This is a genomic window from Lentibacillus daqui (assembly GCF_027186265.1).
In the GTDB taxonomy this organism is placed as follows: domain Bacteria; phylum Bacillota; class Bacilli; order Bacillales; family Amphibacillaceae; genus Lentibacillus_C; species Lentibacillus_C daqui.
On record NZ_CP114176.1, the window covers coordinates 691,267 to 921,952 of the forward strand.

Genomic DNA, 230,686 nt, shown 5'->3' on the forward strand with positions numbered 1-230,686 from the left:
AAAAATGATTTTGTAAAAGCTATAAAAACTATTCTAAAAGAGTTACAATAAATAAACAAGAAGTAAGTCTGCTGACATAAGAAAACGTGAAGATATCCTATAATGTAAACGAGCACATTATTTCTTCTAAAAAAGCAATATAATTTTCAAATTTCTCCGGCTTTACTGCTGTACTTCTCTGAAGAAATGTGCTAATTTTTGTTCAAATTCCTTCGGAGGTTTTTGAATGATTCTATCCCATGATTTTCAAATAAGTATAGAGGAATACGTCCAAAGAGGTAAAGAAAATGAATTTCCAGTATTGGATCAATGTCCAAATTGTCATTGTACGGGTGGAGGAAATGTTTATCGTCACGGTTTTTATTGGAGAAATGGAATCACAGAAGATGCCACATTACGTATTCCAATCTGCCGATTGAAATGTCTTTTGTGTGAAATGAGTTTTTCGATCCTGCCGGACTTTCTTCTTCCTTATTTTCAATACACTCTTCACACGATTTTAAAAAGGATAAGAGAAGTTCTGGAAAACAAAAAAGGAAATGGTCCCCGTCAATTATGTACATTCCATGTGCGACGTTTTTTAAAAGGGGTTCCTTGGATACATAGTTATTTCGTAGATGAGGAGAAGAGAAAAAATACAATGGAGAAAGGAAAAAAAGAGCCTCTAAACTATTTGAAAAGGATTATGCATATTGGCGAATCTTCCTTCTTACGAAGGAGCTGGAATCACTTATCGACCTACTTTATGGCGAATTAATCCAGCCGTATTTCAAAACCCAAAAAAATAATTACGATTCCACATACCTTTTGCGTTTTCAAAGGATGTCGTAAAAGATAGAATAAATTTATGGATGACCGGTCGTCCTTCTCATCAAAAAGGAGGAAGATTCCATGACAGAAAAAGAACGTGAACAAGTAGCTTTATTTCGATATGGCTTAATTGCGCCATTATTAAATGAACAGATCGATGCCAAGACTTATTTTGAACAGTTGGAAGGCAAGGTGCATTCGGTTCCTTATTATGGTAAGCGAACTGTGGCAGAAAAAACAATAAAGGAATGGCTGTATCACTATCGACAACGTGGATTCATCGCATTAAAGCCGAAGAAAAGAACAGATCGGGGGAATTCCAGGAGATTAACGCCGGAAGATCAGGATCAAATCCTGTATATAAGAAAAAAATTTCTCCATATGCCTGTGAGTGTTTTCTACGAACAGCTCATCAAACAAGGAGAAATCAACAAAAATAATATATCTTACTCTACTATAAACCGATTATTGAAAAAACACAACCTTGTTGGCAAAAAAATAAGTGCCATCCCGGAGCGAAAAAGGTTTGCACATGAACATGTTAACCATTTATGGCAGGCGGATTTGTCGCATGGTCCTTATATTTCGATAGATGGAAAAAAGAAAAAAACATTTTTGATTCTGTACATTGATGATTGTTCCCGATTGGTGCCATTTGGCCAATTCTTTACTTCGGAAAAATTTGATGGTGTTAGAGTAGTGACTAAGGAAGCACTGCTTCGAAGAGGGAAACCCAATCTCATTTATGCGGATAATGGAAAAATCTATCGTTCGGAAACCCTACAATATGCTTGTGCACAATTAGGGATTACGTTAATACACACACAACCGTATGATCCCCGTGCTAAAGGCAAGGTAGAAAGGATTTTTAAAACGATCCAAACCAGATTTTATCCTCTTCTGCAGGCCGACCCCGTTGACTCTTTGGAGGAATTGAATGAGCGATTCTGGCGCTGGTTAGAAGAGGAATACCATCGCCGGGTTCATGCTTCTTTAGAAGGAAAGACACCACATGAAGTGTATCAAAGTCAATTAGAAAACGTGCATTTCTTGGAGGATACATTGATTCTGGATACGGTTTTCTTGAAAAGAGAGCATCGAAAAGTAAAGGCAGACAGCACGATTACGCTAAACGGAAAGCTTTATGAGGTGCCTCCACGTTTTATCGGACAATCTATCGATGTCCGTTTTGATGAAAAAGGTATTTTTGTGTTCGAGGACGACCAAAAAGTAGCAGAGGCAGTCCCCGTATCAATGAAAGATAATGCCCACGCCAAACGTGTCCGGTCTCCATTTACCAAACGGGAAGAGCTGGAGGAGGATACCCATGTATAAAACATTCTATTCTTTGGCACAAACACCGTTTTCTAAAGATATACGTGCAGAAAATGCGTTTTTATCCACCGATTATCAAGGAGCACTTGGCGCTCTTGATTACTTGAAAGAAACAAAAGGGATGGGACTTCTCGTAGGTGAAGCCGGAACCGGCAAAACATTCACGTTGCGTTCTTTTAAAGAATCGCTCCATCCGTCTCTATATCATATCGTCTACTTCCCTCTTTCCACAGGAGGAGTGATGGACTTTTATCGCGGTTTAGCGTATGGACTTGGAGAAGAACCGAAATTCCGGAAAGTTGATTTATTTCGTCAAATTCAACAAGGAATGGAACAACTGAAACACGAACGAAAAGTGACGCCCGTTTTTATACTGGATGAAATGCACCTGGCGAAAGATTCGTTTCTTCAGGATTTAGCACTACTATTTAACTTTCAAATGGATTCAACGAACCCATTTATCTTAGTTTTATCTGGTCTTCCCTATCTCAAAACACGCTTATCGATAAACCACCATCGCCCCTTAGCGCAGCGACTGATTATGAAGTATGAGATGCAGCCTCTGGAGAAAGAGGAAATCGCAAAGTATATAGAGCATCATCTCAACTTAGCTGGTGCAAACATGCCTATTTTCACGGATACAGCAATAGAGGCTATTGGTTTGCGTTCTCAAGGCTGGCCGAGGGTCGTTAACACATTGACAGTGAATAGTCTTCTGTTTGGAGCCCAGTTAAAGAAAAATCAAATTGATGATGAAGTTGTACGCTTGGCTATCGAGGATAGTAGTTTATGATGACAAAAGGGATCTTGGTTTTTCATTATGATGATAGAGAATGGAGGCTATGGATTGGCCATGAAGCATATTGGTTAGATCAAGGATATACGTTTCATCTTCTTATTCAGCAGCAGTATTTTGAAGCATTTCTGGAGAAGGATACAGATTGGTTTATCACATTAGAGAAAGAAGTGAAAGTCGTGCTTCATCGAGAAGTAGTTTACAAAGTAAGTGTAGATTTAAATCAATATGCGAAAGTTGACGACCCGCTTTAGGGTCTTTTTTCTGGAGTATGGAGCTGAATTATTTTGAAAATAGTTGAGCACATTCCAGAATAGCTTGAAAATCGGAGCACATTATTTCAGATTTTATACCGAATTAATTTGAAAAATGGGAGCTAGGATAATGTGCTCGTTTACACCTATAATATAAATGTTTTTGCGTTACAGTCTTGATATCTGAGTATATTAAAGAAAAAGGATTAGATCCTATTTCTTTAATATACCAGTTATTGCATCCATGGTAACTTCTACTAAACGGGTAAAAGAATGATTATCTAAAAGAATCGATTTCATTGAATTAGTTGGGGTATACAGCTGATATATTCGATATAAAATTTTTAATAAGGATTGTATATAATACTTTCTAGATATGAACTAAAATTAGAAAAAGATATAAAATCAAGGTTAGTAGAATTAAATATACTGCATAGCATAATTCTAGATAATTTAAAATACATGCTATGTTGGTGCTTCTATTATTCATTCTTCTTCAATACGAAATAAATCATTCATATCCTTAATATCTAGGGCATCCACGATTTTATCCAAATGCTCAAATTGGATTCGTTGTCTTTTGCCGTTTGCTAATTCACTTAATGCAGCTTGACGAATGCCTGTTTTTACATGCAGTTGAGTAAGCGACATTTTATGATGATGAAGTAACTGATTGAGTTGTAATTTTACTTTTTTCATTTCAAACCTCTTCCTTATTATTGACTTTACGTTTAAGCGTATATTATAATGGAATAAGTATTTTACGCATAAGCGTATGAGTTGAGGAGGGTTGAAGTGACATCTGTAAAAACATCTAAAGATTTATTAATAGACCAATTAAGTCGCAAACTATATTTTGTAGAAATGGAAGATATACTGCTAAATGTTACGTATAGTTTAGCTTCGGATAAGATGTATACAGTAGAGGATGCACTTCCTGAATTAATAAGGATTATCAGATTACTTAATTATGAACAGGAAGGAATAATGGATGATATCAGTTGTTTAGAAGGCAAAATTTTTGATCTTGATGAGTAAAAATATTTTATTAAATAAGACACCTATCAATTTTCGTAAAGAATCTTGATAGGTGTTTTGGTTATATAATGTAGATTGTGACATGAAATTCTTAATTTATAACGTTTATCATTATAAGACAAAATATGTTTCATAATGGCCAGATTCTATAATATTATATTAGCTTCCATAAATTAGCACGGTATTTTTAGCATATTCATATTGTATATACGAATGTACGTTCTTATAATATGTAAGCGAACATATATTCGCATCGAAAGAGAATATAATGAAGTATAATATCATGATGGATTATTCTTATGAACCACGCAGAGATATTATGTGTATAGACGCATTCTGTTATCTTTATGTAAACCATATAATATAGTTGTACAAAAGCTCAAAATACCTATATATACTGGTAACGATTAATAATATACAATGTAATTCTTGTAAACTATTTATTAATTGGGACTCTTGAAAGAAAATCAGGAACACTTTAATATAATTGAAAGCATTGCTTTCAAAGAAATGACGTTGTTGAATTAAGAAAGCAATTATACAAAGTTAAATCTCTTATTAGTTAAAATTCAAATATATTACTTGTATTTTGCAAATAAATATTGTATAACAATTAAAGAGGTGAATTATACATGGAAAATACTCGTGACCTTTTTCAAATAATGACACGTCGATTTGGTCTTTTGAATAAAAATTGTTGTTCCGCAGATGGACTTGATATTTCGTTAATTCAAAGCCATATTCTTTATGAAATCAATCGTCAACACGCTCCGTCTGTCCAAGAAGTTGCAGAAGCTTTAGGGACAGATATAACTACTTTTAGTCGACAAGTTCAATCTTTAATAAAAATGAATTTAGTTAATAAGACACCTAGTCTAAATGATCGACGCATTCATACACTTGAGTTAACAAAGGAAGGAACAAATGTAGCTAAAATTATTGACGAACAGATAAATACTTATTTAAAAGAAATATTTGCCCATATGACTGATTTTGAAAAAGAAACGGTGCTTCGCTCTATTCAGCTACTTAATAATACAATGGGTAAAATTGGTTCTTGCTGTGCTCCAAGATAGATAAATTTATAAAAATCAATACTTGCATTTTGCAAGTGAAAGGAGGAGCAAAATGATTTATGACTCTATCGTCATTGGCGGAGGGCAGGCTGGCCTTGCGTCGGGGTATTACTTAACAAAATACGGTTTGAATTATTTAATACTTGAGGCAAATACGCAAGCAACTGGTTCATGGTCATATTATTATGATAGTTTAAAGCTCTTCTCTCCTGCACGTTTATCTTCCTTGCCCGGCATGAGAATGAACAGAGACAAACGAGGATATCCGACTAAAATAGATGTTATCAATTACTTAGATACCTATACCAAACGGTTTAAATTGTCTGTCTTAACCAATCAACGGGTTTATAAAGTTACTCGTAATCAAAAAGGATTTACTATTGAAACTTCTAACGGAAAATCATATGAAGCAAAAACGATTATTAACGCCACCGGCTCTTTTCATAATCCATATATACCGCAAATGAATGGTATGGATACTTTTCGTGGCAATCATCTTCATTCTTCATCTTATCAAAATCCTGATCAGTATATAGGTCAAAGAATAATCGTTGTTGGAAGTGGAAATTCAGCCGTTCAGATTGCTATGGAATTATCGGAAAAGAGTAACACTACGCTTGCAGCTCGAAAGCCTGTGCAGTTAGTAAAACAAAAGATAATGGGGATAGATTTACATTATTGGGTGAAAGCAATCGGCTTTGATAAGTTTCCATTCTGGCGACTTGGAAAAGAAGTTCCAATTCCCAGCTCAGCAGTTGATTTGGCTGGATATAAGGAAAAGTTAGAAGCTGGTAACCCTAATCAAAAAAAGATGTTCGAGCGTTTATATCCTGATGGTGTTGTTTGGTCAGAAGGTGACCAAGAGCCTGTAGACACTGTGATTTTTGCTACAGGGTATCGTTCTGATTTTGGGTATCTAAAATCAATCGAAAAATTTGATGTTGAAGGAAGACCGTTACAAAAAGCTGGTATCAGCCAGAATACTTCCGGACTTTATTATGTTGGACTTGAAGGGCAACGTTCTTTTTCTTCTGCAACATTAAGAGGGACTGGCTCTGATAGTAAGTTCGTGATAAAGCATATAAGAAGAAATTTATAAAGAGGATAAAATAACATTGATTAGTATAAAACTTGGGAGGATGATGAACATGGAACGTATAGAAATTAAAACGAATTGTTGCCAACTACAGGAAGAGCTACAACAGGAAAGTAATAAGCAATATAAAAAACATTTACCTATTGCAGTCATTGGTGCTGGACCAGTAGGCCTTGCCGCAGCAGCCCATTTAGCCAGTTATGAACAATCATTTATTTTATTGGAATCCGGTTCCCAAGTGGGAGAAAATATTTTATCATGGGAGCATGTCCAAGTCTTTTCACCTTGGAAATATAATATTGATAAGACGGCATTGAAACTTCTTAAAAAGCAAGATTGGAATGTACCGAATCAAGATGAATTGCCTACTGGTAAAGAGTTAGTTGACCAGTATTTAAAACCGTTAGCAAATACACCAGAAATCAAAAAGTCCTTGTTTGTGAATACAAAGGTTATTTCCATTAGCCGCAAAAATACGGACAAAATGAAAACAGCCAATCGAGATCAACAACCTTTTGTGATTTATGCAGAACAAGGTAACGAACTGGCACAATTTGAAGCAAGAGCAGTCATAGATGCAACCGGAACTTGGGGAAATCCCAATCCTGCAAATTCAAACGGAATATGGTTAAAAGAAGAAAAAGATATAAAAAATCAAATTTTTTACGGCATTCCAGATATTCTTGGAGAAGATAAAGACCGTTATCTAAACAAGCGTGTTGCTGTTATCGGAAGTGGTCATTCTGCTATTAATTCGTTATTGGAATTAGCAAAATTAAAAGAAGAACATCCTGCAACAGAAATTATATGGGTTTTAAGAAAAAATAGCGTAAAAGAGGCATTTGGAGGAGAAGAACTGGATGCACTTGAGGCAAGAGGAGCATTAGGAAGTCGTATACACAACTTAGTAGATGCAAATATATTTGAAGTAGTTACTCCTTTTAGAATTCAACGTATACATGAAAAAGAAGGTAAAATAGAGCTGACAGGAGAATCACAAGGAGAGTTAAAAACGATTTCAGATATAGATGAATTGGTTGTCAACACAGGCAATCGACCAGATTTCTCAAATCTAAGTGAGGTAAGAACGAGTATTGATTCAGCAACAGAAAGTGTTAAAGATCTTGCACCTTTGATTGATCCAAATATACACAGTTGCGGAACAGTACGCCCACATGGAGAAAAAGAATTGCGACAACCTGAAAAAGATTTTTATATCGTGGGAGCAAAAAGTTATGGTCGGGCACCAACATTCTTAATGGCAACTGGACATGAACAGGTTCGATCCATTGTAGCTTATTTGTCGGGGGACTATGAAGCCTCTGAGAAAGTCGAACTGGAGTTACCTGAAACAGGTGTATGTAGTACGAATTTAAATGCTGGCAATTCGTGTTGCTGAAATAAAAAAACAAAGGGAAAGTATCATTTACTTTCTCTTTTTGGAGGTGGTCTGAATGATTATTAATAAAGGCGGTGATTTAAGCAAAGAATACTTTATGGCATATTTTTCTTTGATTATGAACAGCAGACAATGTACTTTAGAGAGAGCAAAGGAAATCACGTTTGATCGTCTATTTCGCAATGATGAAAATACGTTTGGAAACATTTCTTTTGAACATTTTATGGAAGCCTATGAGGAATTAAAAAATAGAAAATAAAGTTTGCACTAAAATTTTTTATTTGAATATATAAGTGTATAGTTATATACTTATATTATAATTTAATGAAAAGGGGGGGATTTAAATGCTGCAAACTACAATCGAATTGGAGAAAGCTGCCGGTATTTTAAAATTACTTGGCGATAAAACAAGACTGACAATGCTGAAATTAATTGATGAACAAACGTGTTGTGTTTGTGAGTTTGTTGAAATATTTCAATCCAGCCAACCATCTATTAGCCAACATTTACGTAAACTGAAAGATTTAGGGCTGGTTAAAGAAGAAAGAAAAGGACAATGGATATTTTATTCGGTCAATAATAAGAGTGAGTATTATTCATTTATCAAACCAATTCTTGATCAATTACCGGATCAAGATGATAAATTAAAAGAACTGGAAGAGAAAGGTACACGAATTTCTTGTTGTTAATTTTGGAGGTCTTATTTTGCAGGCAACGCTTATACTCGCAATTTTAATATTTGTATTAACCCTAGTCCTAGTCATTTGGCAGCCAAAGAATTTAAATATTGGCTGGTCTGCCATGGGAGGAGCTATTATTGCTTTACTCGTAGGAGTAGTGGGATTTAGTGATGTACTTGAAGTTATTGGTATCACATGGAACGCAACATTATCGTTTGTGGCAATCATTCTTATTTCATTAGTATTAGATGAAATTGGATTATTTGAATGGGCAGCATTACATATGGCACGAATTGCAAAAGGCCATGGAATCAAGATGTTTGTCTATATTAGCATTTTGGGTGCGATTGTCGCAGCTTTATTTGCGAATGATGGTGCAGCACTTATTCTAACACCGATTGTACTTGCAATGGTACGTCATTTGAATTTTAAAGAAAAAATGATTTTTCCATTTATCATGGCAAGTGGGTTTATTGCTGATACAACATCCCTGCCGTTTATTGTTAGTAACTTAGTTAATATTGTTTCAGCCGATTTCTTTGGTATTGGATTTGTCGAATATGCTTCACGAATGATTATTCCAAACTTATTTTCTCTGGTAGCAACGATTTCGGTATTATTAATTTATTTCAGAAAAAACATACCTAAAAATTATGATGTATCGAAATTGAGAACGCCAAGTGAAGCGATTAAGGACTTAAAAATGTTTCGTCTATCATGGTTTGTACTTGGTTTATTAGTAATTGGATACTTTACGAGTGAATTCATCAACGTACCTGTTTCGATTATTGCTGGAATCATTGCGATTTTCTTTATCATCATGGCAAGACGCAGTGCTGCAGTTAATACAAAAGAAGTGATTAAAGGGGCACCATGGAATATCGTGTTCTTCTCCATTGGAATGTACGTGGTGGTCTATGGACTAGGTAATGCCGGATTGACATCGGCATTGGCAGGTATAATTCAAACAGTAGCTGACCAGGGTTTATTTGTTGCAACGGTTGGCATGGGATTTATTGCAGCCTTTCTATCATCCATCATGAATAATATGCCTACCGTAATGATTGATGCATTAGCCATTGCGGAAACAAGTACATCTGGTGTGTTACGAGAAGCTCTTATTTATGCAAATGTAGTCGGGTCAGATTTGGGTCCCAAAATCACACCGATTGGTTCTTTGGCAACATTAGTATGGCTGTATGTACTATCTCAAAAAGGTGTTAAGATTTCATGGGGAACTTATTTTAAAACAGGTATTATTTTAACACTTCCTATCTTATTGATTACATTGGTAGGACTATATCTAACATTGATTCTATTTTAAAAAGGAGCTTGATTATGTCTAAAAAAACAATCTATTTCTTATGTACTGGAAATTCTTGCAGAAGCCAAATGGCTGAAGGCTGGGCGAAAAAATATCTTGGAGATGCTTGGGAAGTGAAAAGTGCAGGTATTGAGGCACATGGTTTAAATCCCAATGCAGTAAAGGCAATGCAAGAGGTTGATATTGATATTTCTAACCAGACATCGGATATTATTGACCCGGAAATCTTAAACAATGCAGACTTTGTAGTCACTTTATGCGGAGACGCTGCGGATAAATGTCCAATGACACCGCCACAAGTGAAACGTGACCATTGGGGGTTTGACGATCCAGCTAAAGCTCAAGGGAATGAAGAGGAAAAATGGATTGTATTCCAAAACGTTCGTGACCAAATAGGAGAAAGAATCAAACGTTTTGCGGAAACAGGAGAATAATGTATGAAAATGTTTATTTCATATTAAATGGAGGGTTTTAGATGAAAAAAGTTGAGATATTTGATCCAGCAATGTGCTGTTCGACAGGCGTATGTGGTCCATCGGTTGATCCAGAGTTAACCAGAGTAGCGTCTGCGGTATATTCTTTAGAAAATAAAGGATTTGATGTGAAAAGGTATCAATTAACGAATGATCCTGATAAATTTGCTCAAACACAATCAGTGAATAGTGTTCTACATGAAAAAGGTCCAGATGCTTTGCCTGTTGTTTTAGTAGATGAACAGGTTGCGAAGGTTGGAGCCTACCCAACAAATGAAGAACTTGCTGATTGGCTAGGTGTAGAAGCGGAAGAGCTTACTGAAAAACCGAAAGTCCGACTTTCATTAAATCTAAAAAAACAATGAAAAGAAAGAAGTGAAAATATGTTTCCATCTTTCAAACCTCAAGATGTTGTGCAGACACAATTTTTATTTTTAACTGGAAAAGGTGGAGTTGGTAAAACGTCAACTGCATGTGCAACAGCCGTAGAATTAGCGGGTAACGGAAAAAAAGTTTTACTAATCAGCACCGATCCAGCATCTAATTTACAAGATGTATTTGGGATTGACTTAATAAATTCTCCGAAAGCAGTTCCTTCGGTAGAAAATTTATATGCCAGTAATTTAGATCCTGAGATATCAGCAACTGCTTATCGTGAAAAAGTAGTTGGTCCATATCGTGGGGTGTTACCTGATTCCGTTGTAGTAACAATGGAAGAACAATTATCAGGAGCTTGTACAGTCGAGATTGCTGCATTTGATGAATTTACAACGTTGCTTACAAACACAGAAATTACAAACGAATATGACCATATTATTTTTGATACAGCACCAACTGGTCACACATTACGTCTGTTACAACTGCCAACAGCTTGGAACGGATTCTTAGAAGAAAGTACGCATGGTGCTTCTTGTTTGGGTCCTTTATCTGGACTTGGGGATAAGAAGAATTTATATTCCAATACCGTTGAGGTTCTTTCAGATTCAACTAAAGCAACACTTATATTAGTAACAAGACCTGATACTTCATCTTTAATGGAGGCAGACCGAGCGTCCAAAGAACTTAAAGAGATTGGTATAAAAAATCAAACACTTATTGTTAATGGTCTTCTTCAAAATTACATGAAGGGTGATGAAGTATCAACAGCTTTTTATCAAAGGCAAAGAGATGCTTTAAATCAGATGCCAGTTAATTTAAAACAAACCGTAAGTTATTCGTTACCATTTGTTTCCTATTCTTTAACAGGAATTGAGAATTTACGATATTTATTTAAAGAACACGTCATTCCAGTATCAGAGGAAAATCAGGAGAATAAAATAGGAGAACTCCCCAATCTAAATAATGTAATAAGTGATTTCTCATCAAGTAATATCAGGATCATTTTTACGATGGGTAAAGGAGGGGTAGGGAAAACTACGGTTGCCTCTGCTATTGCCGTTGGTTTGGTTGAAAAAGGACATCGTGTTCACTTAACAACAACCGACCCTGCGGCTCATTTGCAACACCAATTCCAAAACTACGAATTAAATCAGAATCTAACAATTAGTAGTATTAATCCTAAAGATGAAGTAGAAAAATATAAAACAGAAGTATTAGCTAATGCTGGTGAGGATTTAGATGAAGAAGGTCTGGCTTATTTACAAGAGGATTTAAATTCACCATGTACTGAGGAAATTGCAGTCTTTCGTGCATTTGCTGAAGTAGTAGCTCAATCGGAGAATGAAATTATTGTCATTGATACAGCTCCTACAGGGCATACTTTGCTTCTATTAGATGCAGCACAGTCGTATAGTAAAGAAATAGCTAGGTCTACTGGTGAAGTGCCAGAAAGTGTAACCAAACTACTTCCTAAAATTCGAAACCCAAAGGAAACTTCTGTTGTAATTACAACTTTAGCGGAAGCTACCCCTGTATTAGAAGCGTCAAGATTACAAGATGATTTAAGACGTGCGAATATCAATCCCAAATGGTGGGTAATTAATCAAAGTTTATTTGCCACTGATACAATTGATCCTATTTTAAAAGGCAAAGCTGCCTCAGAAAGTGAATGGATTCATGAAGTTAATCAAAATTTAACTGATAGGTGTGCCATTATTCCTTGGCTTAGTGAAGAAAAAGTAGGCTATGAGAAGCTAAAAGATTACACCAAGTAGCACTATGAAAATTATTTTAAAAGTTTAATAAAAGGATAGGAGTGGAACTTTAATGAAGATTACTGATGCTGCCAAGCAATTGTTGGAAAATGTATTAACAGAGAATAATGTGGAGGGCATACGCCTGTCTTCAGTAGTTGGTTGCTGCGGACCACAATTTGCATTATCTTTAGATACACCTCAATCAAATGATAAGATGGAAACGATCAATGGAATACAAGTAGCCATTGATGCACAGATTACTGGAACAGAGGAACTAACATTAGATAAAGAGGAAAGTCAAAATGGCGAAGGACTGGTATTGTTAGGTGCAAGTAACTGCTGTTAAAAATTAAAAAGAATAGTTGATTAGATAAAACGCCTATCAAAATTCGTGAAGAATTCTGATAGGCGTTTTGGTTTTAATTGCAATACAATTTTTGAGGAGAATACAAAACTAATCTGAGATGTTTGCTGAATAAATAGATTTTTATGGAATTTGTGAATTTAATTAAGAAAAATTAAAAATAGTAAACAAATAATAACCAAAGTATTGATAACAGAAGATGCTAAAACTTTTTTTGCAAGTGTAGAGGCTGTTAAAAGAAACCAATATCCTTTAAGAGCTAGGATTGCAGTGGTTTCAAAGCCGGATAACCACGGTGGTTTAGTACTAGCTTCATCTCCTCTAGTAATTCAAGCTAATGTTGTGCGAAACGGAAATTATTATAGAGATTTACAATTTAAAGTATCTGGTTATGTTGAAAATCAAGTATGCTTATATTTTTTAAAGGAGGGGGCAATTAACTAGTTGTAGCATAGAAGAAATAAGAAATGTGCTAGTGATGAATTTGCTTGATTGGTACGATAAAAGGAAATAACATACCGTTTTCTTATTTGGTAATCTCAATGGCAGCAAAGAATGATACATAAATGAAGCATAATTTATCATAAGCCTATTTTATTCTCTTATAGTACGGAGCACGTATTCTCTCTAAATAACAATAAGCTTGAATACGTGCTGTTTTAATATTTTTGTTATTTATTTTCTTTTTCAATTTAATCTTAACGGTTATTCTTTTAGTCTACGTGGTAATATAATGTGAAATTGAGTTCCTATATTCATTTTACTTTTTACTACTATGTTTCCTTGATGTGCTAAAATAATTTGCTTTGCAATTGCCATGCCTAAACCAATTCCAGAATTATCAGAAGAAGAATCTGTTCCACGGAAATACTGATCAAATAATTGACTAACGGTTTCTTGATTCATTCCAATACCATCATCTTGTATGGTAATATGAATTTTTTCTGCTTCTTCATATAGTATGATTTTGATTTTAGTTTTTGGCGGATTATGCTTGATACAATTTGCAATTAAATTTTCGAAGGCTCTTTTTAAATATTTTGTATCTATATCAGATAGTATTTGCTCCTTACTCGTTTCTAAAGAAAATATTTGACTACTTGCTTTAGGAAGTTTCTTCATTTGTTCTAGAATATCTTTTATAAAGTGCTTTAGGTTTATTTCTTCAAATTTTATGGGGATAGCACCATTTTTTAATTGAAAGGTTAAACTAAAGTCTTCAATCAATTGCTCCATATACGCAACTCGTTCTTCCATTGTTTCTGCAAAGCGACGTACTTCCTCTTTTCTCAAATTGTATTCGCCTGAAGCTATAAGCATTGTATAACCTTTGATAGTAGATAATGGAGTTTTTAAATCATGGGATACCCCTGCCATCCACTCTTCTCTTGTCTTTTCTAATCGTTCTCTTTCTACTTGACTCTTTTTTAAATTAGATGTGAGGTTAGACAGTGCCATTATTAGTTCTTTATAAACTTTGTGTTTTCCTCTATTTTGCTTATGATTTTTTGAATGTAACTTTAAATAGTTAGAGGGTTCTTCATAATTTCCCTTTGATAAATTTTCAATCCACTCCATCACGAATAATAAGGGATCTCCTAGTTGTTTTCCGAAATATATAGCAATAATAATACCAATTACAATGATAGAAACAATCCACAAATTATTTGCCCAATAAAAAAATGGATTATTATTTGTTATTGGCTTTCCTGTTACCCATGTTACTTCTTGGCCATTAATAGTTTCAAACCAAGTTGATAACTGATAACTATTATTTGCTGGATAAATATAATCAGAAACTAATTCTCCAGGACTGTAATGTACTTGAATTTCTCTTGGTTTATTAAATGAAAAAAATTCGTTCCCATTTTCATCTAATACCTGTAGCCATATATCATTGTCTTGTAAGTCCTCTTTTACGGAATTATGAATGTCAATTTCTTGATTTTGAATTACCGTATTATTTGCTATAGCTTCAATTGATAATCTTGATGTCTCTGTTTGATCGTGCCTAAGAAAAAAACTAAAAAGAATAATACTTACTCCAATTAATAGACCCCAAATAACGATTAACCAGAAGAGTCGTGATACGAAATAAAACGCTACTCTATTTTTTAGTTTCATGATGATTCCTTTGTTGTTGTATCCAATTCAAAAATATATCCTAGTCCTCTAACAGTTTTAATCAATAGGGGGTTACTTGGGTTCTCTTCCAATTTCTCACGCAAACGATGAACATGAACCATTACTGTGTTATCGCCTCCATAATACTCACCCCATACATCACGATAAATTTGATGTTTGCTTAAAACTTGATTAGGGTGTTCACAAAAGTACAGTAATAATTTCAGTTCTAAAAGGGGACATTCTACTTGTCTTCCTTTAACTGTTAACTTTCCTTTATTTGAATCTATTTTAAAAAAGCCGTAATCATATACTGCTTTCGTTAATTGGTTTGATTCTAATTGGTTGGAACGTTTTAATTGAGCTTTTACTCGTGCAACAACTTCTAGAGGATTAAAAGGTTTCGTAATATAATCGTCTCCACCAATACTAAATCCTTGCAGTTTGTCTAAATCCGTTGATTTAGCCGTCAGAAATAAAACAGGAACAGATGTGTATGAACGAAGTTGGCTGCAAAGAGTGAATCCATCCGTATCAGGCAACATAACATCCAATAGAAGAATATCCGGATTATTTTTAGTTGTTTGAAACTTCGCTTCCTCTCCTGTGCTTGCTTTAAAAATATGTTGAAAACCTTCTTTTTCAAAGACTGTTGTTAACAAATCTAGAATGTAGGGATCATCATCAATAATCAGAATGGAATAGTCTTCTGTTTTAATTTGCAAAATTTTTGTCCTCCTTTTTCATTGTTCTATTATTTTACACGACAATTAATGGCTTTGTAAAAGACTACACGCTTGTTAAGGAGATGTTAAGAAAGAGTTATGTTAGCGTTTAGGAAATTTCGATTATGATATTAGTAAGAGAGGTGAGGAAAGAATGAATGATCAAATTATTGTCACTGATAATCTAACAAAAAAGTTTAAGAAAAATATTTCTGTGGACGGAATAAACATGAGTATTGAGCGTGGTCAAATCTATGGTTTTTTAGGCCCGAATGGTGCTGGAAAAACGACAACTATACGAATGCTATTAGGGTTAATTAAGCCAACAAAAGGTAATATTAAAATTTTTAATCAAAATCTTAATAAAAACCGCATTCAAATATTACAGCGAATTGGTTCTTTGGTAGAGTCACCAACTTATTATGGTAATTTAACGGGGCGTGAAAATCTAGAAGCAGTTCGTCGATTGCGTAATATACCTGAAAAACGAGTGCATGAAGTCCTGGAAATTGTCCGGTTAACCAAAGTAGCAAATCGATTAACAAAAGAGTATTCTCTTGGAATGAAACAGCGACTTGGTATTGCTTCCGCATTACTCAGTGAGCCAGATTTATTAATTTTAGATGAGCCAACTAATGGTTTGGACCCGTCTGGAATACAAGAAATACGTGAACTAATTAAACAATTACCTGAATCTGGAATGAGCGTTCTTGTATCTAGTCACCTATTAAGCGAAATAGATCAAATGGCAACTGAGGTAGGGATTATCAATAACGGTAAAATGATTTTTCAAGATTCCATTGATCGCTTAAGGCATAAACGTAAGCCAATATTAAAAGTTGGTGTCAGCGATGGTAGAGAATCACATTCTATATTAAAAGGAAAAGGAATAAGTTCGCAATGGAAAAATGATTATTTATGGTTGGAAGAAACAAAACCTGAATTTGTATCTGAAATCAATGCAACTCTTGTCCAATCAGGGATATCGGTTTATCGTCTGGAAGAAGTTACAAAGTCACTGGAAGATATCTTTTTAGAATTAACAGGTACTGAGGGTAGCCTATGAAACATTTACTAAAGGCCGATAAAATTAAATTGAAACGTTCCTCATTGCCAATTATTGTTTTATTGGTTCCATTTCTTATCTTAGCTTATGAACTAGTAAATCTCACTTATCGAGGAGATTTTGTAGCAAAGCAGGCTGAAATGTTCCAAGCTGATTCAATGTGGACCTATTTATTGTATGATAACAGTTTATTATTCGGACTGGGCTTTCCTTTAGCTGTAACACTTGCAGCATCTGTTATAGCAAATGTTGAACATCAAGCAAATGGATGGAAACAGACGTTGTCGCTACCAATATCAAGAGTAAGAGTTTATTTAAGTAAGTTTAGTTGGCTTTTTATTAGCCTTTTCTTTTCAACCACTATTTTTATGCTCGGTATGTTTTTGCTAGGAAATATGTTGGGGTTTGAAGGGAACACTCCTTGGAAGCTTTTGATTGGAGATAGTTATAGTATGTTGGTAGTTATTTTACCAATCATGTCAGTACAGTTTTGGTTATCCATGACAATAAAAAATCAGGCTTTTTCAATACTGATTGGGGCAATTTCATCTATGATGGGTCTTTTTCTAGCAGCTGCACAAACGACTAGATGGTTCCCCTTAGCTTACCCTAGTCAAGCATCGACAGTTATTTTGCAATATGAAGGTTTAGGCTATAACCAGGATCTTTCAGCCTATCTTGTTATCAGTTTCTGTTTAGGTATTATCTTATTGGTTCTCGGATCATTTCAATTTGCAAAACGAGAAGTCAAATAAGAACTGGAGGGGTTATGTTGAAGGATATTTTATATGTTGAGCGATTAAAATTAAAAAGATCTAAAATGTGGCTAATTTATATTATTGGTCCATTATTAGGAGTATTTCTAGCTTATATCAACTTTTTTAAGAATTATGATTTATTTATGAATCCAGGGGATAATGCTTGGATTGAGGCATGGACACAAGTTGCATTATTTATGGGGCCGTTTGTATTACCTATATTGGTTGGGGTATATGCCGCTCTTATTTGCAGAAGTGAACATGTTGGAGGTGGGTGGAAACAACTATTAGCATTACCAATTAGTCATTCAAATATATTTTTTGGGAAATTTTTAACTATTATCAGAATGATTGTCATTACCATGCTTATCCTAATGATATTATTTATTAGTTTTGGATATTTAATCGGGATGGATGGAAATTTACCGGTTTTTACATTATTGGGATATATGATTAGAGGTATATTGGCATGTCTGCCCTTGGTGGTTTTACAATTGATTGTATCAATCCGTTCTAAAACCTTTGGTATTCCACTTGCAGTTACGATTGTTTTTACATTACCAGCGATTTTTTTACATTACCAGCGATTATTGTAGCAAGCACACCATTAGGTCAATTTTACCCATGGACGCAGCCAATGTTAGCAATGTCTCCGGAAGACGAGTCACCCATTCAATCATACCTTTTATTCTATAGTTTATTGATAGTGACCTTTTCAATCTTACTTGGTTATGGGTTAAGGAATTTTGCTAAAAGAGATACAATTTAATATTTTATCATAAGAGAAACAGTTATGAAACTTACGTGAAGGGGTATTAATAATCCTTAAGGATAAGATTTTAAGAATAATTCATATATGAGGTTATTTTGAATTGGTTACTTTTATTTTATTTTGTTCAAAATATTTAAAAGAAAATTTTAAAAATTAAATTATCAATAAGAATGAAAAAAAACAGCGGTTTGATTTAATATGCCGCTGTTTTTTATTTGTTGAATTTCCGTATTTCTATCTAATTTTTTTATATTTCCTAAATTTAGATCAAACAATTCTTAGAGTTTTTGGTCTTTTTTTTCTATTTTGTCTGCAAAATGCACTTTCCAATCGTGTTAGTTGTGCGGAATGGCAATGAACCTTGTCTGACAGAAGGGAGGTGATAAAAATGGTAACAAACGAACCTGTGCCACAAAGCGTAATCCGACGTCAATTTGATTCATTTTGTAAAACGGTTTTGAGAAATGCTGCAAGAGATATTTATCGTGAAATCAACAGGCAGAATAAAACCTTGATTATCTTATCTGCTTTAAGTCAAGATAAACTCAATCAACTTAGCATGTATGAAACCTATGAAACTGATGTCCATTATTTTTTCTTAAATGGATATGCCGTCAAAGTAAAAGATTTTTTGATTGCGAATGCTATTCAATCTTTACCAGAACGTAATCAACTTATTGTATTGTGCTTCTTTTTCTTAGAAATGAGTGATACTGAAATTGCCAACGAATTAGGAATAGCCAGGGCGACCGTTTATTACCACAAGAAGAAGGCGTTAGAAAAGATTAAAAACTATTTAAAGGAGCATGAAGATGAGTGAATCTACCTTACTTCCTTATTCAGTTATCTCAATGGCAGTACTGGGTGATACAGAAGCAATGGGACAAGTTTTAAAACATTATGAAGGTTACATTGTTACGTTAGTTCAACACGAAATAGTAGAAGAAAATGGAGAGACTGCTCATATAGTAGACGATGAATGGAAACAAAGGTTAGAACTTAAGCTGATTACTGCCGTAACCAAATTTAAGTTACATTAATCTCACAATCATGCAAAACGTTTTTGAATCTGGTTGATCTTTTACAAAGAAAGTACGGAAAGATAATACCGTGCATTATAAACCAAAATCAGATACGTTCTTCTGATGACGAGCTACTTGATTCTTGCGCCATGACTTTCTAAAGAAACGAGCGTTAACCAATGAATCTAAGGTAATTGTGGTAAATTACTGGCGATGACGCATCAGTTAGGATAATGATACTCCCTTACCATCATGGTTCGAGCGTTCAAAGCGTCGCAAGCTATGAGTAGGGCTGGAAGAAATACTTGCAGGGGTGAAATTCCCGTGGAGCTGTACCAACAGCCGTCTGATTTTTAAGTAAATTAGAAAACAGTCATTTCTAGTATGTATTCTTCTGTTAATGAAAAGGGAGGTATATATTAATGAAGGAACTGATTACAAAAGATGATTTAATTCAGCTTGGATATCCCAAATATACTTCGATACGAATTATTAGACAAGCCAAGCAAATCATGGTAAAACAAGGGTATCCATTTTATAATAATAAACGATTAGGCTGTGTACCCAAAATGACCGTTGAATCGATTCTAGGATGTGAACTAGAATCGGAGGAAAACAGTCATGGCTAAAACAAAATATACAGGTGTATATGTAGATTCATCAGGGCAATTTTATTATGAGACTGAACTCGGTACAGACCGTATTACTGGTAAACGTCTTCGAAAGAAAGGGCGAAAAAATCAGCAAGGTCAGAAATTTACTTCTGCTAAAGCGGCATATAAAGAATTAGTACGGGTAAAAAATGAGTACCTGAAATACAATGGATATAGTAACTACCATATGACGTATGGTCAATTTATGGATACTGTTTATATCCCCGCTTATGAAACGGAAGTGGAAGAAAGTACTTTTATCGCACGAAAAGGAATATTAGAAAACATCAAAGATCGTTTTGGGAACATCGAACTGAGATCCATTAGTATTGAAGATGTCCAACGATACCGTACATGGTTATTATCCAATGACGGTGCGGGTTTTTCTCAAGCATATGCCAGTTTAATATTTGGTATATTTCGTAGAAGTTTAGATATGGCGGTTGAGATGCAATATTTAGAGGTTAATATTTCTAAAAAGGTGAAAGCCATCCCAAAAGGGAAGTCGAACATCCCATACTGGACGAAAACAGAGTTTGAGAAAGTCATTTCTAAGATTTATGTAGATAATTTTTATGAACATTTGTGTTTTGTGATGTTATGGACATATTTCATGACTGGGATACGTGTAAATGAAGGAACAGCTTTATGGTGGGAAGACGTAGATTTTAAAAATAAACGATTAAGAATCCATCATTCCTTGTATATTAAGAATAAAACCACTTGGACACGTAAAAATTATACAAAAACAGCCGATGGTAAACGCATTATCTCTTTAGATGATGATACCATCCAAATTTTAAAAGAGTGGAAAGCACGACAAGCAAAGATTGGTATTCATGATTTCGTTTTTAGTTACGATGGAATGCCAATGCTTAAATCAACCATTTCAAGAATTATTGGCCGGTTTGCCAAACTGGCGAATGTCCATCGAGTTCAAGCAAAAGGTTTAAGACATTCGCATGCGTCGTATTTAATTAATGAATTTAATGTCTCTGTTTTAATATTATCAAAACGCTTGGGTCATTCGAGTCCAGAGATTACATTAAAGCATTATTCGCACATGTGGTCAGGCGTGGATGAACTCATTGCCGAAGAAATGGCAGGGAATATTACCATTCAAACAGCACAAAAATCAGGTGTATCATTTATCGGCAATCAAGCCATAAGTAATAAGAAAGTAATTAGTGGATAATCACTAAAATACCAAAGTTCCGCCAGAATCCCCGCCAAAAAGATTTTTAAGTACGATAAACGTTGATATAACAACGTTCTGAAGAGGCCTGCAATCTTGGAGTGGGAATAAGAGGCTAACTTGATTTGGTGAGAGAACGCTGATTTAACAGCATTTATCTTGAGCCAAAATGGACAAAATAAGGTAAAAAAGATATAGTTCCCTACCAAAAACCCTACCAAGAAAAAAATTTTGGTAGGGAATTTTGCTTTTTCATTGAATTTTGGTAGGGGAATTAAATGAATTTTCTGTATAAGTATAAATGACACAAGAGATATTTCATTATTCGTATTATCGTGTGGAATTAAAATTAATTTAAATACATGTTAGAATGGGATTTAAAAGTTTAATTCAAAATACTTTTTATTACACGAACGGGCCAAATTGTGAAACAGACTGGGGGAAAGGAAGATGAAAAAAGGTATATGGATTGCGATAGGTGTAATTTTACTCATTGTCATAGCAACTCCATTTGTATTTATCTACTTGTTAAACAACGGAAATCCCTATACAAAATATCTAGCTAATAAAAATGTACCAGTTTATTTGGAAGAACAGGGATACACAGAAAATGACATAGAGGAATCGCATTATGTGGAGCCTAAACACGGTATAAACAGTGATTTTTATCACGGGCATTATATGGTCATATTTAAGGATGAGCCTGAAGTGACATATTATTATGGAATCACTAAAAAAGGGAAACAGGTAAAACAGTTCTGTGAAAAAGATATATTATCTTCTGATGGAATTACTGATACAATCGAAGAAAACACCAAACATAGCGAAAAAGACTGTTCTAAATCATTGTAATTATATTCCGGTTGCGATTGTTGAACAAAAAAAGGATACACATACTAGTTATGTCTATCCTTTTTATCCGCAATAATCAGGCAAAAAGTTTTAGGTGTTTTTATCAATGAAATTGAAATGGATGATGTGGTCAGTTCAGTTGATTCATTTATTGAATTAGTTTTGGAAAAAAACAATGAGGAATGGAGAATTGTAGACTTTAATTTTTTTCAGTATTGATAATATGTTATCATAGATTAAATGAAAATTATTCTAATTGAAGGTGATTTTCTTGCATAAACACGTGTTAAAAATAATGGTATTGATGATTTTTTCTATCAGCCTAGTAGCATGTGGAAATTCAGAAGCTAAAACAAATAATAATTTAACCTATGAAGATTTAGTAGATTTGACTATTGAAAAGTTTGAATCAGAGTTGCCTAAGTCAGGTGAGTTGGAATATGAACCTTATGATATAGATTATGGAAATGATTTAAGAAGTAATTCAGATATTACAATGTGGGAAAATGGAAAATATATAAAAATTGTTGTTTATGATAAAGAAGAAGATAAAAATGAAACAAACCATTATAGATTAAAAGATGATGAATTAGTGAATATAAACGGTCATCCAGACATTGACTTTGATTCTATAGAGGAACAAGAGCCCGATTATATAGAAGAAAAAGGAAAAATAATTAAGCAGTAATTAATTAGATAAAATTAATAGGAGGTAATAATATGAGTAAAGAAGTGACTAATGAGCAGATTTTACAAGCTATTAGTGAATTATCAAAAGAAGTAAAAGATGTAAAACAAGAGGTGAAGGAAAATTCTGATAAAATCGACAAGTTAGATGCTAAAGTAACTGTATTATCACAGGGATTACTAGATACTCAAGCAGAAGTAAAAATTCTTAAAAATGCAAAATGATAATTGCAATGAAAAGCAATGTCCTGAATTAAAGGGCATTCCAATTAGCGTGTTGAATTATGGTTGATTGGCGTATATTAAACTAACTTAAAATTCACAGACCCGTTTCCTTCAATAAACGACCAGATCGATAACTTTGAGGAATACGCAAAGGAGGATGTCAGTAAATGAAAAAAATCGGCTTGTTATTTGTGATTACTTTTATTTTCATTGTTGCAGGTTGCTCCCAAAACATTGAAGATGAAATTATCGGTACTTGGGAAAGCACAGATAAAGACGATGAGTGTTTAGAAGCGGAAAATGATAAATTAACATTTGAAGAAGACGGAACTGTGATAGGTGTAGAAGATTACAACAAATATAAAATCGCAGAATCTGAAAATGAGGATTTTGATTATGCCGTTTTAAGTGGCGATTTTAGTAACTCAAAACGATATAAAATTAAATTTGATCAAGATGATAATCTATGGTTGGTAGATGAAGATGATGAAGAAGGTTTTGATTCCTCAGTCACTTGTAAAATGGAAAAAGTGAATGATAAATGATGAAAATGAGAAAGATGAATAATGACCAAAAATAGAGTCGCTAAAATAGCATAATTAAAGGGAGTGAATCTATGAGTGTAGTTACTAACTATGCTGATTCTGTGAAGGTAGTTTTTGTTTATCAGAAGAATGAACAAGTGGAGGAAGTTACTCTTAATTCAGCAGAATTAATAGCTTTATTGAACTCTAAACAGGTATGGGTTGAGAATTTTAGAAATAATCTGAAAATAGAAAATACTGTATGGTCTTATAGTGATAGTGTTTCAATACAAATTTATTTAAAATAGTTCTTCTCCGTATTGCTTTCTGACTACTCTAAATTAAATATTTGATTTGTTAAAAGAGCAGATAAATTATCTGTTCTTTTTTATTGAAAAAAATAAGGAGGAATTGTTTTGCTAACGAATAAAACCATTTCAAAAAAAGAATTGCAAGATATTGGTTTCTTGCCATATCAAGCTGTAGAGTGCGCCCGGCATGGGCTATAACTTGGTGGTGAAAGTCCACTACAGGCTTGGCAGTAGGAACTGTTAGCGAAAGGCAAGGGTGTCCATTGTGAAGTGGAATCTGAAGGAAGCCGGACGCAAAATCCCGAACTGACGAACAGAAACTGTATACAAGGCTGAATGGGAATGGACGAGTTTGCTCTACAAAACAAAGTCCGATACTGCACGAGTTCCCTACAGTAAATACAGCAGTTACATGGGAGGAAGGTTATAGCCCTTACCCGGGGAGGTCTCACGGACGGGAGCAATCCTGGTTGAAATAAGATTTGTCGTGAGAAGTCAGCAGAAGCCATAATAGTTTCCACAGGAAATGAAGGGCTGAACAATCTTAAATCTTGGAAAACAGGGAGGTGTAGGCATCGCCGCCTAAGCGCAGAAAACATCGCGGTATAGACCAAACAGATGACTGCCTATGGAAAGATAGGTTGGAAACCGAAAGATACATAGGAGTGCGTAGGGATGCCAACATGGATATGAAAGAACAAGATGGTATCAATTTGATCGATGAAGTTATTGCATATGAAAACCTTTGGAAAGCCTATTGGAAAGTGAGAAGCAACAAAGGGGCACCAGGAATTGACGGTATCACGGTATACCAACTCAAAAGCCATATGATGAAGTACTTCTTTCCACTGCCTGTTCCACCAGCAATCAACATATATGGTAACTTATCATATTCCCAATAGAATGATTTCATCAGCTTTAAGCTGCCATTTTGCGCAGTAACTTCCTCAATCGAAATACGGTTCGCAATCATATCATAGAAAAGGACATATTCCACATAGGAATCGTGTAACGCTTTTGATACCAATTCACAGTACAAACCACTTTCCAGTTTGTTTTCGAAATTTAGTAATTGGTCTTGATATTTCCCCAATGTAATTTCTGTTTGAATATAAAGCAATCCTTTTTCAAGCCGATAGTACATTTTAGAAAAGTGACTAATTTTCTCTTTTGTTTTTCCGTTTGGTATGTCTTCAAAAAAGCTACTTGATTGTACTTGTTTTGTTTCATACCATCCGTTTTCCAAGATCATTTTAGCAAGTTTTTGACTTTAAGTCATAGGTGCATTCCTTAACTTCCGATGATACCGTTCCATCTTCATTTTGAAGAAAAACTTCTCTTCGTAATGCAGAAAACTTTAATAAACCAAATGTTTTTTCTTTATCAATGATAATACCTTGTGCTAATCTCATGTTTTTTTCCTCCATGCTTTGCCCATGTCATCTGCATGTAAAATATAATTTGTGAAACCACGTTCTCCAATCTTATAACCCTCTACGGTGATTCTTGCATTGACTAATTTTACTTTTTCCTCATGTTCAAAGAATTTTTTCCTGCTTCTTATGGAAGAATGACTTCAATATCATCTGCACGTTGAATATCGGAATACAGATTATAGCTTCGAGAAAGGGTGGTCATACGTCCATTAATTCTTCGGCGCTGTTCGACCTTGCCTTCTCCTGCGTATTCTAAATTTCCAAAAGTTTTTTCCATGTCGGTGTTACGTGTTTTAATTTCATCGGTATTTTCCTTTCTATGATGTTTATTTGTTTAAAGAGCTAATAAAAGTCATTAAAAGTAGGAGAGCGAGGTGAATATTCTTTCATGAAGTCACAACCTTTTTAAAATACTTAATACAACACAAGTGAAACCTTCATAAATAATTCGAAGTTTCAGTTTGACTACCAAGTTTGAATTTGATACTATTGAAGCAATGGAATATGTAAACAATTCAGATGATTAAATTTAGAAAGGATTGAACAAAATGACTGAATCTAGTGAAAAGAAAATTGATAATACTCTTCCTTATGGGACAACGGCTGATAACATAGTTAAATTACTTGATGCCATAAAGAATAAGCAGGGCGATGAAAAAGGAATTAAGGCTACATATACTGGCTCTAAATTAGAAAACACACAAAACACTTTGGAATTACTAGGTATTATTTCTGGTTTAAACCTTACTTCTAGAGGAAAAGCAATTGCTTTTGAGTCTGACGAATTAGTGAGGAATAGTCTTTTTCTAAAAGCGATTATGGAATATCCTCCCTATGAGTATTTCCTATTATATGTTATTCAGGATGGTGCTCCTGAGGAAACGGAAATAGATTTCCTTAAAAACTATTGGGGAAAAAATGATTATGGCACTTCTCCCAACAATCGTAATGAAGCCGCATCAGTATGTTTTTCTATTTTTCAGCTAGCTGGATTGGGGGAATATATCATCGGTCGTAAGGGAAAAAGTACGCGTTTTATTTGGCGGGATAACTACGTCAGTAAAATCAATGCTGCAAAGGAATCCAATGATGAAGTTGTCTCCGAAAATTTCACTGTAGAGAACAATCAAATAAATGATCTTCAGGAAAAACAACAGATGGAAAATAGCTTACAACCTCAGATTATTCAGACGAACAATGGATATAAAATGACTCCTTCCAATCTAACATTTCCAACAACTATAGAAATTAAGGTAGATTTTACCGACTGGGATTTAAAGAAAATCGCGGCTTTTATCAAGCTTTTAAAGGATGTAGAATTGGATGAAGACATTTAGAGACTATAGTTTTCCAAGTCAAATAGTATCTGTTACATTTTTAATGGATATTGTTTGTCGTTGTATTGATGGGGCAACTCTGGATAATCTGGTCAGTTATACGGGAAAAAGTAAAAGCTATGTTAAAAACGCCTTAATTGCAGCCTTAACTTTAGAACTTGTTGTAGAAGAAGATAATAAATATTTAGCAGTTTCAGAATGTGCTAATATTCTTTCGAATACACCTACAGAAGAATTAAAGATAGAAGTCTTTAAAAGTTGGCTGCAAAAGTTAGAACCGTTTGTTGTTTTTATGCAGTATATTTCATCTGGTGATAGTATTTCCTTAGCCATAAGAAAAATGACTTCTTTTTACAGTTTTAATCGATCTGTAAGCACTGTTGGAAAAATTCTCTCATCTTGGGGCAAGGGTGTTGGTTTGATAGATAAAAATGGTCACCCTTGCGTGCATACTTTTGAACCTGTCAATTTTGTAGATATAGATAGCATAAGGGCAGAGGTTGAGAGAGATGCCGCAATAAGGCTATATTTGACAGAACAATTATCTGTAGAAATATATTCATGGCTTTCTCATGATGAAATTGAAGAATTGGTTTCAAGCCTTAAAAAACACCAATCTGACGCACGAACATCTATTGGATGTGCTGGGAGAGCTTTAGAAGATATTCTTCGTAGAGTCGCAAGTGATTCTACCCTTGATGTTAGTAAAAAACATGGAATCAATCAAATTGCAAATTACTTGTACTCACATCGCGATGATAGTGGTCAATTGTTAAGTTCAATCCATTCTAAACAGTATAATACCGCTCAAGCCTTAGGAGATATTCGTAATATGGCTGGTCATAGTAAGGAAGCCAAAACCATGGAGCGTTGGGATATTACTATGTCTGGAGCTGTTGGATATATCCATCTGACATTGTCTCTGATAAAAAGTTTATATTACTACACAAAGAAAAAAATATACACATTTTAATGGACAAACATTTGTAAGATTTTTTCATAAACAGTTAACTTTGAAGGTTTACTATTTCCATTTTTATAATATATTTGTGGAAATTTTTCTTAGCTATAGAAAAAGCCGGAATGATTTCTCATTCCAGCTTTATGATTTATTAAATTCTGTGGCACAGTAGTGGCACACTTTATATCAATTTACATGCTTTTATTGTTTTTGATATTACCTTCAATCCTTTCATATCAACGATATTGCACTATATTGTATTGACGAAGTACTGAATGGGAACAGATAGTAAAAAAAGAGCCGAAATCTTGATTAAGGGAGTTCGGCTCTTAATTATAGTATTACTTTAATTTTATTGATTAGCAAATGATCTTATTTTGATTATGTTCAGATAATAATTAAAAGGAGAATACTTATGATAAAACATACGAATAATCGTATTAACTATTCATTACTGTTTAATCGATACACTCTCATTATAATTGCAATGATTTTATTTTACTTTAAATTATACGTTTTAACTTCCATATACATATTGTTTATAAGTTTATTGTTAATCCTGGTGGACAGAAAAGTATTTAAAAACAAGATAAGGAACTACTTTCTTGAACGGAAAAAACACAAAAACTTAAATTACTATTATATTACAGACGATAATAAGACAATTGATTTAAGGAAAAGAAAAGATACATATGGTTTATTTCAAGACTTAGCAATGGGGACATTTGTTATATTTATTTTTAATTTTATTTCATTGTATTATCTACTACAATATGTTTTTGATACGTCATCTATTTTGAATTTAATTATGTTGATCGGATTCATTGTCACAATTGTTATCGCTTATGGAGGAATACTAGCTGGAATAGTTTATAAATACACTACGACCATTTACGTTTTAATACCTGGATTAAGTGCATTTATTTATTTTGTTTTTATTGAGCCATTCATTGGTTTTGCACCAATTTTTATTAGATTAACGAGCTATCTACTTATTACACTATCACTGTATTTAATACTGGCATTCGTTTTTCCGGTGCATGTTTTAAGGAAATTAAACAGTAAAACAGTGCTAATTAGTTCCTTTTTAACCATTTCAGCAACTATTCTTACTCAGGTTATTTCTTTTTATTTTTTAAAGTATCTTCGGACGGAAAATTATTTTTTGACTGGCAATGATGCAGAAACAGTAACTGGAGTGTCAGATACGCTAAGAAATATAATTGTGGAAAACACAGAATTAATTGATATTATTAATTATTTTATTGAACGAGAAGCTTCAAATCAATTAACGTCAATTATAAGCCTGGTTATTACAACTCTCACGATATCTTATATAATAGGGGGATTAGTAATTAATAGGAAAATAGAAAAAAATAGATTAAAGGCAAAATCGCTTTTTCGAGAACTATTGAAAAATACATTTAAAGTAGATTATCAAATATTAAAACAGTGTTCTTTCTATGGTGGGGAGGAATATGAAAATCTAATATTAAATAATAGTTCGATGTTAGAAGTTGTCATGGATAACGAACCTGACCTTAATAATCCTCGAATATCAAGAATGAAAAGACTTATTGCATGGTATAAAAGAAAGTCTATCTTGTATTCCATTTTGAAAGAGTTAAAACAAATTAGAGACTCTAATTAATACTGCTTTGTTAATTATAGAATTAATTTCCCCATAAAATGACGTCCAAATGAATGAACGTTTGCACAGTAAGAGCGGCAGTATCTTATAGAATTTAACTAAATTTGAATAGTAGAGTTTTGGAAATCAGCATCTGAAATTAACAAGGATTTAACTAAGTGTAATTACATTTTTTCTATACAGTCTATTTGTTTATATACTCCCAAACGTTTTGAGTTTATAGTATTCTTTAAATGGTATAACGGACAAAAAACACTAAAAAACTGCCTAGATTTTATGATATGCTCCCTATGTAGTAGACAGAGAAATAACAAAAAATTTTGGCAGGGAATATTTTATTGGTATCCGGATTATCTTGTGGAATTAAAATTAATTTAAATGTATGTTAAAATAGGATTAAAAGTTCAATTCAAAATATTTTTTATTACATGAACGGAGTAAATTGTAGAACAACTATATAGTTGAAACTTAATATCACTTAAATCGTTATAAAAATTAAGATTAAGAAATATAAAAAATGTATAATCATGAATAAGTCAATAAAAGAAGGGCGATACAATTGAAACAATACCAATTCAATGATGTTTTATACATGAATAAAAGAAATGCTATCCAAGTGGAAAATAAGGAGAAAGAGGGGATTGGAACCATTGAAAAAGCAGATATTTCGGGATGTGAAAAAGGAAATGCAGTGTCATTTATTGCTCACAACGGATCCACTATCAAGATTGGCATTAAAAAACGAAATATCAAAAGCTTACTTGTTGCTACATATGTCATTGAAACAGAAGAGAAGACCTATTTTTTAAAAGATAAGCCAGGGAATAGCCTACTCTACTTTTGTGTTGTAGGAAATATCGACGGACAAGACATACGTATTGAAGAAAATTGGAGCAGTGATATAGAAGTGAAAATAGACCAAATTCACATCGCTACTATCAAAGCAAATGAGCTCACGTTTAAGACAACCATACTCATCGAAGACAATATTCATGAATCATCTGTACTTTTTGCAGTTACAATATTGATGTACTTTATGTATAAAACTTATAAGAATGAATCCGAATTTATTGAAAATATATTGTTTGATTAATGCTGAAACAACTATGCACTTATGTATAACTTTAAAGTCTTAGTATAAAGGAGCATCCGATTGGATTCATTGAAGTTTAGAATTAGTCGATTGTTTTTGTATTTTCTACTAGTATCGGTATTTCTATTTGTGACAGATAATTTCGGTCAATATTTGATAGAAACTCATGGTATGGACCGAAAAATAGCCATGCTTCTACAAGGAGTTATTTTTACTGGATTAACGCTCATTGTACTTTATATACTCAAGAGAAAAAGTCCAGAGTTGTTTAAAAGAATTGGCTTGAAAGGTGTAAATTCGTCATCTAAGTTGGCTATTGGAATTGCGTTGCCTTTTATTTTACTTGTATTAGGTATTTTAACGGCTTATTTACTCGGCGGGATTGAAAATGTCAGTATAAACTTGACAACAAGTGTTGTGATTTCCATTTTAATCAATACAGTAACGGCATTTATGTATGAAGCATTTCCAGAAGAGGTCTTTATCCGTGGATTAATATTTGAAGAGTTGCAAAAAAAATTCCGCTTTTTTATTTCGTTAATTTTGCAACCGTTAATCTTTATTTCGTTACCGACAACAGTGATGGCAATGGATTTTATATTCTTTGATAAGCCATTTGCAATAACTATAGATTATTTTATATTACTTTTTGCTTTTGGAATTGCTTTACAACTTTATAGAGCATATACAGGCTCATTATGGATGAATATAATCTTTCATATTGTTTATCTTGAAGTGGTAAGATATATTTCTATGGGAGGCACATATGACTCAGGTGTTGCACTTCTAGAGTTTGATGAAACGTTTGGAGGCTTCATGACGCTATACCTGTCATTTCTGTTTATTGTAATATTTAGTGTCGTGGCGTTATCAATTTTAATATTATATGATAAAAGAAAAAATAAGTCATAAATGTTCATTTTACAAACAACAACATTATAATTGCGTAAAATTAAATTGCCACATTTTCTAATATATATATATGTGTAATACGACAACAGAAGAGAAAGGAATATAAAAATGAGAAATTCAACGAAGCTCTTTAATTTCAACGTCCTCCTAATTTTACTGGTTTTATTGATGGCTGGATGTAATGGTAAAGGAGCTACCAATGAAGTCTCTGAACAAAAAGACACAAATAACGACTCCAAATTACAAGAGGAAGTTATTGATGCAGAAGAAGAAACTGATGATACGGAAAAGGATATAAACAATCCAACTGGCAAAACAGAAGATGAACAAAAGCAAACCCAATCATCGACAAATGGAACTAACAACACCAAAGAATCTAATGAAACTAACAATTCGTCCTCTGAGAAAACTGAAAAAGGGGAGACAAATAATACACCTAAAAACGAAAATAACAACGCATTGTCTGGATACTCCCCTCAAGAAATTGAATATGCGCGAGTCTGGTTGCAACTTGGAGAAGTGAAAGATGTGGAGGAATTGAATGTTCGCCACATTCCATCTGGTACACCTCTTAATCCTGACGATAAAACAAGTGTAAACTATCCCAATGATGTCATTCAACTAACAGGAAGCCGTTTGGTTGATGGCGTGGTAACTTATAGTAGTAATGGAAATGGAACGATTAATGTTTATAACGTTCCTTTGCGTTGGGATGGGAAAAAACCCGCTGGGGAGGATTTTTATAAAAATATTATCAATAACACAAAGTTAGTATCAGTCGATGTAGGCAATGATGAGGAAGTCAAAAAGTTAATTGAAAAAATTAAAAATTAGATTAATTACTACAAATTTAGTTGCACATAAAAAGGGACTTGGTGAAGAGGTGAAATATGAGGTATTTAAAGGGTTTGTATATTGTTATGGCGATAATGGTATGGTATTTGTTAATTTGACAAGCGAATACATTTTGAAAGGTAAGTATTCAGCTATTGCGGGTTCGGTTACAGTTCTTTTATTTATTTTTGGAACATGGTTTTTATTAATGCAAGACATTACTTATCCAAGAAGTAATGTGCGGCAAACGGCCAGATAATTGAATAATACCTTTGAAGAACATTGGATATTTATGTTGAAAAAAATAAAGGGATTGTGAAAGATTGTACTTAAGCTAACGGGTAGCTTAGTACAAAGTAATATGTCCAAATTAATATCAATGTAGAATGGGAGGTGAAAGATTGGATATTTATGTTTGGGTTTTGTCTTTCCTAATCATATTTATGCTTCACAATTTAGAGGAAATTATAACGATTGAAAGATGGTTTCAAAAAACGTATCCTCGGGTTAGTAAAAGGATACCTTCATTTGCACAAAAGGAACTCAAGAATTATAAAGATATTACATCCGTACAGTTTTCTATCGTTGTTTTTGTGTTTTCCGTCTTTGTCTCTGCATTGATATTGATAGCTGTAAATACACAACATCATTATTTGTTTTTGGGGGTAACCCTACTTTTTGCTTTAAACATTTTTACCCATCCATTACAGGCTTTGTACTTAAGGTGCTACACTCCAGGATTTTTGACATCACTATTACTGATTATTCCCTATTACAGTTTATTTTTCTATCACTTCTATAAAACTGATATGTTATCCTTGAACTCGATTGTTGGTTCAATAATTGTAATGGTCTTTCTTATACCAATATTTCTCCTTAGTCATAAAATTGGAGAGAAGTGGAGTTAACTTTTCAATGTAAGCGTCAAATAAAACACACGTAGGAAACAACGGTTATAATTTTACTTGACTCTAACGTAGCGTAATACCTTAGTCTTGAAATATGGAGGTGAACTACACTGTTTACAACGGGGGACGTTTGCAAAAGAACTGGACTTACTGAACGCTCTATACGATACTATTCTAATTTGGATTTATTAAAAGCAAGGAAGAATGCTAACGGCCAGTTATTTTTATCTAAATTTGACTTAGAAAAAATTGTACAAATGCTTGCCGCGAAGATTACAGATTATAAACCTAAAGATTTAATAGACCGACAACCTTCATTAGGATTAGTTAAAAATGACTTAACACAAATAATTGCTGACTTAGAAAATATATTATTTCATTTAGACCTAACTGACTCCGAGGAAAATCTTATGGAAAATATAAAGTTGCTTCAAGATTATAAGGTTAAATATTTGCTAAAAAGGTGATTAAAATGGGTATGACTTATAAGGTAATCGATACAGTGGAACAATACGAAGAATTACTTGCGATTACGGATTTGGAAAAAAGAAAAAATTACTTTCGTTATACAATGATGGAGCCATTTAAGGAAATGTGGAATTTAATCAATGTTCCTATAAAAGCAAAACAAGAAAATGGGTATGATGTTATAATGGCTACAAAAATGCTTGGTTATGCAGATATTTCCAACAGTAAACAAATCAAACAGGGGTTATCAATCCTAAAAGAAAATAACGCTTATACAGTAGCGGATAATACCATCAAAAACTGTATAGAAAACGCTAATAAGTCAGGTTTGAAAGTAAATGCTGATGAAATAAAGTTTGGATTGTATGTTGCAAATCCTGATAAACTGAAGCTACAGAAAGGATATACGGGGTTCGGAGGTATTCCCGGGTTTATTACTGTGAATATCTATCCAAATGAATATAATTTACCGAAACTTCCCGCAATTATTGCTCATGAATTTCATCACAATATTCGTTTTTCTTATTTTGATTGGGACCATGGTAACGTAACAGTAGGAGATTATCTTGTTATAGAAGGTTTAGCCGAGTCATTTGCAAAAGAATTATACGGAACAGAACAATTAGGACCTTGGGTTACTAGCATGGATAAAGAAGAATTAGAGTATTCAACCGATATTATTGGTGAAGCTCTTGACGTAAAAGGGTTTGCCGAAGTGAGCAGTTATATGTTTGGTGATGAAATTGCGGAACAAGAAGGGTATCAACCTGTTGGGCTTCCTTTCTGTGCCGGTTATGCAGTAGGATATAAGGCTGTTCAGTCCTATATGAAAAAGTATAATAAGACAATATATGAAGCAACTTTGGCTTCCACTGATGAAATAATTCATTCATTTGGTTCTCTTTCCAAATAATCAAGATTTATCCTGAAATGAAAATATTCAGGAATTTCTATCCATATGGATTGATTTTCCTCTTTCCAATTTCTCACCTTTATCAAAAGCTCCATTCTTCCGAGTGTAATTATTAAAATTTTTTCTTAGGGTTTTCAAGTATTAATAGTTTTTCTTTCATAGGAAGACCGCCACGGAAACCTGTTAAATTTCCATTCTTCGCAACTACTCGGTGACATGGAACTACTATTAAAACTGGATTCGCTCCAATAGCTGTGCCAACAGCTCGTGCAGCGGTTGGAGTGCCAATGTTATTGGCTATATCCGAATAGGAGGCCGTTTCACCATACGGAATTCTTTGCAGTTCATTCCATATCATTTCTTGAAAGGGGGTACCTTTCACATCTATTGGAATATCAAAATTTTTTCTTTTTCCTTTTAAATATTCTTCCAGCTGAACCATATATGGACGGATCTTTTCGACGTTTTCGATGAGCGTTGTCCCTGATCGTTTTTTATCTATCCAATTTTTCAACTCGTTTATCCCTTCATTTAGAGAGCCAACGTAGCATAGACCTTTGTCTGTTGCTGCAACATAGATTGTCCCATTTTTATCATTCATTTCTCCGTAATAAACAGCTTGTTTTTGTTCACTTTTCATTTTTTGACACCTTCCTTTTGATATTTTTTTCTAAAATCTCTCGGAGTCTGTTTGTTTTTCTCTTTAAACAGTGTTGAAAAGCGTGAGGCATTGGCAATACCGACTAATTCACCGATTTCTTGAATAGGAAACTCCGTGTGCAATAAGTATTCCTTCGCCTTGGACATCCTGATCTGTTGCAAATATTCTAATGGTGTTATTCCTCTTATACTCTTAAAAACACGATGCAGGTGATAGGGGCTACCGTGACAATTATCTGCTATCTTGTCCAGCGTTAAGGGTTTTGTATAATTTTCCTTTATATACAGTTCAACATGTGCAACCCATTCTTCATCAGGTAAGCGGCCACCACCAGATTTGCATCGTTTACAAGGTCTATAACCTGCCTTTATAGCATTTTCTGCAGTCAAGAAAATCCTGACGTTATCAAAATTTGGTACTCTCGATTTACAAGAAGGTCTGCAGAATATTTTAGTGGTTTTTACAGCATAAAAGAATTGGTCATCATAGCTCTTATCATTTTCGATAATAGCCTTTCTTTGTTCTTCTGTTGGTTTTGTCATCATGATGCCATCACCTCTGACTTAAATTGTACACGTAATACTGAAAAGAAAAACATATATCAGCTTAAATAGCAAGATATGAAAACTTTTTATGAAAAATGATTCATATCTCGAAATAAGAGTATGAAAGAATATTTTTTGCTGTAATGTCAATTTTTACAATGCTATGGTTGTATAATTATTGATACTGAAAAAATTGTTTTATGCATATTAAGCTTCCTAAGCGTTTATATCTGCACGGTACAGCAGTAATGTCGACATTACAGCCGTTAAGTGGCGCAATCGGTGTCTCGGTATTTATCAGCCTTTTGAATTCTAAACAAGCAAGTTACCTAGAAGGTGTAGCAGTTCCCGCGTCAGAGGCTTCCTTGACAGAGGCGATGGTTGTTGCGGTAGAACATGTTTATTTTATTATCTTTATCTTTACGATAGTTACAGTGTTATTGTCATTTGTCGTTTATCGAGCACGCCCATTGGAAGAAGATAAACCGGCGGAAGAAATGCAGGAACCTTAAAAAGGGATATTGCTTTTTACACAATATCCCTTTTTCTTCACTTCCTATGGTAGAATTTTGGCGGAGAACCTATTCATTTTTACGCACCATCAAAATGCTGTCAAATCAACGTTTTCACTTCTAATACTCTTAGTGAATTACTCCTCTGTTATTACAGTATTTTTATGAAACAAAAAGAATTGAATTTAAGACCTACTTTGAACTCTTTTCTCCAAAATTAATCTTTTAACCCATTTTGTCATTTCTTAGTATTTTGTTTACCCAAACAAAAGCAACCGTTTTATACGAAAAACCTACATGCAACTATAATACTTCTTTAACATTGAGAAGGCTGTTCATAAAAATTAAAAACTATCTTTAATAAAAGAATACGTCAATATTCTGTATTGAACCCATAAATACCATATAACTACTGTAAATGATATTAGGTCAGCAATAGGAGTGGCCAACCATACTCCCAGCAATCCAAGGAACTTTGGCAAAATATAAACGAGCGGAATCAGCAGTATTAGCTGTCTTAATGAGCTGAGGAAAATTGCTTTCCGAGCGTCTCCTATATACTGAAAGAAATTAGCACCAATCATTTGAACACCAACAATTGGCACCATGCAGCAGAAAATGCGCATACCCAAGGTTGCAGTATTCAATAGTTCAGAATCGGTGCTTCCACCAAATGCTGAAACAATATAGCTGCTAAAAATTTCAATTAATAGGAACATGATGATACAAAAAAACAACACGTACTTTATTGCATATTTCATCGTTTCCTTTACTCGATCTATTGCCGTATGACCATAGCTATATCCGATAATAGGCTGAATTCCTTGCCCGAGACCTATGATTGGCATATATACGAGCATAGCAATAGTATATATCACACCATAAGCAGCAAGCCCTGTGTTTCCTCCATATTCGTATGCTACTCTATTGAATATTAAAGAGACCAAGCTTAAAGATATTTGTCCAATAAAGCCAGAAAATCCAACAGGTAGAATTTGCTTTATTTCGTCTAGATAAAAGCGCATGTATGTGTGATGTAGCATAATACCAGTATTATTTTTAAATAGGAATTGCAAGGTCAATGTTACACTAACAAGGTTTCCAATTACGAGTGCAAGAGCAGCACCACCAACGCCAAGATCTAAAACAAAGATGAAGATAGGATCGAGAATGATATTAACAAGTATTGCAACAAAAAAATTGATGAATGCTCTTTTGGCAAAACCCATGCTACGAATGATACTATTCATTGATTGTGAAACAACAAAGAACACGGATCCTACCAGAAAATAGGTTGAATACTCAACGGCATAATCAATATTCCCACTATTAGCACCATATAAGTGAAGAACAGGCTTAAGAAACATTATCCCCAACACAGCAATTAATAATGACAGCGCCAATGATAAAACGAACGATGTACCTACAATTTTTTTTGCCCGTTCATTATTGTTTTTCCCCAGTACAATGGAAAGATTTGCACCGGCTCCAGACCCAATTAGCTGTGCCAATGATTGCATAACAAGGTACAAGCCAAAAGCCACCGTTACAGCTGAGATTGCGAGTGTATCGACGCCTTTAGCAATGAAAATGCGGTCAATTGCCATATTGATTGAATTTACTAATAAAGCAAGGATGGCAGGTGTGGAGAAGTTCCTGATTAATTTTGGTACTGGCATAGTTTCAAGCTTATTAATAAGATCACCTCTTAATTTTATTATATAACATGAGTAATTACTCGTGTTTTGAAGTATACCTCCCTCTGTTTAGATTGTCAATATAAATATGAGTAATTACTCGTATTTATATTGACAATCCAATGAATTAGCTTTACAATACAGCTTATAATAGAAAGGGATGATCATAATTTGGAAAGCAATTCAAATGTTTCGAGACGTCGAGTTCCCAAGCAAAACAGAAGCATACAAAACCGGGACAAAATACTGAAAGCCGGCTTAAAATTATTCAGTGAAAAAGGATATTACGACACAACGACAAATGAAATAGCAAAAGTTGCTGGTGTATCAATAGGGAGCTTATACTCATATTTTAATGATAAAGATGCGATATTCCTTAGTATATTGGATAACTACCATAAAAAGTTTCTTTCATTTTTCCATGAAAAAGATGAGGATTTAAGTTATGAGCTATATGCCCGTGATATTAGGCAATGGTTAAGAAATCTTATGCTCAAGTTACTTGATATACACGAATCTGTGAAAACATTGAACAGAGAGATGAACATCATGTACTACTCAAAACCACAAGTAGCACGTATCATGGATACACAAACAGAGCGAATACGTACAATGACAATGAGTTTTATCGCTCGATCTGAGAGTAGTGTTTATGATATGGAGGCAACATCTGCGATTGTAGTCGACTTCATTTCCACAGTAATTGACAGGATTCTTTATAAAGAAAACGATAACTTGGATAAAGATAATATCATTGAAGCTGCTGTGGACGTTCTTGCAAAATATTTAACTTAGAACAGAATAGTAAAAAAGGTCGCATATCAATTACTTATGCAACCTTTTTTTAGACAGTATAAAAATATAAAATATGTGAGCATCAACTCAAAAAAGAGACTTTAGGGTGGTTTTTCCATGTTAAATTTACCTTCTTAACCGACTGTGATTCTTGTAAAGCAATATAACTTTGTTTTATTAATGTTCCAGGTTTCTATTCTTATATATTGTGATTCGTATTAGGTTCTAACTAAAAATATAAACGCTCAAAGCCGCAGGGGGAGAGTTAATCATTCATTAATATTTTTTCTGTTTTGAATCGATCCCATATAGAAAATAAAATTTGTGCGGCAAGCGCTATTATTAACAGTACAACAATAATAACGGCCAGATATTTTAAGTCAGAACCAAGATTTCCTCCGCCAAAAATCAAACTGAAATAACTGTTCACTCCATACGTCGCAGGTAGAAAGTTTCCAAGTTCATTGTAAAAAGACGGCAATAACTCACGAGGTACAATAGCCCCTGAACTAACTAATTGAGTTGCTGTTAATGCAATGTTAAAAATCATTCCAGGATTTCCAAATAACATAACGAAAAGTTGAGAGATGGCCAAAAAGCTAAAGAGTAATATTGCTTGGATTCCCCATAAGGTGATAAAGTTATAATCCAGTTCAATATTAAATAGATACATGAGGCAAACGGTTAATAATGAAATGCCAATAGCTAATAGAATATTAATAATTTGTCTGCCAAAGAAAAGGGAGAACCGGCCATGCTCCTGTGTTAACTTTCCATTTGTAAGCTGTAAATACTGACTAATCAACATAGCACTAATGTAGGACGCCAATACAATTAACAGTGGAACCATCGTAATCGCAAATCCCTCTTTTTCATTTGTTTTTTCTATATTTGCGTTCATAGGGTTCACTTGTGTATTTTCTTGTACCAAATCTACAACTTGGCTGGCTACTTCTTCGATAACTGCTCCCATTTCTTCATTTGGTGCTTCTGCTGCTACCTTTTGTGGAATATTCTCCGCTATTTGAGCATCTATGGTTTCCCGAACTTGTCGATTGACTTGACTATTTAACGTATTAGCTGCTGTTTCCATCATTTGTTTTGTTAAGGTAGGGGCAGATTGGTTAATAAAATAATCAATTGCTACCGTTTCACTGTTTTGAAGTTGTTCCATCATATTGTCTGGAAGATGAATGAGCATGTTCACGTTACGCTCATCTAACTTCTGTTTTGCTTCATTTAATTTTTCATATTCTGTTATTTGAAATAAATCTCTATCTTTTATTTCCGTTACAATTTCTTTTCCAAGCTCTTGATCATCATTTACGATTCCAATGGAAAATTGATTTGTCCGATCATACACACCATCGTAACCAGTCAACCAGACAATAACAAAAATAAGTTGAAAAGCAATTGCTGCGGTAATACCTAATAGTGTTTCTTTTTGTTTAAAAAAACTTTTTAATACACTCATATTAATCCTCCTTAATTGAAAGCAAGTACATACTTTCATATTGTTTAAAAAAATTATTGTAGTGTTTTGATAAAGAATGCAATATTTTTATCTATAAATTCTTCAATTGACAGTTCTTCTGCTTCTGATAAGATTCTTGTTTTTGATAAAAAATATCCAAAGTTAATAAAAGCAAAATTAGTAGCAAGGGTATAAGGATCTGCTTTTTTTATTTTTCCTCTTTCTATCATTTGTTCAAAATAATGCGTGATGATTTCAATATATGTTTGTGGGACCTTTTTTAGCATATCGTTTAATTCAGCGAATTCATTAGATTCTCTTAAGGCCAATAAAATCACTGTTTTTTTCTGATCCAATAAAGCCTGATATTCTCTGACTAACATTTTTAAATCTTTTTCTATATCCCAAACCACTTTTTCAGCAAAAGTATCTTCTAGCAACTCAACAAAGGCATATTTTTGAATGGCTGCTTCCACAATGCCTTTTTTGTTACCAAAATGGCGAAATATGGTTACTTCATTTACATTGGCTCTTTGGGCGATTGCTCGGGTTGTTGCCCCCTTGTATCCCTTTTCATAAACTAATTCTATGGCTGCTTCAATAATTTTATCTTCCGTTGAAATATGCAAAGCTTTTCCTCCAATACATAGCAAGTACTTACTTGCATTAATTTTAAAGGCAATGTTTAATTGTGTCAATAGTGATTAATTCTTTAAGTAATAAATTGTTTAAGTTATTGTTTTTATTGAGAAAAGAACCTCGAAATAAAATCATTGACGCTATTATGGGACAGGGATATAGATTATCGGATTTCATCTAACTACAGTGAAGAGAAAAGGACCGGGTGGGGTTTGCCCGGTCTATATGATGGAAAGGGATATGGGCAATTTAAGAATGATGTAGCAGAGGTCATTGTTGAGTCAATACGTCCTATTCAAGAAAGTTATGAGGATATTGTTAAAAGTGTATATCTTGATGACGTATTAACTGAAGGTGCTTCGAGAGCCTCGAAAAAGGCTGCAAAAACACTTCATAAAGTTGAATTTGCAATGGGCTTGGCAAGATGTTGAAGGTAAAGGACTTTAACAAAAATTAAGAGAGTAACCAAGGAGATTCGATGGCTTTTCGCTAAGCATTTGCACAATTTAATCACTTAACATTTTGGATACAATGAAAAGAGAATGTATGTTAATATGCTGAACTCCATGAAGTGGAAGGGTTTACAAATTCATCCCACTAGCTTATACAATTGTTGATGGGAAGATTGTATATAAAGTAGGATAAATCGAACAATTTACAAGGTGACAATAAATTACCTGGGTATTGCGGCTCCCCTAAAGGAAAGTCTGTTGTAGTTGAACGTCTTTTCAACAGACATAAGATGATTAAAAGGGCTAGCCCGCAAGATTAGGCAGTCTCTTTTTTATGTGGTAGCTCGGAAACCAGGTAATAAAGAAATGTTCCACACTCATCGTGAAAAGATGCGATTTTCCGTCGCACAAAAACGAACAGTATTAAATTACTGTTCGCCTCTAAAACCTTCCTCATTGGGGATCAATTGGTGTTTTAACTGTTGAATATGCTTCCATTATCTCTGCTGCATCAAATAATGTATCTTCCCGGAACCGTCTTCCAAGAATCTGAACCCCAACCGGAAGACCATCTACAATAGAAGTTGGTAAAGATACGGAAGGAAATCCGAGCACTGCAAGAGACATCATCGACCATTGTGTGGAAATAATTTGCCGCATACCTTTTGAGCTTTCAATATCTGCATCTTGCTTAAATGCCTGTTCTGTTGAAACAGGGAGCAAAAGTAATGGATGAGTCTGTAGAAACTCCTGAAGTTTATAGATTAATGTTCCACGGCGGGAATATCCTTTAATATAATCAGAAAGGCTTGGGTCTTTCCCCCAAAATTCCTCTGTTACTTCAAAGAAATGTTTCACACCTTTTTTGATTCCTTCATCACCATATTGCTCTACAAGCGGCATGGCTTCTTTGAAATCCATCATACAGAGTAAATACCATAGTTCAAATGCTTCTTTAAACAACGGAAGGTTGACTTCTTCCACTACATAACCAGCTTTGCGCAAATTTTCTGCTGCCTGATCTAAAGCCTGATTTACAGCTGCTGATGGTTTTTCAATCCCTACATCACGCAATAACCCTACACGAATCGGAGTTTGAAGCGGTTCTCCTTGTAAAGGGACCGGTGCATATAAGGTTTCACGAGGATGGAACCGACTCATGGCAGCAAAACTTAGGCGAAGATCAGAAACTGAACGGGCCAATGGTCCTTCTACTGCCATGAATTGGCCAGCTGGTGATTGATCACCGTCAGGATCGCCATACCAGCTTGGAATTCTTCCTGGAGTCGGCCGAAGTCCCATTATTCCACAAGTGTAAGCGGGATAACGCACAGATCCTCCAATATCATTACCATGGGCCACAGGAGTCATCCCGGATGCTACAGATGAAGCCGCCCCTCCACTAGAACCGCCTGGTGTTCTTGTAAGATCCCATGGATTAAGTGTTCTCCCATGCAAGTCGTTGCTTGTAACCCATCGATAGGAAAACGCAGGTGTGTTGCTGCGTCCTACAATGACAGATCCAGAATTGCGTAAATTTACAGCTACCGGGCCATCTTCCGCAGCTATATTATCCTTAAAGGCGACAACTCCATCAGTAGTTGCCTGTCCCGCTTGGTCGCTATTGATTTTTATGGATATAGGCACTCCATGCAATGGTCCAAGAATATTCCCTTGCGCCAAAGCGCGGTCCGCCTCATCAGCCGCAGCAAGTGCTTCTTCAGGAAGGACTTTTACAAGGGCATTTAATGTTGGGTTCACTTCCTCAATTCGGTTTAAGCAGCTTATAACTGCTTCCCTTGAAGAAATTACTCCGGTTCGAATCGCATGAGCTAGTTCTGTTGCAGTCCAACGCCATAATTCATCTTCTGTTGTAAGACTTTGAGTTTGAAATGATTGCAAAAAAATCGCCACCTTTATTAAAGTTAGAGAAAGTGCTTTCATAAAACTTATTGTAATAACTAAAAAGTTGGGAAACAATTACCCAAACGAACCATATTTCCTGAAAAGGTGGATAGTTTGAATTATAATTGATTTACAAAAGTGAATTCTGATTGGGAGGGATAATGGTTGACAGCCTTATCTAAAGATAACTATGAAAAAATACTTACATTTATGGATCAAGCTATCGAACCTAACCAAGCCTTCCGTAATGATGTTCTTCATTCTTTTAAGGATGTATTTGGTTACCATCTTTCGAACTTTTGGCTAATTGATGAAAAACATAATTTAAAAGACCCTGTTACCTTAAATATTTCTCCATGCGCTATGAAGGAATACATTGAATGTCGTTATAAGACTGATATTTTAAGGCCACAAAGAACGCTTCCCTTTTTTCAAAAACAGCTTGTGTTGGAGATTGAGGACCTTGTCTCGAAAACTGAATATGAAAACAGCTATTTTTATAATGATTTTATGGTTCGATATGGATATTATCATGAGATAGCTGTATGTATAAAATCGGGAAATAAACAGCTGGGCAGCCTTGCTTTTCTTAGATTTGAGGATGAGGAACCATTTAATCTTCAGGACCATATGTGTCTAGAGATTATTTCACGATATTTATCACATAAGTTAAAGAACTATCTTGAGTTTGAAAAGATACCTGAATATACATTATTAACAACTCGGGAAAAAGAGTTGCTGAGATTTGTTCAAAAGGGGTATACAAATACAGAGATTGCCAATCTATTATTTATCAGTACAAATACTGTAAAGAAGCATTTACAAAGCCTATATCAAAAACTAGACGTACCAAATCGGACGAGCTTAAGTTATAAGGCTCATAAACTTCTAAAATGATGTTTACCAATGTCAGCGTTTATCAAAAATATTTATTTCCAAAAAAAGGGTCTACCACAGTCTAAGAATGTGGTAGACCCTTCTGATATTCACTCTTTTCCCATTAACCAATACCATAACCTCAATTTCAACCATAAACTCCGGTGATGCTTATGCATTGACTTCAACAATCGTATCGACTGGATTCGGATTTGTTGCGGTTCGCTTAGCAATGATATGCATCATCTTAAAATATCTGCATCTCTTCATAAGTAGCGGAGATTTACACTTCCATTTCTTTAATTTTTGCATTCGGACTTAATACTTCTTCTGGCTTAAACGCTTCTAATGGCTCTCCGTTTTTAACTTTGTTAACCCAATCATGGTTGGCTAAGGCTCCCTTACCTAAAGTAATCACATCAGCTTCTCCATTCTCAATGATTTCTTTCGCTTTTTCTGGATTTTCCAAATGACCATTAGCGATGACAGGAATTTCACCATATTTCTTTGCAAGTGATACAAGAGATGCTCCACTTGTATCAAATGCAGGTTGCCATGCCTCATATTCCGTAACATGAATATAATTGAGGCCTGCCTTCCCTAATTGGCCAAAAATGATTTCTGCATCTTGTTCTTTTCCCGCCCACTTATGTGCATAGTCATTGACTTTAGCTTGTGAAATTCGAATACCAACAATAAAATCTTTTCCAACTGCTTCTCGAATAGCTTTAGACACTTCTACCAATAAACGAACCCGGTTTTCCGTAGAACCACCGTACTCGTCCGTACGCTGATTTGTATACTCAGTAAGGAACTGATCAAGTAAATAGCCATTGGCACCGTGTATTTCAATTCCGTCAAATCCAATTGATTGCGCACGTTTTGCAGCATTAACGAATCCGGTAATAACTTCTGCAATCTCTTCTTTTGTCGCTTCTCTTGGAGTTGGAAATGGACCCTTACCTATATACATTTCTAATTGCTCACCTTTTGGTTGAATAGCAGAAGGTGCAATTCTCTCTTCAGTAAAACAGTTTCCTTGGGAAATAGAACCCGAATGCTGTAATTGCATAAAAATTTTCGCACCTGCTTGATGAACGGAGTCTACAAGTTTTTTCCAGGCTTCAGCTTGTTCCTTAAAAACAATCCCGCCTTGATCAAAATATGTTTGGCTATATTTGTCATCAATGTAAGTACCTTCTGTAATGATTAGGCCGAACCCTCCCTGAGCAAAAGATTTGTAGTACGAAACCATCTGATCGGTTACTAATCCTTCAGATGTTGCGCTGATGCGAGTCATGGGTGCAACCCCTACTCGGTTATTTAATGTTGTATTACCTAATGTCACTGTCTCAAATAACTTGTTTATGTCTGTCATTGTCGAAACTCCTTCTTGCATAAAGATTTATATATATTCTTTAGCTAAACATAATGTATTATTCAACGTCCTTCAATACTGCATACCACCCCTTTTAGGCATTCGTTTTTTATTTATTAACCTCTTCATCAATAGTTTGCTCAAGTATCCTTTAAGCATATAGATTAGAAAACTATTCAGGTTATAACTATCTGTGCACGAATTCATTGTAATTCATCATCTGCATTTAGTAAAATAGATATAAATGAATGAATAGTTCACTAAAATTGAACTAAGAAAGGTTTTGTAAACGATGGAGCTTCGTCACCTTATAACACTCAAGACAATTGCAGAAAGGGGAGGTTTTAAAAAGGCTGCCGAACACCTTGGCTATGCACAATCTTCTATTACAACCCATATCCGGGAATTGGAAGAGGAAGTTGGCAAACCTTTATTTGATAGACTGGGTAAAACAGTCGTTTTGACGCATTATGGGCAACGACTTCTTACATACGCCGTAAAGATCATTGAATTGCATGCTCAGGCACTAGACATGGATGAAGAACCGACAGGGGACCTTGCTATTGGTATATCTGAATCTCTTACGATTGGTCGTGTCCCCCCTATTCTTCTGGACTATAAAAGAGCTTACCCTAAAGTAAATCTTTCATTAAAATCTATCGAAAATTATAATGTCACGTCACATCTGCAAAATGGTGACGTTGATTTAGTGTTGGTATTAGAGAAGGATGATTGGTCTTTACCAGAGATATATTCTGAAAAGCTTAAAAGAGAAAAAATGATTTTGATCAGTCCGCCTGAAAAAGAAGACACTAACACAATACTTTATACGGAGCGGTCATGTAGTTATAAATCGGTGTTTGATGAATATTTAAGATATAAGCAGATGGATGTTAAAGCGAGTTTGGATTTTCAAAGTATTGAAGCGATAAAGCAGTGTGTAAGAAGTGGTTTAGGCATTTCAATGGTACCTTACTTTTCAGTGAAAGAAGAAATAGAAAACAATAAATTAAAGGGAGAAAAAATGGCACCAGAACATCCGTCTATATCCACATTTCTTGCATATCATAAAGATAAATGGATTTCTCCGGCCATTACGAGCATGATTTCTTTAATAAAAAACCATGCTAAAAATTGGGTGTAACGATGTCTGAAGAATAAGGGCTCCTCGTATTAGTCGATTATCTTGTCACTTTGTTTGCTGCGGGATTCTTTGGACGAAGGAGTTTGTAGTTGATGAGCGATTTGAATAACCGAAAAAGTACCCAAGGAAGCAAAGCCACTATCATTTTATAACACCGGAATACGATTATATTCGCGAACTTTATTAGACTTAATTACATATAAAGTTCGCTTTTTGTTGATAATATACCAATTTCATAGTAAACTTGAAAAATACTAGCGTATAATCTTGGGAATATGGCCCAGAGTTTCTACCGGATCACCGCAAATGATCTGACTACGCAGGTTGGAGGTTTTCTTGGATAACAACACGTTGTCTTTTATTAGTGTTGCTTTTTCTGGTTCATCCTCTTTCTTGCATAGACGACACTCTTGGTTCGAATCCTAATCAAGAGTGTTTTTTGTTTTTTTTATTTTTTTGAGGAGGAGAATCATGAAAAAATACTTCCATTTTGAGGAATTAGGAACCAATTATCGTACGGAATTCCTGGCAGGGTTAACTACCTTTTTGGCAATGGCCTATATTCTATTTGTGAACCCGGCAACACTGGCACTAGTTGGTGTTGATGAGCTTCCGGAAGGCGTTACCCGGATTGATCAGGGAGCAGTATTTACAGCAACCGCCATTTCTGGTGCGATTGGCTCTTTGCTTATGGGGGTTATTGCCAAATATCCGATTGCACTTGCACCAGGTATGGGCTTGAGTGCATTTTTTGCTTATACCGTTGTCCTTGGCTACGGAATTCCATGGCAAACCGCATTATCTGGCGTATTGGTATCGGGAATTATTTTTGTTTTATTAACGTTAACTGGTTTACGAGAAAAAATTATTAATGCTATCCCGGTAAATTTGAAATTGGCAGTTGGTGTTGGAATTGGATTTTTTATTGCCTTTATTGGCTTTCAAAATGCCGGGATTATTGTTGGTGACGCATCTACTCTGGTTGCGATCGGTGATTTAACCGCACCAAATGTATTACTTGCTATCTTCGGTATTGTTGCTTCGGTTGTCCTGCTCAGCCTTAATATTAAAGGTGGGATTTTTTACGGGATGATTCTGACAGCGATTGTTGGTATGATTACTGGTTTGATTGAAACACCTTCAGGACTTGGAGGAATCGTCGGCAGCGTACCAAGTGTCGCGCCAACATTTGGCCAGGCATTTATGCACTTGGGAGATCTTTTTAATACCGATATGCTTGTCGTCATCTTGACATTTTTATTTGTTTCCTTCTTTGATACTGCCGGAACATTGGTCGCCGTTGCTACACAAGCAGGTTTGATGAAGAATAATAAGTTGCCACGGGCTGGAAAAGCGTTATTTGCTGATGCGAGCGCTTCAGTTGCCGGGGCGGTAGTTGGGACATCAACCACTACATCATACATTGAATCTTCAGCGGGTGTTGCTGCAGGCGGGAGAACGGGCTTCACAGCGATTGTTACTGCGGGATTATTTCTGCTATCATTGTTTTTTTCACCTTTATTAAGTGTTATTACATCGGAAGTAACCGCCCCGGCATTAATTATTGTCGGTGTTCTTATGTCCTCATCATTAAAAGATATTGAATGGGATAAGTTTGAAGTTGCAGTACCGGCGTTTCTGACCATTGCTGCCATGCCTTTGACTTATAGTATTGCAACAGGTATCGCCATTGGCTTTATTTTCTACCCGATTACCATGCTGATGAAAGGCCGGATCAAGGAAGTTCACCCGATGATGTATTTATTGTTTGTGATTTTTGTGTTGTATTTTGTGTTTTTGAGTTAGATCGTGTAAAAGGCGGGATCATGATAGATGGTTTCGCTTTTTTGTTTGATGATACTATAATATTTATAATTGTACATGGAAGGTGATAGCATGTCTTTTAATATTTGGAAACGAAATGGAACAAAAAGTAGAACAGTTGAAACAAGACGAATAAAGACTGGTGTTACACGATGAACACCAGTCTTTTAAATACTTTCAACTAAATAAAACGCTGGCTCTTCACTTGTCTTGCTGTTCCCGCTTTCCCATACGGCAGGATATGATAGATTGCTAATAAAATGCTTCCAGTAAGCGCAAAGCCCCCGACCGTTGCGTAAAGTGTCCCACCACCATATGAATCGATCAATGCTCCGCCAATCAGCGAGCCGATAATACCTGATACCCCGAAAAAAAGGGAATAGAATACCAGATGACCCGTGGATTGTAATAGTTTGGGAATTAATCTGCTGATATATTGAAAGGCAGCCAGATAAAACGTGCCAAATGTGATCCCATGCAGAACTTGTAATGGGACCAGATAAACTGGATCGTTAACAGCAGCATAAATAAAGTAGCGTACACTGTATAACAGACCAGCGAACATGATAAATACTAAAGGATGAAACTTTCGGAACCAAAGCGGTGCCAGTGCAAATACTGCGGCTTCACTGGCGACGCCAAAGAACCAGGCCAAGCCGATGATTGTTTCATTCCCGCCAAGTTGTTCGATGTACAAGCCGATGAAACTGTCATTGGCCCGGTGAGAAATAGAAATAAACATGACAATAAACAGGAAAATAAAGAAGGGCTTATTTTGTAAAATTTGTTTAATATCTTTAAGCTGAATCGGATCTGCTTCCACTTTTACATCGGTTAACCTGAATGCAGCGATTAAGGCCATTGTACCGAAGAGAAGATATGGCCAGATCATATATGCCACACCGATTGATGTTAGGACTTTGCCAACAATTAAGGATGAAACCGCGAAACCGATGGAACCCCACATGCGGATGCTGCCAAAATTGACATGTAGTTCATCCGCCCGGCGCTGAGCCAGACTGTCGCCAAGTGCACCAATCGGCGTGGTAAAAAAATAAAATACAGCACCCATAAAGAGAATGGCGATCAATTCATTCATTTGGAAAAACAGCGAACTGCTGATTAATAGCCCAATAATACAGATGATCAGCGTCCATTTAACCGTTTTAAATTTGTCACTCATGTATCCCCAAAATGGTTGCGAAAAAATAGCTGCAAACGGTCCAACCGCAAGCACCCACCCGATTTGGGTACCATCCAATCCTTTGTATCTTAGATATATGGGCAAATAGCTCAAGATAATCGTATTGGTCGCATGAAAACAAAATAATAACATTTTCAACGGTGTTAGCGATTCATTTTTTGACATGCATACGCTCCTTTAGTGCATACGGATATCATATAATACTAACTGTTCAGAATTCAACTGGTGCCAGGTACCCGCGCAATTCTAAATTGCCCAAGTACCTGTCACTCAAGGTTTACTTCCAGTTCGCTGCAATAAATTCATCGCGGCCTGATTCTGCACGGTCTTTCTTGTATTCTTGTTCATTTTTTCGGTAAAAGTCCTGGTGATAATCTTCAGCGGGATAGAAAGTTGTTGCTGGTAAAATCTTGGTCACAATTGGCTTAGAAAATTTTCCGCTTGCTTCCAATTCCTGTTTGGAGACTTCAGCCATCTCTTTTTGTTCCATATCATGGTAAAAGATGGCGGTACGATACGAAGTCCCGCGATCTTGAAATTGGCCGCCGTCATCAGTTGGATCAATCTGTTGCCAATATATCTTTAAAATATCCCGATATGAAAACACAGCCGGATCATACGTAATCTCCACAGCTTCATAATGTCCGGTCGTGCCTGCTTTTACTTCTTCATAGGTTGGATCAACGGTATGGCCGCCAGTATATCCGGAAACAACCTGATGGATACCGTCCCATTGATCAAACGGTTTGACCATACACCAGAAACATCCACCAGCAAAGGTCGCTTTTTTCAGTTCATGATTCATGTTGATACCTCCAAAGATGGATTTACAAATGTTGATTATTTACAGTAAACTAATAGTGTGTTCAAAAAGGAGGATAAAAAGGACCGAGAAGTTCTAGGCGGCGTAGCTTTGAGCACCGGAGTGTACATGAGAGGTACATGAGGAGCGAAAAAGCAAGCCAACGAAGAAATTCGAAGCGTCATTTTTACCGGACTTTTTGAACAACATCTAATAGGAAGACTTCAGTAAACTATATCACAGGTTAGGGGGTTACGCACGATGAATGCACCTTTTGTATATAAATTATTAACAGGGAAAGTGAAAAAAATGGGTGATCCCCAAGCAAAAAAGCCAATGGATCGTGAATGGGAAAGTGCTATGTTTAAACAGCCCATACAGGAAAAAGTTTGGCTGGGAAAAACCAATTTAACCAATGATGAAGTGGCAGATACCAAAGCACATGGCGGACCAGAAAAAGCACTTTTCGCCTATCCAATTAAACACTATGCGTATTGGCGTAAAGATTTGGCTATTCCATCCATTGGTATCGGCTCGTTTGGTGAGAACCTTGCTGTAAAGCATATGGATGAGCAAACTGTATGTATTGGTGATACATATCAATTTGGCGATGCAATCATTCAAGTTTCCCAACCACGCCGCCCGTGCTGGAAGCCAGCCCGGCGCTTTCGTACGATTGATTTTGCACTAAGGATCCAAAATAGCGGGCTGACCGGGTGGTATTTCCGCGTGCTACAGGTTGGCTATGTTAGTGCGGAGACGGAGTTGGAATTAATCGAACGCCCATATCCGAACTGGACAATTGCCAGGTGTAATGAAGTGATGTACGTTCACAAAAATGACTTGGAACTTGCAAGGCAACTCGCCGAATGCCCATATTTAGCCAGCAATTGGAAACGTACACTCAACAAACGGCTGGCAGGGAAAGAGTCTGCGATGGAAAACCGCGTATACGGTCCAAATAAGCAGGATCATAGGCATTAGATCCCATGAAAATTGCACACTAATACCTGGCGGGTGGAAAAAGTGCAAAGTTGATCGAGTTCATGTGGAAGTTGATCGAACCGGGCACAAAGTTGATCGAGCCAAGCAGAAAGTTGATCGAAAGCGCATGAAAGTTGATCGACCCAGACGCAAAGTTGATCGAGAGCAAATGAAAGTTGATCACCTCTAGCCCATTGATTGACTTTCGCGTTTGCCAGGTCGAAACACTGAACAAACCGGTCGATACTCCAGTTTCCGATTGATGTCGTAGCTAACTGGACAACCCTAATTTAAAGTACAACCGCAAAACAATTGCCTCTTTTAAACTTCTATCCCCCATGGAACCACTCAATGGACAAAGGTCTGCTTCACACGCTGCGATTTTAAAAAGTAACCAATCCAAATCGCGGATGCAATGACGGACATCCATTCATTGTTTACAGGCCCTGCGCCAATAATAAAAAGGGTACTGAAAATGATACTAATACCATAGAGAACCATCATTAATTTTGGCAAAATCCGTTTTCGTTTCAGCCATGCGTAAATTATGATCAGATATAAAATGAGATATATCACATTGACTATGTACAAGAATGGATAGTTTGCAAGATTAACAGTTAGAATAATGGCAAGCGTATTTATGAAAGATAAAATGATTCCAATGGCAGGCAAGACAAGCCATCCAGCAACAATTGCATAGCCGGAATCAGTGTTAAATGTTTTTGTATTATTCAAATCCTGGTTTTTGGAATCCACATTTTCCCTCCTTCCACTACGAAGGCAGTATAGCATAAGATCCTGGCAAAAGATACTGAATCGTGCCTCCATGTCTCTCATCCGAACCGTACAAGCCCCACACATTATTTTCCCTATAGATGACACTCTCCCCCAAGTATTTTCGATTGTAGTTGTGAAAGGAGGGGAGAACATGGCGACCTTACGAAAATACGCATCGACTTTGCAGTTGGTATTGGACGATGGCATGGACGAGGAAACAGGGCAGCCGGTTTACAAATTAAAAAGCTTTAACAATGTGAAAACCGACGCAACAGCCGACCAAATGTATGCCACAGCCAATGCCTTTGCTGGACTGCAAGAACTTTCGCTTTTTGAGATCCAATGCAAAGACAGCTCAAAAATCCGTAACAATGAATAAGGACTAAATCTATGAGGAAGGAGGGGAGAATTTTGAAAAAACTGGAACTCAAATTTTTAAATCAGGATGGCAAAACAATCACATATAGTATGGAGAAGCCAATCGAACCGGTTGACCCGGATGCTGTCAAACAAGCAATGAATGCTATTTTGGAACAAAACGCTTTTACTACTTCCGGTGGCGAGCTGACAGCAATCAAAGGTGCACGAGTGGTTGATCACCAAGTAGAGGAAATCGCACTTGATTAACACACCGTATCCACTTAAACGTGAAACCCAAAAAACCAGTGGCTAGACAATTGTCCTGCCCTGGTTTTTTTACAACAATACGACTGGAGGTTTATGTGATGGAAACATGGATGTCGTTTTTAACGGATGTCGGCTTTCCGATTGTGGTAACCTTTTACCTGTTGAACCGCATTGAAGATAAGCTCAATATATTAATCGAATCCATACATGCATTGCCTGAGAAAATGAAATAATTAAGTGAAACTTCATTCAGTGGGTGCTTTCTCCCGCTGAATGTTCCCCTTCACGATTAAGATTTACTTAGCTTAAAGGCGGGGGTATCAGAACAGCCTATTCATACGTGACAACATGCTGTCACGGTGAGTGAAACTTGTATCACATGCACTAGTCGGGAGAGAATTGCATCAACCCGGGAGACAGCGCACGCATGCCGGGAGAGAGTCACATTAACTCGGGGGACGCCACTCGCCTGACAGTCTTTTTTAAATGTCTGATCCCACGATCACAAACTTTCTCCGTTCTAATTATCCAGTAACAGTCTTACGGGTACCCGGTGTTTACTGCTGGTTTCGGAAATCAAACGATGTAATTGAATCAGCACGATACCATCTTTATAATTGGCGCTGATTTTGTCTGAGCGAACCGGGAATGGCAGCTTAACAGTCCGTTCAAATGCCCCTTGCAAGATCTCTTCTTGAATGACGGTCCCACCACCCTTTTGAATATCAATGACCCCGTTTAATTCCAGTTCTGTATAATTTACATAAATATCCAGCTTGTTAATATCCGCCAGTCCAGGTATATTAACGATGCAGGTGACCTCATTTTCCGCTTGATACATATTGACTTGCGGTATAGTAGGTTTAATGACGTCTTCAAACTCGTTCCAAAAACTTTCTCCAAAAAAGCTATCCATGTTTTTTTTCCACTCCGACATTTGCTTAAATGGATCCATTATAATCACCCCTTTGGTTCACGTTGAAATCTGTAATAGGTTATGCCGGGCGATTTAATTGGGTGAACATAACGATTCGACACGAGGGACATTGGGTTAGCCCAGACACGCTTATTTTGTTGGAAAAACACGACCGGTGTTGATAATATTGGATATCATTGTATTTCATTCAGGATAAATTTGATGTATGCTGGGGAAAAAGAAAAATGAATGGGGGACTTTTATATGCTGGGCAATGCGTATGTCATGGTTGTCATTATTCTGGTTATTAATATTGTTTATGTCTCTTTTTCTACTATGCGAATGATTTTAACGCTGAAGGGGCGCAGATATTTGGCAGCCTTGGTAAGTATGGTTGAAATTGTTGTCTATGTGTTAGGCCTGGGACTTGTACTTGACAATTTAAACCATATTCAAAATATAATTGCATATGCAGTAGGTTTTGGTATCGGGGTAATTGTCGGTACCAAAATTGAGGAAAAGCTTGCCCTAGGATATATTACGGTTAATGTGATTTCTTCTAATCCAGATCTTGAATTTACCCGAAAATTGCGGGATAAAGGCTATGGCGTAACAAGCTGGTATGCGTATGGAATGGATGGGGACCGCTTGGCGATGCAAATCCTGACCCCAAGAAAATATGAATTGATGTTGTATGAGACGATCAAGTCGATTGATCCCAAGGCATTTATCATTTCCTATGAGCCGAAGCAGATTCATGGCGGGTTCTGGGTGAAACAAGTGCGAAAGGGTAGATTGGGCAAAAAAGGGAATGTGGCCACAAGCAAACCGGGAGCGCAATCACAGTTTCCTGGAACACATGTGGAGTATCCGGAATGACAGATTACTTGCATGCTATTTGAAGCAGGGGGGGAAGCTGAAGATTGCGGAATATGGGCGCTTACCTTTTAGCTTTATAAGAAACATCCAAAGAAGGTGAAAAAAGGTACGCCACCCCTCATACGAAGCCAATCTATTGTTAATTACATTGTAACATGCTTTGTTTAAAGTGGAGATTTAGATGTTGTGAGATTTTTATTATCGAGTAAGCTCTTGAATTACAATTTCGGCTTAATTAAGGTATTTAATGTAATATAATTAAATAAATCTGATTTATATCAAGGAGACGTATAGTTTTGATTGCAAAATGCATTAAATTCCACGAATTCGGTAGTCCTAAAGATGTGTTAAAAGTTGAAAATAAAATCATCCAACCACCAAAAGATAATGAAGTCCTTGTTCGAATGTTAGCCCGTCCTATAAATCCTTCTGACTTAATACCGATTAGGGGAGCTTATTCTCATCGAATTTCCTTGCCCAATATTCCTGGTTATGAAGGCGTTGGTATTGTGGAGGATACAGGCCCTTTAGTTTCACATAATCTTATTGGTAAACGCATTTTACCTTTGCGTGGGGAGGAAGGTACGTGGCAAGAATTTGTTAAGTCATCAGCAGAATTTACAGTATCTATACCTGACTCTATTGATGATTTTACGGCATCACAAATGTATATTAATCCTGTTACAGCTTGGGTGGTTTGTACGGAGGTTTTAAAATTAAGATCGGATGATGTTTTATTGGTTAATGCGTGCGGTTCTTCCATTGGACGTATTTTTGCTCAATTATCGAAGGTTTTAGGTTTCCGATTGATTGCAGTGACGAGAAATAATAAACATACAGAAGATTTACTTTATCTTGGTGCTTCTCATGTGATAGACACCTCTAAAGATTCGCTTTATGAAGCAGTTATGGAATTAACAAATGGAATGGGTGCAGATTCGGCTGTTGACTCTGTTGGAGGCTCGTCTGGAAACGACTTAGCTTTTTGTGTGCGCGCTCATGGTAAGTTTTTAACCATTGGTCTTTTATCAGGAATTCAAGTAAATTGGGCAGATATTGTAAATAAAGCAAAAGTAAATGCCAATATATTTCATCTGCGGAATTGGAACAAAAGTATCTCGATAAATAAATGGCAAAAAACTTTTAATCACTTGATAAAGCTAATAGTTGATAAAAAATTGCGATTGATGATGGCAGATTCTAATTATGACCTGTCCAATGTAAAAAAAGCTATTGATGTCGTTGAATCGAAAACAGCTAATGGGAAAGTATTTTTAACCGGTTAATGAGTTGAATTCTCCTTCAACAAAACAGTGCTGAATAAGCCGGCATTTTGTGGGGAAAATTAAATAAGGTATGACCCACTTTCAGGATAGCTGTGTTCCCGTCCCCAACCTTATTTGTATGTTAGAATAATTGAAAAATGATGGCCGATTTAGTTGTTGGAATGATTACAAATGGAAAAGTGAAGAAATACCGATTGTTCAACGGTTTGCACAGACAAAATTCGCGATAAACACGAACATTAAATTATTTCCGTTTTAAAATGTTCCGTTATTTTATTGACAGAACGTTCTCTATTCTGTTATGCTTAACCCAACAAATCAATACGGTACCTCATATATTTCCGAGGATATGGCTTGGAAGTTTCTACCCGGCACCGTAAATGCCGGACTATGAGGGAGGGTGAATCATTGTCACAGCAATGGTCTATTTCAATATGTCAGAAAAGTCTATTCACCTTCTCTTGTAGGGAGGAGATTCGAATAGACTTTTTTTATTTAGTTGTGATTTAGCCTGCGGTCCGAACACACCCCTATGAAGGGGCATCCATTCGGGCCACTCGGAGTATAAATAAAGCATTTTGTCTAATCAAAGCAACAATCTTTTAGAAAAACAGCCTTAACATAAAACACATAGAAAGAGGGATACGATGGCACAGGTTGGTGTAATCATGGGCAGTATATCGGATTGGGAAACGATGAAGCATACATGCAGTGTGCTGGATAGTTTGGCAGTTTCATATGAAAAGCAAGTGATTTCAGCGCATCGTACCCCAGATGAGATGTTCACATATGCCGAATCAGCTCGTGATCGTGGGTTAAAAGTGATTATTGCGGGTGCTGGTGGTGCAGCTCATCTTCCAGGGATGGTGGCTGCAAAAACGACTTTACCCGTAATTGGTGTGCCTGTAAAAAGCAATACATTAAATGGGGTGGACTCTCTCTTATCCATTGTGCAAATGCCTGGCGGGGTGCCAACAGCAACAGTGGCAATTGGCAAGTCTGGTGCTACCAATGCTGGTATTCTTGCCGCGGAAATAATTGGGGCATTTGATCAACAGATAGCAGAAAAACTTCAAGTCTATCGGGAAGATATGCAAACCAAAGTTGCGGAAATGAGGGATGATCTTGCCAAGGAATAAGGTGATTTTGCCACCTAAAACGATCGGTATTATCGGTGGCGGGCAATTGGGAAGAATGATGGCAATTGCAGCAAGGCATATGGGGTATAAGCTTGCCGTAATTGATCCAACACCAAATTGCCCGACTGCGCAAGTGGCCGATGAACAAATTGTCGCAGCTTATGATGACAGGGATGCGATTGAACAATTAACCAGCATCAGTGACGTGGTTACCTATGAATTCGAAAATGTCGATCTTCCTGCTGCCCAATATATTGCTGAACAAGGCAAGCTGCCACAGGGTTCAAAGGCATTGGAAATTACCCAAAACCGTGAAAAAGAGAAACAACAGATGCAAGAAGCCGGTTTACCTGTACCAGCATTCTCCATTGTCACGAATGCCGACGAATGTGAGAAAGCATTGGAAAACATGAAACTTCCAGCAGTCATCAAAACATGTCGCGGTGGCTACGATGGGAAAGGACAACGCAAATTAAGCACGGAGGCAGACAAACTAGCGGCGATAGATTTTGCGGCTAGGCATGGACATTGCATTATCGAGCAATGGGTGCCATTTGATAAAGAAATATCGGTAATATTCACACGCGCCGTTACAGGTGAGATAACATTTTTCCCAATCGCTGAGAATGTTCACAAGGATCATATTTTATATCAAACAACAGCGCCGGCAGCCATTAATGAACAGGTCTACAACAAAGCGATCGAAGCGGCCTCCAAACTGGCGGAAAACATCGGTATTGTTGGTACGTTTGCCATTGAAATGTTTGTGAAAGACGAGGATATTTTCCTCAATGAAATGGCGCCAAGACCACATAATTCCGGCCACTATACGATTGAAGGCTGTAATATTTCTCAGTTTGGTCAGCATATTCGAGCCATTTGCGGTCTGCCGCTAACACCAATAAAACTTGTCCAGTCAGCTGCAATGGTCAATATTCTTGGGGAAGATATGGCGCATGCGTTAACGGAAATGTCTACATTAAAAGCAGGATCGTTTCATTTATACGGAAAGGCAGCTGTCAAGGCAAAACGGAAAATGGGCCATGTGACGTTTACAGCGGATACGGTGGAAGAGGTTAGCCAATTGCTAAAGAAGTATAGGGGGCAGCGTGATGATTGATCGGTATACACGAGAGGAAATGGGGCGGATTTGGACGGAAGAGAATAAATTCAAAGCATGGCTGGAAGTCGAGATTTTGGCCTGTGAAGCCTGGCGTGAACTTGGTGTCATTCCGAGCGCAGACGTGGAGAAAATCAGACAGCATGCATCGTTTGATATTAGCCGGATTGATGAAATCGAACAGGAGACCAGGCATGACGTGGTAGCTTTTACCCGTGCGGTATCCGAGACACTGGGTGATGAGCGGAAATGGGTGCATTACGGATTGACTTCAACGGATGTGGTCGATACAGCGCTCTCTTATTTACTGAAACAAGCAAATGAACTCCTTCTACGTGACTTGGAACATTTGATTGCTGTTTTACGCGATAAAGCATTGGCACACCAGCATACGGTGATGATGGGCCGAACTCATGGCGTGCACGCAGAACCAACCACATTTGGCTTGAAGCTTGCGTTATGGTATGAGGAAATGAAACGTAACTTGGAACGGTTTAAGCGAGCTGCTGAGAACATTGCATTTGGTAAGCTTTCCGGGGCAGTGGGGACGTACGCGAATATTGATCCATTTGTAGAACGCTATGTTTGTGAAAAATTGGGTCTGACTCCTGCACCAGTATCGACACAAACCTTGCAGCGGGATCGTCATGCGGATTATGTGTCCACTTTGGCACTGATTGCAACATCAATTGAAAAGTTTGCCACCGAAATTCGTAGTTTACAGAAGACGGAAATGCGTGAGGTGGAGGAGTTTTTTGCAAAAGGACAAAAAGGCTCCTCAGCCATGCCGCACAAACGTAATCCGGTTGGCTCGGAAAATATGACCGGAATGGCTCGGGTGATACGTGGCAATATGGTCACCGCATATGAAAATGTCTCCTTATGGCACGAACGTGATATTTCCCATTCATCAGCGGAACGGGTGATTTTGCCGGATACAACGATTGCTTTGGATTACATGTTGAACCGGTTTTCATCGATCATCAAGCATTTGACCGTATTCCCGGAAAATATGAAACGAAATATCGATAAAACCCACGGTGTTATCTTTTCCCAGCGTGTTCTGCTTGCATTAATTGACAAGGGGATGACACGTGAAGCTGCGTATGACATTGTTCAGCCGAAAGCTATGCAGGCATGGGAGACGGAAACCCATTTCAAAACATTACTGGAGCAAAATGAAAACATCACAGATCTGCTGCCACCAGAAGAAATCGATGCTTGTTTCGTCTACACCTATCATTTGAAAAACATCGATCGGATTTTTGACCGCATCGGCCTAAAACGGAGGGAAGAACATGAAAGCGGAATTGTTGTATGAAGGGAAAGCGAAACAGGTGTACCGGGATACAGAGGCACCCGACCGGCTGATTTTAGCTTATAAAAATGAAGCAACCGCATTTAATGGAAAAAAGCAGGCGAGTTTTACCGGGAAAGGCCGATTGAATAATGAAATTTCAGCACGGATTTTTGCTTATCTTCATGAACAAGGTATCGAGACGCATTTTATCAAGAAGCAGAATGAAACGGAACAGCTTGTCCGACAAACAGAAATTATTCCACTTGAAGTGGTTGTCCGTAATCTCGCTGCCGGGAGCATCACCAGACGCCTGGGTTTGGAGGAAAAGACCAGCTTTACTCCTCCGATTGTCGAGTTGTTTTATAAAGATGATGCATTGAATGATCCATTAATAAATGATCAGCATGCACTACTTTTAGCCAGGATAACGGAATCTGAATTACGGGAAATCAAAGAAAAGGCCCTGACCATTAATGCAGCATTACAAGAGCTATTTCTTTCTATTAATCTGAAACTGGTAGACTTTAAGCTGGAATTTGGCCGTCTTGCCAGTGGCTGTATCATTTTGGCTGATGAAATTTCCCCGGATACATGCCGGTTATGGGATATCGATACCCAGGAAAAAATGGATAAGGATGTGTTTCGCCAGGGAACAGGGGATTTATTGGATGTGTATAACGTGATTTTACAACGACTGGAGGACAGAACATGAAAAAGGTAACAGTGCATATTACGTTAAAGCAAGGCGTGTTGGATCCACAAGGGAAAGCTGTCCAGACGTCCCTTCATTCGCTTGGATTCGATGAAGTCAGTGATACCCGGATTGGCAAATACATCGAATTTTATACAGAAGAACGGGCGGATCTAAAAGAACGGGTGCACAAGATGTGTGATCAGCTGCTGGCAAATCCGGTGATGGAAGACTATCATTTTGAAATTGAGGAGGCAGTAAACTCGTGAAATTTGCCGTGATCGTATTTCCGGGATCCAATTGTGACCATGACATGTATCATGCGGTGAAAGATGTCTTGAAGATGGAGGCAGACCTTGTTTGGTTTGAAGATTGTCATTTGGAAAACTATGATGCGATTCTATTGCCTGGGGGGTTTTCCTATGGTGATTATCTTCGTTCAGGGGCGATTGCAGCCGCCTCCAATTGTCTGCAGCAAATCAGAACACATGCCGCTGAGGGTAAACCAATATTAGGGGTGTGTAACGGATTTCAAATATTGCTGGAAGCGGGGTTGCTGCCGGGTGTCATGCTTCCCAATCAACATCTTGCTTTCATGTGCCATCAGGAAAAATTATCTGTCGCCAATCACACAAGTATGTTTACCAATCAATACGAGAAAAATGAAATCGTTCAATTCCCGATTGCACATGGGGAAGGAAATTATTTCTGTGATGGTGTAACGCTCAACCAATTAAAGCAAAATAACCAAATCGCGTTTACGTATCAAAATAACCCGAATGGGTCGGCTGCCGATATTGCAGGAATCCTTAATAAACAGGGGAATGTCCTGGGAATGATGCCTCATCCGGAGCGGGCTGTCGAGGCTTTGCTTGGCAGTGATGACGGATTAAAAGTTTTTCAGTCGCTGATCATGAATGGGAGGTTATCCTATGTTGCAAATGTCTGAGATCAGTCCCGAACAATTGGAAATCGATAAGCTTTACCTGGAAATGGGACTTAGTGAACAGGAATATAACATGGTCAAAGCGATCTTAAAGCGTCGGCCCAATTTTACGGAAACGGGTATTTTCTCGGTGATGTGGTCGGAACATTGCAGTTATAAAACATCCAAACCGTTGTTACAGCGATTCCCGACTAAGGCGGCAAATGTGTTACAAGGACCGGGTGAAGGTGCAGGAGTTATTGATATTGGGGATAATCAAGCGGCTGTATTCAAGGTAGAAAGTCATAATCATCCATCGGCCGTTGAACCGTATCAAGGTGCTGCGACAGGCGTTGGCGGAATTCTTCGCGATATTTTTTCCATGGGCGCGCGTCCGATTGCACTGATGAACTCCCTCAGATTTGGTAACTTGCGAACAGATCGAGGGAAATATTTGTTCCGGGAAGTAGTACGCGGAATTGCCGGGTATGGAAATTGTGTCGGGGTGCCAACCGTTGGCGGAGAGATTCAATTTGATGATTGTTATGAGGGAAATCCGCTGGTTAATGCCATGTGTGTTGGTCTCATTGATCATGATGATATTCAAAAAGGTGTTGCTAAAGGTATCGGAAACACAGTCATCTACGCTGGTGCCGCAACCGGACGTGATGGTATTCATGGCGCAACGTTTGCCTCAGATGATCTGGCAGAAGATGCAAATAAAGATCGACCAGCCGTACAAGTTGGTGACCCATTTATGGAAAAACTGCTGATTGAAGCATGTTTGGAAGTGATTCAGTCCGATGCTTTGGTTGGAATGCAGGATATGGGTGCTGCGGGCTTAACCTCATCGGCGAGCGAAATGGCCAGTAAAGCAGGTACCGGGATGGAAATGAATCTCGATCTCGTTCCACAGCGCGAATTAAATATGACTGCGTATGAACTGATGCTATCGGAATCACAGGAACGGATGCTGCTCGTTGTCAAACAGGGACGTGAACAAGAAATTATCGATATCTTTGCAAAATACGGATTACAGGCTGTTGCAGTTGGGCAGGTGCTTGCGGAAAAAACATTTCGGCTGACCCAACATGGGGAAATAGTAGCGGATATCCCGGTTGACGCCTTGGCTGAAGAAGCTCCTGTGTATCATATACCTGCCGATGTTTCGGCGTATTTTAAGGAATCCCAGCAAATGACCAATGAAATTCCTGAGGTCACGGATTATGAGGCGATGTTGAAGCGTCTGCTTAAGCAGCCAACCATCGCCAGCAAGGAATGGGTATATGATCAGTACGATTCGATGGTACAGACCAATACGGTTGCAGGCCCAGGATCCGGTGCTGCAGTGATTCGCATCAAAGGGACGGACAAAGCCCTGGCGATTACAACAGACTGTAATTCCCGGTATATTTATTTAGATCCAAATACTGGCGGAAAAATTGCGGTTGCGGAGGCGGCTCGTAACATTGTTTGCTCTGGTGCCAAGCCGTTAGGAATCACCGATGGGTTGAATTTTGGCAATCCGACCAAACCGGAAATTTACTGGCAGATGGAACAGAGTGTTGCTGGTATGAGTGAAGCATGCCGTACCTTAAAAACACCTGTTATTAGTGGAAATGTCTCGTTATATAATCAATCGAATGGAAAGGCTATTTTTCCTACTCCAGTGGTCGGCATGGTTGGGCTCATTGAATCGTTGAACTATATCACACCTAGCCGGTTTCAACAGCGGGAAGACACGATTTTTCTGATTGGGGATACCAAGGCTGAATTTGGCGGCAGTGAATTACAACAGGTATTAAAACGGGGTTATTCCGGAAAAGCGCCAACGATTGATTTAGTCATGGAAGCGAAACGCCAATACCAATTGCTTGATGCGATTCAAGCTGGTATCGTTCAATCCGCCACTGATCTGGCAGAAGGTGGGTTAGCGGTTGCCCTTGCCGAAAGTTGTTTTACCGGAGAAGGGTTAGGTGCCAATGTGTATTTGACAGGCGACATGACGGTTGAACTTTTTAGTGAAAGTCAATCCCGATTTTTGGTGTCGGTGAAGCAGGAGGATAAGGAACGTTTCAACGAACTGGTTGAAGATGCGGTGCAAATTGGTGTGGTAACGGGGGATCAAACATTCAACGTCATTGGCAATGGCAAACAGGTAATGGAAGCGGATGTGGAAACACTATGTGATTGTTGGAAAGGAGCTATTCCATGTCTGCTGAAATCAAGGGTATAAACGAGGAATGTGGTGTTTTTGGAATTTGGGGACATGAAAAGGTAGCAGAGCTCACGTACTATGGACTGCATTCGCTGCAACATCGCGGGCAGGAAGGTGCCGGTGTAGTCGTGAATGACGGGACCGCATTAACAGCACACAAGGGTCTGGGGCTTGTTAATGAGGTGTTTAAAGATGTGGATTTTTCCAGACTTTCCGGAATGGCAGCAATTGGTCATGTGCGTTATTCAACCCAGGGAGATGGCGGAATCGAAAATGTTCAGCCATTATTGTTTCGTTCACAAACCAATAGCCTGGCGCTTGCCCATAATGGCAATATCATGAACGCCCGCGAACTTCGTGGTCAGTTGGAGGATATGGGCAGTATCCTGCAAACAACATCGGATACCGAGGTGTTGGCGCACTTAATGAAAAGGGACGGTTCGTACCAGACAACGGCAACGATTGCCAATGCATTGAACCAGATTGTTGGAGCCTATGCGTTTGTCTTTCTTAACGAGGATAAAATGTTTGCAGCCCTTGATCCGAGCGGTATTCGCCCATTATCGATCGGGAAGCTTGGTGATGCTTATGTAATCGCCTCGGAAACATGTGCTTTTGATCAAATTGGTGCCAGCTTTGAACGCGAGGTGTTGCCGGGTGAACTTGTTACGATTAGTGATGATGGCGTGGAATCAGAGCGTTTTGCCACCCGTGAACAACGAACCTTGTGTGCCATGGAATATGTATATTTATCACGGCCAGATAGCAATGTGAATCGTGTGAATGTGCATGCTTCCCGAAAACGGATGGGAAGAGAGTTGGCCAAAGAAGCACCAGCTAATGCTGATATGGTGATTGGCGTACCGGATTCCAGCATTTCCGCTGCGATTGGCTATGCAGAAGAAAGTGGATTGCCGTATGAAATGGGGATTATCAAGAATCGCTATGTTGGCCGGACGTTTATTCAGCCATCCCAGGAATTACGGGAACAAGGCGTGAAAATGAAATTGGCTCCGGTCCGGGGAATTGTAGCAGGCAAGCGGATTGTGATGATTGACGATTCCGTTGTCAGAGGGACGACAAGTAAACGGATTGTCCGGATGTTGAAAGAAGCTGGCGCCAGGGAGGTCCATGTCCGCATCGCCTCACCTCCGATTCAGCATCCATGCCATTACGGGATTGATATGTCAACAAAAGGCGAACTCATTGCTGCGAGCCACGCGCCTGAGGAAATAGGTGACATTATCGGAGCAGACAGCATTGCCTACCTGGCCGAAAGTGGTCTGAAAAAAGCAATTGTCAAAGATAAGACGATTAACCAGGGAATTTGTACGGCTTGCATGAGTGGAGTTTATCCAGTTAAAAAGGGTCATTCGAAAAAAGAAGGAGTGGCGCCAATTGCCGATAAATTATAAGGACGCCGGAGTCGATGTAGAAAAGGGGTATCAGGCGGTTGAGCTAATGAAGAAACATATTGCCAAAACGAAGCGTAAAGAGGTGCTTGGTGATATCGGGGCATTCGCCGGTTTGTTTGACCTGAGCGGTTTTTCGTATCACGAGCCTGTACTGGTTTCTGGTACGGACGGGGTTGGCACCAAACTGAAACTTGCCCATCAACTTGGCATTCACCATACTGTGGGGCAGGATTTAGTTGCCATGTGTGTGAACGATATTGTCGCCCAAGGTGCCCAGCCACTGTTTTTCCTCGATTATATTGCCTGTGGTAAAAATGATCCGGACATGATTGAACAAATTGTCTCCGGTGTCGCAGCAGGTTGTGTCCGGGCAGAGGCGGCTCTTATTGGCGGGGAAACAGCGGAAATGCCAGGAATGTATGAAGCGGATGAGTATGATCTGGCTGGTTTTGCCGTTGGGATTGCGGAAAAATCCCAACTGATCACCGGCCAGTCGATCCAGCAAGGGGATTGTATTATCGGATTGCCATCAAGCGGCATTCATGCAAACGGGTTCTCCCTGGTGCGAAAACTTGTGGAGGATCTGGATCTTGCCAAAACATATGCCGGAATGACCAAGCCATTAAGAGATGTCCTGATCGAACCAACACGGATTTATGCCAAGCAGGTAAAAACCCTTATGCAAAAGGTGGAAATAAAAGGACTATCCCATATGACCGGGGGTGGATTTTTCGAAAATATTCCCAGGATGCTTCCTGCCGACTTAGGCGCTACGATCGATCCCAAGACATGGGAGCAGCCAGCGATTTTTTCCTTTTTGCAAGAGTTGGGAGAGCTGGATGACCGTGACATGTATGGGATCTTCAATATGGGTATTGGCATGGCAATGGTGGTCAGTGAGGATGAAGCAGCAACGGCAATTAAGATGCTACGTGAGCAAGGTGAGTGCGCATCATGGATTGGCCGGGTGACGGATCAAAAAGGAGTGCAGTTTGAACCATGTGTAAAGTGAAGGCGGCAGTGTTTGCTTCAGGAACGGGCAGTAATTTCCAAGCGATAGTAGAGCAGTCAATTGCAAATAAGCTATCCTATGAAATTGTGCTGCTCGTTTGTGATAAACCAGGGGCAAAGGTCGTCCGTTTGGCGCAGGAATATGGGATACCAGTATTTGTTTTTACCCCCAAGAACTATCCTGGTAAAGCCTTATACGAACAGGAAATTAAGAACAAGCTGCGAACATTACAGGTTGACTGGATTTTCCTTGCTGGGTATATGCGAATGATTGGTTCAACACTGCTTGATACTTATCCGGCGCGTATTGTCAATATTCATCCATCGTTTTTACCAGCATTTCCGGGTAAAGATGCAATCGAGCAGGCGTATAAGGCAAAGGTTGAGACAACTGGTGTAACGGTGCATTTTATTGATGCGGGAATGGACACAGGTCCGATTATCAAGCAGGAATCGGTAAGAGTTTACGAGAATGATACAGTAGAAACATTAAAGCAGCGTATCCAGCAGGTGGAACATACATTGTACCCAAAGGTGATTAATGCACTTGTAAGTAAGGGGGTATAAAAATTTATTAAAAGTGGTGAAATCGCTGATATACCATGGAAAAACGCTGATAGAACCATCAGAATCGCTGATATATGGACCAAAGTCGCTGATAGAACCACCAAAATCGCTGATAAACGAATTGGCTACATTTGTAAAGAAGCTGGGCGGGTACATGCAATAAATTTTATCGTAAAGTGGGGCGTTATTGGATGAAAAAGCGAGCGTTAATAAGTGTATCGAACAAAGAAAACATCGAAGCCTTTGCGAAAGGGCTAGTGGAACAGGACTATGAAATTATTTCAACCGGAGGAACCTTACGTACCCTTCATCAAGCCGGGATAGAAGCAACCGCTGTAGAAGAAATTACTGGTTTCCCGGAAATTCTCGATGGTCGGGTCAAAACATTACATCCGTTGATTCATGCAGGCTTATTAGCTAAACGGGACAATGCTGATCATCAAAACCAGCTTGAAGAACTAGCGATTAGGCCAATTGATTTGGTTGCGGTTAATCTGTATCCATTTAAACAAACGTTGGAGCGGGTGGGTGTTACCGAAGCAGAGATTATCGAAAATATCGATATTGGCGGACCATCCATGTTACGGGCAGCAGCGAAAAATATGGCAAATGTCGCTGTCGTGGTTGATCCGAATGACTATGAGGATGTATTACAAGCAATCAAGATGAATGCCTTAGATGAAACAAAGCGTAAACAGTTGGCCGCCAAAGTATTCCGCTACACAGCCAATTATGATGCGATGATTGCCGATTATTTTACAAATGAGCCTTATCCAGATGTGCTGACCAAGACCTATGAAAAGGTGCAATCATTAAGGTACGGTGAAAATCCACACCAAACGGCGGCTTTTTACAAGGATGTCCACCAAACAGCAGGAACACTTGCCGGCGCAAAACAGTTGCATGGAAAGGAATTATCCTACAATAACATTCAAGATGCGAATGCAGCATTGGAAATTATTGCTGATTATGATGAACCGGCGGCTGTAGCGGTGAAGCATATGAACCCATGCGGAATTGGTATTGGTGAAACGATCGAAACAGCATTTGCCAAAGCGTATGATGCGGATCCAGTCTCGATATTTGGCGGGATTGTTGTTTGTAATCGTGCCATTGATGCGAAGGTTGCTGAACCATTAAGCAAGATTTTTTTGGAAATTGTCATTGCTCCTGGATTTAGTGAAGATGCGCTTGAAATGTTGACAAGGAAGAAGAATATTCGCTTGCTGGAGCTGGACCTGGCAGATGGAGCGGTGAACAAGCAGAAGATTACTAGTGTGATGGGTGGCGTATTGCTGCAGGATTATGATCGTGGCGTTGTAAGTGCAGGTGATCTTACTTTTGCAACAGACCGAAAGCCGACCGAATCAGAATTAAAGCAATTACTGTTTGCCGAAAAAGCCGTTAAGCATGTCAAATCCAATGCAATTGTACTGGCAAAGGATAATCAGACGATTGGCGTTGGTGCAGGACAAATGAACCGGGTTGGTGCTGCGAAAATCGCGATTGAACAAGCGGGAGAAAAGACTAACGGCGCGGTCATGGCTTCGGATGCCTTTTTCCCCATGCCAGATACAGTAGAAGCGGCAGCAGAGGCAGGCATTACAGCAATCATACAACCGGGTGGATCAAAACGGGATCAAGATTCGGTTGATGTGTGCAACAAACACGGAATTGCCATGGTTTACACAGGAATGCGCCATTTCAAACATTAATGAGCGCAGGAGTTGATCGGGCAAGGATTAAAGTTGATCGAAAACAAGAGGAAGTTGATCGGGCAAGGACCAAAGTTGATCGGGAAAAGGTCAGAGTTAATCCAAGAAAAAGGGAGCGTTCAGATGAATATATTAGTAGTCGGCCGTGGTGGACGAGAGCATTCCATTGTGATGAAATTGGCTGCAAGCGAACAAGTGACTAACCTTTATGCAGCTCCCGGAAATGGTGGTATCGCACAACAAGCAACGTGTGTGGACATTGATGAAATGGATATCGACCGGTTGATCATGTTTGCCAGGGATAAGCAGATTGATTTAACGATTGTTGGCCCGGAAAATCCGCTTAACGCTGGAATTGCCAATCGATTTCAAGAAGTGGGTTTAGCGATCTTTGCACCGACAAAAGAAGCTGCATTATTAGAAGGCAGCAAACAGTTTGCCAAACAATTTATGGGGAAATACAACATTCCTACGGCCGCACATGCTACATTTGCCGATGCAAAACAAGCGAAACAATACATTATCGAACAGGGAGCACCAATTGTGGTCAAAGCGGATGGACTTGCTGCTGGTAAAGGTGTGGTGGTTGCTGAGACAGAAGCGCAGGCAATAAAGGCTGTCGATGATATGCTCATTTCGCGGACGTTCGCCGAAGCAGGAGCCACGCTTGTCATCGAGGAATGCCTTGTCGGAAAAGAGTTCTCACTGATGGCGTTTGTTCATGAAGGAAATGTCTACCCCATGCTTCCCGCCCGTGATCATAAACGTGCCTTTGATCATGACAAAGGGCCGAATACAGGCGGGATGGGCGCTTATGCACCGGTTCCTGATGTCACAGATGAGGATCTTGCGTATACATATCGGGAAATATTAAAGAAAACAGCTGACGGATTAGTGAATGAAAGACGTCCATTTACCGGAATTTTATATGCTGGTTTGATGATGACTGCTGACGGCCCTAAAGTCATTGAATTTAACACTCGGTTTGGAGACCCGGAGACACAAGTCGTCTTGCCCTTATTGAAGAATGATCTCTTGCAAGTTATACTGGATGTCATACATGGACGGAATCCAACGTTAACATGGGAAGAAAATTTCTGTGCCGGGGTTGTGGTTGCTGCCCAGGGTTACCCGGACAGCTATGAAAAAGGTATCACCTTGCCCGACATTGTCACTGATGAACATGTATTTGTCGTGCATGCAGGCACAAAACTTGCTGCAGGTTCGTACCAATCAGATGGTGGCCGGGTATTGCTTGTCGGCAGTAAACAGGAAACACTTGATGGTGCTGCGAATCACGTATATCACACCCTGACAACAACGAACTTGTCTGATCAATTTTTTTATCGAAGCGACATTGGTAAGTTAACAACTCGGACAATTTGATTTGGTATGCCAGACACCAATATCCTATAGTGAGGGGGGGCTGAGATTTGGGATCAGCCCTTCATTTGTTTTTTAGACAATGAAACTGTCATAAAATGTTCACTGTATTTAATAAAACTTTACATTATGAAAGCGGATTATATGGTAAAATAGAGGAAACAGATAAATGGAGAGTTGTTACATGCTGGAAAATGGTTATTATTGGAGAAATCGGGAAATGCGTAAACATGTTGCTGTAATCGAGGGGAAAGTGGCACCAAATCTTGTGTTAACAAATGCAACGTATTTAAATACATTTACCAAACAGTGGTTACAGGCAAATATTTGGATTTTGGATGACCGGATTGTTTATGTTGGGGAGAAGCTTCCGGAAAAACAAACGAAAACGGAAATCATTGATTGCAGTGATTACTATCTTGTACCAGGTTATATTGAACCACATGCACACCCATTTCAATTATATAGTCCTGATAAGCTGGCTAATCATGTGGCGAAGTTCGGTACGACAACATTGATCAATGATAATCTGATGTGGAATTTCTTGTTGGACAAAAAGAAAGCGTTTTCCTTGTTGGATGAGTTTAATAAACTGCCTGTTTCCATGTACTGGTGGGCTCGTTTTGATTCACAAACGGCTTTGCAGGATGAAGAGGTCTTTTTCAATAGTGAAGATGTGCTTGATTGGCTATCACACCCAGCGGTTATTCAAGGGGGGGAATTAACTTCCTGGCCAAATCTGTTAGCTGGTGACGATAGACTGCTATATTGGATACAGGAAGCTAATCGGAATGGGAAACCCGTAGAAGGGCATTTCCCTGGGGCTTCAGAAAAAACGCTCACCAAAATGAAGCTGCTGGGGGTTGCGGCAGATCATGAAGCAATGACAGGAGCAGAGGCGATCAATCGGTTGCAATTAGGGTTCCAGGTGGGGCTAAGACATTCCTCGATCAGGCCTGATTTGCCAAGACTTTTGGAAGAAATGCTTGCCGAAAACATACCGTCATTTGAACATGTGACCATGACGACGGACGGGGCCACACCAGCATTTTACGAAAATGGGATGATGAATGTATGCCTGGAAATTGCAATTCAGAAAGGCGTTGCACCGGAAGAAGCGTACAGTATGGTCTCTCATAATGTGGCAATGCATTATCGTTTAACAGATGAATTGGGCTGTATTGCACCAGGAAGGCTCGCCCATATCAATATTTTAGCAAAGAAAGACAACCCGCATCCGGTCGGGGTATTAGCCAAGGGTCAATGGATTAGGCGGAAGTCAGATGGGGAAACAATAGCTCCCCGATTCGACTGGGAAAAATACAACGTTGGTCCGTTAAACCTGGATTGGAATTTGCAAATGAGTGACCTGCAGTTTTCCATCCCAATTGGACTGGATATGGTAAATGACGTCATTATCAAACCATACGCGATTGAAACAGATGTTACCCTTGATACAATTCCTGATCGCTGTAATGATTCATTTCTATTACTGATCGACCGGAATGGGAAATGGCGGGTAAACACTGCCTTAAGAGGATTTACCAACAAATTGGGAGCTATCGTAAGTTCCTATTCTACAACTGGTGATATTGTATGTATTGGTAAAAGTAAACAAGATATGCTTACAGCCTGGAATCGTTTGAAAAAAATAGGCGGAGGAATTGTGCTTGTCCACCAAGGAGAAATTTTGTTTGAATTGCCACTGGCCCTTGGAGGAATCATGTTCGATGGCAAAATGGAGGATTTAATTGAGAAGGAAAAACAGCTGAAAAAACATTTAAAGGAATTCGGCTATCCATATGACGATCCTGTGTATTCCATCCTTTTCCTATCCGCAACCCATTTGCCGTATATTCGGATAACACAGCGTGGCATTGTTGATGTGAAAAAACGGGAGGTACTTTTTCCGGCAATCATGCGTTGATGGATGATTGCTGGAAGATTTTTTAACCTGGCTGGATTTTGGCCGCGGCAATTATCCCTATGCATTTCCCATTACGTGTTATAATGAGTGTAGAAGGTATTTTACTATAATTCCCGAATTAAAAGACAGTTGACATTTCAAACGAATAAATGACAGGGGGTTGCAGTCAACGTGCAAATTGATAAATTACGCGGGGAACAGTTAGATCAATTATTTGATGCGATTTTGTCGCTGCAAGATCGCGAAGAATGCTACCGCTTTTTTGACGACATCGCAACAATGTCAGAAATCCACTCGATTGCCCAGCGCTTGCAAGTTGCCAAAATGCTGATAGAAGGGCAGACTTATCATGTGATAGAAAAGGAAACAAAAGCATCAACAGCCACCATTTCCCGGGTACGAAGGTGCATTAACTTTGGCAATGACGGCTATAAAATGGTGCTGGATCGAACATCAGGTAAAACAAACGAAGACTAGGAAAATGTCGTTACCCTATGAAGGGAGCGGCATTTTTTTATTGGACGAGGGGATAGGCACCTTGTCCCACACCAAAAGCTGGAATTTATGCTGAGTGTGGGCTGCAAGGGAAAGGAGATGAAGGCTGCATCAACCCACCCCGTACAATATCGACCGTGGATCGAGCATATCAACCAAATCGGGTAAAGTATCGACCCTGAAGCGGTCATATCAACCAAATCCGGCAAAATATCAACCTTAAAACGAAGCTATCAACAAAAATTGAAACAATATCAACCCATAAGCGTGACCGTTGTCATAGCCATTTTATTTTAATGTTATCTCCATCCACTCCCCCTTGGTCTGTCAGCATAATCCTCAGTTCCATTGTAAAGTTGGCCAGACGAACCGCCCCAATGTCTCGCTGGAAAATAGACTAATAGTATGATATAATCCGCTTAACTATTTTGAGAATTTTTACATATGGATGGGGGAAACGTGAATGAAGCGATTGCTGTTGTTGATTGCAATGATTGGTATGATTGGTTTGGCAGCCTGTAGTAGTGATGATTCTGCGGGAAGTGAAGGAAAAGCTGGATCTGATGGAGAGAAAACATATACGGTTGGTGCAACGCAAATTGTTGAACATCCGTCTCTTGATGAGGCATACAAAGGATTTAAGGATGCGCTTGCCGATGCCGGGCTGAACGTAGAATATGATTTTCAAAGCGCCCAGAATGACCAAAATAATGTCAAACCGATTTCAGATGGTTTTGTTGCAGATAATGTCGATCTGATTTTTGCCAATTCAACACCAAGCGCCCTTGGAGCACTGCAAGCGACAAGCGATATTCCAATTGTGTTTACATCGGTAACGGATGCTGTAGATGCCGGGCTGGTAAAATCAATGGACGAACATGAAGGAAATATTACCGGAGTTGTCGACCTTCATCCGGATGCCATTAAAGAGACGGTGAAGTTTATCAGTGACAATTTTTCGGATGCAAAAGTAGGCATGATCTATAATGCCGGAGAACAGAACTCGGTTGCCCAAATTAAGGCAGTCAAAAAAGCAGCAAAAGACACCGGGCTTAGCATTGTGGAGCGAACAGTAGCCAACTCTTCAGAAGTACAGCAGGCCGCTACAACGCTGGTTGATGAGGCAGATGTGTTCTATATCATTACCGACAATACCGTTGTTTCCGCATTGGACAGTGTTGTTGGAGTTGCAAACGATCAGGATATCCCACTATTTGTTGGTGAACCCGATTCATTGGAAAAAGGGGGATTTGCGACGTTCGGTATTGATTATCACACGATTGGTTACCGCTCAGGCGAAATGGCTGCGGATATTTTAACCGGGAAAAAGGAAGCAAGCGATTTTCCTGTTGAATACCCACCGGAAATTCAACTGTTCATTAATAAGCAAGCAGCAGAAGAACAAGGTGTAAAATGGAACGACAAATGGGACGATGCAGCAGAATTTGTTGAGACGAAATAACTTCATTTAGTGGGGTGTTCTTCCCCACTAAATGTTAGTTGACCATTATGGGGCGGGCCCGAACGAATGCGTGACAAACTTATGGAAAGAGCCAGGTTAACTCCCAGAGAATGAAAGGAAGAAAACGATGATTATATCCATGTTTGGTGCTGTTGAATCCGGTGTCATCTATGCAATAATGGCATTAGGGGTATATTTGACGTTTCGGGTGCTTGATTTTCCCGATTTAACGGTTGATGGAAGTTTTGTTACCGGTGCGTCTGTTGCAGCTGTCTCGATTATGAATGGTATCCCGCCAATTCTGGCAACTATTTTTGCCGTTATTGCCGGCCTTATTGCTGGATGTATCACCGGCATATTGCATACAAAGGGAAAAATTAATGCACTATTATCCGGAATCCTGATGATGACCGCATTATATTCGATTAACTTACGGATTATGAAGCAGCCAACCCTGTCCATGTTAAATGAAACAACGATTTTCACCCAATTGAAATCAGTATGGGACGGAACAGGTATCGATGATTTTTTAAATGGCATATTATCCATGTTGGGAATGACCAAATTTCCGGCAACATGGGCTATTATTTTAGTGATGATCGTTGTGACACTTGGCATAAAATTAATAACGGATTTCTATTTAAAGACAGAGGTGGGTCTTGCATTAAGGGCGATCGGGGATAATAAAAAAATGATCCGCAGTTTATCCGCAAATACCGATTCATTGACAATTTTCGGTGTTGGCCTTTCCAATGGGCTTGTTGCATTATCTGGCGGACTGTATGCACAGCTTGGCGGGTTTGCCGATGTGAATATGGGAATCGGGATGATTGTCATTGGCCTTGCCTCCGTCATCATTGGGGAAGCATTATTTGGCACTAAAACCATTTCCAGAACAACATTGGCAGTCATTGGTGGTGCGGTAATTTACCGAATCATTGTCACCTTGGCACTACAGGTTGAATTCCTGGATACAGGTGATATGAAATTAATTACGGCCTTTATTGTTGTTATCGCATTGGTTACCCCAAAATTGTTGCAAACAAGAAGAGAAAAGAAGCGCCGTTTACAAAAACGAAAGACACTCCATCATGAAGAGGTGGCGTAAAGAATGCTAAAATTAAGTAATATTTCCATGACATTCAGTGAAGGGACACCAGATGAAAAGAAGGCACTGCAATCATTTGATTTAAATTTGGAAAAGGGCGACTTTGTTACTGTTATTGGCAGTAATGGTGCGGGAAAATCGACGTTAATGAATGTGATTTCCGGTGTGCTTATTCCGGAAGCAGGCGATGTGGTGATTAATGGGAAACCGGTCGGTCATTTGCCAGAATATAAGCGATCCGCAATGATTGGTCGTGTGTTTCAAGATCCCATGGCAGGAACAGCGCCTTCCATGACGATAGAGGAAAATTTGGCGATGGCTTATTCCCGGAACAAAAAACGGAAACTAAGAATCGGTGTAACGAAGAAGCGAAGAACGGTGTTTAAAGAATATTTGCAAACATTAAACTTGGGATTGGAAGATCGGTTAACAGCAAAGGTTGGGTTGCTTTCCGGTGGGGAGCGACAGGCACTTTCGTTGTTAATGACGACTTTTACTGAACCAGATATTCTCTTGCTTGATGAACATACTGCAGCACTGGACCCATCCCGCGCAGCATTAATTACAGATTTGACCGAAGAGGTTGTCCAAAGTGCCAGATTAACAACATTAATGGTTACCCATAACATGCAACAGGCGCTTGATCTGGGTAACCGATTAATAATGATGGATAAAGGGCAGATCATTTTAGAAGTAAGTGGAGAAGAAAAACAGAAATTAACGATTGAAGATCTGTTACATGAATTTCAGCGAATTCGTGGGACACAATTTGAAAATGATCGTGCTGTTTTAGGCTAGATAACTTTCTCACCATCTAGTTAACGAGACCTGAGACTCGATCAACTTTTAGGTGCTTTAGATCAACTTTATGCCAGATTCGATCAACTTTTATGCGTTTTGGATCAACTTCATGCTAGGTTCGATTAACTTTCATGTATTTTGGATCAACTTCATGCTAGGTTCGATTAACTTTTATGTGTTTTGAATCAACTCTATGCTAAATACGATCATCTTTTTCAGCGGTCTGCAGCAAACAGAGGGTGCAACCTGTCTGACCCACTGGACCGCTGCCTCAATGCAGATAACTCTCGTAGCTTTGAAATATGTTTGATTATTTGATAAATGATTGTGAAAGATATTACTCAATGTAGCAATCGGGCCATTTTGAGAGGAGAGGCGGAGTTTTATGAATAAAATTATCCTAATTGGTTCGGGCGGCTCGGGGAAATCAACTTTGGCCAGACAGTTGGGGGCCAAGCTAAATTTAAAGGTATATCATTTAGATGCGCTATTTTGGAAGCCAAATTGGGTAGGTGTTCCAAGGAATGAACAAAGGGGGATACAAAATGAGTTAGTCAAAAATGAAAAATGGATTATTGATGGAAATTATGGTGGAACGATGGATATTAGGCTTAATGCGGCAGATACAATAATCTTCCTTGATGTTCATCGAACCATCTGTGTTTATCGTGCTTTTAAAAGAATGTTGCAGTACAGAAATAAAACTAGACCAGATATGGGAGAAGGCTGCGAAGAGAGGTTTGACTTCGGCTTTCTAAAATGGATATGGAATTATCCGAAAGCCAAAAGACCAGAAGTATTAAAAAAGCTAGAGCAATTTTCTACTGAAAAACAAATTATCATTTTAAGATCACCTAAGCAAATTCAAAAGTTCTTGGAAAAAGCATAATAATTTTGTGTCATATTCCACAAAAGGGCGCAAGAATTGAATAACGATGGACTTTCTAATAACAATCCATTTGTTCAAAAGAGGATTGTACAAGAAGGTGATTCAGGCGATTTTACAGAATATTATCTTCATCAGATGATATGGTGGTGTACCTTATGGACGTAATTTTAGAGAAAGCTACAAATGATGATGCACAATCTATTTTTGATATGCAAGTTAAGGCTTTTATGCCACTGTTAGAAAAATATAAGGATTATGATACAAATCCTGCAAACGAAACCATTGATAGAGTTTTTAAAAGAATAAATAACCCTAATGGTGGGTTTTACAAAATATTAGTTGATAATATTCTTGTAGGTGCTATTTGTGTAATCAGGAAAGAGAGCGTACATTGGATAAGCCCAATGTTTATTCTTCCTAAATACCAAGGTAAAGGTATAGCGCAGAAAGCTATCATTTCAGTTGAGAAAATGTTTATCAAAGCTACTAGTTGGGAATTAGCTACAATTTTAGAAGAAGAACGTAATTGTTATCTATATGAAAAAATGGGCTACATCAAAACAGGTGTTATTAAGAAATTGGACGAAAATACAACCCTTATATTTTATAAAAAAATTGTTAAATAGTTTTAGATTATTCAAGAAACTAGGTGCAGTAATGGAATATCGGGGGGTTCCAAGTGACTGAAGTTAATAATGATGATTCATTTGAAAATATGAATGTCAAAGAAAAAGCAGCAACAATTATTGGACTCACGCTTTTTATTATATTGGTAATCGCATTCGTTTTAGGTATTTTCTTTTTTGGCTTTGCAGGAGTTTTTGAATTACTTGGTATTCACTATCAATCGATCTGGTCATTATTTATTTTTGTTGTTAGTTTCTTTATTTTAGGGTTTGTGGTTGACTTATTTTTTGACGCTATAAGAAAGCTGTCTGTCCAAAATACAAGTGGAAATATGAAAGCATTTTTCATTCAAGTACTTGTTGCATTTGTGGCGAACTGGATCGTCATTGTAACAGTAGATGCATTTATGAAAAGTATTACCCTCTCTTTAGGAACGAAGACCATAGTCGCTTTACTACTAGCTATATTGGAACCTATATTTGACAACAAAAAAGAGCAAAGAAAAAAAGATACTTAGAAATTTGAATGAACTACGCATTTAACAGCAACAATTACGTTCTTCAATCATCGGAGCGCTTTTGCGGAGGAAAGGTTATGCTTCAATCGGGTTATTTAGTTACTATTAAATTCTCTTCTTCCACGAAAGCGGTCAGCTCTGTTTCCTTTCTTTTTTTGAAAAGGTTTTGTATTATACTCTGTTAATTTTTCCTGAATGGCCCGATTCAGCTCCTCTATAGAGAAAAACTGCTGGTTACGGAGGGAAGCAATGATCCAAGTTGAAATATTGCCCACCATACCTTCAGCGCTCGATTTATCCTTCTTTTGGGTGACGAACTCTTGCCGGGATAATTGTCGTGTTATAGTGTTCCGCCATTTCTTGATAAATACGATTTATAATAGGTTCACTCCGTGAGGCTTTCACAACACCAGTTTTCAGATTATCCGGCACAATAATTCTTGTAACCCCACCATAGAACTGGAAGGCATGCACATGCGCTGTAATCCAATTCTCGGTTTCCATGGACAGGAAGGCCTTTACGTATGCATACATGGAAGTGCCGAAACAAACACATAGGCAGGAATGTCTTCACCAGTAATATTGTCTTTTATAGACATTGTTTGTCCCGCCCAGTCTACCTCTAATAATTCACCTGGCTTTCGCTTGATTCGCATGGTGGCCTTTGTTTTGTTGGCATACGCATGATAAAAACGACAAAATTGACGGTAGCTATAAGATATTTCGTTATTAGCCCTGCAACTTAAGCAATATTCATCCCATAAAAGAGAAAGGGTTACCCCGCTTTTCGCCAATTCTTTATGAATATACTCGCAATCTGGCATTCTCCTAAATCCAGAATCCACACTCCTTTCTGGATATAAAAACCTTTGAAGCTCTGCATCCGACATATCTTTTTCAAAGGGCCAAGAAATTCCACAATTCCGCGCCCTTTTTAGGACATCATTTACGGTTGTCCTTGAATTGGAACAACTTGAAGCAATCCCCCTCTGACTTACTCCTTGGGCACGAAGCCTAAGGATTTCACGATATTTAATCACAAAAAAGGCCTCCTATATAATGAATTTGCACATTAGTATGCAAATTCATTATATAGGAGGTGGTTCATTTATGTCCGTAGTGGTCCAAAATCATGTCACAAGTGGTCCAGAAATATGGCAAAGGTGGTATAATTCTATGTCCTTATTCACAGTGGATATAGTCCATTTTAAACAGGAAGGAACCATCATAAGAGTACTGCCGGATAACGCAAAATCACGGGTGGAACGAATTCTAGGATTATTGGGCATGAAGGACGTTGTTTTCACACAGCCCCAAGGCATAAAAACTGTCGAAAAAACAAGCAAATAACGACAGCAAGAAAACTTTTTGCCCATTTCATGTAGAATAAGAAAAGATATTGTCAGCCGTTGCAGAAAAAAGTCGTAAAAACAAATAATAGTTGTTTCTACGACAGTTGCATTATGAAAAAATCCTGTGGGCAATGTGCCTGCGCGGAATCTGGGATTAATATCTATTTCTTGCTATAAACTACATGAGCTTAATCGATGATATCGCTTATTCAAAATGGTATAGTAAGGTTAAAGAATCAGAATTAATAGTTAACAGCAAAGGGGCGATGGAATGGAGATTAGAAATCTGAAAACATTTCAAGTTGTAGCTGAAAAACTAAATGTAACATTGGCTGCAGAAGAATTGAGATATACTCAACCCACAGTCTCTTTACAAATAAAAGCATTAGAACAAGAACTTAATCATAAACTCTTGACCAGAGTTGGAAAAAAGACCTTTTTAACAGCAGCTGGAAAAAAGTTCAAAGTTCATGTTGACAATTTATTAGCATATGTTGATCAAATTGAAAAAGATATGCAAGAACTACATGGACCGGCAGGCATTCTTACAGTAGCAGCTTCTGAATACTATTGCACACGTCATCTTTCACTATTACTGAAAACATATACAGAAATGTATCCAAATGTAAGATTAAATCTCCTCCCATTAAATAGCAGTTATGCTATTCAAAGTGTTAGAAATTATATCGCGGATATTGCAATTATTGCAAGTGAAGATGATGGAAACGATTTCAATAAAAATTTTTTAGAAGAAGAACAGGCTTTGCTAGTTGCTTCAGCCGAAATTAGTAAAGGAAAACAATCGGAGGAGATTTTCGCTAACTATCCATTTATTTCATACAATGATGATTGCAGTTTTAGTGATATCATTAACCAATATTTCAAAGAATGTGGTACTCAACCTCTATCAACTATTGTTTGCGGCGGTAGTGATGAAATAATCAAGCGAATAGTTTTAAACGGCACAGGTTATGCTATTTTAGGTGAAAATGTGATTAAAAAAGAACTAAATGACGGATCGATTATAATTTTGGAAAAAGTATCAGATCCTATAATTACTTCTTCTATTAACTTAAAAATACGTTCTGATGAACCGAATATCCAAACCTTTAATGATTTATTACAAAATACATGGCCTTTGTATTAGTAATTAAATAGAGATCCCTTATAATACAGGGAGTTTATCAAAATCAATGGTTATCAGTAGAGTACAGCTATATTCTAGCTGTACTCTGTAAAAATATGCTTTTTATAATTGTTTGATTATGAATAAAATATATGCTGCGTTGAAATGCGTCTTTTCGAATAACTGAAACAGCTCGATAATAGTAACACTGGCAAATAGAACCGACTAGTATAATTTCTTTCTTTGATGGATTCCAACTATTTTCACTTCTGTTTCAACCATTGTTTTTGGTGTTGATCATAGATTAAATTCGCTTTATATAAAATATTGGTTTCGTCAATAAATTTGTAGCTTATCCCTCAACTTCTAACTCCCTCAAATATTCCGATACCTTCTCCAATCCTCCTTTCAATACTTCTGTACTGCATGCGTATCCTATCCTTACCGTTCCCTCCAAGTCAAAACAGCTACCTGGTGCTAAAAACGCTCCGTTCATTTCATATAACCCTATACAAAAATCAACAGAAGACATGTCATAATCAAAGTGAATCATTGCAGTTGTTCCTGCTTGTGGCTTAACATAACTCATTTTAGGTTCTTGTTGAATCCATTGATCTAGTATTTCAAAATTATCATGTATGATTTTCAAATTTCGGTCCATTATATGTTCGTAATTCTTAATAGCATGAACCGCTAATATATCATCTAACATGCCACAGCTGATTGTTGTATAATCGCGATGTTTTATACATTCCGCTATAACATCTTCTCCTGCAGCTATCCACCCAAGGCGTAACCCTGCTAAAGACAATACTTTTGACATACTGCTTGTACTAATTCCTTTTTCATAAATATCTACAATTGACGGAACATCCGCATCAGGATTCTGTAACAAATTACGATAAACTTCATCGCATAGTACATAAGCATCAACCGATTTTGCAATCTCAACAATTTCTTGAAGCAGATCTCTTTCCATTACCGCACCTGATGGGTTATTTGGATTATTGATTATAATAAGCTTTGTTTTACCACTAACAAGTCCTCTCAGTTCATCTAAATCTGGAAGAAACTTATTTTCAGCTCTTAATTCTAATTTTTTCACATCTGCACCAAAGGATTCTGGTACGTCATATAGTTGCTGATAAGTTGGGTGAACACTTACCACTTCATCTCCTTTTTCTACTAATGAATACAACAAAAGAAAATTCGATCCTATAGCTCCATTCATTGCTAATACATTTTCCGGGTTTACATTATCATATAATCCAGCTACTGCGTTTCTAAATTCCGGAGAGCCTTCAATATGTCCGTAAGTTAATTTCTTATCGGAAAGATTCTCAAAGAATGTTTCGTATGAATCATTATTAAGTTCAATCAACTCTCGTAATGTCAGTGAATCTACACATGTTTCTGCTAAGTTATATACTGCTCCGCCTTCGTATTCATTCATCCATTCTTCAATTTTAAAATGATTGATTTTCATAAATATTCCCCTCACTTTTATATTATTTAACTATGTTTATTATAATATTTTACCGCTTTATTTCTTACAAACTCCTCATTTACATTTAATCCAAACCCAGAACGATCACTAACAATTATTCTACTATCACGATATTCTGTTTCGCCAACATCATCTTTAAACATCAATGGGCCAACCATTTCATTAGAACGAATAATGTACTGTGATAGTGAAAGGTGTGCACCTGCCATTGTTCCAACTGCTGTTTCAACCATTGAACCCACTTGACAGAACAGTCCTAAAGATTCAGCCAGACTTGCTAATTTTAGTGCTGGGTAAATCCCGCCTGTTTTCATCAGCTTAATATTAATAAAGTCGGCACCTCTATATTTGTTCAATTCTATTAAATCAGATATATCATGAATACTTTCATCAGCCATAATTTGAACATGTGTAGCATTTCTAACCTCTGCCATCGCCTTATGGTCCCCAGCTTTTGTCGGCTGCTCATACCATTCAACACGACAATCACGTGTCTGCTCTATCACATATACAGCTTCAGTCACTGTCCAGCCTTGATTAGCATCGACGCGCAATTTGACTTTTTTAGGAAGAACTTGGCTGACCTGACGGATACGCTCAATATCCGTTTCAACGTCTGTTCCCACTTTGATTTTCACATGTCTAATCCCTTTTTTCAAAAGTTCCGCGGCTTCTTTTGCCATTTTTTTCGGCGGCAGGATGCTAATCACATTGGGAATATCTAAATGGCTATGAGTTTTTCCACCAATTAGCCGGTAAACAGGTTGGCTTAAAATATTCCCCACTAAGTCGTACAACGCTAAATCTATAGCTGCTTTTGCTGCTGGCACATGAAAAATTCTTTCATTCATTTTTTGATGAATGAGATTCAGATTAAACGGACTATCATCAATTACAAGAGGAGCTAATTCATGATTAATAATTTCCAGTGTACTTTCCCAAGTCTCTCCTGTAACATAGGGATCTGGAACGGATTCTCCCCAGCCGAAATATCCATCTTCAGTTTCCATTCGAACCAAGATAACTGGCATATCATCAAAATGGTTATAAGAAATGATAAAGGGTTTAATAAGATTCATTGTCAAGCCAAAAATTTCTACTTTTTTAATCTTCATTTTCCACTTCACCAAATTTCTTAATAAATTCTGCTAACCTTTTCATATCAATATTGCCACCAGAAATGAGATTAAGCACCTTTTTCCCTTTCAGATGATCTAATAAGCCTTCTTGAAATGCTGCTACCCCAACAGCTCCTGAACCTTCAATCATATAATGATGTTCATTGGCTAACCAATAGACAGCTTTCGCTACGCTCTCCTCTTCAACTAATACAAATTCATCCACAACCTTCTTCACAAGCTCAAAATTTCCTTGTCCAATTCCACCATGCAAGCCTTCTGCATAAGAATCCTGATATTCTACATCTACAATTTTTCCGGATTTATAGGAATAGTACCAAGGAGGCGAAGCATGTGTCTGTACGCCTATTACCTTTATATTCGGGTTAATTGCTTTTGCAACGAGTGCAGTTCCGCAAATTAATCCCCCTCCGCCAGCTGGAACGACAACTGCATCAAAATCCGGCTCCTTTAAAAATGATTCTAAAGCCGCTGTTCCTTGACCTGCAATAATATCATCATCTTCAAATGCTTCAACAAACAATCGTCCGGATTCTTCTACAAATTGATATGCATATTTCTCAGCTTCATCATATGTTTTTCCTTTAACAATGATTTCCCCGCCCAGTTGGCGGATCCCTTCCAATTTTACTTCAGGTGTTGTTTCAGGAACGACAATTTTAGCTGAAACATTTTTCAATGCAGCCGCATATGCCAGGCCTTGAGCATGGTTTCCAGCTGAGGCAGTTGTTACGCCATTTTTTAATTCTTTTTCAGTTAATACATTCAGTTTATTTAATGCACCTCTAACTTTGAATGATCCAGTCTTTTGAAAGTTTTCTAATTTAAACCATATATTTGCATCTGTTTGTGAAGATAGCTTGGTTGATTCAACTAATGGCGTATGATTTACACGTCCCTTTACTCTTTTATATGCCTTTAATACATCTTGATATGTTACATGAAGTACCATATTCGCTCCTCCCTTTTTTTATCGATAATCTCTAACTATTTGAATAATCAGTTCAATAGCATCTGCCAAAACTTCCTCATCTATTTCAAAACGTGCATGATGGTGAGGGTATTTGCTGTTTTCTCCACCCATTCCCACAAATGTAAAAGCTCCAGGTCGATGAAGTAAATAATGCGAGAAATCTTCTGCACTCATTACAGGAGGAATTTCCTTAAATACATCATCCTTAAACTCCCGTCGAACAATCTGCTCTACTCGTCGACTCTGCTCAACATGATTGATTAATGGTGGTGTTCCCTTTATATATTCCAATGTTCCTTTTGCGTGAAAGGAATGACAAATCCCGCTGATTATTTCACGCATCCGTTTTTCAATATAGTCGACTACCTCTATTGAAAAACCACGTACTGTCCCTTTCATAGTTACTGTATTTGGAATAATATTATACGTTTTTCCCGCTTCTATGCTGCCTATCGATATAACTTTTGTTTGAATGGGGTCTGTATTACGGCTTACGATGGACTGCAATGCTTGAATAACATGTGAACAAATATAAGTTGGATCTACTGTTGCATGTGGCATAGAACCATGACCACCGGACCCTTCAATGGTAATAATAAAATCATCTGAAGATCCCATCATCGGACCATGAGAAAGACCAATTTTACCTTTTTCTAAACCTTGCCATAAGTGAAAACCATAAACTGCATCAACATTCTTAAGGACACCTTTCTCAATAAGATCATTTGCACCACTCGGTTCAATTTCCTCAGACGGCTGAAAAATCAATACAATATTAGGTGAAATCTCTTTTTTGTTTTTAGAAAGCCACTTTGCCGCAGCTAACAACACAGCTATATGGCCATCGTGTCCACAAGCATGTGAAACGCCTTCATTTTGCGATTGGTATATTTTCTCTCCTTCTTCTTGTACTGGCAGCGCATCCATGTCTGCCCGCAATGCAATTGTCTCCTCGTCCTGTGTCCCTTTTATATAACCAATCACTCGCGGAAGAGAATAATCCATCAATTCAATATTCAATGATTCTAAACGCTGTTTGACATACTTTGCTGTTTCATATTCTTGCCACGACAATTCTGGATATTGGTGTAAATATCTGCGGTCTTCAATTGCCTCTGCAGTAAGTTTGGCCATAATGGATAGATTCATAATTTTCCTCTTTTCCTGAAAGAATTTTATACGACTGTCCAATATTAAATAATCTATTAAAACAGGAATAAATGAGCAATGGTTACGAATACAGCACCTAATGTATAATGAATTAACAATAATGGCCATATCCAACGCACCCACTTTGTCCAAGCGATGCCTGCTGCAGCTAATCCTGCCATAAAGTACCCGGAGGTTGGTGTAAAAATATTAGAAATACCGTCACCAAATTGAAAAGCTAAAACGGCTGTTTGGCGATCAACACCAACTAAGTCTGCCAACGGTGTCATAATAGGCATTGTCAAAGCAGCTTGTCCACTTCCAGATGGAACAATAAAATTTATCAAAGACTGGGAAATATACATCCCTATTGCTGTTAAACTGCCGGGAAGACCACTGACCGCGTTGGAAATTGCATATAAAATAGTATCTATAATCATACCATCTTCTAAAACAGCTAAAATACCATAAGCGAATCCAACTACGAGAGCGCCAAGTACTAATACTTCACACCCTTTAACAAAACTCTCTGCGATTTCATTTACACGCATTTTAGCTACTATCCCCATAATGATACCCATTAAAAGAAATAAACCGGCAATTTCTTTAATAAACCATCCATACTGCATAACACCAAACGCTAATGTGAAAATAGTCAATATTAAAGTTCCAATAATAATCATCTGTCTTTTGGTCAAATCTTTTCTTTCCACTTGTTTGATGCTCGCTTTTTTCTTCTTATCTTCTTCATACATTAAACTTTTTGTCGGGTCTTTTTTGATTTTACGTGCATATAACATGACATAAGTAATCGTCACACTAACAAAAATAAACCAGAAAATGATTCTTGGCACAAACCCTGAATAGATTGGTAACTCTGCAATGCTTTGGGCTACTCCTACTGTAAATGGATTCATAAAAGCAGCGGAAAATCCAGCGGAGGCGCCACCAAGCACAATAGCTGCACCAACAATAGAGTCATACCCTAATAACAACGCAAGCGGAGTTATTATCATTATATACGGAATGGTTTCCTCTGCCATTCCAAAAATTGCTCCTCCTAGTGCAAAGAACACCATTAAAACGGGAATCAGATAAATATCTTTCCCATTCATTTTTTGAGTAATCGATGTTACCGCATTATCCAATGCTCCGGTTGCTCGAAAAATACCAAATGCTCCTCCTATAATAAAGATAAAAAAAATAATCTCCGCACCATTTACCATACCTTGATGAACAGATTGAAATATGTCTAAAAAACCAACTGGTTCAGACTCGATACCTTTGTAAGATCCATCTACAACCACAGCTCTTCCGTCAATTTCTGTACGATCGTATTCCCCTGCAGGAATAAAATATGTCGAAATAGCAGCAATTACAATTAAAGAGAAAATAATGACATAAACATGCGGAACTTTAAATTTACCATGTTTACGTGAATCATCGTAGTTCTCATTAAGTTCTGACATATAATTTTCTCCTCCCTTTAGAGTGAAACCAATATCAAATAAATCACTTTTTCTACAGATTGCAGAATAATTCTCAGTAATTCTGCCATTTCTGTTCTTTTTTGCAATATTTCTTTAAATCTTAAGTAATCATCCTTTCAACCACAATTTTATTTCTATAAAATCACTATTATATACATGACAACACTATATCTAACATTTTATTAAATGTTTATAAATCTATTTTTTAAACCTCCGGTTGAGATTATTACCAGCTAAATACCTGTATGTTTAACATGTATTAATAACTTAAACTAATTCGATTATATTTTAAAAAATTCTGGTTCACGATTTCTGTATACTGCATAATATTTTAAACCCATACTCTTTAATTTTTCACTTATTTCATTGAAGCCTTCACCTATTCTATCTGGAGTATGTGCATCAGAACCAAAAGTTACAATTTCTCCACCTAATTCAAAATATCTTTTAAAAATATCTAAATGTGGATTAATCATATTCTTAGTAACAAACTTAGATGTGTTGCATTCAAGTCCTCTTCCTGAACTAATAACCTCTTTTAAAATTTCATCAAGTACATCCGCAAATTTTAAATATGAAAAATATTCTACAGCTCCGGGACAGTATCTTAATACAAAGTCCATATGTCCTACAACATCACAATTCTTAAAACCCTTTAGATTAATCAGTTCCTGTTCAAAATAACTCTCACAAGCCTCCTGAATTGATACAGATTCATAATGCTTTTTATCCTCAGCATCTAATTCATTAAATCGATGTGTCGAACCAATAATAAAATCAAAAGGATATTCGGAAGCATACTGATTAAGCATTTCTACCAAATGCGGTTGTATTCCTAATTCAATACCCAATAGAACTTCTATTTTATCTTTATATAATTCTTTGTAATTAAGAATTTCATTAACGTATGGTTTCGTTTCGCCCGTATCATTAAGTAAAAACGTAAAATAATCTGGCGGAAAAGGTGTTGCGTCATAGTCTTGATGGTCTGTAATACATATACTTCTCATGCCTTTACTAATCGCAGTTTCAATATTGTCTTTTAAGGGTGTATTTGAATCACTTGACCAATACGTATGGTTATGCATGTCGACAATCATTATGATACCTCCATTAATTTACTTTACTTTTGAAATCCTGATCATCTATTTTATTTTCTAAAATATGTTTATTTGTTTTGTTTTCCAAAGGTTTTATACTAATGCCTGTAAATGCGTAAAGGTATGCTATTATCCAAATAAAATAACTCATAAAAGCATACGGTAAATAGGATATAATAGGAACTCCAAATACAGCTGGATAGTATACACCAGAACCTGACCATGGTACAAAACCAGCAAAACCAGTCCCAAAGTCCTCCATAGTTCTAGATAAATTCAAAGTTGAGTATCCCATCTTTTTGAACTTATCAGAATACATTTCACCAGTAAGTATTAATGCTAAAGTCGAACTTCCACCTACCGCCACTAAAAAGACTACTGAAATTGAGGTCGCAAATATCAAACCAAATCTTGTCTTTATAGACTCAAATAACTTCCCTAACAAAACTTCTAAAGCACCTATTTGTTCCATAACTCCGGCAAAGTAAAAACAAATATAAATCACGATAAATGCTTGCAACATAGAAGCTAGTCCGCCTCTATTCAATAATTCAGTTGCTCCAGCGCCCGCATCAGAGGCTATAAATGCGGGGTTTGCACTTTCAATCATACTTAAATCAAATCCATCATAAAGAGCAATAACCCCATCTACCAACGCATATCCCTGATAGAAAATACCAATTAATATTGCTACAATGGATGATAAAACCATCATTACAGTAGACGGTTTTTTTCTTATAGCACCGTAAATCACAATAAATAACGGGATTAAAACAACAATATTCCAGTCATAAGCTGTATTTAATGTGTCTAATAGATGTAATGTTTCATCAGGTAATCCGTGGCCGGTTGCACTAGCATTTATCCCCATAACAATGTATATAATTAAACCTAATATTGCAGCTGGAATAACGGTTTTAGTCATGTGCTTAATATGATCGAAAATATCATTTTTTGTGGATAATGCTGCTAAAATCGTTGTATCAGATAATGGTGATAACTTATCTCCAAATATTGCTCCCGTATAACATGCACCTGCTACTGCTGCAACATTTACATTTGGCATCCCCATAGCAATACCCATCATAGTAATTCCTGCTGTAGCAGCTGAACCCCAAGCAGTACCTGTGCTCATAGAAAAAACTGCACATAATATGAACGCAGAAGCTAAAATCCATTGTTCACTTACTAATTGTACTCCATAATAAATAAACATAGGAATCGTTCCAGAAAACATCCATGAACCAAGTAAAAATCCAACTGCTATTAAAATTGACATAGCGGGAATTGCTGATTTAATTTTACCTGCAGTATATTCCTCCATTTCTTTCCATGTATACCCACATCTCCAACCTATAAATATTAAATAAGCAACTGCTATGGCAATTAATGCAGGCGCTGGTAAATCTGCTAATGTCCCAAAAAAGAAAATAACTAACAACACAATCACTGATGACAGCGCTTCCATTAATGAGGGTTTTCTTTTTATTTTTTCTTTCATAATAGATTCCACCTTGTGTAAAAGTAGTTTCTTATTCCTATTTAATTATTTGCATTGATTATACTCATTTCTAACTCATATTCCGATATCGCGTCATCAATTATAGAAATACCTTGTTCCAAATGTTTTTTATCTATCGTTAGTGGTGGCATCATTCGTATTACCTCGCCTTTATTTCCACTTAGGTAGAGGATTACTCCTTTATCAAGACATTTTTTAAGTATCTTCATTAATCCTTCTCCATTTGGTTCACCAGTCACTGGATGAATAATTTCAACCCCTAACATCAATCCAATCCCTCGTACATTACCAATCACTGGGTGATTTTCTTTCAGTTTTTCTAACTTTTCCAATGCATAAGCCCCTAAAATTCTAGAATTTTTAATTAGATTTTCATCTTTTAATACATCAATAGTTACACATGCAGCTGCACATGCAACTGGATTTCCTCCAAAAGTTGTACTATGACTCCCAATTGTCCATTGCTCCATCAGCTTTTTAGAAGCCACTGTAGCACTCAACGGTAGCCCACTGGCTATTCCTTTTGCGATTGCCATAATATCTGGAATTACTCCAAATCTATTTGCCGCAAACCAGTCACCGGTCCTTCCAAAACCTGTTTGAATTTCATCAAATATCAATAAAATATCATGCTTATTGCAAATTCCACGAATTTTCTTTAACCAGGCTTGCGGAGGAATAACATACCCTCCTTCACCCAATACTGGCTCTAAAATAACTGCCGCAACTTCTTCCGGGTCAACTTGATGACTAAATAACCGATTAAAATCTTTTTCAACATGTTCGGACCAATAAACTTCTGGGTCTTCTCCTGCAGGGGTCTCTGTAATCTGTGCGTAAGGCAATTGATACGACATATTACCGCCAACAGGTAAATTTCTTCTATACTTACTTTTGGAAGAAGTCAGGCTCAACGCCCCCATTGTTCTTCCATGAAACCCTCCTAAGAATGAAACAACATAGGGCCTTTTCGTCACATGTCTAGCTAACTTAACAGCTCCTTCAACGGCTTCAGAACCACTATTACCAAAGAAGAAACAATCTAACGAATCTGGTAAAATAGTTTTTAACTTTTTTGCTAATTGAAGAATAGATTCATAATTAATAATACCAATTGGACCATGGAGTAAATGATCCACCTGGTTTTTAATAGCTGCAACAACCTTTGGATGTCTATGCCCCGTATTTTCTGTTGCAATTCCAGAAGTGAAATCCAAATATTTACGCCCATCTATACCGATATAATAAAACCCTTCAGAGCTTTTAACGGGAAGATTGGGAAAATCTTTAGCCATTGTTGGTGCTAACAGTCCCTCTTCATCTATTGTTTTCCAATCAATCATTAATCACATCTCCCATTTTCAAAGATTTTAAATATTTGATTTGATTTTTCCATAGAGTTACTATTCAGTCAAACTCAATCTATAAAATATTTTTATAGTAAAAAAGAATGGATTTGGTAAAGGTTATTTCGTATATTTCACTAATAATTTTATAATAATACAAAAATTAATTAAATAATCTATTTTAATCTTCGTAAAGGATAGAGGGTTACATACTTTCAAGGAATTTTCTATTTCGCGAACGCATAGTTTAATAAACTATTCCTGTATATTTATAAACAATTTTTGTTAAGTTGATACAAATAGTCCAAATGATTAAAATGTTCTTATATTTAGTTGGGAGGTAATTATATTAGGACAATCAAAGAGAGGAGTAAACATGGCCCCGGATACAATTCGATATGCAGGGATAACAGATCGGTTAAAAAAATCGGTCATTCTGTGAACGACCTTGGGAACATTGATATTGCTCAAACAGGTGTGGAGGATAATCCGTCCACTAACTTGAAAAACTTAGATGCAATCAGAAAGACTAATTTAAAATTACAAGAACAGGTAGATGAAATTATCAAAAAAGATGAGTTTCCGCTCATTTTAGGAGATCATAGTATTGCAATCGGAACAATGGCAGGAGTAACTCAGAATTATTCCTTGGTGTTATCTGGTATGATGCACACGGAGATTTGAATGTACCTGATACTTCTCCATCTGGGAATATTCATGGTATGACACACGCAGCTATTTTAGGGTATGGACATCCTTCTCTCACCAATATTGGTGGCAGTATCCCTAAGATAAAACCTAAAAATGTAGTTATCATTGGTGCTCGTGACCTTGATGATGGTGAAAAAGAATTTATTCAGGAAATTGGAATAAAGGTTTATACAATGCACGAAATTGATAAATTAGGAATGACTCAGGTTATACAAGAAACTATTGATTATCTTAAAGAAACAGATGGTGTACATTTATCATTGGATTTGGATGGATTAGATCCCGTTGATTGTCCTGGTGTTAGAACTCCAGTATTAGGCGGCATTAGCTATCGTGAGAGTCACCTAGCAATGGAATGTTAGAAGATGCTAAAATAATTACTTCAGCTGAATTCGTTGAAGTAAATCCAATTCTTGATGAAAGAAATAAAACAGCTACTGTAGCTGTAGCACTTATCGGTTCTTTATTTGGTGAAAAATTGTTAGAGCCCTCCTATACAAATCGACGTATAAATAGTGAAACATTGTAATTAATTCTATAGATAAACACCATTACAATAAAAACTATCAATTGATGTATTAAATTTTTTTATGGAGTAATTAAATAATCGGTGCCTCTTTGATTGATTTTTTAATGACAGACAAGAATTAATCTAATAGTTTGATAAAAATAAAAACGGTCATTTGCATTTCATAAGTGACCGTTTTTATTTTTATTGTTTTTACTGGACAGTGAAGAGTTCTAACAAGAAAATGCAGGAAAATAACCCTTTCTGGCGAATATATCTAATAGCCTAACTTACCGGAAAAGATCATCCAGTTATATGGACATCGCTTCAAAATCGAATCTACTTTCCGAGAAATGAAACAGGTCATCAATGGTTTCGGTTATCATTTCTGGAGTAAATTGATGTCAAAGCTGAACCGTTATTTAAAAAAGGACAAAGCGCATCCGTTAGAGCAGATTACGGACGCAAAAGATAAAGAAAACATCCAGTTGGCCATCAAAGCCATCGAAGGATACGTGATGTGCAGCTGTATCGCCATGGGGCTGTTACAGCTGATTTCGATTCGTTATTCCCATCGTGTCCCTGGTCTGCTCTTTCTTTACTTGCGGACACCCTCCAAAGCAGTCATCTCCGAAGCTACGGTGAAGGCTTATTTGCAGCGGTCTATTTTTTACCTGTTTGCCCAAAATCCGCATTTATCCATACGCAAATAATTCAATGTAAGCAGGAAACACCTGATTTTGAGGACGATTCACTGGCTTCTTAGTGTTCAGAACTTTTTACTGTCCAGTAGTTTAGCTTAGGTATCTTTAATTTCCCTTAAGCAAAACATAAAGAAATCTAAAGAAAATTAAACCAGCATGAAGCCTACTCCCCAAATTGTTTTTATATACTCATCAGAAGTGATTTCAGCAATTTTTTTGCGAAGATTGGAGACATGAACACTAATGGTATTGTCATCGCCTAAGTAGGTCCCTTTCCAGATTCTTTCATAAATCTCCTTTTTGGAAAAAGCATGCTCCGGATGATTTACCAATAAGGACAGAATATCAAATTCTGCATTCGTTAATTGCAACTCGTTGTTTTCTAAAGATACAGATAGTTTCCCCGGGTTAATGTTCAGTCCACGTCATACTTTCTCCGCCGTTCGCGATGAATTAGCAATTGATTTACGTAATTGAACTTCAACTCTAGCCAACAACCTCTTCTTGATTAAAGGGCTTGGTTATATAATCGTCTGCCCCCATTTTCAATACTTGTACTTTATCTTCTATATCAATCTTGGCTGAAATTACAATAATTGGAATGTAACTCTCTTTCCTGACATGGTTTATTAATTCTTCCCCGCTTACTCCTGGTAACATCAAGTCCAATATAATTAAATCGTATGTATTATTTTGCAACTGTAACAGCCCTTCTGTACCAGAATAAGCCAGAACCGAAACCATGCCTGATTTTGTTAAAATTACACTTAGTAGCCTACCAATTTCTTGATCGTCTTCAACTATTAAAATCCTTTTACCCTCATTCATAGTCGTCACCTGTCTTTGAAAAACTATTACTGTTGATTATAACCAATTATAGCGTGTTTTTGTTTTTTAATCCGTAATACTAGAATCGGAGCATGAATGCGTGGCATGTTAAAAATGAACAAGAAATTATTTTGATTCTTTTTCACGGTACGGATAAAACATAAACCCACTCAAACCCGAATTCTATGTCAACGGCGGTCTTAGTTTGAAAAAATCTTTCATCAAACAGCCAACTAAAAACCATCACTTTACACTAATTTTCACCCTTATTTTTTGCTATAATAGATGAATGGATTACGATAATGGAGGATTAAATCATTGTATAATGAAATGAAGGAATGGAAGCACATATTTAAATTGGATCCGGCGAAGGAAATTTCCAATGAAAACTTGGAGAAAATATGTGAATCAGGAACAGATGCCATCATGGTTGGCGGAACCGATCATGTTACATTGGATGGTGTGCTGGATTTATTATCACGCATACGCCGTTATACGGTTCCTTGTCTATTGGAGATTTCCAATATGGAGGCTATTACACCTGGATTTGATTATTATTTTATTCCGATGGTATTCAATGCAACGGATAAGAAGTGGATGATGGATATCCAACATCAGGCCATTAAACAATATAAAGACATCATGGATTGGAATGAAATTTTCGTTGAGGGATATTGCATCTTAAACGAACAGGCAAAAGCATTCAGCAAAACCAGTTGCGAATTGCCTGATACAGATGATGTAATTGCCTATGCTTATATGGCTGAGCATGTCTTTCATTTACCAATCTTTTATATGGAATATAGTGGCACATACGGAGACCCTGAGCTCGTCAAACAGGTGAAAAATGAGTTGAACGAGACAATGCTATTTTATGGTGGTGGCATTGAAACCAAAGAACAGGCTGCAAAAATGCATGAACATGCTGATGTGGTAATCGTCGGAAATAGTATATATACAAACTTGAAACAAGCGCTAAAGACAGTAAAAGCAGTGAAAAATTAAATTGCGTGTTCAAAAACGGGCGGTAATTAGTAGGAGATTCTTTATCTTGAAGTTTCATTTTAACCGGTGTTTTTGAACAACCTCTTAAAGGTGGTGTTAGTGTGAGTCAAACCACAGATGACTTACTAAACGGATTAAATAAAGAGCAGCGTGCGGCTGTTAAGCATACGGATGGACCATTATTGATTATGGCTGGGGCAGGCAGTGGCAAAACCCGTGTGTTAACCCATCGGATTGCTTATTTATTGCATGAAAAAGATGTTGCGCCACGAAATGTACTGGCGATCACTTTTACCAATAAAGCTGCCAGGGAAATGAAGGAACGTGTCCGTAAGCTGGTTGGAGCAGGAAGTGAACAAATTTGGGTATCTACCTTCCACTCCATGTGTGTGCGGATTTTACGCCGTGATATTGACCGGATTGGTTATAATCGCAACTTTACAATTCTGGACAGTAGTGATCAGCTATCCGTTATCAAGCAGATCCTAAAGAATTTGAACATCGATCCGAAAAAATTTGATCCGCGGGCAATGCTGGGACAAATTAGTTCCGCGAAAAATGAACTGGTTACACCGGAAGCATACAGTAATAAGGTTGGCAACTTTTATGAACGGCAGGTAGCAAAAATTTATCAAGCTTATCAAAAGATATTGCAAAAAAATCAGTCCCTTGACTTTGATGATTTAATTATGCAAACGATCCACTTATTTAAACGGGTTCCGGAAGTCCTTGAATACTATCAACGGAGGTTTCAGTATATCCATGTCGATGAGTATCAGGATACCAACCATGCCCAATACTATTTAGTGAAACAATTGGCCAATCGGTTCCAGAATCTATGTGTTGTCGGTGATTCGGATCAATCCATTTATGCATGGCGCGGTGCAGATATTCAAAACATCCTGTCATTTGAACAAGATTATCCCACTGCACGAACGATTTACCTGGAACAAAATTACCGATCGACCAAATCGATTTTGGATGCAGCCAACCAGGTCATTCGCAATAATCCCGGCCGTAAACCGAAAAATTTGTGGACCGAAAATGATGAAGGCAAACAGATCAAATATTACCAAGGGGCTACGGAACAGGAAGAGGCTTTGTTTGTGACCGATAAGATCCAGGAACTTACAAATGAACAAGGCTACTCACCAAGCGATATCGCTATTTTATATCGGACGAACGCCCAATCGCGAGCCATTGAGGCAACCTTGATGAAGTCAACGATTCCTTATCAAATGGTCGGCGGTCAAAAATTCTATGAGCGAAAAGAAATTAAAGATTTGACTGCATATTTGCGACTAATTACGAATCCGGATGATGATATCAGCTTTGAACGGGTCGTCAATGTTCCAAAGCGGGGCATCGGCAAAACATCCATCGATCGCCTGCGTGACTATGCAACAGAACATGATTTATCCTTTTACGAAGCGGTAAAAGACATTGCTTTGACTGGTGTGTCCAAGAAAGCGGCAAAAGCAATGGAGGAATTTACGACATTGATCCGTACATTATCACAACAACAGGAATTTCTAACTGCAACCGATATGGTAGAGGCTGTGTTGGAACGGACAGGCTATGAAACCATGTTAAAAAACGAAAACACCCTTGAGTCACAAAGCCGCCTGGAAAACTTGGAAGAATTCATGACGGTAACGAAGGACTTTGAAGCAAGCAGTGAAGATAAGACACTTGTCGCCTTTTTGACAGATCTTGCTTTAATCGCTGATATTGACCGGGTTGACGATGATGACGCTGACCAGGAAGAAAAAATCACCCTTATGACATTACATGCAGCGAAAGGATTGGAATTTCCGGTTGTCTTTTTAATTGGTATGGAAGAAAATGTCTTTCCGCATAGCCGTTCTCTGTTCGATGATAATGAAATGGAAGAGGAGCGTCGTCTTGCCTATGTGGGTATTACCCGCGCGGAAAAAGAACTGTATTTAACGCACGCAAAAATGCGCACATTATATGGCAGAACCAATATGAATCCAATCAGCCGGTTTATCAATGAAATCCCGGAAGAACTAATTGACGGAATGGAAGAGGTCCATCAAACCATGTTTGGCAGTATTGCAAAACAGGAAAAAGCGGCTGTTAGTCAACCATTGAAACGGAAGGCTCAAAAAATGCAAGAGACTACTGGTGCACAAAGTCAAACGTGGAAGCCTGGTGACAAAGCAATGCACAAAAAATGGGGTGTCGGTACGGTCGTCAAGGTAGAAGGAGAAGGTGATTCCATGGAACTGGATATTGCGTTTCCAGCACCAACAGGAATCAAACGATTATTAGCAAAATTTGCACCCATTACGAAGCAGTAGAAAGGTGTTTTGTCGATGAATAAAGAGCAGGCTCAGGAAAAAATAACTGCCCTGAAAGAATTATTAAATCAATACAGTTATGAATATTATGTTCTGGATAAACCAAGCGTTCCTGACTCGGAGTACGATCAAAAGCTGCAAGAGTTACAAAAAATAGAGGCTGAATTCCCGGAGCTGATTACATCCGACTCCCCGACCCAGCGTGTTGGCGGGGAACCGCTGGATGCTTTTCGAAAAGTCCGGCATAATGTCCCGATGCTAAGCCTGGGAAATGCCTTTAATGTCAATGATTTGCGTGACTTTGACCGCCGTGCCCGTGAAGGATGCGATCAGCCAATCAGCTACGTTTGTGAACTGAAAATTGATGGGCTGGCCGTTTCCCTGTTGTATGAAAATGGCAAATTCACCCGTGGAGCGACTCGTGGAGATGGGACAACCGGTGAGGATATCACGTCCAATTTGCGAACGGTGCGCAGTATTCCATTAACAATAAAAGATACAGAAACGATTGAAGTGCGTGGCGAAGTCTTTATGCCACACAAATCTTTTCTGGCGTTAAATAAACAGCGAGAAGAAAATGGCGAAGAACCGTTTGCCAATCCCCGTAATGCTGCGGCAGGATCACTTCGGCAGCTCGATCCTAAAATTGCTGCAAGCCGTAATCTGGATATCTTCTTATATGGTGTTGGCGAATGGCAGGCAGGAACTATCGAAAGTCATAGCGAACGGCTGGAGTATTTGCAGAAACTGGGATTAAAAACAAATCCCGAATGGCGCAAATGCCAAACGATTGACGAGGTGCTGGAGTATGTGGAATATTGGACGAAAGAACGTCCGAATTTAAGCTATGAAATTGACGGGATTGTTATCAAGGTAGATAATTTAGACCAACAAGAAGAACTGGGCTATACGGCAAAAAATCCACGCTGGGCGATTGCTTATAAATTTCCTGCTGAAGAGGTGCTTACTACATTAAGGGATATTGAACTAAGTGTCGGCCGTACTGGTGTTGTCACCCCAACCGCTGTTTTGGATGCGGTAAGGGTTGCTGGTACAACGGTAAAACGGGCATCACTGCATAATGAAGACCTCATTCGGGCCAAAGATATTCGGATTGGCGATAAGGTTATTATTAAAAAGGCCGGTGATATTATTCCGGAAGTTGTCCGTGTTGTCGAGGAAAAACGGACAGGGGAAGAACAGGAATTTCACATGCCAACTGAATGCCCGGCATGTGGTAATGAACTGGTACGGTTGGAGGAAGAAGTAGCACTCCGTTGCATCAATCCTAATTGTCCGGCCCAGTTAAAAGAGGGACTGATCCATTTTGTCTCCCGCAATGCAATGAATATCGATGGGTTGGGTGAAAAAGTAATCCAGCAGCTTTTCCGGGAGAATTTAGTCAAAACAATTGCCGATATATACAGGTTGGACCGGGAAGAACTGTTGAACCTGGAGCGTATGGGAGAAAAATCAGTTGATAATTTGCTAAAAGCTATTGATGCTTCAAAAGCGAATTCACTGGAGCGATTATTATTCGGGCTAGGTATCCGCTTTGTTGGTGCTAAAGCAGCAAAGACACTGGCTGAGGAATTTGAAACTATGGAAAAATTGCAACAGGCTACGATGGAAGATTTAATTGCAATTGATGAAATTGGGGAAAAAATGGCTGATTCTATTGTCCAATATTTTTCCGAACAAAAGGTAACCGACCTCCTGAATGAATTACGCGAACTTGGCGTTAACATGGAATACACCGGTGTGAAACGTTCCGAACGGACGAGTGATTCCATTTTTGCTGGAAAGACCTTCGTATTGACGGGAAAAATGGAAAACTACACCCGGCAAGAGGCTAAAACGCTAATCGAGAATTTGGGCGGATCAGTTACCAGTAGTGTTAGTAAAAAAACAGATTTCGTGATTGCTGGAGTCGATGCCGGCTCAAAATATGACAAAGCACAAAAACTCGGCGTGACTATCTGGGATGAGGAACAGTTAAAAGAAGCTTTGGAATGATCGAGATAGACAGCCCCGCCGGATAGGATGATCCATATCCGGCTGCAGTCCCGGAACATGCTATGGTATGTGCGGGATCTTACGTTTGAGGATCAGGGAGTGGAAATGGTGAAGAAATTATGTGTAGTTCTCCTATGTTCGCTATTATTATTGGCGAGCTGTGCACCAAGGATGAATGATGATGAGGAAGTCGTGCAAAAAAAGAATGAAACAGCCAATAAGGAAAAATCAATTGTGCCCAGTTATCAATTATCAGAAGAAACCTATCGGATGATCCTTCCTTATAAAACAAGTGCGGTCAGGGGAGTTATCCTTGATCAAATGGGAAACCGCCTGGATATAGATGAAATGGAAGAAGGATTAAGACGACAATCCAAAACCGTATACGATCCGAAAAAATATTATTACCAGGAAGGGCAGTATTTGGATGAGGAAACAGTTTACGATTTGATTGATGGCTTGAACCCGGATAAGGATCCAAAAGATAAAAAAGGGAAAAAAGAGAGGGAAAAATATTTTCGTGATCATCCACGATATTTATCCCATATTCTGGAGCAAAATTATTTGACCAAGAATGATAAGAATGCTGCAAAATTGGAAGGAATATCGATTGGGCTTGCCCTTAAGTCGGTTTACAAGTTTCAGGCAGAAGAAGGCGGTCCGTATCATTACGAGAAGATTAGTAAAGATGAAATGATGAAACAAGGAGAAGAAATGGCGCAAAAGGTGCTAAAGAAACTCCGTGGCATCGATGAATTAAAGGATGTGCCAGTTTTAATTGCTTTGTATCGTGAAGGAGAAGAAGGTTCGCCAGTTCCGGGAAACTATGTAGCCAAAACAGCGGTAAAAGCCGGGAAATCGACCATTGATGATTGGGACAATATCAAGGAAGAGCATGTACTATTCCCAGACGATAAATCGGCGGACAAGTATTTTGACGATAACAAGTTAATTGAGGATTTTGGCAAGGAAATTCAAGATTTCTTCCCCAACTATGTCGGTGTGATCGGTGATGGTTTCTATATTGATGGGGACTTGAAAAAACTTACTTTGGAAATCCCGATTGAATTCTACGGAAAAGGGGAAGTCATTGGATTTACACAATACGCTTATGGACTGATCAAGGAAATGTTTCCGGATTACTATGATATAGAAGTGAAAATCACCGCCAATAATGAAGTGGAAAGTGTGATTTACCGCAGTGCCGGGGACGATGATCCAACTGTTCATATTTTTGATTAGAATGGTGTAAAGTTATTTCTGTAACACGATAACATATCGACCTGGATTGCAGAATGACAGAAGAAATCACATTGAAGAGGAGCTTATGCAAAGTGCACAAGCTCCTCTTCAATGTGAACAGATTATCTTTGTTTGATGGTGCAGATGTCCTAACTCCAAAAAAGAACAACAGAATATGAACGTAGGACGGGGCATAAGACATATAAAAACAAAATATAACAACAAGGCCGGTTTTGGTAAAATATTGCAGAAGAAGGTCCTATTTTTGCATAACTTTCCCCATTTCAGGAAAGTCATTATATATTTTGATCGATAATCTGCTTAAAAGCCCTTCAATTTTCCCAATATGAATTTTCGGTAATTCATGCTATTATATAAATATAGAAACCTTGATGAATTTATTTTCGAATCCGGTCTGAGAGGTGGGTACATAGATGGAAATAGGATCATACATCAAATTACACCGTATCAAACAGGAAATGACCCAGGCGGAGCTAGCAGAAGGAATTGTATCCTTTGCCTACTTATCCAAGATTGAAAACGGTAAAACAGAGGCAAGTCCGGAAATCATTAGTCTTTTATGCTCACGTCTTGGCATACAGCTGGATAACGAAAAGGAAATGACCATCAAGGAAAAATGCCAGGAGTGGTTCAGTCGCCTGTACGAGGTCAGTGATAGAGAAGAAATTGTTCGCCGGTATAATGAACTAGAGGAGCTAATGGAAGATACACATTCCGAGAATCTGGTCATGTTCGAGATACATAAGATACGTTACTTCCTTATTCTAGGTGATTACGAAACGGCACTGACACAAATGAATAGTCTGGCAGATTTATTTAGCACATTTGATAACCTGCATCAATTTTATTGGTATAAGTTTAAAGGAAACTACAATTCAATTGTAGGGGAATTTATTCAAGCGATGCGAATGTATGAACTTGCAGAAGAAAAGCTGAACCAACTGGAATTGTCAGAAGAGGAAGTTGCCGACTTGCAGTATACGATTTCGGTAACACATAGTAAGTTGCGAAATACGCTTGAATCAATTGAATATGCAAATAAGGCATTGGATGTATTCCAAAAAAAATATAATTTTATGAGATGTGCACAGTGCCATATTTTGTTGGGCATTTCTTATCGGCGACTGATGATGTATGAGAAAGCGATTAAGAATTACAATTTGGCATCACACTTAGGAAAATTAAGTGAAAATAATCAACTGATTCAATTAACAAACCAAAATCTGGGAAGTTTATACTCAACTAAAGGTGAAACAAGTAAAGCAATCAAGTTCTATAGTAAAATAATGAATGATGAGCAATTAGCTATAGAAGAAAGACTAGCTGCCATCACATGTTTAATTAGGGAATATTACAATATTGATGATTACGATAAGGCGAGGGATTGTGTTAAATTAAGTCTGAACTTGATGGAGAATGCTGTTAATATTGAGCAGTATAAATTATTTTATTATATAACTTATACCTATTATTATGCACTTGAGAATGATAGGGAGGAATTTGAAGATTTAGTGATTAATAAGTTTATTCCATATTTGGAGAAACATAAAGACTATGCAAACCTTGTCACCTACGCAGAACTTATGGGCAAACATTATGAACAGTTACGCAGGTACAAGGAAGCAACCAAATTTTATAAGCAAGCTAATTTAGCTTATGAACAATTTACGATTATTTAAAGGGGGGATAAAGTTGAAAAAGATTATCGCAACAGTAGCCTTGGGTGCCCTATTGGCTACAGGATTTTTGTTCACCCAAGATAATTCATCAGATCTGGCAATGGATAGAGAACCTGGTGTTCTATCAATCAGCAGTCACGGCTCTTCATTTTAATCACTAAGTATCAAAGTTTTTAGTCTATTACCCTATTACTATGATGATGATTCCCGAAATGGATTGGAACCCGTTTCGGGACTTTTTTTGTTCCTACATAATAATTTGGTTGATATATTAGGTTTTCCGGTTGATAAAGGTGGGGTAAGCGATTGATACTGTAGAAAATGTGGTTGTTATTCGCGTGATTCAAATGTGAAAAAACAACAAACAGTGTCGCGATTAGTTGCTAATAGCTGTCTAATTCTGCTATTATCAATAGTATTGTGAGACTTAATCGGAGGTGTAAATATGGCGGATATTTCAATGGATCAGGTGAAACATGTTGCCAATCTGGCGCGACTTGCGATAACCGATGAAGAAGCTAAAATGTTTACGAAACAACTGAGCTCGATTCTGGAATATGCAGAGCAATTAAATGAACTGGATACGACAGGTGTAGAGCCAATGACACACGTACTGGATTTGAAAAATGTCCTGCGTAAAGACGAACCAAAAGAATGGATTACCCAGGAAGATGCACTGAAAAACGCACCAGATACAAAAGGTGATTATTTCCGTGTGCCATCGATCCTGGAGTAGGGAGGGAAAGACATGTCATTGTTTGATAACAGTATCAAAGAACTGGAAGTGAAATTACATAATAAAGAAGTTTCCGTAACAGAGTTGGTGGATACGTCCTATAAACGAATCGCGGAAGTGGATGACCAGGTACAGGCATTTTTAACATTGGACGAAGAGAATGCCCGTAATGAAGCAAAGGCGTTAGACAATGAAACACCGGATTTTGCGAAACATCCATTGTTCGGGATGCCTGCCGGGATTAAAGATAATATTGTATCCAAGGCACTGCGGACGACCTGTGCCAGTCAATTCCTGAGAAACTTTGACGATCCGCTATACAATGCAACGGTCATTGAGAAATTGAATGACGCGAAATCGGTGAAGATCGGAAAATTAAACATGGACGAGTTTGCTATGGGTTCCTCGAATGAAAATTCAAGTTTTACCCCGACACGCAACCCATGGAATACCGACTATGTACCAGGTGGTTCCAGTGGCGGGTCTGCGGCTGCGGTTGCTTCTGGTGAAGTTTTTTATGCTTTAGGGTCTGATACAGGTGGATCAATTCGCCAGCCTGCATCCTTTTGCGGGGTTGTTGGATTAAAACCAACCTATGGCCGGGTATCACGCTTTGGCTTAGTAGCGTTTGCTTCTTCCTTTGACCAAATTGGCCCAATTACCCGGAATGTGGCCGATAATGCTCGGGTATTAGAGGTTATCTCCGGTCAGGATAAAATGGATGCCACTAGTGCCAATGTCGAAGTGCCTGCATTTACAGAAGGGTTAACCGGTGATGTAAAAGGACTAAAGATTGCCGTTCCAAAAGAATATCTTGGTGAAGGTGTATCTGAAGAAGTTCGTAAATCGGTAATGGATGCGCTTGCTGTCTATGAATCATTAGGTGCTCAGTGGGAAGAAGTTTCCTTGCCACATACAAAATACGCGGTTGCAACATACTACCTGCTTGCTTCATCCGAGGCGTCTGCTAACCTGGCACGATTTGATGGTGTACGTTATGGTGTTCGTTCGGAAAATGCCAAAGATATGCTGGACATGTTTAAACTATCCCGTAGTGAAGGCTTTGGTGATGAGGTGAAACGCCGGATTATGCTGGGAACGTATGCATTATCGTCCGGCTATTACGATGCATTTTATAAGAAAGCGCAAAAGGTACGTACATTAATTAAACAAGATTTTGATCACGTATTTGAAAGTTATGATGTTGTTATCGGACCAACAACCCCAACACCGGCATTTAAAGTTGGCGAAAATATCGATGATCCTTTGACTATGTATACCAACGATATTTTAACCATTCCTGTTAACCTTGCTGGTGTTCCCGCGATTTCTGTACCTTGTGGTATGTCGGAAAACGGATTGCCATATGGCTTGCAAATCATTGGCAAATACTTTGATGAAAACACGGTATACCGAACTGCACATGCTTTTGAGCAAGCAACCGATTATCATACGAAGCGTCCGGAGCTAGGGGGTGTGAGCAAATGAATTTTGAAACAATCATTGGACTCGAAGTACACGTAGAATTAAAAACAGACTCAAAAATTTTCAGTCCCAGCCCGAATGCTTTTGGGGCCAAGCCGAATTCCAATATTAGCCCAATTGATTTGGCCTATCCTGGGGTTTTGCCGGTATTAAACGAAGAAGCTGTCAATTTTGCGATGAAAGCGGCAATGGCATTGAATTGCGAAATTGCGACAGATACGAAATTTGACCGAAAAAACTACTTTTATCCGGACAACCCAAAAGCTTATCAGATTTCCCAGTTTGATAAACCGATTGGGGAACATGGCTGGGTGGAAATTGAAGTCGGCGGGAAAAAGAAGCGGATCGGTATCACTCGCTTACACTTGGAGGAAGATGCTGGTAAACTAACCCATGGTGACGATGGTTACTCACTTGTGGACTTTAACCGCCAAGGCACACCGTTGATCGAAATCGTGTCTGAACCTGATATGCGTTCACCGGAAGAGGCCTATGCATATTTGGAAAAATTGAAAAGCATTATTCAATATACCGGTGTTTCCGATTGTAAAATGGAAGAAGGTTCATTAAGGTGTGACGCGAACTTGTCGATCCGGCCAATTGGACAAGAAGCATTCGGGGTGAAAACCGAGTTGAAAAACTTGAACTCCTTCGCCTATGTTCAAAAAGGGCTGGAATTTGAAGAAAAGCGTCAGCAAAAAGTGTTACTTTCTGGTGGAGAGATTTTACAGGAAACCCGTCGTTTTGATGAAAAAACGAAAGAAACCATTTTAATGCGGGTCAAGGAAGGCTCGGATGACTACCGATACTTCCCGGAACCAGATCTCGTGCCATTATACATTGATGAGGCATGGAAAGAGCGGATCCGTCAGCAAATCCCGGAACTTCCGGATAAGCGAAAAGCACGGTTTATCAATGAATTGGAGCTATCGGAATACGATGCAGCGAATTTGACCAGCTCTAAAGAAATGGCTGACTTTTTTGAAGCAACGGTTGCAAGTGGCGCTGACGTGAAACAGGCATCCAACTGGTTAATGGGCGAAGTATCCGGATACATGAACAAGCATCTGAAGGAGCTGCATGATTTGGCACTTACCCCACAATCACTCGGTAAAATGATTCAGTTAATTGAAGATGGCACCATTTCTTCTAAAATCGCCAAAAAAGTATTTGCCGAATTAGTGGATAAAGGTGGCGATCCCGAGAAGATTGTCAAAGAGAAAGGGCTTGTACAGATTTCCGATGAGGGACAACTCCGTGATATCATTACGCCGATACTGGATGCCAATGAACAATCGATTATTGATTACAAAAATGGTAAAGATCGGGCATTAGGATTCCTGGTTGGCCAAGTTATGAAACAAACAAAAGGACAGGCAAATCCGCCAATGGTCAATAAGATTTTAAAAGAGGAAATGGATAAACGGTAAACATAAGAGAAGGCCATCTCGGAATTTAATTTCTGGGATGGCCCTCTTAAAATTATTGTATGGTGAAGAGGATTTACCGGATTATACCCGACTTATTAATCACGTGTGAGATGCTGAAACCCCACGAAATGAAGCTTCACTATTTGGTTCTTAACAATTTCACCAAGAATTTCCTCTTGGTGATTATCGCCTTTTTGAGCTCAAAAAAGTGCGGTTAGACTTTTCAAATAGAGAAAAAAAGTCTATGATAGTGGTTGTATGTATAAATAAAATCGCATTACATGATCTAGTAACCGTCATTGCAATAGGAGGAAGAGACGATGAAACGAGCCAGGATCATTTATAATCCGACATCGGGGCGAGAAGCGTTTAAAAAAGAACTGGCAAAGGTGTTAGAACGATTCGAAATAGCCGGATATGAAGCATCGGCCCATGCGACTACAGGTGAAGGCGACGCAATCGAGGCAGCAAAAACAGCGGTAGACAGAGGATATGATGTCGTTGTTGCAGCAGGGGGAGATGGAACCGTCAATGAAGTTGTAAACGGGCTTGCTGAACAGGATTACCGTCCCAAACTTGGAATTATACCTGTAGGGACGACAAATGACTTCGCCCGTGCATTAGGTATTCCCCGCAATATCATGAAGGCTGTTGATATTATATTAAACGATCGTTCACTGCCACTTGATATTGGTAAGGTCAATGAACGTTATTTTGTCAATATTGCCGGTGGTGGCAAGCTGACGGAATTAACCTATGAAGTGCCAAGTAAATTAAAAACGATGCTCGGACAGCTGGCTTATTATATGAAAGGGATGGAGATGCTTCCATCAGTAAAGCCAACAAGCGTTCGGATTGAATATGATGATGAAGTATTAGAAGACGAAATTATGCTGTTTTTGGTATCCAATACCAATTCAGTTGGCGGTTTTGAAAAGTTGGCGCCGGATGCCAAAATGGATGATGGCTATTTTGATTTGTTGATTTTGAAAAAGACAAATCTGGCTGAATTTATCCATATTGCAACACTCGCACTAAGGGGAGCCCACTTGGATCACAAGAACTTGATTTATACACAGGCAAAGTATATTAAAGTAGAGAACGTTGAAAAAATGCAATTGAATATTGACGGCGAATTTGGCGGGTTATTACCCGGTGAGTTTAGAAATTTAAAACAGCATATTGAATTATTTGTGTCCGATGAATTTGCGGAGAAAAATGACTGATGAAGCGCAGTCATTTTTTTAATTGAGCCATGGGATAGATGGAATTGTAGAGCTTTGAATGTTATATTTTAAATAAAAGTATTTGCATCAAGGAATGTATTTAATTAAATGAGAACAAGATATGGTATGATGAGAATACATTTTTACGAATGTAAAGGAAGATTCGATGGCGAAACAGACAGCACCTGTGAAAAAGAATGAGACAGTCACCTTAACATTTGAAGATTTGACCCATGAAGGAAGTGGCGTGGGCAAAATTGATGGATATCCGTTATTTGTACCAAACGCGTTACCAGGGGAAAAGGCCACAATAAAAGTAATCAAAGTAAATAAGAATTTCGGGTTCGGCAAATTACTGGAATTGATCAAAGAAAGTCCGGATCGGGTTGAACCTGTATGTGACGTCCACTGTAATGGCTGTGGCCTGCAACATATGAGCTATCGATTGCAGCTGGAGATGAAGCAAAATCAGGTGAAGAACGTGATGAAAAAGATTGCTCATCTGAAGCATGTGCCGATCCATCCGATTATTGGCATGGATGATCCGCTGCACTACCGGAATAAAGTGCAAATTCCAGTGGGAGAAAAGGATGGCAAACTGATTACTGGATTTTATCAAAAACGCAGCCATCGTATTATTGAAAATACGGAAACATGTGTCACTCATAACGTGGTGATTAATGATGTGGTCAAGTCTGTCAGAAGTATCGCTGATCGGCTCGGTATTTCAGCGTATAATGAGGAAAAACATACGGGTGTATTGCGACATATTATGGTACGAACAGGACAAGCAACGAATGAAATGATGGTTGTGCTGGTAACAAAGACAGAAGAACTGCCGAAGCAAGACGTACTTGTAAGGGAGTTAACCGAGACCTACCCGAACTTGAAATCAATCATGCAAAATGTGAATGATAAGCAGACCAATGTCATTATGGGCAAAAAAACGAAACTCCTGTGGGGCGAGAAATATATTCATGATCGGATTGGTGACCTGACATTTGCCATCTCCGCAAAATCATTTTATCAGGTAAATCCGGTACAAACCAAGACATTATATGATAAAGCATTGGCATACGCGCAAATTGGTACCAAGGATATCGTTATTGATGCCTATTGCGGGATTGGTACCATCTCCTTATTTTTAGCCGAACAGGCGAAGAAAGTATATGGGGTAGAAGTAGTACCTGAGGCGATTGATGATGCCAAGAAAAATGCCAAGTTGAACGGTATAACCAATGCGGAATTTTTTGTCGGAGAAGCGGAAAAAGTCATGCCTTGGTGGAAAATGCAAGGACTGGACCCGGACGTGATTGTAGTCGATCCGCCGCGCAAAGGCTGTGATGAGGAACTATTGAAGGCGATGATCGATATGCAGCCGAAACGGATTGTGTATGTGTCATGTAATCCTAGTACTTTGGCAAGAGATTTGCGTGTATTGGAAAATGGTGGATATGAGACAAAGGAAGTGCAGCCGGTCGATATGTTTCCGATGACGGAGCATGTGGAGTGTGTGGCGTTGTTAACACGGGTTGACGAATAAGTCACATTGACTTTTGCATGTTTTTACGTTAAAATGGATATAGATAGTAAAAGAGAAGCGCGTTTACGCTTCTCTTTGCAGCCATAGCCGTACAGGCGGTGGTTGTCACAATTTAATTTTTGCGAAAACCACCTTCACGCTTGCGACGGCAGTGGGTGGTTTTCTCTTTGTTTAAAAAGGTTTTATGGAATAGGTACGCACTAATCGCACAAACAATTCCTTTCAACACTTCTTTTAAAAACTCCAAGAAAGTTTCCATGAGGTTATTCTATTTATCGTGCTGGCTCTCCAGTCCGCAGAAGGTGGCTCATTTTCCCGCGTTGACTGGCTCAAAACTCCGTAACTCCGCATAAGTGGCTCAATTTATCCGCAATAATCAGTTTGAATACAGCATATGAGAAGCTTTCTAAAATTGAGATAGAAATTGAAGCATTAGAGAAGAAGAAAAATAAGTTGATTGATATGCGTATAGAGGGTAGTCTAGATAAAGAAACATATCAAGATAAATATAATGAGACAATAAAAAATCTCGATGACAAGAAACGAAGAAATAGAAATGAACGATATTTTTCAATGTAGGATGGATTTCAGAGGTCACTTAAAGTGTGTTAACATGTGTCCTGCAATGGTTGTTCCATATGTTTAATTAATTAAAAAGCTGTGAATAGGAGAGTGTCAAATGATTAACGGAGTGGAATTTGATTTTGTTGTAAAAGATAGCAAAACCGCTTTGGCGCAGTACAAGTCTATTTTTGATGTAGAAGTAGTAGAAGAAACAAATTTTAAAACAGGGAATAATGAAGCAGTATTCACAATTTACGGTACGCGTTTTCATATGCTTGATGAAAATCCTGAATATCAATTATTTGCTCCGAAAGAAGGGGAGACGCAATCATTTTGGTTCAATGTCGTGGTTCCAAACATTCAAGAAACATATGAAAAAGCAATGGCCGCTCATGCAACAGAAATTCAGCCTGTCACAAGAATGGAGGAAATGGGCATTTCAAACGCCATGTTTTCTGATAGTTACGGGTATGTATGGATGTTACATGAAATTCACCGCGAAGTATCTTTTGAAGAGCGCGTTGACATTTTAAGTAAAGATTTTGAATAACTGTGTGTAATATCATTTAGAGACACCGATTAAAGCCGATATTATAAACGAAGTCAATAAACTGTATCCTAATAATAACACTAATACACGCGGAATGAGTACTATGTTGATTGGATTATGCTAGAATATAATCAAACCATTGTTACCATAACGATAACTGGAGTTGATTAAAGGTGACATTACCCAAAAAGGATCGAAAATATACGTATGCTGATTATTTGTCGTGGCCAGAGGATACAAGAACGGAGATTATTGATGGTACCCCCTATTTACTTACAGCACCATCAAGAACTCATCAAAAGGTGCTGTCGGAATTACATCGTCAACTTGCCAATTTCTTAGTTGGAAAAGACTGTGAGGTCTATCCTGCACCTTTCCATGTCGTATTGGACATTGGCGAACAATCCGAGGATGTAGAAAACGCGGAAAATATTTTTGAACCGGACATTACGATTGTTTGCGACACATCTAAATTGGATGATGCAGGGTGTAAAGGGACACCGGATATGCTTGTGGAGATTATTTCTCCGTCTACAGCCAGACGTGATAAAATAATGAAATTTAATAAATATGAACAAGCAGGTGTGAAGGAATATTGGATTGTTGAACCGAAGGAAAAAATTGTTAGTGTGTTTATGCTTCAAGAAAACAGGCGCTACGGCCGACCGGATTTATATTCAGATCAGGAAGAGGTAGAAGTAGGCATTTTAGATGGCTGTATCATTGATTTGAAAATGGTGTTGTCTGAATAAAGTTACATGAATTTCTACGTATGTGATTCGCAAGGGGACAGGTAAGATCTTCCTGTTTGGCGTTTGAAGGGAAAACCGGACACGTGAAAATATATCGTTCTTTTTTCCGGCCGGATCCCCTCAATTCCATTTGGTGATCACTAATGCAAACCGGCGTGCCATACCGATCGATTTTTTCAATTCCCTGCGCATCACTTGGTTGATCTTTATGATTTCGCGGATTAATTGGTGTCACTAATTTTGCTTGCAGTATTTCCTTTGTTATTTCCTGATTACCCGGTGTTTTGATAAACTCCGTCAGCTAGGATACAGTTCAGCTGCTCCGCTATTTTCGAATGTTCCTCCTTGAATATTTTTAATGTTGGCTCCAACGTTTTTCCATCATGCATGTTCCCTTGCACACTTCCCGTAAAAACGGTGCAATTACTTTAGCTGGAGGCTGCTAGTTAAGTGATATCGGGTAACATTTTGTGAACCGTTCCTGGTTTTATTAGTGTACTCCCTTAACGAGAAATATGTACATATCCTCATGAGTTGAATAGTTGTAAAAAATGTATTCGGCATGCTATTATTAGCCGGTAATGATTTTATAAATATTATTCATGTAAGAGGTATTTAGGAATAGAAACGCTTGAACCTCTTCTTAACAAAACAGAATTCAATCTCTGGGGAGGGGATAATAATTGAAACAAGGAACCATTAACCTGCTATTAGTTATCACAATTATCTGCATATCCTTATCAGCAATACTTGTGAAATTGTCCGATGCACCTTCTACCATTATGGTGATGTATCGGATGTTTTTAGCATGTGTATTAATTTTTCCTATGGTTTTTAAATATCGAAAATCATTTTTAAAAATAAACAGAAAAGAGTGGATAGCCATTGTATTTGCCGGAATTTTTCTGGCAGGTCATTTTGGATTGTGGTTTGAGTCATTAAATCATACGACAGTGGCAAGCTCTACTTTAATTTTAGCGCTGCAGCCTGCAATTGCTTTAGTTGGCGGTCTGATTTTCTTTAAAGAAAAATTAGATATACGTACAGTGGTAGCGATGGGGATTGCTTTTATAGGTGTTGTTATTGTTGGCGGAGGAAATTTAGGCAGTGGAAGCGGCGTTTTATTAGGAAATATTTTATCCTTTCTTGCTGTTGTATCTGTTGTGCTTTATTTAATGATCGGCCAACGAAATGTAAAGTCAATTAATCACTGGGTATACAGCTTTTTAGTTTTTTTAGTGGCTGGTTTCACCGTTGCTGTATTTAATCTTATTGGTGGAATACAATTTACTGGCTATAGTGCAAATGATTGGCTAGTCTTTTTAATGCTCGCTATTTTCCCAACGGGCGCACATATTATTTTTAATTTGTTACTAAACTATGTTAATACGACAACAGTATCTATGAGCACGCTGGGAGAACCGGTCGGTGCTTCAGTTTTAGCAATTATCCTTTTAAATGAGATGCTGACACCAGTAGAAATGGTTGGCGGTGTTTTAATTATAGTGGGTATCTTCTACTTTTTAAGATTACAGGGAGGCTCAAAACAACCTATCCCAAAACAGCATTCTAAATCAGCAGAGACGGGCTAATGGCTAATAGCGACTACTACACGAATAACGGCCAGTGTTTTTAGTTTTACATGCTGATTTGATGATTTGCTAATCACCAAATAATGAGAAGCCCCGCCGTTGTGTGGGGCTTCATGCTTCATACGTTCTATCTTTTCAGGAAGTTTGGATTTTCAAAAGGGGGTATACATGGTTTAGAAAACAAAATTCTATTCTACCCCAGTCTCCCCTAGCTTTGCAAACTCCCTTTTAACCAAGCACGAGGACGGTATGGTCCAACCGGAATTTGGATCAAGCAGGTTTTTCCTTTAGAATCAATCCTGTAAAGCTGATCACAGTTGTTCACATCAAATCCTAGTAATGGATGCCCTCCCATTCCTAAAGCACACGAAATTAAAAGCAGTCGTTGTACGAGAATGCCCGCCTCCATCTGTTGGATGCGATATCCCCTATATCCCAATTCCTCTTTGAGATAATCTTTTTCCCCAACGACATGTAGACAAAGTGGAACCTGATACAGATTCACATTGGGCATTGTTAATCCATTTTGTAATAGCTCTCGGTAATCCCCTTTGTTTATCATTCGAAGGGCATGGGTGTTACTTTCATATAAGCAGGTACCATTTGGGATCCCTTCTACATTACATAAGCTACCATACAAAGACATACGACTCTCAATATTCCCATATGTTTCGTCGAGGTCATTCTGATAGGAGAAAGAGAATGTCTCCCTTAACAAAGTAGATAGTTGCGTTTGGCTCACTTTTCCGATCATAAAGTCGATATCAGGTGAATGTCTCTCCCTACAAATAGATGCGAGATTGTACGAAAAGCCTTCCATAAACGGAAGCAAGATCATTTCCGCATCTAACGAATGTTCCGCACTATGCTTATTTTTCAGCTTCACAAATGACCTCGTTGTTTCAAACATCGATATTTCATTAATTTTTTCCAGCATCGGGTAAGGAATGACTCTTTTTGAACGGTTATAGGAAATATGATTTAAAAGTGGCAATTCCCGGCATAATTGAGTGGCTGAAGCAGTTTCTTTTCTGTTTGTTTCTTTGTCAACATAATGGATAGAATCATCAGTAGATAATGAAATAGCCGCATATACACTTTCATCCTGTTCGGACAATCCAAGTAAATGATTGACCGCCCGATCAAGAAATTGGTAGCATACTCGTGAAGAGAATCTCATCTGATTGGCCACTTCTAACGCTTGCCCAATTAATACACCTGCATCAAGCCCTTGGAGCCTATAAGAAAAGTTGTTATATTTATAAAAGTTTTTCCAAAAAACTGTTGAAATAAAGATTGTGCAAAAACAACTGGAAATATCATTACCATTTTTAAGACTTCTGGCTAAGTAGAAATCATAATCTCCTTCTCGCACCAATACTAGGCGGTGATGCGCCACATCATAATGGTAAATGCCTTGTGGAGCTTTTTCAATATTTATATATACATATATTTCATTGGGATAAAGTGCCCCTCCTGAAGGAACAAACCTGCGAGTCGATTGGATAAAGCTCACATCTTTTTCATTCATTCCACCGTTTAAAGCGGATTGAGCGTATTGAGTGAGCCCATAAACATACCATAAGAAATGACCAAGCTCCACCAAGCTCGGCTTTACATGTGCTTCCCTTTTACCAAGTGTTAAAGGTACATCTGCGGAAAGTGGAACCACTGGTAAGCGGCGATACAATTTATAGGGGAGCGGTGCATCTTCCCAATCCACTTGCCAATCCGGCGGAGTGACTTTTTCCGTGTCAAAATGCAGATCGTGTAGAAACGTTTCTGGATCCATCCTAAGCCTCCTTATTCTACCATTATGGGAACGGATGGGGATTTGGATTTAACTGATCATACGTTAGTGGTGCCTTTGTAAATCCTAGTTCCATCGGTACCGTAAGTACTCTCTTCAGCCCTTTCACCCGGGTAAGATGATGCCCAAATGTCATCGGTAACATTCCGGGAATCAATACTTTTACACAGTATAACCCATTTCGTTTCGTGATAGGTGTTGTTTGATCAACTACAATGACCTCAAGGTTTAACTGTCGGAATTTCTGAAGAATATCTTGAAGATCATCCTTCAAATCAATATTTGCATGTGGCTGCTTAAATTCCTCGGAAAATGTACGTAATGGACGATGGTCATCCAATAAGAAATGCAATCGTTCCTCTGCTTCTGGCAGACCGTAAAGCAGGCCATGGTCTTCCATCGTATGCACGGCAAACGGATCCCGTAGCATGGCTTCATATTTCTGTCGGTTTTCCTCAAGCTTTTCGTCTTGTCTGGCCATCGTTCCTGCAAGTTCATAGATCGTGCTTTTTACAGCACTAATAGGATCAGGGTTAGCTGCGGCTGCGCAAATGAGGTTTAATCCCTTTGATTCTCTGTTTTTTGCCACACCAAAAACGCTCGGAATCCCATGTTCCATCGTTGAATTATAAAAATAAAGGTCATATCCGGTCACTTCATATAACCTGTCGACCATTAACTGCAGTTCTTTGTCATCTGCAGAACGAAGATTAAGACGCGGAAGAGGAAGGTAAGCATACCACGTTAACAAGAAGGCGTCCCGTTCAACAACCTCCATAATGCCATGAAAAATAGCTTCTTCTAAACTTCCACCCAGCGCACATCCATTTGAAGTTTCATAAACCAATCCTTCGCTGTAGCCCAAACTGTAATAAGCAAGTAATTCTGGAACCAAAATAGGGCGTTCAGATAAAAACGAATAGCCCCAGACCCAATTCATTGGCCGATCAGGATGAAACGGTTTAAAGGGAAATTCTGACTTTTCATATTGCTCCTTTTCATGTAAACCTACTCGTATAGGATTTATCGCGTTATTCTCTAGTTGACGATAACTATTACGTACTACTGTCCGCTTTCCACGAGGCCTGATTCCACAATATCTCTCTAAACCTTCCAAAATGGCAGTTTGCTCACTCATCTCATAAGAATTAGACCTTCCTGCTACTCCTTCATCTGCTCCAAACAAAGGCAAGTTGACTATCACATCCGCAAAAGGCAACGTTAAATCTTGTACTTTCCCATTCATAATACCAGTACGTTCATCAAGATAATCTCTGGCTAAAGCTGCTTTTAATTCATCTATCGAACGGCAGCGATAACCATTCCCGCTTGTTTTCAGACGAGATGTCAACTTGATTCGAGCTCGTTCAGCTGTATCATCAGGCAAACGACTGCATATTTGGCATGATGGGTCGGGCAAGAAATAGTGACTGGAGTTTGTTAATGTTTTCAGGTTCGTTATGAAAATCCTTTCTTCCAAATTGCTTGGTATTCCTTGAAGAATCCTCTGTACTTCGTTGCATATTAAATTTGCCATATGCGATAGTCCCATTCGTGATGCCCATACATCTTGCCGCGGACTTGCTTCTGCTGCCATTCTCATCTGAAACTCCCACATTTCCTGGCTATCAGCTCCAGCTATTATACGCCGCATGTCTGCGCAGCGAGAACATCCCGGTGAATCAGGGCGTACGAATGGACCGATGATTCCTTCCCCAAACGATGCAAATCCTCGAAACCATGGGATACGTGCAGTTCTGAAACTTTCATCCGCTTTTTGATGAACAGATGGATACCAAGCATCATGCAGCACAAGAGCTAGTTTTGTATCTTCGGGAACGTCATCTAAAATGCTTTGACGCTTGGCGGAATAACTATGGGACAATTGATCGTATACAAAGTTTGCTAATAAACCGTGTCCGTTAATTAGAATATGAGTAGCCATTAGGACTCATCCTCCCGTATCTGCACACCAAACACCCCGGCCATTTCCTGTTTCATAAAAGGTTCGAATGTAAGATCATAAACGAATAACCGTTTGCTGTTTTGTCTTAAAGTCTGAATAGCGGATTGTAATAACTGCAATTGTGTCACTTCATCACAAGAGGGGATTTCAAGTCTGGTTTCCGTTTTATTACTAAAAACTACTGGATCCGTTTCTTTTCTCATCATGGAATCCATCGGACCGCGGGTATCCAAAATCGCTTGTTTCAATGCATGCCGCATGCCTAATGTAGTATTTAAACCCACACTGGAATACCAGCGTCCATTTGATTTAACCCCTATCACGGGAAAACCTAACAGATTCTCTTTCAAACCGATTGCCGGTGAACCGTTTAAGCTAGTCAGAGCATTATAATAATATTTGCATCGCCTATCTTTCATTAATTCTACCGGCATATTAATCGTATTCAGTTGGTCACTGTTTTTTTTTGCCAATGCTTCATTCAAATAAGCTTGCAGTCCCCGGCAAATAGCCTCTTCAATGGTTTCCCCCGCCCCGACGCCAATACCGTCCTCAGTTATGTTTGTGCCAACCTGATGATTCCCTTTTTTGAACTCCGTGGAATCGATCATTTGTGTAACGTACATTTCAATTCCAGTCAGGCCAGCTTCTCTTCTTGCATCCTCATGTGTTAAGTCCGCACAGATAACTTCTGGCAATAGTTCTGCCGGGCCCTCTGACATCGGATTAATCGCCTGAACATAACACTGTGCAAGTGGAAGCTGTGACAAACTTTTTTCCGTCCACGTATGGAAAATTCCCGTCTTCTCGGAAGTTAATTGACTGAAATATCCTAAAAGGTCATTCGGTTGATGATCTCTGACCGTTTCCTTGTTGAGCCTTGCGTCAAGATTTTCAACAAGTTTGGGCGTAAAACTTTTGGATGTCACTAACGGATGTGTGATAAATGATAACCATTCACCTTCCAGCGTTTCAAGATCAAGCAGGTAAATTTGGTTGCTTTGATTTGCATCAGCAATTCCGGTAACATTCTTAAACATTTCAAACACGGCGACATTCGCTAAAATGGATGCCGTTGTTGACGAAAACGGCTGAGAGCACGGTTCTTCTGTATGCAATACGGATCGATGAATTCTAAGCCATGCAGACTCCCAGCACCCATCAGTTTCCGGATCAAATAACGGACCGGAAAGCCCCACTTGTTGTAAACATATGGCAGGGATAAATGACTTCTTTTCTTCTTTGCAAACGGAGTTAAGTTCCCTTAATTCATTTACATTTCCGGACTGTGAGACGTATAAAATCCAATCATAGTCTTGCACAACCTGTTTCCAAAATTCTTCACCTTTTACTTTCTGAAAGGGTACCTCCATTACCTCAGCATCTGGCTCCCTCTCTTTGACACTTTGAACCAATTCATTCAAACGTTGCCTATTTGTATCATCTGGATCCAAATTCATGACATTTAGTTTAGGCAACCCTGATTCGATTAACGCGGAGGCCAATGAAATGAGAAAGGGACCCGAGCCAACAGCAAGAACATTAGATTGGCGATATTTTTGGAAACGATACGCTCCGGAATCCACGAAACTCTCTATAAATTCAATTTGTGAAGCATATTTTTCGAGTATGGAACGATTTAATTGATGGGGGGTATCTTTACTGGCGTCCCGAACAAAGCCATTCTTGTATAACGTTTCTCCAATTTCATAAACCCTGTTACGATACGGTGGCGTTAAGCCCGTAGTTAATTCTCCTAATGTTTTTTCTCCGTTAAACATCGGTATCAATTTTTCAATCCATTGATAAATTGTCGTTCCTTCCATGCGAAATGAACTGGAATTATTTCGGAAATATACACCGCCCTTTGCGTCTGGGAGAAAAAATGTATCCCTCTTCACCTTTAGACGAGTGGATGAATTCAACTTTGACATTTATTTCCTCCTCGTTTCTAATTGTTACGAATCCTTCATTCATTATCATTTTATGTACTTGTGACTGTCCACTATGATAAAAAATAAAAGCGAAAGCACTCACTTAGCACTGGAGCTAGACAGGGTTAAAAGGAAGAGAAATCCCCCTGCATTGGCTATCAGGGGGACATTTTATAAAACTAACATTTTTTCTTTGACCTAAATAAAAAATCCAAAGCAACCAAAACAGCCAAAGCAGCCGCCACAGCGGAAACCACCACAGCGAAAACAACCGCCACAACGACCACAACCGCCACAAAGCCTGCTGTCAACCTGAACCTGATTTTGATTCATATGATCCATAGGAACTAATTCACTAACATGATAATTATCCATTCCTAATTGTTGCAAATCGTTTTGATAGTACTGCATGTGTACCTCCCCTTTATATTTATTAATTATTGGTAAATTGGCAACAAGAGAGTCAATTGCTGTCTTCTGCATATGAAAACTTTTTCTCTCTTTAACACAATATGATCCTTTTAGGTGGTTGTTACTGATGTAAGAGCCTATTTCATGGTGTTTGAATAGATCCTTAACGTATGTTTTCAACCTTTTGCTGGCAGTACCCTGGATGGACAACACAAAGCCAGGGCTAAACGGTATGTAGTCAGTCATAATCCAAAAACAATAAATTGATATTTCGCAAAATTACTATATATGAAGGAAGGGAATTTCAACTGTTCTATAGAAATCATTAAGTGACTAATCCAAGTTACAATTGTAGAAAGGGATGAACCTTTGATGAAAATAAACAATTACAAAGTTGCAGTCGTACAAGCTGGATCAGAAGTAATGGACAAGGAAAAAGGTATCAAAAAAACAATCAGATTAATAGAAGAGGCTGCTATGAACCATGCAAAAATTATTGTTTTCCCTGAAGCCTTTATACCAGCTTATCCACGTGGGATGTCATTTGGTGCGGTAGTAGGAAGCAGGTCAGATGAAGGAAGAAAGGATTTTGCCAGGTATTGGACGAACTCCATAACGGTTCCGGGACCTGAGACGGAACATATCGGAAAAGTTGTTAATAAAGCTGGGGTATACGTCGTAATTGGGGTTCCAAAACAGTTTAATCTAAATTATTTAAAATTAATTACTTTTTAGCAGGATTCTTGCATTTTATGTCGAACCTTGTAAGTAGAAATAAAATGAGGAGGATCGCTAACATGTATACCATCGATGAAGCATCCAGCATACTTGGTGTTCATCCCACTACATTAAGAAGGTGGGAAAAAGAGGGGAAGATAACATCCTCTCGAACTACCGGTGGCCATAGAAGATATGCTGTAGAAGACCTTAGTGCTATCAAGCATGATTTGAAACCACTTCAGGACAAAATTGTTATCGGGTATTGCCGTGTCTCATCATCGGACCAAAAGGAAGAGTTAAAAAGGCAGGTCCATACCGTTTCGCAGTATTGTTCGGCAAATGGATATCAGTTTCGTATTATAAAAGATCTGGGAAGTGGTTTGAATGACGATAAGAAGGGGCTAAAGGAATTAATCCGGCTGGCGCAAAGCAATCAGGTGGAGAAAGTTGTCGTCAACTACAAGGATAGGTTACTACGTTTTGGGTATGAATTGTTGGAACAAATATGTGCCTTCCATCATGTGAAAATGGAAATCGTCAACCATACAGAGGATAAAACATATGAGCAGGAGTTAGTCGAGGATATGCTTTCCATTATTACTGTCTTCAGCAATCGCTTGTATGGAAGCAGAAGTCACAAGCGAAAGAAACTGCAACAAGCGGTGAAACAGGTCATTGAGGACAACGGCCATGCTTACGTATAATAAAAAGGTACGATTGGTGGTTACAAAAGAAAACAAGCAGTTACTCGATTCTCAATCCAGAATGTGCAACTGGCTGTACAATCAATTGCTGGATGCGGTGGAGGAAGATTATCGCAATGGAAAAAAGAAAAAACTGCTTTCCGGCAGAAACCTGAGGAATGAAGTACCGAAAATAAAAGTGGAAAACCCATTTTTGTTTAAAGTCCATTCCTCCCCATTGAAAAATACGGCATTACGGTTAAAAGATGCCTATGAACGATTTTTTGCTCCAAAATTAATGAATGAGAAACCAAAATATCGTTCATGGAAAAAGAAGTGGTTTTCGCTTTATTACGATGAACCAAAAAAAGGTTTTAAATTATTGGACGCCAATCAACTTTCCTTAAGTTTTGGCAAGTTAACAGATGAAGAATACAAGGAATTAAGGAAAACGGATGAACAGGCCAGGAAGACCATCAAAATCAAAGTTGGACTTGTGGAAGCGGTAGAACTAAGCGAAACGGAGAGAATCAAAACCCTTCGCATTACAAAGGATCTGGATTCGTATTATGTCATTTTTACAATAGAAGATGTCAAAGAAATCACCAAGATGAAGGAACAATCGTTTATTGTATTTGATCCCAACCATAAGAATTTGGCAGTAGGATTAGGCAGTGATGGAAAATCATATGAATTGAAATCGATGAATGCACTGTTGAAGTATTGGGATAAACGAATCGATGAAATCAAATCAAAACGGGACAAATGTGAAAAATTTAATAAGCTGGTATGCACCCCAAACGTCACCTATTTTGAGCCAAGCAAACGTTGGAAGAGACTCAATCATGCTTTGGAAAAGGCGCAATTAAAACGTCGAGAACAAATGAAGACGCTGTTATTTAGCTATGCGCATTATTTTTCCAAGCGTTACGATGCGATCTACATTGGTGACTATACACCAACTCCCGATGTAGCGAAATACGGGTCAATGAGAAGAGCCATGTTAAATCAAACACCAGTCGGTAAATTCAGGAGTATTTTGAACTGGGTGCAGGAAAAAAGTAGTAAATATTATCAAAAGATCGATGAACGTGACACAACCAAAACCTGTTGTGTCTGCGGTAACAAAGAGAAAAAAGATCCATCTATTCGCAGCTTTACATGTGTAAACTGCGGTACAACGCTTTCGAGAGATATCAACAGTGCAGTTAATATCGGAAAGAAAGCCAAAAGCGATTGCCTCGCGCAGGCTACATAGGTGTGGAATCCCCTATGTATACAGTGTGGTGGGATTTTAAACAGGCAAAGATTGCTTGTGGTTTGACCCCATCTGCTGGCCTCGGGAAGTAAATCCGGGGGTTGAAACAAACATTCTTCTTGGTAATAGAGAAGAGGTCTTTGATTAATTTTAGGCTTAATTTCGGTTAGGTTTAAATAGACAAAGGAGTGCGGTAATTGAAAAAGACAGTGACTCCAGCCAAGGGACGCTTTATTGCACAGCACTATTTTTTGGTCCGGATGGGCAATTACTCGGTAAGCATAGAAAACTGAAACCGACTGGCTCGGAACGGTTGATTTGGGGAGAGGGAGATGGCAGTACGTTACCTGTTTTTGACACACCATATGGCAAAATTGGTTCGTTGATTTGTTGGGAAAATTATATGCCACTGGCAAGGACGGCGATGTATGCAAAAGGTGTACAAATCTATATTGCGCCAACAGCGGACCCGCGTGATACCTGGTTAGCCTCTATGCGTCATATTGCTGCGGAGGGAAGGTGTTTTGTTTTATCGTGTAATCAATACACAACAAAGGATATGTTTCCACCTGATATCGCCTCCCGTGAGGAATTTGCAAATCTGCCTAACGAAATGTCCCGGGGTGGCAGCTGTATTGTGGATCCGTTGGGAAACTTCCTTGCCAAACCTGTATTTGGCAAGGAAGAAATTATTTACGGTGATATTGATTTGAACAGGATTGCTGAGGCACAGTTTGACTTTGACGTGGTTGGCCATTATGCAAGACCGGATGTTTTTCAGTTGGTAGTGAATGAGAAAAAGCAGGAGAACGTAATTGGGAATGAAGAATGAAATATTGGTTTATACGGGAAAAGGAATTGTGTGCGTGCTAAAAGCGCACACAATTTTTTCGGTTAATTTTCTTATTTCGGTTGGTCATCGCCCAAACTTGGTTGATACCCTTAAATCAGGGTCGATAATTTCCATATCCCAGCCGATATTCCTGAACCAAGGTTGATATTTCACTCGTCCTGGTTGATATACGCAGAACTAAGGTCGAAGGTTCCCCCATCTTGGCCGATATTCCTGAAATAAGGTCGATAGTTACCCCATTATGGTTGATAATCATACTTTTATAGATAGGACTGTAACCAATATAGTGATTAACAGCAGCGGCCTGGAACCATCCTATCCCATCACAAAATAATCCTCCTGGGCATAAAATGGGCATGATAAAGGAGGTTAACTAAATTGTATCCATATATCTATTATCCGTTTTATACGTATTATCCGGTAAGAAATCAAGTGAGTAGGGCATATGCAGAGATTAGAGGAAGCGAATTGGCACCGAATCTGCGTGGATATGTTTTGTTCACCGATGTCCCTGGTGGAAATGAGGTAACGGTTGAAGTAAATGGATTGCCGCATTACCAACCTGCACATGGTGACAAGGCGCCAATTGGACCACATGGTTTCCACATTCATGAAAAAGGTGATTGCTCGGTAGGAGATGAAGCAGATCCTTTTAAACAGGCTGGTGGGCATTGGAATCCGAATAATCAGCCACATGGCCACCACCCCGGGGATTTTCCCGTTTTGTTTTCCAACAACGGTTATTCAAGAATGTCCTTTTTTACCAACCGGTTCAAGAGTCAAGATATTATTGGCAAGTCGGTAATGATTCATGAAAATCCGGACGACTTTCGCTCACAACCGTCTGGGGATTCTGGAAAGCGCGTTGGTTGTGGGGTTATTAGAGCGTATTAAGTGGTTGCCAGGCACACACGCAAATCAGGTTATTAGTATTTGCACGAGTGCCTGGGATAAAATTTGTGTATGTAATGGATGAAATAATATCAATGAGGTCAGAGGTATCCTGGGTGTTATCTGTTATCGATGATATTAACGAAAAAGCTGATATGATGGATGGCGCATAGTATAACATGAGAGCGGCTTTTATGGTGGCTAGTTCAGGTACATGTTTAATCAAAAAATTAAGATATTATTTAGGATCAGCACTAAAATCTATGGTTGAAATTAATAATAAAGGATATGCCCTGTCGAACTGAAGGCTTGCGTTCCTACGTGTGCTATTTATGTAGGTGAGACGGGGTGTTATTTTTTCTAAAATACTTTTTAATGATGTAATAATGACTTATTCAATTTGTTCGGATCAGCAATCACCTTTTAAATGTTGCGTTACCATCGCGCTGAGCCATGTCCAAATACGCATCAAATCTATAAATCCCCTCTACTACATATTCCGATGTGCATGGTTTTGGCAATGTCCGCTGTAATTCTCTTGCAGACAAAATCACTCCACTTTGTTCATACCGTTCCTTCAACAACAAAAACACCTGGTTGTCCATCTAATCTTCCTCCCTTGGTTTAATCCACTATTAATAGAAACGGGCCAATGAACCTGCATTTTTACTCATGCGGGTTGCCTTTGCCTGATCTTGAATCCATAAATCAATGGAGTCTTTCGTAAATAAAATTTTGTTACGCAGCCTTAAGTGCGGGATCTGGTTAAGTTTTACCATGCAATAAATTGTATCGGTATGCACACCCAGATAAGCTGCGACCTCCTGAACAGTAATAGTATGCCGGTCCAAAGCTACCCCTCCTTTCGTAGACAACAGGGATATGAAGTAGACAGAAATGAATTACCAGAAATCATCTTCATCTATCATTACTACTATCGAAACTGGAACGGGTACGGTGGCATGGAATAAAAAAATTTTAGAACTAATATATATGGGGCGGGAGGGTAGGTATGGCGACGCAACAAATTCGCTGTCAGTGGAGGGGCTTGGCGTAAAGGCAGAAAGGTTTACAAAGGTTAATGGAATTAGACACAAAGTTGATCGAGAACGCGACAAAGTTGATCGAACTGGGCACAAAGTTGATCGAGAACGCGACAAAGTTGATCGAACTGGGCACAAAGTTGATCGAGAACGCGACAAAGTTGATCGAGAACGCATAAAAGTTGATCAAAGCAGTATACAATTGAACGAAATGGAAAATGCTTGTCATAACTTTGATATAAATTTGGCTCGTTTTAAGGAGAAAATTGAAAATCGCCGATAAAAGTGCCAAAACCGCCGTAAAATGTTTCACAGCAAGTTTAGCAGGGACATTGGCAAGGAGAATAGCCCGGCGGTAGTTGTTTTTTACTATCCCCGAACCTGCAGTTACTCCTCATCATCTTGTTCATCCTCTTCTTCCTGGTCTTCTGCTTCATCCTCAACGTCCTCCAGATCCAGCCAAGAGAGCATTTCCCGCACAACCGTATTTATCTTCTCATCCACCATATGATCTCCATATTTCTTCTTGGCAAGTTCAATGTTTTTAACAACATCGTCACTAAAATGGATAAGCGGTTCATCCTGTTCCAGGTTATTGAATAGGTCGATGAATTCATCCAGTGCTTTGTCAAATCGTTTCGTTTCCAGTTCGTTTGCTTTCATGTTTATCACCCGGTAATAGGGTGCCCAAAAGCATAAAAACAACGCGGATATATTTTTATTTCTTGGTGTTAAACCGGCTGTGTTGAATCAGCTTAACTACTTATCGACAGGTTCATTAATTATATCAGCGATTCTCAAAATTTAGTGCATGTTTTTGGATTAGTTTTTCCCATAACAGGAAGCGTTATTAAATAGGTTGTACCTTGGTAATATGCTAGAATGTTCATAGCGATGGTTGTCAACGGTTTCCCAATTTCTTAATCTTAGTAAACTAGGAAAAATCTATCCAATGATTTCATTTCCCAAACCAGATAGTTGACCGCGATAATCAATAACTTTATAAATTCCGGTGTGATCAAAATCCACCTTTAATGCAATAAATTAACATGAGTGATAAATTGATGGAGGGAAAATAGATGTATAACGAACCGATTTTTTTACAACCTGTATTTCAGGAACGGATATGGGGTGGGCAAAAATTAAAAACGGAGTACCATTATAATATTCCATACGAAAAAACAGGAGAGGCGTGGGTGATTTCCGCCCATCCAAACGGATCAAGCATGATTGAAAATGGACCATTAGCCGGAAAGACGTTAGCGGATGCATGGAGCGAACATGGTGAATTATTTAATAAGCAAGTGAACAATAATGAGGAATATCCACTATTGGTAAAAATGTTGGATGCAAATGATGACCTGTCTGTCCAAGTCCATCCAAACGACGATTTTGCTCGTCATGTGGAAGGTGTACCATACGGGAAAACGGAATGCTGGTATGTATTAAGTGCCGAACCTGGTGCTGAATTGATATTGGGACACCATGCCCGCACGCGGGAAGAACTGGAGTATATGTTGGATCAAGGTGAGTGGGATCAGTTACTGCAGCGCGTAAAAGTGAAAGCAGGCGACTTTTTTTATGTTCCAAGTGGCACGATTCACGCGATTGGGAAAGGGATTGTCATTCTGGAAACACAGCAAAGCTCGGATATTACCTATCGTGTGTACGATTATGATCGGGTGGACGCACAGGGGGGCAAACGTGAATTGCATTTGGAGCGTGCCAAAGAGGTGGCAACCGTCCCACATCAACCTGTAGTGGCTGACCAAAAAAAGGAAGTTCGTGACGGATTAATTAGTAAACAGCTGATCGAAGCACAATATTTTACTGTTTATCATTGGACATTGCATGGTAAGGTTAGCAAGGAATTAACCAAGGACTTCTTGCAGGTCAGTGTTATTCATGGAAGTGCCGAGATTCGTGTGAATGGGAAGGCTTTTCATGTTGAAAAAGGTACTCATTTTATTTTGCCACATGGAATAAAGGCTTATGAATTGCAAGGGAATGCGGAGTTTGTGGTCTCGTATTTATAACGATATGGAACAGGCTGCGTTTCCCGTAGTCTCTCTAAGAGAAATAGTATTGTTGGAGTGCCGACGTACATAATTCCACTTTCCCGTCGAGCAATTAGTTACTGCCATACGACACAATTTTGTTGCGGAGGTGTGATGGTGGATATTATCAAATTTAACAGTAGAGATACCGAGGAACTTGTCAATTTGTTCTATGAAACGGTTCATACTGTAAATGGGCAAGGGATTATTCAACAGCTCAATTAGCAGCTTGGGCGCCAATCGATGAAAAAAGCAAAGTTATAAAAAGTTGGAGAACATCGGGGATACCAAGAGATTTGCAAACAACAGGGCTATACTGACCAATTTTAAAATGGAGAAAATATTGAGCTAGGATACTGGTTTGACGAATCATTATAGTCAGGGCAGATTTTCTCATTAGAATTAAAACGGAGAGAGAAGAGGAACAAAACAAATGATCAAAATATTTTCCTGGGCAGCCGTTATTTTTTGGATGGCTATTATTTTCTATTTATCCCATGAACCAGCTTCGTCCTCCGATGAACTTAGTATAGGAATATCAGATGTTATGGTAACGATTGTCGAAAAAGTTGTTCCAGGTACAGAGGTTAACATGGATGAGTTTCATCATATTGTTAGAAAGTGTGCCCATTTCTTAGCCTATTTAATACTTGGGTTACTGTTGACCCATACCCTAAGAAGAAGTGGCACGGGGCGATGGACTATCGGGATTGCTTTGATTATTTGCGTACTCTATGCATCATCAGATGAATTGCACCAGCTATTTGTACCTGGCCGATCCGCTGAGGTTAGAGATGTCCTGATTGATAGCGTTGGAGCATGTGTTGGGATTATCTTGGATTTGCTAATTTGGAAAGGTAAGCAGAGATATAAATCCTAGGTGAATGCTACTCAGACATGTAACTTTGGGTGGAATAAAATGGTTGACGTCCAAAACGATGAGTGGATTTGAGATTTATATTTGCTTGAGCTAATCCATAACTGCATAGGGTTTCATACAAATTAGCTAGAAGATTTATATTTTTAAATAGGGTCGTAGTTCTCGTGAATTTTAGGTTTTCGTTCTACAATTTGAGGGACCATTATCTTCGTATATACACCCTTTAGATGATGGTCATTCTCTAGTATAATATGAACTATGTCGTGTGGATATGGGGTTATCCGTTGCATTCACAGAAATATAGGAAAGTTAAAGAGAGAAATAAAAACGGATGGTCTTTGAACGAGGGTAGAAGGATAAGATGTTTTTAAGTAACAGCACCAGATCCTAGGACAAATTTGAATAGTTCGAGTCGTTCGAGCGCCAAGTCCGCACTATTAGGGAAGCGGAAATTTTAAGTTGACAAATACCAACTAATTGAAATAGTATTAATAAAAGGTGAAGTGTAGATAATGAAGGGTGCAGTTCCTAGGGTCATTTTTAATGAGCTAGGTAATATTGCATTTTACAAGGGGGGTTTTCATGAAAAAACTATGGAATATGTGGAATCGCTTAAGTTTAGTTAAACAAATATGTATCGGTTTGGTTGTAGGTATTATTCTGGCCATCGCTATTCCGAGTGTAGCGAAAGCCTTTATCATTTTAGGATCTTTATTTGTAGGAGCTTTGAAAGCGGTTGCGCCAATATTGGTATTTTTCTTGGTTATGGCGGCCATCGCTCAACATAAAAGTGGACATAAAACGAATATGAAATCGATTCTCGTACTTTATCTGTTGGGTACTTTTTTAGCCGGATTTATAGCAGTTATTGCAAGTTTTATATTCCCTGTAACCTTAACACTTGCTACGGGTTCTGAAGATTTATCGGCTCCTGGTGGTGTAGTAGAGGTTCTTAAAACATTGCTAATGAGCATCGTAGACAACCCGGTATCGGCGATTTACAATGCGAACTATATCGGTATATTGGCTTGGGCAATACTTATTGGTTTAGCCTTGAAAAGCGCGCCGGATACTACCAAAACAATGATATCCAATATTTCAGATGCCGTTACCAAAATCGTTACATGGATCATCAAATTTGCACCTTTTGGTATTATGGGACTAGTTATTGAGGCTATTACTACAAGTGGACTTGATGCTTTACTTGATTATGGAAAGTTACTTGCTGTTTTGTTGGGTTGCATGCTCTTTGTAGCTCTCGTTGTTAATCCAATCATGGTATTTATATGTATTCGTCAAAATCCATACCCACTTGTATTTACATGTTTAAGGGAAAGTGGAATTACAGCATTCTTTACACGCAGTTCTGCTGCAAACATACCTGTTAACATGAGATTATGTGAAAAACTTGGCTTGAATAGAGATACTTACTCTGTATCCATTCCGTTGGGCGGAACCATTAATATGGCTGGTGCCGCTGTTACGATTTCCGTTCTGACACTGGCTGCAGTTCATACATTGGATATTCAAGTGGACATCCCAACAGCAGTAATTCTTAGTGTTTTATCAGCAGTATGTGCTTGCGGTGCTTCGGGTGTTGCAGGTGGTTCTTTATTACTAATTCCTTTGGCATGCAGCCTCTTTGGAATTCCAGATGATATTGCAATGCAGGTAGTTGGCGTGGGCTTTATCGTAGGTGTTTTACAAGATTCTTGTGAAACAGCACTTAACTCGTCAACAGACGCCCTTTTCACAGCTGCGGCCGAATTTAGAGAGAGGCGAAAAGCAGGGGAAAAAATTAATATGAATGCATCATAAAAAAGAAAGCCCTTTATTTACGTTATGGAGGGCTTTTTTTGTGTGTTTTACGGTACCCCAAGAGATGTTGATACAGCTGATATGCTCGGCCGGGAACCGGTAGAACTGGATATTCGCCCCACTTCCAAAGTGGTAACAGGTGAAATTGTCAAGGTAACTGGTGCAGGTGCCTGCGTGGACAAACTGAATTAAAGGTAACCATTAATAAGGAAAAATTCTTTGACTAAATATCGGTTAAGTCCGCCGGTGGAATGTTTATCCTCATATTGATTATTTTAGTGCTATTGGTTATTCTTAACTTAGAATAAGTGATTAATAGAAAGGAGGGGTACAAGAAATACAAAGTAGATTTCGTTTTAAAGTTTAAGGAAATAGGTTCATAGAAAACAAAAAGGAAGGGGAGTAGACATGAGAAAGATAGGTATCATTATGATAGCATTCATCATTTGTACCGTGGGATTTCCGACAGGTTCTTTTGCAGCAACAAATAACCATTCGGATGATCAAACCGAAAAGCAATATGACACAACGAACGATAAAAAGGATTCCAAACAAGATGATGAATATAACCAACTGGGTGTCAAGAAGGGTACAAAGGTGCATGGGGAAGATATTAGTAAACTTACCAAGGACGAGCTTCAGTATATACCAGAAGGATGGCGCGATGGTATTGATGAAGGTGAAGATGAACATGAACATGTGAACCACGGGGAAGCAGAAGAGAATAAATTGTCCACATTTAAAAAGGCTAACTATCCTAATGTAAATGACTACATTCAATCTAAGAATCTACCAACTGCGAAAGTAGCGTATGATCATAAATCAGTTTTTCCGAAGTTTGGTTACCGTAATGGGAAACCAGAGGGTGTGGTCGCGCATGAAACAGCTAATAATTCATCGACAATTGACAATGAAATTTCTTATACGACGAGAAATTATCAAAATGCGTTTGTCCATGCTTTTGTGGATAATTCCCGAGTAATTGAAATGCACCCGCCTAATTACGCTTCATGGGGTGCAGGGCGATTTGCCAATGAACGCTTCATTCACGTCGAATTGGTCCGTGTCCATAGTTTTGATAAATTTGCACGATCGATCAATAATTATGCGAATTATATTGCATCTCTGTTATGGAAATACGATCTTGGCGTTAGCAGTGCGGAAAAGACTGGAACTGGCTCACTATGGTCACATAAGGCAGTAAGCAACCATTTAGGCGGGACAACACATGTTGATCCACATGCTTATTTTCAACAGTGGGGGTACAATTGGGATGAATTTGTTGATTTGGTTCAACTAAAATATGATGAACTGGCTGTTACAAAGAAATAAACGGGCAAGCTTGGGAAAATCAATTGAAATCACCATTACCGATGTTCCAAAGAGCAATTATCATTACGAGGGAATCTATCAATTGACGGATAAGGGGATATCAACGGGTATCCAATGGACGAGATGCACTTCCTATTGAGGTAAAAGCGAAGTTGGATGGAGAGTATGTATAGCGAATGGGTTTTTGTTTTGATGTGAAGTGTTTTGCGGGATCCTGGAAGTAGAGTTTCTTCTTCTATGATTTTGTATTACGTGCGTAGAGAATATGCATTAAAAAGAAACAAATAGATAAAATGAAGATCCTTTTACGGAATGTGGAATGCACTGAAATTGTCAAACAATATGGATTAGACTAAAACATTTATTTACTTAAGGCAATGGTAATGTTTAGTATAGTCTGAAAAAATAACTTAAGATGATTATGTGATAAATTTGGTTAGGCGTTACAAGTATGTCGATTTTTAGTAGACCCCTTATTCCCAATGTACTTTTTTATAATAATTTTATGAAAAGGTGTACAGGGTGTTATTTATAAAATGTTTCGGAGGGTTTTATTATGAAAATTAAACTTTTGAAAATGCTATTTTCTATTTTTTTAATAGCGATGATGGCTGCATGTGATAATTCGGAAACCAGTAAAAATGATCAGCCAGCTTCGTCCGATGAAAATAACATCGAAAATGTATCGAAAGATGAAAAACAGGATATTGATGATCTTTTCAATCAAGTGAAAAATGACTCCCCGACAAGTAAGCGAATTCAAGCGCTAAAAGATATTGCCATGCATTATTATTGGTATGGCGGGGATTTAAAAGAAGCTGAAAAAGAAGTGTTCAAAGGGATTACATTACATGGGGACTATGATGTTGTGGAAGAGGCTTTTAAACAGGCATCCGCCATTGAGCCGCATGATATGGATTTGAAATACGCCCTTGCATCAACTCAAATTTTGCAAAAAGAAATCCCAGAAGCATTAAATACATATAAAGAAATTATGAACGATGATAAAGAGTATTTTAATGCCTGGTTAATGCACGGAATTTATTCAAAAATAGAGGGTGATCTTGATACCTTTCAATCTGACATTGATCAATTGGAGAAAATTGACAAGGTAAAAGCAAAAGAATACAACAAGAAAATTGATCTGGTAGACAACATAGAGGGGGTTACCCTAGAAACCAAGGTGCCAGATGATTTAAAAAAAGAAAATCACGCTTTTGTTGTTCTAGGTTATGCTCTGTCTGATGATGGGAAAATGGAAGATACACTATTAGAAAGGTTGAAAGTTGCCAAGGAAGCTGCCGAGGCATACCCTGATTCAAAGATTATAGTTACTGGCGGTGTTCCAAAACAAGGAAATACCGAGGCTGATGTCATGTTTGATTGGCTTACTGAAGAAGGTATTGAAGAAGATCGGGTTATAAAGGAGGATATGGCAACAGATACAATCGAAAATGCCTTATTCTCCATGAATATTGTTAAAGAGGAAGGGGTTAAGGACATTACCTTAATCACAAGTGCCTCACATATGAGAAGGGCGCTAGTCGTTTTTAATGAAATCAATAATATGCTTCAAAAACAAGGAGAAGATATCGACCGGGATATTAGCAATATCGTTCACATGGATTTTGATGATCAGAAAGAGGCGGAGGAAGTAAAAAAAGATGAAGAGTTTGTGATTTACCGTGATTTAATCCGGGCTAGCGGTATTTGGCAATTCCCGGGGATGCAAAGATAGCTAATATATCAAGGGAAAAAACCATGACTTGCATTAATGTCATGACTATGTAGGGAGCAATCACAAAATATATAAAGACAATAGAAAGTATTACGCAAAAATGAATCAAAGAAGAAAATAGATGGAAAAAAGGATGGTGAATCTACCTATCTCCATCCTAAAGTAAAAGATGAAGCATGGGACAATATCAATAACAATATTCAACACTAAAATTTTAGGGAATATGCGACATGATACTGATGTGGAGTCCTTATTAATAAAATGATGGTTGATATGAGACAAGATTCTTTAGGTGACAGAGGGGCGAGGAATGGGGAAATTCAGAATATACAGCTAAGGATATGTACACCAGTTAGATAGTGCCATGCTGCTTTTTTGTCCCACTAATGTAGATGAATAGCCTTTCTAGCCAGCTGGTCAGCATGGTGGTTTTGCTTCTCAGGGATCCATTTGATAAAAAAATACGGGAAATGCCCAGCTTCTTGTTGGATTTTTTCCAGCAGCGGAAGGAAGGATGGGTTTTTCGTGAAATTTTTGTCGATAACATCCACTACAACCTTGGAATCGGAACGGAATGACAGAATTTCACCCGGAAAGTACTGTTTACAAATTTCTAATGCTTTGATGACGGCGTGAAATTCTGCTTCATGATTCGTAAGCACTCCAAGTGGAAAAGTATATGCATCTGTATTTCCTCCCGCTTTGATATAAATACCAGCACCGCTAAGACCGGGGTTACCGCTTGATGCACCGTCTGTGTATACTTCGATCAATGTTTATTCCTCCCTAATATAATATATCCATAAAAATTATAACAATGATGATGCAGGAGTGTATATTCATGTCTCTTTACCTGTCCCATCTCAATGTATAATTTTCTTTATAAAACCCAAGTTAAGCATGGGAGGTGTGTATATTGGGCAAAGATCGTCAAGAAAAAAAGTTGAAAGAAAGCGGAAAAGTTCAATCAGATCGTGATGTGGGTTTGCGATATAAAGGGTCAACAAAAATGTCCAGCCCTGAAGAAGCGAGAAGATTAAATGATGGGTTTAAATAACCTCCAAGTTGGTTTTAAATGATATGGGCTTTTGCAGAGAGACAACACTGCAAAGCCCTTTTTCATAATAGTTTCCGTATCCGATAACTACATAATTCAATTTCTTAATATTTGCATTCCTCCAACATATAAAATATGATTGTATTGTAATTGATTTTATGGGGGGGATTTTTTATGAGAAACAAAGAAATGTTACTAATTCCGGGGCCAACACCGGTCATTGATTCTATTTATGACGCAATGGCACAGGAGACCTGGAGTCATACAGATCCACGATTTGCTGCCATTTATAAACATGCAATTGAGCAAACGAGGGAAATGCTCAAAACCGATGGCGAGGTTTTTGTAATTGCTGGTTCTGGCACACTAGCGATGGAAATGGCGGTTGTTAATACGGTCGCTCCTGGAGAAAAGCTTTTGGTTGTTAGTAATGGGTTTTTCGGAGATCGTTTTATAAAACTGGGAAAATCCTTTGGTATCGACATTGAGGTGATTCAGGTAGAATGGGGACAATCTGTTACTGCAGTAGAGCTGGAGGCAAAGTTGGCAAAAGATAAATTTAAGGCGGTAACCATCACCCATGCAGATACGTCTACAGGTGTTGCAGCCGATTTGGATGCATTGGTACCTGTTGTTAAACGCCATGGTGCGCTGGTTATTTTGGATGGTGTTTGTGCGACTGCTGCAATGGAAGAGAATATGAGCAAGGGCTATGGGGATGATAACGCAACAATTGATGTAGTTTTGACAGGATCACAAAAGGCAATCGGTGTGCCACCAGGACTTGCGGTTGTTGCGTTTAACCAAAGTGCACTAGATGCTCGCAAAAAGCTGGAGCATGTCCCGGCATATTACACAGACATTAATAACTGGATTCCAATTATGCACGATCCAAAGAAATATTTTGCCACACCGGCAGTTAACCTCATTTATGCATATGATCAAGGCATGAAACTTGTCCTTGAGGAAGGGATGGAAAAACGTATCGAGCGCCATAAGGAATTTTCCAAACTGGTACGATCAGGTCTTGAAGCATATGGCATGAAACCATTAGCTGATGAAGATGTTGCGGCTACAACATTGACATGTGTGCTGTATCCAGAGGGTGTGGATGATGCTGAATTCCGTGCTAAACTAGCCGAAAAAGGTGTCGTCGTAGCCGGTTCCCTTGCACATTTGGCAGGAAAAGCTTTTCGCATTGGCCATATGGGTAATACCACAAAAGACATGCTGAAGGAAGCTGTACGGTTAATCGGTGTGACGTTAGAAGAAATGGGGCATAATGTTGACATTGATCGGGCGGCAACGGTATTTGATGAACAATTTAGTTGAAGTGTAAACGGGGCAGGCGCACTGTCCCGTTTGTGTCTGTATTTAGGGTGAATTGAACAGGAGAATTATTTCCATCTTACCGAAAGAGCCAGTACCTATCCTTAAGCACCTTTCTCCAACTCCTTCTCCGACCCTGCCACAACAACAGTCGCTGACGCATCGCCTACAATATTTACACAGGTTCTTAGCATGTCAAGAACCCGATCAATTCCGGCAATCAGCGCGATTCCTTCCAATGGATGCCAAAACGGTTGTCAGAACAACAGTCAATAGTTGCATTAATGATAAGTCCAAGTCGTAAAATTGGGCGATAAAGATAACAGAGACCCCTTGATATATCGCTGTTCCGTCCATGTTAATAGTCGCCCCAAGTGGAAGGACAAAACTACTGATTCTGTTTGATACACCAAAGTTTTCCTGGCAATTTTTAATCGTCACCGGCAATGTTCCGGCACTGCTTGCTGTACTAAAAGCAACGATGGCCGCTGGTGAAATTCCTTTAAAAAACGTCCATGGACTCATTTTGCCATAGATTTTTACAGCTGATGAATAAACGATAGCTGCGTGCACGATACAGGCTACAAAGACAGCGAGAATAACCTTGATTAATGGCAGTAATACAGATAGTCCGTAATCGCCAAGGTACAACCAGCCCAAGTACTCCAATTGCGCGACTTTCATCATGATACTGGTGATTTTATACATGATCTGATATATTAAAAATCCCTAATTTACTAATATTCGACATCAAAGGTGGTAATTCCTGCTGGATAAATTTGGATTTTAACTAAAAAGGCAAAATTTGTTATTTGAAATCACCAAAATACAGTACTTCCATCTCTTTAATAAACGCATGCTAAAGCGGATTTCAATTTTGCGCATCTATTGGTGGTTACTGGTGAATACCGTGGAACACTATCAATATTTCCCGGGAAATGTCGTGAAACATTGAAATAAGGTTGCCTTACTTGTCACTTCCATCGGTTTTTATCTCTTTTTCCAAATAAATAAATGCGGAGATTGATGTTAGGGGAAGAAGGGTTGTTTGGTCAATCGCTAATAAAACTGTATTCTTGCTAAGTAATATTGTAAAATAGTATTAACCTGAATGATCGATCAAATAGGGGGCGAAAGCATGGTTTTACCACAAGAAAATAATGTGATTACTTATGCTGAATATCTGGAATTAGATGATGATATGCAATATGAAGTGATTGAAGGCCGTATCTATAATATGGCGCCATCACCAAATGTGAAACACCAATCCATTGCATCAGAACTTATCACAGAATTTAACATTCATTTTAGAAATCAGTCATGCCGAGTAGTTAGTGAGATTGATGTTTCGCTTAGTGGAGAAAAGGATCCATCCAAGGTAAATGAATGGGTTAAGCCAGATATTGTGGTTGTGTGTGATAAAGATAAAATCATGAAAAATCATATTGCCGGTGCACCAGATTTGATAGTGGAAATCCTCTCAAAATCAACCGCGAAAACAGATAAAATGATTAAGTTCCATCGCTATCAAAGAGCAGGCGTGAAGGAATATTGGATAGTTGACCCGGTGTATGAAACGATTGATGTATATTTGTTGGAGAACGAATACTACAAACATACCGGAACATTCGCAAATGGTGATGTAATAAATACTTCTGCCTTTGACGGTCTGTCTGTTAAGCTTGAGCATGTTTTTCGAGATGATTTTTAGGTTGAAAAGATGACTTCAGATTGAGTCCTACTGGTTTTGTAGGAGTGATCTGAAGTTATTTTTTATGGTGATGGGTTTTAAATGAAATAGATCCCAGATGAAGGTTTGACTCCTAGAGTTGCGGTAATATCGACCAAAAACTGGGGAAGATCAACCTAAACTTTTTCCATAAACCCGAACTGTACGCTGTTCTTAGAAATAATTTTCTGATAAAATGAAAGAGTATATTGAAAATGATTACTATGAAAAAACTTTATATTTTAGTAAGTGGAACTATCTAACAAAGGAGTGTGATGACATGTACGAGTTGACCTTTACGGATGTTGGCGAAGGGCTCCACGAGGCGGAAATACTGAAGTGGTTTGTTCGGGAAGGGGAAAGAGTTCAAGCTGATTCACCCATTGTCGAAGTACAAACGGACAAGGCCTCTGTAGAGATCACGTCACCGAAAACGGGGGTGGTTAAACGTTTGTTTGGCGAAGTAGGGAAGATCGTTAAAGTGGGCGAAACACTTGCCGAGATAGATTTATCGCAAGGGGAAGCGGAACCGGAAAGGGAAAATAACACCTCCGGACAGCCGGAACAATCGGTACAAACGAAATATCCGCATTTAAAATCATCCCCCAATGAACCGCGAATTATTGCGGCACCAAGTGTTCGAAAATTTGCCAGGGAAAAAGGCGTCGATTTGAAATTGGTAACTGGAACGAAAAAAAATGGGCGTATAACAAAAGAAGATGTTCAAGGTTATCTAAATAATAGGACTGGGTTCACTGTAACGGATAACATGGAAACCAAGAAACCCCAAGAAACGCCACCAAGTGATGAGGTGCTTCCAATCAAGGGATTACGCCGGCAAATTTATCAAAACATGACGAAATCGGCGTTTACTATTCCACATGTTACCGGGATGGATGAGATCAATGTGGAAAGGCTCGTTCAATTGAGGAAAGAACTCAATCATGTTTCGGAACATAAGATTACGTATCTACCAATCATCATAAAAATAGTAGTGGAAGTTTTGAAGAAAAATCCAATTTTTAATGCATCAATCGATGAGGAAAAGCAAGAGATTCATCTGAAAAAGCAGTATAACATTGGCATCGCAACGGCAACTGATCAAGGATTAATCGTACCTGTAATCCACCATGCCGATCAAAAAAGCATTGATGAATTGGCATTGGAAATCGCAACTCTTGCCACGAAGGCTGAAAATGGGAAGTTATCATTAGTCGAGTTGCAGGGTGGAACATTTACCATTTCCAGTACCGGGGCCAAGGGCGGGTTTTACGGAACGCCGATTATCCACCATCCTGAAGTTGCCATCCTGGGTGTTCATGCCATTAAGGAGAAACCGGTTATCCTTCCAAACCGGGAGCTTGGGATTGGCAATGTGATGGGAATCAGCTTGTCATTTGATCATCGGATTATCGATGGGGAGCCCGCAGGAAGATTCATGAATGATTTAACCCATTATATGGAACATCCTGAAAGCTTACTTTTAAAGACTAGATAAAGGAGGCAGGAGTATGTTTGAAGAGAACCAATTAGCGTTTGACCGTGTACAGTTACTAAATGAAGAGGGGAAAATAAATAACCCTTCATCTGATATGCCGATTAGTAATGATACCATGTTACATATGTACAAATGGATGAAAAAAGCGAGATTGATGGATGAAAAGTTATTACGGATGCAACGACAGGGGCGGATAGGGACATACGCGCCATTAAGTGGTCAGGAGGCGGCTCAAGTAGGGAGTGCCTTTGCATTGGAAAAGAGCGATTGGTTATGTCCCAGTTACCGCGATCTTGCCGCATGCATGGTTCATGGGATGCCATTTGACCAGGTACTGCGTTATGTGAAAGGACATTTATATGGCAGCCGGAATGCGGAGGGACTGCGGATGTTGCCGATTCAGATCATCATTGCTGCACAGACTCTGCATGCAGTAGGAACTGCCTTTGCAGCCAAATTAAAGCATGAACATACCGTTTCGGTTAGCTATTTTGGCGATGGAGCAACTTCACAGGGTGATTTTCATGAAGCATTGAATTTTGCCAGTGTCTATCAATTACCTGTCGTGTTTTTCTGTCAAAACAATCATTATGCTATTAGCGTGCCACGAAAACAGCAAACAGCCAGCAATACGATCGCACAAAAAGCAATTGCATATGGGATAAAAGGCGTGCAAGTTGATGGAAATGATCTGGTTGGCGTGTATCAAGTCATGAAGGAAGCAGTACAACGAGCGAGAAATGACGAAGGGCCAACATTAATTGAGGCGGAAACCTACCGTCTGGGACCACATACGACGTCAGATGATCCTAATAAATATCGTTCCAAAGAAGAGGTACAGCAATGGATGGAGAAAAGAGATCCAATCATTCGGGTAAAGAAGTATTTGATCAGTAATCAGCTATGGAATGAGGATGAGGAACAATCTTTGGTAGCAAGCCTTCAACAGGAAATGGATATAGAAATCGACCAAGTGGAAAAAGAACCAACCCCATCATTGGCAGAGGCGTTTGACTATGTGTATGCCACGAAGAGTAATCAATTAGTGGAACAGCAAAAATATGTGACTACTTTTTCTCAAGACAAAGGTGGTGATCTCCATGGCTAAAATGACGCTGTTACAGGCAATCAAACAGGCATTGGAATTGGAAATGGAACAAGATGAGCGGGTTGTCATATTGGGAGAAGATATCGGAGAAAATGGCGGTGTGTTTCGTGTGACCGATGGCTTGCAAAAGCAGTTTGGCAAAGAACGCGTCATTGATACGCCGTTAGCTGAATCAGCCATCATCGGAACATCGGTCGGAATGAGTCTGAACGGGATGCGTCCCATCGCGGAAATCCAGTTTCTAGGTTTTATTTACGAAGCAATGGATCAGCTGGCAAGTCAGGCGGCAAGAATTCGGTTTAAAACAGCTGGCGGGTATTCTGTGCCACTCGTGATAAGAAGTCCTTACGGGGGCGGAGTGCGGACGCCAGAATTGCATTCCGATAGTTTGGAAGCGTTGTTTAGTCATACGCCCGGTTTAAAAATTGTCATGCCATCCAACTCATATGATGCCAAAGGGCTTTTGATAGCCGCGATTCGCGATGACGATCCCGTCCTATTTCTGGAACCGATGAAATTATATCGGGCAGAACCCCAGGAAATTCCAGAAGAAGCTTATGAGGTCGAGATTGGTAAAGCCAAGTTGGTAAAGGAAGGATTTCACGCCACGATCGTATCTTGGGGACCGCCAGTGGTTACTTTGAAAAAAATAGTAGAATCCTATGAACAGGAAGGGATCCATTTAGAATTAATTGATTTGCGAACCGTAGCACCACTTGATCAAGAAACGATTCTGCAATCCGTGGAAAAAACGGAACGCTTACTAATCGTACATGAAGCAGTCAAAACGAATGGCGTTGGAGCGGAAATAGCTGCATCCGTTTCTGAAAAGGGAATATTTTCGCTGGCAGCTCCTATTTTACGGGTGACCGGATTTGATACGCCATATCCGGTTGGGATGGTAGAAGATGATTGGCTGCCAAATGAGAGCCGGATAAGAAAGATGATTGATGAATTGTTGAGTTATTGAGTGAGATTTGTTTGAAAAGCGTATATTTCCCTATGGCATTATCTGAAAAATTGTATTAATATTAGTGTTAAGATTTTGTTGAAGGAGTGGGAAACTTGGAACAGTTATATAACAATTTAGACGCGATCTATGACGAAATGGTCGATATTCGCCGCCATCTGCATCGACATCCGGAACTATCGTTCAAGGAGGAGAAAACAGCGGCGTATATTGCTGATTTTCATAGGCAATTAGGGCACAAGGTTCGTACCAATGTAGGTGGGAATGGAGTGTTGGCTTATTTGGAAGGAAAAAGGCCAGGGCCTACCGTAGCATTACGTGCAGATTTTGATGCCCTGCCAATTCGGGAACAGACGGATGTACCATTTAAATCAGTTAATGAAGGGGTAATGCATGCTTGCGGCCATGATGGACACACTGCAACTTTATTAGGCCTTGCCAAAGTGTTGAACGGAATGGAAGATGAACTGGAAGGAACAATTGTTTTCGTGCATCAGCATGCCGAGGAATTGCCGCCGGGTGGTGCCGCAGCGATGATTGAGGATGGCTGCCTGGACGGAGTGGATGTTATCTTTGGCACCCATTTACAGGCACAGATGCCACTGGGTGAAATTGGTTATCGGGTTGGCCCATTACAAGCCGCGCCAGACCGTTTTGATATTAAAATTCAAGGTCAAGGCGGACATGGAGCCTATCCAAACGATACGAAAGATAGTATTGTAATCGGCGGGCAGCTCATCAATAACCTGCAGCAAATTGTAAGCAGACGTGTTGACCCGCTTGATCAGGCCGTTGTTTCAATTTGTAATTTCGTTGCACAAAACCCGTATAATGTGATTGCCGACACTGCTGAAATGACAGGAACGGTTCGTACGTTCAAAGAAGAAACGCGTGATTTTATTGAAAAGGAAATTGAACGTGTAGTCCAGGGAACATGCCAAGTGTCCGATGCAGATTATGAATATACATATACGCGTGGCTATCCGACGCTTGTCAATCATCGGGAAGAAACGGAATTTGTTGCCGAACTTGCCAAAGATGTGCCTGGTGTGGAAGTTGTCAAGGAAACACCACAGGTTATGGGTGGCGAGGACTATTCGTACTATCTGCAACATGTGAAAGGGACATTTTTCTTTACAGGCGCTAAACATCCAGAACGAGACAATCCATATCCGCACCACCATCCCAAATTTGATATTGATGAGCGCGCATTGTTACATGCTGCAAAAGTACTCGGAAAAGCGACATTGCAATATATGAAGGATCACGCGGTCAAATCGGTAAATCAAGTCGGATAAACGGTTTTCTTTGGGGAGTCTTTGCGAAGGGCTCCCTTTTCATTCGGTGAAAATCCAAAAGATGACTTGTGGATCATACGTGTTTTGGTAATAGGTAAATTTATTGGTTTGGATAATATAGACGGGTTAAGGATCTGTAATCAAAGGTAAATGAAGGAAGGACACTACATATGAATTCTTTAGCTGAAAAAAGGGAAGTAAAGAAAAACAAGGACGTGAAAATGCCAGCCTCAAAAATGGTTATGATATTTATCGTTGCTACTGGTGTATTTATTTCGCTTTATTTTTACTTACCCGACACATTTTCGCATTCAGCCAAAATTATGACGGCTATTGTATGTTTTGGGGTTATCCTGTGGGCGCTTGAGCCAATTCCTTTAGGCCTTACATCTTTAATTGTTTTGGTACTTATGCTGCTTTTCAAAGTTGCTGAAACAGATATGATTTTCAGCGGATTTTCTTCTCCGGCCATTTATCTAATTGTTGGCGGAATGATGTTAGCAAAAGCGGTAAATGAAACACCTTTGGCAAGGAGAATAACATATAAAGTATTAAAAAAATGGGGCAATCATTCAAAAGGGTTATTGGGGAGCATACTTCTAATCATGCAATTGCAGGCCTTTTTTATCCCGGCTACTGCTGTACGAACAACCCTGATGTTGCCAATTTCAACGATGATTATAAAAACGGTGGATGCACGCCCCGGGAGTAATCTACGAAAGATGATTTTGTTAGGTATTGCATTTGGTGGGAATATAAGTGGAACGGCTGTTATGACGGCGGCAATCGGCAATATTTTAACAGTTGAGTTGCTTGACAGTTATGCAAACATTAAAATCACTTATTTCCAATGGTTTTTTTACACATTTCCTTTATGGTTAATATTAATTCCAGCAATCTGGTTTTTACTCTTAAAGGTATTTCCATTAACTAAGAAAGAACAATCTTTTCCCATGATAAAAAATGAAATGGAAGTAAAGCTGAAAGAATTGGGATCCATAAGTGGACAAGAATTTCGGTGTATCTTGATATTAATCTTTATTGTAATTTTATGGTCAACGGAACCTTTACATGGATTGCATCCAAGTATACCGGCAATAATAGGTGTTATATTGATGACATTGCCAGGGATCGGATGCGCACAGTGGGCAAATGTAGTGAAAATAAATTACAATACCGTCTTGTTGACAAGCGTAACGTTATCTATGGGGTACACATTAATAGATTCAGGTGCCGCAAATACAATTAGCGAATATTTAAGTTTAGATTGGGTATTATCTTTTGTAAAAAATCCTTTATTAGCAGTAATATTTATTGCTATATTGACACAGTTGTTCCATAAGTTAATCTCTAATGTTTCAACAGCAGTGGTTACGCTTGTTCCAATTGTAATTAGTATAGCCGCAAATGCAAATGTAGATCCAATGATTCTTGGCTTTACCGCAGGATTAACCAGTCTCTATGGATTTATTTTAGTTGTTGAAACTATGCCTAACCTATTAGTTCATAGCTCAGGCATGATCGATCAAAAAGACTTTCTGAAACCTGGTTTATATGCAACAATAGTATCTACTGTGGCTATTATTATAATGGCGTGTACGTGGTGGAGATGGATTGGATTGGTTTAGATTAGTGTGTATTCCCCATTTGTTAATCTACGGAATAGGGGATAAGAGAGTTATGTGTTGATTACAGGGTATACGATATCTCTCTCAAAGCGTGAAGAAATGCGATGTAAAAATCTGACTAGGACGTTTTTGAGTTATGTAGGGTTCATTATATGGGGGATTAGGGTAGCCCGTTTAGCGGAGTAGATGTTTTTTTATAAGGTACTATTAAATTTGGAAATATGAAAAAGTTACCAAACAGTTCAATTAGAGTATTAATATTTTTTATTTTCGTTAAATTAGCATTGACATTAATCTGAATTTTGTTTATTATTATACTGTATCCAGGATGCGACATCCGGATAGATAAAAATATAGGTGATACCACTTCTTTTGAAAGGAGGGTGAAAATGGAAGGATTGACAGTTTCCCAGCCTTTATATCAACAAGTATATGAAGGCATTAAACGATCAATTTTAAAAGGAGATTTTCAACCGGGTGAAAAAGTAGTCGCTGCAAAATTGGCTGAAAAATACAAAATTAGTCGTACTCCATTGCGTGAAGCACTTAGGCAATTAGAAATTGAAGGGTTGCTTGTGCAAGGACGTTTAGGATTACATGTGGTTAAACTAGATTCTGAAGACTTTCAAGAATTATACGAGTGCCGTTTAATACTTGAAACAGAAATTATAAAGATGGCTGTAGATAAAATTACAGACAAACAGCTTGGCGAAATGAACGATTTACTTAACAAAGCTGATCAAGTATTAGAGAAACGAGGGTACTTGCAACTTTTGGAGTTGAACACGATTTTTCACGAAAAAATATTTGAAGCTAGTCCAAATAAACGTATAGTTAATTTAGTACAGCAAGTTCGAACTTTTTTGCTCATTTACCGTGCGAATATACTAAGGGACTATCAACGCAATTATGATATTAATTGGGAACATAGGAAAATATATGAGGCATTGGTTGAAAGGAATCGAAGTAAAGCAGTCAAAACGATTGAAATGCATATAAAAAATGATCTAATAAGGGGACTTGGGATTATTATAGAATAAGAAAATAAGGTAGGATATCTCCAAACTACTAATAAAGAGACATCCAACCTAAATATGTGTAGGTCTTAATGATATCAAAGTTTCAAGGCATCGGCAAATTTTGAATGTGTTTAGAGTAAAAGTTTATAAAAATTTTGAGGTGATAATAGTGGAACCGATAAAAGGTTTAAAAGTATTGGATTTATCCCAAATTATGGCTGGGCCGTACTGTACGATGGTCCTTTCCGATCTTGGAGCTGAAGTTACAAAGATAGAAAAAATAAATGGCGGTGATGATTCACGTCAGATGGGTCCCTATGTAGAAGGAGAATCCACTTGTTTTTTTCAAATTAATAGAAATAAGAAGAGCCTGGCGTTGAATTTAAAAAGCCAGGAAGGAAAAGAAGTCTTTTATAAACTTGCCAAAAAGGCAGATGTCATTGTTGAAAATTTTCGGCCCGGTGTCACCAAATCACTAATGATTGATTATCAGACAATAAAGGAATTAAACTCCGGGATTATCTACTGTTCTATCTCGGGTTACGGTCAGACCGGACCTTATTCTCATAAAGGTGGTTTTGATTTAGTAGCCCAAGGAATGACAGGACTAATGGATATGACTGGAGTGAAAGGAGGAAGACCAATGAAGGCAGGAATTGCCGTGTATGACATAGGGGCAGGGATAACGGCGAGTTATGCTATCTTAGCAGCTTATGTTCACAAAATGAAAACGGGAAAAGGCCAACTTGTTGATGTTTCTTTGGCCGAAGTAGGTCTCCCATGGTTTGCATGGGAAGCGGCATCCTATTTTTCAAAAGGAACTATACCTGAACCAACCGGTTGGCGCCATCGTGTTTCAGCACCGTATCAGGCTGTTCAGACAAAAGATGGGTATATGATATTAGGTTGTGCTAATCAAAGAACGTGGGAGAAATTCGCTAGAGACGTTGCGGGAAAAGAGGAATGGATTGATGACCCCCGTTACAAAACGAATCTTCTCCGACATGAACATGTAGAAGAACTTGAGAGGGACATTGAAACCGTACTTATGACAGAGGAGAAAGCTTATTGGCTGGAAGCATGTGACAAGGCGGGGGTTCCGGCTGGTCCAATCAATAACTTTGCAGAAGCTGTAGAAGATCCACATTATCGGGCGCGAGACATGATTCAGGAAGTAGAGCACCCAATTATGGGACGCATGAAAACGATTGGTATTCCGACTAAGTTTTCAGAAACACCAGGTACTATTAATACTGCATCTCCATTACATGGAGAACACACAGTAGAGATTTTGAAGAAATTAGGATATGGTGACGACGAAATTATGGAGATGGAGGATAAAGGTTTAATTAAGCTACAAGACGGTACTTTATTAAGAAAGTAGAATTTATGTAAACGTTTTATTTTAATCGAATCTATCAGTAAACTAAAAGATCACATCTGAAATACGTAGAGCTGTGAACGAGAACGGTCAATAACTATTTGGTCGAAGCCTAACCATAGCAAAATTGGCCGTCCTATACTTTGTCACTCCTTGGTGATTGCTGTATGGGAACGGCACCCTTCAATGGGAACTTACGACGTGATTGTCCATGGTATGCCAGATGTGCGAATAGATCCTAATGGTCCGAATTCTTAATTTTCCCCACTGTACATAAAAACAGTACTGTGGACAAAAACAATGTCTAGGTGATGAACTTTAGTGATTCTCAGAAAAAGGAATTCTATCTTTGTTTTAGAGAGAACAATTTATTTTAAAGTATTAATTTTTGTCTTGACAAGTGGGCACATTTCACATATTAAACCAATTGTAGTAATTCAATTAGGAATTTATTGGTCGTTGGGGTGGATTAGATGTCAACCATTTATGTTCTGTTAGTTCTGTTTATAGTTATTATTGCTATGATTTTCTTTATATCTGTAGTAAAGCTTCATCCTGTAATAAGTATTCTTTTAGCAGCTATTGCACTTGGTATTGGTTTAAAAATACCATGGGGAGAGCTTGAAGGTGTTATCAATTCTGGTTTTGCTTCTACAATTGAAGACATTGCTATTGTAATTGTATTAGGATCTTTACTGGGAAAAATACTTGAGGAGACTGGTGCAGCATATAAACTAACGAATTCTACTGTGAATATGGTCGGGGAAAAACGAGTGATATGGGCTATAGGAATTAGTTCCCTAATTTTGGGAATCCCAATATTTGCGGATACGGTGGTAATACTTTTAATCCCAGTAGTTTCGATTCTCGCACAAAAAACCGGAAGGTCTATGATGTCTTATGGGGGCGCATTATATATAGGTGCTCTCGTAACCTCATCACTCGTTCCTCCGACCCCTGGCCCCATAGCAGCTGCTGCCTTATTAGGTACGCAACTTTCTGAGGCAATTCTATGGGGAACTATAGTCGCGGTACCAAGTGTTCTTGTTGCTGTAGCTTATTGTAATATATTAAAAGAAAAGGTGTTACCAAAAAAAGAGTATTTAAGCGCAAATAATTACAGTGAAGAAAAGCTTCCGAAATTAACAAGTTCTTTAGCGCCAATATTTCTCCCTTTGATTCTTATAGTTGGGAATAATGTTATTAATACTCTAAATCCAGAAACCACCTTTGCAAACTTTTTCTCATTTATTGGCTCCCCACTTGCCGCATTGTTATCAGGATGCATACTGTCCTTGATTTTAACAGGGAAGAAGTGGAAATCAAAAGAAGTATTAAATGATTGGGTGGAAAGTAGCCTTAGCACAGCAGCTATGCCGATTGTGGTGACAGGTATGGGGGGAGCATTGGCGGAATTCATTAAGGAATCTGGAGTTGCTGAGAATATTGGGGAAATCGTTGGGAATGCAAATTTTCCTGGTATATTGATACCTATTATTATTGCAGCATTAATTCATGTTATTACCGGATCAAATACTTTAGGTGTAATGACTGCTGCTGCACTTGTTGAACCGATGTTAGGTGGATTTGGTATTTCATCTCTCGCTGCTTTTCTCGGTTGTGGAACAGGTGCACTTATGTTTAAACATACAAATTCCAGTGGTTTTTGGGTAACAGTGACGCTCTCGAATATGAACGTGAAACAGGGTATAAAAAGTGTAAGTGTGGGTTCTACAATTGCCGGAGGGGTTGGTGCTGTGATTACAATAGTTCTTCATTATACAGGAGTTATTTGATTGGGAGGAGGTAGTAATATTTTTTGCCTATTGTTTGGCGAAATAATATGATTTATCAAGTTAAGGCATCATATGGGAGACGGTAAAACTTGTGTAATAGGGATAGCATCTGCTTCAGGATTAAAATTCATCATGAAAAATATCACCCTTAAACACAACTACTTATGGTACAGTACACCTAATCATACAAGTCTTTGATGATGGGGTCTCCAAATTCATAATTGGCCTGGGGGATCAACGACAAATTGGAGGGATCCTCAGGCCCTTGGAACCTAGATAATAAGGATAAACAGTTTAAGTATGGGGGAGCCAAACTAAATAATGTTTGCAAGATTGATTAGAGTAGCTTTGATAATTTATTATAGTAATTTCTCAGTTGCTACTGATACCAGAACCCATTAGAAATAGAACCTTATACGTGTCGGACCGCGAGAAGATGCTAAAAAATGGATGACGAATTACTAGACAGAAATCTGGCCTCCGCGGATTTGGTCAAAGATGAAGAGCTGTTATATGTCGATCTTGTGATAAATGAGAAGAGCAGGTAGATGGGACATCAGGAAAGAATTCACTAGGTATTGCTAAAGCGGCTAAAAAAGATGGTTCCGACATTAATGGGCCTGTTGGAAATGAAATCAAAAAGCTTTTTTGGTTTTGCCAGTATAAAAAGTATAATTAATAAACCATGTCTTTAGATGAGGCTACTAAAAATACTTCAAATTTATTGAAAATAAGTACTGAACAAGTCAGAACTTATTTTTATGATCAGTTACATAAAACAGGATTAAGACAAATAACGATTGAAATGAAAGTAATCACTATTTGGTTAAATTAACAACGAGTAATCTATCAATATTACTTAAAGGAGAGATACAAAATGGATGTTAATAAAGCTACTAATGTAGGGAATGTTGTTCTTAATCGTTTTGGTTCAGTTGCTCAATTAACTTTGTCACGACCTACAGCGCTTAATGCTTTGACTTGGGAAATGTACCAAAAGTTGGAAGAATATCTAGAGATTCTTGCCGAAGATTCTTCCATTCGTGTTTTAATAATTCGGGGTGACGGGGAGAAGGCATTAGCGGCAGGTACGGATATTAACCAATTTAAAAACTTCACTGGTGAAGATGGGGTTGATTATGAACGGAAAATAGACCGCATCATTAATAAGTTGGAAAGATTCCCAAAACCAACAATAGCAGCAGTTCATGGATATGCAGTTGGAGGTGGTATGATTATGGCAACAGCATGTGATTTACGCTATGCAACTTCAAAGGCACGTTTTGGTGCACCAATGGCCCGAACACTTGGGAATTGTTTAAGCTTAGATAATTATCAAAGATTGGTTAGGGAATTAGGGGCTATGAAAACCAAGGAATTACTCTATACTGCTCGCATTATTTCTGCAAAGGAAGCATTTTCAAACAATTTTATAACAGATATTTTTGAAGAACAGATATTTTTTGATAAAGTATTTGAAATTGCTACTAAAATAAGTGGAAATGCCCCATCTACCGTGGATGCAACAAAAGAAGCATTTAACAGATTAAACAAAAATAACAGTTTAACAAATTCTGCGCAAGAATTTAATGATATTATCTCGAAAGTGTATGGTAGTAAAAATTTTGCTGAAGGGGTTGCTGCACATATGGAGAAGCGTTCTCCAGTATGGCAAGAAAAGTAAAAGGGGAAGAAATAGTTTTGTATTGTTATAAAGATCAACTCAAATTTTAGCTAATAACCCCTTTGCAGAAAGGTCATTTAAGAATATTTGTTTTAAGATGGAATAACAATTAGCATATTATCAAAATAAATAAAATCGCCAAAACAATGTTGCAAGAATATTTTATACTCATATAAAGATTGAGAAAAGGTCGACTATCGACTATTTTTATCTATAGATTAGAATGGAGGGATATTACTTTATAGTATTTTTGGTAAGCGCTGCCATATTGGTTTTAGTGGAATAACTATTAAGCAATTTTTAAGTAGATATTCATTTTATGGAAGGGAATGGTAAACGTGTTTGAAAAACTATTTTCCAGATTAGAGGAACTATATCCCGAGTTAGTAGATTTTAGAAGGGACCTTCATATGTATCCGGAATTGTCACATAAAGAAATTAATACTCCGAAAAAGATTGCAGATTTTTTAAGCAATTTAGGGCTAGAAGTTAGAACTGAAGTTGGAGGTCGAGGCGTAGTTGGAATATTAAAAGGTGGCAAGCCTGGAAAAACAATCGCTTTACGTGCAGACTTTGATGCACTTCCAATTCAGGATCAAAAAGAGGTGGAATATAAATCTCGTATACCAGGTGTAATGCACGCATGTGGCCATGACCTACATACTGCTGGGTTGCTCGGTGTTGCAAAGGTTTTAAGTGAGAATCGTGAAGAATTAGAAGGAAGTGTTGTTTTTGTTCATCAATTTGCCGAAGAAGTAATTCCTGGCGGAGCTAAGTTCATGGTTGAGGATGGTTGCCTAGATGGTGTTGATGTTGTCTATGGTGCCCATGTTAGCTCAACTGACCCACTAGGCGTTGTTGGAGTCAGGGAAGGTAATGCAATGGCTAATGGAGATATGTTTGAAATAGAAATTACAGGAAAAGGAGGACATGCTGCTTCACCACATTTAGCAGTGGATCCTTTGGTCGTGGGAAGTCAATTACATTTAAACTTACAGCAAATTGTAAGTCGTCAAGTAAACCCTGTTAAACCTGCAGTTGTTACCGTAACCTCCATAAACGGTGGGGAGGGTTTTAACGTAATACCTGATAAAGTAAAACTTACTGGAACAGTAAGAACCTTTGATGAAGACGTACGTGACTGGATAGAAAGTTCTATTGGACAAATCGCTAATACAACTTGCAGTGGAATGGGGGCTTCCGTCAAATATAACTATGTCCGGGGTTATCCGGCAGTAAAAAACAATCCTAGGGAGACTGCTCGAGTTGAAAAAATTGCCAAAAGACTTTTTGGTGAAGAAAAAGTTCAGCAAATTCCGACACAAATGGGTATGGAGGACTTCGCTTATTATTTAAAGGAACTACCGGGTACATTTTTCTGGGTCGGGGGAGCTATGGAGAATAAGGAAGAGGTCTATCCACATCATCATCCGCGTTTTAATGTACAAGAAAAAGCAATTTTATATATCGGGAAATTATTTATCGCCACTGTTTTTGATTATTTATCAAAGGAAAAGAAAGAAGATTTATCAGAAGTAAATAGTTAGGTAGTGATAACCTACCTAACTATATCTGACTAAATCTACTGGAAATGAATTTTTAACCAGTATTAGTTTTTACCTATAAACACAAATAATAATTGAATTAGGAATAGAGGGGAGCGAAGTCGATTGCCAAAAGAAGTGAAAGAAATAGCCGGTTCTGTTTCACTTTGGATAATAGCATTTGCTGTTATATCCATTGTTATTTTTCAATGTATTATTTTTATGCGGATAGCTAAAAAAACTGCACCAGAAGTAGGTATGACCTCCATAGAGGTAAAAAAGGCAATTAAGACTGGGTTTATTAGTTCATTGGGTCCATCCTTTGGGATTGCGATTGTAATTATTTCACTAATTAAGTTGCTTGGCTCTCCAATAACCATGATGAGAATTGGTATCATTGGTTCTGCATCAACTGAAGCGGGAGCAGCTGAAGTGGGAGCCAAGGCATTTGGTGTTAGTTTAGGTAGTGATGCATTTATTGCAGAAGCTTTTACAACCGTGGTTTGGACAATGTGTGTAGGAGGTATGGGGTGGCTATTTTTTGCCTTCTTTTTCACAAAGTCCCTTGGAACCGTGCAGACAAAGTTAGCAAATAAAAACCCAAAAGCAATGGCCATAGTTTCTTCAGCAGCCATGATGGGTGCCTTCGGATATTTGGCAATTGAGAAAATGGTTATTAGTCTTAGTTACGCTGTTTCAGGTTTAGCGGGACTAATAATGATGTTCATCCTTTTGGGAATAGCTAAAAAAACTAATAAAGCATGGATAAAAGAATGGGCTTTGGGGATTGCAATGGTGGTTGGTATGGCCTGTGGGTACTGTGTTTCCTTTGTATGAATATGAATTGAGATAATTCATATTCAGTTATATAAACCTATTCTATAAATATTGGTTATCTGTAATTTTAGTCAAAATTTTGCCTTGACATGGGAGGAAAAAATAATGAATGTCAGTCCAGAAAAGATTAGTACAAAGAGAGTAGGTATAAAACATACAGATAGCATGAGTATATTTCATAATAAAGCACACTTTTGGGGACGTTTAACATTAATGGCAACTATTTTAGCCTCTTTATCGGCTCCGGTATATTTATCCTTCGTTATGGGTTTTCATCCAGGGTGGGGGCCAATAATTGCTGGAGTTATTGGCTATGCAGGATTTATTGGAGTGATGTGGGTTATAGAGCCGATTACGTATTATCCGATTTTGGGAATAGCAGGAACGTATTTGGCTTTCTTATCTGGAAATATTTCTAATCTTTGCCTTCCATGTTCTGCTGCTGCCCAAGAAGCGATAGGAGCTGAAATGGGATCCCGAAAGGCCGAAATTGCTGGAGTATTCGGAATCGCAATTGCTTGTTTAGTAAATACATTAGTTATTGTTTTCGTAATTTTAGGCGGATCGTATATTATTGAAATGTTACCACCAGTAGTTGAAGAGGCGTTTGATTTTGTTTTACCAGCAATTTTTGGTGCCGTCCTTGGTCAATTTGCTTTTAAAACACCTTTATACGGGGTAATTGGTCTTTTGATAGGGTTAGCTGTACTATTATCTCCGGTTTTTGGGCTTATCAAAATTGCTGTTTCAGTGGCAATTACTATAACCCTTATCCTTTATATCGAAAAGATGAAAGAAAAACGGGAAAATGCATAGATTAGGTAAAGATTTTTTAGTATTGGAATTTGGTTGAATTATAATGAATACTGAGTAGGTTTTTTTCTGTATCTCATAGAATATATGAAATACATGGACGTTAAGTGGATGAGAATTATCGGCCAAAATACAAACAGTTTGCAGATCTTTATAAACCTGAATTATTCATACTTCTAACCAAAAAGATAAATGAAGCTTAGCCCTGGGTTATTTTCGTAAAATAAGATGGAACCTTTCCAGAAATGGTTTGCTTAAACTAGAGATCCTTGAAAATCTCTAGTTTTTGGACATACGACTCCCTTGGTCTTACGATGGTTTTTTAAATGTGCTTAGAGAACAGCGGTATGGCCTCACTCTAATTGTAATCTTTGAATTCGCTGTAATACTTTCCAGAAAAACGATTGATACACAAAGCTGGAGGCTAATTTAAAGTAAAGAGATCGTCCTGACTTTACCAATTTACTGGCGACTTTAATGATTCTAGTTCGTATCGTTTGGATCCGCATGTTTTTCTGTTCTTCAGGAAAACAAAGCGTACGCATCCAATTCGTAAGGTTATAAGCTAACAAACTAAGCATCATTCTAACCTCATTGCATTCAAATTTATGGCTGCTCATGCGATCCAGGTTAAACCCATTTTTGGATTCCTTGATATAATTCTCCATCGTTCCTCTTTTCTGGTAGGAATGAACAATATCTTTAGGAGAGAAGACATCAGTCAGGTTCGTTACAAAGAAAGCGTGCGTGAAAAACAATTCACCGGCCGGACGAACGGATTGGATGATCACTTTTCTTGGCTTGGACCATGATTTTGCCTGATACTCGGCTTCTTCATAATAGATTTCCGATTTTGTCACATCGGTTGGAACAGTGGAAGGGTGCAGCTCATCGGCAAGTCGCTGCAAATTAGGATTGGATTTCAAACGAATCACATAATAAACCGATTCATCCTCGCACAGTTCATATAGGCCCGGGACGGCGAAGCCACTGTCACCGCGCAGAAACGGGATGGTTTCAGGAAACTGCTCATTGTAATGGTTGATAACAGGCTCGATAAAATCCACCACGCCATTGGAAGTATAGACATTGCCTGGGCGTAGTTTTGCTTTCAAAAAATCGCCGGTGATACCGTCAAAAGCAACTAAAGGATGAAATCCAATGGTTCCATAATGCGTATTGAATGTTGCATCCTCCTGATCGCCATATGTATCTGCATGAGTGGAATCCAAATCCAGAATAATCGACTTGGCATTTCTATATTGATGCACCTTGTCTAAAAGTTCCTGGTTTGCCTGGTTTAATTGTTCCATCGATTCATCATCAAATCGTGGGAAAAGCCGGGATAAACTTGGTTGGGAAGCTAAAGCATCTGTTCCTACAACCTGCGTAAAGACAGGATCATTCGTTAATTGATCAGCTGCGTCATCTTCGGCATATCCAGCAATGATTTGATACATCTTTTGGCGAAGTAACTGTTCATTGGAGTGAACATAGTAACGTCGATCATCTTTAAGCTTTAAATGCTTTGTCAGCGTTGAGAAGAAGCCAATCTTTTCATCGAACTCTCGGAATAAGAGTTCACCTGTATCGGATGAAAGTGCACCACCATCGTTAGATAATTTGATTTGGCGATTGAAATCTAGCGGTATTTGCGGTAAAGTAGCCAATATAAGAACCCCTTTCTGTTGGTTTTTGTTGGTACTTTAACTGTAACAGAAAATGGGTTCTTTTTTCATTTATTAGATGAATAAATGTTTTGGCTAAACCGACTGTCAGATAAGCATTTAAACTGTATTATAGAATTTCAGTGAATAATTCAGGATAAATTATTTACGTAATATCTATTTACGTAATATCGTAAATGACCCCTAGCTTAGTAGAAGTGAACCGAAAATGGACTACATAGTTTCCCGGATACTTAATTGCGGACGTTTTTTACCATACCCTGTTGCTTTTTCGAATGCTTTGCCGATACGGAGAACCTCATAGTCTGCTTTGTACGGTCCTACTATTTGCATCCCCATCGGGAGCCCATCAGTTGTAAAACCACTGGGGATTGATAAAGCGGGGTTTCCAAGGGCTGAAATATAATAACAAGAACGCATCCAGTCCAGGTATGTCTCCATTTTAACCCCATTAATTTCTGCTGGATATTCTATGTCAGCACTAAATGGAGGAACTTGACTAACTGGTAGTATGAGTGCATCATACTTTTTGAAAAATTCCCTAGCTTTATGATATAATTTATAACGCAATTTCTCAGCACGACCAATATCTATACCTTTTAGTTCCCTTCCTTTGTTAAAATTCCAGATAAAGCTTTCCTTCATGAAACTTTGATATTTATCGAATAGTTCAGCATAGGACATTTCGAATTCCCAGGCTCTGAAGACATGGAAAACTTCATCAGCCTCTGATAAATCAGGATAGTCCTCCTCTACTTGGCACCCTAGATCTTCAAAAACCTTTACCTGTTCCTGAACATTTTTTATTACCGAAGAATCTACAGGAAATAATCCTCCTAGATCTGTCGTCCATGCGATACGTAAGCCGGTGATATCATCATCAAATGGTTTTAAAAATTTTTCTCCAGTTTCTTCTATTGAAATAGGCGAACGGTTGTCATAACCGGCTATAATTGACATCATAAATGATGCATCTACAACACTTCGGGCGATTGGTCCTTGAACCCCTAATGTAGAGAAAAGAGCTGGTTTTGGATAGGCAGGTACCCGTCCTGGTGAAGTTCTCATTCCTACCACATTATTAAAAGCTGCTGGATAACGGCAAGATCCGCCCATATCACTTCCATCCGCGAAAGGAATCATTCCGCTAGTAACAGCTGCTGCAGCACCTCCACTGCTTCCTCCTACAGTACGATTAAGATTGTAGGGGTTCCTCGTAACGCCAAAAACCTCATTAAATGTATGCGCCCCGGCTGCAAATTCAGGAGTATTAGTTTTACCAATAACTATGGCACCGGCAGCTTTTAATCGTTCAACTATAAGATCATCACTATTTGCAAAATTATCACGGAGCGGATAAAATCCTTTAGTGGTTGGAAAGCCCTTTGCATTATGTGTATCTTTAATAGCAATTGGTAAACCATGGAGTGGCCCTATTGTTTCGCCGGTAGCAATTTTCTTATCAGCAGCATCTGCTTCTCTGAGTGCCCTTTCTTCATTAAGGGAAACGATCGCATTAACTTGTGGATTAATTCGATTAATTTGTTCCAAGTGTTCCTCAATAACCTCTCGCACAGTGAATTCACGTTTTCGTATAGATTCAGCAAGTTCATGTGCCGTTTGAAAACATAAATGAGTACTATTATCCAATTTAAAACTCCCCCTCTCTAAGATTAAAAACTTAAAGATTCATGCGGTCGACAGACGACCAAAAAGTATATATAATGATATTGTATAGAACTATTCTGACATTTGCAACTAGTTTTTGTTAAATGAATAGGTTTATTTTTAAGGTTTACGTATTTAATAGTCCATAAAAACTCAAACACGGTATTTATTGCGATTACAGCCTCGGTATACTATAATAAAAGAACAAATGTGTTGGTTAGGCAGGTGGTAAAATATGGACGGTAAACAATCTACACCAAATATTTCCCTATCACATATAATAGCTGAGGAGATTACACATCAAATTATTTCCGGCAAATTAAAACCGGGAGAGAAGGTTAGTGAGTATGATTTTGCCGAGAATTTTGGGACGAGTAGAGCGCCGGTGCGTGAAGCTATATTTTTGCTGACAGTGGAAGGCTTAGTAGAGAGAATTCCGCGAAAAGGCGCGGTTGTAAAAGGTTATACAAAAGAAGAAATTAAGGATATTTGTGAAATCCGGACAATCTTGGAAGATCTTGCAATGAAAAGAATCAAAGCACATGGCGTTGACCATGAAATTCTTAAACAGATTAAAAATTTAATATCCCTAATGACCATGGCTACCGAAGATCAGACAGAATACACTCGTCTTAATCAGGAACTTCATAGGTGTATAATCAAAATGAGTCAAAGTAATGTAATTAATGATATGTATTGGAAATTAGGAAGGCCATTACTCGCATTACAACGGATTTCTTTCTTAGAAGAAAAACATATTAAAAAATCATTAGAAGAGCATAAATTAATTTTTGAATTATTATCCGAGAACTCAATAGACGCTGCCAATGTAATACTAGAGAAACATAATTTAGACGTGATAACGAGAATAATGTAGTGTATTTATTTTAATCCCTCATTTTAAAGCTTTCCAAATTAAAAAATCTGGAAGGTTTTTTTATTTAGCTAATTCTATTTTAGCAATAATTTAAATAAACCCCACAAACTTATACCTCTTACAACTGAAAAATTCTTAAGGTTTGAAATTTCCGATTGAAATAATAATTTCGAAGGTGTATAATACATAAAAAGGTCGACTGTCGACTTAATGCTGAGGAGGGGTAGAATGAAGGTAACAATTAGTCGGTTTGAAACTGAGGGGAAAATTACGCTTCAAGAAAGTGGCGGACTGGCAATTGTAACAATGCACCGTCCAAAATTGAAAAATGCAATGACAAATGGTATGTGGCTAGAATTATCTGAAGTAGCTAAGCAAATTGTTAAGAATCCTAAAAATAAGGTTGTTCTTTTAAAAGGAAATAAAGGACAATTTACTGCAGGATCAGATATTAAGCAATTTAGCCAACTATCGATTAATGAGGCAAATGATGCTTTTAAATCAATGGAAGAGGCTATATCATCGTTTGAGAAATTGCCTTTGCCAACAATTGCTCTTATTAATGGACCTGCAATGGGGGCAGGCTTTGAATTAGCTCTTGCATGCGACCTTCGAATAGGTACGAAAGATATAAAAATGGGAATGCCTGTCGGTCGACTGGGAATTACATTAAATAAACAATTTGTAAATAGAATAATAAATTTTATTGGCAAAAGCAGAACTTTGGATTTGGTATATACCGGAAGACTTATTGATGCTAATGAAGGTTTACAGTGGGGGTTACTAAACTACTTAATAGCGGAGGATAAGGATATTGTACATTATGGCTTAACAATAGCCCAAAAAATAATGGAACAATCTCCAGCTTCATTACTTGCAGTTAAGCGGTCAGCCGCCTATTCTTTACCAAACTATTCTATACCATGGGATTCTGAAGTAAGTAAAAGTGTAGATCCTTACGATTTTCCTGAAGGGGTTCAGGCCTTTTTAGAAAAAAGAAAACCAAATTTTAAAAGGAGAGTTTAGTATGATGCTGCCATTAGAAGGAATTAAAGTGATTGACCTAACTCGAATCTTAAGTGGACCGTTTTGTACGATGACCTTAGCCGACTTAGGTGCTGATGTTATTAAAATTGAAAGGCCTTCCGGTGATGATACAAGACAGTGGGGACCGCCTTTTGTAGAAGATGAGAGCGCTTATTTCCTTAGTGTCAACCGAAATAAAAAAAGTGTAGTTCTTGATTTAAAAAAAGAAAAAGGAAAGGAAATTTTAAAAGATTTAATTAAAGACGCAGATGTAGTTGTAGAAAATTTCCGACCAGGGACTATGGATAAACTTGGAATCGGGTATGAGGAATTAAAGAAAATAAATCCGCGAATTATCCTTGCATCTATCTCGGGTTTTGGACAAAGTGGTTCATACGCTCAAAAGCCCGGTTACGATGTGTTAGCCCAAGGAATGGGAGGTTTAATGTCGGTTACTGGTGACCCGAGTGGAACTCCAGTAAAAGCTGGGTATTCTGTTGCAGATATAGGTGCAGGCATGTGGGCTATTATTGGAATTTTAACATCGTTATGGGAGAGACAACGATCGGGAGAAGGACAATGGATCGATGCCGCATTGCTAGATACAATGATATCTTGGCAAACTTATCTTGCAGGTAACTATTTTGCAACAGATAAGAATCCCAAACCATTAGGGGGAGCCCATCCTAATATTGTCCCATATCAAGTATTTAATGCTTCGGACGGTTACTTTGTTCTAGCGGTTGGTAATGACAGTCTTTGGGACAAATTTGTTGAGACCATGAAAATGGAAAGTCTAAGAGAACCGAAATTCAAAACAAACCCTGACCGTATAAAAAATAGGGAGTTACTTATTTCAATTTTGAACGATGTATTTATCACAAGGACGAAAAATGAATGGGTCGAACTATTTGAATACTCCGGAATACCATGTGGACCAGTAAACAATTTTTCGGACATATTAAACGATCATCATGTAAAAGAAAGAGAGATGGTAGTTGAAACGAATCATCCAACACTAGGATTACTTCGTCAGTTGGGCATACCAGTGAAACTATCTAGAACACCTGGAAAAATAACGAGTACCCCGCCGGAGCAAGGAGAGCATAGTGAGGAAATACTAAAACGAATTGGTTATAACGAAGAACAAATTCAATCGTTTATAGAAGAAGGTGTTACTTCCATACCGGAGAAAAACTCTAGCACAGTTTAACTTATAAATGCGTGGTCTAACTCCCCTGTTTTTGGAAGTTACAGTCCTATCATGTTATGTGTAAAGTTACTGTAGTTTTATTTTTTTCTAATAACCTTACGTAAAGGGTGGAAAAATTTTTATGGAAATATTTGCTTTAACCGGTCCAAGTGGCACGGGTAAAAGTACGAGTGCATTGTCTTATGCATATGAAAAAGATATTCCAGCAATTATAGATGATGGATTGTTGATTTTTCATGGCAAAAGGGTATCCGGAACATCAGCCAAATTCGAGAAAAATATGATTACTGCAGTGAAACGTGCAACATTTTATTTTGGGGATCATGCTGAGGAAATTAAGAGGGCAATACAGTTCTATAAAATTGACAAAATCTTAATAATAGGAACCTCTACCAAAATGGTGAACTTAATTGCTTTAAAACTTCAGCTTGGTAAAATTGATCATTATATTGAGGTTAAGGATATTCGTAAACCAAGTGAAATTAGTTTAGCGAAGTTTACTAGAAATACTAAAGGGGACCACTTAATGCCGATACCCTATCTGCAGGTTGAGCAAAGTTTTTTTAAGAAAATAATAAAAAGAGGAGTTAAAATTTTTTCACCCAAAAGAGAGGTTGTTGGAGAAACAACCATTGTTCGTCCGAATTTTCATAAAGACTCTTTAATTATTAGTGACAAGGTTTTTAAAAATATTGTTCTGAATGTTTGCTTCTCTTATGCTGAGGTTGCCTCATGTGATAAGGTTTTGATTGAATTAGAAAATTCACCCGTTATTAATGTAGAATTAAAACTTTACTACTTAAAAACTATTGATAACATGATAGGTACCATTAAAAAAATTCAGCAAGGTATCAGCCGAAGCTTCAATACTCATCTAGGGTTAGAATTAGATTCTATTGACGTCTGTATAACTAAGTTGGTTTAAAAAATGCGTTCTATTTTAAAACTTTGTCATGTCTTTTTTTCTCTTTTGTACGTTTAATAAGCCACCCTTCGTACCAAAAGAAATAGTGTATGACTTTTAGCATTTAGACCATCCATATAATTATCGGAAAAATAAGAGGTAGGTGAAGGTGATATGGGTCTTGAAATTAAGAAAATAAATCCGCAAGAAAAAACTAAAAAAAGAAAGAAAATTGCAATGCCAGATGTATTTGTAATTATTTTTTGCTTTTTACTGTTAGCGTTTCTTTCCTCTTATATTCTTCCTTCAGGTACGTATGAAAGGATAGAAAAAGATGGTATTACACAGGTAGTCCCCGGTAGTTTTCATTATGTTGATGCAGAATCGATTTCTATTTTGGATATATTTTCATCTATTCCACAGGGGCTTATTGATTCGGCAGGCATAGTATTTTTGATTTTAATAGTTGGTGGAATAGTTGCCGTTATTGAATCAACCGGTGCGATAGATGCAGGTATACATAGCCTTATTCAGAAAACAAATGGGAACTATAATGTATTGATTCTCACTTTTTGCACGATATTTGCTGTGATTTCATCAGTAGGCATTACAGTTAACGGAGTTATTGCGTTTGTGCCAATTGGACTTGTGATTGCTCGTTCTTTAAAATTAGATCCCATGGTAGCTGTGGCGATGGTTTTTCTAGGCGCATATGCAGGTTGGGCTGGAGGTGTATTTGACCCAACTGTTACAGTACTTGGACAACAGATAGCAGAGCTTCCGTTATTTTCCGGGTACATGTTTCGTATCTGTATATTTGTAGTTTTTGTAACTATTACTATTTTGTATATTTGCTCATATGCTAAGAAAATAAGGAAGAGCCCAGAGAAAAGTTTGGTGGGGATAAATCCGTTTTCTCAATTATCATTAGAGGAAGAAGGAAGTCAGCAAGAGGAAAAGTTTACTATTCAACATACGATAATCATTCTTTTGTTCTTCTCAACTATAGGGTTTTACCTTTTTGGCGTATTTAATTTTGATTGGTCAATTAATGAGCTTTCGGCAATATTTATTTTGCTTGGTGTAGTTATCGCTTTGATTAGTAAGATTACACCTAACCAATTTGTTGATCGATTTATGAAAGGTGCTATTAGGGTCATATACGGCGCATTAATAGTCGGGATGGCTCGTGCAGTTGTTATATTATTGGAAGATGGTCAGATTATAGATACAATTGTTAATGGTGTATCTTCATCATTAGGTGGCTTTTCACCGTTAGTATCAATGCAACTTCTTTATGTGTTTAATTTTATATTTAATGGGCTAATTACTTCGGGGACGGGACAGGCTGCAATTGTTATGCCACTTATGGTACCTATAGGGGATATGTTGGATGTTACAAGGCAAGCAACATTTATAACATTTAAATTAGGGGATGCTGTCACAAATATTTTTACACCATTAAGTGGAACATTAATGGCATGCCTGGCGATCGCAAAAGTACCATTTGGAAAATGGATGAAATTTGCTTTTCCATTATTAATTATGTGGATAATAGCTGGAGCTATTTTTGTAGCTATAGCAGTTTTAACAAATTATGGACCATATTAAAATATAATATTCATTCCAAAATTGTAAGCAGATATTTCTTTATCTTCCCCCTAAAGGAAAAATTTATTGCCATGATAGTGTTCTGTTTTCTAATAACGAGTTTTTGAGAAATTAAAAGAAAATAAACAAATTATGGAGCCATTTTTAATAATTATTTGAGAGTGAGGGATTAAGGATGAGCATGCTAAATATTGAAAAATATATTAATGAAAAAAGAGAGGAGTACTTAGGTTTATTATTTACGCTGTTAAAACAAAAAAGCATCAGTGCACAAAATATTGGTATGGAAGAGTGTTCAACAATGTTAATGGAAATTTTGGAGGACATTGGAATGGAAACAAAATTGATTTCCACTGAAGGCTATCCAGTGGTTTATGGAGAAAAGATAAATAACAAAAATGACTTTACTTTACTAATCTACGGTCATTATGACGTACAACCACCTGACCCTTTGGATGAATGGAAAACTCCGCCTTTTGAGCCGACAGTAAAAGACGGTAAAATATTTTGCCGCGGGGCGGGAGATAATAAAGGCCAATTAATGGCACAATTACTTGCAATTAAAACTTACCAAGATGTTGTAGGAGATCTTCCTATAAATATTAAAGTGGCTATAGAAGGCGAGGAGGAATGTGGGAGTGTTAATCTGGCAAAATTTGTTGAGGATAACAAGGTATTACTCAGATCTGATTTAGTCTATGTATCGGATGGGCCAATGCACGATAGCGGTGCACCTGTCGTATTACTTGGTGTAAGAGGAATGCTGTTTATAGAACTCGTAGCTAAAGGTGCAAAATGGGATAATCATTCGGGAAATAAAGGAAATATTGTTCCAAATCCTGCGTGGAAATTAGTTCAACTTTTAAATACAATGAGAGATTATAGTGGAAAAATTTTGATTGATGGGTTTTATGATGACCTACTTAAACCTACTGAACAGGAATTGGAATTAATTTCGACATTACCTTTTAACGCTCAAGATTTAGCCGAACAAATTGGTTATAGAGATTTTAATATGACCAAAGAAGAATATTATAAAAAATTAACATTAGAACCGACATTTAATATTGCAGGCTTCCATAGTGGTTACGACGGTGAAGGTGCTAAAACAATTATACCATCGGTAGCCAAAGTGAAAATTGATTTTCGTCTAGTAGTAGAGCAAGATCCCGAAGATATTTTTAATAAGCTCGTAGAGCATGTTAATAAATTTGCACCAGAAGTAGAAGTAAAAAGATATGGTTCCATGAAACCTTCTCGTACACCTTCCGACTTAAATGAAGTTAAAATAGTAAAAAAAGCAGTAGAAAAATCATATAAACAAAAGCCTATATTACAACCAAGTTTAGGTGGAAGTTTGCCTGACTATGTATGGACTGAAATTTTAGGGGTACCTTCTGTTATAGTTCCGTACGCAAATTATGATGAAGCAAATCATTCTCCAAATGAAAATTTAAATGTTGATAATTTCTTCGATGGAATTTTGTGCACTTGTCATGTTATTAAGGAGTTAGGTAATGCTTATTCTTAGAATTCCAACAAATACAGCTAATCATGAACGACATAATAAATATAAAGTGCTTATGTATCACATAACTACAATTAACGCTCCCTTTTGTCTGAATATTTTGTTTATACGGAGAGAAACTCGGAGCCTTTTAGTGGAGGTTAAAACTTGTTAAAAATAGACAATGAACTTGAAAAACTAAAGCCAAGTATTCTTAACCATCTAAAAACAATTGTTGATATAAACAGTAACTCCGAAAATGTAAACGGGAACAATGAAATACTAATATTTATTAAAAATGAACTAATCAACATGGGTTTTTATGTTGAAATCATCAATCAACATTCAGTTGGTGCGACATTAGTGGCTCGTAATTATTCAGAACTTCATGATGAAGAGCAGGCGATTTTATTATTGGGGCATTCTGATACCGTGTTTCCGGATGATGATACAGACTCATGGGCGTTTACTACAGCTTTTGGCAAATGTTATGGGCCAGGTGTACTGGACATGAAAGGTGGTTTATCACAAATTATTTTTGCCCTCAAAATACTGAAGGCTACAAATAATACATACAAACCGGTTAAGATCATCATAGCAAGTGACGAAGAAAACGGGCATTTGCATTCGGATTTTACAAACATTTTAAAACAGTATTCCACCGATGTGAAGTGTACCTTATGTTGTGAATCTGGTCGGCCAGATGGTGCGTTCGTTATTGGTCGAAAGGGTGTCGGCCGAATGGATATTTTATCTGAGGGCATTGAAGCTCACGCGGGATATGAGTTGGACAATGGTGTAAATGCAATTCTCAACCTAACCAGCCTTATTGAACATATACAAAGGAATAAGGTTCATCTTTCAAAAGAAAAGCAGCATTTTAATTTAGGAAAACTCAATGGAGGAACCGAAGTAAATGTCGTACCTGGTCATGCAAAGGCCGAATTTGATGTTCGCTTTTTTACAGAACAAGATTTTACGTCTTTGGTTAATTGGGTCAAAAAGAATATTGAACAATGTACTGCCGATAAACCTGATGCTAATTTTTCTATGAATTCAGTTATAGAGTACCCTGCAATGGAAGTGAATGAAAAGAACATGGCATTGTTCCATAATGTTGCAACTATTATGGAGGGGGCAGGAATGGAACAACCAAGGTATGTTTTCGTTTCAGGCGGTGCGGATTCTTCATATATCTCATCTTTTCAAATTCCAGTGATTTGTGCTTTTGGACCTGCTGGTAACTTTAATCACACAAAAAGAGAGTTTATTTATGTTGATAGCTTATTTGAGCGGATTAAGTTGCTCGCTTTATGTATCACACAATTATAGACAAGCAATCGGAAAATTACAGGTAAATTGCATTGCTGGATTAAAAAATGTAACCTTTAAAACTGAACATTATAGGGGGGGAAGAATCATGAGACTCATCACAAATATTATGGTTAATTTTGTAAAAAAATATTTACCTAGTCCTTTTGTGTTAGCTATTATCCTAACAATATTCGTTTTTTTGATGGGAGTTATATTTAATCACAGTACACCCGTACAAATGACCGTTTACTGGGGGGATGGGGTTTTTGAGCTACTTACGTTTACAATGCAAATGATTTTGCTCATGATTACAGGGTACGCCCTCGCAACGTCCAAACCGTTTGTGAAACTTTTAAAAAAGATGTGTAGTATTCCCAACAACCCTATTCAGGCAATTTTCTTCGCTTCGATGATTACAATGATTTTAACTTATTTTAATTGGGGGCTAGGTTTAATCTGTGCCGGACTTATTGCCAGGGAACTTTCGATACAACTTAATGGAAAGGGGCTTCATTTTCCACTATTAGTTGCTTCTACATATAGTAGTGCAATGATTATTGGAATTGGTTCTGCAGCAACGCTTATTGTTGCTACCAAGGGCCATTTTTTAGAGGAAATCATTGGCGTTGTTCCACTAACAGATACAGTGTTTAGGCCTTGGAGTGTAACCGTAACACTTGTTTTGTTTTTTGTTATACCTTTAGTATATGTGTTCATGCGGCCACCGAAGGGGCAAGCATTTGAACCTGATCCTAGTGTATTAGACATTGAAGATGAGGTTGCTACTGTAAGTGAAGCCCAAAAACCTGTGTTATCTGAAAAAATGGAACATAGTCAAATATTCACGATTGTTGTCGCACTTCTTGGTGGAGGGTATATGATTCACTACTTCATAACCGAGGGAGTAAACATGAGTCTCAATGCTCTTATAATGTTGTTTATAACTCTCGGAATGATTGCCCATCGTACACCTGCACAATATATGTCTGCTATTCAAAAAGCAGTCACAACAACTGCTGGAATTGCACTCCTTTTCCCGTTTTATTCAGGTATTATGGGAATGCTTACAAAATCAGGAATGACCGAAGCAATTACAAACTTCTGGCTTTCACATGCAACTGCTGAAACGTTACCACTCATTTCTTTTCTTAGTGCAGGACTTGTGAATATTTTTATTCCTTCAGGTGGTGGACAATGGATTGTACAGGGTCCATTGATGGTACCGGCCGCGCTTGAATTAGGTGTAGAACCAGCAAAAGTTGTACTTGCGGTTGCTTGGGGCGATTTATGGACAAACAATATTCAGCCCTTTTGGATTTTACCGATATTGGCGATAGCTCGTTTAGGAATCCGTGATGTTATGGGTTATTGCGTAGTTATATCACTTGTAATGGGTGCTCTACTAAGCGTATTCTTTCTTTTTATTTAAATAAATAATAATTATGTAACGGAGGGATTTTTTATGATTTTTGATGCACATGCACATTTGGATGTTTCGGAGATAAGAGGATGGTATGATACTGCAGATCGATTGATCAAAGTAATGGATAGTGTAGGAATAGAAAAATCCGTTGTAAGTGCGTATCGCGATTGTCCAAGTCCAGAAATTGAGTCACCCATGGAATTTTTAAGTTCGGAAGTGAAAAAATATCCTGAACGACTATACCCATTTATACGCCTGAATCCTCGTTTTGATGATCAAACGATAGAGATCCTTGATATAGCGATACAGAAACATAATTTTCGCGGAGTGAAGCTTCATCCATCAAGTTATAATCTTTACCCCGGTGGAGAACCTACCGTAAAAATTTTTAGAAGGGCAGCTAAGTATGATGTACCTATTCTCGTACACTGTGCTGATGAAGGTAATTCGATGCCGCTCGAATTTTTATCATGTATTGAACAATCACCTGAAACAAAAGTAATTTTAGCTCATTCTGGAGGATTTTTTCACTTAAAGGATGCTATTCGTGTTTGTAAACAATACGAAAACGTTTATATGGACACATGTGAATCACCATTTGTTGATGGTATAAAAAAAGCTATTGATGAAATTGGACCTGATCGTATTCTATTCGGTACCGACAATCCGATTGATAATCCATATTTTGAAATAGAGAAGGTGAAACAGGCGAATTTGGGTAAGGAAATTGAGGAAAAAATATTTTATTCCAATATTGCTAGTCTATTAAAGGAAGAAGCATAAAATAATTTTAGAGAAGGAGAGAGAATGTTATGATTATAGATTCCCATGTAAAGATCGGAAACAGTTTCAATGGAAGAAGTCTCCATATTGATGATTATCTAGTTCTGATGGAAGAAAATAATATTGATATTGCAATGCTTACCGCAAATAAGCCTATAAGCTATCAGGTAGAGGATGGTAATGAGATATTGCTGGATATTGTAAAACAATATCCTGATCGATTTACTGCTACTGTTCGTGTAGATCCATGGAGACAAAAAGAATCTATTAATGAATTAGATCGGTTATTCAGTCATAATGAATTTAAAGCGATTTATTTCAATCCATGGGAAGAAAATTATATGTGTAATGATGATATCGTTATCCCTTTCCTAGAATACGCGGAAAAATATCGAAAACCCATTATTATAGAAGCTGGCTTTCCCTGGGTATCACATATATCAAAAATTGCAGATCTTGCAAGAAGATATCCATCTGTTAATATAAAAGCAACAAACGCCGGTCAACTTGATCTCAGCGGTATTACTTTAAACCAGGTTCAATACTTAATGGAACGGCATAAAAATTTATATTTAGGAACTTCATCTGCTGTAGCTGTTGACTGGCTCACAAACATGATTACTGAAAGTGGGCGTGGTCGCGTTCTATTCGAAACAAATGCTCCATTTACAGATGTTTATATGGAGATTTACAGGATTGCACATAATTATGCTGATGATAAATTAAAGGAGGATGTTTTTCAATTAAATTATTTTTCTTTTTTAGGTTAGACAATAGAGTAAAACAAATAAAAGAAGAGATCTATTCATCGTAGGTTAGTGTTCGCAGCTTTGTTAAATATAGGTAGTAGTTTAGTCAACGACAATGGCGTGGCTACCCATTGTTAGCTAAACGCAAGACCTTTAGCCAGTATATAAATTATGTAGCTCATTCACCATCCATCCATGCGGGAAGAAAGGGAAGATGCTGGCTGGTGTACTTATTTTTCAGCCATTTTAGTTGGCCAAAAACAGGTTAGATCATTCGAATGTTGCAGGGTAAAAGCAAGATTGGGTCTGATGGAAATCTTGATGAAGTTGAAAAAATATATTAAAACCAATGTAAACTTGCTCTGAATTGGACTTTTGTTTGATGTTTAAATTTTAAGCAATATTAATTGTTTCTTTTATTCATCGTATACCGGGATAAAATCTGAGTTCCAAAGGATAAATAGTATATGTCGTAGAATTCACAATATGAATAAGAAAGTTATTTATCCATTTATTTCAAAAGTGTAGGGGGATTAAAATGATTATTTATGGAGTTGCATTATTAGCGATTTGTATGTTAGCAGGAACGTTAATTGGAGAATGGTTAGGGATTGCTATAGGATTAGATGTGAATGTCGGTGGTGTTGGTATAGCGATGTTAATACTAGTCGTTTTAGTTAACTCTCTAAAACAAAGGGGAAAATTAGATAAAGATTCTCAAAAGGGTCTTTCATTTTGGGGGGGAATGTATATTCCTATCGTGGTAGCGATGGCAGCTCAACAAAATGTGGCAGGTGCCATAAAGGGCGGACCAATGGCTATTTTGGCAGGTGTGGTCACTGTGATAATATGTTTTGCAGCTGTACCAATATTAAGTAATATTGGAAAGGGAAAAGGTAGCATAGAGTCATTCGATAATGAAAAAATAGATGCGGGAGGATTTAAATAATGTTAGATTCGTTTACAGAAGTATTAAATGAAAATGGCCTCATAACCGGCTTTGCAATTGTTGGTATAACCATGCTGATTTCCTATATATTATCTGATAAGTTAACAAAAGGAAGATTGAATGGGTCGGCCATTGCAATTATTATTGGTTTAATTTTGGCTTATTTGGGTGGTATATCAACCGGGGGCGAAAAAGGATTAGCTGATATACAAATGTTTTCTGGTATAGGATTAATGGGTGGTGGTATGTTACGTGATTTTGCAATCGTAGCAACGGCATTTGAAGCTGATTTCAGGGAATTAAAGAACGCTGGTTGGGCAGGAGTGATCTCTCTTTTTGCGGGTTTAATTATATCCTTTATTATTGGTGTAGTTATTGCATTAACCTTTGGTTATACGGATCCCGTAGATCTAACAACAATTGGCGCAGGGACTGCTACATACATTGTCGGCCCCGTGACCGGTACAGCAATAGGGGCAAGCTCTGAGGTCATTGCGTTAAGTGTAGCTGCTGGGTTAGTTAAATCTGTATTGACAATGATTGGCACTCCATTAGTTGCTAAATACATTTCTTTAGATAATCCTCGTACCGCTTTAGTATTTGGAGGCTTAATGGGAACTACTAGTGGTGTAAGTGCGGGTCTTGCTGCAACAGATATTAAATTAGTTCCATATGGTGCAATGACCGCGACATTCTTTACCGGGTTAGGTGTACTCTTATGCCCTTCTGTTTTATTTATAGCAACCAAGGCCATTTTTGGTTAGCTCTTCACCAAAATCTATGTCTGCCATTTGATGGGATATATGGTAATAAAACCAAATAAATGAAAAAACACTCATACCCCTGCTATAGTGAAAGTGCACAAACAAACCAAAATAGCGGGGTGAAATCTTTCTACTCACCACGCAAACAACTAAAACGTCACCATCGACAACTGGAAATACGCTATGACGACTTATCAGCAGAGTATCAAGCTATAGTCCAAACTATTGTAAATTATGACGATCGATTAAAAGCCGTATACAACTGGAAAGAGGCCTTCATTGACTGGTATACCTCAAGCACGAATGCCAAACAAGCTGAACTGACCTTGAAACAATGGTATCAACAGGGACATCGCATTACTCATACAGTTGAGTCCTGCATCAAGACGATTCAAAACTGGGAAACAGAAATAATCAATTATCATCGTTTGCGCTTTACCAATGCCGTCGTAGAGGGACGCCATAACAAAATAAAGGCTTTACAACGGCGTCATTTTTTCACGCGTAATCGAAATGTCTATGAAAATCGCATCTTAGTTGAGTGTAATTGGACTTACATGCAAGGAATAGCCTAATATGGTCAACCATAGGTTTTGGTGATGAGCCAGAATATACGATGAAAATTAATTTTGCATGTTTTTAGCGATTGTTTTTGGACCCATGTATATAATCTCCCCCGACCTAGAGAAATATCATTAACCGTAGTAGACTGGTTATCTCCCAATTAATATTTCAATATCATTGCTCTCAATCTGTTCAGCTATATCACTACCAACAGGCCTGTCGGTAATAATTTTATCAATTTGATCCAAGCTGGCAAAAACAGCACTCGAATTCTTTTCAATTTTCGAGGAATCAATTAATGCTATTACTTTTTCCGCTTTTATCACAATTGCTTTTTTCAATTGAACTTCATACAAATTGAAATCAGTCAACCCATTGTCGACCGAAAAACCGTTAGCCGAGGTGAACATCAGATCAATATTTATGTAATCAAGTATACTTAACCCAAGGGTACCTTCAATGGAAGATGATCCCTTTGTAACCAAACCACCAATCTGAATAACGGTAATATCAGGATTGTGATTAAGCTCCATAGCACACTGGAGGCCTGTTGTCACAACGGTTAGTCGGATAGGCTGTGTTTTGATATAGCGGGCCATTTCTAATGCGGTGGAACTTGCATCAAGCAGAATGCATTGTTTTTCTTCAATCAATTCAAATGCTTTTTTGGCAATTTGCATTTTTTCCTTTTTATTTTTCTTTTCCCGTACACTAAAGCTGGTCTCATTATCGTTATCCGTATTTAATACTGCACCGCCGTGAGTTCTGGTTAATAGTCCGTCTGCCTCCATCTTGTTGAGATCAGTTCTTAGTGTGGCTTCCGATACACCGATTTCCCCAGCTAATTCCTTGACCGTGGCACGTTTTTGGTCGTTTAGAAATTGTATGATTTTATCTCGTCGTTCACTCGCAAACATCTTCATGATCTTCACCCTTAATTTTCTTTTACTAATGATAATAGTATGCCATTTATCAACATTTATCAATATATCTCTCTGCATATTTTTAAATTCCCCGCATCGATAGGTTGTTTTATAAAAGGATATGAAAATATTTAAAAATATTATTGACAAATTGAAAACAAATGATAAAATTAGACTATAATTTGATAGCGATTACATAACATTGAAACTATAATCCTTCATCAGTTATGTCATCGCCTTCAATTAAAAAATATTCAGGGTATGGAACTTAGGTTATTCTTACAAACCATAGAAGGGGAGAATGAGGATGAGTCAAACAGTAGAAGAAAAACAGGTGGTATCTCGGGAGATTCCGGAAACGATGAATGCTGTAGTGGCCTACGCTCCAGAGGATTATAGGTTTGAGGAAGTGAAAACTCCAAAACTGGAAAACGATCAAGAGATTATTATAAAGGTAGAAGCGTGCGGAATTTGTGCAGGAGATATTAAAGCATATGGTGGGGCACCTAGCTTCTGGGGGGATGAAAAACAACCACCATATATAAAAGCGCCAATGATTCCAGGTCATGAATTCATTGGGAGAATTGTACAAAAAGGGGGTGCAGTTACAGATTTTGAAATTGGTGACCGGGTCATTTCCGAACAAATTGTACCTTGCTGGGATTGCCGTTTTTGTAATCGAGGGCAATATTGGATGTGCGAAAAACATGATTTGTACGGTTTTCAAAACAATGTAAACGGTGGCATGGCAGAATATATGAAATTCACCAAGGAAGCAATCAATTATAAAGTTCCAGAAGATTTACCACTAGAAAAAGCTATTTTAATAGAACCATACGCTTGCAGTCTACATGCAGTACAAAGAGCTAACGTCCAACTTGGTGATGTTGTTGTTTTATCCGGTGCAGGAACGCTTGGTTTGGGAATGGTAGGAGCCTTGAAGAAATCCGGCCCTAAGAAGTTAATTGTATTGGATTTGAAAGAGGAACGCCTGGAACTGGCGAAGAAATTCGGAGCGGATCTTGTTTTAAATCCTAGTAAAGTGGACGTGGAAAAAGAAATCAAAGAAATGACCGACGGCTATGGTTGCGATGTTTATATCGAAGCTACTGGTCATCCGAAATCGGTTGAACAAGGCTTGCAAATGATTCGTAAATTGGGCCGTTTTGTAGAATTTAGTGTGTTTGGTGAGCCGGTAACAGTAGACTGGAGTATTATCAGCGATCGGAAAGAGTTGGATCTTTTAGGATCACACTTGGGGCCGTACTGCTACCCGCTCGTTATTGAGGGCATCAAGAACGGGGACTTTCCGACAGAAGGTGTTGTGACACACAAGCTTCCTCTCGAGCAATTTGAAGAGGGTTTCGATTTAATGAAGAAGGGTGAAAACTCTTTAAAAATTGTTTTACAGCCATAATGATATAGAAGTACGGAAGGGAAATGTGCTTTCTCTTCCGGACAATTTACTTATAAGGTAGGTGGAACTACGTGCTGAATAGTGAAAATTTTCTGGATAGGATTGGGATTACCAGTAAAATCTCGTGGGGTTTTTTAGGTGTTCTAATTTTCATGATGGGGGATGGGCTTGAATTAGCTTTTATTTCGCCTTATCTGGTCGATCAGGGCCTATCAGTGACACATGTTTCCGCATTGGTTACCGGATATGGGATAATGATTGCGGTTGCTTCCTGGTTTTCCGGTGTATTGATTGACATGTTCGGGGCTAGAAAAGTCATGCTTTGGGGCTTGATTGCCTATATTGTTGGCCATTCAGCATTTGTCGGTTTCGGGGTTAGCAATTTAGATTATATAATAATGCTTCCGACGTATATGATGCGTGGAATTGGTTATCCACTGTTTGCTTATGGTTTTTTGGTCTGGATTACCTATAGGACGCCACAAAAACGGCTTGGTAAAGCTGTTGGCTGGTTCTGGTTCGTTTTCTCAGGAGGGATGAATGTCCTTGGAGCTGGCTTTTCTAAATGGGCAGTCGAACATCTTGGGTATATTAATACATTATGGTCATCAATTTTTTGGGTATTGCTCGGTGCGCTGTTTGCTTTGGTGTTTAATCGTGACAAGCTGGAAAGAGTATCCACGTCCAAAGGTATTGATCAGGTCAAGGAGCTGGCTCGTGGTATAACGATTGTCATAAGGGAACCAAAAGTAGGCGTTGCTGGTATTGTTCGTGTTATCAACCAGGCTGCCCAATATGCCTTTCCGGTATTTTTGCCGACATACCTGGCAGCATACGGTATACCAACGACAACGTGGTTAGGTATCTGGAGTGCAATCTTCCTCTCTAATATTGCTTTTAACCTAATTTTCGGTGTCGTTGGTGATAAGTTAGGTTGGCGTAATACGATTATGTGGATTGGCGGTGTTGGTTGTGGTGTGTTTACGCTATTGCTCTACTATACACCACAAATCATCGGCGGTAACCTGACTGTCATGACTATAGTGGGTATTTTATGGGGTGCTTGCCTGGCGGGTTATGTGCCGATTTCCGCGCTGGTTCCTTCCCTTGTTAAAGAAGAAAAAGGTGCAGCCATGTCAATTCTGAACTTGGGCGCCGGTCTATGTGTCTTTGTTGGCCCGGCCATAGTGACAGTGTTTTATGGGCTTGTCGGTGCGGTCGGTGTAACCTGGATTTTAAGCGGCCTATATTTTGCAAGCACGATTATGATGATTTGGGTTAAATTACCAAATAACGCAAAAACCCTGGATGATATCGGTAAGAGTGAAGCGGTTGTTGCAGATTAAGACAAAATAAGTTTGAAAGACGATCAAACAGTCCCGTGGCTTGGATGCAGGGGGACTGGCTCGTGTTTGAGGTTTGTTATTTTTCAATAGAGTAGGAAAAGAAACAGAAGTAAAGGGAGTGGAGCAAGATGAAAAAGTTAATAAACAATCCTGTAGATGTTGTAGAAGAAATGGTTGAAGGATATGTAATGGCGCATTCTGATTATATCAATCAATTACCGACAAATAAACGATCATTGGTTATTAATAAAAAAACGAGGGATGGGAAGGTTGGTATCCTCATTGGCGGTGGATCCGGTCACGAACCAGCGTTTATGGGATATGTTGGCAATGGCATGGCAGACGGTGTTGCAGTGGGTAATATCTTTGCCTCCCCTTCCCCGGATCCTATCTTGGAAGTTACCAAGGCAATTGATAAAGGAGCAGGGGTTGTTTTTCTTTATGGAAATTATGCTGGTGATGTGATGAATTTTGGCATGGCAGCGGAATCAGCTGATTTGGAAGAAGATATTGAGGTCGGTATGGCTTTGACGACTGATGATGTTGCCTCGGCCCCAAAAGAAGAAAAGGAAAAACGTCGCGGAATTGCTGGTGAATTCTTCGTTTATAAAGCTGCGGGTGCTGCAGCTGATTTTGGTTATCATTTAGAAGATGTTGTTCGGATAGCAAAGAAGGCAAATGAAAATACACGTTCAATGGGCGTAGGTTTGAACCCTTGTTCACTGCCGCAAACTGGCGAACCAAGCTTTGACATCGCGGACGATGAGATGGAAATTGGTTTAGGGCATCATGGTGAACCAGGCATCGAAAAAGGTAAATTGGAATCAGCCGATCGTGTTGCAGAACGGTTGGTACATGATATTTTAGCAGATGTCGATTTAACCAAAGACGATGAAGTTGCAGTACTTGTTAACGGGTTAGGATCTACACCGAGAATGGAATTGTATATCGTTTATCGTCGCGTTCAGCAACTCCTTGATGAATTGGGTATAACAATTTATCGCTCTTATGTTGGTGATTATATCACTTCATTGGAAATGGGTGGCTGTTCCGTAACCATCATGAAGTTGGATGATGAGTTGAAAAAGTGTATTGATCATCCAGTTGATTGTCCGATGTTTGTTCAAAAATAAGAGGGGTTCCAAAACAGTTTAATCTAAATTATTTAAAATTAATTACTTTTTAGCAGGATTCTCGCATTTTATGTCGAACCTTGTAAGTAGAAATAAAATGAGGAGGATCGCTAACATGTATACCATCGATGAAGCATCCAACATACTTGGTGTTCATCCCACTACATTAAGAAGGTGGGAAAAAGAGGGGAAGATAACATCCTCTCGAACTACCGGTGGCCATAGAAGATATGCTGTAGAAGACCTTAGTGCTATCAAGCATGATTTGAAACCACTTCAGGACAAAATTGTTATCGGGTATTGCCGTGTCTCATCATCGGACCAAAAGGAAGAGTTAAAAAGGCAGGTCCATACCGTTTCGCAGTATTGTTCGGCAAATGGATATCAGTTTCGTATTATAAAAGATCTGGGAAATGGTTTGAATTTCGATAAGAAGGGGTTAAAAGAATTAATCCGGCTGGTGCAAAGCAATCAGGTGGAGAAAGTTGTCGTCAACTACAAGGATAGGTTACTACGTTTTGGGTATGAATTGTTGGAACAAATATGTGCCTTCCATCATGTGAAAATTGAAATCGTCAACCATACAGAGGATAAAACATATGAGCAGGAGTTAGTCGAGGATATGCTTTCCATTATTACTGTCTTCAGCAGCCGCTTGTATGGAAGCAGAAGTCACAAGCGAAAGAAACTGCAACAAGCGGTGAAACAGGTCATTGAGGACAACGGCCATGCTTACGTATAATAAAAAGGTACGATTGGTGGTTACAAAGGAAAACAAGCAGTTACTCGATTCTCAATCCAGAATGTGCAACTGGCTGTACAATCAATTGCTTGATGCGGTGGAGGAAGATTATCGCAATGGAAAAAAGAAAAAACTGCTTTCCGGCAGAAACCTGAGGAATGAAGTACCGAAAATAAAAGGGGAAAACCCATTTTTGTGTAAAGTCCATTCCTCCCCATTGAAAAATACGGCATTACGGTTAAAAGATGCCTATGAACGATTTTTTGATCCAAAATTAATGAATGAGAAACCAAAATATCGTTCATGGAAAAAGAAGTGGTTTTCGCTATATTATGATGAACCAAAAAAAGGCTTTAAATTATTGGACGCCAATCTGCTTTCCTTAAGTTTTGGCAAGTTAACAGATGAAGAACATAAGGAATTAAAGAAAAAAGATAAAAAGGCTAAGAAGACTATCAAAATTAAAGTTGGACTTGTGGAAGCGGTAGAACTAAGCGAAACGGAGAGAATCAAAACCCTTCGCATTACAAAGGATCTGGATTCGTATTATGTCATTTTTACAATAGAAGATGTCAAAGAAATCACCAAGATGAAGGAACAATCGTTTATTGTATTTGATCCCAACCATAAGAATTTGGCAGTAGGATTAGGCAGTGATGGAAAATCATATGAATTGAAATCGATGAATGCACTGTTGAAGTATTGGGATAAACGAATCGATGAAATCAAATCAAAACGGGACAAATGTGAAAAATTTAATAAGCTGGTATGCACCCCAAACGTCACCTATTTTGAGCCAAGCAAACGTTGGAAGAGACTCAATCATGCTTTGGAAAAGGCGCAATTAAAACGTCGAGAACAAATGAAGACGCTGTTATTTAGCTATGCGCATTATTTTTCCAAGCGTTACGATGCGATCTACATTGGTGACTATACACCAACTCCCGATGTAGCGAAATACGGGTCAATGAGAAGAGCCATGTTAAATCAAACACCAGTCGGTAAATTCAGGAGTATTTTGAACTGGGTGCAGGAAAAAAGTAGTAAATATTATCAAAAGATCGATGAACGTGACACAACCAAAACCTGTTGTGTCTGCGGTAACAAAGAGAAAAAAGATCCATCTATTCGCAGCTTTACATGTGTAAACTGCGGTACAACGCTTTCGAGAGATATCAACAGTGCAGTTAATATCGGAAAGAAAGCCAAAAAGCGATTGCCTCGCGCAGGCTACATAGGTGTGGAATCCCCTATGTATACAGTTTGGTGGGATTTTAAACAGGCAAAGATTGCTTGTGGTTTGACCCCATCTGCTGGCCTCGGGAAGTAAATCCGAGGGTTGAAATAAACATTCTTCTTGGTAACAGAGAAGAGGTCTTTGATTAATTTTAGGCTTAATTTCGGTTAGGTTTAAATAGACAAAGGAGTGCGGGATAATAGTGGAGATTACAGCAAGAGAATTTAAAACATATTTGAAACAAGTAGTGAGCATGGTTGAAGCAGAGAAGGATTACCTCTGTGAACTTGATCGCAAATTAGGAGATGGGGACCACGGTGTTACGATGTCGATTGGTTTTCAGGCAGTAAATGAAAAATTGGAAACTGATTTGGCTGATGAAAAGGATTGCAGCAAGATTAGTGTTACAGCGGGTAAAACATTTTTAAACGCGGTTGGTTCGTCCGTTGGCCCGCTATATGCAACAGGGTTTATGCGCGGAGCCAAGCAAATAAAAAAGAAAGAAGTTTTAAACGACGAGGACCTTATAGCATTTTGGATCGCTTTCGCAAATGGTGTAAAGGAGCGGGGGCAAGCTGAAGTTGGCGACAAAACCATGGTAGATACATTTGCGCCATTTGTTCAAGTGTTGGAAATAGAAGGTGCAGAAGATGTAGAAGCGAAAGGCCTTTTACCGATTTTCCGCGATGCTGTTCAAAAAGCGGAGGAAGGTATGAAGTCGACAAGGGACCTTGTGTCTAAAAAGGGGCGCTCCAGCCGTTTGGGAGATAGATCAGTAGGAGCACAAGATCCTGGGGCAACTTCTGCATATTTGCTTTTGGCTACATTTTTAGACTATGTTGAAGATTTATCACAAAAGGTAAGCTAGTTGCCGGAATATATATGGCTAAAAAGGAATCAGAGCTTGTGTTTTCTGATTCTTTTTTTGACACAAAACAAAATTAAACGAAAACAAATATTGATAAACGAAAATAAATGATTTAAAATGAAATTAATTGATAAATAAATTTCTAAGGATAGAGAGGGGAATCACATCATGATAATAGCTGTTGGATCAGATCATAATGGATATGAACTGAAAGAAGGGATTAAAAAGTTTATTGAGGAAAATACAGAACATGAAGTGGTGGACTATGGCTGTCATTCTTGTGAGGCAGTTGATTATCCAGATGTTGCATTTGAAGTCTCAAAAGCCATTAGTGAAGGCAAATTGGATAGGGGCATTTTAATTTGCGGAACAGGTATTGGTGTTTGTATCGCTGCCAACAAATACCCTGGCATTCGCGCCGCACTGGCACATGATACGTATTCTGCTGAAAGAGCCCAATTAAGCAATAATGCACAAATATTAACAATGGGTGCGCAAATTATTGGTCTGGAAGTTGGTAAAAAAATTGTTGAAGCCTATTTAAATGTGACATGGGCAAATGGATCAAAACGAAAAGTAGACAAAATCAATAATAAAGAAAAGGAATTTTTGAACGGAAAATATCAAGAAGCAGCCATGAATTCATGTACCTGCTAGGGGGAACAATTTAATGCAAAGTTTGTTATTAAATTTTTTAAATGTAACCGAGTCAGCTGCGATTGCCGCTTTACCATGGATTGGAAGCGGCGATAAGATTGCAGCAGATAATGCGGCCACAAATGTGATGCGCAGTATGCTGAATCAATTAGCGATGGATGGCACGGTTGTCATTGGTGAGGGAGAAATTGATGAAGCACCAATGCTTTTTATTGGCGAAAAATTGGGTGCGGGGTATGGACCAGATGTGGATATTGCGGTAGATCCAATTGAAGGGACGACACCTACCGTAAAAGGGCAACCGAATGCCATTACTGTGATAGCTGCAGCACCAAAGGGAACATTACTTCATGCCCCAGACATGTATATGGAAAAAATTGCAGTTGGTCCAAAGGCAAGGGGTGAAATTAACATTGACTATTCGCTTTATGAAAATATGAAAGCGGTAGCTCAAGCAAACGGAAAACAAATGAATGAGTTAAATATTTGTGTTCAAGATCGACCGAGGCATAAGGAATATATCGATACCATTCGGAAAACGGGTGCCAAGGTGCACTTGTTTAATGATGGTGATGTCATTTATGCAATGGCAACATGTATGGAAAATAGTGGTGTCGATATGTTTATTGGAATTGGCGGAGCACCAGAAGGCGTTTTGGGTGCTGTTGCTGTTAAATGTCTGGGAGGAGAAATGCAGGCTAAACTCAAACCTCGTAACGATGCAGAAATAACGAGATGTCTGCAGATGGGTTTACCGGATGCGGAAAGTCCATTGAGCCATCAACAACTAATTGGATCTGACGATTGTGTTTTTGCGGCTACAGGTATTACCGATAATCTATTTCTAAATGGAATAAGGATGGATAATGAAGGTCTTGTTACAAAATCTATTCTTATTTATGGAAGAGAACAAAAAATACGTTACGTTGAAAGCAAACTCGCGTTGCAGGAAGCTGTATTGTAATAAAACGTAAATTCCATTGCAGCAATTTGACGTCAACAAAGAAGGAAAGCGTATAAAGCGTATAAAGGGAATGTTGGTTTGTTAATTTAGAGTAGAATTGATGGGGATAAATGAGTACAGGCTGCTTCTGAGTAAGCAGCCTTGCATTTCCTATACTTGAATCTCAAGTTGTATTTGCAGACATAAAAAGTTGAGCAATCTCAACGAATGTTTTTATCATTAACTTTTTACAATTGAAAACAATCCACTAGTCTCTATCTTCTCCACAGCTTGCTCCAAAACGTATTTCGGCTGTACCAATCCAATCCGTACATAACCTTCACCCGATTCACCGAATGCATTCCCGGGCACAACGACAATTCCTGCTTCATCCATTAATCGGTAGGTAAACGCCGTCGATGTAAACCCTTCAGGAACTTTCGCCCAAAGAAACATCGAAGCCTTAGGTGTGTCCACTTTCCAACCTAAAGCATTTAATCCGTCTACTAAAATATTTCTTCGTCCTTTATAGACAGATCTTAACTTTTCACTGAAATCAGTAGAATTCTGCAAAGCACAAATTGCCGCCTTTTGAATAGGAAGGAACACGCCATAGTCCAGGTTTGATTTCAATCGGCTTAATCCATTAACAATGGTGGAATTTCCAACGACATAGCCAATTCGGCAGCCGGCTAAGTTAAAGCTTTTGGAGAACGAATTGAATTCAACGCCAACATCTTTTGCCCCGTCAACGGATAGGAAGCTAATTGGCTTCTCGTCTTCGTAATATAGTTCTGAATAAGCAAAATCGTGAAGTACCGCAATCTGATATTTTTTAGCAAAGGCGACTACCTGTTGAAAGAATTCCCTTGTTGCTAAAGTGGGAACAGGATTACCCGGGAAGTTCAACACCATCATTTTGGCCCGCTGTTTGATGCTTTCCGGTATCGCTTCTAAATCGGGCAAAAATCCGTTTTCTTCTTTTAATGGCATTCGGTATGGCGTGGCATCGGCCAAGGAAAGACCCGTATCATAGGCTGTATATCCGGGATCAGGTAGTAGGATGATATCGCCGGGATTGGTCAATACCATCGGCAAATGAACCAGACCATCCTGAGACCCCATCACCATCCATGTTTCATTTTCCGCGCTAATTTCAACACCATAGTTCTTTCTATAATAATCAGTAATCGCCTGATGAAGTGATTCGGTGCCGGTTAATGTGTAGCCGTACTGGGTAGGATCTTGCGCATTCTTTGTCAGTTCTTCAATGACAAATGGAGCGGGTGGTAAATCTGGACTTCCAACACTTAAATCGATCATTTCCATTCCTGCCTGAAGTTTTTGCTTTTTATAATTGGATAGTTCACTAAAAATGGATGTTTGAAAATGCGCCATTTTATCTGATAAAGTTATGTTCATGTAGATCACCTCGTTAGAATTTTTTATGTAGAAAATTAGTATGATTATAACATCAATTAAGAGTTAGGTGGGTAATTACCAAATATTTTTCGAATAAGTGGGTGCACAGGGAGATAGGAGTTAGTTGTACAATTAAATGGATTGTTGCTATAAAAATTGACTAATAGATGCCTTGAAACGTCTTAATGATATTTTTTCTATTGACTGATAATCCTTCAAATGCTATATTAATAATATGTTACCTGTAAGCGCTAGCATGGTACAAGCCACTACAAGTTATCCCTTGTTGGTTTCCTTGTATCGTCTGTAGTGCGTTGAAGGAGATTCTTAAATTGTATAACCAGAATACCATCTATGTGATCGGGGATGCGAAGGCACCACAGAATAATCCGATTACCAAGAGATACAGTCAATTTTTTCTGGCATTAGTTGTTGATGCTACCAGCGATGAAATTGTCGATTGCGAATGTTCTTCGACGATTCAGCTGACCAATCAGTTTGTCCGTTCCTTATTTATTGGTCGTGATATAAACGATATCAACGTAGAGGAAGATATTCGCAAACGGTATCAGGGTGCCTCACAAAAAGCTTTGATTGTCGCATTTCATGATGCCATAAATAAATATGATCAAGCAAAAGCTGCTTTGACTACATGAACCTAGTCAAAATCCAGCCTGACAATCAATTGTTAGGCTGGATTTTTAATTTCAAGTTTTTGAGAAGATAACTTGACTCAATAACTATACTTCACTTATACATCAAGGGGGAAACAGAAATGATTACAGATGGTTTTATGTACATCGGCGTCTTGGTGGCACTGGCTGCCTTGATGGTGGGAATTGAAAACAAATTTAGTTCCAATCGCTTTTTTAAATTTATTCCGGGCATTGTCCTCATTTATATTGGGGCAGCTTTCTTGCAAACAATCGGCCTGTTTGATAATGAAGCGACTGAAGCTGCCTATTCCAATGTGAAAGATGCCTTACTTCCGGCGATGCTGATGATTATGCTGTTGAAATGCGATATCAGAAGTATTATGAGACTTGGACCGCGCATGCTTGGTGGTTACTTGGTAGCTGTTATTAGCATCTTTCTTGGATTTATAATCGTCTATGCTGTTTTCCAATCTTTTTATGCTACAGATACCTGGCGTGCTTTTGGTGCGCTTGCCGGCAGCTGGACAGGCGGATCGGCCAATATGGTTGCTTTGCAGGGAATTCTTAAGGTGCCGGAAAATATTTTTGGTTATGCACTAATGATGGATACCATTAATTATGCGGTCTGGGTGATGTTTATGTTTTGGCTCGTACCTTTTGCTGGTGCATTTAACCGCTGGACAAAGGCAGATACCAGCTTTATGCAAAATGGGTTTGAAGAAGCGGCTGCGACTCAGGAGGATGATCACGGTCCACAATTCAAGCATATCATGTACCTCTTGGGTATTGGTCTCCTCGTATCCGCATTATCTACATTCGTTGGGGATCATTTGCCGGAAGTTGGCGATGTGATCAATGCCACGACTTGGACAATTATGATTGCTTCTGTTGTTGGTCTGATTCTTGGGCAAACACGGGTATCCCGGATTCCCGGGGCATTGGATGTTTCCAATGTAATGCTTTATATTATCGTGGCACTAATCGCCTCGCAATCGGACTTTTCCCAGATTGCTCAGGCACCGATTTATCTTATTTCCGGTTTTCTGATTTTGCTGATTCATTTGGTTATCATGTTGTTGCTCGCAAAATGGTTTAAATATGATCTATTTACACTTGGGATTGCCAGTCTTGCCAATATCGGCGGGATGGCTTCAGCACCAATGCTTGCGGCCGCATATAGCCGGACGTTGATTCCGGTTGGCGTCATTATGGCATTGATTGGGTCATTTCTTGGAACGTATTTCGGTATGTTGATCGGAAATATTCTGAGCATGTTGTAAAAGCAAAAAACCTATCATTATAGCAGAAAGGGGAATGTTTATGCGTATCCGAGATTTGCAGGTTACACACCGCAATATCCCGTTGCACACACCATTTAAAACGGCGTTAAGAACAGCAACTGAAATCGAAAGTATCGAGGTAACAATTGAATTAGAAAACGGGATCACTGGCAAGGGGGCAGCAGCGCCAACTTGGGTGATTACCGGTGATTCAATGGAAAGTATTCAGGCTGCTTTGCTTGGGCCGATTAAGCAGGCATTAGTTGAAAAAGATATCTATCATTTTCAGGGATTGCTAGATGTGGTTCAAACATGCTGCATTGGGAATACAAGTGCAAAGGCAGCGGCTGATACGGCACTATATGATGCATACAGTAGATTGCTGCAAGTACCACTTTATCAGTTGTTGGGAGGCAACAAACCACTTCAAACTTCAATGACGATTGGCGTGGATACACCAGAAAAAATGGCGGCGGACGCGAAGAAATGTGCAGCAGATGGGTTTAGTCGCCTGAAAATTAAAGTTGGTGCTCAACCCGAACTGGATATTGCCCGGATCACCGCTATCCGCGAGGCTGTACCAGAAGAAGTGATGTTGCGGTTAGATGCCAATCAAGGATGGAAGCCAAAACAGGCGGTCCAACTGATAAAGCAAATGGAAGTCATGAATGCCGGCATTGAATTTATTGAACAGCCTGTCGCAGCCCGGGAGTTAGATGAACTAAAGTATGTGACTGATCATGTCAACATTCCGATCATGGCGGATGAAAGTTTATTTTCTCCAAAGGATGCACTTCATTTGGTTGGTGGTCATTATGTAGATTTGTTGAATATTAAACTGATGAAATGCGGAGGAATAGCAAATGCCTGGAAGATTGCTAGTTTGGCAGAAGTTGGTGGTGTTGCCTGTATGATCGGCAGCATGATGGAACCGTCTCACTCGGTTGGAGCAGCCGCCCATTTCGCCGCCGCCCATCCGAATGTGGTTTATTTCGATTTGGATGCACCATTATGGCTAGCTGAAGCACCAACAGCAATCGCGTATAAAGGAGAGGACATCACTCTATCCACAAATCCCGGAATTGGGTAGGGGACAGGCACCATATTCCAGTTTTACAAAAAACGGTGGGACAGAGGAACCGGGCCTTTGTCTCTGAGGAGGAATAAATATGTTTCGTAGGTTGATTCAAATCATAACTGTTTTGCTATTTGGTAGTATGATAGTTTTTCCTTCCGTATCCCATGCGGAGGACAGAGAGAATTATACGCAAAAAGAAACCGCTTATATCGATGTAGCTGTGGCAACACTCTGGACGGCACCAGATATTTTACGCGAAGTAGATGCACCCTCAGCTACAAATCCAGTCGATATGTGGAAATGGAAACGTGATATGACGTATGAACAACAGGTTCAGCTTTCTGATGACGGTATGCTGGAAACACAGGCACTTTACGGCAACAAGGTTCACATTTTAGAAAAAGCTGGCGATTGGGTAAAGGTTGCTGTAGCCGGACAACCTTCACCGGATGAGGAATTGGGATATAGTGGCTGGATGCCGAAATCCCAATTAACATATACGAAAAAGTTTGATGCTAAAGCGAGCGAATCATTTGTATTAGTTAACTCGCCAACTGCATTTCTCTACCAGACACCATCGTTTCACCACCAAGGAATTGAATTAAGCTACAATACTCGTCTACCATATTTAGGTGAAACGAAGAACGCATATCGGGTGATGAAACCGGATGGCAAACATGCTTGGATTAGTAAAAAAGATGGTTATCATTATGATTCACAGGAAGCTATTCCAACGCCAACTGGGGAAGATCTGGTGAACACTGGTAAACAATTTTTGGGACTGCATTATCTTTGGGCTGGAATGAGTGGTTTCGGTTTCGATTGTTCCGGATTTACGTTCACAATGTATCAGTCGCATGGTATCACGATTCCACGTGATTCCAGTGTGCAGGCAACACATGGAGAACCAGTCGACTTTGAAAATATGAAACCAGGCGATCTGCTATTTTTTGCCCATGATCAAGGAAAAGGCAATGTACACCATGTCGCCATGTATGCTGGAAATGGCATGATGATTCATTCACCGAACTCGAAAAAAGATGTGGAAATCATCCCGGTCAAAACCAAAGGGTACTACGAGGAACTTTCCGGAATACGGAGATATCTTCCAGATGTAAAATAAGAGGGACCTAGTCAAACGGGTTAGTGTGCAGCACTTCCCGTTTGATTTTTGCTTTAAAAATGGGCTAATAATCCCCCTGAAATTTGAATCGCCGATACATGTTGAAAAATTGCCGTAAAATTGTGCAAAATTGCCGATAAAATCCGCATCAGGTGGGACAATAGACCTGTTACTAAGTCCCGCTTGGATCTTTTTCCTGCTTCAAATCTTCTATCATCTTTGTCAATATTTTCTCTTGATAGCCGCTTCGTTTGACCTTACTTAATTCTTGTATAAGCGGTTGTAGTGCTGGATCATCAATATTGTTCAATTGCTTTAATCTTCTTTCCGAAACTGGCTCATCTGATAATGCCATATGGTAATTGTCCAGGCCATAGTTCCAATAACTTACTTGATCTCCGTAGCGCTTTTTCAATTTGAATGCCATTAATATTCCCTCAGGATCAAAATCTCCGCTATAATAGACTGTCCCACCGTTTTCGACAAAGGCATCGAGGAATTTCAGGGTGGCTATTTTAAATTGTCCATTGCCTGATACGATAGTTTCATTTAAATCATGCTTGATCAGTTCGCTTACTACATGAGAGGCCACACTGGAGTTTTCGATCATGAAAAGTCGGCTTTTGCCAGAAGCAGATGTGACACTGTCCAATTTAACAATTTCTTTCAAAGGTAAATGAAAAAATGATTGTTCTTCTGCGGCACCATGGAGCAGCATATTTTCTTTTCCGTTTTTATTTACGCCAAGTGCCTGAAAGACGGAAACAAAATTCAATAAGTCGTCTGTCATGATGCGAAATTCGTACAATAATTCTGCACGTTCTTCTGCATTCAATTCCCTGATTTCCCAATGTTGTTGCAATGAATAGATGATTTGCAATGCATAAAGAAACAGTTTTCCTTCATTTTCATTTGCGTCAAACGCATGTGGGTTCCCAGTTGCACGGGAAGCGAAGACCGCCAGATATTCATAGTCCTCCAAAGGGAATAAAGCAAATGCCTGATCCAAATGTTGCATTGCTTTGGTTAACGCAGTAAGATCCTGATTGTACATTTGGTAAAATCGATTGTACTTTGTTCTTCTGATCCAATCTATCAATGAAACAAATAAACGGGAGCTGGCGTCACTTTCCAACGCGTTAAAATAGGTGTTTCTTTCTGACAGGAAACGCATTTCTTCTTCCCGGTTGCTTACTAATGGCTCGCCATGATAAGCCTCAACGATTTCTTCAAAAGAAATGGAGTCCAGGCTTTTGCCAAATTTTGTTTTCAAAATGGCTTTTTCTATTTTCTCAGCAGTTAATTTAATCGATTTACTCTTGGAATAGTCCTTGCCAAGCAACCCGGATATGGCCCGTTTTTCCTCTGCAGTAGGGTTTTGCAATACAACAGAAATTCCTTTTTCCACTCGTTCATAGCTTTTATACTTTTTTATAAAAAGAGAGAAAAGGCGGTCGAACCCCTTTTCTCGTTTGAAAATATCCGTAATCTCATCAAGAAGTGACAAGCTGTTCTTCCTCGCTTTCTAATTCTTCTGTTCTAACCTTTTTCTTGCCATTCCAGTAATAGGAATCAATCAATACATGCGGGCGGTTTTCCGGTCGGCTCAATTCATAAATATTGAGGGACGGAACTGACGCATAGCATCCCCACAATGATTGGGAATTGAGTATATAGTTGAAATTCAATTTGCGGATATACGCAAACATGATATTAATATTATCATCGTCCACGCGGGAAAATGCTTCATCCAACGTGAAGATGCGCGGACAATCATCACTTGCTTCGGAGTATTTCGCATACAAGGCAGCAAGTACTGGTGTAATCATGGCCAAAACGCGTTGTCCACCACTTAATTCGCCATACGTGTTTCTGGTTAATTTCTTTTCTTTATCATTTTTCTTGGTAAAGTAGATCTCGAATTCAAACCATTTCCGGTAGTCAAGTTCCTCCCGCATAATGTCTTTCAGGTTATATTCCTTATGGGACTGATTCTCATGTCTGCGTCTGGCAATCTTGATTTTGGAGCGGAAGTGGCTGCTGATCTCATCCACATCGATCCATTGGCTGTCCCGTTTTAAGGCTTCTACCAATTTCAAGGTGTCCAACTGGTCCTCGTTTTCCCCTTTTTTCGGTTTCCAGGCGAGGCGAAACTTGATTAGATTTTCGTGTTCCATAAATTTATTCATTTCTTTTTCCCAACGCTGTACATAGGTGATTTTACGACGGATCGTATCGCCCAGCGTATTGACGAGGATCCGTTCATATAAGTCACGGTCTTTCTCATTGATATCCCTGTCCAATCGCTCGATACGCTCAGTCAGGTGTTTTACCGCATAGGTTGGCGGGACACGTTCGCCATCGACATTCATCGTGACCACGATGCGCTTCATTTGCTCTTGCATGAAGTTTAACGTTGTCATTTGATTATCGTCTACGGTATCAACCTCTGGCATGTATTCGGAATTCAATGTTTGCATTTCTAGTTCATAATGGAACAATTCAATATTTTTGTTGTTGAACGTATTGGTCAATCGATTGATAACCTTTGTGATTTCTTCTCTTTTTTTATCAATCATCGAACCATATTGCGTTACGATTTCTTTAGCAATTTCAAGGTAGTCTACCGTGTCTTTGTCGATGGTTAGATAACCCAGGTTATAATGGGATTGGAATTCCTTTTCCCATGCCTCATGGACCATTGTTTTAAAGGGGGCTTCATTATCGGTTTTGTCAGTAATAAATGTTTCCCCGATCTCAATATCCCGTGTGACATTGGCTTTCTCGGTTAATAATTCGTTTAATTGTTCCGGAATCGTTGTATTGATTTCTTTGGTCAGCTCAGTGAGTCGTTTGCGAATGTCTTCAGAACCCATTTCTCTTAACCGGTTTTCATAGGTTTTGATTCGTTCGTGGACTTTGTCTTTTTTAGATTCATTGTCCAGAATATCAGAACGGATTTCCACTTCCTGTCCTTCATATTCTTCACAGCGGTTGCTATAGTCAGCATAACTTGCTTTTGCATTCATTTTCTTGGTAAAAGCCATTTCCATATCTTGCAAACATTGCATATAATCTCGTTGGTTGCTTAGCTCCGTCTCGAATGCATCGATTGTCAGATCTAGTTCTGTAAAATCCAATTTTGCTTTGATTTGCACCAATAGTTTCTTGCTTTGTTCATCGATATCGTTATAGGTGTCACTCAACTTCTTCCTTTGCGGTTCATAGATTTCCGCAATGGTCTGCTGTTCGGTATTTATTTTTGCGTACAAATCAGCAAGGTTAGAAAGCGTCGGGAAAGATTTGTATTCAGCTTCCATGTTGGACTGTTTCGCTTCCGTTTGCGAAAGTTGGTTTTGCTGCTCTTCTATTTGCTCGGTTTTTTGATCACGTGCTACCTTTAAACCGTGAATTTTTTCTTGACGGTACATCTCTCTGGCGGCTTTTCCGATAAATAGTGAATCTCCTGCTTGGGATGCCTTTCCTTGCACAAGTCCACTTTTAAACGAGCCATTTTCCAGGATATAAGTTCCGTTTTGTTCCTCAACTGATATAGAAGTGAGTACCTGTTCCAAATTCACGTTATGACTTGCTTTTAATACAGTCGATAAATTATCGGATTGTTTTTCATCATATTCCAGGACAGTGGTATACTGTTTCGCTGTTTCAACATCTTCCGGCTTCACAATAACTGCTTGCAAGATACCGGATTCCATTAATGCGTTCTGATAACGCAAAGCCTCGTCATGGTTAATCGTGTCATGAAATTCAAACGCTTCATAAAAGGGCACATAGTCGATTCCGGCTGCTGTTAGATCGTCCCAAGCCTGGCGTTTCTTCTCTACAAAGGCCGGTTCAATTTCTTCTTTATTTTCCCATTCGGTAATCTCGTTCTCGAGGCTTGCTATTTCCTCTTCCAGAAGATTGATTTGATGGGCAATCGCTATTTTTCTTGTTTGATTTGCTTCTTTTCGTTGTTGATATAATGTTTCTAATGGCTGTAGATAGTCATTTTTTGACAAACGATCAAATACATCTTCAACTGTTTCTATGAGTGTATCTTTTGTTTTATCATCGACTTGTAAATGTACAGCATTATCAGCCCATTGTTGAATGGTTTCGACAACATGAATAATTTCTTCGTCCAGTTTATCCTTACATTCACTAATGACCGTTTGTGATCCATCAATTTTCATTTGAATATCGCCTAATTCATTATCAATCTGGCTGAGTTTATCCCTTAGTTTTTCATATTTATCCAGCTCGGCTTTCATCGTTGTTAAAAATGCACCGTATTTTTTTACCTCTTCTTTCCAGGAAAAAAAGGAATAATTGGAGTCGTTCTGATTAGCGACCAGATGTGTCATGTACGGATGATGTTTGGCGAAATCCATTTCTTCAGTAATACTGTCAAGTTCCTGGATAAAATCTTTAAATTCCTTTTCATATTGGTAAAGCTCAGTTTCATAGACATCTTTTTTCTGCTTTGCCGCTTGCTTTCGTTTGACCGTGTGGTCGAGCTTATCATTTAGCGTTTCGAGTGTTTTCGTTAATTCAGTAAAATCGCTTTCTGCTTCTTGTTTGCGTCCTTCAATTTCCTCGATATCTTTCAAACCAAGGGAACTTAATTCTTCCTTTTTTACTTCCAGCTGATTGGAAAGCTTTGTTCGAGTAGTGTCAATTTCCATCAACCGCTCTTTTTGTTGATTAACTTCTTTTTCCTTTTGCTTAATAGTAGATTTCAACTTACGAAGCGATTGTTGTGCCTTCGTATATTCTGTTGCTTTTTCAACCAAGGCAACTTGATTGTATTTGACAAACACATCATTTAGCCGTTCCAAGGATTTCAAGTCGGTTTTCGTATCTTGTAAATCCTTTTCAATGCGGTCAATTGATTCAATCGAGTCAGTTAATGGGCGTAATTCACCTTCCGTTAATTGGGGGAGGGAATCATTAATGACTTCCGCTACCCCTTCAGGCCGATTTTTATCACTCAGCTTTGGACTTCTGATTTGAATTAATAAATCAATCAGTCCCATAAAACTTTCCAGTGTATCAAAACCAAACAAATGTTTATTCACCTTGTCTGCGTAGTCTTTTCGATTGGTAAAAATTCTTCCGCAGCGGTTTTCCACTTCAATCAGATTTCGTAGCTGGTTTTCATTTAATGGAAGTTTTTTTAGGGCACCCTCGATGAACTCTTCTTTGTAAAGCTTGAGAAACCCTTCCTGATTACCAAAACGTTTGCCATCGACAATGAAATACCAGACTTTATTTTGTGATTTGCCGCGTTTTGCCTCAATTCCCATGCCAATGGTTTTGTATACTTCGGCGTTTTCCTTTTTAAATTCCAGCAGAATATACCCGATCCGTTCGTTAATCCCTAATAAGCCTTCTTCACCCAATACAGTATCGGTGATATTGCGTTCCCTGCCACCAAAGGGATCGAGCTTATGGCTTCGTACATCCCCATCGAGCAAGACGGTGATCAAACTTTGTGTCGTCACCGATTTACCACTGCCATTATGTCCGCGCAGCACGCCGCAGCCATCTTTAAAATAAAATTCCTGATCCGGATAGTACCAGAAACTGAACAATTTCGCCCGGTACATTTGCCATCTGCCTGTTGGTTGTAGTGCGTCACTCATGATTGATTGTCCTCCTGACCTTTGGATTTTTCATGCTGATATGATCCTACAGTGCGGAAAAGCCCTTCTTTTAATGTGACGGTTTTATCATCTTTCATGTCAGCAAAATTCCAGTTGACCAGGAAATTGGTTACTACGTTTCGTAACTGTTCGGTGGACATTTGCTTAAAGCTTTTCGACCAGAAACGGGAGTCATTTTCTTTTAACTTTGATAGAATTTGCTGTATTTCATTATTGGAAATGTCGATCTCATTCGTAAAAGAAAATGCATAATCTGCTTGATTTTCCAATAGATATCCGGCAAAGCTGAGAATAAGGTTGGACAGCATGTTTTCGGCAGGGTGGAGAACTTCCCCTGAAACCATCGTTGTCTTTGTTAATACAGAGTTATGCCTGTAATGTTCGTATTCATATCCGGTATACCTTTGAACGTTGTTTTCGATCGTATGGTGAAATCGTTTGACATAATCTTGTTCATCTTCCGAGATTTCGTGGTGATAAACAATTGGTTCCAGGAACAAACGCCGGTAAAAGCGATGTTTGCCGTCAATATATTCATTATTTTCGTTAGCCAGGAACGTCTGAAAATCGTCATAATTGTCCCAGGCAAACAAATCCTTGAAGTTACGAATAAAATAAGACACATATGGCGTCCGTTCGAATAATACGTCATGGGTTGCATCTGTTGCAAAATCTTCCAGGTATTGGTCGACGATGACAATCAGCTTCATCTTCAACGCATATTTTAACACGCGAACCAATGACAGGCGGTTTTTATAGCCGGTGCCTTCTTTCCAAATAATTGTCACATGCTCTTTTGTCTCGGATTGTGGATAATACGCTTGGATTGCCTCACAGATATCCTGCAGTGAAAATTGATCGTCTCTACCTTTGCCTTCAATAAATGCAAGTAAACAAAACAGAAAGACAAAGTCACGTTGTCGTTTGAAAGTGGATTGGCCATTTACTTCTTTATTTCCCATCCAGTTAAACGTTCGGACAGGAACTTTCTCAAGTTTAATCAATTCATGGGTAATAATCAGCCGATAACGGAATGTGTCACGAAAAAATGTTTTGATTTCTGCTTCATTATCCTTGATGAGATAATATAATTCTTCATTATCATCCCTGGTAATCCAGAATCGTTCAAGTAATATGCGGATACAACGCTGGACTTCTTCCTTGATTTGCTTTTTATGGCCTTCTTCTCCATGTAATACTGTTGCTTCCTCGTTCATTGCCTACACCTCGAAATTAATGACATAATCATCCATGGTTAGCGTACCCTCGGTTGTTTGAACGGTTATCAACTGGTTACTATTTCTCTTAATATAATACTTTACGCCGTTATCTGTTTTGCCACGCTTGGTTTTGGTGGAATTTGCCTTGCTGATCCACTCCAGTATTGCATGCAAAATAAAGCTTTCGACCTTCTCTATTTTACCAAGCTCAACCCTGCCACGTTGGGTAAACGCTGCAAGCTGTTCTTCCTCATACGCTTTTTGTCGTCGCAGATCTTCCAATAATTGCTTATCTTCGTCACTAGGTTCAATGACAGCGATTTGTTTTTTCTTACGGACGCCTGCTGTTTTGACATTGTTTAGGGCTTTGGTTTCCGGACCTTGCTCAATGATCGTTTCGTCTGGATAAATTTCTTGATTTCGCTCGGAAAAGAAATGTGGTGGGTTTTCAATATTGGTGATTGCGCCAAACATCTGCAAGCAGTTATCAAAGTTCTCCTCTTCCTCAAATAATTTTGCCAAATGTAGAAATTCATGTTTTCTGCTTTTCATTTGTTGTTCTCTTTCAGTAAGCTGTTCCAGGAATTTCATAAACTTGCTGATTGTTTCGTTCGTCTGTTTAAGCAGATAATTGACATATCGTTCGCCGTATTCATCTTGGACAAACCATTTTTGAATCCCATTCCATTGCATTTGATAGATTTCCGCCATCTCTTCATCTTTGATTTCTTCTTCCAAGTTTGGCTTGTCCTTTTGATAGATGATTAGTTCCTTAATAGCCCGATCGACAAGTCCTCTATTTTGAATATCCTTTAATGCATATTCCATAATAAAGGTATTATTTTGTAAAGCGATGATGAAATCGGTCAAATAGGTAGTGAATTTGACCCGAAATGCACTAATATCCTTGCTTTGCATTGCTTCTTCAATATTTCTGCTTTGGATAATACCAAGATAGTCCGAAGCTTCCTCTCGTAATGTCTTAAACCGTTTGATCATATCTGTCCAAAGTTCGTTGAATTCTGAACGTTCGTCTTTGGATAAGGGTGAGTCGAACGCCATTTTTTGAAATTGCAACACGAGCGCTGCCAATGAGCTGACCATCTTTGAATCCAGGGAACCTTTGATGCGATGAATCTGACCATCCAGTTTTTCCAGCATCCGTTCGATTTCGATGGTTTCATCAGTGCATTGATAGCGTAGCCTGCTTCGGTTATAATCCTGGATTTTGCTTACACGGGAATTATCTGCATGTGAAACAACATTGCCCCATTCTTCCAATTGTTTTAAGTCCTCATCTAATTGTTTTTCGGTATAATCGGTAAACAATTGCAAGGTGTCGTTTTCAATAATATGGTTAAAAATATCACCTTGCAAAGCAGGAGGACCATAGTAGTACTCATGCTGCTGGTATAAGTAATGAATGATACTTGTATAGCGTCTATAATTAGGTTCTGATAAATATTTTGCTTTTACAAAGGGGGATAGCATTCGTTGTTCTAACTTCATGTTACGAGCCACCTTTCGACAAAATTATAACATGTACTGTCTTGATGAAACAGCTTTTTATATGAGATTTATGTCTAAAGCATAGCTGGAAAGAAAATTCAAATAAAGCGAAACTGCATTCATTGGGGGTTTCCCTTCCACCACCAACTTCACATTTTACTATTCATTTAATTATAAGTATTCTATGTTATAATGATATTAATAAAAGGGCACACTTCATCATATGTTATCCAAAAGGATGTGATGTAATGTGTGATAAGAAGGAGGAAAAAGATATGGATACAGTAATCAAACACAAACCTATTAAATCAGCAGAAATTAATTTTAAGTCTGAAAAAGAGTACGATGATTTTGTTAAAATGTTAAACAATCCTCCAGAACCCAATGAACGTGTGAAAAAACTGATGAAACAATATCAAAGTTGGAAAGATAATTCTGGATGGAAGAAGTAAATTCTCTCTTTGAAGAATGGTTAAATATAAAACATAAGAACAATAATAAGTGATTTCAGATGTACGGATGCTGACGGGGATGACCATGTGCAAATATTCCTACAAGAGGAATCACTTGAATTAATGGAAAGGAATGTGGTCAGAACACGTTTGGTTCTTGATGGAAATAAAAATTTAATTGGCTTCTATTCATTATTTAACAATGTAGTTAAAATCAATAAGAGCAAAAGAGAAGAATTAAATGTGTTCCTTCCCCATGAAGTTAAAGAGATTCCTGCGATCAGGCTTCATTATTTAGGTGTAGACAATAATTATATGAAACAGGGTTATGGAAGTTTTCTTATGAGTTCGGTTTTATATAATTGCGCTAAAGTTGCCCAAATGTCTGGCTGTTCTTTGATTACTGTAGAATCAACTAAAAGTGCCGAGGGCTTTTATGCTAAACACGGATTCATGCATATAAGGTCGGAAGGAAAGTTTGATATGATGGGGATGAATACAAAAGGGTTAATAGAATTGTTGGATAGTTGAAATAATAGTATCATCTTTTATTTTGATGTTTGTAAATAGTAATTGTTTAATCCCTATCGTAAAACAGATAGGGATTATTTAGTGGTTAATGATGTTTAAATAAATGCGTATGGTAAAAAAGGGTTACTTTATCAACCACACATTAAGACTACCAACAAAATCTATTTTACACCACAATATTCAACAACACACTCAGCGTCACAACACTCGCCAATGTGGCAATCAATGTAATACTAGACACCAACTCTGGCTCGGTATCAAACTCGATGGCATACATAGTCGTTGTTGCAGCGGTTGGCATCGCGGAAATAATAATCAGCACTGCCGCGATAACAGGATCAACATCGACAATTAGTACAAAAGCCCAAGCAATAATTGGCGCTGCGATCATTTTTAGTATTACTGCTGAGGTAACAACTTGCCAGTTAAGTTTCAAACCTGTTATCGAACCAAGCTGCATGCCAAGCATAATCATCATGACCGGTATGGCAGCATCTCCAACCATGGACAAGGTAGAATGGATAGCGTTTGGAATGCCAACTGAAAAATAATGAAGGATAAATGCTAGAATTGCTGCGTACGTGGTTGGCATTTTCATCACGTTTAGGAGCGCCCGTTTCATTCCACTCGTACTTCTTGAAGCATAATAGATTCCAAAGAAATTATTTTGCAACGATTGAATCACCATAATAAAAATCGCATACGGTACAGCTGCCTCGCCTACGCTGAACAGCACTACTGGTAAACCATAATTACCTGAATTCATAAAACCTGTTGCCAGAATGGATGCACTCTCTGTATTTCGATCCCACTTGAAAATTTTTGCCAGGATTTTATTTAATAACACCATGACATAAAATAGAAGAAACATGAATACGAGTACGACCAAAAAGCCACGATCAAATTCTGCATCATATAAAGTAGTAAATACTAACGCCGGTGACAATATATATAAGGAAACCGCCGCCACCGATGATACATCCAACACCCGCATCCGTTGTAAAATAAACCCTGAAGCAAACACCGCCATAATTGGCAAAATTACACTAAGAAACAAACCCATCAACAAACATCTCCATCTAATCAAACTAAGGAATAGTGTATCATATTTGTGTTAGATGGGCAGACTGTGCAACTTGACTCACTCGTCCCATAACCTTTCCTTGTTTTTTTCAGATAAATATGGTTGAATTTAGGAATAAGAAAATTGAAATATCTCCTTTCAATGGGGTGAAATATCTATGTTTGATTATGAAATGCTATTACGGCTGGTGATTTCCGCAGTGCTCGGTTTGGTGATTGGGCTTGAGCGTGAGTATAAGGGGAAGCCGTTGGGATTAAAGACGTGTTTGGTTATTTCGATTACAAGCTGTTTATTGACCATTGTTTCGATTCAGTCGGCATACATATTTCCTGATTCGGATTATATTACGATTCGAATGGATCCGCTTCGTTTGGCAGCACAAATTGTTTCCGGTGTTGGTTTTCTGGGTGCTGGGGTTATTTTGCGGAGGGAGGATGACACGATTTCCGGGTTGACCACTGCAGCAATGGTTTGGGGTGCTGCTGGGGTTGGGCTGGCAACCGGTGCGGGTTTTTATGTGGAATCTATCGTTGGCGTGGTGTTGTTGATGGGCAGTGTGGAATTGCTTCCAGCGTTAAGTAATCATGTGAAGAGGCGATTTTTTCATTCCCGGGATTTGACTTTAAGAATTGGGGTGAAGGATCGGGGGGACATACCAGATGTGATTGCCAAAGTCGAAAAAGAAGTTCGTTCGATCAAAAAAATCCGGATCAAGGAAAGTAAGGACAGGCCATTTTTAATTGTGCTAAAGGTTAACATTACAGGGAAATTAAAAGCCACTGACCTGTATATGAAATTATCGCAAATCGAGGGCGTGGAGACGATGGATATCAGAGAATGAAGGCGGAAACAAAACAGGAAATGGTTAAACTGGAGCGTTTTTGTTTTAGCCCAAAGACAGACATTAAGTTAAACATGTCATTTATATTAAACTTTTGAACTATACTTCCAATAGGCATACAATAAAAATATATCATCAAGAGGGGGGAATCCAAATGTCCGAAAACATTTCCAAAGATATGATCAACGAGCTTTCAGAAGCTATCCATGATCACCCTGAAAGTGAAGTCATCATGCACGCCATCAAGAAAAACGGTTTTCAAGCTGCAACAGAAAATATGGCTTCATCCATCGAAATGAATCCAGTGTTTTCCGAAGAACTGGATACAGGTAAAGCGTTTAACCAGGAGCAAAGCGGTCGCTGCTGGATGTTTGCTGCGTTAAATACTTTTTCGCATAAGCTTAACAAGCAATTTAATCTCAAAGACTTTGAGCTGTCACAAAACTATGTGAACTTCTGGGATAAATTTGAAAAAGCAAACTATTTCTATGAAAATATTTTGGAAACAGCTGATCAACCGCTTGAGGGTAGATTGGTAGCTTGGTTGCTGACAACACCGCAACAAGACGGTGGACAGTGGGATATGTTTGTTTCACTAATTGAAAAATACGGTGTAGTGCCTAAAAAGGTGATGCCAGAAACATTTCATAGCAGAAAATCGAGCGAATTAAATCATCTGTTGAATGCAAAATTACGCAAAGACGCGATCCAACTCCGCAAATTACAGCAAGAAGGAAAAGATAACTTGCAGCAGGTAAAAGCCGATATGCTCTCTGAAGTGTATAAACTGCTTGTTTACGCACTGGGCGAACCACCAAAAACATTTGATTTTGAATATCGGGATGAAGCGGAGGTCTTTCATCGGGAACAAGATTTAACACCGCAGACATTTTTCCAAAAATATGTTGACGTTGATTTAAACGACTACGTGAGCATTATACATGCACCAACACAAGATAAACCTTATGGAAAAACCTACACGGTACAATATTTGGGAAATGTAGTTGGAGGTACGCCGATCAAATATCTAAATGTCGATATGGAGACATTGAAAAACCTCGCTATTCAGCAAATAAAAGATAAGGAAAGCGTCTGGTTCGGCTGTGATGTTGGGCAGGATTCCAATCGTAAAGACGGTGTCATGGATACGGCTTTGTACGATTATGAAAAAGCTTTGGGCTATTCTACAAAGATGTCCAAAGCCGAGCGTCTTGATTACCATGATGGAATGCTAACACATGCGATGGTGCTGACAGGTGTCAACCTTGTAGATGACAAACCTAACCGATGGAAGGTTGAAAACAGCTGGGGAGAAAAGGTAGGCAACAAGGGTTATTTCGTAATGAGTGATGATTGGATGGATGAGTATACCTATCAAGTTGTTATTAACAAGAAATTCCTTTCAGACCAGCTAAAAAATGCCTGGGAGCAAGAACCAATCGTATTAGAGCCGTGGGATCCGATGGGTTCATTGGCTTTGATGAAATAAACATACCATTTCGAGAATGAAAATTAGTGTAGTGGGGATTTATCACGCATTAACGGGCTGTAATAATACCCCCGCCTCTAAGCGTGAGTAAACATAAAACGTGAAAGGTAAACAGTCCGTATATTCCTGATTGCACGATGAAGTTTCACTTTATGCAAAAAAAGCTGGCAAGTATTCTATCGTTGCCGGCCTTTTTTGTATGGATCAATATGGTAAGGGTAATGGTAAAGCAACTTCAATAAATGCAGAAAAAATATTTTTTATTGTTGTACTAGCCCAGTTCCATTGAATGCCTGGAACCTCACGTATAAGTAATATTTTTGTCGGTAACTATAACTTTTTTGATGTATTATGAAAAAACGCTTGTTCTTATTTTTCTTTTCTGATATATTAAAAATAGATTTAGAACCTTGGCCTCCTACTTCATACCCTCGTAAAGGAAGTGCTGTATTGACAGTAACCACAGTAGTAAAAGAAGAATCCCCCGGCTACACCAGACATGACCAACTATTCAAACAATTAATCAACACATTTTTTGAAGAATTTTTGGAAGCATTTTTTCCTGACATTCATCACAATATTGATTTTCATTCGATCCAACCTTATCCGCAAGAAGTTTACACAGATCTAATCCAAGGGAATACAAGAAGACTGGATATTATCGTTGAAACGAAACTAAAGAGTACAGATACCGTCATTATCGTTCACATTGAACCGCAAAACGAAAAACAAGATAATTTTCATGAGCGGATGTTTCGTTATTTCAGTTTGATGTATAATAAATACCAGAAGCCTATTGTACCGATAGCCATATTTAGTTATAGCGAAAAGTGGGAACGTGATGAATATACGATGGAATTTCCGTTTGCCCATGTGTTAACGTTTCAATATTTGACGCTACACTTGCGTAAAAAGAACTGGAGAGACTATATCAAGTCTGACAATCCAGCAGCCGCGGCATTATTGAGTAAAATGGGTTATAAAAAGGAAGAAAAAGTACAGGTGAAAATCGAGTTTTTACGAATGATGACCCGAATGGAATTGGACCCGGCACGTGAGAGATTAATTTATGGCTTTTTCGAGACCTATTTAATACTGTCTGAAAAGGAGGAAGAAGAAATGGCGAAGGAAATCAAACAGTTGCCTGATGCGGAAAAAATAATGGAGTTACCGATTTCGTATGAAGAGCGTGGAATTGAGAAAGGGAAAGAAATTGGCAAAGAAATTAGAACCAAAGAAGTAGCACGTGAGATGTTGAAAAAAGGGATGTCCATTGAACTGATTGCTGAAGTGACCCGCTTGTCTGAACAGGAGATTAAGCAATTGTAAAAATTGTCGGATTGAATGTGATGGATCCAAAACATGAAGGCTAAGTTTTTGGATCCATCTTTTTTAAACCATTGGAACACTTGATGAAACCTGGTTGTCTAGGGGATACGGTGATTAAACACTATCCTCGTTTCTGCTTTTGGTTTTCCATTTTGAAACGTGCTCTCAAATCACATGCAATCTCTGGATTTATGTCGTTATTTTAATTTAGAGTCGAGATACTTAGGTGTATATCAAAACTTAAGTAATACCTAAGCATGCAAGTTGACATTTTTCATCATTCGTATTAATATTTTCTTTGTTGAAATCAATGCTTCTGATGCTGCGAAAGTAGTTCAGTTGGTAGAACATCACCTTCCCAAGGTGAGGGTCGCGGGTTCGAATCCCGTCTTTCGCTCCAAGTGCGGGAAGTGGCTCAGCTTGGTAGAGCGCCACGTTCGGGACGTGGAGGTCGCAGGTTCAAGTCCTGTCTTCCCGATTATTATAAAAAAATAAGGGGCCTTAGCTCAGCTGGGAGAGCGCCTGCTTTGCACGCAGGAGGTCAGCGGTTCGATCCCGCTAGGCTCCATCGATGAAAAGACGAAGGTGATATACTATCCTTCGTCGTTTTACCTTTATAAGTTTGCTGATTCTGCTTTCATTTGCTTTTGAGTCTTTAATGTTTTCCAAGCAACATTTTTTCATAATCTAAGGTTAGACTTCAATGGAAATGTAGCATCTGCACTTCATGTCTATTAAAGTGTACTACCTTTAGTGAAGAAGACCACCGCATGATTTGGAACGGATAAGACATAAAGCCGATGGGAAAGTTGAACGCTAGGGCATAAGGTCAATCTGATATGAAGGGAAATCACTTGAGTAGCTGATTATATTCCATAAGCATTGTCGGAAAAAGTCAGGACAAGAAAATCACCTTCCTGCCCCTAGTGTATCGCTCCACCTATTTCCCGAATATCCTCTTTTTCATTTGCGGCGGTGACGGCAGCAATTTCCAACCCACGGACAATCGTCTCCAGACTTAAACTTGGTGCATCTTTATCAGCGGTTTGTACTGGAATAAAGGGAATATGGATAAAGCCTCCACGTATTTTCGGAGCTTCCGTTGCCAGATAGTTCATCAATCCATAAAAAAGATGGTTGCAAACAAAAGTGCCGGCTGTATTGGAAACAGCTGCTGGAATAGCTGCTTCTCGCATGTCGCGAACGATCCGTTTGATCGGTAATGTAGACCAATAGGCCACAGGACCATCCTCGACGATTTGTTCATCTATTGGTTGTTTTTGCCTATTATCTGGAATACGCGCATCGTCGACATTGATAGCAACCCTCTCCATGGTGATTTGTGTACGGCCGCCAGCTTGTCCCACGCAAATAACGACATCAGGTTTATGTGTGTCAATAGCTTTTTTTACTGCATCAATTGATTCATGAAATACAGTGGGAACCTCTTGGGTAATAATCTCCAAACCCCCACTCAATATCTTTCCTTCCAATTGTTTCACTGCTTCAAGTGCAGGATTTATTTTATCATCGCCAAATGGATCGAACCCTGTTAGTAATACTTTTTTTACCATTGAAAAATACTCCTATCTTATTAATAAATACATCAGAATAATATTGAAACCGAGAACAATGAGTGCGGTTGGGGCTTGTACACGGATGACATGATTTTTATCCTTCAAGTCTAACAACGCTGCTGGAACAATATTGAAATTCGCTGCCATTGGCGTCATTAGTGTTCCGCAATAACCGGCAAACATTGCAATTGCCGCTATCTGGTTTGGATTCGCGTTAAAATTATTGATCAAAAATGGAATTGCTACCCCTGCTGCCATAACTGGAAACGCTGCAAAGGCATTTCCCATTACAAGCGTAAATAACGCCATCCCGATAAGAAAAACAAATACACCCCAGAATAATGAATGTTCAGGAATAACTTTGGTAACTACATCCGAAACAACTTCTCCAACTCCAGCCTTGTTAAATATAGTTCCTAACGTTGCTAGTAGTTGTGGCAATACTACCGCCCAGCCAATCGCCTCCAGAAGTCGTCGCGATTCTTTTATGGTTGTTCGTGGCGTACTTTTTGTTAACGCCATCGCGGTAATAATGGCGATGATACAAGCCAATCCTAATGCCACCAGTGTCGGGTTTTCCGGATCAAATAATACCATCGAATTAATTTTTATTCCGCCTAATAGTTTTGAACCTATTACCGTTAAAATCGGAATTAGTAACGCTGGCAAAAATAGTAGATTTCCTAAACGTTTGCGGCTAGTTTCTCTTTCCTGCTCAGTCGCTTCACCGTATTCACCTTTACGAAGCCCACCCATACCAACGATAATGACCATAATAATGACCAATACACCGATATAAAAGGGGGGTATCACTTTTCCGAATAATAGTGTAATGGCGTAAATAAAGTAGAACAACCCAGATTGGATTCTGTGAGTATTTGCTTTATCCATAAACGTATAAAATGAACAGCATAAACCTATGATTCCCATTATAATATAGATGAATTCAACCGAAAAGATCATGCACTCACATCCTTATTGTTGTTCCGTTTCGGATTTTTGCATTTTTAGGACTAAATTTCTGTTTCAGTTTTTTATCAAATCGATGAAGTCGAATCGAATGGACAATAAATGCAAAAATTGCTGTTGGAATGCCCCAGAGTGCCATCATAATTGGGTCTGAATCAATCCCATTTTGGTCAAAGAATCCTTTCATTAAAAGAATTCCACCGACTGCCACGAAAATATCCTCTCCAAAGAATAATCCAATATTATCAGCTGCTGCGGCATGGGCTCGAATGTCTTCTTTGTCCTTTTTAGGAATTTTTCCGTATTTTGCTTCTGCAGCTCCTTCAGCCATCGGAGAAATTAATGGCCGGACTGTTTGAGGATGTCCACCAATACTATTAAGACCGAGCGCAGCACCGATTTCACGAATGAGTAGATAAATATTGATAATACGCCCCGCAGTAGCAGCCTTGATTTTTGATACAAGTTTTGCCGCCTGGTTTTGTAGCCCGCTTTTTTCTAATAGCCCAATGACTGGTAGTGTAACGATTAATATCGACATATAACGATTCGTTGTAAATGCTTCACCGAACTGCGTAATAATGTCCGTGATTGATAATCCGCCAATAAGGCCTGTAATTAATCCTGAGACAGTTACTACAACCAATGAATTCAAACGGAACGCAAATCCTATCACAATTAAGGCAACTCCAATTAATACCATATAAAACCCGCTTTCTTAACGTAATTTTTTTGAAAAGTTTTATCTTATTCTACTATAATTCAACAATTACGACAAGAGTAAGAAAATGGTATTTATATAGAGCCTTCTTAAACGATTGTCTACTCAATAAAAAAGAAGAGTATTTACACAATGAAACAAACAATGAGGGTTCTTAGCTTCAGTGGGGTTAATGTGGAGCATGCAAAATAAGGGGTGTAATATGTCTTTAATTACTAGCGTGATAAAAAGGAAAAACAATGAATTTTTCATTTCAAAGTAACGTTAAGTGTCATATAATATCTTTGCAATCAACACTTTAAAAAATGGGGCGGAGAAACTATTCTCCGCCCCAAAACGTTATTCTTTATGTTTTTTTTCGTGATTTCCCCGTGCCTTTTTATATAGTTTTCCAGGTGCTTCGGAAGTTTTTCCGATTACGTCATTAGCTTTTCCGGCTGCACCCTTTAGAATTCGGCCAGAGGCATCGGTTGCTTTCCCGACAAGGCCACCTTCTCCGGAAACGGTTTTGATGATACGTCCAGCTGAATCAACAGTATTACCGAAGAGGTCTGTTGCTTCCTTGGAAGTGCTCTTAATGAAGTTATCTTTCTTTTGATTTTGATGTTTCTCATGCTTTTCGTCACTCATGATGTATCATCTCCTTATAGAGGTTCTTTAACAAGACTATGCAAAAACCTACAATAAAATTACAGTGAATTTAGGGTTAATATGAGGATAGGCTAGGATGGCTAAAAACAGGTATGGGATAAGGGAATATTCATAAGAATTAATGAAAATTGAATATGGGAGAAGGACAAGTCTGTAGATTGCTAGTTTAAAATTGGTCGTTAATGGATATACCATGCATAAATAAGGTTGTTCGTGAATAGTAAAAATGCCATTTTACCTATTGTGTTGAAGGGAAATATTTTTTAACGAGGATTTTTGATAGTATCAGCGGACAAGAGACTATGGTTATTACACGGGGTACATAGTGTTCTGAAACATTGAAATTCAGGCAATCCAACAGAAAAGAGGTAGTATAAATGAAGGCATATCAAATTAAAATCGAACTAATTGGCACTGACCCGTCAATTTGGCGTCGCGTTATTATGCCAGCGGATGCAACATTTAAGCGGCTGCATGATGTGATCCAAACAGTAACAAATTTTCATGGATACCATTTATATGCATTTGATTTGCCACAGGAAAATATAAGTGTGACCAACGATGAGGAAGCTTATCAGGAGCATAAGCATTTTATGAATAATCGGAAGGAAATCGAATTAAAGATGTATGAGAATGCTTCTCCTGAAAACATGGAGTTTGTGGATATGCAACTGGAAAACTTAAAAACAGTAGTCCGCAAGCCTTCAGGAATCAAAATTGATAAGTATTTGGAGAAATACAAGGAACTACCTTATCTTTATGACTACGGTGATGGTTGGCAATTTATTATTACACTGGAGAAAATTTTAGAAGATTACAAGTATGGGTATCCAATTCTGATCGATGGAGCGGAAACTGCACCTCCAGAAGATGTTGGTGGAATTCCTGGATATGAGGATTTTATTGAAGCTTATCGAAATGAAACCCATCCGGACCATAAGGATATGAAAGAATGGGCTAATGAACAGTTTTTCCGAGAATATGATCCGGAGTTTATCAATTACATGCTTAAGTCTATTAAATATAAGAAAAGTAAATAAACGATTGGTTTCCTGTCTTGCCGGTTTGGGTGAGACAGGGGATCCTTCTTCTTGGCTCACTTAATGTGTTTTCCTTCTCCCCATTTATAATATTTAAATAAGCCACTGAAACTAATTAGTGGCTTTTTGTGTCAATGGAGCCGGGGTAAAATTTCTAATTCAAGTCCACTTTTACCAAAAGCTAGGTTACATGCAATAGCTTTGTTTTGATAAACGTATACAACAGTGAAAGAAAAATACCAATCATTAATCCAACAAAAATATCAATCATTAATGTAGCGAGAAACGTTGAAAGCATAATGATCGCCAAGAAAGGCGCGTGTTTCAGATAATAACGCATATCCTTAACATTAATCAGGTTGGTGACTGCAACAATAATGACGGCAGCGAGTGTTGCTTTTGGTAAAAAATAAAATAGAGGAGTTAAATAAAGCAGTGTGATCAAGACAAATGCTGCCGCAACAAATAAAGAAAAATTGCTTTTAGCCCCTGATTGATGATTAACCGCTGTTCGCGAAATCGCTCCTGCCACTGGAATGGCACCAACAATGGAACTGGTTAGATTAGCTAGTCCCAACCCCAGCAATTCCTGATTCGGGTTCAGTTGTTCATTTTTCTTTGCAGCCAGTGTTTTGGCAACCGAATAGGATTCAGCGAACGAAATAAAACCAATCATGAAAGCAATTGGAAGTAATGATAAGAATGTATCAAATGTTGGAAGTTGCAAAGAAATACTTGGTAACCCCCGTGGGATGCCTCCAATGATTTGGACTCCTCTTTGCTCTAAATGGAAAAAATAGACGATAATGATTGATGCTACGATAACGATTAGTGGCCCTAGTGATGTATGAAATTTGGTTTTTAAAATGATCAGTAACCATAGACTGCTAAATCCAAGAATCACTGTGAAAATATTTACTTGGTGCAGGTGATAAGTGATTTCAAGAAGGTAATCGGCAATATTTTGAAATGATGCCAAGCTGACCCCCATAATTGCCGGAATTTGGGTTATCGCAATAATAACAGCGGCGGCTGACGTAAATCCACTGATTACAGCGGGTGAAATATAATCAAAAAAGGAACCAAACTTAATGAGACTCAACATCAGTTGCACCACGCCAACGATTAAGGTCAACAGAATGATTAGGGTGAAAAAATGTGACGAATGGGGCTTTACAAGTGCCGCAATACCTGTAAAGGCTAACAGGGATGCAATTGAGACCGGACCTACACTTAAATATCTTGAGTTACCAAATAAGGCATAAATTAAGACAGGGAAAATAGCAGCGAATAAACCAAAAACTACTGGCACACCGGCGATGACAGCATAGGCCATACTTTGCGGAATTAATAAAAAGGCAACCACCATCCCAGCGGTAAGATCATTTGGTAAATAGGAAAGATGATAATGGACAAGTTGTTTTAGTCCGGGCATTATTTTAAAAATCATGGGAAAAGCCTCCGAATAGTACAGGTATACTTGTACATTATTCTATTTATTAATAAATTATGACGCCGGCGAACAAAGACTTCACTGGTGATATCATCTACGGCATGTACTCCACAGTTTCTATTTGAATACTACCCAATGATTGCACATTACCCTTAAAAACGATAAAATATAAAAATAATCTGTTGTATCGGAGGTAGGATTGATGGGAGAAAAGATCAATGTAGGAATTGTAGGTTACGGTAATTTGGGAAAAGGTGCAGAAATGGCAATTGGACAACAGCCAGACATGGAGCTTGTCGCTATTTTTACCCGAAGAGACCCACAAACATTAAAAGTGAATGATCCAAACGTAAAGGTTTTACATATTGACGACGCGAAGGAATACCAGGAGCAAATTGATGTCATGATTTTGTGTGGCGGTTCCGCTACGGATTTACCTGAACAGGTTCCTGCTTTTGCAAAGATGTTTAATACGGTAGATAGTTTTGATACACATGCTAAAATTCCGGAATACTTTGCATCGGTGGATAAAGTTGCACAGGCAAGCGGAACAACCAGTATCATTTCGGTTGGCTGGGATCCAGGATTGTTTTCCATTAATCGCGTGATGTCTGAAGCAGTGTTGGCGCAGGGTAAAACATACACATTTTGGGGTAAAGGCTTGAGCCAGGGACATTCCGATGCAGTAAGAAGGATTGATGGCGTGAAGAATGGTGTACAATATACCATACCTTCAGAAAAAGTAATGGAACAAGTCAGAAATGGGGAAAATCCGGAGGCATCCAATAGCGATCGTCACACAAGGACATGCTATATTGTCCCAGAGGAAGGGGCAGATACAGCACGAATTGAGCAGGAAATTAAAACAATGCCGAACTATTTTGACGAATATGAGACAACCGTACACTTTATTACCGAGGAAGAATTGAAGCGGGATCATTCTGCCATGCCTCATGGTGGTTTTGTCATCCGGAGTGGACAAACCGGTGACGGCAACAATCAGATCGTTGAATTCAGTTTGAAGCTGGACAGCAATCCCGGGTTTACCTCAAGCGTGCTGGTAGCATATGCCCGAGCCGCCCATCGCTTAAATAAAGACGGGCAACACGGAGCGAAAACGGTGTATGATGTCGCACCAGGTTACATTTCACCGAAGACGCCGGAAGAATTACGCAAGGACTATTTATAAAACACTTAACACTTAAAAAGCCACTGACGATCAGTGGCTTTTTATTTGAGCACGTTCGTTCAACCAAAATGAACGATTTTGTTTAGAAAAAAGACCGTGGATTTTAGCTGCCGGGAAAGTCAACATTCGTTTCATCGGCTTTATCTATTTATATAAAGAATACCCTATCGATTTTGTTAGCAAAGTAGTGGACTCAATATGCGTGTGTCTCGAAATCTTTTAATAGTCTTTTTCCAAACACTCCAGCATACAATAAAAATGTTGCTTGTTTGCATTTGCAAAACGGCGGGAAACAACAAGGTAAAAGCGAAGCCAATTGTTTAGTCATTGGTTTACATTTGTATTTTTAAAAAGGAGGATGTTTCATTGGGGATTATTAATTTGGATGTGGCGAAAGACTTGATTGCTGGAGCAGAGGAAGAGGCTAAGAAGATCGGAGTACAAATGGTAATTACGGTGCTAGACGAGGACGGAAATCTGGTGGCAACCCATCGCATGGATGACGCTTGGCTTGCAAGTATAGACATTGCCCACAATAAAGCATGGACATCCGTTGCATTGAAGATGCCTAGCGGGGATTTGGCTGAGGCGACCGTTCCAAATGCTGAACTTTACGGGATTAATACAACTAACAATGGCCGGATTGTCGTGTTTGGTGGTGGTTTTCCTTTGGTGAAGGATGACAAAGTAGTTGGTGCTGTCGGTGTTAGTGGAAGTTCGGTGGCAAATGATGTCCAAGTTTCTGAGGCAGCAGTTAAAGTGTTTAACGAAAAATTTAACGCTTAGCATATAACCTTAGAACGCTAATATCAATGAGATTCAGTCAAACATCAACTGCAATCTGGAACCGGTAATCAAAACATTCATTTAAAAGGGATCCCGCTGTAAAATGGTGGGATCCTTTTGTATGTTATCCGAATAATAACATACGATTACATTCAACTAAGTAATATATGTTCTAATTATTAAAAATCCCTGGTGAACCAATTTTTTGCTCTGTTTTAAGGGTGTTATAGTAGAAAGATAGTAATTGATAGAAACCATTGACACGATCTGTGGTTTGGTATAGCTTGTAAATAACAACATGTAAACGGTGCATTTAACAAGGAGCTGAATATAGATGAAAATAAGCAAAGTAGATGTGTTTCAAATAGAATTACCACTAAAAGAGCCATTCATTATTTCATATACGTCCTTCGATGTGATGCCGGCAATCATTATTCGGATTGAAACGGATGAAGGGATTGTTGGTTTTGGGGAGAGTGTACCCGATGAACATGTCACAGGGGAATCAGTACATAGCGTTTTTGCGGCATTAAAGCATCAGTTGGTCCCCGCCCTGTTAGGAAAAGATCCTGGAAATATTCAGGACATCCATGCAATGATGGATCGGGAATTGGTACGTAATGGGGCTGCAAAAGCTGCGGTTGATATTGCCTGCTACGATATTTTAGGAAAATACAGCAACCTGCCAGTTTATACATTGCTTGGTGGCAGAAAAGAACAACAACCAGTCATCCCAAAAGTATTAAGTATTCTGGAACCAGAAGTACTTGCTGAACAAGCGAAGGCTGCGGTTGCAGAAGGTTATCAAGAAATTAAGATGAAACTCGGAATTGACCATACTAAAGATATTGCGCGAGTACAGGCTGTTCGTCAAGCTGTTGGGGACCGGGTGAAAATTCGTGTTGATGTCAATCAGGGCTGGCAAAGTGTACAGGTTGCCAAGGAGATGATCCGGCAACTGGAACCATTTCATGTTTCTTGGGTGGAACAACCGATTGCCCAGGAAAGCTTGTCCATGTTCAAGGAATTAAAGGAGGCAAGTTCCATTCCATTAATGGCTGATGAAAGTTTAGTAACCTCACAGGATTTGCGCACCCTTGTCGAACATCGGGCGGTGGATTATATCAATATTAAGCTGATGAAAAGTGGCGGCATTTATCCATCATACAAGCTTGCTACACAGGCAGACTTGTTTGGTATTAAGTGTCAAATCGGATCCATGGTTGAGTCCAGCATTGGATCAGCGGCAGGATTCCACGTTGCCTTATCTAAGCAAAATATTGTCTCAACCGAACTGTCCGGCCCAACTAAATTTTCAACCGATGTCGGTAATCTAGGCTATACCTTGCCACACGTGAATATAACTGATCAGCCAGGCCTGGGCATCACGGTGGACATGAACGCATTACAACAACTAGCCGTAAAACACAAAGAACTTAGCTAAAAGCTGGATACAAGTTATTTCGGCGAACTAGCTGGAGGCGCTGATAAAAGTGGTAAAATCGCCGATAAAGGAGCTGAAACCGCTGATAAAAGAGCTAAAACCGCTGATAAAAGCAGGAAAATCGCTGATAGAGGTTTTCCCACAATCAAGAACATCATTTGTTAATGGGATAGATACCAGTCAACCCTAACATATGAAAGAATGACTAACTAACCGGCTCTGGAAATGTTGATTGGAGGCAACACGATGCAAAAACAAGAATTACAGGCATTATGGCAACATTTGCATGAAAACGCAGAAGTAAGTTTAAAAGAAGTAAACACATCCAATTATTTGATGAACCACTTTAAAAATGCTGGATTTCAACCAGTTGCATTTCAGTTTATTCCCGGTTTCTATGTGGAAGTTGGCAACGGGCAGCCAAAAATAGGCTTGCGCGCCGATATGGATGCACTTCTGCAAGAAGTCAATGGCAAGTTACAAGCGAATCATTCATGTGGTCACGACGCGCATATGACGATTGTGACTGGTGTTATGCATCGGTTAAAGGGTATGGAGGATCAGCTGAAAGGAACGGTACGGGCAATTTTTCAGCCAGCTGAGGAACAGGGAAATGGTGCGGTTCGGGTCGTCAATGAGGGTGTTGTGGATGATTTGGATTATTTATTTGGTGTCCATGTGCGCCCCTATAGTGAGATCGATTTTCCGGATTGCGCGCCAGGTATTCAACACGGCGCGTGTCTATTTGTCAAAGGGAAGATTAAAGGTGTGGATCACCATGGAGCACGTCCACACGAAGGGGTCAATGCCGTAGAAGTGGGAACAGCAATCGTGCAACAGCTGCAACATATTCATACCGCTCCACAAATACCGGCGACAATTAAAATGACCAATTTTCATGCAGGCAATGATAATTTAAACATTATTCCGGGGGAAGCAACATTCGGCCTTGATGTACGTGCCCAAACCAATGATGTAATGGATAAAATGAAAGAAAAAATTCAAACCATCTGCAGTCATCTGTCATCCATTTATGATGTGTCAATTGAGATTTCGCTGGATGATGATGTTCCGGCAGCGATTATTAATCAAGAGGCAGAAGACATCATGCATCACGCGATTGTGGAAAGTTTAGGAAAACAACACACCCAACCAACGATTATTACACCAGGTTCAGATGATTTTCACTATTATACGTTAATGCGGCCGAACATCAAGGCGACCATGTTGGCACTTGGAGCAGACGTCACCCCGGGTCTTCACCACCCACAAATGACCTTTAATAAAGAAGCGATCGAAAACGGAATTAATATTTTGGTCGAAGCTTGCATAGAAGCATAGGGACGGTTTCTAAGTCTGTCCCTCTTTTTTATGAAGAGGAAAACAGCGGAACAACCGGATTAAATTACATTACCGAAAAAATGAATCGCCGTAAAAAGTGCAGAAACCGCCGATAAAAATAGATAAATCGCCGTAAAAATAGTGAAAACCGCTGTAAAAACTGCCAAACCTGCCGTAAAATATTTCATCATTTCATGTAGCAGGGTAAGTTCGCAAAGTAAGAAGAGAAATTTGCTGATCGTTATTTTTCCAGTAGTCTATTAACCATCCTTATCCTACCTACAACCTTCGCATATTTTCTTCGGACAGGACATAGATATGAATTGGTATGATGATTGGATAACTTATATAAAACCTCGTCTCATCAACATAGCAAATTTTCCTAACCAATCGTACTTGCATTATAATCATGGACAACGAAAAAAAGGAGCTGAATGGATTGGGTTTGTCGATTGAACAAATTTTGACAAGCAAAGGCATTCAAATTGGGGAGGGACATGTAAACGTGTTAGAATCCCGCTGGCAGGCATTAGAGGAATTAAAGGGAAATTTGGAAAACGCCAAGATAGACGATGCAGACATTGCGGTGCGGAATATCCCAGGAGGTGATCACGTTGAGTAATTCGTTGATCACGAAATCAGTTGAAGAACTGGCACCACTACTTGAAACAAGGGTGATTTCCTCGGTTGAACTAACTAAAGCTGTATTGGATCATGCGGAGACAAAAAACAAGGAGATTAATGCTTACATTAGTTTTTCGCGAAAAGAAGCGGTAGAAGCTGCTGAAAAGGCGGACAAAGAAATACGGATTGGCCATTATCGTGGGATGTATCATGGAATTCCCATGGCCATTAAAGATAACTTGTACATTAAAAATGATGTTACAACGATAGGTTCGAAAATCCACCAAAACTTTGTCCCGGACTATGATGCGACTGTTGTAAAAAAGTTGAGAGAGGCCGGAGCGGTTTTGACTGGAAAATTGAACATGCATGAATATGCTTGGGGTGCGACCACCAACAACCCACATTTTGGACCAACCAGGAACCCGCGAAATTTACAGCATATTCCTGGAGGTTCAAGTGGTGGATCTGGTGCTGCAGTTGCTGCTGATATGAGCGCTGCTTCGTTAGGCACGGATACAGCCGGTTCCATTCGTATTCCTTCATCAGCTTGTGGTATTGTCGGCTTAAAACCCACATACGGACTGGTCAGTAAGTATGGTTGTTTTCCATTATCTTGGTCACTTGATCATATCGGACCGATGACAAAAACGGTCAAAGATGCTGCGGGATTACTCGAAGTCATCGCCGGTTTTGATAAAAATGATTCGACTGTGTTAAATGTTCCTGTTGAAAATTATACCAAACAACTGACCGGTAATGTGAAAGATCTGGTTATCGGTGTAAATGAGGAATATTTTTTCCATCAGGTAGATGCAGAAATTGAAGCATTGGTTCGAAAAAATATTCAAAGGCTGGTTGATCAAGGGGCAAAAGTCGTCGAGATAAAAATACCCACCCTCCAATACAGTGAATGGGCAGAAATGATAACGGCTTTAACAGAGGCATCGACTGTTCATCATCGAAATCTAATAGAGCGTCCAGATGATTTTGGTGATGATGTCCGGCTGTTATTCGAACTTGGAGAAATACCGTCAGCAGTTGATTATCTTCAGGCACAGCAAGTAAGACGACAATTGAAACAAGATTTCCAAAAGGCTTTTGAAAAAGTCGATGTCCTCATTTTCCCAACGCTACCCATGTTACCGCCAAAAATTGGGGAGGATGATGCAGAAATTAATGGAAGAAGAGTAGACCTCATGGACAATATCGTGCGCTTTACCGGACCAGGGAACCTAACTGGGCTGCCTGCGCTCTCCGTACCATGTGGCTATAAAAGTGAATTACCAGTCGGCCTGCAAATTATGGGACCGGCATTCAAAGAAGGGCTTGTATTAAATGTTGGTTATGCTTTGGAGCAGGGATAGAAGAAAGGGAAATGGATCCGACGCAGCAGAATTTCTCAAAATACTGGTTAAATATATCGAATCACCTTATCTATTGGTCCTTTAACAGGAATGTCGATCCATGTTTACAGCACAATTTGCAGTCCCAACTGTTGGTTGTGCTGTATTTTAATGCTTGGATTTGTGATGGGGGTTGTTGAAAAATGATGTAAAATGAAATAAAAATTCAATTTATATAATATTTTTGTTTGATATTGAAATTTAATTTCACATGTTGTAAAATAATTATGAAAGGGTTTTCAAATGTAATATTTAGCAGTAAAAAATGCTATGAGTAAAGGGGGGGGATTTATTGCTTGGATTTTCCGTTTTTCTTACTGAAGATTGGTCACCGGAAAAGGAAGATTATGTAAAACGCATGGTCGATATCGGGTTTGAAGGAGTTTTTACATCACTGCACATCCCTGAAGATGACGTCTCCAGATACAAGGAGCGCTTGAATTCTCTGTTGGAGATAGTCAAGGCAAGGAAGCTGAAGCTGATGATCGATATTTCAGGTGATGCATTAGAGCAGATTGGACTTTCCTTAAACAATCCCAAGGAAATTTTTGAAAGTGGTATCACGGGTTTGCGAATGGACGACGGCATTCATGTGGAAACAATGGCGAATGTATCGCGCTATCTTACTGTTGGATTAAATGCCAGCACATTAACGGAAGCCGATTACGAACAACTCGTTGCAAACGAAGCGGATTTTAGTAATATCGAGGCTTGGCATAATTATTATCCGAGACCAGATACAGGTTTGGATGAAAACTGGTTTGATGAAAAAAATACCTGGTTAAAGAATAAGCGCTTAAAAATAGCTGCATTTGCTCCTGGGGATGGGAGGTTACGTTTACCGTTATATGAAACATTGCCAACACTAGAAATTCATCGGTGCCAAAATCCATTTTCTTCTTCGTTGTCGCTTATGCAGGACTATATGATAGATGATGTGTATATTGGTGATCCAGGCCTGACAAATAAAACTAGTCAACAATTTGCTGAATATCTTCAACATAAGATCTTGTTAATGCACGCAACGTCTGTTCATCGGAAATGGGATTCATACATTTATAAAGACCACCAAAATCGATTGGATGTTGCGAGAGATGTTATCCGTAGCGCACATTCAAGGGCTGCTCATAAAAATGATACCATTCAGCCTGAAAATACGGTGTTACGCAAAAAAGGGAGCATTACTATCGATAATAATCGATATAAGCGATATAAAGGGGAACTACAAGTTGTAAAACAGGAACTGTCACCTGATGAAAAAGTGAATGTGATAGGACAAATTGTCTATAAAGATTTGCCATTACTTGATTTTATCCAGGGTGGCATGACGTTTAAGATAACCGATAACAAGGAGGCTACATAATGGATTTAGACAAACTGACGACAGAACAACGCAACAACAACACGATGAACCTAGATACGTTATCGACAATGGATGTCTTACGATTAATGAATGAGGAAGATCAAGGTGTGGCGGCAAGTGTAAGAAAAGAATTGCCACAAATTGAAAAGGTTGTGGAAGCGGTTAAAAGGTCATTTAATCAGGGGGGACATTTGATTTATATCGGTGCAGGTACAAGCGGTCGTCTCGGAGTACTTGATGCAGCCGAATGCGTACCAACATTTAGCGCAGATCCATCCATGGTACAAGGGATAATTGCTGGAGGTATGCCCGCTATGACAGTTGCCGTTGAGGGGGCTGAAGATTCGCGAACGTTAGGAGAAAAAGATCTAAAGCATATTCAATTGTCCGATAAAGATACTGTTCTTGGTATAGCCGCCAGTGGCAGAACACCTTATGTTATTGGTGCCTTGGAATACGCTGCAAATGTTGGAGCGACAACAGCGAGCCTTGCTTGTAACAAGGAAGCTGAGATCAGTAAACATGCAGATATCGCGATTGAAGTTCCAGTCGGTCCTGAGGTGTTAACAGGATCCACAAGATTAAAGGCAGGAACGGCACAAAAATTGGTGTTAAATATGATCTCTACCGTTTCCATGATAGGGATAGGAAAGGTTTATCAAAATTTGATGGTTGATATCAAACCGACGAATGATAAATTGGTGGAGCGCTCAAAATCGATTATTATGCAGGCGACAGAATGTAGTTACCAGGTGGCTGAGGAGTTCCTTCATAAGGCAAATAAAAATGTAAAACTGGCGATTGTCATGATTTTAACTAACCTTTCTAAGGATGAAGCAAAACAAAAATTGGAGGAAAATAAGGGGTTTATAAGAAAAATTTCTGAAGACTAAGGGGGAGTGATGAGGATGGCGGAATCAAAGGAACAACGATTAGCGAGAGAGATTTACGAAAAGATAGGCGGCATGGGGAACGTTGAGAAGTTGACTCATTGCATGACCAGGGTCCGGATTACCATTAAGGATGAAGGTCATGTAGATAAAGAGGGTATTCGGGCGATTGATGGTGTCATGGGGATTGTAGAAGATGATGGCGACTTGCAGGTAGTTGTCGGACCCGGGACGGCTGGTAAAGTAGCGAATATAATGCTGGATGATGTTGGAGTGGGACTCGGGGAGCCATTTCCGGCAAACATGTCGACAGGAGATACGGAACAGGGATTATCGGATCGGGAAAGGGTGGAATCCAGAGCAAAAGAAGTGAAAGCAGAGGAGAAAGCAAAACACAAAAACACCGGTTTCAAGCGCGTATTAAAAGCGATTGCCAATATCTTTATTCCATTAATACCTGCCTTTGTTGGTGCTGGTATCGTTGGCGGTATTGCGTCCGTCCTATCCAACATGCTGGAAGCTGGAAATATCGGTGATAACTGGCAAACGATTATTACTACATTAACGGTTATTCAACAAGGTTTATATGGTTATTTGGTTATCTTTGTTGGAATAAACGCTGCCAATGTATTCGGGGCAACGCCTGGTCTTGGTGGGGTTATCGGTGCAGTAACCATGTTGACAGGAATGGATCCCGAAGCCCCGCTTATCAATATTTTTAATGGCGATGCATTAGTCGCTGGACAGGGCGGTATTATTGGGGTTATCTTTGCTGTCTGGATCTTGTCTATGGTGGAAAAAAGAGTGCGCAAGATCATTCCGAATGCAGTTGATATTATCTTTACCCCGACAATTACGCTGTTGATCGTTGGTTTGTTTACGATATATATCGTCATGCCTATCGCTGGTCTGGTATCAAGTGGCTTGGTCGGAGCGATTACATGGGTGCTGAGTGTTGGCGGTGTTTTTGCAGGATTTGTGTTAGGTTTATTCTTCCTGCCGATGGTTATGTTTGGATTACACCAAATTTTAACACCGATTCATATTGAAATGATTAATTCATATAGTTTTACACCACTTTTACCTATCTTGGCAATGGCAGGTGCAGGTCAAGTTGGTGCAGCTTTTGCATTGTGGTTTAAGTGCAGAAAGAACAAAGAAATAACGCGACTTGTTAAAGGGGCTTTGCCGGTCGGAATTCTGGGGATTGGTGAACCATTAATCTATGGTGTTACCCTCCCATTAGGCCGTCCATTCATTACAGCCTGTATCGGCGGTGGTATCGGTGGTGCTGTTATTGCTGGAATTGGCAACATTGGGGCTACGGCGATCGGGCCAAGCGGCGTTTCGCTTATCCCGCTTATTGCCAATGGACACTGGCTGGGGTATATAGCAGGATTGGTAGCAGGTTATATTGGCGGATTCATTGTGACATACTTCTTCGGTGTGCCAAAAGATATTCAAAAAGAAACGAAATAGACGAGGCAGGGAACGGTTTTGGAAGAAAATATTATCCTACAAATAAAATCAAAATTAAATGACCTTTCCAAAGCGGAAAAAAAGATAGGCGAATATATTCTCGAGCATGCGGTAGAAACAGTAAATTACAATACAACTGAACTGGCGCAGAAAGCTGATGTCAGCCCGGCAACAATTGTCCGTTTCTGCCGTTCGATTGGATTATCCGGTTTTTCCCAATTGAAAATTCGTTTATACGCCGATGCTTCTGACGTAGATGAAGACTTATATACTGATATCACACCGAATGAAGAGACGGCACTGATTGCTGAAAAATTGGCTTTGCGGTTTAATCATTCGATTACGCAAACGGCGAACCATTTAAATACGGCAAGCGTTGAAGTTATAGCCAATCTGATTGACCGTTGTACAACGATTTATGTATATGGCATCGGCGCATCACATGTTGTTGCCGAAGACTTTACACAAAAATTTTCCCGAATCGGCAAGATAGTAGTGAATATGCTTGACCACCATTTATTGAGTTCTTCAATCGTTAGTGCTGGTGATCCATGCATGTTTGTGGCGATATCGAATTCAGGGGAAACCAATGAAGTTATCAAGCTGGTACAGATTGCCAAGCAAAAAAAGTTTCGCACAGTTGGTATCACCCAATATGAAAATAGTTCATTGGCGCAACTGGTAGACTATCCGATCGTGCATCACGGTGGAGAAGAAGTGATGTTAAGAAGCGCAGCAACCACCTCATTAGTTTCGCAATTATTTACGATTGACGTTTTGTACTATGGATATATTAATAAAAACCCGAAGAAAATCTTGAATATGTTAAAAGAATCCAAAATAAGTATTCAAACATTTTTTCATAAGGAATAATACTATAAGTGAGTGTTCAAAAACGAGGATGAAAAGGACCGAGCAGTTCAAGGCGGCGTGGCTTTGAGCACCGGAGTGTACATAAAAGGTACATGAGGAGCGGAAAAGCAAGCCAACGAAGAAATGCGAAGTGTCATTTTTCACCGGAGTTTTTGAACAACCTCTATAAGATATTGAAAGGCCCCTTTTTTTACGGGGGCCTTTCAAGCCAATCACGATCGATTTTCCCGCCACCTGCAACCGATCCCACTCATATCGTAAATGCTTTAGATCTCTTAATGAATTCACGCATGGCGTACGAGAGGTATTTATTTTTCTTCCAGATCATGCCTAGTTCCAGATTTACGATGGGTTTGCAAAAAGGAACAGCGGTAATGTTTTCATTGCCGATTTGACTGCAAATTTTACTTGGTAATAACGCAACACCCAATTTGGCTTCCACCATTTCAATCATAAAGTCTTTTTGCGAACTTTCACAAGCAATATTTGGGTAAAAGCCATGTTGCTGGCATGCTGCAATAATACTGTCATGCAGGGAGAAATCTTGTCGATATAAGATAAAGGATTCATGTTTGATAATTGGAAAATCAATGACTTCCTTCCTTGCCAAAGGGTTGTCCCTGTGCACGATCAGCATTAATGGATCATTTACCAGTTTAATGATTTCCAGGTTTTCTGCCTGAACGGGTACATTGCAAATGAGGCCAATATCAAGCGTGCCTTCTTCTACCCCTTGTTTAATTTTGTTGCTGCCAACTTCAGTTAAGTGCATTTCTATGGATGGATAGCTTTCCTTATATTCGCTGATCAACCTGGAAAAAAATGCAGCACCGATAATTGGTGGGATGCCAATTTTAATTTCCCCTTTTTTTAGATCCATCACATCATTTAATTCCGACGTTAAATTATCAAATGCTTCCAGTACATGTTTGGCATTCGCTAAAAATGCCTCACCCGCATCAGTTAACTCCAGCTGTTTGGCGCCTCGATATAATAGAGTAGCACCAATTTCGGATTCTAAAATCTTAATCGTTTTGCTTAAGGATGGCTGGGAGATATGCAGATTCGCGGCTGCTTTCGTAAAACTTGATTGTCTGGCCACCTCTGAAAAATACGTTATTTGTCTGATATCCAGAATGCCCACCTCCCATATTTCAAAATGTTATGTACAATTATTATACGATAAGGTATAGCTAAAAGGAATAATGGTCATGCAAAATATGTATTTTTATTTCTGACATCAAACTATTAGAATAATAGATAAATGGGGGAATGGGAGGAAAAGGGAATGACAAATTCGACCACCGCAGATTATGTAACAGTAGGTAATCTACAAGTCGCTAAAGAACTTTATGATTTTGTTAATCTGGAAGCGCTCCCTGATACAGGGCTTGACCGTGAAAGGTTTTGGCAGGACTTAGGTAAGCTTGTCCGTGAACTAACGCCAAAAAACGAGGCATTGTTGGCAGAGCGTGACAAATTGCAAAAGCAAATAGATAAATGGCATCAAGAAAATCCGACGTTGGACGTGGATGCATACAAAGCTTTCTTACAAGAAATTGGTTATCTGGAGCCTGAAGCGGATGATTTTGCCGTTCAGCCGGAGAACATTGATGATGTGATTACCAAGCAAGCGGGCCCGCAATTGGTTGTACCAATGGATAATGCGCGTTATGCACTTAATGCCGCCAATGCTCGCTGGGGTTCTCTTTATGATGCATTGTATGGAACAGATGTTATCAGTGAAGAAAATGGCGCGGAAAAAGCAGGATCGTACAATCCCGTTCGTGGTGAAAAAGTGATTGCATTTGCAAAGCATTTTTTGGATGAACATGCACCACTTTCGTCATCATCACATGCAGAAGCAACAAACTATGCGGTTAAAAACGGAAAATTAGCAATCACTTTGGCAAATGGTGCAACAACACAATTGAAAAACCCTTCTTTATTTGCAGGCTACCAAGGGACACCGGAAAAACCAAGCGCAATCTTGCTAAAACACCATGCTTTACATGTGGAAATTCAAATCGATCACAACCATCCTATTGGAAAAATGGATCAAGCTGGCGTGAAAGATGTTTATTTAGAATCAGCAACTTCAAGCATTATGGACTGTGAAGATTCGGTGGCAGCTGTGGATGCAGCGGATAAAACGCACATTTATCGTAATTGGCTTGGTCTGAACAAAGGAGACCTGACATCGGTATTTACCAAAGATGGTAAAGAAGTAACCCGGACCTTAAACGCTGATCGCACGTATACAGAACCCACCGGCAAAGGGCAAATCACGTTATCAGGCCGTGTGCTCATGCTTGTTCGTAATGTTGGTCATTTAACAACGAACAATGCAGTGCTTGATGAAAATGGGAATGAGGTCTATGAAGGAATCATGGATGCTGTGTTTACCAGCTTGATTGCGAAACATGATCTTTTAGGGAATGGTCAATATCAAAATTCCCCCAAAAAATCAATCTATATTGTCAAACCGAAAATGCATGGCTCCAAAGAAGCTGCTTTTGCCAATGAATTGTTTAACCGGGTGGAAGATATGCTCAACATGGAACGCCATACCCTCAAAATTGGTCTTATGGATGAAGAGGCTCGTACAAGTCTGAATCTGAAAAATTGTATTCATGAGGTGAAAAATCGAATTTGTTTTATCAATACGGGGTTTCTGGACCGGACTGGTGATACGATTCATACATCCATGGAAGCAGGTCCAATGATACGCAAAGGTGACATGAAATCTTCTGTTTGGTTAAATGGTTATGAAAAGAATAACGTACGTGTTGGTTTGGCCGCCGGATTAAAAGGAAAAGCACAAATTGGCAAGGGAATGTGGGCGATGCCGGATAGGATGGCCGCGATGCTGGAACAAAAAATCGGCCACGTGCAAGCAGGCGGGAATACAGCCTGGGTCCCATCCCCAACAGCAGGAACCTTGCATGCAATTCATTACCATCAGGTGGATGTAGCAAACGTTCAAGAAGCACTTGTTCAAGATAGAACTGATTATCGGGATGACATCTTGTGCATTCCTGTCGCCCAAAATACTAATTGGTCCGATGCAGAAATTCAGGAAGAACTGGATAATAGTGCACAAACACTGCTCGGTTATGTGGTTCGCTGGGTCGAGCAGGGAGTTGGTTGTTCCAAAGTCCCCGATATTAATAATATAGGGATGATGGAAGATCGGGCAACATTACGTATTTCCAGCCAATTGTTGGCCAACTGGCTGTATCATGGTATTTCCACGGCAGAGCAAACATTAACTACACTAAAGCGAATGGCGAAAGTAGTAGATGAACAAAATGCTGACGACCCACAATATCGCCCAATGGCACCCAATTTTGATCAGTCGGTGGCATTTCAGGCAGCTTGTGATTTAGTATTTAAAGGAAAAGAGCAGCCGAATGGTTATACAGAGCCAATTCTTCATGCCCGGCGTTTGGAAGCAAAGGAAAAATATAATAATTAGTTAGATGGCAGGAGAGTGGACGAAAGGATATGTGTTCATTCTCCTTTTTTCTTACCTTTACTCTCTTCTCTATCAATAATTCAGATTTTTATAAATAATATATTGACTTAATAATAGTCGAATGATTTAATATAAATATAGTAAACACTGGGTATTAATCTGATTTTTATAACACAAGAAGAAACGCAATATATAAAAATTAGTAAATCTGTTAGGGAGGCACAGCAGCATGATTTCTTCCATGTTAGGGGAAGTGTTACCAAAGAAACAGATGAAACATTGTGAGGAAGAGGGGCATCCGCTTGGTAATAGAGGGAAGCAAGTAATGGAAGCCCTTTCTGAAGAGGATATTGTCAAGGTTCTTGCCTTTGCAAACAAACAGGAGCAAACGGTTCATATTGTTTCTGGCGGGACCAAACGTGGTTATGGCGGACAGCTTGAACAAGCGGATATTTTGTTATCGCTCGCAAACTATAAAGGGATTGTGGAACATTCCGTTGGTGATCTAACGCTAACCGTTAAACCTGGAACAACATTAAAAGAGATTTCCGATGTGTTGGCAACAAGCGGACAACGGATAGCGCTTGATACACCATGGCCGGAGCGGGCAACGATTGGCGGTATTATTGCAGCGAATGACAGTGGTGCGAAACGGCTGCTTTATGGGTCAGCACGCGATTTAGTGATCGGAACGAGAATCGTTTATCCGGATGGGCGGGTGATCCGGACGGGCGGTAAAGTGGTGAAAAATGTTGCTGGTTATGACATGAATAAGCTGTTCATTGGCTCAATGGGTACGCTTGGTGTGATTAGTGAAATCACGATTAAATTGCGACCATTGCCCAAGTATGAGGGCTTAACATTATTGCATTTTCCGGCAAACAACATGCAAGCAATCCGGGATTTTGCGGTACATATCCTTGACTCCATGATGGAGCCGGTCTCACTTGAGGTGTTAACACCCGGTCTTGCTGAAAAGCTGACAGGCAAACATCAATATACACTGGCGATTGCTTTTGAAGATCGGGAAAACGCCGTCGTCCACCAAGAAAAATGGGTGAAGGAAAATTTGCCGGCGGGTGTTGAACATACCATTCTAAATGAAGATGAGGCGAGAAAGTGGTGGGGGAAATTTCGCCACATTGGTCCAAATGGCTACAATGATCAGGTAAACGAAGCACAAACCCAAGCAGCACTAAAAATCGGCAGCAAAAATCTGGATGTACTTGTGAACCTGGAAGCTGCCGACAAATTTGCTACAAACTATAACGTTACAGTTGCAGGTCATGGCGGTTTGGGACATGGAATTTCACGTGTGTATATTGAAGGCTTTCCGGAAGATATTGCATCTTATATTCAAGCACTAAGAAAACAAGCTGAAGCACGTTTTGGGTACGTCGTATGTACACATTTGCCGTTTAGATTGCGACAAGTTGTAAATGTTTGGGGTGAAAAACCTGCCTATTTTCCACTGCTGGCAGGGATTAAGCGAACGAATGATCCAAAACATATCCTCAATCGCAATCGGTTTGTAGGAGGGATATAAATGAGTGTGGGAGAAAATCGATTAAAACAATTACTGACTGGTGAAGATGTTCCATGCCAAACCAAACGTTTAGGGAATTTTGTTTGGGATGATTTGCCTGATGAAGATAAATGGGCTGATTGCGTTCACTGTGGTTTGTGTCTGGAGGCATGTCCGACCTATCAGGAGACTGGGGAAGAACATAATTCACCACGTGGGCGCGTACATTTAATCAAATCAGTTGCAGAAGGAAAAATGAGTATTAATGAAGCATTTTCGGAGTCGATCTTTAACTGCCTGGACTGTCGAGCCTGTGAAACAGCATGTCCCGCAAATGTTCAGGTGGGTGGCTTGATTGAAGAGGCTCGTGGACAGATTCGTCAGTCGGATCCATTAACAGGTATCAGTGGGCTGGTGAATAAAACCTTTTTACAGGGGATTTTTCCACATCAGAATCGCTTAAATACAGTCGGTAATCTCATGAAATTTTATCAAACAAGCGGCCTACAGCGGGTGGCTAGAAAAACAGGTCTGCTGAATGTGATGCCGAAACACTTGAAGGAGATGGAAACGATCCTGCCAGAAGTGGAAAAACCTGTTCTGGGCAGATACCCGGAAGTGATCCCGGCTGAAGGGGAGACAAAGGGACGGGTGGCCATTTTAACTGGATGTATCATGGATGTTATGTTCAGTGATGTCAATGAGGCTACTATTCGCGTGCTGACCCATAATGGTTATGAGGTTGGTTTGCCGAAAAACCAGGGATGCTGCGGTGCACTGCACATTCATGCCGGTGACCGCAAAACAGGTAAAGAACTGGCAAAAGAAAATATCGAGGCATTTAAGGACTACGATAAGATTCTTGTCAATGCTGCAGGATGTGGCTGTGCACTGCAGGAATATGATGAATTATTTCGTAATGATTCGGAAATGCTGCCATTAGCGAAGGAGTTTTCAGAAAAGATCGAGGATGTCTCGAAATTTTTATATGATCATGATTTTAAGCGGCCAAAAACGGAAATCAACAAAAAAATCACTTATCATGATGCATGCCATTTAGCACATGGGCAAGGAGTACGCTTTGAACCAAGACAATTGTTGAAAGAAATCCCCGGTATTGAAATGATTGATTTGCCAGATGCGGATCGTTGTTGTGGCAGCGCGGGTATCTATAACCTGACCCATCCAGAAATGGCAGGAAAACTGCTTGATCGTAAAATCGATGATATTCCAGATCATGTGGAAATCATCTCGATGGGGAATCCTGGTTGTATGCTGCAAATTGCCTTGGGCGTGGAAAAGCATGGCCGCAGTGAACAAGTCGTGCATACGGTACAACTGCTGGATTGGGCCTATACGAAAGAAAAAGAAGAAGTGGGAAATCAGCCTGTTCAATCAGGTTAAAATCTGGATGGGCAGAGAAACCAGCTATGATCAGGAAAGGAAGTGATATTCATGCTCGGAATAAAGCTGAAGCGACCAAAGCCGGATCGGGTGGAACGGCAATTAATGTGGATTGTTGGCGACCGTGAAGTGCTTTATTTACGGGAAGATATTATTGCCTATGAATGTGACGGCTATACGATGGCAAAAGGGATGCCAAAAGCAGTCGTGTTTGTCCATAATGCCAAACAGGTCTCTAACATTGTAAAACTATTAAACAAGGAAAAGATCCCATATATTGCTCGTGGAGCTGGAACAGGTTTAAGCGGTGGTGCAACTCCATTTGGCGGGGAAGTCATTATTAGTTTGGTACGTATGAAAAAGTTGCTCGAAGTTGACTTTGCCAATCGAACTGCCGTGGTGGAACCAGGTTATGTCAACTTAAAGCTAACCCAGTCGATCTCTGATAAAGGCTATTATTATGCACCAGATCCATCCAGTCAGTATGCTTGTACGATTGGTGGCAACGTTGCCGAAAATGCCGGCGGTGCCCACTGTTTGAAATATGGTGTGACGACCAACCATATTTTAGGACTTGAAGTCGTGCTTCCAAATGGTGATATCGTGGAATTTGGTAAATCAGGCGTGCCAGACCAGCCGGGGTATGATTTGCTTGGCCTTTTAACCGGTTCAGAAGGCACACTTGGAATTGTTACCAAAATCACTGTAAAAGTACTTAAAAATCCTGAAGGCAAACAGACAGTGCTCGCCTATTATGATGACATAAAGGACGCCAGCCAGACTGTTTCCGATATTATATCAGCAGGGATTATTCCAGCTGCATTGGAAATGATGGATACAATTGCAGTTGAAGGGGTGGAAGCGGCTGCCTACCCGGTTGGACATCCGAAAGATATCGCGGCATTTCTACTAATTGAAGTGGATGGAGTCGCTGCTGGTATTGAAAGTCAAATTGAAGAAATACTGACTGTTTGCAAACAAAACCATGTCCGTGAAGTCAAAGTGGCCAAAGACGAGGCAGAGCGCAGTCTTTGGTGGGCGAATCGAAAAACAGGATTTGGGGCGATGGGGGCAATTTCACCGGATTATCTTGTACAAGATGGGGTGATTCCACGTACACGTTTACCGGAAGTACTCGAACAAATTGCCGCTATAAGTAAAAAATATGATTTGCGCATTGCAAATATTTTTCATGCCGGAGATGGAAATTTACATCCGCTCATTTTATATGATGGCAGTGACCCGGAACAAATGAAGCGGGCATCAAAGGCAGGGTCGGAATGCCTGAAAGCTTGTGCTGATGTAGGTGGATCGATTACCGGTGAACATGGTGTCGGTATTGAAAAAGCAGCGGAAATGCGCTTTATTTTCAATGAGGAAGAAATGGCTGCACAAACGGATATTCGTGCTGTGTTTAATCCAGATGATCGATTGAATCCAGGTAAACTATTTCCAACGCCGAGTCAGTGTGTCGAAGTGAAACAGGAATGGAAACTGGCGGATTAATCTTTCATTGTGAAGGGGTCTTCCCTTCCTATACAACAAAATTATTGAATATTCAGATCCTAATGAATTGTTGGTGGTGCAAAAAGATAGAATCTTTTTGCACCGTAAATAGCAGGAATTAGCGGTAAGGTTATCGCTTTAGAATAAAGATGAATAGGGAGGGAATTTAACATGGGTGAGGGAGTATTAACAGTGCTGGCGTTACTTCCAATCATTGTTGTTGCTTTATTCCTGGTTGGTTTCAAATGGCCAGCAAGTAAGGCCATGCCGCTTTCGTACATTACGGTCGTACTATTAGCATTGTTTGTTTGGAACGTCTCTTTTCCACAAGTCGCAGCTGCTTCGGTTAACGGTCTGATTGTCGCTATCACGCTATTGTTCATTATTTTTGGTGCCATTTTACTATTAAACACGTTACAAGAAAGTGGCGGACTGCATACCATTCGTCGTGGTTTTACCGATATTACACCAGACCGGCGGATTCAGGTCATTATTGTTGCCTGGCTGTTTGGTTCATTTATTGAAGGCTCAGCAGGGTTTGGCACACCAGCAGCAGTTGCTGTACCATTATTAGTAGGACTAGGTTTTCCTCCGATGGCAGCAGTCGTTTCAGGATTGGTGATTCAAAGTACACCTGTATCGTTTGGTGCGGTCGGAACGCCTATGGTATTGGGAGTAGGATCGGGGATAGAAACACTCACACAAATTCCGGATGTTCCGGCATTTATAGTTGATTTGGCTGGGAAAGTTGCTGTGCTCCATACGATAGCAGGGATGTTAATTCCACTGTTTTTAGTAGGAATATTAACCCGCTATTTCGGGAAAAACAAGTCATTTAGTGAAGGGTTGAAGGTATGGAAGTTCGCTATATTTGCAGCATTGGCGATGACCGTACCATATATCATTGTCGCGAATACGCTGGGTCCTGAATTCCCATCCATGATTGGCGGCCTCATTGGTTTATTAATTGTTATTCCAGCTGCCAAGAAAGGGTTTCTAATGCCCAAGGACGATGATGCTTGGGATTTTGAGCCAAAAGATCGCTGGGATCCGACATGGACTGGGCGGCTGGAAATCAAACAAAGCGATATTTATGCAGGAAAGATTAGCATGCTACGTGCATGGTCCCCATACGTATTGATTGCATTGATGCTGCTGCTTTCCCGAATGACTGTCGTGGGAGATTGGCTAAAAGCAGCAACTATTGAGGTTCCAAATATTTTTGGGACAGACATCACGTCCAGCTGGGAAATCCTCTTTTCTCCAGGTTTTATTTTTATTGTTGCATCTGTTTATGTGTACTACGCTCATGGCATGAAAATAAAAGAATATGCACAGGCTTGGAAGGATTCCGGGAAAACAATGCTTGCCGCAGGTTCCGCGCTTGTTTTTACCGTTCCAATGGTACAAGTATTCCTTAATTCGGATGGTGGAGCGGCTGGTTACGCTGAAATGCCAATCGTCCTTGCAGACGGTGTCGCAAATCTGGCGCAAACGGCATATCCATTTTTTGCAACATTTATCGGTGGGCTAGGTGCATTTGTCGCTGGAAGTAACACGATCAGTAATATGATGTTTTCCTTGTTCCAATACGGCGTTGGTGAACGAATCGGCGGAGATCCAACCTGGATGGTCGCACTGCAGGCAGTAGGTGGAGCGGCCGGTAACATGGTCTGTGTGCATAATGTTGTCGCAGCCGCAGCCGTTGTTGGTTTAGTCGGAAAAGAAGGGCATGTCATTCGCAAGACCCTACTGCCATTTGTCTATTACTCCCTATTAATTGGTTCGATCGGCTATTCGATCATGTGGACATCCGAAAAAGGCATATTTAACATCGGATCGATCATTGCTGTCATTATTTGGGCAATTGCTATCTACTTCATTGCCACGAATAAAAAACGACTAAATGCGCTAGAACAAAACATTGCTTCGTAGCGTAAAATAGGAATGAAATATGAAAAAAGTTTGTTCATCCATTCATACTTACAAAATATATAAAATTCATTGACAAATCCTCCACACATGGTATGATACAAGCAAAGGTAAAATTTAATAAAAAACCGCTAGGGGTGCCTTCCAAAAAGGCTGAGATTAAAGTGTGACTTTAAGACCCTTGGAACCTGAACTGATTAATATCAGCGTAGGGAAGTGATGTGGAACAATAGATGTTCAAGGAATGTAACATAGGCTGGTAAAATTTCTTCATTTCTTGTATTTGTCCATAGTTGTTCAAAATAATGAACAATCTCAGGTGTTCTCAAATAATTATCCAACCACTTTCTCGATGCGCTGTCATCTTGAAAGTGGTTTTTTGTTTTGCTGAAAGGATAGGTGTTCATGGAATACAACAAAACATGGAAAAGGAAAAAGGATATAAACGCCACTAAGGAATTACATGTCGTCTCAACGGGTCAACAAACCGCTGAAACACTTGTACAAATAGTGGCAATGATTCATAAAGGTGTTAACAAGATTCATTTACGGGAGAAAAGTTGGACAGCTGCCGAACTAGTCCGGGTAATTGAAGCTTTAACGGATCGCGGTGTGCCGCTCGAAAAAATTATTGTTAATGACCGTGTTGACATTGCGCATATCTTAGGAGCAAATGGTGTTCAGCTTGCCCATCATAGTATCGATGCTTCATTGGTCATGCAGGCTTTTTCATCATTAAAAATCGGTTGTTCGATACATTCGCTTGACGAAGCAATCAAGGCAGAAAAGAAAGGGGTTGATTATCTTCTATATGGACATATTCATTGCACGAGATCAAAAGAGGGAATGACACCGAGAGGACTAAATAACTTGCGAAAACTCACGCAGCAAGTAACCATTCCCGTTATTGCCATCGGAGGAATCACACCTGAAAATACACATGACACGTTGGCAGCCGGGGCGAATGGAATTGCCGTTATGTCAGGCGTTTTCCAAGCAGATGATCCAGTGCGCGCAGTCATGAATTATCGTAAAGCAATGCATACGCAGGAGGTGATCCTATGAAGTTACGAGTAAATGGTGAACGGATTACCATTCCGTCTTCGGTAGCAACCATCACTGAGTTACTCGCATATATCCAAGTGAAGAATCCTGTCACTATTGTCGAACATAATGAAAATATTTTGGAAAAACATGACTATGACAGTGCAAAATTATCGGATGGAGACAAAATAGAATTAGTTCAATTTGTAGGAGGCGGTTGACTTGCTAACAATTGGAAATAAGCAATTTAATTCAAGATTATTATTGGGTACAGGAAAATATCCGAATTTTGATATTCAAAAAGCAGCGATTGAAGCATCGGAAGCAGAAATCTTAACGTTTACCGTTCGCCGGATGAATATTTATGAGCCAAACCAGCCCAATTTCCTGGAAAAACTGGACGTAGAGAAATTTAGTCTTTTACCGAATACGGCTGGTGCAAAGTCAGCGAAAGAAGCCGTACGACATGCCAAGTTGGCAAGAGCATCGGGACTATGTGACATGATCAAAGTGGAGGTCATTGGTTGTGATAAAACATTGCTGCCAGATCCGCTGGAAACATTAAAGGCAACGGAAGAATTGCTAAAAGAAGGATTTATTGTTTTACCGTATACTTCCGATGATGTGGTACTAGCCAAAAGGTTGGAGGAGCTTGGCACACATGCGATTATGCCTGGGGCGTCACCAATTGGCTCGGGGCAGGGAATTATCAACCCGGTTAATTTGCGTTTTATCATTGAGCAAACAGAAGTTCCTGTGATTGTTGATGCCGGAATCGGCTCCCCGGCCGATGCAGCTTATGCAATGGAACTTGGTGCAGACGCTGTTTTATTAAATACGGCGGTTTCAGCGTCTAAAGATCCGGTCAAAATGGCAAAAGCGATGAAGCAAGCAGTGGAAGCTGGTCGCTTAGGATATGAAGCTGGGCGTATCCCGAAAAAACGGACCGCCACAGCAAGCAGTCCAATGGAGGGAATAAGTATTGGCTGAAAAATCAATACCTACTCAAAAACATGATCAAAATACGAACGAAAAGGGACAGGTGAAGGGATGAATGATCGTTATTCCAGACAGACGTTGTTTAAGTATATTGGTGAAGAGGGCCAACAAAAAATGGCGGGAAAACAGGTACTTATCATAGGTGCGGGTGCGCTTGGCACAGGAAATGCAGAATCGCTGGTTCGTGCGGGTGTAGGAAAAGTAACCATTGTCGACCGTGATTATGTAGAATGGAGCAATTTACAGCGGCAACAGCTTTATGTGGAATTGGATGCAAAAAACCGGATACCTAAAGCTGTTGCTGCAAAAAAACGGCTGCAGCAAATCAATTCCGAGGTAGACATTGAATCACATATTTTAGATATCACACCACCGGAAATGGAGCAACTGATCAAAGGAGTCGATTTAATTATTGATGCGACGGATAATTTTGATATTCGCATGATCATCAATGATATCTCGCAAAAATATCAAATTCCATGGATTTACGGGTCGTGCGTGGGTAGCTACGGCATAAGTTTTACAATTGTGCCAAAGGAAACACCATGCCTCCATTGTCTTATGGAAGATGTCCCGATTGGTGGTTTAACCTGTGAAACGGCAGGAATCATCAGCCCTACTGTTGGAATGGTCGTTGTACAACAAACCATTGAAGCTTTCAAAATACTTACGGAGAATTGGGATGCACTTAGAAGAAAGCTAATCTCCTTTGATCTATGGAGTAATCATCATTCATCAATTGATATATCAACGGTGAAAAAAGCAACCTGTTCGTCTTGTGGAGAAAATCCAACATATCCTTTTCTTTCCTATGAAAATCAAACAAAAACAGCAGTGCTTTGTGGAAGGGATACGGTTCAAATTAGACCCGCCAAAAGGCAAAATCGCAATCTGCATGCGATTGCTAAAGTGCTTGCCGGAAAGGGTGGAAAAGTGGAACAAAATCCCTTTCTACTTTCATATACGATTGACGACCAACGTCTTGTCTTGTTCCGAGATGGCCGTACATTGGTACATGGAACGAATGATAAAATAAAGGCAAAAACACTTTATTATCGTTATTTTGGATAGAGGGAATGGTCACTTTATAGCTTGTGTAGTATAGAAATTCAAATTCATAAAAACAAGAGGGATGCTTTGTGGCTGTTTTGCAATGGTTCGTTGATCTTGGCGCTAGTGTCATGCTTCCTATTATCGTTTTCATCTTTGCCCTTATACTGGGAACGAAGGTAGGAAAAGCTTGTCGCTCAGGATTAACAGTGGGAATTGGATTTATTGGATTAAACCTGGTTATTGGTCTGTTGACAGATAGTCTGGGACCGGCTGCACAGGCAATGGTAGACCATTTCGGGTTGAAATTACATACGATTGATATTGGTTGGCCAGCTACATCAGCCATTTCGTATGGGACGGTTTTAGGCAGTTTGGCAATCCCGATTGGAATTGGTGTAAATAGTTTTTTATTGATGCTTGGATGGACGAAAACATTAAATATTGATCTTTGGAACTACTGGCATTGTGCGTTCACAGGGTCACTTGTCTATTCGATGACAGGTAACTTTGCACTGGGGTTGCTTACGATAATTGTCCATTTATTATTGATTTTTTTATTGGGGGATATCATTGCGAAGGATGTTCATGCATTTTATGGTTTTAAACAGATGACATTCCCCCATGCTGCCTCTGCTCCGTCTTATTTAGTTGCCAAGCCACTAAATTGGTTGTTTGACAGCATACCAGGTTTTAACAAATTGGATGCCAAGCCGGAATCTATCCAAAAAAAGTTAGGAATATTTGGAGATTCAACCGTGATTGGTGTTTTCATTGGGGGACTAATCGGTATTTTGGCAGGCTATTCTATTACGAAAATTTTACAGCTTTCCATGCAAACCGGAGCTATCATGCTATTGATGCCGAAAATGGTTGCACTTTTAATGGAAGGTTTAGCACCCGTTTCCGAAGCAGCAGGACAAATGGTGAAAAAAAGATTTCCTGGACGTGACTTATATATTGGTATGGATAGTGCACTATCTATCGGCCATCCTGCCGTCTTATCCGCTTCACTACTAATGATCCCACTGACATTACTTTTGGCAGTGATTTTACCGGGTAATCGGGTTCTGCCATTTGGGGATTTGGCAACCATACCATTTTTGATTTGTTTAATGGTACCGGTTTTCAGGGGGAATATTGTACGGACGGTCATTGCAGGTTCTGCCTATATTGCTATTGGACTGTATATTGCGACATGGATAGCGCCATTATTTACAGACACCGCAATCGCAGCTGGATTTGAAACAGGAGGTCATTCAAGCTTTTCTTCATTGGTCGATGGTGCAGTATGGACGACATTCATGTTTATCTCATTCGTAAAAGGACTGAATTGGTATGGAATTGGACTACTCGGGGTTGCCATGCTAATGGGGCTGATTTACGTGAACAAAATAAAAGCCAAACAGTCAGATAAAGGATACGCAAAGGATACGGAGGCAGGATAATGAAAAAGTTATTAATCATGTGCGGGACTGGGATCGCCACATCAACTATGGTCGGTGAGAAGGTGAAAGCATGGTTACGTGAGCAAGAGCTGGAAAGTGAAGTTAATATCTATCAATCTAGTGTTAGTGAAGGGTTTGGGAGAATGAAGGAGTATGACATTGTCGTCTCAACTACCATTGTACCAAACGAAATAAAGGACAGGGTTATTGATGGTATCCCTTTGTTAACAGGTATCGGTACAGAAGAGGTATACCAAAAACTGTTAAGAATAGTTATTCAGGAATAAAACGGAATCGCCTTGCAAGGCCACGGAAAACAATAATAAAAAACACTAGGTGTGCCGCAAACATCATTTATGACTGGTGCCATAAGAAAAAGGAGCGATAATAGATGAGATTTAGTGAACGACTATATGAAAAGGTTAAGCCCATTTGGAAGGATAACCACAATCATCCATTTGTTACGGGTATTGGAGATGGAACGCTTGATAAAGAAAGTTTTCGCCACTATATGATTCAAGACTATGTTTACTTAATCGAATATGCCAAGTTGTTTGCAATTGGAGCATTAAAAGCGAGAGATTTAGAAACTATGGCGAAATTTGCAGAAGTGCTTGATTCAACACTTCACATGGAAATGGACTTACATAGACAGTATGCAAAGAAATTCAATATCTCACCAAAAGAGTTAGAGGAAGCAAAGCCTGCTGCTGTTACTGTGTCTTATACAAACTATATGCTTTCTGTTGGGCAAAGTGGGGGGCTTGCTGAACTTACAACAAGTGTTTTACCGTGTAGTTGGAGCTACGCAGAGATAGGCAAGCGCTTAGCTCAATTACCTGGTGCAACTGAACATCCATTTTATGGTGAATGGGTAAAAATGTATGCCAGTGAAGCATTCCATGCATTAAATGATTGGATGATTGAACTACTAGATCAATTAACAGATGGAAAGCCAGAAAAAGAACTACAATATTTAGAAGAGATTTTCTTATACACTTCTCGCTTTGAATATATGTTTTGGGATATGGCATATAAACAAGAAATGTGGCCAACATCAAATGAAGTAGAAAATTGTTCCTTGTAGGTGGATGGTCGATGCAAGAAGTTCCAACAGTTGTACAACTGAATTGTCAATCCAACATATTTCTGCTATAACCTACTTGGTTGCCAATACTTGGTGGATCATACCAACATACCAGATGAAATGAACCACAAGATCAGCAAACATCCCATTGCTAACAGGTATCGATGTGGATGGAGTATACTAAAAAGTGGTGGAGAAAACTTCACAAAGGTAGAAAAGTGGCCTGTTTCTCCAGACAGGCTTTTTTCCATTGGTATTCTCATGGGGCCATCCCAGAAATTGTTCTGCCTCCCACTATTCATGAATCTGCAGGATGGCGTGAAAGTCTTCTTCCACACTGGGAAAATTCAAATGAATAGTCAACGTTTCAAACTGCCACTGCTACGATGTACGGTAAGGAAGAAACCGTACAGTATCTATGTCCCGATTTACGGTGGAGATAAGGCCTGTATTTTTTGTATGTATTTTTTGTATAAGAAAGATTTCGTATAAGTCTACTAACGCTAATCATTTCATAGCTTTCAACTGTAAATCTCCCTCTACCACATTTGGATCATTTGTAAAAACCATCTGGGTGATCGTTATGAGTGTGAATCCAGCTATTGCTCCACGGCCCTAAAACGTCCATCTAAAAGGTTGATTCTTTACCAAAAATCATTTTTAGTATCAGGCAGATCTTATATGATTCCCAGGCATCCGAATCTACGTTCAACACCTTGAATATTATCATCCCTGTTTATAGTCACATACTTTCTTTTTACATTCTTCTTTTCTTTCTGGAAACCCTGTTTTTTCTCCTAAACTTCTAACGCGAAAGGTCTCTTCATCAATGTCAGCTGAAAAGCCCGCGTTACCATTGACCGTCCCGTCTATCATTAGTCCTCCCACGGGACTTGAATAATCATCATCATCAAATTCGACCGTATCTATATCTATATAATTGTTCCGTATGTAACTTTCGACAGTGTTTTTAGCTGCTGTTATTGTTTCATCGTCAAAATTATCCTTATTGGTATTCACAAAGCATCCTCCTAATAGTATAATAGCAATTAGAATAATATATAAACGGATTATTTTCAAACTAATCACCTCTTACATACAGTTTACAATATAATGGAGTGAATATCCATGGGCAGTTTGACTGAAATGGAAGCTGTAACAATAGCCAAACAATCTTATAAGGAAAATGTGAAAAGTGTTCCTGTAGAAATAAATGGAGATATAATAGAATGGAAAACCAAAGACATCATCGTAGACAAAGATACAGGTCTCAAAGGATACGTCCTTCAAAACAGGGATACGGGTAAAGTGGTGATTAGTTTTGAAGGGACCCAGTTTAATCATGGGGCAGGGCAAATGCTAAATGACATTGGTACAGATGTTTTTGGTGTTGGACTCGGTGGTCAGTCTTATACACAGAATACAGTAAGTGAATACACGGGGTCCCAATTTCAACAAGAAGTAATTGCCAGTGGTCTTGGGGAAGTCGATAAGAAGGGTAATTTCAAGATGATAAATAACAATCAATTTACGAAAGCTACTCCGATTGTCGATGAATATGTTGAGAAATATGGCAAGGATAATATTACATTTACTGGTCACTCACTTGGTGGCGGATTGGCTGAATACTTTGCTGTTAAACATGATACCGATGCAATTACGTTTGCTTCCGCTGCTGTTTATAGTTTGCTAACCGACGAGCAACAGAAACGAGTGAAAAACGGTTATTACAAGGAGAAAATTATTTCCTATACTTATCCAGATGATATTGTAGGAGCATGGTTATATAAACAACCAATTGGAGCAACCTATTATATGA

Annotated in this window: 225 protein-coding genes, 3 tRNA genes, 5 pseudogenes and 3 riboswitches (2 of these 236 running past the window's edge); of the genes and pseudogenes, 177 read left to right on the forward strand and 56 right to left on the reverse strand. The window is 38.8% G+C overall.

The features are described 5' to 3' along the window. The 5 genes from O2S85_RS03690 to O2S85_RS03710 form a co-directional block, all read left to right on the forward strand. Positions 1–51, forward strand: partial view of an SIR2 family NAD-dependent protein deacylase gene (locus O2S85_RS03690; protein ID WP_269412464.1) — the 3' end only. 429 nt of this gene lie to the left of the window's left edge; 51 of the gene's 480 nt are visible here — the last part of the coding sequence; the start codon falls outside the window, past its left edge; the stop codon is at positions 49–51. 175 nt (positions 52–226) lie between these two features. Continuing rightward, positions 227–757, forward strand: coding sequence for a DUF6431 domain-containing protein (locus tag O2S85_RS18735; protein ID WP_080873405.1), 531 nt, complete (start codon positions 227–229; stop codon positions 755–757). 134 nt (positions 758–891) lie between these two features. Continuing rightward, a complete protein-coding gene (locus tag O2S85_RS03700; protein WP_080873406.1) occupies positions 892–2,145 on the forward strand; it encodes an IS481 family transposase in 1,254 nt (417 codons plus the stop codon). After that, entirely contained in the window at positions 2,138–2,938 is an 801-nt protein-coding gene (locus tag O2S85_RS03705; protein WP_080873407.1) for an ExeA family protein, read from the forward strand. Before O2S85_RS03700 ends, O2S85_RS03705 begins: the two co-directional genes overlap by 8 nt. Then, on the forward strand, positions 2,935–3,195 hold the full coding sequence (locus O2S85_RS03710) for a hypothetical protein (protein ID WP_080873408.1): 261 nt from the start codon (positions 2,935–2,937) through the stop codon (positions 3,193–3,195). The genes O2S85_RS03705 and O2S85_RS03710 overlap by 4 nt, the downstream gene beginning before the upstream one ends. A gap of 486 nt (positions 3,196–3,681) precedes the next feature. On the opposite strand, the gene O2S85_RS03715 is transcribed toward O2S85_RS03710, so the two are convergent. Beyond that, positions 3,682–3,894, reverse strand: a complete 213-nt coding sequence (locus O2S85_RS03715; protein WP_269411374.1) for a helix-turn-helix domain-containing protein — start codon at positions 3,892–3,894, stop codon at positions 3,682–3,684. A gap of 96 nt (positions 3,895–3,990) precedes the next feature. Here O2S85_RS03715 and O2S85_RS03720 point away from each other — a divergent pair, with 96 nt between their 5' ends. The 12 genes from O2S85_RS03720 to O2S85_RS03775 all read left to right on the forward strand — a co-directional run bounded on the left by O2S85_RS03720 (position 3,991) and on the right by O2S85_RS03775 (position 13,224). Next, positions 3,991–4,233, forward strand: coding sequence for a hypothetical protein (locus O2S85_RS03720; RefSeq protein WP_269411375.1), 243 nt, complete (start codon positions 3,991–3,993; stop codon positions 4,231–4,233). Between the two features lie 632 nt (positions 4,234–4,865). After that, positions 4,866–5,309 (forward strand): MarR family winged helix-turn-helix transcriptional regulator, encoded by a 444-nt coding sequence (locus O2S85_RS03725; RefSeq protein WP_269411376.1) that lies wholly within the window; start codon positions 4,866–4,868, stop codon positions 5,307–5,309. A 52-nt stretch (positions 5,310–5,361) separates the two neighbouring features. Then, positions 5,362–6,408, forward strand: coding sequence for a flavin-containing monooxygenase (locus tag O2S85_RS03730; protein WP_269411377.1), 1,047 nt, complete (start codon positions 5,362–5,364; stop codon positions 6,406–6,408). Between the two features lie 40 nt (positions 6,409–6,448). Next, positions 6,449–7,804, forward strand: coding sequence for an NAD(P)-binding domain-containing protein (locus O2S85_RS03735; RefSeq protein WP_439649428.1), 1,356 nt, complete (start codon positions 6,449–6,451; stop codon positions 7,802–7,804). A gap of 55 nt (positions 7,805–7,859) precedes the next feature. Further along, positions 7,860–8,063 carry a hypothetical protein gene (locus O2S85_RS03740; RefSeq protein ID WP_269411379.1) on the forward strand — a complete coding sequence of 68 codons (204 nt, stop codon included), beginning with the start codon at positions 7,860–7,862 and terminating at the stop codon, positions 8,061–8,063. Positions 8,064–8,148: 85 nt separating this feature from the next. Further along, positions 8,149–8,493, forward strand: a complete 345-nt coding sequence (locus O2S85_RS03745; RefSeq protein ID WP_269411380.1) for an ArsR/SmtB family transcription factor — start codon at positions 8,149–8,151, stop codon at positions 8,491–8,493. A gap of 16 nt (positions 8,494–8,509) precedes the next feature. Further along, positions 8,510–9,808: an arsenic transporter gene (locus O2S85_RS03750; protein WP_269411381.1), complete on the forward strand. Its 1,299-nt coding sequence runs from the start codon at positions 8,510–8,512 to the stop codon at positions 9,806–9,808. A gap of 14 nt (positions 9,809–9,822) precedes the next feature. Then, the gene (arsC, locus tag O2S85_RS03755; RefSeq protein ID WP_269411382.1) at positions 9,823–10,242 is read left to right on the forward strand and encodes an arsenate reductase (thioredoxin); all 420 of its coding nucleotides are present in this window, start codon (positions 9,823–9,825) and stop codon (positions 10,240–10,242) included. A 41-nt stretch (positions 10,243–10,283) separates the two neighbouring features. Next, complete coding sequence (gene arsD / locus O2S85_RS03760) at positions 10,284–10,646, forward strand: arsenite efflux transporter metallochaperone ArsD (protein WP_269411383.1); 363 nt, start codon at positions 10,284–10,286, stop codon at positions 10,644–10,646. Positions 10,647–10,664: 18 nt separating this feature from the next. After that, positions 10,665–12,434 carry an arsenical pump-driving ATPase gene (gene arsA, locus O2S85_RS03765; protein ID WP_269411384.1) on the forward strand — a complete coding sequence of 590 codons (1,770 nt, stop codon included), beginning with the start codon at positions 10,665–10,667 and terminating at the stop codon, positions 12,432–12,434. Positions 12,435–12,486: 52 nt separating this feature from the next. Continuing rightward, entirely contained in the window at positions 12,487–12,762 is a 276-nt protein-coding gene (locus tag O2S85_RS03770) for an iron-sulfur cluster assembly accessory protein (protein ID WP_269411385.1), read from the forward strand. Between the two features lie 204 nt (positions 12,763–12,966). Next, positions 12,967–13,224 (forward strand): hypothetical protein, encoded by a 258-nt coding sequence (locus tag O2S85_RS03775; RefSeq protein ID WP_269411386.1) that lies wholly within the window; start codon positions 12,967–12,969, stop codon positions 13,222–13,224. A gap of 261 nt (positions 13,225–13,485) precedes the next feature. Here O2S85_RS03775 and O2S85_RS03780 read toward each other — a convergent pair whose 3' ends face one another. Beyond that, complete coding sequence (locus O2S85_RS03780) at positions 13,486–14,904, reverse strand: sensor histidine kinase (protein WP_269411387.1); 1,419 nt, start codon at positions 14,902–14,904, stop codon at positions 13,486–13,488. Then, positions 14,901–15,623 carry a response regulator transcription factor gene (locus tag O2S85_RS03785; protein ID WP_269412465.1) on the reverse strand — a complete coding sequence of 241 codons (723 nt, stop codon included), beginning with the start codon at positions 15,621–15,623 and terminating at the stop codon, positions 14,901–14,903. The genes O2S85_RS03780 and O2S85_RS03785 overlap by 4 nt, the downstream gene beginning before the upstream one ends. Positions 15,624–15,783: 160 nt before the next feature. Here O2S85_RS03785 and O2S85_RS03790 point away from each other — a divergent pair, with 160 nt between their 5' ends. From O2S85_RS03790 to O2S85_RS03845, 12 genes are all read left to right on the forward strand, one after another. Next, positions 15,784–16,695, forward strand: a complete 912-nt coding sequence (locus O2S85_RS03790) for an ABC transporter ATP-binding protein (protein ID WP_212925851.1) — start codon at positions 15,784–15,786, stop codon at positions 16,693–16,695. Continuing rightward, positions 16,692–17,450: an ABC transporter permease gene (locus tag O2S85_RS03795; RefSeq protein WP_269411388.1), complete on the forward strand. Its 759-nt coding sequence runs from the start codon at positions 16,692–16,694 to the stop codon at positions 17,448–17,450. The genes O2S85_RS03790 and O2S85_RS03795 overlap by 4 nt, the downstream gene beginning before the upstream one ends. Before the next feature lie 14 nt (positions 17,451–17,464). Then, the gene (locus tag O2S85_RS03800; RefSeq protein ID WP_269411389.1) at positions 17,465–18,049 is read left to right on the forward strand and encodes an ABC transporter permease; all 585 of its coding nucleotides are present in this window, start codon (positions 17,465–17,467) and stop codon (positions 18,047–18,049) included. A gap of 564 nt (positions 18,050–18,613) precedes the next feature. Continuing rightward, positions 18,614–19,045: an RNA polymerase sigma factor gene (locus O2S85_RS03805; protein WP_269411390.1), complete on the forward strand. Its 432-nt coding sequence runs from the start codon at positions 18,614–18,616 to the stop codon at positions 19,043–19,045. Then, positions 19,038–19,265 carry a helix-turn-helix domain-containing protein gene (locus O2S85_RS03810; RefSeq protein WP_269411391.1) on the forward strand — a complete coding sequence of 76 codons (228 nt, stop codon included), beginning with the start codon at positions 19,038–19,040 and terminating at the stop codon, positions 19,263–19,265. The genes O2S85_RS03805 and O2S85_RS03810 overlap by 8 nt, the downstream gene beginning before the upstream one ends. Before the next feature lie 404 nt (positions 19,266–19,669). Then, positions 19,670–19,876, forward strand: coding sequence for a DUF3173 domain-containing protein (locus tag O2S85_RS03815; RefSeq protein WP_269411392.1), 207 nt, complete (start codon positions 19,670–19,672; stop codon positions 19,874–19,876). Beyond that, positions 19,869–21,095, forward strand: coding sequence for a tyrosine-type recombinase/integrase (locus tag O2S85_RS03820; RefSeq protein ID WP_269411393.1), 1,227 nt, complete (start codon positions 19,869–19,871; stop codon positions 21,093–21,095). The genes O2S85_RS03815 and O2S85_RS03820 overlap by 8 nt, the downstream gene beginning before the upstream one ends. A gap of 450 nt (positions 21,096–21,545) precedes the next feature. After that, positions 21,546–21,947, forward strand: coding sequence for a DUF3139 domain-containing protein (locus O2S85_RS03825; RefSeq protein ID WP_269411394.1), 402 nt, complete (start codon positions 21,546–21,548; stop codon positions 21,945–21,947). Positions 21,948–22,242: 295 nt separating this feature from the next. Continuing rightward, positions 22,243–22,635 carry a hypothetical protein gene (locus tag O2S85_RS03830; RefSeq protein ID WP_269411395.1) on the forward strand — a complete coding sequence of 131 codons (393 nt, stop codon included), beginning with the start codon at positions 22,243–22,245 and terminating at the stop codon, positions 22,633–22,635. 32 nt (positions 22,636–22,667) lie between these two features. Next, positions 22,668–22,859, forward strand: coding sequence for a hypothetical protein (locus tag O2S85_RS03835; RefSeq protein ID WP_269411396.1), 192 nt, complete (start codon positions 22,668–22,670; stop codon positions 22,857–22,859). A gap of 167 nt (positions 22,860–23,026) precedes the next feature. Then, positions 23,027–23,404 (forward strand): DUF2147 domain-containing protein, encoded by a 378-nt coding sequence (locus O2S85_RS03840; RefSeq protein WP_269411397.1) that lies wholly within the window; start codon positions 23,027–23,029, stop codon positions 23,402–23,404. Positions 23,405–23,475: 71 nt separating this feature from the next. Beyond that, complete coding sequence (locus tag O2S85_RS03845) at positions 23,476–23,691, forward strand: hypothetical protein (protein WP_269411398.1); 216 nt, start codon at positions 23,476–23,478, stop codon at positions 23,689–23,691. An 820-nt stretch (positions 23,692–24,511) separates the two neighbouring features. On the opposite strand, the pseudogene O2S85_RS03850 reads toward O2S85_RS03845, so the two are convergent. From O2S85_RS03850 to O2S85_RS18895, 4 genes and pseudogenes are all read right to left on the reverse strand, one after another. After that, positions 24,512–24,961, reverse strand: a pseudogene (locus tag O2S85_RS03850) (ATP-binding protein); the annotation flags it as partial. Next, a pseudogene (locus O2S85_RS03855) lies at positions 24,957–25,106 on the reverse strand (DUF961 family protein); the annotation flags it as partial. The pseudogenes O2S85_RS03850 and O2S85_RS03855, both read right to left, overlap by 5 nt. Beyond that, positions 25,103–25,258, reverse strand: a complete 156-nt coding sequence (locus O2S85_RS18890; protein WP_439649450.1) for a DUF961 family protein — start codon at positions 25,256–25,258, stop codon at positions 25,103–25,105. The gene O2S85_RS18890 and the pseudogene O2S85_RS03855, both read right to left, overlap by 4 nt. After that, a complete protein-coding gene (locus O2S85_RS18895; protein ID WP_439649429.1) occupies positions 25,255–25,407 on the reverse strand; it encodes a DUF961 family protein in 153 nt (50 codons plus the stop codon). Before O2S85_RS18895 ends, O2S85_RS18890 begins: the two co-directional genes overlap by 4 nt. 271 nt (positions 25,408–25,678) lie before the next feature. Between O2S85_RS18895 and O2S85_RS03865 the strand changes: the two genes are divergently transcribed. The 10 genes from O2S85_RS03865 to O2S85_RS03910 all read left to right on the forward strand — a co-directional run bounded on the left by O2S85_RS03865 (position 25,679) and on the right by O2S85_RS03910 (position 34,207). Next, positions 25,679–26,467 (forward strand): hypothetical protein, encoded by a 789-nt coding sequence (locus O2S85_RS03865; protein WP_269411399.1) that lies wholly within the window; start codon positions 25,679–25,681, stop codon positions 26,465–26,467. Further along, entirely contained in the window at positions 26,454–27,440 is a 987-nt protein-coding gene (locus O2S85_RS03870; protein WP_269411400.1) for a hypothetical protein, read from the forward strand. The genes O2S85_RS03865 and O2S85_RS03870 overlap by 14 nt, the downstream gene beginning before the upstream one ends. A 550-nt stretch (positions 27,441–27,990) precedes the next feature. Beyond that, positions 27,991–29,079 (forward strand): hypothetical protein, encoded by a 1,089-nt coding sequence (locus O2S85_RS03875; RefSeq protein ID WP_269411401.1) that lies wholly within the window; start codon positions 27,991–27,993, stop codon positions 29,077–29,079. A 559-nt stretch (positions 29,080–29,638) separates the two neighbouring features. Next, on the forward strand, positions 29,639–30,172 hold the full coding sequence (locus tag O2S85_RS03880) for a hypothetical protein (RefSeq protein ID WP_269411402.1): 534 nt from the start codon (positions 29,639–29,641) through the stop codon (positions 30,170–30,172). Between the two features lie 129 nt (positions 30,173–30,301). Beyond that, positions 30,302–31,084, forward strand: a complete 783-nt coding sequence (locus O2S85_RS03885; protein WP_269411403.1) for a CPBP family intramembrane glutamic endopeptidase — start codon at positions 30,302–30,304, stop codon at positions 31,082–31,084. A 168-nt stretch (positions 31,085–31,252) separates the two neighbouring features. Continuing rightward, a complete protein-coding gene (locus O2S85_RS03890) occupies positions 31,253–31,918 on the forward strand; it encodes a YdeJ family lipoprotein (protein ID WP_269411404.1) in 666 nt (221 codons plus the stop codon). Further along, on the forward strand, positions 31,899–32,177 hold the full coding sequence (locus O2S85_RS03895) for a hypothetical protein (RefSeq protein WP_269411405.1): 279 nt from the start codon (positions 31,899–31,901) through the stop codon (positions 32,175–32,177). Before O2S85_RS03890 ends, O2S85_RS03895 begins: the two co-directional genes overlap by 20 nt. A 127-nt stretch (positions 32,178–32,304) precedes the next feature. Next, positions 32,305–32,826, forward strand: coding sequence for an HXXEE domain-containing protein (locus tag O2S85_RS03900; protein ID WP_269411406.1), 522 nt, complete (start codon positions 32,305–32,307; stop codon positions 32,824–32,826). A gap of 110 nt (positions 32,827–32,936) precedes the next feature. Further along, positions 32,937–33,293 carry a MerR family transcriptional regulator gene (locus O2S85_RS03905; RefSeq protein WP_269412466.1) on the forward strand — a complete coding sequence of 119 codons (357 nt, stop codon included), beginning with the start codon at positions 32,937–32,939 and terminating at the stop codon, positions 33,291–33,293. Between the two features lie 5 nt (positions 33,294–33,298). After that, a complete protein-coding gene (locus O2S85_RS03910; RefSeq protein ID WP_269412467.1) occupies positions 33,299–34,207 on the forward strand; it encodes a DUF2268 domain-containing putative Zn-dependent protease in 909 nt (302 codons plus the stop codon). 112 nt (positions 34,208–34,319) lie between these two features. Here O2S85_RS03910 and O2S85_RS03915 read toward each other — a convergent pair whose 3' ends face one another. Both O2S85_RS03915 and O2S85_RS03920 read right to left on the reverse strand, forming a co-directional pair. Then, complete coding sequence (locus O2S85_RS03915; protein ID WP_269411407.1) at positions 34,320–34,847, reverse strand: methylated-DNA--[protein]-cysteine S-methyltransferase; 528 nt, start codon at positions 34,845–34,847, stop codon at positions 34,320–34,322. Continuing rightward, positions 34,844–35,413: a bifunctional transcriptional activator/DNA repair enzyme AdaA gene (locus O2S85_RS03920; RefSeq protein WP_269411408.1), complete on the reverse strand. Its 570-nt coding sequence runs from the start codon at positions 35,411–35,413 to the stop codon at positions 34,844–34,846. The genes O2S85_RS03915 and O2S85_RS03920 overlap by 4 nt, the downstream gene beginning before the upstream one ends. A gap of 200 nt (positions 35,414–35,613) precedes the next feature. Here O2S85_RS03920 and O2S85_RS03925 point away from each other — a divergent pair, with 200 nt between their 5' ends. After that, positions 35,614–35,925 carry an MFS transporter gene (locus O2S85_RS03925; protein WP_269411409.1) on the forward strand — a complete coding sequence of 104 codons (312 nt, stop codon included), beginning with the start codon at positions 35,614–35,616 and terminating at the stop codon, positions 35,923–35,925. Between the two features lie 344 nt (positions 35,926–36,269). Here O2S85_RS03925 and O2S85_RS03930 read toward each other — a convergent pair whose 3' ends face one another. Then, the gene (locus tag O2S85_RS03930; RefSeq protein ID WP_269411410.1) at positions 36,270–37,604 is read right to left on the reverse strand and encodes an MATE family efflux transporter; all 1,335 of its coding nucleotides are present in this window, start codon (positions 37,602–37,604) and stop codon (positions 36,270–36,272) included. Positions 37,605–37,793: 189 nt separating this feature from the next. On the opposite strand from O2S85_RS03930, the gene O2S85_RS03935 reads away from it, so the two are divergent. Then, the gene (locus O2S85_RS03935) at positions 37,794–38,417 is read left to right on the forward strand and encodes a TetR/AcrR family transcriptional regulator (protein ID WP_269411411.1); all 624 of its coding nucleotides are present in this window, start codon (positions 37,794–37,796) and stop codon (positions 38,415–38,417) included. 265 nt (positions 38,418–38,682) lie between these two features. On the opposite strand, the gene O2S85_RS03940 is transcribed toward O2S85_RS03935, so the two are convergent. Both O2S85_RS03940 and O2S85_RS03945 read right to left on the reverse strand, forming a co-directional pair. Next, positions 38,683–39,891 carry a YhgE/Pip domain-containing protein gene (locus tag O2S85_RS03940; RefSeq protein WP_269411412.1) on the reverse strand — a complete coding sequence of 403 codons (1,209 nt, stop codon included), beginning with the start codon at positions 39,889–39,891 and terminating at the stop codon, positions 38,683–38,685. A 53-nt stretch (positions 39,892–39,944) separates the two neighbouring features. Beyond that, positions 39,945–40,589, reverse strand: a complete 645-nt coding sequence (locus O2S85_RS03945) for a TetR/AcrR family transcriptional regulator (RefSeq protein WP_269411413.1) — start codon at positions 40,587–40,589, stop codon at positions 39,945–39,947. Between the two features lie 75 nt (positions 40,590–40,664). On the opposite strand from O2S85_RS03945, the gene O2S85_RS03950 reads away from it, so the two are divergent. Beyond that, positions 40,665–40,961 (forward strand): hypothetical protein, encoded by a 297-nt coding sequence (locus O2S85_RS03950; RefSeq protein WP_269411414.1) that lies wholly within the window; start codon positions 40,665–40,667, stop codon positions 40,959–40,961. Between the two features lie 474 nt (positions 40,962–41,435). Here the strand turns inward: O2S85_RS03950 and O2S85_RS03955 are convergent, their stop codons facing one another. Beyond that, the gene (locus O2S85_RS03955; protein WP_269411415.1) at positions 41,436–42,884 is read right to left on the reverse strand and encodes an amidase family protein; all 1,449 of its coding nucleotides are present in this window, start codon (positions 42,882–42,884) and stop codon (positions 41,436–41,438) included. 168 nt (positions 42,885–43,052) lie between these two features. On the opposite strand from O2S85_RS03955, the gene O2S85_RS03960 reads away from it, so the two are divergent. After that, entirely contained in the window at positions 43,053–43,784 is a 732-nt protein-coding gene (locus O2S85_RS03960; RefSeq protein WP_269411416.1) for a response regulator transcription factor, read from the forward strand. 262 nt (positions 43,785–44,046) lie between these two features. On the opposite strand, the gene O2S85_RS03965 is transcribed toward O2S85_RS03960, so the two are convergent. Then, positions 44,047–45,141, reverse strand: coding sequence for an oxidoreductase (locus tag O2S85_RS03965; protein ID WP_269411417.1), 1,095 nt, complete (start codon positions 45,139–45,141; stop codon positions 44,047–44,049). Between the two features lie 292 nt (positions 45,142–45,433). Between O2S85_RS03965 and O2S85_RS03970 the strand changes: the two genes are divergently transcribed. Further along, positions 45,434–46,285, forward strand: a complete 852-nt coding sequence (locus O2S85_RS03970) for a LysR family transcriptional regulator (RefSeq protein ID WP_269411418.1) — start codon at positions 45,434–45,436, stop codon at positions 46,283–46,285. A 237-nt stretch (positions 46,286–46,522) separates the two neighbouring features. Continuing rightward, positions 46,523–46,623: riboswitch (purine riboswitch) on the forward strand. A 133-nt stretch (positions 46,624–46,756) separates the two neighbouring features. Next, the gene (locus tag O2S85_RS03975; RefSeq protein WP_269411419.1) at positions 46,757–48,091 is read left to right on the forward strand and encodes an NCS2 family permease; all 1,335 of its coding nucleotides are present in this window, start codon (positions 46,757–46,759) and stop codon (positions 48,089–48,091) included. 199 nt (positions 48,092–48,290) lie between these two features. Here the strand turns inward: O2S85_RS03975 and O2S85_RS03980 are convergent, their stop codons facing one another. Both O2S85_RS03980 and msrA read right to left on the reverse strand, forming a co-directional pair. Beyond that, positions 48,291–49,478: an MFS transporter gene (locus tag O2S85_RS03980; RefSeq protein ID WP_269411420.1), complete on the reverse strand. Its 1,188-nt coding sequence runs from the start codon at positions 49,476–49,478 to the stop codon at positions 48,291–48,293. Positions 49,479–49,590: 112 nt separating this feature from the next. Then, positions 49,591–50,118 carry a peptide-methionine (S)-S-oxide reductase MsrA gene (gene msrA, locus O2S85_RS03985; protein ID WP_269411421.1) on the reverse strand — a complete coding sequence of 176 codons (528 nt, stop codon included), beginning with the start codon at positions 50,116–50,118 and terminating at the stop codon, positions 49,591–49,593. 258 nt (positions 50,119–50,376) lie between these two features. Between msrA and O2S85_RS03990 the strand changes: the two genes are divergently transcribed. Then, entirely contained in the window at positions 50,377–51,099 is a 723-nt protein-coding gene (locus O2S85_RS03990) for an MOSC domain-containing protein (RefSeq protein ID WP_269411422.1), read from the forward strand. 348 nt (positions 51,100–51,447) lie between these two features. Here the strand turns inward: O2S85_RS03990 and O2S85_RS03995 are convergent, their stop codons facing one another. After that, complete coding sequence (locus O2S85_RS03995) at positions 51,448–51,855, reverse strand: DUF2569 family protein (RefSeq protein ID WP_269411423.1); 408 nt, start codon at positions 51,853–51,855, stop codon at positions 51,448–51,450. 172 nt (positions 51,856–52,027) lie between these two features. Here O2S85_RS03995 and O2S85_RS04000 point away from each other — a divergent pair, with 172 nt between their 5' ends. From O2S85_RS04000 to O2S85_RS04010, 3 genes are all read left to right on the forward strand, one after another. Continuing rightward, positions 52,028–52,255 carry a DUF1659 domain-containing protein gene (locus O2S85_RS04000; RefSeq protein WP_269411424.1) on the forward strand — a complete coding sequence of 76 codons (228 nt, stop codon included), beginning with the start codon at positions 52,028–52,030 and terminating at the stop codon, positions 52,253–52,255. A 32-nt stretch (positions 52,256–52,287) separates the two neighbouring features. After that, positions 52,288–52,503 (forward strand): DUF2922 domain-containing protein, encoded by a 216-nt coding sequence (locus O2S85_RS04005; RefSeq protein WP_269411425.1) that lies wholly within the window; start codon positions 52,288–52,290, stop codon positions 52,501–52,503. A 98-nt stretch (positions 52,504–52,601) separates the two neighbouring features. Beyond that, positions 52,602–52,736, forward strand: a complete 135-nt coding sequence (locus O2S85_RS04010; protein WP_269411426.1) for a YvrJ family protein — start codon at positions 52,602–52,604, stop codon at positions 52,734–52,736. A 287-nt stretch (positions 52,737–53,023) separates the two neighbouring features. On the opposite strand, the gene O2S85_RS04015 is transcribed toward O2S85_RS04010, so the two are convergent. Next, positions 53,024–53,458 (reverse strand): Hsp20/alpha crystallin family protein, encoded by a 435-nt coding sequence (locus O2S85_RS04015; protein WP_269411427.1) that lies wholly within the window; start codon positions 53,456–53,458, stop codon positions 53,024–53,026. A 225-nt stretch (positions 53,459–53,683) separates the two neighbouring features. Between O2S85_RS04015 and O2S85_RS04020 the strand changes: the two genes are divergently transcribed. The 22 genes from O2S85_RS04020 (at position 53,684) to O2S85_RS04125 (ending at position 76,894) form a co-directional block, all read left to right on the forward strand. Next, positions 53,684–54,298 (forward strand): DUF2179 domain-containing protein, encoded by a 615-nt coding sequence (locus O2S85_RS04020; protein WP_269411428.1) that lies wholly within the window; start codon positions 53,684–53,686, stop codon positions 54,296–54,298. Between the two features lie 296 nt (positions 54,299–54,594). After that, a complete protein-coding gene (locus O2S85_RS04025) occupies positions 54,595–55,584 on the forward strand; it encodes a zinc-dependent alcohol dehydrogenase family protein (RefSeq protein WP_269411429.1) in 990 nt (329 codons plus the stop codon). Between the two features lie 311 nt (positions 55,585–55,895). After that, positions 55,896–55,995: riboswitch (purine riboswitch) on the forward strand. A 236-nt stretch (positions 55,996–56,231) separates the two neighbouring features. Continuing rightward, positions 56,232–56,723, forward strand: coding sequence for a 5-(carboxyamino)imidazole ribonucleotide mutase (gene purE / locus O2S85_RS04030; RefSeq protein ID WP_269411430.1), 492 nt, complete (start codon positions 56,232–56,234; stop codon positions 56,721–56,723). Beyond that, positions 56,710–57,843, forward strand: coding sequence for a 5-(carboxyamino)imidazole ribonucleotide synthase (gene purK / locus O2S85_RS04035; RefSeq protein WP_269411431.1), 1,134 nt, complete (start codon positions 56,710–56,712; stop codon positions 57,841–57,843). Before purE ends, purK begins: the two co-directional genes overlap by 14 nt. Next, positions 57,836–59,164 carry an adenylosuccinate lyase gene (purB, locus tag O2S85_RS04040; protein WP_269411432.1) on the forward strand — a complete coding sequence of 443 codons (1,329 nt, stop codon included), beginning with the start codon at positions 57,836–57,838 and terminating at the stop codon, positions 59,162–59,164. The genes purK and purB overlap by 8 nt, the downstream gene beginning before the upstream one ends. Then, positions 59,142–59,855, forward strand: a complete 714-nt coding sequence (purC, locus tag O2S85_RS04045) for a phosphoribosylaminoimidazolesuccinocarboxamide synthase (RefSeq protein ID WP_269411433.1) — start codon at positions 59,142–59,144, stop codon at positions 59,853–59,855. The genes purB and purC overlap by 23 nt, the downstream gene beginning before the upstream one ends. Next, positions 59,852–60,103 carry a phosphoribosylformylglycinamidine synthase subunit PurS gene (gene purS / locus O2S85_RS04050; protein ID WP_269411434.1) on the forward strand — a complete coding sequence of 84 codons (252 nt, stop codon included), beginning with the start codon at positions 59,852–59,854 and terminating at the stop codon, positions 60,101–60,103. The genes purC and purS overlap by 4 nt, the downstream gene beginning before the upstream one ends. After that, complete coding sequence (purQ, locus tag O2S85_RS04055) at positions 60,100–60,783, forward strand: phosphoribosylformylglycinamidine synthase subunit PurQ (RefSeq protein ID WP_269411435.1); 684 nt, start codon at positions 60,100–60,102, stop codon at positions 60,781–60,783. Before purS ends, purQ begins: the two co-directional genes overlap by 4 nt. Further along, positions 60,767–62,995 (forward strand): phosphoribosylformylglycinamidine synthase subunit PurL, encoded by a 2,229-nt coding sequence (gene purL, locus O2S85_RS04060; RefSeq protein ID WP_269411436.1) that lies wholly within the window; start codon positions 60,767–60,769, stop codon positions 62,993–62,995. The genes purQ and purL overlap by 17 nt, the downstream gene beginning before the upstream one ends. Continuing rightward, positions 62,971–64,392: an amidophosphoribosyltransferase gene (gene purF / locus O2S85_RS04065; protein ID WP_269411437.1), complete on the forward strand. Its 1,422-nt coding sequence runs from the start codon at positions 62,971–62,973 to the stop codon at positions 64,390–64,392. Before purL ends, purF begins: the two co-directional genes overlap by 25 nt. Continuing rightward, entirely contained in the window at positions 64,376–65,404 is a 1,029-nt protein-coding gene (gene purM, locus O2S85_RS04070) for a phosphoribosylformylglycinamidine cyclo-ligase (protein ID WP_269411438.1), read from the forward strand. The genes purF and purM overlap by 17 nt, the downstream gene beginning before the upstream one ends. Then, the gene (purN, locus tag O2S85_RS04075) at positions 65,392–65,970 is read left to right on the forward strand and encodes a phosphoribosylglycinamide formyltransferase (protein WP_269411439.1); all 579 of its coding nucleotides are present in this window, start codon (positions 65,392–65,394) and stop codon (positions 65,968–65,970) included. Before purM ends, purN begins: the two co-directional genes overlap by 13 nt. Positions 65,971–66,161: 191 nt before the next feature. After that, positions 66,162–67,685 (forward strand): bifunctional phosphoribosylaminoimidazolecarboxamide formyltransferase/IMP cyclohydrolase, encoded by a 1,524-nt coding sequence (purH, locus tag O2S85_RS04080; RefSeq protein ID WP_269411440.1) that lies wholly within the window; start codon positions 66,162–66,164, stop codon positions 67,683–67,685. 123 nt (positions 67,686–67,808) lie between these two features. Continuing rightward, complete coding sequence (gene purD, locus O2S85_RS04085; RefSeq protein WP_269411441.1) at positions 67,809–69,071, forward strand: phosphoribosylamine--glycine ligase; 1,263 nt, start codon at positions 67,809–67,811, stop codon at positions 69,069–69,071. A gap of 181 nt (positions 69,072–69,252) precedes the next feature. Beyond that, positions 69,253–70,995, forward strand: a complete 1,743-nt coding sequence (locus tag O2S85_RS04090; protein ID WP_269411442.1) for an adenine deaminase C-terminal domain-containing protein — start codon at positions 69,253–69,255, stop codon at positions 70,993–70,995. A gap of 171 nt (positions 70,996–71,166) precedes the next feature. Next, entirely contained in the window at positions 71,167–71,472 is a 306-nt protein-coding gene (locus O2S85_RS04095; RefSeq protein WP_269411443.1) for a YerC/YecD family TrpR-related protein, read from the forward strand. Between the two features lie 481 nt (positions 71,473–71,953). Further along, positions 71,954–72,952 (forward strand): ABC transporter substrate-binding protein, encoded by a 999-nt coding sequence (locus O2S85_RS04100; protein ID WP_269411444.1) that lies wholly within the window; start codon positions 71,954–71,956, stop codon positions 72,950–72,952. A 127-nt stretch (positions 72,953–73,079) separates the two neighbouring features. Further along, positions 73,080–74,060, forward strand: a complete 981-nt coding sequence (locus tag O2S85_RS04105; RefSeq protein WP_269411445.1) for an ABC transporter permease — start codon at positions 73,080–73,082, stop codon at positions 74,058–74,060. A gap of 3 nt (positions 74,061–74,063) precedes the next feature. Continuing rightward, complete coding sequence (locus tag O2S85_RS04110; protein ID WP_269411446.1) at positions 74,064–74,858, forward strand: ABC transporter ATP-binding protein; 795 nt, start codon at positions 74,064–74,066, stop codon at positions 74,856–74,858. A gap of 388 nt (positions 74,859–75,246) precedes the next feature. Then, positions 75,247–75,750: a DNA topology modulation protein gene (locus O2S85_RS04115; RefSeq protein WP_269411447.1), complete on the forward strand. Its 504-nt coding sequence runs from the start codon at positions 75,247–75,249 to the stop codon at positions 75,748–75,750. A 155-nt stretch (positions 75,751–75,905) separates the two neighbouring features. Next, positions 75,906–76,376 carry a GNAT family N-acetyltransferase gene (locus tag O2S85_RS04120; protein ID WP_269411448.1) on the forward strand — a complete coding sequence of 157 codons (471 nt, stop codon included), beginning with the start codon at positions 75,906–75,908 and terminating at the stop codon, positions 76,374–76,376. A 53-nt stretch (positions 76,377–76,429) separates the two neighbouring features. Next, positions 76,430–76,894, forward strand: a complete 465-nt coding sequence (locus O2S85_RS04125; protein WP_269411449.1) for a regulatory YrvL family protein — start codon at positions 76,430–76,432, stop codon at positions 76,892–76,894. Between the two features lie 294 nt (positions 76,895–77,188). Here O2S85_RS04125 and O2S85_RS04130 read toward each other — a convergent pair whose 3' ends face one another. After that, entirely contained in the window at positions 77,189–77,428 is a 240-nt protein-coding gene (locus O2S85_RS04130) for a hypothetical protein (protein WP_269411450.1), read from the reverse strand. Next, the gene (locus O2S85_RS04135; RefSeq protein WP_269411451.1) at positions 77,413–77,934 is read right to left on the reverse strand and encodes a hypothetical protein; all 522 of its coding nucleotides are present in this window, start codon (positions 77,932–77,934) and stop codon (positions 77,413–77,415) included. The genes O2S85_RS04130 and O2S85_RS04135 overlap by 16 nt, the downstream gene beginning before the upstream one ends. Before the next feature lie 70 nt (positions 77,935–78,004). On the opposite strand from O2S85_RS04135, the gene O2S85_RS04140 reads away from it, so the two are divergent. Next, the gene (locus O2S85_RS04140; RefSeq protein WP_269411452.1) at positions 78,005–78,244 is read left to right on the forward strand and encodes a hypothetical protein; all 240 of its coding nucleotides are present in this window, start codon (positions 78,005–78,007) and stop codon (positions 78,242–78,244) included. Between the two features lie 273 nt (positions 78,245–78,517). Next, the gene (locus O2S85_RS04145; protein ID WP_269411453.1) at positions 78,518–79,393 is read left to right on the forward strand and encodes a LysR family transcriptional regulator; all 876 of its coding nucleotides are present in this window, start codon (positions 78,518–78,520) and stop codon (positions 79,391–79,393) included. Between the two features lie 331 nt (positions 79,394–79,724). Here the strand turns inward: O2S85_RS04145 and O2S85_RS04150 are convergent, their stop codons facing one another. The 8 genes from O2S85_RS04150 to O2S85_RS04185 all read right to left on the reverse strand — a co-directional run bounded on the left by O2S85_RS04150 (position 79,725) and on the right by O2S85_RS04185 (position 89,595). Continuing rightward, positions 79,725–80,858 (reverse strand): aminotransferase, encoded by a 1,134-nt coding sequence (locus tag O2S85_RS04150; RefSeq protein WP_269411454.1) that lies wholly within the window; start codon positions 80,856–80,858, stop codon positions 79,725–79,727. Positions 80,859–80,884: 26 nt separating this feature from the next. Next, positions 80,885–81,994 (reverse strand): mandelate racemase/muconate lactonizing enzyme family protein, encoded by a 1,110-nt coding sequence (locus O2S85_RS04155; protein WP_269411455.1) that lies wholly within the window; start codon positions 81,992–81,994, stop codon positions 80,885–80,887. After that, a complete protein-coding gene (locus O2S85_RS04160; protein WP_269411456.1) occupies positions 81,984–82,970 on the reverse strand; it encodes a threonine ammonia-lyase in 987 nt (328 codons plus the stop codon). The genes O2S85_RS04155 and O2S85_RS04160 overlap by 11 nt, the downstream gene beginning before the upstream one ends. A gap of 18 nt (positions 82,971–82,988) precedes the next feature. After that, the gene (locus tag O2S85_RS04165) at positions 82,989–84,140 is read right to left on the reverse strand and encodes a M20 metallopeptidase family protein (RefSeq protein WP_269411457.1); all 1,152 of its coding nucleotides are present in this window, start codon (positions 84,138–84,140) and stop codon (positions 82,989–82,991) included. Positions 84,141–84,196: 56 nt separating this feature from the next. Then, entirely contained in the window at positions 84,197–85,609 is a 1,413-nt protein-coding gene (locus tag O2S85_RS04170) for a YfcC family protein (RefSeq protein WP_269411458.1), read from the reverse strand. 302 nt (positions 85,610–85,911) lie between these two features. Next, positions 85,912–86,730 carry a histidinol-phosphatase HisJ family protein gene (locus tag O2S85_RS04175; protein WP_269411459.1) on the reverse strand — a complete coding sequence of 273 codons (819 nt, stop codon included), beginning with the start codon at positions 86,728–86,730 and terminating at the stop codon, positions 85,912–85,914. 13 nt (positions 86,731–86,743) lie between these two features. Beyond that, positions 86,744–88,231 carry a Na+/H+ antiporter NhaC gene (nhaC, locus tag O2S85_RS04180; protein WP_269411460.1) on the reverse strand — a complete coding sequence of 496 codons (1,488 nt, stop codon included), beginning with the start codon at positions 88,229–88,231 and terminating at the stop codon, positions 86,744–86,746. Positions 88,232–88,272: 41 nt separating this feature from the next. After that, positions 88,273–89,595 (reverse strand): aspartate aminotransferase family protein, encoded by a 1,323-nt coding sequence (locus O2S85_RS04185; protein ID WP_269411461.1) that lies wholly within the window; start codon positions 89,593–89,595, stop codon positions 88,273–88,275. Between the two features lie 379 nt (positions 89,596–89,974). On the opposite strand from O2S85_RS04185, the pseudogene rocF reads away from it, so the two are divergent. Together rocF and O2S85_RS04195 are read left to right on the forward strand one after the other, a co-directional pair. Beyond that, positions 89,975–90,838 (forward strand): annotated as a pseudogene (rocF, locus tag O2S85_RS04190) (arginase). A 380-nt stretch (positions 90,839–91,218) separates the two neighbouring features. Next, entirely contained in the window at positions 91,219–91,530 is a 312-nt protein-coding gene (locus tag O2S85_RS04195; protein ID WP_269411462.1) for a hypothetical protein, read from the forward strand. A 137-nt stretch (positions 91,531–91,667) separates the two neighbouring features. On the opposite strand, the gene O2S85_RS18740 is transcribed toward O2S85_RS04195, so the two are convergent. Together O2S85_RS18740 and O2S85_RS18745 are read right to left on the reverse strand one after the other, a co-directional pair. Then, positions 91,668–91,892 (reverse strand): winged helix-turn-helix domain-containing protein, encoded by a 225-nt coding sequence (locus O2S85_RS18740; protein WP_367746858.1) that lies wholly within the window; start codon positions 91,890–91,892, stop codon positions 91,668–91,670. A gap of 115 nt (positions 91,893–92,007) precedes the next feature. Continuing rightward, entirely contained in the window at positions 92,008–92,349 is a 342-nt protein-coding gene (locus O2S85_RS18745) for a response regulator transcription factor (RefSeq protein ID WP_367746857.1), read from the reverse strand. A 330-nt stretch (positions 92,350–92,679) separates the two neighbouring features. Here O2S85_RS18745 and pcrB point away from each other — a divergent pair, with 330 nt between their 5' ends. The 15 genes from pcrB (at position 92,680) to O2S85_RS04275 (ending at position 110,514) form a co-directional block, all read left to right on the forward strand. After that, complete coding sequence (gene pcrB, locus O2S85_RS04205; protein ID WP_269412468.1) at positions 92,680–93,354, forward strand: heptaprenylglyceryl phosphate synthase; 675 nt, start codon at positions 92,680–92,682, stop codon at positions 93,352–93,354. 101 nt (positions 93,355–93,455) lie between these two features. Then, positions 93,456–95,678 carry a DNA helicase PcrA gene (gene pcrA, locus O2S85_RS04210; protein WP_269411463.1) on the forward strand — a complete coding sequence of 741 codons (2,223 nt, stop codon included), beginning with the start codon at positions 93,456–93,458 and terminating at the stop codon, positions 95,676–95,678. 15 nt (positions 95,679–95,693) lie between these two features. Further along, on the forward strand, positions 95,694–97,694 hold the full coding sequence (ligA, locus tag O2S85_RS04215; RefSeq protein WP_269411464.1) for an NAD-dependent DNA ligase LigA: 2,001 nt from the start codon (positions 95,694–95,696) through the stop codon (positions 97,692–97,694). Between the two features lie 57 nt (positions 97,695–97,751). Beyond that, on the forward strand, positions 97,752–98,936 hold the full coding sequence (locus O2S85_RS04220) for a CamS family sex pheromone protein (RefSeq protein WP_269411465.1): 1,185 nt from the start codon (positions 97,752–97,754) through the stop codon (positions 98,934–98,936). A gap of 434 nt (positions 98,937–99,370) precedes the next feature. Then, positions 99,371–100,636: a helix-turn-helix domain-containing protein gene (locus tag O2S85_RS04225; RefSeq protein WP_269411466.1), complete on the forward strand. Its 1,266-nt coding sequence runs from the start codon at positions 99,371–99,373 to the stop codon at positions 100,634–100,636. Positions 100,637–100,649: 13 nt separating this feature from the next. Further along, positions 100,650–100,790, forward strand: a complete 141-nt coding sequence (locus tag O2S85_RS04230) for a hypothetical protein (protein WP_269411467.1) — start codon at positions 100,650–100,652, stop codon at positions 100,788–100,790. A 291-nt stretch (positions 100,791–101,081) separates the two neighbouring features. Then, entirely contained in the window at positions 101,082–101,372 is a 291-nt protein-coding gene (gatC, locus tag O2S85_RS04235) for an Asp-tRNA(Asn)/Glu-tRNA(Gln) amidotransferase subunit GatC (RefSeq protein ID WP_269411468.1), read from the forward strand. Between the two features lie 12 nt (positions 101,373–101,384). Next, a complete protein-coding gene (gene gatA, locus O2S85_RS04240) occupies positions 101,385–102,860 on the forward strand; it encodes an Asp-tRNA(Asn)/Glu-tRNA(Gln) amidotransferase subunit GatA (RefSeq protein WP_269411469.1) in 1,476 nt (491 codons plus the stop codon). Further along, entirely contained in the window at positions 102,857–104,287 is a 1,431-nt protein-coding gene (gene gatB, locus O2S85_RS04245; RefSeq protein ID WP_269411470.1) for an Asp-tRNA(Asn)/Glu-tRNA(Gln) amidotransferase subunit GatB, read from the forward strand. Before gatA ends, gatB begins: the two co-directional genes overlap by 4 nt. Before the next feature lie 320 nt (positions 104,288–104,607). Further along, positions 104,608–105,513 (forward strand): diacylglycerol kinase, encoded by a 906-nt coding sequence (locus O2S85_RS04250; RefSeq protein WP_269411471.1) that lies wholly within the window; start codon positions 104,608–104,610, stop codon positions 105,511–105,513. A gap of 166 nt (positions 105,514–105,679) precedes the next feature. Then, positions 105,680–107,056, forward strand: coding sequence for a 23S rRNA (uracil(1939)-C(5))-methyltransferase RlmD (gene rlmD / locus O2S85_RS04255; protein WP_269411472.1), 1,377 nt, complete (start codon positions 105,680–105,682; stop codon positions 107,054–107,056). A 381-nt stretch (positions 107,057–107,437) separates the two neighbouring features. Further along, positions 107,438–107,635: a hypothetical protein gene (locus O2S85_RS04260; protein ID WP_269411473.1), complete on the forward strand. Its 198-nt coding sequence runs from the start codon at positions 107,438–107,440 to the stop codon at positions 107,633–107,635. A 100-nt stretch (positions 107,636–107,735) separates the two neighbouring features. Beyond that, the gene (locus O2S85_RS04265) at positions 107,736–108,170 is read left to right on the forward strand and encodes a VOC family protein (RefSeq protein ID WP_269411474.1); all 435 of its coding nucleotides are present in this window, start codon (positions 107,736–107,738) and stop codon (positions 108,168–108,170) included. 173 nt (positions 108,171–108,343) lie between these two features. Next, positions 108,344–108,922, forward strand: coding sequence for a Uma2 family endonuclease (locus O2S85_RS04270; protein ID WP_269411475.1), 579 nt, complete (start codon positions 108,344–108,346; stop codon positions 108,920–108,922). Between the two features lie 683 nt (positions 108,923–109,605). Beyond that, on the forward strand, positions 109,606–110,514 hold the full coding sequence (locus O2S85_RS04275) for a DMT family transporter (RefSeq protein WP_269411476.1): 909 nt from the start codon (positions 109,606–109,608) through the stop codon (positions 110,512–110,514). Here O2S85_RS04275 and O2S85_RS04280 read toward each other — a convergent pair. From O2S85_RS04280 to O2S85_RS04300, 5 genes are all read right to left on the reverse strand, one after another. Continuing rightward, the gene (locus tag O2S85_RS04280; protein WP_269411477.1) at positions 110,511–110,636 is read right to left on the reverse strand and encodes a hypothetical protein; all 126 of its coding nucleotides are present in this window, start codon (positions 110,634–110,636) and stop codon (positions 110,511–110,513) included. The two genes, O2S85_RS04275 and O2S85_RS04280, sit on opposite strands and share 4 nt — an antisense overlap. 86 nt (positions 110,637–110,722) lie before the next feature. Then, positions 110,723–112,306 carry a SagB family peptide dehydrogenase gene (locus O2S85_RS04285; protein ID WP_269411478.1) on the reverse strand — a complete coding sequence of 528 codons (1,584 nt, stop codon included), beginning with the start codon at positions 112,304–112,306 and terminating at the stop codon, positions 110,723–110,725. 22 nt (positions 112,307–112,328) lie between these two features. Continuing rightward, a complete protein-coding gene (locus tag O2S85_RS04290; RefSeq protein WP_269411479.1) occupies positions 112,329–114,269 on the reverse strand; it encodes a TOMM precursor leader peptide-binding protein in 1,941 nt (646 codons plus the stop codon). Further along, the gene (locus O2S85_RS04295) at positions 114,269–116,224 is read right to left on the reverse strand and encodes a putative thiazole-containing bacteriocin maturation protein (RefSeq protein ID WP_269411480.1); all 1,956 of its coding nucleotides are present in this window, start codon (positions 116,222–116,224) and stop codon (positions 114,269–114,271) included. The genes O2S85_RS04290 and O2S85_RS04295 overlap by 1 nt, the downstream gene beginning before the upstream one ends. A 198-nt stretch (positions 116,225–116,422) precedes the next feature. Next, positions 116,423–116,815: a heterocycloanthracin/sonorensin family bacteriocin gene (locus tag O2S85_RS04300; protein WP_269411481.1), complete on the reverse strand. Its 393-nt coding sequence runs from the start codon at positions 116,813–116,815 to the stop codon at positions 116,423–116,425. Positions 116,816–117,007: 192 nt separating this feature from the next. Here O2S85_RS04300 and O2S85_RS04305 point away from each other — a divergent pair, with 192 nt between their 5' ends. The 5 genes and pseudogenes from O2S85_RS04305 (at position 117,008) to O2S85_RS04325 (ending at position 121,043) form a co-directional block, all read left to right on the forward strand. Then, positions 117,008–117,370 (forward strand): nitrilase-related carbon-nitrogen hydrolase, encoded by a 363-nt coding sequence (locus tag O2S85_RS04305; RefSeq protein WP_269411482.1) that lies wholly within the window; start codon positions 117,008–117,010, stop codon positions 117,368–117,370. 62 nt (positions 117,371–117,432) lie between these two features. Then, positions 117,433–118,059 carry an IS607 family transposase gene (locus tag O2S85_RS04310; RefSeq protein ID WP_269411483.1) on the forward strand — a complete coding sequence of 209 codons (627 nt, stop codon included), beginning with the start codon at positions 117,433–117,435 and terminating at the stop codon, positions 118,057–118,059. After that, on the forward strand, positions 118,046–119,296 hold the full coding sequence (locus O2S85_RS04315) for an RNA-guided endonuclease InsQ/TnpB family protein (RefSeq protein WP_269411484.1): 1,251 nt from the start codon (positions 118,046–118,048) through the stop codon (positions 119,294–119,296). Before O2S85_RS04310 ends, O2S85_RS04315 begins: the two co-directional genes overlap by 14 nt. Positions 119,297–119,489: 193 nt before the next feature. Further along, positions 119,490–120,128: pseudogene (locus O2S85_RS04320) on the forward strand (carbon-nitrogen hydrolase family protein); the annotation flags it as partial. A gap of 399 nt (positions 120,129–120,527) precedes the next feature. Next, on the forward strand, positions 120,528–121,043 hold the full coding sequence (locus O2S85_RS04325) for a superoxide dismutase family protein (RefSeq protein ID WP_269411485.1): 516 nt from the start codon (positions 120,528–120,530) through the stop codon (positions 121,041–121,043). Between the two features lie 413 nt (positions 121,044–121,456). Here the strand turns inward: O2S85_RS04325 and O2S85_RS04330 are convergent, their stop codons facing one another. Both O2S85_RS04330 and O2S85_RS04335 read right to left on the reverse strand, forming a co-directional pair. Continuing rightward, positions 121,457–121,645, reverse strand: a complete 189-nt coding sequence (locus O2S85_RS04330; protein WP_269411486.1) for a hypothetical protein — start codon at positions 121,643–121,645, stop codon at positions 121,457–121,459. A 30-nt stretch (positions 121,646–121,675) separates the two neighbouring features. Then, positions 121,676–121,891 (reverse strand): helix-turn-helix domain-containing protein, encoded by a 216-nt coding sequence (locus O2S85_RS04335; RefSeq protein ID WP_269411487.1) that lies wholly within the window; start codon positions 121,889–121,891, stop codon positions 121,676–121,678. Positions 121,892–121,937: 46 nt separating this feature from the next. Between O2S85_RS04335 and O2S85_RS04340 the strand changes: the two genes are divergently transcribed. Then, positions 121,938–122,366 (forward strand): hypothetical protein, encoded by a 429-nt coding sequence (locus O2S85_RS04340; RefSeq protein WP_269411488.1) that lies wholly within the window; start codon positions 121,938–121,940, stop codon positions 122,364–122,366. Positions 122,367–122,470: 104 nt separating this feature from the next. Here O2S85_RS04340 and O2S85_RS04345 read toward each other — a convergent pair whose 3' ends face one another. Further along, positions 122,471–122,746: an atypical membrane-integrating protein (Mistic protein) gene (locus O2S85_RS04345; RefSeq protein WP_269411489.1), complete on the reverse strand. Its 276-nt coding sequence runs from the start codon at positions 122,744–122,746 to the stop codon at positions 122,471–122,473. 416 nt (positions 122,747–123,162) lie between these two features. On the opposite strand from O2S85_RS04345, the gene manA reads away from it, so the two are divergent. The 8 genes from manA (at position 123,163) to O2S85_RS04385 (ending at position 129,908) form a co-directional block, all read left to right on the forward strand. Further along, positions 123,163–124,119, forward strand: coding sequence for a mannose-6-phosphate isomerase, class I (gene manA / locus O2S85_RS04350; protein ID WP_269411490.1), 957 nt, complete (start codon positions 123,163–123,165; stop codon positions 124,117–124,119). 57 nt (positions 124,120–124,176) lie between these two features. Continuing rightward, a complete protein-coding gene (locus tag O2S85_RS04355) occupies positions 124,177–124,365 on the forward strand; it encodes a hypothetical protein (RefSeq protein WP_269411491.1) in 189 nt (62 codons plus the stop codon). 208 nt (positions 124,366–124,573) lie between these two features. Next, positions 124,574–125,020 (forward strand): VanZ family protein, encoded by a 447-nt coding sequence (locus O2S85_RS04360; protein WP_269411492.1) that lies wholly within the window; start codon positions 124,574–124,576, stop codon positions 125,018–125,020. 582 nt (positions 125,021–125,602) lie between these two features. Then, positions 125,603–126,838: a serine/threonine transporter SstT gene (sstT, locus tag O2S85_RS04365; RefSeq protein ID WP_269411493.1), complete on the forward strand. Its 1,236-nt coding sequence runs from the start codon at positions 125,603–125,605 to the stop codon at positions 126,836–126,838. Positions 126,839–126,880: 42 nt separating this feature from the next. Beyond that, positions 126,881–127,030, forward strand: a complete 150-nt coding sequence (locus O2S85_RS04370) for a hypothetical protein (RefSeq protein ID WP_269411494.1) — start codon at positions 126,881–126,883, stop codon at positions 127,028–127,030. A gap of 216 nt (positions 127,031–127,246) precedes the next feature. Continuing rightward, positions 127,247–128,170 carry a peptidoglycan recognition protein family protein gene (locus O2S85_RS04375; protein WP_269411495.1) on the forward strand — a complete coding sequence of 308 codons (924 nt, stop codon included), beginning with the start codon at positions 127,247–127,249 and terminating at the stop codon, positions 128,168–128,170. Continuing rightward, positions 128,142–128,309 (forward strand): hypothetical protein, encoded by a 168-nt coding sequence (locus O2S85_RS18750; protein WP_369419833.1) that lies wholly within the window; start codon positions 128,142–128,144, stop codon positions 128,307–128,309. Before O2S85_RS04375 ends, O2S85_RS18750 begins: the two co-directional genes overlap by 29 nt. A gap of 417 nt (positions 128,310–128,726) precedes the next feature. After that, positions 128,727–129,908: an ElyC/SanA/YdcF family protein gene (locus tag O2S85_RS04385; RefSeq protein ID WP_269411496.1), complete on the forward strand. Its 1,182-nt coding sequence runs from the start codon at positions 128,727–128,729 to the stop codon at positions 129,906–129,908. A 383-nt stretch (positions 129,909–130,291) separates the two neighbouring features. Here O2S85_RS04385 and O2S85_RS04390 read toward each other — a convergent pair whose 3' ends face one another. Further along, entirely contained in the window at positions 130,292–130,681 is a 390-nt protein-coding gene (locus O2S85_RS04390) for a ribonuclease HI family protein (RefSeq protein ID WP_269411497.1), read from the reverse strand. Between the two features lie 143 nt (positions 130,682–130,824). On the opposite strand from O2S85_RS04390, the gene O2S85_RS04395 reads away from it, so the two are divergent. Together O2S85_RS04395 and O2S85_RS04400 are read left to right on the forward strand one after the other, a co-directional pair. Next, a complete protein-coding gene (locus tag O2S85_RS04395) occupies positions 130,825–130,965 on the forward strand; it encodes a YpzI family protein (RefSeq protein ID WP_269411498.1) in 141 nt (46 codons plus the stop codon). Between the two features lie 174 nt (positions 130,966–131,139). Beyond that, on the forward strand, positions 131,140–132,297 hold the full coding sequence (locus O2S85_RS04400) for a pyridoxal-phosphate-dependent aminotransferase family protein (protein ID WP_269411499.1): 1,158 nt from the start codon (positions 131,140–131,142) through the stop codon (positions 132,295–132,297). A gap of 101 nt (positions 132,298–132,398) precedes the next feature. Here O2S85_RS04400 and O2S85_RS04405 read toward each other — a convergent pair. After that, positions 132,399–133,002 (reverse strand): annotated as a pseudogene (locus tag O2S85_RS04405) (dicarboxylate/amino acid:cation symporter). Positions 133,003–133,432: 430 nt separating this feature from the next. On the opposite strand from O2S85_RS04405, the gene O2S85_RS04410 reads away from it, so the two are divergent. From O2S85_RS04410 to O2S85_RS04470, 14 genes are all read left to right on the forward strand, one after another. After that, positions 133,433–134,005, forward strand: coding sequence for a Uma2 family endonuclease (locus tag O2S85_RS04410; RefSeq protein WP_269411500.1), 573 nt, complete (start codon positions 133,433–133,435; stop codon positions 134,003–134,005). A 214-nt stretch (positions 134,006–134,219) separates the two neighbouring features. Then, on the forward strand, positions 134,220–135,521 hold the full coding sequence (locus O2S85_RS04415; protein ID WP_269411501.1) for a dihydrolipoamide acetyltransferase family protein: 1,302 nt from the start codon (positions 134,220–134,222) through the stop codon (positions 135,519–135,521). A 13-nt stretch (positions 135,522–135,534) separates the two neighbouring features. Beyond that, entirely contained in the window at positions 135,535–136,629 is a 1,095-nt protein-coding gene (pdhA, locus tag O2S85_RS04420; RefSeq protein WP_269411502.1) for a pyruvate dehydrogenase (acetyl-transferring) E1 component subunit alpha, read from the forward strand. Next, a complete protein-coding gene (locus O2S85_RS04425; RefSeq protein WP_269411503.1) occupies positions 136,622–137,599 on the forward strand; it encodes an alpha-ketoacid dehydrogenase subunit beta in 978 nt (325 codons plus the stop codon). Before pdhA ends, O2S85_RS04425 begins: the two co-directional genes overlap by 8 nt. A gap of 95 nt (positions 137,600–137,694) precedes the next feature. After that, the gene (locus tag O2S85_RS04430) at positions 137,695–138,897 is read left to right on the forward strand and encodes a M20 family metallopeptidase (RefSeq protein ID WP_269411504.1); all 1,203 of its coding nucleotides are present in this window, start codon (positions 137,695–137,697) and stop codon (positions 138,895–138,897) included. Positions 138,898–139,067: 170 nt separating this feature from the next. After that, positions 139,068–140,525, forward strand: coding sequence for an SLC13 family permease (locus tag O2S85_RS04435; RefSeq protein WP_269411505.1), 1,458 nt, complete (start codon positions 139,068–139,070; stop codon positions 140,523–140,525). Between the two features lie 389 nt (positions 140,526–140,914). Then, positions 140,915–141,565: a GntR family transcriptional regulator gene (locus O2S85_RS04440; RefSeq protein ID WP_269411506.1), complete on the forward strand. Its 651-nt coding sequence runs from the start codon at positions 140,915–140,917 to the stop codon at positions 141,563–141,565. A 148-nt stretch (positions 141,566–141,713) separates the two neighbouring features. After that, entirely contained in the window at positions 141,714–142,928 is a 1,215-nt protein-coding gene (locus O2S85_RS04445; RefSeq protein ID WP_269411507.1) for a CaiB/BaiF CoA transferase family protein, read from the forward strand. Between the two features lie 470 nt (positions 142,929–143,398). After that, on the forward strand, positions 143,399–144,721 hold the full coding sequence (locus O2S85_RS04450; protein WP_269411508.1) for a GntP family permease: 1,323 nt from the start codon (positions 143,399–143,401) through the stop codon (positions 144,719–144,721). Positions 144,722–144,860: 139 nt separating this feature from the next. After that, positions 144,861–145,001, forward strand: coding sequence for a glycerate kinase (locus O2S85_RS18755; protein WP_369420072.1), 141 nt, complete (start codon positions 144,861–144,863; stop codon positions 144,999–145,001). Between the two features lie 597 nt (positions 145,002–145,598). Continuing rightward, positions 145,599–146,405, forward strand: coding sequence for an enoyl-CoA hydratase (locus O2S85_RS04455; protein WP_269411509.1), 807 nt, complete (start codon positions 145,599–145,601; stop codon positions 146,403–146,405). A gap of 338 nt (positions 146,406–146,743) precedes the next feature. Continuing rightward, a complete protein-coding gene (locus O2S85_RS04460) occupies positions 146,744–147,952 on the forward strand; it encodes a M20 metallopeptidase family protein (protein WP_269412469.1) in 1,209 nt (402 codons plus the stop codon). A gap of 123 nt (positions 147,953–148,075) precedes the next feature. Continuing rightward, positions 148,076–148,786: a DUF5058 family protein gene (locus O2S85_RS04465; protein ID WP_269411510.1), complete on the forward strand. Its 711-nt coding sequence runs from the start codon at positions 148,076–148,078 to the stop codon at positions 148,784–148,786. A gap of 51 nt (positions 148,787–148,837) precedes the next feature. Then, positions 148,838–149,602, forward strand: coding sequence for a small-conductance mechanosensitive channel (locus O2S85_RS04470; protein ID WP_269411511.1), 765 nt, complete (start codon positions 148,838–148,840; stop codon positions 149,600–149,602). 350 nt (positions 149,603–149,952) lie between these two features. Here the strand turns inward: O2S85_RS04470 and O2S85_RS04475 are convergent, their stop codons facing one another. Beyond that, the gene (locus O2S85_RS04475; protein ID WP_269410923.1) at positions 149,953–151,269 is read right to left on the reverse strand and encodes an IS1380 family transposase; all 1,317 of its coding nucleotides are present in this window, start codon (positions 151,267–151,269) and stop codon (positions 149,953–149,955) included. 231 nt (positions 151,270–151,500) lie between these two features. Beyond that, the gene (locus tag O2S85_RS04480; protein ID WP_269411512.1) at positions 151,501–152,937 is read right to left on the reverse strand and encodes an amidase; all 1,437 of its coding nucleotides are present in this window, start codon (positions 152,935–152,937) and stop codon (positions 151,501–151,503) included. Between the two features lie 253 nt (positions 152,938–153,190). On the opposite strand from O2S85_RS04480, the gene O2S85_RS04485 reads away from it, so the two are divergent. The 13 genes from O2S85_RS04485 to O2S85_RS04545 all read left to right on the forward strand — a co-directional run bounded on the left by O2S85_RS04485 (position 153,191) and on the right by O2S85_RS04545 (position 166,650). Next, positions 153,191–153,832: a GntR family transcriptional regulator gene (locus O2S85_RS04485; RefSeq protein WP_269411513.1), complete on the forward strand. Its 642-nt coding sequence runs from the start codon at positions 153,191–153,193 to the stop codon at positions 153,830–153,832. Between the two features lie 228 nt (positions 153,833–154,060). Then, complete coding sequence (locus O2S85_RS04490; protein ID WP_269411514.1) at positions 154,061–154,858, forward strand: enoyl-CoA hydratase/isomerase family protein; 798 nt, start codon at positions 154,061–154,063, stop codon at positions 154,856–154,858. A gap of 1 nt (position 154,859) precedes the next feature. Beyond that, positions 154,860–156,071: a CaiB/BaiF CoA transferase family protein gene (locus O2S85_RS04495; protein ID WP_269411515.1), complete on the forward strand. Its 1,212-nt coding sequence runs from the start codon at positions 154,860–154,862 to the stop codon at positions 156,069–156,071. A gap of 121 nt (positions 156,072–156,192) precedes the next feature. Further along, entirely contained in the window at positions 156,193–156,996 is an 804-nt protein-coding gene (locus tag O2S85_RS04500) for a hypothetical protein (RefSeq protein ID WP_269411516.1), read from the forward strand. 153 nt (positions 156,997–157,149) lie between these two features. Next, a complete protein-coding gene (locus O2S85_RS04505; RefSeq protein WP_269411517.1) occupies positions 157,150–158,586 on the forward strand; it encodes a YfcC family protein in 1,437 nt (478 codons plus the stop codon). 175 nt (positions 158,587–158,761) lie between these two features. Then, complete coding sequence (locus O2S85_RS04510; protein ID WP_269411518.1) at positions 158,762–160,117, forward strand: M20/M25/M40 family metallo-hydrolase; 1,356 nt, start codon at positions 158,762–158,764, stop codon at positions 160,115–160,117. Positions 160,118–160,261: 144 nt separating this feature from the next. After that, positions 160,262–161,425, forward strand: coding sequence for a M20/M25/M40 family metallo-hydrolase (locus O2S85_RS04515; protein WP_269411519.1), 1,164 nt, complete (start codon positions 160,262–160,264; stop codon positions 161,423–161,425). A gap of 88 nt (positions 161,426–161,513) precedes the next feature. Beyond that, positions 161,514–162,836, forward strand: a complete 1,323-nt coding sequence (locus O2S85_RS04520) for a short-chain fatty acid transporter (protein WP_269411520.1) — start codon at positions 161,514–161,516, stop codon at positions 162,834–162,836. Between the two features lie 33 nt (positions 162,837–162,869). Beyond that, the gene (locus O2S85_RS04525) at positions 162,870–163,613 is read left to right on the forward strand and encodes an amidohydrolase family protein (RefSeq protein WP_269411521.1); all 744 of its coding nucleotides are present in this window, start codon (positions 162,870–162,872) and stop codon (positions 163,611–163,613) included. Positions 163,614–163,642: 29 nt separating this feature from the next. Beyond that, positions 163,643–164,383, forward strand: a complete 741-nt coding sequence (locus O2S85_RS04530) for an amidohydrolase family protein (protein WP_269411522.1) — start codon at positions 163,643–163,645, stop codon at positions 164,381–164,383. Positions 164,384–164,900: 517 nt separating this feature from the next. Then, complete coding sequence (gene madL / locus O2S85_RS04535) at positions 164,901–165,311, forward strand: malonate transporter subunit MadL (protein ID WP_269411523.1); 411 nt, start codon at positions 164,901–164,903, stop codon at positions 165,309–165,311. Next, positions 165,311–166,075, forward strand: a complete 765-nt coding sequence (gene madM / locus O2S85_RS04540) for a malonate transporter subunit MadM (protein ID WP_269411524.1) — start codon at positions 165,311–165,313, stop codon at positions 166,073–166,075. Before madL ends, madM begins: the two co-directional genes overlap by 1 nt. 59 nt (positions 166,076–166,134) lie before the next feature. Then, a complete protein-coding gene (locus O2S85_RS04545) occupies positions 166,135–166,650 on the forward strand; it encodes a transposase (RefSeq protein WP_269411525.1) in 516 nt (171 codons plus the stop codon). A 138-nt stretch (positions 166,651–166,788) separates the two neighbouring features. Here O2S85_RS04545 and O2S85_RS04550 read toward each other — a convergent pair whose 3' ends face one another. Continuing rightward, complete coding sequence (locus O2S85_RS04550; RefSeq protein WP_269411526.1) at positions 166,789–167,562, reverse strand: DeoR/GlpR family DNA-binding transcription regulator; 774 nt, start codon at positions 167,560–167,562, stop codon at positions 166,789–166,791. A gap of 307 nt (positions 167,563–167,869) precedes the next feature. Between O2S85_RS04550 and O2S85_RS04555 the strand changes: the two genes are divergently transcribed. The 8 genes from O2S85_RS04555 (at position 167,870) to glpX (ending at position 175,926) form a co-directional block, all read left to right on the forward strand. Continuing rightward, entirely contained in the window at positions 167,870–168,979 is a 1,110-nt protein-coding gene (locus O2S85_RS04555; RefSeq protein ID WP_269411527.1) for an MDR/zinc-dependent alcohol dehydrogenase-like family protein, read from the forward strand. Positions 168,980–169,050: 71 nt separating this feature from the next. Next, positions 169,051–170,325 carry an MFS transporter gene (locus O2S85_RS04560; protein WP_439649431.1) on the forward strand — a complete coding sequence of 425 codons (1,275 nt, stop codon included), beginning with the start codon at positions 169,051–169,053 and terminating at the stop codon, positions 170,323–170,325. A gap of 128 nt (positions 170,326–170,453) precedes the next feature. Then, positions 170,454–171,458: a dihydroxyacetone kinase subunit DhaK gene (locus tag O2S85_RS04565; protein WP_269411528.1), complete on the forward strand. Its 1,005-nt coding sequence runs from the start codon at positions 170,454–170,456 to the stop codon at positions 171,456–171,458. Between the two features lie 115 nt (positions 171,459–171,573). Continuing rightward, a complete protein-coding gene (locus tag O2S85_RS04570) occupies positions 171,574–172,200 on the forward strand; it encodes an IS607 family transposase (protein WP_269411529.1) in 627 nt (208 codons plus the stop codon). Next, complete coding sequence (locus O2S85_RS04575) at positions 172,187–173,530, forward strand: RNA-guided endonuclease InsQ/TnpB family protein (protein WP_269411530.1); 1,344 nt, start codon at positions 172,187–172,189, stop codon at positions 173,528–173,530. Before O2S85_RS04570 ends, O2S85_RS04575 begins: the two co-directional genes overlap by 14 nt. Positions 173,531–173,639: 109 nt before the next feature. Continuing rightward, positions 173,640–174,305 (forward strand): dihydroxyacetone kinase subunit DhaL, encoded by a 666-nt coding sequence (dhaL, locus tag O2S85_RS04580; protein WP_269411531.1) that lies wholly within the window; start codon positions 173,640–173,642, stop codon positions 174,303–174,305. Between the two features lie 168 nt (positions 174,306–174,473). After that, positions 174,474–174,962, forward strand: coding sequence for a ribose 5-phosphate isomerase B (gene rpiB / locus O2S85_RS04585; protein WP_269411532.1), 489 nt, complete (start codon positions 174,474–174,476; stop codon positions 174,960–174,962). Positions 174,963–174,975: 13 nt separating this feature from the next. Continuing rightward, on the forward strand, positions 174,976–175,926 hold the full coding sequence (glpX, locus tag O2S85_RS04590; RefSeq protein ID WP_269411533.1) for a class II fructose-bisphosphatase: 951 nt from the start codon (positions 174,976–174,978) through the stop codon (positions 175,924–175,926). A gap of 219 nt (positions 175,927–176,145) precedes the next feature. Here the strand turns inward: glpX and O2S85_RS04595 are convergent, their stop codons facing one another. Beyond that, positions 176,146–177,327: an LL-diaminopimelate aminotransferase gene (locus O2S85_RS04595; protein ID WP_269411534.1), complete on the reverse strand. Its 1,182-nt coding sequence runs from the start codon at positions 177,325–177,327 to the stop codon at positions 176,146–176,148. 332 nt (positions 177,328–177,659) lie between these two features. Here O2S85_RS04595 and O2S85_RS04600 point away from each other — a divergent pair, with 332 nt between their 5' ends. The 4 genes from O2S85_RS04600 to O2S85_RS04615 all read left to right on the forward strand — a co-directional run bounded on the left by O2S85_RS04600 (position 177,660) and on the right by O2S85_RS04615 (position 181,464). Next, the gene (locus tag O2S85_RS04600) at positions 177,660–177,983 is read left to right on the forward strand and encodes a DUF3870 domain-containing protein (protein ID WP_269411535.1); all 324 of its coding nucleotides are present in this window, start codon (positions 177,660–177,662) and stop codon (positions 177,981–177,983) included. Between the two features lie 119 nt (positions 177,984–178,102). Then, on the forward strand, positions 178,103–179,263 hold the full coding sequence (locus tag O2S85_RS04605; RefSeq protein ID WP_269411536.1) for a DUF819 family protein: 1,161 nt from the start codon (positions 178,103–178,105) through the stop codon (positions 179,261–179,263). A 40-nt stretch (positions 179,264–179,303) separates the two neighbouring features. After that, positions 179,304–180,353: a dipeptide epimerase gene (locus tag O2S85_RS04610; protein WP_269411537.1), complete on the forward strand. Its 1,050-nt coding sequence runs from the start codon at positions 179,304–179,306 to the stop codon at positions 180,351–180,353. Between the two features lie 94 nt (positions 180,354–180,447). After that, the gene (locus O2S85_RS04615) at positions 180,448–181,464 is read left to right on the forward strand and encodes a C40 family peptidase (protein ID WP_439649451.1); all 1,017 of its coding nucleotides are present in this window, start codon (positions 180,448–180,450) and stop codon (positions 181,462–181,464) included. Positions 181,465–181,636: 172 nt separating this feature from the next. Here O2S85_RS04615 and O2S85_RS04620 read toward each other — a convergent pair whose 3' ends face one another. The 4 genes from O2S85_RS04620 to O2S85_RS04635 form a co-directional block, all read right to left on the reverse strand. Next, a complete protein-coding gene (locus O2S85_RS04620; RefSeq protein WP_269411538.1) occupies positions 181,637–182,872 on the reverse strand; it encodes a TIGR02679 domain-containing protein in 1,236 nt (411 codons plus the stop codon). Positions 182,873–182,957: 85 nt separating this feature from the next. Next, the gene (locus O2S85_RS04625) at positions 182,958–187,112 is read right to left on the reverse strand and encodes a TIGR02680 family protein (protein ID WP_269411539.1); all 4,155 of its coding nucleotides are present in this window, start codon (positions 187,110–187,112) and stop codon (positions 182,958–182,960) included. Next, positions 187,109–188,350, reverse strand: coding sequence for a TIGR02678 family protein (locus O2S85_RS04630; RefSeq protein ID WP_269411540.1), 1,242 nt, complete (start codon positions 188,348–188,350; stop codon positions 187,109–187,111). The genes O2S85_RS04625 and O2S85_RS04630 overlap by 4 nt, the downstream gene beginning before the upstream one ends. Positions 188,351–188,353: 3 nt before the next feature. Continuing rightward, the gene (locus O2S85_RS04635) at positions 188,354–189,862 is read right to left on the reverse strand and encodes a TIGR02677 family protein (protein WP_269411541.1); all 1,509 of its coding nucleotides are present in this window, start codon (positions 189,860–189,862) and stop codon (positions 188,354–188,356) included. Between the two features lie 275 nt (positions 189,863–190,137). On the opposite strand from O2S85_RS04635, the gene O2S85_RS04640 reads away from it, so the two are divergent. Next, the gene (locus O2S85_RS04640) at positions 190,138–190,314 is read left to right on the forward strand and encodes a type II toxin-antitoxin system TacA family antitoxin (RefSeq protein WP_269411542.1); all 177 of its coding nucleotides are present in this window, start codon (positions 190,138–190,140) and stop codon (positions 190,312–190,314) included. 123 nt (positions 190,315–190,437) lie between these two features. Next, positions 190,438–190,845 (forward strand): GNAT family N-acetyltransferase, encoded by a 408-nt coding sequence (locus O2S85_RS04645; RefSeq protein WP_269411543.1) that lies wholly within the window; start codon positions 190,438–190,440, stop codon positions 190,843–190,845. Positions 190,846–191,011: 166 nt separating this feature from the next. Here the strand turns inward: O2S85_RS04645 and O2S85_RS04650 are convergent, their stop codons facing one another. Beyond that, a complete protein-coding gene (locus tag O2S85_RS04650; RefSeq protein ID WP_269411544.1) occupies positions 191,012–191,908 on the reverse strand; it encodes an AEC family transporter in 897 nt (298 codons plus the stop codon). Between the two features lie 178 nt (positions 191,909–192,086). Between O2S85_RS04650 and O2S85_RS04655 the strand changes: the two genes are divergently transcribed. The 6 genes from O2S85_RS04655 (at position 192,087) to O2S85_RS04680 (ending at position 196,156) form a co-directional block, all read left to right on the forward strand. Continuing rightward, complete coding sequence (locus O2S85_RS04655; protein WP_269411545.1) at positions 192,087–192,770, forward strand: MgtC/SapB family protein; 684 nt, start codon at positions 192,087–192,089, stop codon at positions 192,768–192,770. A 154-nt stretch (positions 192,771–192,924) separates the two neighbouring features. Further along, entirely contained in the window at positions 192,925–194,259 is a 1,335-nt protein-coding gene (locus O2S85_RS04660; RefSeq protein WP_269411546.1) for a C1 family peptidase, read from the forward strand. A 450-nt stretch (positions 194,260–194,709) separates the two neighbouring features. After that, positions 194,710–195,588, forward strand: a complete 879-nt coding sequence (locus O2S85_RS04665) for an Rpn/YhgA-type helix-turn-helix domain-containing protein (protein ID WP_269411547.1) — start codon at positions 194,710–194,712, stop codon at positions 195,586–195,588. A gap of 324 nt (positions 195,589–195,912) precedes the next feature. Beyond that, positions 195,913–195,988, forward strand: a tRNA-Gly gene (locus O2S85_RS04670). 4 nt (positions 195,989–195,992) lie between these two features. Continuing rightward, positions 195,993–196,066, forward strand: a tRNA-Pro gene (locus O2S85_RS04675). A gap of 17 nt (positions 196,067–196,083) precedes the next feature. Continuing rightward, positions 196,084–196,156: transfer RNA gene (locus O2S85_RS04680), tRNA-Ala, on the forward strand. A gap of 355 nt (positions 196,157–196,511) precedes the next feature. Here the strand turns inward: O2S85_RS04680 and pcp are convergent. From pcp to O2S85_RS04700, 4 genes are all read right to left on the reverse strand, one after another. Next, positions 196,512–197,162 carry a pyroglutamyl-peptidase I gene (gene pcp, locus O2S85_RS04685; protein ID WP_269411548.1) on the reverse strand — a complete coding sequence of 217 codons (651 nt, stop codon included), beginning with the start codon at positions 197,160–197,162 and terminating at the stop codon, positions 196,512–196,514. A gap of 12 nt (positions 197,163–197,174) precedes the next feature. Then, positions 197,175–198,128 (reverse strand): DUF979 domain-containing protein, encoded by a 954-nt coding sequence (locus O2S85_RS04690; RefSeq protein WP_269411549.1) that lies wholly within the window; start codon positions 198,126–198,128, stop codon positions 197,175–197,177. A 4-nt stretch (positions 198,129–198,132) separates the two neighbouring features. Further along, positions 198,133–198,837: a DUF969 domain-containing protein gene (locus tag O2S85_RS04695; protein WP_269411550.1), complete on the reverse strand. Its 705-nt coding sequence runs from the start codon at positions 198,835–198,837 to the stop codon at positions 198,133–198,135. 357 nt (positions 198,838–199,194) lie between these two features. Further along, positions 199,195–199,485: a hypothetical protein gene (locus O2S85_RS04700; protein WP_269411551.1), complete on the reverse strand. Its 291-nt coding sequence runs from the start codon at positions 199,483–199,485 to the stop codon at positions 199,195–199,197. A gap of 398 nt (positions 199,486–199,883) precedes the next feature. Here O2S85_RS04700 and O2S85_RS04705 point away from each other — a divergent pair, with 398 nt between their 5' ends. Then, positions 199,884–200,546 (forward strand): plasmid pRiA4b ORF-3 family protein, encoded by a 663-nt coding sequence (locus O2S85_RS04705; RefSeq protein WP_269411552.1) that lies wholly within the window; start codon positions 199,884–199,886, stop codon positions 200,544–200,546. A 181-nt stretch (positions 200,547–200,727) separates the two neighbouring features. On the opposite strand, the gene O2S85_RS04710 is transcribed toward O2S85_RS04705, so the two are convergent. After that, on the reverse strand, positions 200,728–201,996 hold the full coding sequence (locus O2S85_RS04710) for a SulP family inorganic anion transporter (RefSeq protein WP_269411553.1): 1,269 nt from the start codon (positions 201,994–201,996) through the stop codon (positions 200,728–200,730). Positions 201,997–202,201: 205 nt separating this feature from the next. Here O2S85_RS04710 and O2S85_RS04715 point away from each other — a divergent pair, with 205 nt between their 5' ends. The 10 genes from O2S85_RS04715 to O2S85_RS04760 all read left to right on the forward strand — a co-directional run bounded on the left by O2S85_RS04715 (position 202,202) and on the right by O2S85_RS04760 (position 213,394). Continuing rightward, positions 202,202–203,188, forward strand: a complete 987-nt coding sequence (locus O2S85_RS04715) for a diaminopimelate dehydrogenase (RefSeq protein WP_269411554.1) — start codon at positions 202,202–202,204, stop codon at positions 203,186–203,188. A 366-nt stretch (positions 203,189–203,554) separates the two neighbouring features. Beyond that, the gene (locus O2S85_RS04720) at positions 203,555–203,974 is read left to right on the forward strand and encodes a GlcG/HbpS family heme-binding protein (RefSeq protein WP_269411555.1); all 420 of its coding nucleotides are present in this window, start codon (positions 203,555–203,557) and stop codon (positions 203,972–203,974) included. 334 nt (positions 203,975–204,308) lie between these two features. Beyond that, positions 204,309–205,418 carry a mandelate racemase/muconate lactonizing enzyme family protein gene (locus tag O2S85_RS04725; protein WP_269411556.1) on the forward strand — a complete coding sequence of 370 codons (1,110 nt, stop codon included), beginning with the start codon at positions 204,309–204,311 and terminating at the stop codon, positions 205,416–205,418. Positions 205,419–205,664: 246 nt separating this feature from the next. Continuing rightward, positions 205,665–206,759 carry an amidohydrolase gene (locus O2S85_RS04730; RefSeq protein ID WP_269411557.1) on the forward strand — a complete coding sequence of 365 codons (1,095 nt, stop codon included), beginning with the start codon at positions 205,665–205,667 and terminating at the stop codon, positions 206,757–206,759. Between the two features lie 409 nt (positions 206,760–207,168). After that, entirely contained in the window at positions 207,169–207,381 is a 213-nt protein-coding gene (locus O2S85_RS04735; RefSeq protein ID WP_269411558.1) for a hypothetical protein, read from the forward strand. Beyond that, a complete protein-coding gene (locus O2S85_RS04740) occupies positions 207,374–208,750 on the forward strand; it encodes an amidase (RefSeq protein ID WP_500796418.1) in 1,377 nt (458 codons plus the stop codon). Before O2S85_RS04735 ends, O2S85_RS04740 begins: the two co-directional genes overlap by 8 nt. 331 nt (positions 208,751–209,081) lie before the next feature. Next, positions 209,082–210,152 carry a DUF871 domain-containing protein gene (locus tag O2S85_RS04745; RefSeq protein WP_269411559.1) on the forward strand — a complete coding sequence of 357 codons (1,071 nt, stop codon included), beginning with the start codon at positions 209,082–209,084 and terminating at the stop codon, positions 210,150–210,152. Then, complete coding sequence (gene murQ / locus O2S85_RS04750; RefSeq protein ID WP_269411560.1) at positions 210,152–211,045, forward strand: N-acetylmuramic acid 6-phosphate etherase; 894 nt, start codon at positions 210,152–210,154, stop codon at positions 211,043–211,045. Before O2S85_RS04745 ends, murQ begins: the two co-directional genes overlap by 1 nt. Before the next feature lie 15 nt (positions 211,046–211,060). Next, positions 211,061–212,521 carry a PTS transporter subunit EIIC gene (locus O2S85_RS04755; RefSeq protein ID WP_269411561.1) on the forward strand — a complete coding sequence of 487 codons (1,461 nt, stop codon included), beginning with the start codon at positions 211,061–211,063 and terminating at the stop codon, positions 212,519–212,521. 18 nt (positions 212,522–212,539) lie between these two features. Then, the gene (locus O2S85_RS04760) at positions 212,540–213,394 is read left to right on the forward strand and encodes a MurR/RpiR family transcriptional regulator (protein ID WP_269411562.1); all 855 of its coding nucleotides are present in this window, start codon (positions 212,540–212,542) and stop codon (positions 213,392–213,394) included. A gap of 250 nt (positions 213,395–213,644) precedes the next feature. Here O2S85_RS04760 and O2S85_RS04765 read toward each other — a convergent pair whose 3' ends face one another. Continuing rightward, entirely contained in the window at positions 213,645–214,529 is an 885-nt protein-coding gene (locus tag O2S85_RS04765; protein ID WP_269412473.1) for a LysR family transcriptional regulator, read from the reverse strand. Between the two features lie 153 nt (positions 214,530–214,682). Here O2S85_RS04765 and O2S85_RS04770 point away from each other — a divergent pair, with 153 nt between their 5' ends. The 12 genes from O2S85_RS04770 to tenA all read left to right on the forward strand — a co-directional run bounded on the left by O2S85_RS04770 (position 214,683) and on the right by tenA (position 228,867). Next, positions 214,683–216,872: a malate synthase G gene (locus O2S85_RS04770; protein WP_269411563.1), complete on the forward strand. Its 2,190-nt coding sequence runs from the start codon at positions 214,683–214,685 to the stop codon at positions 216,870–216,872. 229 nt (positions 216,873–217,101) lie between these two features. Beyond that, positions 217,102–218,418, forward strand: a complete 1,317-nt coding sequence (locus tag O2S85_RS04775; protein WP_269411564.1) for an FAD-binding oxidoreductase — start codon at positions 217,102–217,104, stop codon at positions 218,416–218,418. Beyond that, positions 218,419–219,801, forward strand: coding sequence for a (Fe-S)-binding protein (locus O2S85_RS04780; RefSeq protein ID WP_269411565.1), 1,383 nt, complete (start codon positions 218,419–218,421; stop codon positions 219,799–219,801). Positions 219,802–219,906: 105 nt separating this feature from the next. Next, positions 219,907–221,307 carry an FAD-linked oxidase C-terminal domain-containing protein gene (locus O2S85_RS04785; protein WP_269412474.1) on the forward strand — a complete coding sequence of 467 codons (1,401 nt, stop codon included), beginning with the start codon at positions 219,907–219,909 and terminating at the stop codon, positions 221,305–221,307. 171 nt (positions 221,308–221,478) lie between these two features. Then, positions 221,479–223,242: an L-lactate permease gene (locus O2S85_RS04790; RefSeq protein ID WP_269411566.1), complete on the forward strand. Its 1,764-nt coding sequence runs from the start codon at positions 221,479–221,481 to the stop codon at positions 223,240–223,242. 120 nt (positions 223,243–223,362) lie between these two features. Further along, a riboswitch (TPP riboswitch) is annotated at positions 223,363–223,471 on the forward strand. 173 nt (positions 223,472–223,644) lie between these two features. Further along, positions 223,645–224,304, forward strand: coding sequence for a thiazole tautomerase TenI (gene tenI / locus O2S85_RS04795; protein WP_269411567.1), 660 nt, complete (start codon positions 223,645–223,647; stop codon positions 224,302–224,304). Continuing rightward, positions 224,301–224,504: a sulfur carrier protein ThiS gene (gene thiS, locus O2S85_RS04800; protein WP_269411568.1), complete on the forward strand. Its 204-nt coding sequence runs from the start codon at positions 224,301–224,303 to the stop codon at positions 224,502–224,504. Before tenI ends, thiS begins: the two co-directional genes overlap by 4 nt. 1 nt (position 224,505) lies before the next feature. After that, on the forward strand, positions 224,506–225,273 hold the full coding sequence (locus tag O2S85_RS04805; RefSeq protein WP_269411569.1) for a thiazole synthase: 768 nt from the start codon (positions 224,506–224,508) through the stop codon (positions 225,271–225,273). Positions 225,274–225,333: 60 nt separating this feature from the next. Further along, positions 225,334–226,353, forward strand: a complete 1,020-nt coding sequence (locus tag O2S85_RS04810; RefSeq protein ID WP_269411570.1) for a thiazole biosynthesis adenylyltransferase ThiF — start codon at positions 225,334–225,336, stop codon at positions 226,351–226,353. 68 nt (positions 226,354–226,421) lie between these two features. Next, positions 226,422–227,780 (forward strand): PTS galactitol transporter subunit IIC, encoded by a 1,359-nt coding sequence (locus tag O2S85_RS04815; protein WP_269411571.1) that lies wholly within the window; start codon positions 226,422–226,424, stop codon positions 227,778–227,780. Beyond that, the gene (locus O2S85_RS04820; protein WP_269411572.1) at positions 227,780–228,067 is read left to right on the forward strand and encodes a PTS sugar transporter subunit IIB; all 288 of its coding nucleotides are present in this window, start codon (positions 227,780–227,782) and stop codon (positions 228,065–228,067) included. Before O2S85_RS04815 ends, O2S85_RS04820 begins: the two co-directional genes overlap by 1 nt. Positions 228,068–228,171: 104 nt before the next feature. Beyond that, the gene (gene tenA, locus O2S85_RS04825; RefSeq protein WP_269411573.1) at positions 228,172–228,867 is read left to right on the forward strand and encodes a thiaminase II; all 696 of its coding nucleotides are present in this window, start codon (positions 228,172–228,174) and stop codon (positions 228,865–228,867) included. Between the two features lie 726 nt (positions 228,868–229,593). Here the strand turns inward: tenA and O2S85_RS04830 are convergent. Continuing rightward, positions 229,594–229,887: a hypothetical protein gene (locus O2S85_RS04830; RefSeq protein ID WP_269411574.1), complete on the reverse strand. Its 294-nt coding sequence runs from the start codon at positions 229,885–229,887 to the stop codon at positions 229,594–229,596. A gap of 108 nt (positions 229,888–229,995) precedes the next feature. Here O2S85_RS04830 and O2S85_RS04835 point away from each other — a divergent pair, with 108 nt between their 5' ends. Continuing rightward, positions 229,996–230,686 carry the 5' portion of a Tle-like phospholipase domain-containing protein gene (locus O2S85_RS04835; RefSeq protein ID WP_269411575.1) on the forward strand. 575 nt of this gene lie beyond the right edge of the window, so only the first 691 of its 1,266 coding nucleotides appear in the window; it begins with the start codon at positions 229,996–229,998; its stop codon lies off the right edge, out of view.

Excerpts from the sequence above, each read along its gene's own strand:
- O2S85_RS18735 (WP_080873405.1), top strand. The coding sequence starts at position 227 with ATGATTCTATCCCATGATTTTCAAATAAGTATAGAGGAATACGTCCAA.
- O2S85_RS03700 (WP_080873406.1), top strand. The coding sequence starts at position 892 with ATGACAGAAAAAGAACGTGAACAAGTAGCTTTATTTCGATATGGCTTA.
- O2S85_RS03705 (WP_080873407.1), top strand. The coding sequence starts at position 2,138 with ATGTATAAAACATTCTATTCTTTGGCACAAACACCGTTTTCTAAAGAT.
- O2S85_RS03710 (WP_080873408.1), top strand. The coding sequence starts at position 2,935 with ATGATGACAAAAGGGATCTTGGTTTTTCATTATGATGATAGAGAATGG.
- O2S85_RS03715 (WP_269411374.1), bottom strand. The coding sequence starts at position 3,894 with ATGAAAAAAGTAAAATTACAACTCAATCAGTTACTTCATCATCATAAA.
- O2S85_RS03725 (WP_269411376.1), top strand. The coding sequence starts at position 4,866 with ATGGAAAATACTCGTGACCTTTTTCAAATAATGACACGTCGATTTGGT.
- O2S85_RS03730 (WP_269411377.1), top strand. The coding sequence starts at position 5,362 with ATGATTTATGACTCTATCGTCATTGGCGGAGGGCAGGCTGGCCTTGCG.
- O2S85_RS03735 (WP_439649428.1), top strand. The coding sequence starts at position 6,449 with ATGATGAACATGGAACGTATAGAAATTAAAACGAATTGTTGCCAACTA.
- O2S85_RS03740 (WP_269411379.1), top strand. The coding sequence starts at position 7,860 with ATGATTATTAATAAAGGCGGTGATTTAAGCAAAGAATACTTTATGGCA.
- O2S85_RS03745 (WP_269411380.1), top strand. The coding sequence starts at position 8,149 with ATGCTGCAAACTACAATCGAATTGGAGAAAGCTGCCGGTATTTTAAAA.
- arsC (WP_269411382.1), top strand. The coding sequence starts at position 9,823 with ATGTCTAAAAAAACAATCTATTTCTTATGTACTGGAAATTCTTGCAGA.
- arsD (WP_269411383.1), top strand. The coding sequence starts at position 10,284 with ATGAAAAAAGTTGAGATATTTGATCCAGCAATGTGCTGTTCGACAGGC.
- arsA (WP_269411384.1), top strand. The coding sequence starts at position 10,665 with ATGTTTCCATCTTTCAAACCTCAAGATGTTGTGCAGACACAATTTTTA.
- O2S85_RS03770 (WP_269411385.1), top strand. The coding sequence starts at position 12,487 with ATGAAGATTACTGATGCTGCCAAGCAATTGTTGGAAAATGTATTAACA.
- O2S85_RS03780 (WP_269411387.1), bottom strand. The coding sequence starts at position 14,904 with ATGAAACTAAAAAATAGAGTAGCGTTTTATTTCGTATCACGACTCTTC.
- O2S85_RS03790 (WP_212925851.1), top strand. The coding sequence starts at position 15,784 with ATGAATGATCAAATTATTGTCACTGATAATCTAACAAAAAAGTTTAAG.
- O2S85_RS03795 (WP_269411388.1), top strand. The coding sequence starts at position 16,692 with ATGAAACATTTACTAAAGGCCGATAAAATTAAATTGAAACGTTCCTCA.
- O2S85_RS03800 (WP_269411389.1), top strand. The coding sequence starts at position 17,465 with ATGTTGAAGGATATTTTATATGTTGAGCGATTAAAATTAAAAAGATCT.
- O2S85_RS03805 (WP_269411390.1), top strand. The coding sequence starts at position 18,614 with ATGGTAACAAACGAACCTGTGCCACAAAGCGTAATCCGACGTCAATTT.
- O2S85_RS03810 (WP_269411391.1), top strand. The coding sequence starts at position 19,038 with ATGAGTGAATCTACCTTACTTCCTTATTCAGTTATCTCAATGGCAGTA.
- O2S85_RS03815 (WP_269411392.1), top strand. The coding sequence starts at position 19,670 with ATGAAGGAACTGATTACAAAAGATGATTTAATTCAGCTTGGATATCCC.
- O2S85_RS03820 (WP_269411393.1), top strand. The coding sequence starts at position 19,869 with ATGGCTAAAACAAAATATACAGGTGTATATGTAGATTCATCAGGGCAA.
- O2S85_RS03825 (WP_269411394.1), top strand. The coding sequence starts at position 21,546 with ATGAAAAAAGGTATATGGATTGCGATAGGTGTAATTTTACTCATTGTC.
- O2S85_RS03830 (WP_269411395.1), top strand. The coding sequence starts at position 22,243 with ATGGTATTGATGATTTTTTCTATCAGCCTAGTAGCATGTGGAAATTCA.
- O2S85_RS03835 (WP_269411396.1), top strand. The coding sequence starts at position 22,668 with ATGAGTAAAGAAGTGACTAATGAGCAGATTTTACAAGCTATTAGTGAA.
- O2S85_RS03840 (WP_269411397.1), top strand. The coding sequence starts at position 23,027 with ATGAAAAAAATCGGCTTGTTATTTGTGATTACTTTTATTTTCATTGTT.
- O2S85_RS03845 (WP_269411398.1), top strand. The coding sequence starts at position 23,476 with ATGAGTGTAGTTACTAACTATGCTGATTCTGTGAAGGTAGTTTTTGTT.
- O2S85_RS18895 (WP_439649429.1), bottom strand. The coding sequence starts at position 25,407 with ATGGAAAAAACTTTTGGAAATTTAGAATACGCAGGAGAAGGCAAGGTC.
- O2S85_RS03865 (WP_269411399.1), top strand. The coding sequence starts at position 25,679 with ATGACTGAATCTAGTGAAAAGAAAATTGATAATACTCTTCCTTATGGG.
- O2S85_RS03870 (WP_269411400.1), top strand. The coding sequence starts at position 26,454 with ATGAAGACATTTAGAGACTATAGTTTTCCAAGTCAAATAGTATCTGTT.
- O2S85_RS03890 (WP_269411404.1), top strand. The coding sequence starts at position 31,253 with ATGGCTGGATGTAATGGTAAAGGAGCTACCAATGAAGTCTCTGAACAA.
- O2S85_RS03900 (WP_269411406.1), top strand. The coding sequence starts at position 32,305 with ATGGGAGGTGAAAGATTGGATATTTATGTTTGGGTTTTGTCTTTCCTA.
- O2S85_RS03910 (WP_269412467.1), top strand. The coding sequence starts at position 33,299 with ATGGGTATGACTTATAAGGTAATCGATACAGTGGAACAATACGAAGAA.
- O2S85_RS03915 (WP_269411407.1), bottom strand. The coding sequence starts at position 34,847 with ATGAAAAGTGAACAAAAACAAGCTGTTTATTACGGAGAAATGAATGAT.
- O2S85_RS03920 (WP_269411408.1), bottom strand. The coding sequence starts at position 35,413 with ATGATGACAAAACCAACAGAAGAACAAAGAAAGGCTATTATCGAAAAT.
- O2S85_RS03925 (WP_269411409.1), top strand. The coding sequence starts at position 35,614 with ATGCATATTAAGCTTCCTAAGCGTTTATATCTGCACGGTACAGCAGTA.
- O2S85_RS03930 (WP_269411410.1), bottom strand. The coding sequence starts at position 37,604 with ATGCCAGTACCAAAATTAATCAGGAACTTCTCCACACCTGCCATCCTT.
- O2S85_RS03940 (WP_269411412.1), bottom strand. The coding sequence starts at position 39,891 with ATGAGTGTATTAAAAAGTTTTTTTAAACAAAAAGAAACACTATTAGGT.
- O2S85_RS03965 (WP_269411417.1), bottom strand. The coding sequence starts at position 45,141 with ATGACAGACATAAACAAGTTATTTGAGACAGTGACATTAGGTAATACA.
- O2S85_RS03970 (WP_269411418.1), top strand. The coding sequence starts at position 45,434 with ATGGAGCTTCGTCACCTTATAACACTCAAGACAATTGCAGAAAGGGGA.
- O2S85_RS03975 (WP_269411419.1), top strand. The coding sequence starts at position 46,757 with ATGAAAAAATACTTCCATTTTGAGGAATTAGGAACCAATTATCGTACG.
- O2S85_RS03980 (WP_269411420.1), bottom strand. The coding sequence starts at position 49,478 with ATGTCAAAAAATGAATCGCTAACACCGTTGAAAATGTTATTATTTTGT.
- msrA (WP_269411421.1), bottom strand. The coding sequence starts at position 50,118 with ATGAATCATGAACTGAAAAAAGCGACCTTTGCTGGTGGATGTTTCTGG.
- O2S85_RS03990 (WP_269411422.1), top strand. The coding sequence starts at position 50,377 with ATGAATGCACCTTTTGTATATAAATTATTAACAGGGAAAGTGAAAAAA.
- O2S85_RS04000 (WP_269411424.1), top strand. The coding sequence starts at position 52,028 with ATGGCGACCTTACGAAAATACGCATCGACTTTGCAGTTGGTATTGGAC.
- O2S85_RS04010 (WP_269411426.1), top strand. The coding sequence starts at position 52,602 with ATGGAAACATGGATGTCGTTTTTAACGGATGTCGGCTTTCCGATTGTG.
- O2S85_RS04015 (WP_269411427.1), bottom strand. The coding sequence starts at position 53,458 with ATGGATCCATTTAAGCAAATGTCGGAGTGGAAAAAAAACATGGATAGC.
- O2S85_RS04020 (WP_269411428.1), top strand. The coding sequence starts at position 53,684 with ATGCTGGGCAATGCGTATGTCATGGTTGTCATTATTCTGGTTATTAAT.
- purE (WP_269411430.1), top strand. The coding sequence starts at position 56,232 with ATGGCACAGGTTGGTGTAATCATGGGCAGTATATCGGATTGGGAAACG.
- purB (WP_269411432.1), top strand. The coding sequence starts at position 57,836 with ATGATTGATCGGTATACACGAGAGGAAATGGGGCGGATTTGGACGGAA.
- purC (WP_269411433.1), top strand. The coding sequence starts at position 59,142 with ATGAAAGCGGAATTGTTGTATGAAGGGAAAGCGAAACAGGTGTACCGG.
- purS (WP_269411434.1), top strand. The coding sequence starts at position 59,852 with ATGAAAAAGGTAACAGTGCATATTACGTTAAAGCAAGGCGTGTTGGAT.
- purL (WP_269411436.1), top strand. The coding sequence starts at position 60,767 with ATGTTGCAAATGTCTGAGATCAGTCCCGAACAATTGGAAATCGATAAG.
- purF (WP_269411437.1), top strand. The coding sequence starts at position 62,971 with ATGTCTGCTGAAATCAAGGGTATAAACGAGGAATGTGGTGTTTTTGGA.
- purN (WP_269411439.1), top strand. The coding sequence starts at position 65,392 with ATGTGTAAAGTGAAGGCGGCAGTGTTTGCTTCAGGAACGGGCAGTAAT.
- purH (WP_269411440.1), top strand. The coding sequence starts at position 66,162 with ATGAAAAAGCGAGCGTTAATAAGTGTATCGAACAAAGAAAACATCGAA.
- purD (WP_269411441.1), top strand. The coding sequence starts at position 67,809 with ATGAATATATTAGTAGTCGGCCGTGGTGGACGAGAGCATTCCATTGTG.
- O2S85_RS04090 (WP_269411442.1), top strand. The coding sequence starts at position 69,253 with ATGCTGGAAAATGGTTATTATTGGAGAAATCGGGAAATGCGTAAACAT.
- O2S85_RS04100 (WP_269411444.1), top strand. The coding sequence starts at position 71,954 with ATGAAGCGATTGCTGTTGTTGATTGCAATGATTGGTATGATTGGTTTG.
- O2S85_RS04105 (WP_269411445.1), top strand. The coding sequence starts at position 73,080 with ATGATTATATCCATGTTTGGTGCTGTTGAATCCGGTGTCATCTATGCA.
- O2S85_RS04110 (WP_269411446.1), top strand. The coding sequence starts at position 74,064 with ATGCTAAAATTAAGTAATATTTCCATGACATTCAGTGAAGGGACACCA.
- O2S85_RS04115 (WP_269411447.1), top strand. The coding sequence starts at position 75,247 with ATGAATAAAATTATCCTAATTGGTTCGGGCGGCTCGGGGAAATCAACT.
- O2S85_RS04120 (WP_269411448.1), top strand. The coding sequence starts at position 75,906 with ATGGACGTAATTTTAGAGAAAGCTACAAATGATGATGCACAATCTATT.
- O2S85_RS04130 (WP_269411450.1), bottom strand. The coding sequence starts at position 77,428 with ATGTATGCATACGTAAAGGCCTTCCTGTCCATGGAAACCGAGAATTGG.
- O2S85_RS04140 (WP_269411452.1), top strand. The coding sequence starts at position 78,005 with ATGTCCGTAGTGGTCCAAAATCATGTCACAAGTGGTCCAGAAATATGG.
- O2S85_RS04145 (WP_269411453.1), top strand. The coding sequence starts at position 78,518 with ATGGAGATTAGAAATCTGAAAACATTTCAAGTTGTAGCTGAAAAACTA.
- O2S85_RS04150 (WP_269411454.1), bottom strand. The coding sequence starts at position 80,858 with ATGAAAATCAATCATTTTAAAATTGAAGAATGGATGAATGAATACGAA.
- O2S85_RS04155 (WP_269411455.1), bottom strand. The coding sequence starts at position 81,994 with ATGAAGATTAAAAAAGTAGAAATTTTTGGCTTGACAATGAATCTTATT.
- O2S85_RS04160 (WP_269411456.1), bottom strand. The coding sequence starts at position 82,970 with ATGGTACTTCATGTAACATATCAAGATGTATTAAAGGCATATAAAAGA.
- O2S85_RS04165 (WP_269411457.1), bottom strand. The coding sequence starts at position 84,140 with ATGAATCTATCCATTATGGCCAAACTTACTGCAGAGGCAATTGAAGAC.
- O2S85_RS04170 (WP_269411458.1), bottom strand. The coding sequence starts at position 85,609 with ATGTCAGAACTTAATGAGAACTACGATGATTCACGTAAACATGGTAAA.
- O2S85_RS04175 (WP_269411459.1), bottom strand. The coding sequence starts at position 86,730 with ATGATTGTCGACATGCATAACCATACGTATTGGTCAAGTGATTCAAAT.
- nhaC (WP_269411460.1), bottom strand. The coding sequence starts at position 88,231 with ATGAAAGAAAAAATAAAAAGAAAACCCTCATTAATGGAAGCGCTGTCA.
- O2S85_RS04185 (WP_269411461.1), bottom strand. The coding sequence starts at position 89,595 with ATGATTGATTGGAAAACAATAGATGAAGAGGGACTGTTAGCACCAACA.
- O2S85_RS04195 (WP_269411462.1), top strand. The coding sequence starts at position 91,219 with ATGTCAAAGCTGAACCGTTATTTAAAAAAGGACAAAGCGCATCCGTTA.
- O2S85_RS18745 (WP_367746857.1), bottom strand. The coding sequence starts at position 92,349 with ATGAATGAGGGTAAAAGGATTTTAATAGTTGAAGACGATCAAGAAATT.
- pcrB (WP_269412468.1), top strand. The coding sequence starts at position 92,680 with ATGAAGGAATGGAAGCACATATTTAAATTGGATCCGGCGAAGGAAATT.
- ligA (WP_269411464.1), top strand. The coding sequence starts at position 95,694 with ATGAATAAAGAGCAGGCTCAGGAAAAAATAACTGCCCTGAAAGAATTA.
- O2S85_RS04220 (WP_269411465.1), top strand. The coding sequence starts at position 97,752 with ATGCTATGGTATGTGCGGGATCTTACGTTTGAGGATCAGGGAGTGGAA.
- O2S85_RS04225 (WP_269411466.1), top strand. The coding sequence starts at position 99,371 with ATGGAAATAGGATCATACATCAAATTACACCGTATCAAACAGGAAATG.
- gatC (WP_269411468.1), top strand. The coding sequence starts at position 101,082 with ATGGCGGATATTTCAATGGATCAGGTGAAACATGTTGCCAATCTGGCG.
- gatA (WP_269411469.1), top strand. The coding sequence starts at position 101,385 with ATGTCATTGTTTGATAACAGTATCAAAGAACTGGAAGTGAAATTACAT.
- gatB (WP_269411470.1), top strand. The coding sequence starts at position 102,857 with ATGAATTTTGAAACAATCATTGGACTCGAAGTACACGTAGAATTAAAA.
- O2S85_RS04250 (WP_269411471.1), top strand. The coding sequence starts at position 104,608 with ATGAAACGAGCCAGGATCATTTATAATCCGACATCGGGGCGAGAAGCG.
- rlmD (WP_269411472.1), top strand. The coding sequence starts at position 105,680 with ATGGCGAAACAGACAGCACCTGTGAAAAAGAATGAGACAGTCACCTTA.
- O2S85_RS04265 (WP_269411474.1), top strand. The coding sequence starts at position 107,736 with ATGATTAACGGAGTGGAATTTGATTTTGTTGTAAAAGATAGCAAAACC.
- O2S85_RS04280 (WP_269411477.1), bottom strand. The coding sequence starts at position 110,636 with ATGAAGCATGAAGCCCCACACAACGGCGGGGCTTCTCATTATTTGGTG.
- O2S85_RS04285 (WP_269411478.1), bottom strand. The coding sequence starts at position 112,306 with ATGGATCCAGAAACGTTTCTACACGATCTGCATTTTGACACGGAAAAA.
- O2S85_RS04290 (WP_269411479.1), bottom strand. The coding sequence starts at position 114,269 with ATGGCTACTCATATTCTAATTAACGGACACGGTTTATTAGCAAACTTT.
- O2S85_RS04295 (WP_269411480.1), bottom strand. The coding sequence starts at position 116,224 with ATGTCAAAGTTGAATTCATCCACTCGTCTAAAGGTGAAGAGGGATACA.
- O2S85_RS04305 (WP_269411482.1), top strand. The coding sequence starts at position 117,008 with ATGAAAATAAACAATTACAAAGTTGCAGTCGTACAAGCTGGATCAGAA.
- O2S85_RS04310 (WP_269411483.1), top strand. The coding sequence starts at position 117,433 with ATGTATACCATCGATGAAGCATCCAGCATACTTGGTGTTCATCCCACT.
- O2S85_RS04315 (WP_269411484.1), top strand. The coding sequence starts at position 118,046 with ATGCTTACGTATAATAAAAAGGTACGATTGGTGGTTACAAAAGAAAAC.
- O2S85_RS04330 (WP_269411486.1), bottom strand. The coding sequence starts at position 121,645 with ATGGACAACCAGGTGTTTTTGTTGTTGAAGGAACGGTATGAACAAAGT.
- O2S85_RS04340 (WP_269411488.1), top strand. The coding sequence starts at position 121,938 with ATGAATTACCAGAAATCATCTTCATCTATCATTACTACTATCGAAACT.
- O2S85_RS04345 (WP_269411489.1), bottom strand. The coding sequence starts at position 122,746 with ATGAAAGCAAACGAACTGGAAACGAAACGATTTGACAAAGCACTGGAT.
- manA (WP_269411490.1), top strand. The coding sequence starts at position 123,163 with ATGTATAACGAACCGATTTTTTTACAACCTGTATTTCAGGAACGGATA.
- O2S85_RS04360 (WP_269411492.1), top strand. The coding sequence starts at position 124,574 with ATGATCAAAATATTTTCCTGGGCAGCCGTTATTTTTTGGATGGCTATT.
- sstT (WP_269411493.1), top strand. The coding sequence starts at position 125,603 with ATGAAAAAACTATGGAATATGTGGAATCGCTTAAGTTTAGTTAAACAA.
- O2S85_RS04375 (WP_269411495.1), top strand. The coding sequence starts at position 127,247 with ATGAGAAAGATAGGTATCATTATGATAGCATTCATCATTTGTACCGTG.
- O2S85_RS18750 (WP_369419833.1), top strand. The coding sequence starts at position 128,142 with ATGATGAACTGGCTGTTACAAAGAAATAAACGGGCAAGCTTGGGAAAA.
- O2S85_RS04385 (WP_269411496.1), top strand. The coding sequence starts at position 128,727 with ATGAAAATTAAACTTTTGAAAATGCTATTTTCTATTTTTTTAATAGCG.
- O2S85_RS04400 (WP_269411499.1), top strand. The coding sequence starts at position 131,140 with ATGAGAAACAAAGAAATGTTACTAATTCCGGGGCCAACACCGGTCATT.
- O2S85_RS04410 (WP_269411500.1), top strand. The coding sequence starts at position 133,433 with ATGGTTTTACCACAAGAAAATAATGTGATTACTTATGCTGAATATCTG.
- O2S85_RS04415 (WP_269411501.1), top strand. The coding sequence starts at position 134,220 with ATGAAAGAGTATATTGAAAATGATTACTATGAAAAAACTTTATATTTT.
- pdhA (WP_269411502.1), top strand. The coding sequence starts at position 135,535 with ATGTTTGAAGAGAACCAATTAGCGTTTGACCGTGTACAGTTACTAAAT.
- O2S85_RS04425 (WP_269411503.1), top strand. The coding sequence starts at position 136,622 with ATGGCTAAAATGACGCTGTTACAGGCAATCAAACAGGCATTGGAATTG.
- O2S85_RS04435 (WP_269411505.1), top strand. The coding sequence starts at position 139,068 with ATGAATTCTTTAGCTGAAAAAAGGGAAGTAAAGAAAAACAAGGACGTG.
- O2S85_RS04440 (WP_269411506.1), top strand. The coding sequence starts at position 140,915 with ATGGAAGGATTGACAGTTTCCCAGCCTTTATATCAACAAGTATATGAA.
- O2S85_RS04450 (WP_269411508.1), top strand. The coding sequence starts at position 143,399 with ATGTCAACCATTTATGTTCTGTTAGTTCTGTTTATAGTTATTATTGCT.
- O2S85_RS04455 (WP_269411509.1), top strand. The coding sequence starts at position 145,599 with ATGGATGTTAATAAAGCTACTAATGTAGGGAATGTTGTTCTTAATCGT.
- O2S85_RS04485 (WP_269411513.1), top strand. The coding sequence starts at position 153,191 with ATGGACGGTAAACAATCTACACCAAATATTTCCCTATCACATATAATA.
- O2S85_RS04490 (WP_269411514.1), top strand. The coding sequence starts at position 154,061 with ATGAAGGTAACAATTAGTCGGTTTGAAACTGAGGGGAAAATTACGCTT.
- O2S85_RS04495 (WP_269411515.1), top strand. The coding sequence starts at position 154,860 with ATGATGCTGCCATTAGAAGGAATTAAAGTGATTGACCTAACTCGAATC.
- O2S85_RS04500 (WP_269411516.1), top strand. The coding sequence starts at position 156,193 with ATGGAAATATTTGCTTTAACCGGTCCAAGTGGCACGGGTAAAAGTACG.
- O2S85_RS04505 (WP_269411517.1), top strand. The coding sequence starts at position 157,150 with ATGGGTCTTGAAATTAAGAAAATAAATCCGCAAGAAAAAACTAAAAAA.
- O2S85_RS04510 (WP_269411518.1), top strand. The coding sequence starts at position 158,762 with ATGAGCATGCTAAATATTGAAAAATATATTAATGAAAAAAGAGAGGAG.
- O2S85_RS04520 (WP_269411520.1), top strand. The coding sequence starts at position 161,514 with ATGAGACTCATCACAAATATTATGGTTAATTTTGTAAAAAAATATTTA.
- O2S85_RS04525 (WP_269411521.1), top strand. The coding sequence starts at position 162,870 with ATGATTTTTGATGCACATGCACATTTGGATGTTTCGGAGATAAGAGGA.
- O2S85_RS04530 (WP_269411522.1), top strand. The coding sequence starts at position 163,643 with ATGATTATAGATTCCCATGTAAAGATCGGAAACAGTTTCAATGGAAGA.
- madL (WP_269411523.1), top strand. The coding sequence starts at position 164,901 with ATGATTATTTATGGAGTTGCATTATTAGCGATTTGTATGTTAGCAGGA.
- madM (WP_269411524.1), top strand. The coding sequence starts at position 165,311 with ATGTTAGATTCGTTTACAGAAGTATTAAATGAAAATGGCCTCATAACC.
- O2S85_RS04545 (WP_269411525.1), top strand. The coding sequence starts at position 166,135 with ATGAAAAAACACTCATACCCCTGCTATAGTGAAAGTGCACAAACAAAC.
- O2S85_RS04550 (WP_269411526.1), bottom strand. The coding sequence starts at position 167,562 with ATGAAGATGTTTGCGAGTGAACGACGAGATAAAATCATACAATTTCTA.
- O2S85_RS04555 (WP_269411527.1), top strand. The coding sequence starts at position 167,870 with ATGAGTCAAACAGTAGAAGAAAAACAGGTGGTATCTCGGGAGATTCCG.
- O2S85_RS04565 (WP_269411528.1), top strand. The coding sequence starts at position 170,454 with ATGAAAAAGTTAATAAACAATCCTGTAGATGTTGTAGAAGAAATGGTT.
- O2S85_RS04570 (WP_269411529.1), top strand. The coding sequence starts at position 171,574 with ATGTATACCATCGATGAAGCATCCAACATACTTGGTGTTCATCCCACT.
- O2S85_RS04575 (WP_269411530.1), top strand. The coding sequence starts at position 172,187 with ATGCTTACGTATAATAAAAAGGTACGATTGGTGGTTACAAAGGAAAAC.
- rpiB (WP_269411532.1), top strand. The coding sequence starts at position 174,474 with ATGATAATAGCTGTTGGATCAGATCATAATGGATATGAACTGAAAGAA.
- glpX (WP_269411533.1), top strand. The coding sequence starts at position 174,976 with ATGCAAAGTTTGTTATTAAATTTTTTAAATGTAACCGAGTCAGCTGCG.
- O2S85_RS04595 (WP_269411534.1), bottom strand. The coding sequence starts at position 177,327 with ATGAACATAACTTTATCAGATAAAATGGCGCATTTTCAAACATCCATT.
- O2S85_RS04605 (WP_269411536.1), top strand. The coding sequence starts at position 178,103 with ATGATTACAGATGGTTTTATGTACATCGGCGTCTTGGTGGCACTGGCT.
- O2S85_RS04610 (WP_269411537.1), top strand. The coding sequence starts at position 179,304 with ATGCGTATCCGAGATTTGCAGGTTACACACCGCAATATCCCGTTGCAC.
- O2S85_RS04625 (WP_269411539.1), bottom strand. The coding sequence starts at position 187,112 with ATGAGTGACGCACTACAACCAACAGGCAGATGGCAAATGTACCGGGCG.
- O2S85_RS04630 (WP_269411540.1), bottom strand. The coding sequence starts at position 188,350 with ATGAACGAGGAAGCAACAGTATTACATGGAGAAGAAGGCCATAAAAAG.
- O2S85_RS04635 (WP_269411541.1), bottom strand. The coding sequence starts at position 189,862 with ATGAAGTTAGAACAACGAATGCTATCCCCCTTTGTAAAAGCAAAATAT.
- O2S85_RS04640 (WP_269411542.1), top strand. The coding sequence starts at position 190,138 with ATGGATACAGTAATCAAACACAAACCTATTAAATCAGCAGAAATTAAT.
- O2S85_RS04645 (WP_269411543.1), top strand. The coding sequence starts at position 190,438 with ATGGAAAGGAATGTGGTCAGAACACGTTTGGTTCTTGATGGAAATAAA.
- O2S85_RS04650 (WP_269411544.1), bottom strand. The coding sequence starts at position 191,908 with ATGGGTTTGTTTCTTAGTGTAATTTTGCCAATTATGGCGGTGTTTGCT.
- O2S85_RS04655 (WP_269411545.1), top strand. The coding sequence starts at position 192,087 with ATGTTTGATTATGAAATGCTATTACGGCTGGTGATTTCCGCAGTGCTC.
- O2S85_RS04660 (WP_269411546.1), top strand. The coding sequence starts at position 192,925 with ATGTCCGAAAACATTTCCAAAGATATGATCAACGAGCTTTCAGAAGCT.
- pcp (WP_269411548.1), bottom strand. The coding sequence starts at position 197,162 with ATGGTAAAAAAAGTATTACTAACAGGGTTCGATCCATTTGGCGATGAT.
- O2S85_RS04690 (WP_269411549.1), bottom strand. The coding sequence starts at position 198,128 with ATGATCTTTTCGGTTGAATTCATCTATATTATAATGGGAATCATAGGT.
- O2S85_RS04695 (WP_269411550.1), bottom strand. The coding sequence starts at position 198,837 with ATGGTATTAATTGGAGTTGCCTTAATTGTGATAGGATTTGCGTTCCGT.
- O2S85_RS04700 (WP_269411551.1), bottom strand. The coding sequence starts at position 199,485 with ATGAGTGACGAAAAGCATGAGAAACATCAAAATCAAAAGAAAGATAAC.
- O2S85_RS04705 (WP_269411552.1), top strand. The coding sequence starts at position 199,884 with ATGAAGGCATATCAAATTAAAATCGAACTAATTGGCACTGACCCGTCA.
- O2S85_RS04710 (WP_269411553.1), bottom strand. The coding sequence starts at position 201,996 with ATGATTTTTAAAATAATGCCCGGACTAAAACAACTTGTCCATTATCAT.
- O2S85_RS04715 (WP_269411554.1), top strand. The coding sequence starts at position 202,202 with ATGGGAGAAAAGATCAATGTAGGAATTGTAGGTTACGGTAATTTGGGA.
- O2S85_RS04725 (WP_269411556.1), top strand. The coding sequence starts at position 204,309 with ATGAAAATAAGCAAAGTAGATGTGTTTCAAATAGAATTACCACTAAAA.
- O2S85_RS04730 (WP_269411557.1), top strand. The coding sequence starts at position 205,665 with ATGCAAAAACAAGAATTACAGGCATTATGGCAACATTTGCATGAAAAC.
- O2S85_RS04735 (WP_269411558.1), top strand. The coding sequence starts at position 207,169 with ATGGACAACGAAAAAAAGGAGCTGAATGGATTGGGTTTGTCGATTGAA.
- murQ (WP_269411560.1), top strand. The coding sequence starts at position 210,152 with ATGGATTTAGACAAACTGACGACAGAACAACGCAACAACAACACGATG.
- O2S85_RS04755 (WP_269411561.1), top strand. The coding sequence starts at position 211,061 with ATGGCGGAATCAAAGGAACAACGATTAGCGAGAGAGATTTACGAAAAG.
- O2S85_RS04770 (WP_269411563.1), top strand. The coding sequence starts at position 214,683 with ATGACAAATTCGACCACCGCAGATTATGTAACAGTAGGTAATCTACAA.
- O2S85_RS04775 (WP_269411564.1), top strand. The coding sequence starts at position 217,102 with ATGATTTCTTCCATGTTAGGGGAAGTGTTACCAAAGAAACAGATGAAA.
- O2S85_RS04780 (WP_269411565.1), top strand. The coding sequence starts at position 218,419 with ATGAGTGTGGGAGAAAATCGATTAAAACAATTACTGACTGGTGAAGAT.
- O2S85_RS04785 (WP_269412474.1), top strand. The coding sequence starts at position 219,907 with ATGTGGATTGTTGGCGACCGTGAAGTGCTTTATTTACGGGAAGATATT.
- O2S85_RS04790 (WP_269411566.1), top strand. The coding sequence starts at position 221,479 with ATGGGTGAGGGAGTATTAACAGTGCTGGCGTTACTTCCAATCATTGTT.
- tenI (WP_269411567.1), top strand. The coding sequence starts at position 223,645 with ATGGAATACAACAAAACATGGAAAAGGAAAAAGGATATAAACGCCACT.
- thiS (WP_269411568.1), top strand. The coding sequence starts at position 224,301 with ATGAAGTTACGAGTAAATGGTGAACGGATTACCATTCCGTCTTCGGTA.
- O2S85_RS04810 (WP_269411570.1), top strand. The coding sequence starts at position 225,334 with ATGAATGATCGTTATTCCAGACAGACGTTGTTTAAGTATATTGGTGAA.
- O2S85_RS04820 (WP_269411572.1), top strand. The coding sequence starts at position 227,780 with ATGAAAAAGTTATTAATCATGTGCGGGACTGGGATCGCCACATCAACT.
- tenA (WP_269411573.1), top strand. The coding sequence starts at position 228,172 with ATGAGATTTAGTGAACGACTATATGAAAAGGTTAAGCCCATTTGGAAG.